This is a genomic window from Neobacillus niacini, from assembly GCF_031457145.1.
GTDB classification, from domain to species: domain Bacteria; phylum Bacillota; class Bacilli; order Bacillales; family Cytobacillaceae; genus Neobacillus; species Neobacillus niacini_J.
In genome coordinates this window covers 115,154-345,839 of record NZ_JAVDVZ010000004.1, presented here as the reverse complement: position 1 = coordinate 345,839, position 230,686 = coordinate 115,154, and the positions used below count along the sequence as shown (strand labels likewise).

Sequence of the window (230,686 nt, the reverse complement as noted above, 5' to 3'; positions counted from 1 at the left end):
TGAATATTACCACTATCATTACGTAGTTTCGAAATATAAATAGTTTTGTGCAGCTCCGGCTATTCCCTCAAAAAAAAGTGCTCCTAAAAGGAACACTCAACGGTTATTATTTAAAAAATCAGTTAGATCTGTCAGCCAGCCAATTGCTAATAGTCGGATACGTGATTTTTACTGCCTTACTACCAAAGGTAATTGACGTATGACCTACAGGTAGATTCATATATTGTTTATCCTTACTCGATATAGAATCCATCAATGCTTCTACCATGTGTGGCTGGGCAATCAGGTCATGTTGTCCGGAAAGATTTAGGACATTGGCTTTAATATTTTTTAATTCTACTTTATGACCACGAACTACAAGTTCACCTTTAATCAGCTTGTTTTTCTGGTAGAAATCTCTAATCCACTGACGATAGGCCTCACCAGGGAATGGAATGCCATCATTCAACCATTTTTGCAGAAGTTTAAAGCTAGTAATAAACTTTTCATTATCCGCGCGATCGACAAGACTCACATAAGGTCCATAAATGTTGGCCATAGGTTTCATTAATTTATTCCCCATGTCAATCATTTCAGGTGGTACAACACCAAGTGTATCTACTACTTTATCAATATCAAAAAATTGCTCATCAAGCATTTCACCGTAGGGGCCCGTATTCTCAAAATCAAACGGACTTGTCATAAACACAAGATTACGGATAGGTAATTCTGGGTGCAATGCTGCAAAAATAGATGTCATCGTACCGCCCATACAATATCCGAGAAGAGACACTTCGTCAACATTAGATTTTTTCATTACTTTTTTAACAGCCCGAGGAATATAGTCCATAATGAAATCATCAAGTTTCATATTGCGGTCTTCTAATCCGGGTGTACCCCAATCTAGCAGGTAGACATCATAACCCTGGTTTACTAGGTATTCTATTAAACTGCCACCTTTAGTTAAATCCAAGACATATGGTTTATTAATAAGGGCATAGACCATGAGTAATGGAATCTTATGTTTTTTCGGTTGGTCAGAAATATAGCGGTAAAGCTTCGTCTTATTTCTAGTCCAAATTACTTCTTTTGGTGTTGGAGCCACCTCTGGTTCTGGATCAGTGGTTAGCACCTGAGAAGCCCTATTTACCCGATTAAGTGTTTTTTGATATTCCTCAGGAAAGAATTGGGCATACTTTTCCCATTCATTTTTCGTAAGAACGTTAATAACGGTTCACTCCTTACATCATTTATTAATTTAAGTATTCAGGACAAACTTACATGTAAAGTCCGCCATTAATATTTAATTGCTGTCCAGTAATATAGTCTCCATCTTTACATAGGAACACGACACCGCGCGCGATTTCTTCAGGTTTTCCTAAACGTTTTTGTGGGACCTTTGCCACGATACTTTCTAGAACCTTTTCCGGAATTGCATTAACCATTTCGGTTCCGATAAATCCAGGGCAAATTGAGTTTACCGTAACATTGCTTCTCGCAAGCTCAAGTGCAAGTGATTTGGTGTAACCAATAATGCCTGCTTTTGCAGCCGCATAGTTTGTTTGACCGAATCCACCAGCCTGACCAATTATGGATGAAATGTTAATAATGCGACCTGCATCAGATTCCTGAAGGTAAGGTAAAGCCGCAGATGTTGTATTGTAAACACTGTTTAAATTAACATCAATTACTTTTCTCCAGTCTACCTCAGTAAGCTTTTTAAATGTACTGTCTCTTGTAATTCCAGCATTATTCACTAGGATATCTAATCTTCCAAAATGCTCTACTGTCGCATGAATGAGATAGTTAGCTTGCTCACTGATTGAAACATCCGCTTGAACAATCAAGGCTTCTCCGCCAAATTCATTTATTTCAGCGACCATTTTTTCGGCCAATTCTTTTCGGGTAACATAATTAACAACAATTTTCACACCATTTTTAGCTAACTCCAATGCAATCGATGCGCCGATGCCTCTACTTCCGCCTGTTACGATTGCTACTTTATCTCTAAGTTCTGTCATCTTAATGCCTCCAATTATATTAAATAAATTCAATTATGTTACTAATGATTAAACCAGATAAATGGCTTGACTTCTCGCAAATGGCAAGGTCTATTTTGAAACTTCAGAAACTTTTAATTGAGTAAGAATTTGATTCAGTTTACTATCAAAATTTTTCATATCCTTTTTGAGTGCAGCTAATTCCTGTTTGAAACTTGCAGGGTCTACTTGATTTGAGTTGCTATCTTCCAACAATTCTTCCAAGTTATCGACTTTAGCGTCAACATTAACAACTAAAGAAGATAGATTCGCAAGATCATTACGAGATGGTAGATTGACTAATTCTAAATACTTCTCTGTACTTTCATCAATTAACTTTTTGTACATCAGATTCATTTCCATTACTTGAGCAATTCCATTGGATGGAAAATTCTCCTTAATTGATTCATCAAAAAAGCTGCTGGATTTTTCATAGTAATCTTTCCAAATATCAAAAAGGTTTGTTTCTAAATTCATTGTTATTCCTCCCTAAATGTTTTAATAGACATTTCTATCATACTAATTACTAGTAAAGAATATAAGGGGAAATATTCAAAATTATCGCAAAATAATACTACATTTTTTGACAATCTTCAACACGAACTGCGCGGCGATTTGACATATTTTTTACTAGCTGTAAATTACACATATAGGTACTATTTTTATATTAAAATAATAGAATTGTTCTTTTTTAGATTAAATATGAATAATATAAATTGTCGTGTTGAAAACATCTTACCATCTGCTTTAAGATCAATTAAATTTTAAAAAGGGGTGGGGTAAAATGAAATTTTCGGGTAAAGTGGTTCTGATTACTGGGGGCGCTCAGGGCATAGGGAAAGAAACGGCAAAACAATTTCTTCAAGAGGGCGCAAGGGTAGTGATTTGTGATTATGATGAATCAGCCGGCAGCAATGCGCTTGAGGAACTAAAATCTGAGCATGTGACCTTTTTGCAGGTGGATGTCACAGACAGCTCCCAAATTGAAGAAATGGTCCAAACAACCATTGGAATGCACGGCAGAATTGATGTTTTAATCAATAATGCCGGGATTACTTTGGATGGGTTTCTCACAAAAATGAAGGAAACCGACTGGGAAAAGGTTATTGCTGTTAACTTATCCGGAGTATTTAAATGTACCAAAGCGGTTGCTCCCATCATGTTAAACCAGGGGTCCGGAGTGATACTTAACGCATCTTCTGTAGTGGGATTATACGGAAATATTGGCCAAACAAATTATGCAGCCACAAAGGCAGGAGTCATAGGCTTAACAAAAAGCTGGGCAAAAGAATTCGGGCCAAAAGGTATAAGGGTAAATGCCGTTGCACCGGGTTTCATTGAAACTGGGATGACCGCAGCGGTACCGGAGAAAATTCTCAATGTCATGAAGGAAAAAACACCTCTTAAGAAGCTTGGAAAACCAGCAGATATTGCGGCAGCGTACCTGTTTCTAGCATCTGATCAAGCCAATTACATTAATGGAACTATTTTAAGTGTAGATGGTGGTTTGGTAATTTAACGATAATCTCAAGTCAATACCTTCAGGTTGTAAGTTATTTTTGGAGTAATAACTATTTCAAAAAAGTTCTTTCAATATTTATATATTATTAATAATAAGTGATATGGATTTTATTAAATGGGACATTTGTCGAAAAAAGTCTAAAAAATTATTAGCAAGAATTGGCCGACTGGAAATTTATTTCCTATCGGCCAAATTCTTTTTCCGGAGGTCGACTGCTAGTTTACTTATAATTAAAGGCTGTTTTCGTAACAATTGTTGTTAAAATCTTAAAGCCGATTTTAACGTGAAAATAGTTATTTTTCGCCTTTGAATTTAGTTTGCAAGCTCTTTTCTTATTAAATTTATGCTGTTTTCTGCGAAAATACAGCAGAATCATTTAATTTTCGTTATAAAAAGCAACAAAGTTTAAGAAAAGAGCCTAATTAAAAAACGCTGAAATTTCAGCGTTTTCAATAATATTATTCATTCGACCTATCAGCAAGCCAATCGCCAATCGTAGGGTAGGTTATTTTTACTGCCTTGCCGCCAAATGTGATGGAGGTATGACCAACTGGCAAACACTTGTATATTTTATCCTTACTCGAGATACCATTCATTAAAGCCTCGACTTGATGAGGTTGAGCAATGATGTCATTTTTACCCGCTAAATTTAACACATTTGCAGTAATATTTTTCAAATCGACCTTTTGTCCGCGAATAACAAGTTCTCCTTTTATCAGCTTATTCTTTTGATAAAAGTCACGGATCCATTGGCGGTATGATTCACCTGGAAATGGAATACCATCATTTAACCATTTTTGCAGAAGGCTGAAGCCCTTAATAAAATTTTCATTCTCAGCTCGTTCATATAGACTAACAAATGGTCCATAAAAGTTTGCTATTGGTTGAATCATTTTGTTACCAAAGTCAATCATTTCTGGTGGTATATTACCCATGGTATCTACTACATTATCAACATTAAAATATCGCTCATCCAACATGGAACCATATGAACCTGTATTCGTAAAATCGAAGGGACTAGTCATAAAAATCAGGTTGCGAATTGGTAATTCCGGGTGTAATGCGGCAAATATAGAAGTCATCGTTCCACCCATACAATAACCTAGAATGGAGACTTCTGCTGCGTTTGATGTCCTCATCACCTTCTTAACAGCCCGTGGTATATAGTCTAAAATAAAATCATCAAGTTTCATATTTTTATCTTCTAAACCAGGTGTTCCCCAATCTAGGAGATAGACATCGAAACCACGGTTAACCAAATACTCTATGAGACTCCCACCTTTAGTTAAATCCAAGACATACGGTTTATTAATTAATGCATAAATCATAAGAAGGGGAGTTTTATATTTTTTTGGATGGTCGGAGGTATAGCGATAAAGCTTGGTTTTATTCTTTGTCCAAACAAGTTCTTTTGGTGTTGGCGCTACTTCCGGCTCGGAATCGGTTGTTACTACCTGCATGGCCCTTACACTGCGTTTTATATGCTGTTGGGTCTCCTTAGGAAAAAATCCAGCAAAGTCATTCCAAGATTTTTCAACAAGGGTACTAATAATGATCACTCCTTTTTGAATTTTTCTTCATGCCTAGTATATAGTGAAAATTACACCTATATGACTTTTTACTACGAATATAAAAACGCTGTTGATGTAATCAACAGCGTTTGTTTAACTTTAATTAATTAGGTGCAACTACATATCCCATACCATTGCGAGTATAGTGCCAAACACAGTAACGAGTGCAATGATTAAGCCGTAAAAGACATTTGTGTAGATGGCGCCTTTATCCTTGGTTTCCCCAGCATGCATAAACACAACTAACTGGAGACCCGCTTGGATGAATGCTGTTACCAGAAGAATCGTCATGCCTGCAGCAAATGACATATCTAAAAAGTAAACAGCCAAGGCAATGGTTGTCAGGAGTATGGAGAATACAAAACCAATCACTTGTTTCATTGGAAATAACTGGCTCATATTACATCATTCCTTTCAAGTAGATGAAGCTGAAAATGAAAATCCAAACTACATCTAGGAAATGCCAATAAAGGGAAAAGATGAATGCTTTATTGGTTGTCTGCGGAGTTAATCCACGCTTTTTCACCTGGAGGATAATGAATAACCCCCAGAAAAATCCAAGTGTAACGTGTGCCCCGTGTGTTCCAAGTGTTGTTAAAAGGATTGATGTAAACGCACTAGTCTGAATTCCTGCCCCTTCGTGTACATAGGTATAGAACTCAAAAATCTCTACTCCTAAAAATGCAAGACCGAGAAGAAGTGTTAATGAGAAGAAGGCAATCATCGCTTTTTGTCTGCCAATCCTCATGGCATGAATGCCCAGACCAACTGTAAAACTACTTGTTAAAAGTAAGATGGTCTCAAAGAGTACTGGAGTGATTTGGAAAATCTCTGCTCCAGTAGGACCGCTTCCTGTTCTGTTTACTAATGTAAAGTAGGTAGCGAATAGGGTAGCGAAAAGCATTATTTCCGCACCTAGGAAAATCCAAAATCCTAAGATTTTTAAGCTATTTTCTTCTGTACCATATTCGAGTGGCAGCGAGTTATCTATTTTCATTTTTTAAGCACCTCGCAAATTTGTTTCTGTTTCTTCAATTTCTTTTACAGAGATATAACGACCATGATCCTGTTCAAAGGATCGTAAAGCCATACATCCAAAGATTCCTAGAGTAGTAACAATAACTGGAATCCACAAGCTGAAAATGAATGAGAATCCCCAAACAAAGAATATACAGCTCATGATGAATGGGATACCGCTATTATTTGGCATGTGAATTTTCTCGTATTCACCTTTAAATAAAACATGACCGTTCTTCTTTGCGTCCCATAATGCTTCATTGGAACGTACTTCTGGTAAAATTGCAAAATTATATTCTGGTACTGGTGTATGCGTAGACCACTCGAGCGTACGAGCATCCCAAGGATCATTACTAATGTCTCTTGATTCATATCGAGTACTATAGTAGATATTGTAGACGATTAACACAAAACCAATGGCCATAATCGCGGCTCCAACAAACGAAATCATATTCAATAAGCCAAATCCAGCCGCTTCAGAGTATGTGTACATCCGGCGTGCCTGGCCATCTAAACCTGAAGCATACATAGGCATGAAGGCTAAAACAAAGCCGATTGACAATAGCCAAGCTGTCCATTTTCCAATTTTTTCATTTAACATGAAACCAAACATTTTTGGCCAGTAATAATGCAGCCCTGCAAGCATTGCATAGACAACACCAGGAATAATAACATTGTGGAAATGAGCCACTAAGAACATCGTATTATGATATTGATAGTCTGCTGCAGACATCGCAAGCATTACTCCGGTTACTCCGCCAAGGGTAAATAGCGGGATGAAAAGCATACTGTAAAGCATTGGTGTGGTAAAAACAATTTTTCCTTTCCTAAGGGTAAGAAGCCAGTTGAAAATCTTCACTCCAGTAGGAACGGCAATCGCCATGGTTGTAATCGAGAAGATACTGTTAGTTAGTGCTCCTTGCCCCATGGTAAAGAAATGGTGCGCCCATACCAAGAAGGATAGAAGGGAAATAATAACCATCGAACCAACCATAGATTTATAGCCATATAGGTTACGACGTGCAAAGGTTGAGATAATCTCACTATAAATACCAAAGGCAGGAAGAATTAAGATATACACCTCAGGATGGCCCCAAACCCAGAAAAGGTTAGCCCAAAGCATATCCATACCGCCATTATCCATGGTAAAGAATTGTGTTCCAAATTGTCGATCTAACGTCCCCATTGCAAGTAACACAGCTAATACTGGGAACGCGAAAACGATGATAACATTCGCAATTAATGCTGACCAAGTAAACATTGGCATTTTCATTAGTGTCATGCCAGGTGCTCTCATTTTTAAAATCGTAGTGATAAAGTTAATCCCAGTCATTAACGTACCAATTCCTGCAATCTGAATCGCAATCATATAATAATTGGTTCCAACAGATGTGCTGAACTCGTTACCTGCAAGCGGGAAATAAGAGGTCCAGCCTGCGTCAGGAGAGCCGCCAACAACGAATGATATGTTGAATAACATGGCACCCATAAAGAATAGCCAGAAGCTTAATGCGTTCAACCGTGGGAAGGCCACATCACGTGCTCCGATTTGCAAGGGAACAACAAAGTTCATAAAGAACATAATGAAAGGCATTGCCATAAAGAGGATCATAACAATCCCATGTGTCGTGAAAATCTCATTATAATGCTGTGCGTCAAGAAGGGTATTTTCTGGTACAGCGAGCTGTGCACGCATCATGATAGCGTCAACCCCACCTCGGAATAGCATGAGAAGGGCAGAGAGCAGATACATGATACCAATTCGTTTGTGGTCAACAGTGGTTAACCATTCACGCCATAGGTAGCCCCATTTTTTAAAATAAGTTATACCGGCGATTACTGCAATAACGGTAAGACCAATGGCAGCCATTGAGGCATAGATTGCAACACTAGGATGGGGAACGGCAAATCGATCAAAGAAATCCATTTATTATATCTCCTTTCAAGGGAAGATTACTTTTTAATATTAATGACTCATACCTTCGTGTCCGGTATGGGAATCTGGTTGATTTTCTGTTTCATGTGATTCTGATGATTCTTCGGAATGATTATGACCTGTTGGAGGCGGCGAAAATTCTAGGTGAGTCCCAGTGTATGTTTGCTGCCCCAGATGACCTGGTTCTAATAATTCCTCGAATTTTTTCTCTGTAATCGGCTTAGCTGTTTCCTTTACTTCTTTTACCCAGTCGTCAAAATCCTCTTGAGACATCGCTGTAACATTAAATGTATTCTCAGCAAATCCTTTACCCGAGAAGTTTGCATTCCGGCCCATGAATTCGCCAGGGTCATCTGCAGCTAAATGTAAGGTGGTAACCATGTCAGACATTGCGTACTTTTGCCCGCCTAACTGCGGAATCCAGAAACTTGTAATAGGTCCGTAAGTATACAGTCTAAATTCAAGTGCTCGGTCTGTTGGGATATATAAGTAGTTAACTGTTTCAATGCCTTCTTCTGGGTAACTAAAATGCCATTTCCAGTCAGAGGATGAAGCATAAACCACTAATGGCTTTGTATCTTCGTATCCCTTCGGTTTTGCCTCGACAATATAGTTACTTTGAACGGATACATAAGATAGAAAAGCAACAATTATTACTGGAATACCTACCATAATGACTTCAACCCAAATGTTTCCTTCAATATGAGGTGGTTCATAATCTGCACTTTGTTTAGAAGCGCGATATTTTACAAGCATGTAGATCAGAAGTGAAAAAACCACGATTACAATAAAAGACATTAGACCAATTGACATTAAAATGTCACTAGCTTGCCTTTCTGCTTGTGGACCCTTAGGATCCAGGACAAGTAATGGTTCACATCCAGTTAAAAACGTGAAAATGGTAATAACAACTGAATATAAAACCCATTTGGTTTTCTTTTTTTGCATATTGCTAACTCCTCTCATTAAATAAGCTTAGGTTGTTCGTGAATTTGTTCACAAAATTAAATAGAAAATTTTCTAAATTAATTATTAACTAATAATAATTACATAATTAGTGTCATTATCCCGTACCACAATATTAACAACAAAGGTGTGATGTTTATATACGTTTTTTGAAGTATTTGTGACAAATTTGTTAAGGTTTTAAATTCCAATATAAAAACCGTTGGAAAACAGAAAAATAAAATAACTGTCTGTTTTTGAATAATAATGGGATAATAAATAGGTATACCAATGGAATAGGAGAGACAAATGAGATGAAAGTCAAAATCAACCGCCATGCAGCAAAAGCATTGAAAGAAATGTTGGGAGGTCCAGAAGCCGAGGGGAAATTGTTCCGTGTGTATGTAACAAATATGCATGGAGACCATGCCCATTATGATTTAATGCTCGATACACCCACTGAACATGATGAAGTCGTAAAAACCGATAAGGATATAGATTTGATTCTTGATACTCGGGATGAATATTTGGATGGAGTATGGATTCAAATGTTCCATGTACCAAAAGAAGAATGGCTGATCACAAATCCAACAAAGGGTGGCCATCACCACCATCATTAAAGAATAAACGGTTTAATACCAGCAATAGTAATGAAAGATCCCTACGAGTTATCGTGGGGATCTTTGCAATTTGAGTGATATTTTGAGATAACACAAATTGGTGTTACTCTTAAGAGGTATGGTTCTTAAAGGAGTTGATTACATATGGAAAATTTCAAAAGTGATAATGAGATTAAACTCATTGCCCTGGATATGGATGGGACGCTTTTAAATGATCAACATGAAATTTCTGAGGCAAACCGACTGGCGATAAAAGAAGCTCAGGAAAAAGGAGTACATGTTGTCCTAAGCACAGGACGTTCCTTAAGAAAGTGTGAGTATCATGCGGATTCACTTGCGTTAACCTCTTATTTAGTGACAGTAAACGGAAGTGAGATTTGGGATGATAATAGGGGATTAGTGGAAAGGAATCTTGTGAAATCCGAATCCATTCAATGGATGGCAGAGCTTACCCAAAAGCATAAGGTAAGATTTTGGGCGATCAGCACGAATCGAAACTGGTTTGATGAAATGCCAGAGAATATCCATGCCGAGGAATGGTTGAAATTTGGTTTTAACATCAAGGATGAACTCACTAGAGATATCGTTCAAAAAGAGCTCGAGGAAAGAGGAGAGTTTGAATTAAGCAATTCGACCCCTACAAATATAGAAGTAAACCCAGCTGGGATAAATAAGGCAAGAGGGCTTACATTAGTCTGTGAGCGGCTTGGTATTGAAATGAAAAATGTGATGGCAATGGGCGACAGTCTTAATGATTTGGCGATGATTGCAGAAGCAGGTCTAGGAATTGCTATGGGAAATGCACAGGAAGTCGTAAAAAAAGCGGCAGCTTGGGTTACCTCAACAAATAATGAAGATGGTGTAGCCTTAGCAATCCATAAATGGGTAATTAAGTAATATCCTATACAGACACTTCGACATTATACTCTTATTAAATTTTTTATCTAAAATAAAAAAGAACCAATTGTGAAATACTAATTATTAGAAGAGGAACTTGTTTAAAAACAATTCCTCTTGGTTATAATAATCGGGCAAGACTATATTGCAATTTCATGTATTTGTTACATGCTAGGAGGAGCTACAAAAATGGAACATGGTAAAGTAAAATGGTTTAACGGTGAAAAAGGCTTTGGATTTATCGAGCGGGACGGTGGAGACGATGTATTCGTTCACTTCTCAGCTATTCAAGGCGAAGGCTACAAAACGTTAGATGAAGGTCAAGAAGTAACGTTCGAAATCGAAAATGGACAACGTGGTCCACAAGCGGTAAACGTACGTAAAGCATAATAAACCTTCAAAAGCCAAAACAGACTCCATTTGTGAGTCTGTTTTTTTATTTTCTAGAGTAAACACCAGAAAAAAACCTCCACTAAAAAGTGAAGGTTCAATATGTGATAAGTAAAATGGTTATTTATAGTATGGGTAAATTATAGATTATTCATACCTGCCCATTATGTGGATTTCGGATTAAATATTTCCTGCACTCGGCCAACTTGACCATCCAATAGCCTTACTTTTATACCATGAGGATGGAAGCTGGAGTTTGTTAAAATATCTTTCACGACACCTCTCGTAAGCTTCCCTGTTCTTTGATCAGCCTTTAGAACAATGGCAACCTCAAGACCGGCAGCGATGTCTTTTCTATTTTGCCCGTTCATTAAACACCCATTTTTCTACGAGTATTACTTACTTTTTTGGTCATTTGGCTTTTCATTTTTTTTGAATTTTGAAGGCTATTAGCATTGTTAGTACCAGCTGCAGCTTTGTTTTTCTTATTCTCTAGCTGCTGCTTCATTGCTTCCTGTAAACTCATTTTCTTTTTTGGTTCTTCATTTTGGTTTGTTTGATTGTTTTCTGACATTAGAAAGTCCTCCTGATAATATGTACTATATTGACTTATAGTATAATCTATTTCCTCCAAAATTAAAAATGTGTGATTAAACTATAAAGACACAGAATGTTCACTTTTTTATTAGTGGGGAATCAATTTGATAATAGTTTAAAATCAATACTATTTTATAGTTATTATAATTTAGTGTTATGACAGTATTTTTGTCGTGTTGGAAAAGTTATTAGAATATTTAAATTTCGACAACGTTTGCACCTCCCTTATATTAAACTAATTTTTATCAATAGGGGGGAAATGGCATGAAAAATACGATTCTTTTTATAATTAGCTTTATAATAGTAATTTCTCAGAGTATGTATGTTCATGCTAAAGAACCTGATAATAATCTTATAGAGTTACAGACAAAGTTGGAAGAATACATAAAGCCTTGGCAGGGGAAAATTACCCTTCGTTATCAAAATCTGATGTCTGATACTGCTTATGCCATAAATAGTGACAACAAAATACCAGCTGCTAGTACGATTAAACTCCCTTTGGCACTATATGTTATGAAGCTAGCAGATCAGGGTGAACTCGAGTTAACTGAGAAATTAACTTATCGATCTCACCATTATTATGGGGGAAGCGGCGTCATTCAAAAGAATAAAATAGGAAGCGGTTATACAATCGAGGATCTTGTAGAAAAAGCGATGGTCTATAGTGATAATATTGCTTTTATAATGCTAAAGGAACGAGTTGGACAAAATCAGTTCATAGAATATATGAAAAGTTTGGGAGCTGTTAATGCCTACCCTGGGGGACAAAATATTACATCAGCAGGTGATTTAATCCTCTATGCAGTTGAAACATACCGATTTTCTAAGGAAAGTGAAAATGGAGCAAAACTATTAAACTATCTCGAAAATACTATATATAATACTACTATCCCTAAAGGTATACCCAATAAGAAAATTGCCCACAAGGTGGGAATGATTCCAAAAGACTTAATTTACAACGATATTGCCATTGTGTCTGATACTGAACCTTTTGCATTAGCGGTCATGACTAAGGGCATTAGCTATGAAAAATCGCAGGAGGTCATTGCCAACATTGCTTCAATCGTTTATACCCATCATGAATTAATTGATAAGGAAAAGAACAAATTTATAGCGATGGAAGTGCCAGTGAGCAAACTCGAAAGTATCTATAATTATGAACAGGCTACTAATACAAGCATTAATAGTAGCCTATTTGTGAAAGGGTTTTTTGAAAAGGTTATCAGCCCCTGGAAGACCCCTGATAAAAAAGACAAAGTCTCATTTTATCAGAGATTTATATCTATAAAACAATTTCTGCACGTGGATCCAAATAAGGTCAAAGAATCATGGGAAGCAGCAGCAAAAAAGGCAGAAGCCGAACTGTTACGTAAACCAATCAGGGTTACATTTGCTGGCGATGCGATGATGGATTGGTCTGTAAAAGAAACAGTGAAACAAAAAGGTCCAGATTATCCATTCTTACATATTAAAGAGGAACTAACTGCAAGTGATTTAAGTGTCGTCAATCTAGAAACAGCGATAACTACGGGTGGCATAAAGGTTTCTAAGGAATATAATTTTCGTTCTGACCCGATTTCTTTAACTGGTTTAAAAAATGCAGGCTTTCAGCTCGTTAGCCTAGCGAACAACCATTCCTTTGATTATGGACAGAGCGGTTTTAAAGATACGATTGCCAATATAAAAGAATACCAACTCGATTATGTGGGTGGCGGTTTAAACAAGGAAGAGGCGTATGGTGCTAAAACCTATACCATTAAAGGCAGGACTATTAAAGTACTAGCTTTCTCAAGGGTTCTCCCTGATTTCAGCTGGGTGGCAACTGAGTCGAAGCCTGGATTGGCAAATGGATATGATCTATCACTCATTGAAAATACCATCCAAAAAGAAAAGGTAGACGCAGATTTCCTTTTTGTGTATATTCACTGGGGTGTTGAAACGAAGCGCTCACCTGAAGCCTTTCAACGTGATTGGGCAAAAACAATGATTGACTCTGGTGCAGATGGGGTTGTTGGTAGTCACCCTCATGTGCTCCAAGGGTTCGAGTATTATAAAGGAAAGCCGATTGCTTATTCGCTCGGAAACTTTTTATTTCCTAATTATATTAAAGGAGATAAGGCACAAACTGGAATCCTGCATCTCGATATCGAAAAAAACAATATAGAAATGTCTTTTGTTCCGTTTAGAATTGTTCAGGATCAAATCATATTACAGTCTGACCAAGAAAAACAAATAGTGTGGAATGAACTCCAAGGCTTGTCTTATGGAGAGGCCCATATTAGCAATGGAATGATTTCTGACAAAACGAAGGTTGCTGAAGCTGAAGGGAGATAGGAAATGAATAACAAAATAGCTGTTGTAACCGGTACATCAAGTGGTTTTGGGTTATTGACCACTATAGAGTTAGCAAGAAAAGGTTTTACTGTTTTAGCCACTATGAGAAATAGCAGCAAAAACGCTGACTTGTTACGGGTGGCGAAGAAGTATGGGGTGGAATCAAAAATAACCGTTCATGAACTGGATGTAACGGATGAAAAATCAATCCAAACGTTTCAATCACTAGTAATTGAGGATTTCGGAAGAGTAGATGTATTAATTAATAATGCTGGCTACGCTGGCGCAGGATTTGTAGAAGAAATATCTATGGAGGAATATCGAAAACAGTTTGAAACAAATGTTTTTGGTGTTTTCGCTGTCACCAAAGCATTTCTTCCAATGATGAGGAAACAAGGGCATGGATGTATTATTACGATTAGCAGTATCAGCGGTAAGGTAGCTTTTCCAGGATTATCACCTTATATTGCCTCCAAGCATGCAATCGAAGGCTGGAGTGAAAGTCTTCGATTAGAAATGCAGCCATTTGGAGTGAAGGTGGTACTTATTGAGCCTGGTTCGTACAAAACAAATATCTGGACCACGGGTAAACAGGTAGCTGTAGAATCCATACAATCACACTCTCCTTATCAGGAATATATGCAGAGTATAGAAAGATATATTGTAGAAGGGGAAAATAACTTTGGTGATCCTCTAGAAGTGTCAAAAAAAATAGTAGAGATTTCAGTAATGAAAAATCCAAAGATGAGATACGCAATAGGTCGGGGAGTTAAAGCTTCTATTATAATGAAGAATCTTTTACCATGGAGACTTTGGGAAAAAATAATTATTAGTAAATTGTTTGTAAAATAGTTAAAGAATTCATGATGTTGTCGTTTTTTTGGAGGAATTTCAGTGATTAAGTGAGAATAATAGAGGTATCGATTAGAGGAGGGATATGTTTGGAAATCGAAGTGCTCGAAAAAGAAGAGATAAAGGTAGTTGGAATCTCGTGGAATGGCACGTATTCGCAGTTAAATACCATTCCAGAATTAATTGATGTAATGAAAAATCGTATGAGTGAGGTACCTAATCAGACAAATGAATCAATTTTCATTGCTCCATTTCATAGTAGAGAAACAGAATTGACTTGTTATGTGACGACACCAGTGGAAACGTTAGAAAATGTTCCTGAGGGAATGGTAGGGTTTACGATACCTCGCAAAAACTATGTGTGTACTTCGCATAAAGGTAGTTTGGAGGAAATAGAAAATACATATCAACAAATGTTAGAATGGATGCAGGAATATGGATATGATTTGGATGACAATGCCCTAAGTTTAGAAATTTTTCAACTAAGTCATAATGATATCGATAGCAGTAATTTGTGTGAATTGTATCTGCCTGTAAAGACATATGGAAATGACTATTATTAATCATTAGAGAGAGGGAAATATTTCCTAATCATCATTTTAGCAATTATTACTAGTATAAGGTATAATCAATGATATAGTTGAATAATTCCTTCGGGGTCAGGTGAAATTCCTAACCGGCGGTGATGAAGCTTAGCTTCTTAGTCCGTGACCCGGTTAAACGAAAGTTTAAGCGGTGGATCTGGTGAAATTCCAGAGCCGACAGTTAAAGTCTGGATGGGAGAAGGAAAAAATCCGGTTTAGCCAAGGGAGAAGTCTACCTTTTTTTAAACCCTATTTTCTTATTGCCTTTTTCCAGGACCCTGAAGAGCTCCATTTCTTCAGGGTCTTTTTTTTGAGCTATATGAATATGAAAAATTTTTGCATTCATTGCAAAGAATAAGAAGGGAGGCAAAAGCTATGTTTACCGGTATTATTGAAGAATTAGGAGTAGTAGCAAATATCCAGCGAACGGGAGATTCCTTTGTTCTTACCATTGAAGCAAAAAAAATCTTAGAGGATGTCCATCTCGGAGACAGTATTGCTGTTAATGGTGTGTGTTTAACTGTCACTAGTTTCTCTAACAAGCAGTTTACTGTGGATGTCATGCCTGAAACCGTTAAAGCATCCAGCTTAAACGCGCTAAAGCGAGGCTCCAAAGTTAATCTCGAACGGGCAATGGCTGCTGGGGGGAGGTTTGGTGGTCACTTCGTTTCCGGTCATATAGACGGAACAGGTGTGATCAAAAGTAAAAAGCAGCTTGAAAATGCCATTTATTACGAAATAGAAGCACCTTCAAACATACTAAGGTATGTCATCGTTAGGGGATCAATTACTGTAGATGGAACAAGCCTAACAGTATTTGGAGTAACGAATGAAACTTTTACTTTATCACTCATCCCCCATACATTGTCTGAAAGTATTATTGGACTAAAAGATTCTGGTGATATTGTCAATTTAGAATGCGATATGATTGGAAAGTATGTGGGGCATTTTTTAACAGCTGGATCAAGTAATGGCACCAAAACAAGTTCATCAGGTATTAGTGCACAATTTTTAGCAGAGAATGGTTTTGCTTAGATACATAATGAGCAGCTCTTAATTTTCATAGTAGAAAGGGGAGAAATGACATGTTTGATCCTATAGAAGAAGCATTGGCAGATTTAAAAATCGGCAAGGTAATCATTGTTTGTGATGACGAGGACAGAGAAAATGAAGGAGATTTTATCTCCTTAGCTGATAAAGCTACCCCAGAGGTCATCAATTTAATGGCCACACACGGCAGAGGCTTAATCTGTGTTCCCGTTGATGAGGAGTTAGCACAGAAACTAGAACTATTTCCGATGGTGGCAAATAATACAGATGCACATGGTACGGCCTTTACCGTCAGTATTGACCATAAATCATCCACTACGGGAATATCGGCCTTTGAGCGTTCAACAACAATCATACGTATGCTTGACGCAGACGCAAAGCCATCTGATTTCATGAGACCTGGTCATGTGTTCCCATTAGTTGCCAAAAAAGGCGGAGTCTTAAGGAGAACAGGGCACACCGAAGCAGCAGTGGATTTGGCAAGACTATGCGGTTCTAAGCCTGCAGGAGTCATTTGCGAAATCATGAACGAAGATGGGACAATGGCTCGTGTCCCACAATTACGGAAAATAGCAGAAGAGCTAAATGTAAAAATGATTACCATAAAAGACTTGATTGAATATCGCAATAAAAAAGACAAGCTGGTTAATCGTGAAGTGGAAATAAATTTACCAACAGAATTTGGCGATTTTAAAGCTGCCGGGTATTCAAGCATTGGGGATGGAAAAGAACATTTGGCGTTAATAAAGGGTGAAATAGATCCTGAAACACCTATTCTTGTCCGTGTTCAATCGGAGTGCTTAACAGGCGATGTTTTCGGTTCTTTTCGCTGTGATTGCCGGCCACAGTTGCATGCGGCCATAAGTCAAATTGAACAAGAAGGTAATGGAGTCCTCCTTTATATGCGTCAAATGGGTAACGGAATAATAAATAAATTGAAGGCTTATAAGCTCCAGGAAGATGGTTATGAAAGAGCAGATGCAAATGAAGCAGAATTACGTGAATTTGGCATTGGTGCTCAGATTTTAAAGGACTTAGGGGTTAGAAAAATGAAATTGTTAACCAATAACCCACGAAAAATAAAGGGACTAAAGGGATATGATCTTGAAGTAGTTGAAACCGTTCCTTTGCAAATGGAAATACAAGAGGAAAATGTAAACCTAAAATAAACTACAAGAATAATCGGAGGTATTAACAATGGGAAATATTTATGAAGGTAATTTAGTCGGGTCTGGTTTAAAGGTAGGAATAGTGGTGGGTCGTTTTAATGAGTTTATTACAAGTAAATTACTAAGCGGTGCTCAGGACGCACTCATTAGACATGGTGTAAGTGAAACAGATGTGGACCTCGCTTGGGTGCCAGGTGCATTTGAAATTCCTTTAGTTGCTCAAAAAATGGCCAATAGTAAAAAATATGATGCGGTCATTACGCTAGGGACAGTTATTCGCGGCTCCACTCCGCATTTTGATTTTGTATGTAATGAAGTGGCCAAGGGTGTTTCAAAAATAACTCTAAGTACTGGTATTCCGGTAATTTTTGGTGTTTTAACAACTGATTCCATTGAGCAGGCAATCGAGCGTGCCGGTACAAAGGCAGGAAATAAAGGCTGGGATTCCGCTTCTGTAGCGATTGAAATGGCCAACTTATGCAGAAGTTTCGAATAAAAAATTTTTTTGAAGGAATTTGCAAGAAAATGATACAATCTATTATCTTTCCTATATAATAGGTCTATCATAATAAAATATTGTAGAATAGGTGCTGAAAATCTTTTAAGGTTTTTAGCTTAAAAGGGAAGTTTGGTTAAAAACCAACGCGGTCCCGCCACTGTAAATGGGAGCAACCTACAAAATGTCACTGTCATATGATGGGAAGACGTAGGAAGCAATGACTATGAGCCAGGAAACCTGCCTTATTCTTGTGCACTAAAGGAACCTACGAGGATAGGGTGTGGACGACTAGAATCATTTTACTTTACTTTTTGTATGGGAATCTAATCAAACCAACATCTCTACCTTGCCGTAGGGATGTTTTTTTATTTTTTGGTGCACATTTTATATGATGCTATTACTACATAGGGGGAAACAAAATGAAAAAATTATCTACTCTTTTATTTCTACTAATGCTAACAATAGGAGTATTGGCAGCATGTGGGGAACAAAAAGAACAGGTCAAAGACAAAAGTAATGGGAATAGTAGTAAAACAGAAGAAACTGCTTTTCCAGTTACAATCAAAGATGCATTAGACAATGATATAACGATTAAGGAAAAGCCGGAAAAAATTGTATCTTTGATTCCAAGTAATACAGAGATTGCTTTTGCCTTAGGACTTGGCGATGAAATTGTTGGAGTCTCCAATTTTGATAATTATCCAAAAGAAGTTTCTACAAAAGAGAAAATTGGCGACCTTAATGTGAACATCGAGAAAGTTATTTCCTTACAGCCCAATTTAGTATTAGCACACGCGTCAACGGACTTAGGGGAAGGACTGCAACAGCTAAAAGATTCTGGATTAACCGTCTTAGTTGTTAATGACGCACAAACTTTCGACCAAGTCTTCGATTCCATTGCCATGATAGGGAAGGCTACTGGTGCAACAAAAGAAGCTGACGATCTTATCAAAGATATGCAAACAAAATTAGCTGAAATAAAAGACAAAGCGGCGAAAATATCTGAAAAGAAAAAGGTGCTTGTTGAGGTTTCAGGTGCACCGGATATATTTACAACAGGGAAAAATACGTTCATGGATGACATGATTAGTATAATAAATGCCGAAAATATTGCTAACGATCAAGAAGGTTGGATTAAAATAGATGAAGAAGCAATGATTACCCGAAATCCAGATGTAATCATTACTACTTACGGATTTTATGATGATAAAGCTGTGGAAAATGTCTTAAGCAGAGTAGGCTGGGAAAATGTCAATGCGATTAAAAACAAGCAAGTCATCGATGTAGATTCTGATCGTGTAACTCGTTCAGGTCCAAGGATTGTAGAAGGAGTAGAGGAACTTGCAAAAGCGGTATATCCGGAAGTTTTTAAATAATAAGTTCATTGCCTATTTGGCAGCAGGAAGCTTCCTCTTTCTTTCAATTTTATTAGGAATATCGATAGGAACCGTTTCGGTTCCTATCTTTACTATCCTGCAAATTATTTCGGTGAAATTAGTTGGATTTATTTCATTTGATCAAATCGATCCGATGTTCTCAAGTATCGTCTGGAATATCCGTTTACCACGGGTCATTCTAGCTGGACTGGTAGGAGCATCTCTAGCAATTGCGGGAGCAGCCTTTCAAGGTCTACTAAGGAACCCATTAGCAGATCCCTATACGTTAGGAGTATCTTCAGGAGCGTCGGTCGGGGCTGTGTTGACATTGTTTTTTCAAATTTCGATTCCATTTGTGGGTTCATTTACACTGCCATTATTAAGTATTCTATTTTCGTTTCTGACCATTTTCTTAGTACTAACTTTTGCTCGAAAGATTGAACGTTCCATGAAGGTTGAAACCATTATTTTAACGGGAATTATTTTTAGTTCTTTTCTAGGTGCGATCATATCACTGATGATCGCATTAACAGGTGATGAACTAAGACAAATTATTGGCTGGCTTTTGGGAAGTGTCTCAATGAGAGGCTGGGAATACATAAAGATTATTTTGCCATTTTTTATAATTGGCTCAGCAATACTTATTTTTAATGTAAAGGAATTAAATGCCATGTCCTTTGGAGAAGAACGTGCACAGCATTTGGGTGTTAATGTTCAAAAAAGAAAACTGTTAATCTTGACCGCAGGATCGATTTTAACAGGAGCTGCAGTTGCGGTTTCAGGAACCATAGGTTTTGTGGGGCTGGTGATACCGCATCTTTCAAGGTTATTATGGGGCCCCGACCATAGACATTTACTCCCTTTATCGATTATTACAGGTAGTGGATTTTTAATACTAGCAGATTTAATTTCAAGAACGATCATATCTCCTACAGAGTTACCAATTGGAGTTATTACAGCATTAATTGGTGCCCCAGTATTTGCATTAATCCTTTTACGAAAGAAGAAGGAAGGAAAGAAGTGAATAAAGAATGCTTAACGTTCAACATGTTTCAGGTGGATATTCAAATGAATCTGTATTGAAGGATATCTCCTTTGAAGTTCAAACAGGGGAGTTGTTCGGAATAGTAGGTCCGAATGGAAGTGGGAAGACAACTCTGTTAAAAATGATCAGCGGAATCTTACCAACTACTAAGGGTGACATTTATATTAGAGAAAAAAAGCTTCAGGAATATACTACAAAACAGCTGGCACAAATCGTTGCGGTTCTATCTCAGGATTCTTCACAATCTTTCTCTTATACAGTAAAAGAAACGGTTTCTCTTGGTCGATATGCACACCAAAAGGGTTGGTTCCAAACATGGGAAGATACAGATGAGGAAATCGTTCAACGAGTGATGAAGCAAACAGGAATATCAGCTTTTCAAAATAAAAATATTCAACAGTTATCTGGCGGAGAAAAACAACGGGTTTTTCTTGCTCAGGCACTTGCGCAAGAACCTAAAATTTTATTGCTGGATGAACCAACAAATCATTTGGATTTATCCTATCAAAAGGAATTACTTGATTTATTAAAATATTGGACCACAGAATCTGGTTTGACGGTCCTATCTATCTTTCATGATTTAAATCTTGCAGGCTTATATTGTGATCGAATCCTATTGCTTGAAAACGGCAACATCCATATCAATCATATCCCGAATGAGGTTCTAAGGGAAGAAAGAATACGTGATGTTTATCATACAGAAATTCAGAAACAGCCACATCCTAAAGTTGCTGCACCACAATTAGTGTTATTGCCTACCTACAAAATAAAAACGAAAGCCATTCAAATAAATGAAGAGATGCTGCAAAGAACCAATGAGTATATCCAGCTAAATGCCCCCGCTCCATTACGGACAATGTCTTCGGGAGTGATTGGTTCGGGAATTGGCTGGAACCATACCTTTGTTAATCGACATGTTGGCAAGGACTATAACTGTAGTGATCATCGGCTGGAAATGGCCACTTTTCTAAAATCAAATGGTTTTGAACCGTCTGAAACCGTTGGGATGATGACGGCAGTAATCCTAGAGGACGTATCTTACAAATTTTTTGACCATGACAGTTTTTCGATTTTCGTAGTCATCACAGCAGGAGTAGGAAACGCCATCGATGTCTCTAAAAGTGAACATCATTCCTACCTAACGGTGCCAGGCACCATTAATACATGGATCTTCATTAACGGCGAATTAACGGAAGAAGCCTTTATTCAGAGTATTATGACTGCAACAGAAGCAAAGACAAAGGCACTTCACGATTTAAAGGTCATGGACCGTGTGACAGGCACCACTGCTACAGGTACGTCAACCGATAGTATCTTAATAGCAGCCACTCAGGCTGGAGAAAAGTTGGAATATGCTGGAACGATTACGCCATTAGGAAAACTGATTGGAAAAGCCGTATATGAGTGCACTTCAGAGGCCATTCGAAAATCTCAGAAAAGGAAACTAGTATGATCATCTATCATCTAATAGCCATAACCTTTGCCTATTTCATTGACATGTTTGTAGGAGACCCACCCAATTGGCCACATCCTGTAAGATGGATAGGGTCGATGATTGCATTTTTTGAAAAACGGTTAAACCATGGAAAGAATAAAAGGTTAAAAGGGGTTGTCATGCTCCTTTTTGTTTTATTGATTGTTGTATCTACCGTATTGATCCTAGTTGTTATCAGTTATCTGATTCATCCATTTGTGGGGATTGCAGTGGAAAGTATCGTAATTGCAACCACGATTGCTCAAAAAAGTTTGAAAGAAGCGGCGCTAGAGGTGTATGAACCTCTAGGTAAAGGGGACTTGCCCCTAGCAAGAACAAAACTATCCTATATAGTTGGCCGAGACACTGAAGCTCTAGATGAAAGTGAAATTGCACGAGGAGCAATCGAGACGGTTGCTGAAAATACAAGTGATGGGGTGACGGCCCCATTATTTTGGGCATTTATAGGTGGTGCACCGCTGGCAATGGTTTACAGGGCCACGAATACCTGTGATTCGATGGTTGGTTATACAAATGAAAAATATAAAGAATTTGGTTGGGCTTCTGCTAAATGGGATGATGTGATGAATTGGATTCCAAGCCGTGTAACAGGAATCCTTATGCTGCTTGGAACAAAGCCTTTGGTATTGGAGTATCGAAGAGCCTGGAAGATTCTTTTCCGCGACGCAAAAAAACATCCCAGCCCTAACAGTGGTTGGGGTGAAGCAGCGGTTGCGGCAATATTGGGGATTCAGCTTGGCGGTTTCAACTATTACAAAGGAATCGTTTCGAACGGTGCCAAGATGGGGGAAGCGATTAATTCCATCCAAGCTAAACATATTATTTTGGCAAATCACATTATGGGTAAGACAGTTTTATTATTTATTCTATTTTTATGGATAGGTGGGATGACACTTGAATTTGCCTTCACATGGCTCCAATCCTCAGCACCTTTATAAGGCATTGGGACGTTCACTCCCCAATCAATTTATTGATTTTAGTGCAAATATTAATCCAATCGGTCCACCTTCATCATTAAAAGAGAAGTGGAACGATTTTTACAATGAAATTATGGTTTATCCTGACCCGTTAGCAGTTAAGATTAAGGATAGGATAGCTGAAAAGGAAAAAATATCTGTCGATTCCATTTTAATTGGAAATGGCGGAGCTGAGCTGATTACGCTTGTGGCACGATATCTTTCAGGTAAAAAAATCGTCGTGATCGAGCCAACATTTTCTGAATATGAAGCAGCATGCCGGGCCAATCAGTGTGAGATTCAGTACCATCAATTAAAGGAGCCGGATTTTCCGCTAAATATAGAGGATTTACGTACTAGCTTATCGAAGGCGGATGCCTTATTTTTGTGTAATCCAAATAATCCAACTGGCATTCAATATCCAAAATCAACAATCATTTCTATTTTAGAGGAATGTGAAAATCAAAATTGCTATGTGATCTTGGATGAAGCCTTCTATGATTTTTTAGTAGACTATGACTCTTTTATCCCTTACATAAACAGGTTTTCCAAATTAATCATTATCCGTTCATTGACAAAGATGTTTGCGATTCCAGGTCTAAGGCTAGGTTATATGGTTGCAGCATCAACAATTATTACCGAACTTAGTGCATTACAGCCCCATTGGAGTATTAATACCATTGCCCTATTGGCTGGTGAAATTTGTATTCAAGAAAACGAATTTATTAAAGAGTCTCAAATCTATATTAGGGAAGAACGAGAGCGATTACTGTCATTTTGTAAGCAATATGATTTTGTGGTTACATCTTCTAAGGTTAATTTTTATTTATTACGTGATCCTTTTCTTGAGGAGCAGGTGGAATTTTTTAATTTTCTTTTACAAAAAGGAATCATTCCCCGACATACGTTTAATTTCCCTGGGCTAGATGGAAACTGGCTGCGCTTCGCGATAAAAAGTAAGGAAGAAAATCGTATGCTTATGGAGGTGTTAAAGGAATGGCGGCACCTTTATTAATCTTTATTACAGGCGGGGTTAGAAGCGGGAAAAGCAGTTTTGCTGAAAAAATGGCGTTTAACCTAGCGATAAATATGGGTGGACAGCTAAATTACCTCGCAAGCGGTGTTGCTTCTGATCAAGAAATGAGGGAACGAATCGCCAAACATCAGCAGGATCGAGTGGCAGGTGAGTCCAGTTGGAGAACAATCGAGCAGTCGTTACATATTGGGGAAATTGCCAATATGTTTGGCAGCCAGGATATTATTTTATTGGATTGTGTGACAACTCTTTTAAATAATGAATTGTTTTCTATTAATCAAATTTGGGATGAATCCTTTTTAAGTACAGTGAAGGAAAAAATCGTGACTGGGATAAAACAAATACGGAATCGGGGGAAGGTCTTAATCGTTGTTAGCAATGAAGTATTTCATGAATCTTTTGCCGAAAATGAATTGGTTTTTACATATGGTAAATTGCTCGGGCAGATTCATCAGCAGTTGGTGATGGCCGCGGATCAAGCCTATTTGGTTGAAATGGGAGTACCAATCCTAATGAAGGGGGTAAGGTCATGAAAGGCGTGATGATTCAAGGAACCGCTTCCGATGTTGGCAAAAGCCTGATTGTAACAGCGCTTTGCCGGATGTTCGCCAATGAGGGTGTAAAGGTGGTACCCTTTAAATCTCAAAATATGTCCAACAACTCTTATGTTACAAAGGATGGAAAAGAAATTGGTAGAGCACAAGGGATTCAAGCGGAAGCGGCCAAGATTGAGGCAGATGTTTGGATGAATCCGATTTTATTAAAACCCCGATCAAATCAAGAGGCTGAGATTGTGTTTTTAGGGAGAGCATTAAAAACTCTTTCAGGAAGAAGGTACCGGGAAACGTTTTATGATAAGGGACTTGATATAATTAGAGAGTCTTTGGAACATTTAGAAAAGCAAAATGAGCTAGTGGTTATCGAAGGGGCTGGAAGTCCTGTTGAAATCAATTTAAAGGATCGAGAGCTTGTTAACATGAAGGTTGCCGAACTTGCAGATGTACCTGTTGTTCTTGTCGCTGATATTGATAGAGGGGGCGTCTTTGCTAGTATTGTTGGAACGCTCGAGTTATTAGATCCTCCGGAAAGACAAAGAGTTGCAGGAGTTATTATTAATAAATTCCGTGGTGATATCAGCTTATTTGAAGATGGTATTCAATGGCTTGAAAAGAAAACAGGTATTCCAGTTTTAGGTGTGTTCCCATACGTAGAGAATCACATGATAGATGCAGAGGATTCATTGTCATTAAACAGTCAATTTTCCAACAAGAGAAAAGGAAATTTGGATATTGTGGTCATTCACCTTCCTTTTATTTCAAACTATACGGATTTTGAACCGTTTTTGTATGAAGAAGATGTATCGATACGTTTGGTTAAGCATGCAACTGAATTCGGAAATCCAGACGCTGTCATTATTCCCGGAACAAAAAGCACCCTCCATGATTTGAATACCCTAAAAGATAGTGGGCTCGATCTCTTAATTAGCAGTCATATTGAGAAGGGCGGGTATGTGGTCGGCATTTGTGGTGGCTATCAAATATTGTGTGAAGAAATTATAGATGAAGCAGGCTCAGATACAGGGATTCAAAATAGGAAAGATAAAGGGTTGGGATACATTCCAGGGAATACGGTCTTTCATCATGAAAAAGATACGATAAGAGTGACTGGAGAGTATCATGAAGATACCGGCTTGCTATTGAATCATAAGATAGAGGGCTATGAAATTCATTTAGGAAAGACAGTATTACATCAGCTGGGGTGTTCATTTTTAAGGCTTGAGAGTGGGAAAGAGGAAGGGTATTTTGGCCATAACGGTCAAGTTATTGGAACCTATCTTCATCATCTTTTCCATAATGATGAATGGAGAAATCAATGGTTAAACATGATTCGGAAAAGTAAAGGATTCCCGAATAAAGAAGTCTTTTATATAAGTGATTTTAAAGATAAAAGGTATGATGCCATTGCCGCTAATATGAAAGCACATCTAGACTTTGATCTGTTAAAAGACATTATCCATAAGTGGGGTTCAGTATGAAAAAACTACTTAAGGGTTTGTTAATCGATATACAATTCTTTACCGCCATACCGGTTCCAATTGAAATACCGATGGATAAACCGCATTTAAAAAAAGCAATTCAAGCCTTCCCATTACTCGGTTTGTTTCAAGGGGTTATCTATGCTTCGCTTGTTTATGTGCTCCTGGAATTTACGCCTTTTTCCAATCTAGCTGTAGCTTTTCTGCTCTGGTTGACCACGATTCTATTAACCGGCGGAATTCACTTAGACGGCTGGATGGATGCGAGTGACGGTTATTTTTCATATAAGGATCAAGAGAAAAGGGTCGAAATTATGAAAGACCCTCGGACAGGAGCTTTTGGTGTAATTTCTGTGATTGTTTTGTTAAGCTGTCGATTTCTTTTTATCTATGAGATTACAGAGTATGTTCATTTTTTATCCTACATTCTGATTGCTTCTATTCCCTTTTTGAGTAAAAGTGTGATGGGTGTGCTACTGTTAACCGTGAGGTCTGCGAAAAAGGATGGGCTTGGTGCATTATTTCAAAATGCAGCCACTACAAAGGTATTATGGACCTATCCCGTGTACATACTTGGACTCCTAGCCATCTCTAATTACTTTAATGGCCTACTTCCTATCACTATATTAATAGTAGCAGCCGTTGCTATTTACATTTTTTGTAGGCTAAAAGCTGTAAAATGGTTCGGTGGAATAACAGGAGATGTATTAGGTGCTTCTGTAGAAGGGACTGAATTGGTTTTATGGATGACTCTGTGGTTATTGCATTATTTCGTCATGGGTTAACAGAGGAGAATAAACGTAAAGCGTATTTAGGCTGGAATGATTCTCCCTTATGCCCTGAGTCGAAGAGGATAGGGACAAGGAAAAGGTATGATCATTATTTTTCGAGTGATTTACAAAGATGTAAAACGACAGTAAAGCTCCTTTTTCCCAATAATGATTTAACAGTATTACAGGAATTACGAGAAATGAATTTCGGCGAATGGGAAGGAAAAACCTATGATGACTTAAAAGAAGACAAGCTATATCAGAAATGGCTGTCTGATCCCCTTTTTAGTTCTCCGCCGGGGGGAGAGTCCTTTCAAACCTTTACAAAAAGAGTAGACACAGGGTGGAAGTTCATTTCTCAACACATAATTTCCGGTAACCATAATAGCGGTGCGATTGTCACACATGGCGGAGTTATAAGGTATTTATTAAGTAAATTTGCACCAGAACAAAGAGATTTCTGGAGTTGGCAAACGTCACATAATCAAGGTTATGAGCTTAGATTTGATTGCGAGGGATTAAGGAGGGGAGAGAGGTGCATTTCATTACTGGAGGTGCCTTTAATGGCAAACGAGAATGGGTAAAAAAAGCGTATGGAGCAACCGCCTTATGGATTTCGGCCTATCAGGATAGCCCATTACCAACAGATTTATTCCAATTAGACAATGATTTGCTCGTTTTAGAGGGGCTTGAAATTTGGGTAAAGGAATTAACGAAAACCAATGACTCTTACAGATGTCGTGAGATTTGGAATCAGACCATTAACCATTGGAAAATGTGGGAACAAGAAAAAACACAAAGCAAACTAGTGGTGATAGGTTCAGATATTACTAAAGGAATTGTCCCAGTGGAAAAAGAAAATAGGTTATGGCGGGATGTAACAGGATGGGCCTATCAAGATCTCGCGGCTCAGGCTGATAAAATAGATATTATTTGGTATGGATGTAATCAAACAATTAAACAAACGGAGGAATGAATGAATGAGACTTTATACACGTACAGGTGACAAAGGAAAAACAAGTATTATTGGAGGAAGAGTCGACAAGGACAATATTCGAGTGGAAGCATACGGAACCGTGGATGAAGTAAATTGCTTTGTCGGGCAAGTTATTACTGAGCTTGATGTGGAAATATTCTCAGATGTTTTAGCAGATTTAGAGAAAATTCAGCATGAACTATTCGATTGTGGCGGGGATCTCGCCAATGTTTCTGAAAAGTACGAGCTAAAGCTGCAAAAAGAAGCGATTGAGTACTTAGAAAAGAAAATTGATGAGTACATTATAGAAGCCCCGGTGCTAGAAAGGTTTATTCTACCAGGTGGAACAAAGCCTTCAGCATCGATTCATATTGCAAGAACAGTGACAAGAAGAGCTGAGCGATTAGTTGTTACATTACTGAAGGGAGAAGAAAAAGCTCCTGAATTAGCTTTGCAATATTTAAATCGCCTTTCAGACTATTTCTTTGCACTGGCCAGGGTGGTAAATTATCGATTGAATGTTAAAGATGTAGAATATGTAAGAAGTGCAAAGGTATTTAGAGATGGTAAACAAAAAGATGACAAGTAGGATGCTAAGTTTACTCGCATTGTTCTCAGCATTATCTGCTGTGGGCGCCGCCATTAAAATTCCTGCCATTGTTGGCAGTGTAGCTTTTGATGTATTCCCAGCCTTAATTGCTGCTGCTCTGTTAGGCGGTGGTGCAGGTGCAATTGTCGGTGTTCTAGGTCACCTGTTATCTGCCCTAATTGCGGGGTTCCCTTTAGGTCCAATGCATGCTTTAATTGCAATCGAAATGGCAATCCTTGTATGGATGTTTGCTCTTGTTTTTAAAAAGGGAAAAAAAACAACTGCAAGTATCATGTTTATCCTTGCCAATGCTTTTATCGCACCATTACCATTTATTTTTTTAATGAATCCAGCCTTTTATCTCGCCATAGTTCCTTCACTGATTATAGGGTCAATCATTAATACTGGTATAGCACTAGTTGCGATTCCTCGTCTCCGTTTTCTGGTCAGTCAAGAACGTATTAAAAGAGACGTAAAGCTATGAGAGATGTTATTACCATTCCAATAAATGGTGATGAATCGCTGATTATCGCGAGTGATAATAGTGGTGCAATTGGAATGAAAGAACATGATCAAGTACATGTTTCCTACCAAACAGTTGCCTATTTTTCTTTTCGGGTAGCTGTTATGGAATGTATCGCAGCAGGCGGGAAGCCGTTTTCTGTGGTCCTTCATAATTTTTGTGGGAACGACTCTTGGGGGGAACTTGTAAAGGGGATTGAAAAAGGCTTAGAAGAATTAAACCGGCAGGATGTGTCGATAACAGGCAGTACAGAGAGTAATTTTCATTTACAACAATCTGCAATCGGATTAGTGGTTCTTGGAAAAAAGCATGTAGATAAACAGAATGAACTTCATATCTCATCCCACCATAAATTCGCCGTCATAGGCAGTCCATTAGTTGGGAACGAGGTTGTGGACTTTGCAAATCAGGTAGTCCCTTTATTGACTTTTTTGGAAGTATCTAAACTCAAGGATGTCATCACTTGGCCAGTAGGATCTAAAGGGATCTTAACGGAATTGAATCAGATTTTTCCAACCAAGGTATTTACAAAGGATAGGCTCGAAATAAATCTTGATGTTATAAAATCATCTGGGCCATCAACGTGCTTTATTATTGTTTATGATCAAGACCAAGAAGATGAAATAAAAAGATTGGCAGCAGGATATTTTCATTCCTTAACAGTTTATAAGTAAAAAAATATAGCACGCCATTGTGGCGTGCTATTCTTTTAAGCTTTGAAGCTTCTGGATGATGGAATCAATGCCTTTTCCGATTGAAAACATGGCATCCTCGAAGCCCTTTTTCAAAGTTGGAGCTTGTTCCTTAAGCTTTTCACCTAGTTTTTGGGCATTTTGGTTTAATTCCTTGCTTATTTTCTCTGCCTGCTTCTTAATCTCTTCTCTTGTCTGTACTTTGCCAGCTAATTGATCATTTATCGAGAGGACATCAAACGTTTCCTTTGGTAAATGGGGTAGTGACTCTTTCATGATTTCTTTGAAAATCGGCACCACATTTCCTGAACCGTTGCTTGGCAAGTAATGCTCGCGGTCGGTTTGGTCATATCCAATCCAAATTGCAGCAACCAGGTTTGGGGTATATCCAACCATCCATTGATCCTTTGTACCGCTAATATCAGTAAAAGGGAGCTGGGTAGACCCTGTTTTCCCGGCAATTTGCACATCCGGAATATGAGTATTTTTACCAGTTCCAGATTCTACCACATTAAGAAGCATAGATGTCATATCATCAGCAATTTCCTTAGTAGTCACCTTTGTCGTTTTCGATTCACGTTCTGCAAGAATATTTCCAGTTGGACCGACAATTTTTGTGATAAGATGGCTGTCGTGTCGTTCGCCGCCATTTGGAAAAACAGTGAATGCATTCGCTAATTGCTGCGGAGATACACCTTTGCTCATACCACCTAAAGCAATGGCCAGGTTTTGATCTTCTTTTTCGACTGGCAAACCAAAGGATTTGAGTGATTCTATCCCTTTATCGAGTCCAATCTCATTTAAGAGCCAAACAGCTGGAATATTTAACGATTCCTCCAACGCTTTATACAACTGAACCTTGCCCTGATAGGTTTTCGAGAAATTTTCTGGCTTGTATTCACCGAATGAAGTGGGCTCATCGACAAGCTCCGAGTTAAAGCTAAAACCTTCCTTAAGTGCTGGAGTATATACAGCAAGCGGTTTAATGGCGGAACCTGGCTGTGCTCTTAATTGGGTAGCGCGGTTAAATCCTCTAAACACATGTTCGCCACGTCCACCTACAAGTGCAAGTACTCCACCTGTTGCCGGATCCATAAGAACCGACCCGCTTTGGACAATTTGATTACCTTTTCCTTTCGGGAAAAGGGATTTATTACTGTTTACTTTTTCAAGTCCAGTTTGGAGATTTTGGTCTAATTCGGTATAAATACGATAACCCCGTGTTAATATCTCTTCCTGTGTTAATCCGTATTTAGAAATTGCTTCATTCAATACAGCATCAACATAATAAGGGAATTTCCGCTCAACCAAACTTCCGCTGCCGCTATTAATCTTTATCTGTTCATTTATAGCCACGTTGAATTGTTCTTCGTTAATGAAACCAAGTTCTTTCAACTTACCTAGGACAACATTTCTCCGTTTCATTGCCACGTCATAGTTTATAGTTGGATCAAGGTAATTGGGTGATTTTAGCAAACCGGCAAGCAAGGCTGCCTCACTGACCGTAATTTCATTAATTGGTTTATTAAAATACCTTTTGGAGGCATTGCCGATTCCCCATGCACCTGAGCCAAAGTAAACTTGATTTAAGTACATTTGCAGAATTTCATCTTTTTTATAAACCTTCTCAATCTTTACTGCTAAAAATAATTCTTCCGCTTTTCGTTTATAGGTTTGTTCAGGAGAGAGTAAGGCGTTTTTTGCTAACTGCTGGGTAAGTGTACTGCCGCCGCCGGTTATTTCTCCCGCAAATAAATTGTTGAAAAGAGCCCTCGTGATGCCCTTAATATCAAAACCATGATGCTCATAAAAGCGTTCATCCTCAATGGCAACAACCGCATCAGGAACATATTTTGGGAGTTCCTCAATCTTGATACCCACTGTTCTATTAGTGGCAACATTTGTAGCCACTTGGCCATTTTTATCATAAATGACGGTCGGTTGGCTAAGCCCTTCCTTTAATGACTGGACATTTGCCCTCATGGCAAGCCAGCCGAAATAGACAATTGTTACAAGGACAACAATTAAAATGACTAATAAAAAAAACTGTGTTAGATGCTTCTTTTTCCAAAAACGGACAATCATTTCCCAATAAGGGCGTAATTTCTCCATTTGTTCTCCTTTCCTACAAAAGGATTTTGTTTTTTCATTATAAATTTTTTGCCGAAAAAACACCAATAATAGCCTTTGCTCGTAATTATCTCATAAAAAACTTTAATACTGTGTTATTAGCGGACAACCTTTTTAAGTCCAAGCATATGTTAAAAGCAAGAACGACTAAAACATATGAAGGGGATGAGAAAATGATTAACTGGAAGGTCCGCTTTAAAAACAAGAGCTGGGTTATGGCATTCGTTGCGCAGCTCCTGATTGTTGCACAAATGCTTTTAGGAGGATTAAATGCATTGGGCATTACCGACTTTCAACTATCTGATGCGATTCAGCAATCCATTTTAACTTTTGTTAATGCCATTTTCATTTTGCTTTCGATGATGGGGCTTGTACAAGACCCTACAACGAAAGGTATGAGCGACAGCGAACGAGCAAAAACGTATCAAAAACCTAACTAATATAGTATAGAAAACGCTTGGATTTAACAATGTGGGTGGATTCGAGCGTTTTTTCGTTATTATTGTAGAAAATTGTAAATAAAAGAAGAGTGAAATTTCAGAATGATATAGTCGTAAAACGGTATAATTAAGATAAAGGTTAACATTTCTACTATGAGTATTCCAGTTAGAAAGGGGTTCTTGATATGTGGTATTGGATTGGTATGGGAATGCTTATATCCATTCTTTTTATTATTCTCGAGGAGTCAATCTATTTACTTTGGAATCGCTATGTATATGGATCAAAAGATAGAAAACCGAGGCTATGGATTAATAGAATCACATTGGGAATCTTCTTTTTAATACGATTACATTTAAGAGATATTCGGCAAAAGTACATAAATAAAGTAGGCTCAAATTAGTTGAACAACGCATAGAAAATTCCTTTACCAATTGGTAAAGGAATTTTTTATACGTGTACTTTTGAATGAACTTTTGCAATCGAGGTGTCTTGTACGATTGGTAATGTAATGTTGACCGTGGTTCCGCAGCCGAATTCACTATCAAAAACAATGTTCCCTTTGTGAGATTGAACAATTTTATAACTAACGGTTAAGCCTAAGCCGGTCCCTTTTTCCTTTGAAGAATAAAAGGGTTCGCCCATTTTTTGCAAACGTTCCGTTGATATACCGCAGCCATTATCTTTTACAGTAATGGATATTTTATCATTTTCAATTCGTTCTAGATTAATCCATATTCTACTATCACTTTTCGACGCCTCTATGGAATTTTTGATTATATTAATAAATAATTGCTTTAACTGGTTTGGCTCACATTCTAGGATAATTTCTTCTTTTGGAAAATTAAACTCAATTTGGACATTGTATAGGCTTGCTTCTACCGCTAATAACGAAATAACATCGTTTAATATTTTTTGAATCGCCACTTTTGTATATTTTATATGCTGTGGTTTCGCTAATAGCAAAAGTTCACCAACAATGTGGTTAATTCGATTTAATTCATCTAACATAATTTGGTAATAATCTTGATGTTTATCATCTTCCATTTGTAACAATTGGACAAACCCTTTTAATGAGGTAAGTGGATTTCTAATCTCATGGGCAACACTGGCAGATAACTCGCCGACAACGGATAGTTTTTCGGTTCTGCTAAGACGCTCTTCTGTTTGTCTTAATGTAGTAATATCTCGTCCGATAATGACTAAACCTTCTCTGCTTCCATCCTCGTGGAACAGTGGGACTTTAATGGTATCGAATATTTTCGATGTTCCATCAGGTAGTGGGACAACCTCTTCACAGCGTGTGATGGTTTGATTGTCCCACGTTTCTTCATCCGATATTTCACAATTTTTTAGTGCTTCCGCATAGAAATCAGTAAATTTTGCTAATTCTGAGTCTTTTTTCCCGCGATAATCGACATTCTCAAGCTGAAATAATTTCAGCCCAAAATCATTGGATTGAATCCATCGTCCTTCACCGTCTTTAAAGTTTACAAAATCAACCATTGAGTTTATTAAAGTAGATAGACGCTTTTCTTCTTCTTTCGTGGTATCAAGCTCTTCTTTTTTGAGAATGAAAAAATAAAATATTCCACCCGTGACAAGAATATAGAAGATCTCTTTCCCTCGTTCAACATAATTATCAAGGGATGAAGGAATAAAATGTATCAGAATAAAATTACTTACGGAAAGCCAAATCAAACTGCCAATTAAGTACAGTAATACCAATTTCGTTTTCGTCATTTACCTCTCCTGTTTTCTCTGGACGGAAGTTCCGGATTTTACACTAATATAGTTGTATATTATATAGTACTCGAAATTTGAGAATTATGGAATATCAGAATGCTGGAAATCTACATATTTACATTAAAAAGGTTTATTGCAATTTTTAATAAAAAAACTTGTTTTATCTGAAAGTTCAGAATAAAATAGAGTCAACATACTAACCGGTAGGTATGAATCCGGTTTTGTCTGCATATATTTCCAAACGGCTGTGGGAGTGAAGGTGTTACCTGCTTTATTGTTAATACTAATATTTGTAAGCGGTATCTAATATTTTACTAGTTATCGATAATAGAATTTTAGGAGGAATATAAATGGCAGGAAGGTTTACTGGAAGAGTGGCCTTTGTTACAGGAGGCAGCCGCGGAATTGGCAAGGGTATAGTGGAAAGTTTCACAGAAGAGGGTGCAAAGGTTGCTTTTATTGATTTAAATGAAGAGGCATTAGTAGAAACAACAAATGAATTGAAAGAAAAAGGCTATGAGGTTTTTTCAAAGGTTGCGAACGTGGTAGATGCACAGCAGGTAGAAGGTGCGATGAAGGAGGTTTATGAAGCATTTGGCTCCATTGATATTCTAGTGAATAATGCAGGAGTCATTCGCGATAATCTATTATTTAAAATGACAGATTCTGATTGGCAATCTGTTATGGATGTTCATTTAAAAGGATCCTTTAATGCTGCACGTGCGGCACAAAAATATATGGTTGAAAACAAATACGGTCGTATTATTAACATATCATCGACTTCTGCTCTTGGTAATCGAGGTCAAGCCAATTATGCTGCGGCAAAAGCGGGATTGCAAGGGTTCACAAAGACACTTGCCATTGAGCTAGGCAGATATGGGATTACAGCAAACTCTGTAGCACCAGGTTTCATTGAAACTGAAATGACTATGGAAACCGCTGCAAGGATTGGTGTTCCATTTGAGCAATTAATCCAAGCGAGTGTAGCCCATATCCCTGTTGGAAGAAGTGGAAGGCCTGAGGATATCGCTAATGCAGTTGCCTTCTTTGCAGATGAAAAATCTTCTTTTGTAAATGGTCAGGTAATTTATGTAGCGGGTGGACCGAAAAATTAACCGAAAAAGTGAGGCGAATGGATAGTGTTCAGCGATCAAGTTGGAAAACGTTCAAATAAAGTGAAGAACGCAGTCGAACGAGGGGCCGTAAAGAAATTTGCGGAAGCTATCGGAGACCTACATCCCATTTATTTCGATGAAGAAACAGGTAGAAATTCACGCTATAAAAACAATATTGCCCCGCCTACATTTCCGAGGACGTTTGATTATGGTGTTATTGAGGGCTTAAACCTGCCAAACAAAGGTTTAATTCATGGAGAACAAACTTTTCATTACGAGCGTCCTTTACTGGTGGGTGAAGAGATTTTATGTTACTCCGAAGTAAAGAAATACTTTGAGAAAAAAGGTAACTTTGGTGAAATGGGATTTCTCATTTTAGAAAGCTTTGGTGTGGATTTAGCAGGTAATACAATTTTCAGTTCAACATCAACAGTTGTTATTTCTGAAGCAGTGAGGAAGGTGCTAGCAAAATGAGTACTCTTGTGCAGTTACAAGTTGGAGAATTATTAGAAGAAATTCAGTTAGAGCCAGTCTCAAGAATTGATTTAATTAAATATGCAGGTGCCTCTGGAGACTTTAATCCGATTCATACCATTGATGAAGAAGCTAAAAATGCTGGATTACCAGGGATAATTGCACATGGAATGTGGACAATGGGAAATCTAGCAAAGCTATTTACTCCTTATTTTGAAGAAGGCTTCGTAAAGGATTATTCCATCCGCTTTAAAGGTATGGTTTTTTTAAATGATGTAATAACGCTGAAAGCTATCTTGAAGGAAGTAAATGAGCCTAATCTTCGCTTTAAAGTTCAAGCTATAAACCAAAATGGGAATGAAGTCTTAAAAGGGGAAGTTTTATTTAATCAGTATTAAATAATCATGAACCAGCCATTACTTCCTTGGGCTGGGTTAATTTCTAGGAGTTGTAGTCTAAGGAATGATAGGTCAAAGTGAACAAAGATGGAAAAAAATTATGGGATCACTATAAGAGGTTCATAGTTTCCGTTAGATGGAAAATAAAATGATTTGGGTAACTATAATTTATTGCCCCAAATGGAAAAATACAAGGCGGTCCGGCCGTTATAAAAGAGTGGAGTGACCGAAAGACATTGTAAAAGTCTCCGACGAGTAAAAGAGATTTTGGAACAGAGACTGACAATAAAAACGTAACATATTCTTATTTTTGTAAGTCATAATTGCTTTTTTTACTTTTTTTTTGAAACATTATACAGAATCATATATAATTTTCGTTAGGGTCAATCTCAGTAATGGGGCTTGTCTACATATTTTAATACGATTAGGAGTCAAAACAATGGAAAAAGTACTTATTTTCGGTCATAAAAATCCTGACACAGATACGATTTGTTCTGCGATTGCCTATGCAGATTTAAAAAAGCAGCTTGGAATGGATGTTGAACCTGTTCGCCTAGGCAGCGTTAATGGTGAAACGGAATATGCTCTTACATATTTTAAGGCTGAAGCTCCACGCTTGGTCGAAAGTGTTGCAGCTGAAGTGAATTCAGTTATCTTAGTCGACCACAATGAGCGCCAGCAAAGCGCCAATGATATTGCAGATGTTCGTGTTTTAGAAGTAATCGATCACCACCGTATCGCTAACTTCGAAACAAGTGATCCTTTGTACTATCGTTGTGAGCCAGTAGGCTGTACAGCAACCATCTTAAATAAAATGTACAAAGAAAATGGCAAGGAAATCAAAAAGGAAATTGCTGGACTTATGTTGTCTGCCATTATTTCTGATTCATTATTATTTAAATCCCCTACTTGCACCCCTGAAGATGTAGCTGCTGCAAAAGAATTAGCTGTAATTGCTGGTGTAGATGCTGAAAGCTACGGTCTTGAAATGCTAAAAGCGGGTGCCGATTTAAGTGACAAGAGTATTGAACAATTAATTACACTTGATGCAAAAGAATTCGAAATGGGTACTAGTAAGGTAGAAATCGCTCAAGTAAATGCAGTTGATACTGCTGAAGTTCTTGCCCGTCAAACTGAACTAGAAGTGGCAATTACAAAGAATATTGAAGAAAAGAACCTAGATTTATTTCTATTTGTAGTTACGGATATCTTAACGAATGATTCTGTTGGTTTAGCACTAGGAAGTAAAACAAGTGTTGTTGAAAAAGCATACAATGTTACGTTGGAGAATAACACAGCTGTTTTAAAGGGTGTTGTTTCACGTAAGAAACAAATCGTACCAGTGTTGACTGATATTTTCAATCAAGGATAATTTTGAAGTGAAACCGTTCTTTTTACAGGAACGGTTTTTTTTACTGAGATGATCAGTCAGAACTGTTACGTTGACTGTACACTTTAGGATATGGTATATTTATAGAATCAGAGAAAGGGTGAGTAAGTTGGGAAGTTGTATCGTATTGGTGAAATAGCGAAGTTAATGAATCTCTCTAAAAGAACAATCGATTATTATACCCAAATAGGCTTACTAAACCCTGTTCGGACGGATTCTAATTATCGATTGTACGGAGAAGATTGCATTCAAATTATGCATTTAATTGAACACTATAAAAACCTTAATATGCCACTTGAAGAGATTAAGTCTTCGATTGAGTTAATTAAGACTGAGAACTGCATTGACAAACAAAAAGTTGAAAAGCATTTTGAACAAATTGGGATATTAATGCGTCATCTTAAAGAGGAAATTGAAACGATTGAACCTATTCTTCAAAAATTAAACCAAAATCAAAAAGAAATGGTTGTAAATAAGCTTTCCTCGCAAGGTGTTCCATTAGCCCAAACCTTATTATTATTACTAAGTTAACTTTACAAAAACCAGGAGGTGTATTCCTTACTTTTTACTTTAAAGTAAGGAGACCATTGACATTAATTAACTTGATTGTAATTGCAATTTTAATTGCTTTTACGGCATTCTTCGTATCTTTCGAATTTGCCATTGTAAAAATCCGAAGTACAAGAATTGATCAGCTAGTATCAGAAGGCAATAAAAAGGCAATTGCGGCTAAGACAATAGTATCAAATCTAGATGAATATTTATCAGCGTGTCAATTAGGTATTACAGTTACAGCCTTAGGATTAGGCTGGCTGGGTGAACCTACTGTAGAACGTTTACTTCACCCATTGTTTACACAATTAAATACACCAGATTCAGCAGCAGGAATATTGTCCTTTATTATTGCTTTTGTGTCAGTAACCTTTATTCACGTTGTAGTTGGAGAACTTGCTCCGAAAACGATTGCGATTCATAAAGCAGAAGCAGTTACGTTACTATTTGCAAAACCAATGATTATTTTTTATAAAATCATGTACCCATTTATTAAAACTTTAAATGGTTCAGCACGTTTAATAGTTGGAATGTTTGGTTTGAAACCAGCTTCAGAACACGAAGAAGCTCACTCAGAGGAAGAACTTCAATTAATTATCTCTGAGAGTTACAAGAGCGGTGAAATCAATCAATCTGAATACAAATATGTGAATAATATTTTTGAATTTGATGATCGTATTGCAAAAGAGATTATGGTTCCGCGTACTGAAATCGTCGTTTTTGATCGATCACAAACTTTAGCAGAATGTCTAGAGATTGTGAAGGTGGAAAATTATACAAGGTACCCAGTAATTGATGGTGAAAAAGATAATATCGTCGGTATGTTGAATATGAAGGAAGTAATGACAGATTATATCAGCGGTAAGAACCTTGATACTCCAATTGATGAATATACTCGACCTGTTATCCAGGTAATTGAGTCGATTGCCATTCATGATTTATTAGTTAAAATGCAAAAAGAACGTGTTCACATGGCCATACTAATGGATGAATATGGCGGTACTGCAGGTTTAGTGACGGTTGAAGATATTCTAGAAGAGATTGTTGGTGAAATTCGCGATGAATTTGACCAAGACGAAGTTCCAGAAATCAACAAAATCAGTGAACATAAAACCGTGGTGGATGGAAAAGTTTTAATCGATGAAGTAAATGATTTATTCGGATTAGACATCCAGGAAGATGAGATGGATACGATTGGCGGCTGGATTCTATCTGAGAAAATGGATGTTGTTGAAGGTGATAAGGTTAAATATGGTGATTATGAATTTAAAGTCCTTGAAATCGATGGTTATCATATTAAATTACTAGAAATTGTGAAATTGATGAAACATGAATCAATTGCGTAGACAAAACCCTCTTGTATAAATTGCAAGAGGGTTTTTTTATTAATCTAGATACATTGATTAAATAATTAAGGAAAATCTGTGCTGATGCAATATATCAAAAAAACATTATTTGAAAAGTGAAGATTAAAAACATTCTGATTCGTCTTTAAGTAATGCAGTGAAAAAAAGTTATGTTTGAAATTTTTTGTGAGTTGCTGCATATAGAGAAACAGCAGCGTTGTATGTGGAATTCGTTAGCGTTACCATAAAATTATAAAAATACAAAAATTATTATAGATTACTAGGAGGATTACAGACATTCAAGTAGAAACTAGAGTAAGAGCGATTAATTGTTTACATTTTAACAACGGTCAATTTGTTGAATCACAAAACAAGAAATCATTCGAAAAACATCAACCCTGCATCAGAAGAAATTACGCGACCTTCGGACTCCATTTGGCGGGATGAAACATAGCGGAATCGGCAGAACAGGGGGCATGCATAGTATTAATTTTTACTCAGAATTATCGAATATCACAATTAAGCTCTAGGAAAGGGAGTAAGACAAGTGACAAATAAAGTAAAACAATTTGCTGCACAATTAGCGGAAGCAGAGGCCACAAAAGTAGGAACGGCACCGCTTACTTCAATAGATTCGGAATTGACAGAGAAGGAAGCCTATTCTATTCAACTTGAAAATATTAACAAAAAACTGGAGCAAGGACAGAAAATCGTCGGCAAAAAAATTGGCTTAACTTCAAAAGCCATGCAAAATCTGCTTGGAGTTGGAGAGCCAGATTATGGGCATTTACTTGATAGCATGGTAGTAGAAAATGGTGGGAGAATTTCAATTGAGGATGTACTCCAACCTAAAGTGGAAGCGGAAATTGCGTTTATATTAAAAAAGGAATTAAGAGGACCAAATGTAACCACTCTCGACGTCTTGCAAGCTACTGAATATGTTGTTCCTGCACTTGAAATCGTTGATAGTCGTGTGAAGGATTGGAAAATCAAACTTGCAGATACAGTTGCTGACAATGCTTCATCCGGATATTACGTACTAGGTGGGAAGCCTACTAGAATTGAGGATATCAATCTTGAATTGATTGGCATGGTTTTAACGAAAAACGGAGACCTTGTCAATACCGGTGTTGGGGCAGCAGCGTTAGGAAATCCAGCAAGCTGTGTGGCATGGTTAGCCAATAAATTATCGGAATTTGATATTACCCTTCATGCTGGTGAAGTAATTTTATCTGGAGCACTTTCTGCAGCAGAAGTTGCAACAAAAGGCGATACGTTTACGGCAAGATTTGCTCATATCGGGCAAGTAAGTGTCCGCTTTTAACAAAGATCAAATGAACTATTTCAAGAAAGCAAAGTGTATTTGTTGAGGAGGAACAGTAATGAGTCAATATAAAGAGTTAGCTGAATATTTGGTATCTGCTGAAGTGGAAAAACGAGAAGTTGTAAAAATAACAGCAAACTTGAAGCCTGATTTAACGGTTGAGGAAGCCTATCATGTTCAACAAGAACTTGTCAACATCAAGTTAAATGAAGGGAAAAGAATGGTTGGACCCAAAATGGGGTTAACCAGTCATGCGAAAATGAAGCAAATGAATGTTAACGAACCCATTTATGGATATGTGTTTGACTATATGCTTATTGAAAATGGCGGTCAGGTACCACTTCATGAGCAAATACATCCGAAAGTGGAAGCAGAAATCGCTTTTGTGATTGGAGAAGACATAGAAGGCCCAGGTGTCACAGGTGCCCAAGTTCTAGCAAAAACACAATATGTTCTTCCGGCATTAGAGATTATAGATAGCCGTTATGAAAATTTTAATTTTACCTTACCGGATGTTATTGCAGATAATGCCTCTACCTCAAGGGTTGTATTTGGTACATCACTTAAGAAACCTGAGCAATTTGAGTTGGATTTAGTAGGTGTTACTTTATCCATTAACGGAGAAATAAAGGATTTAGGCGCAGGTGCTGCAGTCGTTGGCCATCCAGCTCATTCCGTCGCAATGTTAGCAAATATGCTGGCTAGAAAAGGAGAAAAAGTTCGTAAAGGAGACGTTATCCTAACAGGCGGAATTACTGGTGCCGTCATGTTGAAATATGGCGATGTCGTAAGTGGAAAATTTGAAGGCTTAGGTGAAGTGACCTTTACGGTTACGGATTAAGAGCGAAAAGTTTTTATTAAAGGAGTGGCTAGAATGCCAATCATAAATGTACAAATGATAGAAGGAAGACCTAAAGAAAAGGTTGCGGAAGTTATACAAAATATCACTAATACTGTTTCGGAGACATTAGGTGCACCGAAAGAGACGATAAGAGTGATTGTTACCGAGATTCCGAAAACACATTGGGGGAAAGCCGGTAAACCAATGTCAGAGAAATAAAATATCTGTAAAAAGGATAAGTGAGAAAGTGGTGTCCCAAAAGTATATCTTTAGGGGCACCACTTTTTTGTGGTCTAAAAGCCACATGAAATAAAAACGGACCCAAAAATTCGTCATTCAACGACCTTTGAGTCAGCCTCATTTTTTTGTCGAATACTGTAGGTGAAGGTCTGAGAATATTACAATTTATGATTAATTCAGTATTACTGGTTGGTATTTGTCGAACAATTAATAGAGGTGTTTTGGAGGTTATCAATTAATATATAGTGTAATAGATTTACAACTAAAGTACTATTTTGGGGAGACAATTGTGCTATTAATTATTTATGTGAATAGGTATTAAGTAAAAACTTAAGGAGGATCATCTTGAAAAATATCAGTTTGCTCATGATTTGTATGTTTTTTTTGTTACCTTCTATTATTTCTGCTCATACCCACTTAGCCAACTCAAACCCTGCAGAGGGACAGGTAGTAGATGATGAGTTAAAAGAAATCATTCTAACCTTCGATGGGAACATTGAAAAATTAAGCTCAATGAAGGTATTTAGAGATGGTACGGAGGTATCTACACTGCAGATACAAATTGAAGCCGAGAGAATGGTAGGAATGCTAGCGGAGCCGTTAGCAAATGGAGCCTATATCATTCAATGGAATATTGCCGGTGTTGATGGACATCCAATCTCAGGAGAAATCAATTTCACTGTTCAGAGAGACGAGCAAGCTACTACTTCAACAAATCAAGGTCCAAACACAACAGAAAGTAGCGAGGAAAATAGTGTTGAGGTTCAGATTACTCCTAGTGGTAATGATGATAGTCAAGCCATCGAAAACCAAGTGTCAAATGATACTACTGATGAAAAAAGCAGATCCAATACAACCACAATCATGATGATCCTTGGATTCGTAATGATCTTAGGAATTGGATTACTGCTGATTCGAAAGAAGAATTAACGATGAACGTATTAGTGCCTATAGCGGATTTTGGCAATTATCTATTATTTTCTCTGTTAGTTGGTCATGTTGTCCTACAATTTGTTCCGGAATCGAAAAAACCAACCATTCATCTACCAAAGTCATTGTTGCTAATTTGTACATTAGGAATCATAGTTCTTACTTTTGTACCAGTCTTAACCGTAATTTTGTTTTTTGATCATTCAGCCGGATTTCTATCTAAAGCAACCTCTGTTTTAACCAGTTTTCAAATTGGGCAGGCGTGGTTGTTTATCACCTTATTTGGGATATTTTTATGGTTAACGATTTATCTTGAGCGCTCAAAATATTTACAGGCATTTTGGATTGTTTTGATGTTGATTGCCATTGGATATGGGAGTCATGTTTCTTCCCAATCATTTGTTGTCGGTATATTTTCTCATACTACCCATTTCCTAATGGTTACGATATGGGTTGGTGTTCTGCTCCATGTATCATTTTTTTCTAGAAATAAAGAAAATTGGTCAGAGTTCTTACAATGGTTTACACCTTTGGCAATTGTCTGTCTGTTAAATATTTTTGCAACTGGTTTTGTCATTATGTTCACCATTGAAGAGCCAACAGAGTATTTAAATGGATGGGCAACACAGTACGGAAGAATGCTTCTTTTTAAGCACATAAGTATTATTCCTGTCATCATGTTTGCCATTATTAATAGCATTCTATCAAAAAGGGTTTCTGCATCATCTGAATATGAACCAAGAACATGGTTAAAAGCAGAAAGTGTCATCCTTTTACTTGTATTCTATTTTACAGCAGTGTTAGGCACGTTATCACCGCCTTATGAAATGGTATACCAAGCCCAAACCGCTGCACCTCCAACATGGATGGAATGGTTGTTAGCTAAGAACATCCTGGTACCGATAGAAATTGAATTTGCACCAACCTTATTATCCGTATTATTAATAACTTCCGCGTTTCTATTTTTGTTACTAATCATTATTAGTTATAAACGAATGAGTCCTGTTTTTGCTACTGTGTTTGGGGGCTGTTTTATACTTACTTTGTATTTAGGTTTGATGTTTTCTTGTGTGCTTTATCCAATAATTTATTGAGTTTTTATTGAATATGTAATGTAAAAAATGACTGAACATGAAAAAAGTAATATTAAATTAGACCTAGTCATATAACATTTTATAGCTGCTGTGGAAAATCTACCTACATATCATAGGCATTGAAAGGGGTACAAAGGTTGAAGCAAAAAAATTCTTATTTCCTATTAATCTGTTTCATTATCTTATTTTCTATTGTATCTCTTTCAGTCGTTTTTATTGTGCATTCATCGGAATTAAAACATGCTTTGGCTTTGGATAAAGTTATGCCTGCCTCAGTTACAAAGACGAACGTAAAACAATATTCTAGTAATCAACAAATACTAAAAACAGCAAATAAATCTCAAACAAAAGTGGCTACCTCCAACGAGGCAATTATTCAAACAAAAGCTGCACAACCAAAAACTGCGCCGGTCTCATTGGCTAGTCTAGAAATGCCGAATGAAAAATGTCTGAAAGGAGCTCCAGTTCGTAGTTTTAATATTGCCGCTATACAAGTAGATATGGTCTACAACAAATTTGGTGACCATGATCCTAACGCTAAAATTTACGCCTTAAGAGAAGACATTGAAAAGATTCGAGCAGCGATTGCCGAAAATCCTGGAAAACCTGTAAAGGAGATTCAGCCGCTAGCACTCCGAGCGAATAAAGGTGACTGTATTCAGGTGACATTTAGCAATCAGTTAAGTGAGAAGACCTCGATTCATATTGAAGGTGTTGGATATGATGTTAGGGGATCAGACGGCACCTCTGCAGGATATAATCCTGATTCCACTGCTGCTCCAAATACAGAAATTAAATATACCTGGAATGCTTCAGATGAAGGAACATTCTTTTTTTATAATGGTGCGGACTTAACGTACTTTACCGATCCAACCGGCGGCAGGGGGACAATGGGTGATGGTCTATTCGGGGCATTAATTGTTGAACCAATAGGAGCAACATGGACAGATCCTGTAACGGGTGAAGCATTAAAAAGCGGATTATACGCTGATATTCATTTACCTGACAAACCAGATTTCCGCGAATTCACATTGTTTTTCCATGATGGAATCAGTGCTCAATTTGGTACCCCTCAGCCCCCAGGAACACCTGAGGAGGAAGAACCAGGGGAGGAACCTCATGGACCCCATGTAGATGACCCAAATGAAAAAGAACTTTATGCTGTAAACTACCGTGCAGAACCAATGGATGAGCGATTGAAAAATGCAATGGGCGAGGATGGTAAAGACCCTACCATGTTTTATTCATCATGGGTATTTGGTGACCCGGCAACACCCATCACAAGAGCTTATGTTGGTGACCCTATTAGATATCGAGTAATTGGAGCAAACAGTGATGAAAATCATGTTTTTCACCTTCATGGGCATCGATGGAAAAGTGATACCAAGAAAACAAACACGGTTGACTCTGATACGTTGAATATAGGTGATACCCAAACCGCTGAATTAGCATTTGGTGCTGGATATGACAAAGATAACACTGGAGCACCAGGGGATTATTTATGGCATTGTCATTTGTTTCCACACTATCTTGAAGGAATGTGGGGATTAATGAGGGTTTACGATAAAGCACAGACTGACTTGCTTCCGTTAACGGATAGAGAATCACCGGACAATCCGTCGGATCAAAATCCAGGATTCCCTCACTATATACCTGGAGAAATCGGAAAACGTGCACCTAAGCCTCCAGACCCTGAATTACGTCCAGCAACAGACTCAGAAAAAACAGCTTTAGGTGCGCTCGTACCAGGAGCACCTAATTTCGACCGATGTCCAAAAGATGCACCAATACGTAAATACGACATTGTCGGGATTCAAACTGAGATTGTTTACAATTCGGAAGGCGACCGTGATAAAGAAGGTCGAATGTATGTTCTAGCAGAAGATGAACAAAAGATCCTGCGTGGAGAGTTAAGACCACGTCCACTTGCGATACGTGCCAATCAGGGAGATTGTGTGGAAGTAACATTAGAAAACCACTTATTTAATGCCAAAGAACCGAATGCACTTTCGATTCACATCCATTTTGTTGCTTACGATCCGTTAGGTTCTGATGGAACGTCAGTCGGTTGGAATTATAATCAGGGTACAGAACCTGGAGAAAAAATCCGTTACCGCTGGTATGCAGATGAGGAAGGTTCTATCCTTTTCCATGATCATATGTCTGCCGGTGAGAAAGGCTTCCATGGAACGTTTGGAACCTTAATTGTCGAACCAAAAGGCTCACAATGGCTGGATCCGAAGACAGGCAGGGAGATAAGGTCCGGTACGGAGGCGATGATTGTTCACCCTGAAAAAGAAGATTTCCGTGAACAAGTTCTCATTTACCATGATTTCGCAAGACTTTGGGACAAAAATGGAAACCTGCTTCAATTAGAGACAGACCCACCAAATTTCAAACACGCGCACGGATATGCTGCCGTCAATTATTCGAATGCACCATTTTTTCGAAGAAATAATGCGGATCCTGCTTATGTCTTTAGTTCATGGGTACATGGGGATCCACAGACACCGATTATTCAAAGTTATCCTGGAGATCCCATTAAAATTCGGTTAATCCAAGGAGCACATGAAACTCAGCATAATTTCAATGTACATGGATTAAGTTGGAAGCGTGAATCTGGTGTTGAGGATTCGGAATTAACGTCCACCCAAACCATTGGTATGTCTGAACAATTCACTATGGATATCCAACCAAACCCTGTTGGTGTGGAGCAGCGGGATTATTTATGGTCTTCTCAGCCAATTGAAGATTTGTGGAGTGGTTTATGGGGCTTTGTTCGGGTTTGGGGAGAAAAAACACCGATTCTGCAAAAACTTCCAGATCGACCACAACTAAAAGATGCGGTTGTACCGTGGAAGGTCAATCAGATGAAGAAAAATGGTAAACAACCGCCAAAAGCACGAACACCTGGCAATCCTTGTCCTCCTGGTGTTTTGGTAAAAAAGTTTGATATTACCGCGTTTATGAAGGATCTTGTTTATAACAATTATGGTGATCATGATCCATTTGGTATGATGTTTTCTCTTACAAAAGATTATTTAGATATTAAAAATGGCAAGAAAGCTGCTGAACCACTGGTTATTCGAGCTAATGAAGGGGAATGTATCCAGGTTACGCTTTCCAATCAACTCCCGTTAGATCCACCTGAAAACCAGGCAGATCCTGCATTATTAATGGCAAACCAAGTGAACTGGAAGAATTCTAACCGAGTTTCCTTGCACCCACAAATGGTTCAATATGATATGCAGGGATCTGACGGTGCGACAATTGGCTATAATTATGACCAAACCATTGGACCAGGTGAAAAAATTACTTACCAATGGTATGCAGATAAAGAATATGGTGGAACCATTCTTTATGATTATGGGGACATCCGCAGCCATCGACTACATGGTGCATATGGATCACTAATTATTGAACCGAAAGGCTCGAAATATCGTGATCCGAAAACTGGTGAGGAAATTATGGCAGGTGCACGAGCGGATATTATCGTTCCGGATAAACCTGATTTTAGAGAACAGGTGTTAATGTTCTCAGATGGTCTCTATACGATAGGCAAGGATGGAAGTATTCCAACACCGGGTGCTGCTGATCTTGACATGGAGGACCGTGGTGAGAAAGGAATCAATTACAGTTCCGAACCATTTAAACATCGATTAGCTGCTAATCCTGATAAATCACTACTTTTTAGCTCAATTATCCATGGAGATCCGTCAACCCCAATACCGGAAGCCTATGTAGGCGACCCAATCCGTTTAAGGGTGATGCAAACAGCTGATAGGTCAAGAGGAAGTGTCTTTACGCTTCACAGTCATCGCTGGCGCTATCAATGGACAAATCCAAACTCTAAGCTTGTTTCTAGTCAGGGCTCCCTTACTCCAGGAGAGACCTTGGATATTATTCCTGTACAAAATGACGGGTTTGTTAACCAAGTAGGAGATTATGTTTATCGAGAAATGAAGCTAAGGAGATATTTGGAAGGTGGGTTATGGGGGATGCTTCGGATTCATAATCAACCGAAAAATCAGCTGCTGACGCTGCCTGACCGTCGTCCTGAGGAGCCATTTAATATTAGTGGAGTTCTTTCGTTAAATAAGAAGGATATTAACTTCCAATGGAGATCCAATGCTAACAAAGATATTGTAGGCTTTAACCTTTACAGGACAACATCCACAGCAAGGGGTTACCAAAAGGTGAATTCTAGTATTATCCAATCATTATCCTATATGTTGCCAATAAGTCCTGCTACCCCTAGATATTATTACAGCGTTACCTCGGTCGATAAATTTGGGAATGAATCGTTATTAGCAAAATCTATATTAATAGATACTGATTTAAAGAGATCATCCCTTGCACCCTAATATTTAATAGTTTTCTTTAGAAGAAGGTGGGGCGAATCTTCCACTGCCCCTTCCCTTTTTGATGAAGTGTAAATAGTATTTTAACACTATGTAACAGTGAATAAATAGGTCTATCTATTTATTATATGGAATAAAATTGAAAAAATGGGAGGGTTATCAGGGTTGAAGTTATAAAGATTACTAGTTTTTTGTGGTTGAAAAATTGAAAAAGGGTGGGTTGTGAATGTTACCAAGAGGTAAGAGAAGAAAGAGGAAGAAGCCGTCAACTTTAAAAAGCCTTCTTCTTTTGGTTATTACAGTAGTTTTAGTTATTAGTAGTGGAATTTGGGGAGATAATGCGGCAAAAGCGATTGTACCAATAGAGGACATCCCAAAACTCCAAAAAGTTGGTCCAATTGGGGAATATGGTTATCCTGTATGGTATAAGGATTCGAATGGTAAAAGGCTAGAGCTTTGTCTAGATGGAGCTAATCCATTATGTGGTTTTCCAGCAGGGGAATTTCCGACAGACCCGAACCTCAATGTTAAAGCTGGTAATTTCCCGGGAGAGGCATTTTATCAGCTGGCAAGTGCGTCAATCACATTGCCGTCTGGAGGAGATGCGGATGCCACTTTTGCTCTTGAAGCTGCGTGGGCAAATGAAATTGTTCAAGATGGGGATCAAATTGTATTTGGAAGAGTACGTTTTCGAGTTGACGATTTACTTACCGGCAGTAAATATACCATTACACATCCATACGGAGTAGATGAGATAGTTGCAACGGCAGAGAGTAAAAAAAATCCACAACCTGGAGGACCAGGTGAAATCCGATTTGTTGAAGATATTGGGATTAACGGCGGCTTCGAAGGAGCTAAGACAAGCAGAATTGGGACTTTCCTAGAATGGGATACAGAAAATGATAGGCCACCAGGATTTGTAGGCGACCCGGACCAACCTCATAAAATAAAAAATGGATATAATAACCAAAATATTTTCAAAATTGAAGGACCAGGAATTGAAAGCGATGGTACTTGTGGTGATGAGTGTGTTTCTACAGATTTATTTAGTTTAATGGGAAAAGAAGCAACAACAGCTGGTGTTGATGTCATGAGAGCTACATACAGCCAGGATACAACGGGAAGTGGTACCATCGATGTATTTGCTTCTACAGAAGAAGATAGAAAATATGATTTTGTTGTTGATTTTCCAGGGGTCGACCAAAATAATAAAACCATAGAAGGACTAAATGGACAATATTTTGGGCGTGTAACTTATAATGGTACAACACCTGAAAATGTGACCGTGATAAATACAACGGATATCCCAAATACTAAAAAAGTGATTCAAGTTGTGGATTACATTACGGCCACTGCTAAATATGATACAAATTCTAAAACTCTTTTTGTAACTGCTTCATCTAGTGATAAGGTAACTAATCCTACATTAACAGTTCAAGGTTTGGATAAAATAGTTCCTAATTCAGATAATTTGGACAAAAAAATTCCTGCTATAGGAACGTTGGCAATTAGTAACCCGTTATTTGTACCGCCAACGATTACTATAAAATCTGCTAAAGATGGCAGCACAACAGTGCCGGTAGAAGTTACGACTGTCCATAGTTCGGCAAATGCAGGTCCCGCTCAAACAGGTAAAACACAGGGCTCAGTAATTACCTTGGATGGAAGAGCCTCTATTAATGCAGCGAGCTATAAATGGGAACAAGTTAGCGGTCCAGCAGTTACTCTAGATTTGGCAGACACTGCTAACCCAACGTTTACGTTCCCTAAACAATTCGTACCAGTGAGCTTTGAATTAACTGTTACCGGCTTTAATGGAGAAACATCAACAAATGTAGTCACAATCACACCAGCTCCAGATAAACTTGCTGCGCAGACTGTCACATTTGTTCAAAGCACAGGAATATTAAACGTAAATGGAACAAGTGATGTATTTGGACCAGGAGTTACAGTCACCTTATGGAAAGTAAATCAAACCACTCCACTCGGAACAGCAGTTGTAGGTTCAGATGGAAAATGGATATTCTCAAAAAGGGGACTTTCATTTGTAAAGGGTGAAACCCTCACTATTGTATCCAGTTCTGGTGGGAAACTGAATAATGTACCTGTAATTATTGGTATCAAGTAACTAGTTAGCTGGAAAGAAACTATTTGTTAGTTTCTTTCCAGTTTTTTTAATGGGCTTTCTTCTAATCTCATATTCGTAACGAAGAGGGTCATTCCATCGACTAATAAGAAAAGGAGTTTGAAAGGGTTGAAGCCATGTTTTTCTTGGTGTTGTTTTTTATTGGATTGGTCTTTCCATTTTTATTGATAAAAGTAAATCCTAGATGGATTATTTGGATTCCATCGATGATCTTATTTTTAGCCGCCATCGCTATGTATGGGAAAGCAGAGTTTTTTCCTGGAGAAGGAATGGCTGATTTGGCGGAACGACTTTATTTCATGATTTTTGGAGTAGCTGCGATTGGCTCCATTGTAGGGGGAATCATCATCCGATTTTTGAAAAGTAAATAAAGATTGTGGCCAGGTCCTTATGCACAGGATACTGGCTATTTTCTTGCATGTAAATAGGTGTGAGGTCATATGGTGTAGGGAGGGGGAATCAAATGATTAGTTTAAATGGCCGTATTGTTAAGCCTGAGGATCTGAGTAAAGAAATAACGAATAGTGAGCAAAAGGCGATAATCGAACAAATGGCAAGTTATCCCGTAATCTATTACTATGAATCATTGCAGCAACTAAAATTTGAATTATTATTTCGAGTGAATACGATAAAAGCAGCAAAGGCATTAGAAAAAAGCGGTTTAAAGTTTACTACTTTTGCTTATTCCTTTGCCAACAAAAAATATTGGAATCGATTAGCAAACGGAGGGTTTCTTTTACGTGAGGGAGTGAATCCTTCAGAAGGAATAGAAGATATACTGAAAAATGGGAAGCTATATGCCACTGAATGTGCTACGGGGATTGCCATTGTGTTGTACATTGCGGCCCTATATACCATTGGTCCGAGAGCATTTAATACCTACTTCAGGCGCCTTTTTTTAATGGATTGGCAATTTGATGAGGATTTACCCGTTTATCATACAGATGGTGAAGATTTCATTATTGGTGATGTTTTGCATTTTAAAAATCCTGATTTTAATCCAAATGAGCCATGGTGGCGAGCTGAAAATGTTGTTTTTCTTGGTGATGACAAGTTCTATGGTCATGGAGTAGGAATACGAGATTCTAAGACCATTATAAACTTTTTAAATGGAAAAAGGAAAGATAACCCCGATGAATCCGCCTATCTTATGCGGATGATAACTAGACCAAATTATAAAACGATTTTTTTATTACGTTAAAAGTAGAGGGAGCATCCAAAATGGATGCTCCCCCTATATTTATATATTTCAAAAGTGAATTCTTCCGTCAATGTCTGCGCTAAGCCGTTTACTAATTAAGTAGTCCAGCTCGCGCCGTTTTTCAACTTCCATTCTCACATTTAGTTTACGTTTATAGTCTTCATAACAAACTCCATGAGCACTCAACATCGCCTTTTCCATTTCATTGGTATACCTCAGTTTCAAATAATGGATAATGAATCCCTCCGGTTTATCGCCTGAATTGGCTTTTTATAATACAGTACTTATGATAACACTGTAAATTTGTCCAAACAATGTTGATAAAACGGCATATAAGTCTGTGAGCTGTGCTGACATGGTCGCTCGGTAAGTTACCTCAATCATCCTTAAAAAATAAGCTAAATCCTTCCAATAAGAGCTTGTTATCATTATATGTCAAACAAAGAAAGCCCATTGCTTCCGAAGCAATGGGCTTTCTTTTTATGGATAAAACTGTTTAATTCATAGATTTATCTAACATGAAATCAGCTTTTGGCAGTGTAATAATTTTACCGCCAATTTGTACATGTACGGTATCTTTGAAAATGGCTTTTACAATTCCCTTTAGTGAAACACTTGAGTTGATTGAGATATCTTTTTTATCAGATTGGTTTGCCATATTAATCAACACCTTCCAAAGTTAATTATAAGATATTATATATGAATAAAGGCAAAAAAAGCGAGTAAAAAGTCCTAAATAAACGAAAAATAAATAATTTGTTCATGTTATTTACAACCAATGCCAAGGGGTGTGAACATTTAGATTAAAATAACATGAACTATAGTTCAAGTATTACATGTAAAAGAGAGTCTGTCAATGGAAACATGAACTATGGTTCAACATTTTTATTTTGTGGTATAATATTAATGAGGTGAGATAAATGTCAGACCGAGAAGACCATCTGGTTGGCGAGTTCCCCATACTGCCTAAGCAGGAACGAGCTCAACAAAAAAGAGAATCGTTACTTAAAAGTGGACATGCATTGTTTATTATGAAGGGATATGAGCATACAACGGCAAAAGAGATCGCCGCCAATGCAGGGGTAGCAACCGGTACCTTTTACCGGTACTTTTCGGATAAACGACAGCTATTAATGGCTTTGTTAGAAGATCAGATTGAGCTGTTAATGCCGCCTGAACCAAAATGGGGTGTTAGAGACCCAGAAAGCACATTGGCAGGACTTTTAGAGGCATATGATAGGCGCCTAAAAGTGCTGGGACTACAGCGGTTGCTCCCTGAATTACTGGCAAAGGATTCAGAGTTTGCAGAGGTTTTGGCAGCTGGCAAGCGGAAAATATATGATAGAATTCTTTTCGGTATTAGAAAGGCTTATGATCATGGGCTTATCTGGAAGGATATTGATTTGAACACCGTAACATGGGCAATGATGATTTTAGCTGAAAATGCACCAGAGAAAATGAAACAATGCGGGAAACAGGCCGATTACCGTGAAGTCGCCAAGGTAATTTGCCGAATGATTTTTCCTCCAGATGTGATAAAAAAATTACAAACCGAGGCAGATGAAAAAGAAGATAACATCAAGTAACGTTGTTTGAAAGGAAGTAATAGCTAATAATGGAAAACAGCTTTAATTTGAAGAATCTTAAAGCAATAAAAATTGAACTAACTCGCTTTATGATGGCATACAAATTTGCGTTAGATGAAATGACAACGAAGATTAATATTCTTAAAGATGAATTTAATTATATTCATGACTATAACCCAATAGAACACGTAAATTCACGGCTAAAGTCACCTGAAAGTATTTTTAAAAAAGTGCAACGAAAAGGTATTGATTTCTCTTTAGAAAGTATTAAGGAAAACATCAAAGACATTGCAGGAATGAGAATAACTTGTTCCTTTATTTCTGATATCTATGAGTTAAGCCGAATGATTGCAAAACAAAAAGACGTTCGAATTATTGAGTATAAGGATTATATAAAAAATCCAAAGCCAAATGGATATCAAAGTCTGCATATGATTGTAGAAATTCCAATATTCATGTCCGACCGTGAGGAATTAACCTTAGTGGAGGTACAAATCCGTACCATTGCCATGGACTTTTGGGCAAGCTTAGAACATAAAATTTATTATAAATACAATAAAGAAATCCCACAAAAAATGCTGGATGAATTGAAAGCAACAGCAGATATGGCTGGGAGTTTGGACCGGAAAATGGAAAGTCTTCATAGAGAAATGGCTAAAATGAAACAGGCGGATGAGGCTGATGAGATGCTTTTGACTCTCGGAATCGGAAGTAACAAGCTCAATTTATTAGAGACATTCATTGAAGAAAAACTAGGGATTAAATAAAAATGAAAAAGCCTTTTACAATTTTCAGTAGTGGAAACGGATATCAGTTTTTTCTTATTCGAGCATAATGGCTTTACCTTACGGGGGTATGATATAATGACAGAAAATGAGGTGATTGAATGTCTTTTGATCATGTGAATGAGGAAGAGATGAATGATGAATCCTGCTGCAGTACTGAGGGCAGCCACCGAAAAAGCCACCATTCTGATAAAGTGAAAAGTAATCTCGTTACCAGACTGAATCGAATTGAAGGGCAGATTCGTGGAATTAAAGGTTTGATTGAGAAGGATACCTATTGTGATGATGTGATTACACAGATTTCAGCAACGCAATCAGCACTTAATAGCGTTGCAAAAATCTTGCTAGAAGGTCATTTGAAAACATGTGTGATTGAAAGAATTCAAGAGGGTGACCATGAAGTTTTAGATGAGGTCTTGGTTACTATACACAAATTAATGAAGAAATAAATATCAATCTCTAGGTCGTACTTTATGTACGATTTTTTTATTTCTAGTATTGATTTATAAAGAAGGAATATGAAAAAAACGCATAGAATAATATAGTTATAATATTCTGATAAATCAGAGGTGAGGGCGATAAAGGCGACTAAAATAATCCTATTAATATTTGCTGGGCTCATTCTGATATTTAGTTTTTATGCTTATTCAGTTTTTTATGGTACACCTTGGGAAAAACAGAAACATGAGAAAAATATGTATAACTATATTACCGAAAAATATCAGACTGATTTTGTCCTAAGAAAAATTAGTTACAATTTTTTAAGCGAAACTTACCAAGGGTATGCCTACCCTAAAGAGAACTCGAACCTCTTATTTATCGTTGAACAAGACATGGATTCCCCTGAAGGTTATTTAGATAATTATCCGAAAGTTATGTGGGATACAGAGTTAGCTAGAAACCTTAAAGGACAAATTAAAGAATTATTCCCTGATTTGGATGAAGGAATGTTTAAAGCCCAACAAATAAAAGACAAAGGGGAAATCTTTGGTCCTAACATTCCTACCTATGAAGAATTGAACATATCGACCCTCACTTCCTCCATTCCTATAGATATTAAAACAAACTGGGCACTACTGAATCAACAAAATGAAGTGCAAAAAATGAAGAAACTTAGTCTATTTTTAAAGGAAGCACGTTTCCCTGTATTAATAGAAGTTAGATATTATGAAAACGAAATGAATGAAAATGCAAAGGTCTTTTTTATCACAGAAGAAGGCGAGATTATTGAAAAATAGTGCTCCCACGTTTGAAGGAGCACTATTTTTACTATTGTATTAATGGGTGAGCAGGGTTTAGTAGGATGTATTTTAATGTTTTCCTTCTGATTAATAGTAAGCCAAGATTGTTGTTTGTTTCAATGATAGATTTATTATCTAATAATTGATAATTTACTTGATCCTTCCATAAATAAGAAATCGACTTATCCTCTTTTTCAACTTCTTTAATGTAATAAAAGGGAGTACATATCCGATTAATGTCATTGTGTTTTCTTTTTAAAGCATTCAGTGCCATAATTTGTCTCATCAGAATTCCCCATACGCCGCCAAAGCTCATGTTTTTCAATGGACTGCTAGTAAATTGATTAACGGTTAGTTTGCGACCATCTTGAAAAGAAATTGCTGCTTTAACGGCCAAGGCATGGTCTAGGTTCAACAACAATGGATCCGCGACATCATCTGCATAGATTTGATCTCCCATAAGAAATAGAGTGCTTGGTCGAACTTTTAAATTAGTATATTCTTTTTCTATTTAAAAGGTCAGCTGTTGTGAGTGTATCTTCATCATCCCCATGGGGCTTTCGACAAGAACCATATAGGATATTGCAGTGTTGTGCAGAGCTGTTGAGATAGAGGGTAGGATAGTCTAGATTACCATAAACAATAGAATCAGGATTGTCTTTTGATAGTAAGCCTAGGGTCTGTAAATCCAGAAATTGGTGTGGTCATAAGGAATGGTGAGTTGGCGATGTAATTGTAGAAATATTGCCAATATTTTTCCGGGATATTTATTATGCCTGTATTATACTTAGAATAAAGACAACAAAAGAACGATTGTGAGTTGGATTTAGAAAATGTTCAAAATTTCTCCATGGAGGGTAGGATGATTTATGAAGACATTGATTGTTTATTGCTCATCACATGGTACAACAGAAAGAGCTGTCCAATTATTAAGTGAGTGGATGGAGGGAGACGTCTTAGCCGTTGATTTAAAACGAGATAAAATTACTTTTGATGTTCGAGATTATGACTTTGTAATCATAGGAGGCTCAATCCATGCAGGCAGTATTCAAGGGAAAATAAAACATTTTATCGGCAAACATTTTGATGAACTTTTAACGAAAAAACTAGGTCTTTTTCTCTGTTGCTGGCATGATGGACAAACTGCACTTGAACAATTTGATACGGCATTCCCAGAGGAATTGAGAAAAGTATCAGTAGCAAACGGTATTTTTGGTGGAGAATTCCTGGTAAGTAAAATGAACTTCATAGAAAGACAAATTGTTAAAAAAGTGAATGGCATTACGGTGGATACATCGAATTTAGATACAACAGCCATCATGACCTTTGTGATGAAAATTAATTCAACATTTGCCATTGCATAAAAATGCCCGACCCTTCATGGGTCAGGCATTTTTCAGTGGAATTAACAAATTCTTTGAATCAGCTCTATGGAATTATTCTTGGGTGAATTAACCAGAGGGCTTACTTCATAGGCTTCCATTAAATCTTGTTCCAACGGTATTAGTAAATGAATAAGCTTAGAAGTGTCCGTTATAGAAGGATCAAGCCAATATTTTTCATCTTCCGGCTTTAAGATTACTGGCATCCGGTCGTGAATGTTTTGAACAAGCTCATTAGGATGGGTGGTGATCACTGAGCAAGAATAGATCGATTTACCTTCAGGTGATTTCCAATTCTCCCAAAGACCTGCCATGGCAAACAATGTATTCGACTTTAATTTAATCCTCATTGGAATCTTATTTTTACTATCGATACGTTTCCATTCATAAAAACTATCCGCAACAATTAAACAACGTTTTTTCTTATAGGCATTACGGAAGCTTGGTTTCTCAGACAATGTCTCGGCACGGGCATTTATCATTTTATACCCAATCGACATATCCTTCGCCCAGGGAGGAATTAATCCCCAACGTAAAAATCCCATCTTATTCTGTGACCCATTATTAATGACAGCTAGTACCGATTGAGAAGGTGCCACATTATAATTGGGGAAATACTCATCCTCCTGAAGAAAAAATTCAACATCAAACCGATCAATCAGCTGATCAACCGTCGCAGTTAACGTAAACCGTCCGCACATATCTAACACCCCTTTTCGTTATTATATCATTTTGGTGACAGGCACCCAATATACATTTTGTCCCCATTTATACATCAAATTATGAATAAAATGTATAAAAATGAATTTATAGGCGAATAATGTTTAAGGTTTTTAGTTTGAGAATTTCAACGAGAAGGAGGTTGCGTATGAGGATTTGGTTTAATAGGTGGTTTACAACGGTTACCCATTTTATTGAGTTGATTCGTAAGAATGATGAAGGAAGGCGTTTTGTGTTTTTTGGAACTCATTCGAATAGGGATGCTCTCTATTTGCAATATTGTGATTATGCTTTCACGGAACCATCCGTTTCTGGTGACGAGTACATTGAATTCTGTCTTGAATTTTGCCTCAAGCATAAAATAGATATTTTCATCCCTAGAAAAGAAAATGTACTGATTTCTAAAAGGCTCGCCGATTTTGAAGCAATCGGTGTGAAAGTGCTAGTATGTCCAGATTCTGAATTAATGGAGACACTGGACAATAAAGCTGCTGCGTATCATTCCATTATGCAAAAGGGAGAGGAATCTGCAGAACTTGTTTCTATTCCCGATTTCTACGTGGTCAATAATATAAAAGATTTCAAAATAGCGTATCAAACATTAAGGGATAAAGGACATACTGTTTGTTTTAAACCAGTAATCGGTGAAGGGGCAACTGGTTTCCGTGTCATTGAGGATAAGATTGAAAGTATTGACCTACTTTTTAGAAGGGCTAGTAGCCGTCGTCTTCCATACCATTACGCATGTGAGATTTTAAGCCAGCAAGAGGTTTTCCCGGATTTAATGGTTTTAGAATATCTAGAGGGACCGGAATATAGCATTGATTGTATTGCTTCTTATGATCAGTTATATGCTGCGATTCCAAGGATGAAAGGGGAAGGCAGAATAAGAGAGATTGTGGATCATCATGAGCTTATTCAACTTGCCCACCGATTTCATCATCATTACCAACTACCGTTTATCTTTAATATTCAGGTTAAATATAATCAGGGCGTACCTAAGCTGCTCGAAATTAACCCGCGAATGAGCGGGGGCATGCATTTCAGCTGCTTGAGTGGCCTTAATCTTCCATACCTGGCAATCAAATTACTGCTTGGTGATGAAATCGGGCAGTTGAAACCTCGATTTGGTATTCGAGCAAGTCATCTCGAAAAAGAAATGATACTTGATAAAGATCTCTTTGCTTAATAAATGCCTTGGGTGCTAATCCCAAGGCATTTCTCTTTTAAAGATCTTTAATTGTGTACCTGGATTTTTTCATTGGTTTCAGGTACCCGCAATAAAACCGCTCCGCCAATAATAAATAAAATGACTAAGCTAAAAACACCTGCGTTTGTATTACCAGTAATTTGTGCAGTAAAACCAACTAAAGCAGGTCCTAGAATCGAGGCGAATTTATAAAAAATATTATAGAATCCAAAGAACTCGTTTGCATTTTCCTTAGGTACAAGCTTCGCGAAGTAAGAGCGGCTTAGAGCCTGAATTCCGCCTTGGGAGGAGCCGACAAGCATAGCTAAAATCCAGAAATCTAAGGTTGTTTTCATGAAATAAGCATAGATACAAATAATAATATAGATAAAAATACCAACTAATAACATTCTTTTTCCTGTAAATTTATCTGCGAGCTTTCCATACAACAACGCAAATGGGGCGGCAATTACTTGGGTAGCAAATAAAATGATTAATAGGTTAGTGGATGAAATACCAAGGTCAGTACCATAGGCAGTAGACATGGTAATAATGGTATGAACCCCATCAATGTAAAAGAAATAAGCAATAAGAAAAAGAAACAAAGGTTTATAGGCTTTAATTCGTTTAAGGGTTTGAAATACTTTTTTAAAGCTAGTTGAAATAGGTTTTGCCGCCCGCTCGACATAATAGACTTGCTCAACATTTTTTAACATTGGAATCGTGAAGGTACCCCACCAAATGGCTGTAATCGCAAAGGCTATTTGCGTGGAGACCGTAACAGACAAGGGAAGAATCTCCTGTTGAGATAAAATTATAAGTGCAATGCCAATGATAAAAGGTATGGTACTTCCGATATACCCCATCGCAAATCCGCGTGCAGAGATCTTATTCATTCGTTCTTCACTTGTAACATCTACCAGGAACGCGTCATAGAAAATATTGGCTCCCCCAAAACCAATAATGGTAACAATATAACAGACTAAGAGGATAAGCCATTGGTTACTGGGGACAACCGCCAGCATAGCTGTAAAGGCAATTCCAAGAATGACGAAAAAAGTGAATAATCTCTTTTTTAATCCCCTAAAATCACCTAGGGTTCCTAAAATGGGAGCGCAAATGGAGACAAGCAGTGTTCCAAAGGAATTCGCGTAACCCAAATACGCAGTAGAGGTAGATCCTGCAAGTCCTGCTCCATCCGCAGCTGCTTTAAAGTACAAGGGAAAAATAGCTGTTGTGATTAAAATCGAGTAAGCCGAATTTGCCCAATCGTAAAAAACCCAGCTTTTTTCTTGTTTCGTCATTCGATTCAAAGAGTTTTCCTCCTATTTAGTTTAAATTACACATTTGTCCTTTATAACTAGTTCCTAAATCATTTCTGTCTTTAACAAAATATATGCTGTGCCAACGCAAATTTTACAGTAACTGTTCAATTATTTTTCTCCCCTTTGGCTATTAAATGTTTCGTAAACGACTCATACTTAACCCCATGGAAAACTCTACCTGTACTTTAATTGTACAATAATTAAAGGGGATAATTGTTAATTTTTCAATAATTTTAACTCTATTGTAAAAGAATGTACTGTTTATTTTTGGGAAGTTGTAACGAGGTAGTAACTACCATAGTCTATTAGATTAGAGGTGGAGCAAAAAATGAAAAGAAAATCATTACTTATCTTGATTTTTGGAGTTTGTATATTATTTATGATGACTTCCTTTGTAATCCAGAGAAGAAAGAAGTCAGTAAAATAGTGGTGACAGGCACCACAGAAAGACACTGTCCACCCCAGGTGGACAGTGCGGATAGTAAAAAGCCGGTTTCGTAAAAACCGGCTTTTTGGTGTTATACTATGCTTTTTGTACTTCGACTAGCATGGTTTGGTGGGCGTTACCTTTTGCCAGGGGGGTTATCCTTTGGCTGGTGAGAACGTTTGCGCATCCTCCTGTATCTACACCGTTTTTATCGGGTTTATACCAGGCACCAGCCTGCATGGCCACCACACCTGGCATAATGCGAGTGGTGACTTCAGCTGGAATCATAATCGTTCCACGATAATTATAAATTTTAATTTTATCGCCTTTTTGAATGCCACGCTTCTCTCCTCTCGCCTATTTTTGTTAATAGGTTTTTATCGAGCATTGGATAGTGCCTCCTTCAAGGCAGGTATTAATTCATATTCTAATTCCAAGTACTCCGCTAAAAGCAGGGCGGCACCCTGGTATAATTCAAATGATGCTGAATTGCTCAATGTTTCACAAAAAATAGGGCACCATTTTAGAAGATGATTGGTTAAAAAGGAATATTGATCAGCTAATAGTTTATTCTGAGTATCAAGATTGTCGCTTTCGAGTGTTTTTTTGATAAGAACGTGGAGAAACTCTAATTCTATTACAATGTGATCGTCAGGCTCGTTTCCTTCACGGATGAAAGATAAACCATAATGATGGTAACACTCTCTAACCGTCAGGGTTACTTCTTCAAATAGGAGGTGTTCTTTATCTAAATAAACTGACTCCCAAAGAGGAGCGGGCAGCACATTTGGACCTACAAACAGCCGGTTATATTCTTCTTGCAATCGTTTCATGTATTCACCATTTTGTGTCAGAAGAGGCTGAATACCTTTTTGGATGGTCCTGCATGCATTGCTGATTTCACATAGAGATTGGAACTGCGGTTGATTCGATACTTCTAAAAAAGCATCCCTATCTGGCGGAAAATCAAAAACAAATCGAATCAATTGATTTAGATATAACCTGCTCTGTAAGAGGTGAGATTCATTAGTGATTTTGTTCTCATTTATAGACATAAAATCCCCTTTTCTACGTTCATATACCTAATAGTATCTGAAGAAAAAATCTGCGAAATGATATTTATAAAATGTTATACAAGGTTCACTACTTTTCTAACAAAATGTGGATTTTGATAATGATTATCCAGCAGTGCTAGACAGGTTTGTGTATACATTTTTCATTATATAGTCAGATGCCTTTCCCCTTTCTCACCCAATTGAATTTATTATAGTATGCAGTAAAAACTAAGGTCTTAAAAATAGACAAGCACTTGAACTGCCATATTCATAATTTTATCAAACTGCCAACTTTGTAAAGGAAGGAGGGAAAATATGTATAGTCAGAAGAATTTAGAACAATGGATGAAAAACATTAAAGTAACCAACTTGGTTAATGCTGATGTCGATGTAGTGAATAACACTCCCTTAGAGATGATGGGAAAAGGCCGACAAGGAGCGGTTTTTCAATTAACCAATGACATCTGTGTCAAGGTATTTGGTAATACCGAGGATTGTGACCGTGAATATTATGCTTTATCACTTGGACAGCAGACTTCTCTATTTCCAAAGCTCTATGGGAAAGGACCGCTCTATATCGTGATGGAGATTATCAGAGGGGTGGATTTACGCGAGTATTTACAATCGCAGCCATTAACAAATGCACTTTCGGAAAAATTAATTGAAATGTTAATTACGTTTAAGAAAATTGGATATGAGCGAATTGATCATCATAAGCGGCAGATTTACCTGCAGCCGGATGGAAGTTTGAAGGTCATTGATGTGGCGAGAACCATTTGGCGTGATCGTGTTTATCCATATCCGCGGAAATTATTGACATCCTTAGGGGAAGAAAATAAAGCCATTTTTATGGCTCATGTTCAAGAAATGGCACCGGAATTATATATGGAGTGGCTCCACTACATCCGTATGGAGGAAATTTCACGGCAAATTACTGCTTTACTTCTTCCACAGGAACCGGATAAAAAAACCATAAAAAATCTTAGTAATAGCCTGTTGACAACAGCGGATGAAAGTAATTATGTGAACCTACTGCAGGGTCTCGTTCATAAGGTTTTCAAGGAAGAATGGATCAAAACCATGCTTGCACGAGGGGTAAACACAGAAAAAGTCATGGCCAAAATAGATGAGCATTGGGACAAACTCGAACATGGCTTTGAGGAAAGGTACCCAGAAAGCGAAAGAGACTATGATGGTAAAAGGGGTTTCAAAGGGGAACGACATTCACGAGGTGATCGTGACCACAATAGGGGTAAAAGCTATGAGGGAGAAAAAGATAGACGCAGAAAAGGCGCAAAAGGTGGTAGAGGTAAACGCCGTCACTAAAATAAATTGTACCAATAGGGGCGCTTAAGAACCCAACAATTATCTGAGGAAGGAGCCCAATGAAACGAGGAGAAACGAAAATGAAAGTATTAGTAATTTGGCGTCTGCTCACAGTGGGCGGGGTGAATGCTGGCTGGCGCAACCGCTCGATTTATTTTAAAAAACATGGAATTGATACGGAGTTTTTGTACACGACAGATCACGGCGGGCTTCACATTATGGAGGATGTTGCTCCCGTTTATTTAACCAAGGATGAAAAGAAAATTATTAAAATTATTCAAGACAATCACTATGATGCCATTATTGTGGTTGACACAGGTGCTGCATTTAAATGGATTCGTAAAGCAAAATATAAAGGTCCAGTATTGGTGGAGGCACGTACACCAGAGCTGATAAAGTTAATTCCTCAATTAAAATCGTTTAGAGGGATACATCCAGAAACCATCATCGTTCCTTCTCACTATCAAAAGCGATTAGTATCGATAATAACCGATGAGATTCCGATTCATGTGATCTACAATGGGATTGATACTTCTTTTTACCGTGCTTTATCCTCTGAGGAAATAAATTTTGACCGTGACCCTATCCTGCCAAATGGTAAAAAGATTATCGGCTGGATTGGCAGATTAGACAAACGTAAAAACTGGCAAATGCTGATTGAAGTGGCTAAGCTCATGAAAGGTCAGAGGGATGATATAGAATTTTGGGTCATTGGCGGTGCTCAAAGTGTACAGCGCGAGGAGTTCGCCGCGAAATTGCAGGAGGAGAAGCTGACGGACATTGTCAAATGGTTTCCGGTTATACCTTATCACCATATGCCGCATGTTTATGCGAAAATTCGACAATCCGGCGGCTGTACACTGGCAACGACAAAGACGGAATCATTTGGGAATACCTTCATTGAATCAATGGTGTGTGGTGTCCCAGTGGTTGCTTCAAAAATGATGCCCGTTACAGAATTGGTTGTCCATGGTGAGCACGGATTGCTATTCCGTGGTCAAAATGTCGAAGATGCGGTCCAACAGCTTAATGAAATCGTTGATAACCCAGTCATCCATCAACAAATGTCAGAGGCAGCTATCGCACGTGTCCATGAAAAGTTTGCGATAGAAGTGGTTGCGGAACAATATGTCCATTTGTTGAAAAATATTGCCGGAAAAGACTCTGCTCACGATAGAGAGGGGAAATCCAATGATTCAGCCAGTGGCTTTTAAGGAAACACTTGCAGGAAAATCGAATGCACATTTGATAACTTTTGATGACGGGCGTGATTATGTCGTGAAGTACTTCCAGCCTGGATTTGAAAAAACGCTGGCAAATGAGTGGGTCGCCTATTGTCTAGCACGTTACCTCGGTCTGCCGATACCTTTTGCACGATTGGTAGAAATACCACAAGAGTTTTCCTCCAACTATCCCGAACTCTCTCAAATGACTCAAACACAGTTTCAGTTTGCTAGTCTTCACCTACCAGATTGTTTTGATGGGCATCAGGTTACCGAGGTTCCTGCTATTTCCAACGTGGAAAATCTCGCTGGCATTATTTTATTCGACTACTGGATGTGCAATCGAGATCGAACGAGGAAAAACATTGTGTTATGTGATGACACACCAAATTCATATCGGTTGTGGATTATCGACCATGCTGAAGTGTTTGCATCCTATAATTGGACTCTTGACGATATGGAATCGCTGCCTATCACGATACTAAAAAGCGGTACACATCAAATCATGGCATGTTTTATTGAGTATGAGCAGGATTTTTATGAGCAGCTAGAAATCATTCAAACCCTGCCTATTCATTTAATAGAAGAAATTGTGGCACTCATTCCGGAGGATTGGCAGGTTACGAGTGAAGAAAAAAAAGCGATTGTCAGTGCGCTGGTAACTCGTCGAAAAAGAATACTCAAAAAGTTGATGGAAAGGTTTCTTAAAAGGGTTTATCGGCCAATACATGCAAAAGAAAAATGACTCCCTTAGCTTCTTTTAAAAAGGGAGTTTTATTTTTAAGAAATGTACTTTCATGAATATAGATTACTAGGTTACTAACGTGACCGATGGTTGTCCATATGCATATAAAGGATTAAGGAGCTAAGGAAAGGAGGAAGCATATGAAAATCCGTAAAGCCATTATTCCAGCAGCAGGCCTCGGAACTCGATTTTTGCCAGCCACGAAAGCACAGCCAAAAGAAATGCTGCCGATTGTTGATAAACCGACCATTCAATATATTGTCGAAGAGGCCGTGGCTTCTGGTATTGAAGAAATTATCATCATTATCGGCAGAGGAAAAAGGTCCATTGAGGATCATTTTGACAAATCGTATGAGCTTGAAGACACTCTCTATAAAAAAAACAAACTTGAAATGTTAGCAGAAGTTCAAACGATTTCAAACTTAGTAAATATCGTTTATGTCCGTCAAAAAGAACCGCTTGGTTTGGGACATGCTATTCTTTGTGCGAAAAGCGTCATTGGCGATGAACCATTTGCGGTTTTACTGGGTGATGATATCGTGATGTCGGAAACGCCCTGCTTAAAGCAGGTCATCGATGTGTTCGAATATTATAATAGTTCAGTTGTAGCCGTTCAAACGGTATCGGATAACGATGTCAGCAAATATGGAATTATTAAGCCAAAGGGAGAGATGATTGAGTCGGACCTTTTCCATATTGATTCGCTGATTGAGAAACCCAGTATAGAGGAAGCCCCTTCAAGATTTGCGATTATGGGACGCTATGTCTTGAGTCCGAAGATTTTTGATATTTTAGAGAGAATTCCAATGGGACGAGGGGGAGAATTACAGCTGACAGACGCCATCAATGAACTGAATAAAGAACAAGCTGTTTTCGCCTATAATTTTAAGGGGAACCGCTATGATATTGGCGATAAAATTGGTTTTATTAAGGCCACAATCGATTTCGCTTTAAGCCGGGAAGATATCAGGGAAGCTGTATTAGACTATTTACAGGAAGTCAATATAAAAGAAAACCTCCAAACTAGTAAAAGAGAGACTGATTGAAATGAAGATTGCTATTTTAGGTACAGGCTATGTAGGGCTGTCAACCGGTGTTTGTTTATCCCAAATTGGCCACCAGGTCACATGCCTGGATATAAATGAACAAAAGATTGTTCAATTACGTAAGGGTATATCACCAATCTATGAACCAGGTCTAGATGACTTACTAACTATGAATATGGCAGCAGGAAAATTAAAATTTACAACCTCCCAACCTGAAGCGTTAGCTAACGCAGAAATTATTATTGTTGCGGTCGGAACGCCACAGGGTGATGATGGTGCAGCGGACCTTTCCTATCTGGTACAAGCTTCCAAAGATATTTCTTCGTATATAAACCACGATACAATCATTGTCATTAAGAGTACGGTACCTGTTGGAACAAATGATTTTATTAAAAAATTGATAGAAGACTATTGTGGGTTTCCAGTGAAAATGGTTTCAAATCCTGAATTTCTTAGACAGGGATCAGCGATAGATGATACGCTGAAGGCTGATAGGATCATAATTGGTTCTGAAAATGAAGAAGCTGCTAGTAAAATTCAAAAGATGTATCGTCCGTTAAATGTGGAAGTCATTATAACAAGTACAAAAAGTGCGGAAATGATAAAATATGCTTCGAATGCATTTCTAGCAACGAAGATTAGTTATATCAATGAAATTGCCAATTTATGCGAAGCCGTCGGGGCAGACGTGCAAGATGTAGCGCGCGGAATGGGTAAGGATAAGAGGATAGGAGAGGAGTTTCTGTATGCCGGAATCGGCTATGGTGGCTCATGTTTTCCAAAGGATGTCAAAGCCTTGCTGCATACCGCAGGTGTCAACGGGGTGAAATTTCCTTTATTAAAAGAGACCATAGCGATTAATGATTTCCAGCGCGAAGTATTAGTTGCGAAGGTATTAAAGAGGTTTGGAGGATTAAAAGGCAAAAAAATCGCCATGCTTGGACTAGCCTTTAAACCAGAAACAGATGATATGAGAGAAGCACCATCCATCCCTATTGCCGCTGCACTAACAAAATACGGGGCAGAAGTCGTCGCTTATGACCCTGTCGCAACGGATAATGCGAGAAAAATTATTGGAGATAGTATTAAATATGCTGGTTCCATTGACGAAGCGGTTCATGAAGCAGACGCTGTATTGATTGTGACTGAGTGGAAAGAAGTGAAAAGTATAGATGTAGCAGAGATGCTGGCGAAAATGAAAGAACCGATTATCTTTGATGGCAGAAATTGTTTTCCTGAAGAAACAATCCGGGCTTGTGGTTCGGTAGAGTACTATCCAATAGGAAAACCAGCCATCATCATTTAAATAAGAGGCATGATCTATGCGGTTAAGTCCAAAGGCAAAAATCATGCCTAAAGCTTTTTTCATTACAAGAAATCTTTGCTACAATAAAAAAGTGAGCAAATCAAAATACATAAGAAATACGGTGATTGTTATGGTTATTGAGCATGAGCAATTGGAGCGGAGTGGTTTGACTCGTTATGTACCTCCTAAAGGGGATTTTGAGGGTTTTCGTGATGAGGAGCATTATCGTGGAAAGTTGAAGGAGTGGGGGCTTTCGTCTGCAAAGGAGGCGAAGCGGGAGTTTTTGTTTAAGGAACGGAATTACCAGCGCGTGGTGACGATTAAGGGATACGAAACCTACGGAAAGTCAGATGAATTTAACACGCTTGTCATCGAGTTTCAGGATGGGAACTTGAGCTGTATTCATCCTGCTTTTCTGAAAGAAATGCAATCATCGAGTTTCGGCAGGGAGAGTATGCTGCAGGTTGAGGAGAAGGATTTTAGTACAACAGAACACGCGGCTGTTACTGAAATGAAGGAAGAAAAACAGGAAACAAAACCTGAACCTAAAAAAGCAAAGACAGCCAAACCTAAAAAGGAGAAAGAACCAAAAATCGAGCTTCCGGCAGATAAGGTACATTTTACTGCTAGTGTCAAACAGTTTGCGCTAACGTATAACCCATTTAATGAAGAAAATGATGAAGTGGTCGTCCTAGAAAATGTCCAAATTTTACAAGAGCCACCGATTGAGCTTGGTCTTGCTTGGTGCAGCCATAGTAAAACACTAAAGAAATTCGAATTGGCACCGGGAGATCTGCTTGAATTTGATGGGAAAGTGGCGAAAAAGAAACTGGCAAAAGGTAAGGATGTAGAAGAAGAATTTATAGTCGATACTGCCGTTTTGTATAAAGTCAACAATCCATCGAAAATTGTAAAAAGTTAGTGATTATAATACTCCTCAACAAGTGGCTTGCTTGTGTTTGCTGAGGAGTATTTCATTAATAAAGAGAATAATATCTACACAATTTTCATTACCTTTCCAAAAGGTGCCTTTGGAACAAATTCAGTCGGTACGAGCCAATACACCTCATAGGGGACTTGCATTTCTTCTGGTAAGAATCCTGTTAAATCTGTAATATAAAAAACGGTTTCGATTTTCTCTTCTTCAGCCCATTCCAACGCTAATGTATAAGAGGCTTTACCGTGTGTGTGATACTTTATTTCTGTTTCCTCCGTTATTGGATTCACCGTTCTAATTTTAAAATCCGCTTGAATTAAAATAGTTTCAGGAGTTAATTCTTTAAAAAATTTTACGACATTTGCGATTAATTCTACTTTTGTTTCATTTGTCGAGGTATCCACCATCACAGCAAGTCTCTTTTCTTGGCGGTCCTGAATAATCTTCAAAAGATTTTTGTGCCATTTCACCCAATCCATTCTCCTCTCGTTTGTAAGTCACAAAAATTATTATGCTCATAATGAACAGGGGCATTCGAATGAAATTATTGCATTTCATGAATAAGAAAATGAGATTAAAAAAACTTGTGGAATTTTTGATTGAAGGTATACTTTTATTATATTACTAGCAGTTTTTTTAGATTGGAGGAGAGTAAGTTGGAGGGAAAATGGCTAATTGCAGATCGTGACTTAAATGAACGTGAAGGATTAAAATGGCTGTTAAAATCTTCTTCCATCCCTGTGACAAGTATTCTATTAGCCTCCAATTATCAGGAATTTGTTGTTATTTTTGAAAAAGAGTCACCAGATATCGTCCTTTTAGAATTAGATATGGTTAGCAGGGAAAATTGGTCAAGCTTCAGAGAATTGATGCAGATTTATCAACCTATCCTGCTGTTAACGAGTGCAGAGGCTACCTTTGAAAAAGCACGCTTGGCAATCGACCTCCAGGCCCTAGATTTGATGATTAAACCATTTTCTGCAACAAAGGCAAAATCAGCTTATCAAAAAGCAGCCAGGGTTCTTGACAAAAAACATGATAATAATGGTTTTCCTCATGCTAATTTATTTAAAGACTTATCCTATGAAGCACTGTTTATTTCGCAGCCAGCTGTTTCAGATGATTATAAAATGGCAGCGTTTAAAATTGAAACGATAGCGAGTGTCGGAATCTTATATTCCTTTTTATCAGAATACCCTTTTAAGGATATACATGGTATTTTTCCTTTGAGCGATATTGTTGTCCTTTTGTTTAAGGAAAACTGTCAAAATAGCAAAGAACAGTGTCAGAAGGCGATGAGAAGGTGGGAGGAGGAATTCTCAGAACCCCTAGCGATTGTGGTCAGTGATGGAAAACTTGCCCATTTGAGCCTCCGTGAAAAATATATTGAAACGCGTAAAATGCTGGAGATTACCTATTACCGCGGCTATCGACAGATTGTTGACTTCGAGTACACCCCGGACTGGATACATATCGATCCTTTTTTAGCTCCTCCTGAACAAAGGGCTTGGATTGACATGCTGACAAATCATGATTTAGAAAGTATAAAAAAATGGTTATACAATGAATTTCTTCAATCGGAGGATCCTTTTCCTGATCCGGGTTTGGTAAGAATTAGGCTAACTAGCATTCTCGCACAAATAAGACGATTTATGAAAACTTACGATTTAGATGAACAGCAAACTTACGAACATGAATACCGTGATATCTTTCATTCGATTTTGTATGATAGTGTTCTCTATCGGTCCGTACAAAATTTAATCTTGTTTATTCAAAAAATATTTTTGGGTGCAGGTAAGAATCAGCAGTTGTATAAACAGGATCCCATTGAGCGCGGAATTTCCTATATTGAGTCAAATTTCACTAATGGTGAACTTAAACTTGAGGATGTGGCCAAGTATGTCAATCGCAATCCCTCCTATTTCAGTCATTTGCTGATGACAAAAACAGGAAGAAGCTTCACCGAGATACTGTCGGGAATAAGAATGAAAGAAGCTAAGCGTTTACTCTTAGAAACAAGTAAACCAGTAAAGGAAATAGCAATATTAGTTGGTTTTCAAAATCCAAATTACTTTAGCAGGATCTTTAAAGAATTAGTTGGATTGTCACCGAGAGAATTTCGAATGAATAGGGAATAAGTGATAAGACTCAGACTTAGAGTCTTATTTTTTTTCTAAAAAAATCACCCTTTTCTAAAAATAATATTGTTTTAGGCTAAAAAAAAGCTAATCATATAGATAAATAGTTTAGATTTTCTAATGATTGATTTGTATTTTTCAGAAGATTTTATTTTTATAATGAAGGGGTAGAAAAAGTATTTAAGGGAGTGAGAATATTGGAAACAAATACAGCAAAATCACGAGTAATCAAAAATTATAAAGGAACAGAATTACATGCAAAGGGCTGGATTCAAGAAGCTGCACTTCGTATGCTTATGAACAACCTTGATCAAGAGGTGGCAGAACGTCCAGAGGATTTAGTCGTTTATGGCGGAATTGGTAAGGCAGCTCGTAATTGGGAGTCGTATGATGCCATTGTAAAATCGTTGCTTGAATTAGAAAGTGATGAAACTCTGTTAATTCAGTCCGGGAAACCAGTTGCTGTATTTAAATCTCATAAGGACGCACCTCGTGTATTGCTTGCAAACTCCAATTTAGTTCCAGCCTGGGCAAACTGGGAGCATTTCCATGAGCTTGATAAAAAAGGTTTAATGATGTATGGACAAATGACTGCTGGAAGCTGGATTTATATTGGAACACAAGGAATTGTCCAAGGAACCTATGAAACGTTTGCAGAGCTTGCACGACAAGAATTCAACGGTTCCTTAAAACATACGATTACATTAACTGCCGGTCTAGGCGGCATGGGTGGGGCTCAGCCGTTAGCAGTAACGATGAATGATGGTGTGTGCATGGCGATTGATGTCGATGAAACAAGAATTGACCGCCGAATTGAAACCGCTTACCTAGATGTGAAAACCAGCGATTTAGAAGAGGCTATTAATCTTGCAATGGAGGCAAAGAGAGCTGGAAAAGCACTTTCGATTGGGCTTATTGGTAACGCAGCGGTGATTTTACCGATTATGATTGAAAAAGGTTTTAACCCAGATGTGTTGACAGACCAAACGTCTGCTCATGATCCTTTAAATGGTTATGTTCCAGTTGGATACAGCTTAGCAGAAGCCGCTGAACTTAGAAAAGAAGACCCTTCTAAATATGTAAAACTATCAAAGCAAAGCATGGCAATTCATGTAAAGGCTATGTTGAATATGCAGGAAAAATGCGCTATTACATTTGACTATGGTAATAACATTCGTCAGGTGGCAAAGGACGAGGGGGTAGAAAATGCGTTTGATTTTCCAGGCTTTGTACCAGCCTATATCCGCCCATTATTCTGTGAAGGAAAAGGGCCATTCCGCTGGGCAGCATTGTCTGGAGATCCTGAGGATATTCGAAAAATTGATGAAGTGCTCCTTCGTGAATTTAAGGATGATGAGCACCTTTGTAAATGGGTAAGAATGGCACAGGAAAAAATCAGCTTCCAAGGGCTTCCCGCTCGTATTTGCTGGCTTGGATATGGGGATCGTGCCCGCTTAGGAAAAATCATTAATGACCTGGTTGCGTCAGGTGAAGTATCTGCGCCGATTGTTATTGGCCGTGACCACTTAGATGCAGGCTCTGTTGCATCTCCTAACCGTGAAACAGAAGGAATGAAGGATGGCAGTGACGCCGTTTCTGACTGGCCAATTCTCAATGCCATGATCAATGCAGTTGGCGGTGCGAGCTGGGTTTCCCTTCACCATGGCGGCGGAGTAGGAATGGGTTATTCTCAGCATTCCGGTATGGTAATTGTAGCAGATGGTACAAAGGATGCAGAAGTCCGTTTACAACGTGTACTAACAACAGATCCTGGTATGGGCGTTGTCCGTCATGCCGATGCAGGTTATGAACTTGCGATTAAAACAGCAAAGGAAAAAGGCATCAAAATGCCAATGCTGAATAAAGACTAAGAGGTGATATGGTTGGGTAAGCCAATTTTTATAAGAAATGCTTCTCAGCTCGTGACATTACAGGGGAGTTCACAGGCTCCCCTCGTAAAGGAAGCGATGTCTGAGCTTGGTGTTATTGAAAATGGCAGTGTTTGGATTGAGAACGGTGTCATATGTGCAGTAGGAAAAGATGAGGTACTTTTTGAAAAATATGAAACCCGTCTTGATGAAGCGGAGATAGTGGATGCGAGTGGAAAGCTTGTAACACCAGGACTAGTAGACCCCCATACCCATCTTGTTTTTGCTGGAAGCAGGGAAAATGAATTTAATATGAGGCTGCAAGGAGCCACTTACATGGAAATCATGAATAGCGGCGGTGGGATTCACGCAACAACTAAAAGAACTAAATCAGCCTCCCATGAAGAGCTTTTTGAAGAAAGCTTTGAACGCTTAAATCAATTCCTGCGTCATGGCGTGACAACGGTTGAAGCGAAAAGTGGTTATGGGATGGAGTGGGAAACGGAACTTAAACAGCTTGAAGTGGCGAAAATGCTAAATGAAAAGCATGTCATCGATGTGGTTCCTACCTTTATGGGCGCCCACGCCGTACCAAAAGAGTATAAAGAGAATCCTGAGCAATTTGTGGAGCATCTCATTAATGAAATGATACCAAAGGTAGCGGAGCTGGGTTTAGCAGAATTCAATGATGTTTTTTGTGAGCATGGCGTTTTTACCCCTGAGCAATCAAAGCGAATTCTTGATGCAGGTAAGACTCACGGACTGATTCCGAAAATCCATGCTGACGAAATTGAACCATATGAAGGGGCAGAACTAGCCGCAGAGGTTGGGGCGATTTCTGCAGACCATTTATTGAAGGCATCTGAGAAAGGCATTAAAGCGATGGCCGAAAAAGGTGTAGTCGGTGTGTTACTACCGGGGACAGCTTACTTTTTAATGGCTGAGTCAGCGAATGGCAGAAAAATGATTGATTTAGGTGTACCCGTTGCATTGTCGACCGACTGTAACCCCGGTTCGTCACCAACCGTGTCGCTGCCATTCATAATGAATCTTGGCTGCTTGAAAATGGGAATGACGCCAGCTGAGGTTATTACCGCTGCAACAATCAATGCTGCACATGCAATCAATCGAGGTCGAGAAATTGGCAGTTTAGAGGTTGGGAAAAAGGCAGACATTACAATTTTAAATGTGGATAATTTTATGAAGCTTCAATACTCTTACGGAGTGAATCACACACATACTGTGGTGAAAAATGGAAAGGTAGTTGTCAGGGGAGGTCAATTAATTGAAGAGCTTTCTCTATCCAACCATTAATCCACCAAGCTTTACGTGGGTGAGGCCTGAGAGCGGGAAAGGTTCTAAGGTTCATGAATGGATTCAGCCGATTACTGCTTCAACTGATCCTGAAGAGAGCAAGAACGCCGAGGTGGTGGTTCTCGGTGTTCCATTGTCCCGTTCATCGATTAGTGCTTCAGGAGCATCTGAATTTCCTGAGGCCTTTAGACGCTCGTGGCGGAGCTTTACTACTTATAATCTAGAAGATGATGTCGATTTGTCAGAAATGACTGTACTTGACGCCGGAGATGTTCCGATGCATGTGACGGATATTGGTAAATGTCATGATAACATCATTCAGGCATCTGCATTGGTGCATAGCCATTTTCAAAGTTCGAAGGTGTGTGGTATTGGTGGTGACCATTCGATCACAGCAATGATGGTGAAGGGATTGCACGAGGCAAAGCCTACTGAAAAGATTGGGATCTTACAATTTGATACCCATTTTGATTTAAGAGATATGTCAGATAATGGTCCTTCCAATGGAACTCCCATGCGCAATTTAATAGAGAGCGGTGTGGTGGAAGGCAGCAATATGTACAACATTGGTCTGCATGGATTTTTTAATACGAAGGATTTAAAACAGTATGCTGATGAAAAAGGAGTCAACTATTTCACTCTTCGTGAAACAAGAAAGAAGGGCATCGAGGCAACTGTGTTACAGTGCTTAGAGGAATTATCTTCAAAGGTTGACACCATCTACTTAACCGTAGATATGGATGTTCTGGATATTGCCTATGCTCCAGGGGTACCGGCCTCAACGCCGGGGGGCATGACAACAGAAGAATTGTTAGAAGGAGTACTAGTAGCAGGAAAGCACCCAAAAGTAAAAGCAATGGACATCGTCTGCCTAGATCCATTTAAAGACACACTCGTCCAGCAAACAGTCAAACTAGGAACACACGTATTCCTAACTTTCCTAACGGGAGTCATGCTTCGACAAGGTGCTAGCATATAGATAGCGGTTGATATCGAATAGATAGCTACGGTGACAGGCACCACAAAAAGACATTTCATCCAATTTGTCCACCTCAGGTGGACAAATTGGATGAAATTAGGAAGGTAAATTATACTAGGGGGATGGGTATGGGTGCACCGAATATTAAGATAAAGGTTGAACCAAATGCTAAACAAATTTATTCTACTAGAAATATTCTGAAATTTGTGATTTATAGTTTAATAGGAAGTTTTATGTTTTTTATTCCTATTTCCTTAAATAATGTTTCGTCAATTCCTATTGATCATATGGTAACGTGGATTAAACAAAGTTTCCCTTCTTTCGTCTCTGTTTATGCTTTTATTGTTATTTTATTAGGGGCTGTTTATCCTTTTATTTCAAAAACATGGAATAAGGACAAGGTCACGATGGTCTTTTCTATCTTAAAAGTCCTAGGATTTCTTGTTTCCATTCTAATATTTTTTAAGGTAGGACCTGCATGGTTGATGGCTCCAAATATGGGCCCATTCCTTTTTGAAAAGTTAGTTGTATCTGTAGGTCTAGTTGTTCCAATAGGTTCTTTATTTTTAGGGCTCCTTATCGGATACGGCTTACTAGAATTTATCGGGGTACTAATGCAGCCGATCATGAGACCGATATGGAAAACACCTGGACGTTCAGCTGTAGATTTGGTAGCTGATTTAGTAGGTGGTTACTCTCTTGGATTATTAATGACCAACCGCCTTTATAAAGAAGGAAAATACACGGCAAAGGAAGCGGCGATTATCGCAACGGGGTTTTCAACCGTTTCAGCAACATTTATGATTGTGGTAGCGAAAACTCTCGGTATTATGCATCTATGGGGTTTGTATTTTTGGGTCTCATTAGTGATCACGTATGTAGTTACCGCACTTACCGCAAGACTTTGGCCACTAAATAAAATGAGCGAAGTGTATATTTCGGATAAAGCAGACCCAGAAGTAGTGATTAAGGAAAAGTTTTTGCAGCATGCATGGAAACATGCAATGGAAGGGGCGAACAATTCCTTAAGTCTTGGGAAGAATTTATGGGAAAACCTACGAGATGGGTTTATTATGACCATGGGTATTCTACCGTCCATTTTATCTGTCGGACTTATTGGTTTAGTTTTGGCTGAATATACACCTGTATTTGATATACTAGGCTATATTTTTTATCCATTTACTTGGGCTTTACAAATTCCAGAACCCTTCCTTGCAGCAAAAGCTTCTGCAGTTGGAATTGCTGAGATGTTCCTGCCTGCGCTACTCGTAGTCGATGCACCTTTAATAACAAAGTTTATCATCGCAACGGTTGCCATTTCATCCATTCTATTCTTTTCGGCATCTATTCCTAGTATCCTTTCAACTGAAATACCGATAAGTATTCCAAAGTTAATCGTAATTTGGTTTGAACGGACAGTTTTAACATTAATTTTAGTAACGCCAATTGCTTTCTTGTTCCTTTAATTGAAAGATTAACAGAGCCAAAAGAAAAAACTGTTCCTTTTATAAGAGAACAGTTTTTTTCTTTTGGAAGTTGATGGCTGATGAACTTCCTTTTAATTGGCTATGAATTCTGACTGACAAATGAAGGTATAATAACAAAAGCAGGTCTAATATAATCCATAAAGTGATTCTGCAAACCTCCTTTATCCTGAAATGTACTTAATAAAATGATTATTGAGGTGAATAGATAATGCCAATGCTGGATGTGAACGGTGCTAGCCTGTATTATAATGTAAAAGGAAATGGAACCTCTATCGTTTGTATCCATCCACCTTTACTTACAAGTGAGAATTTTAGATACCAAATGGATGAACTATCTCATGATTTTAAAGTGATTTCCTTTGATATAAGAGGGCATGGAAGAAGCCAGTATTCAACTAAACCAATTACGTATCCATTAATTGTGGAAGATATTAAACATTTATTAGATCATTTAGGGATAGAAAAAGCTTACTTATGCGGATATTCGACAGGAGCTTCTATTGCCTTAGAATTTATGCTGACTTATTCCGACAGAGCCTTTGGAAGCATTTTAGTAAGTGGAATGTCGGAAGTGAGTGATTTTTATATGAAGAAAAGGATTTCTTTAGCTGTTAAACTTGCAAATCCTAGGACATTTTCTTTTCTGGCACATACTATAACATGGGGAAATTCCGATACTAAAGAGACCTTTAGAAAATTGTACAATGAAGCAGTTAAAGGTAATGCACAAAATATTAAACAATATTACCAATATAGTTTGAAATTTAATTGTACGAATCAGCTAGAAAATATTGAACTTCCAATATTATTGGTCTATGGTAAGAAAGATAAATCATTTCATCGCTATGCCAATTTATTAAGAGAAAAATTGCCATGTAATGAATTAAAGTTCCTTTCTAAAGAAAAACATCAGATACCTACAAAAGCAGCGCGAGAATTAAACCAATTGATTTTCGATTTTGTCCAACTACCTAACGAGAAAAAAGCTAAGAAACTAAATTTATCTTAAGGAAATGAAACGATTGTAGGTATGGATAACTCTTGTAATAAAGGGGTCCCAAATGCCTGAAGTAAACTTAACACTTATAGCAACTATACTGCCTATCAATGCGCTGCCTATAATATCAGAGGGATAATGCTGTCCCATCCAAATACGAGATATACCTGATAAGAACGCTAATACGGACAGGATGTAACCTAATATGCGCTTGTAAAGAAGGACTGAAATGGCAACCGAAAAAGCTATAGTCGTGTGTTTACTAGGAAAGGTAGAATCTTTGTTTGAAGGCACTGGTGCTAATAGATTTACCCTGTTCCTTGAAAATGGACGAGGTTTGAAGTAAATCAATTTAATCAAACTTGTGATCAGTAATGTAATGATGGCAGAAATTCCAGCAAGTGATGTGATTCTTTTATGAAATTTATCTTGAAGCCACATAATTACCAACAAAAACGCAAATACATATCGGAGTTTCTTAGAAACCATGATCATAAAAATATCAACAGAACGGTACTTACCAGTGAATTGATTTAATGCTCTAAATATTTTGTCGTCCATGATAATGCCTCCTTAAATTGTGCTGACAATATTTTTTCCATAATACAATTAAATATGTAAGCGGTTTCTTTTTTTGAAAATTCGGGAAATTATTGTGTATTTCTTGGGAAAGCGCAAGAACAGACATTTCTTGAACTATGGTGCCGATTATTGTTGTCGTAATAAAGGTGGAAAAAATCGATTTTCATGGATACCGCCAAGAAGAATAGAGTGTTTTTCGAAAATAGAGAGGAATAAGTATGAAAATTGTCGTAATTTCGGATACGCATCTTCCAAAAAGAAAAAAAGGATTGCCAACTAGGTTATTAGCAGAATTAAAGGATGTCGAACTCATCATACATGCGGGAGACTGGCAGACAATTGATGTCTATCATGAGCTTCAGTCGTATGCAAGAGTTGAAGGTGTCTATGGAAATGTGGATGATCTAGAATTACTTGGATTATTGCCTTCAAAAAAAATTATAAAAGCGGGCGGTTTTACCATTGGTATTACCCATGGACATGGTAAGGGAAAAACAACTGAAAAACGTGCCATCGCAGCATTTGAAGAGGAGAAAGTTGATTGTATTATCTATGGGCATTCTCATATCCCTGTAAAGAGGTTTGAAGGGGACATATTAATTTTCAACCCAGGTTCGCCAACAGACAAAAGAAGACAAAAGTTCTTTTCTTTTGGAGTTATCCACTTAAGTGATAAAATAATAGCAGAACATATATTTTTTTAATGAAGATTAGCAAAGGGTGGAAGGAGAGAAAACATTGGCAAAAGGAGTCATCGTCTATACCACAAATGACTGTATTGAGTGCACAATGGTAAAAAAAGTCCTTACTGAGGAAGGTATACCTTTTGAGGTGAGGGATATTTCAACAAACGCAGACTATCAAACAGAAGTCGAGAAGTATGGCTTTTTAGGTGTCCCGGTAACCGTTTTAGGAAATAAAGCAGTAAAAGGCTTTACCAATGAATTAAAAGAAATTATGGAAATAGCAAAAAAGAGCTAAATTTGATTAGCTCTTTTCTCATTTTTAAAAACCTGCCAGTTCTTTAGCATAAAGCATGTTAGTTTTTAGAATTTCATAGTATAGCTCTGGATAGCCAGCCACTAAGGCGATCTCGTGTGATGGATGGCAGTGGTCGATATCAGAAATCCAGATATCACCTAATTCTCCAATGGTCATATCTACGGCTGCATTGGCAAAATGTACCCCCATGCTCTCAATTTCTTTAAGGGTGTCAGTGGCAATGTGGATTAACTCCTGATAGGTTAAGGAGGCAAGTAAATCACTTTGCTGCAAGAAATCTTTTACCATCTCTTTTTCAAATTTGACCAAAGGTCGCAATTTACCAGCATTATTTTCAGATTCCTCACCTCTTGTAAATGACCCCATAGCCTTCCATTCTCCTAAATGGTCTTTAATCGTTATAATCCTGATGGTTAAGGTTCTATAACCAGGTACATCAATCGATTCCTGGATCAGGTATTCCCCCTCTTTAAAATATTTACTAAAGATAGAATAGGCTTGATTCCGGTTATTAAATTTAAAATTCTTGGTTTCCCTTTTTCTTAAATTTGTTATAACGAGGGTGGTCGAGTCCTTTAAAATTACATTTATTGCGGAACGGTTTGCACTATTTAGCGGTTTGACTATTACATTTGGAAATTTTTTTAAAAAGTAGTATAGGTCTTGTGGCGAACCATAAAGGTTGGTATCAGGCAAATAACATTTTACCCCAATGGAACTAGCTAATTTCTTATGAATACTCCATCTATTGAGGGTGAAATTATTAAAAACAACATCTCCTAATATCTTTTTGAAATGTTGAATCCATGCAGAGCTCACAGAAGATGTCATCACAAAAATAGAGGCTGGATAAGGGTAGGTTCCTTCTTCCCATTGCTTTGACTGAGGATTATACAGATACCCTTTGAGGGTATGGTTTGTTTTATCAACATGGTCAAGAGAAAAGACAATAATTGCCCCTTTAATTTCACGATAATGAAAGACATAAACTAGTAAATCATCTAGATATTTCTTGATCGAACTTTGGTAATAACCTACAAGCAAACCAATAAAGGGTCCAATTTGTATTTCGTTGCCATTCTGCTTGATTTCAAGCTGGCAATGCTGAGGTATGTTCAGCATGTCCAAAATATCATCAGATAGGCTTGCCCCATTAAGAGGCAGCTGATTAGAAATATCTACTGTCGTTTGATAGGATTTTGCACCAAATCTGATATTTCTAATCGTGGTACGAGTAATTCCAATTGCTTCTGCTAATTTGGGATGAAGAGTCAATCTCCCTTTGTTATTGGTGTTACTCGATAGCAGAATAACATTTTCCATTTGTATTCCCCCAACCATTATTACTTAATACGTTATTATATGTACCAATAATCAATGTTGTTTTAAAAATGGGGGGTATTCTCACAATTTGGACAAGTGTACCATTGTTATTCTGAGATACGATTAGAATTACTTCACTTTTTCTTCATTGGTTTTATCTTCATGTTGTTCTTCGGCCGGACCGTATATTTGATTGATTTCATTAGCTAATTCATCTAAAAATTCATCTGATAATAGGGGCTTTTTCTTTTTAGGCATATATTTCTCCAATCTTGAATTAATAAAAAAATTTACATTTACAATTGACAAACACAGGAGTATGATAATCACAGTTTCATATTTCTAAATCGCTGAGACCAATTGGTGCGGGGGAACCATTCATATGGATAGTATATCCAAGGGGTGAATCCTTTATAAAGGTAGGGCTACTCAATGGCCCGAATCCGACAGCTAACCTCGTAAGCGTTAATGAGAAGGAAGGTGGAGCTTGTGAGACAAGATTATAATGTCTACAGGTCTATTTAACTTTGACTTGAAGGCATTTTTTTTGTGTTTTTATCGCAAGTTAATAGGTATGAATCACATTTTATTTACTCGGGAGTGGAAACAGTGGTTTCTTCAGTCAAACGGTTTTTACTAGGCAGACCCTTAAAATCAACGGAATTAGGGGAACAAAAGCTAAATAAGACAAAAGCGTTGGCGATACTTTCTTCTGACGCATTATCCTCTGTGGCATATGGTCCGGAGCAAATATTAATTGTATTAGTGACTCTCGGTGTAGCAGCATTTTGGTATTCCATTCCGATTGCAATCGGGGTATTAGTTTTATTAATCGCTTTAATTTTATCTTATCGACAAATTATTTTTGCATACCCTCATGGGGGGGGAGCCTATGTAGTATCGAAGGAAAATTTGGGTGTGAACTATGGGCTCATATCGGGTGGTTCCTTACTTGTTGACTATATCTTAACGGTCGCGGTAAGTGTTTCAGCCGGAACAGATGCTCTTACATCAGCTTTTCCAGCCCTTCATGATCATAATGTAGGTATTGCCATTGTTTTTGTTTTCCTTATTACCATCTTAAACTTGAGAGGTGTAACAGAGTCTGCTTCTATTTTAGCATATCCTGTATATTTATTCGTCCTAGCTTTATTCATCCTGATTGGAGTAGGAATTTTCAACATCCTAACTGGGCATGTTCCCAATAATTTGCATACTCCTGTAGGTACACCAATCGCAGGGATATCACTTTTTCTTTTATTACGGGCATTTGCCTCAGGAAGTTCAGCACTAACAGGAGTGGAAGCAATCTCGAATGCAATTCCGAACTTTAAAAATCCAGCCCCTAATAATGCAGCTAAAACGTTATTAGCAATGGGCGGTTTATTGGCATTATTATTTTCAGGAATTGTCTTTTTAGCTTATTATTATGGGATTACACCGAATGAAAAGGTAACCGTGGTTTCGCAAATAGCGGAGCAAACATTCGGGCGAAATATTATGTATTTCTTTATTCAAGGTACCACGGCTTTAATTCTAATTCTTGCAGCTAACACAGGATATACAGCTTTTCCTTTACTGGCAGTAAATCTGGCAAACGATAAGTTTATCCCGAGAATGTTCAAAATTAGGGGAGACCGGCTAGGCTATTCAAATGGAATTATAACGTTAGGCTTAGCGTCTATTCTTTTAATCATATTTTTCAATGGGCAAACAGAGCATTTAATCCCTCTCTATGCAGTGGGTGTATTCATCCCCTTTACCTTGTCACAGACAGGGATGATGTTAAAATGGTTGCGCGAAAAGCCAAAGGGTTGGATGCCAAAGCTTTTCATAAATACGATGGGGGCAGTGATTTGCTTTGTTGTCACCATCATGTTCTTTTTAACAAAGTTCGCTCAAGTATGGCCTGTATTGATATTTTTACCAATTATTGTCTTCGTATTTTACAGAATTAGAAAGCATTACGAGGCGGTGGGTGAGCAGCTTAGAATTAATCCTAATGAACCAGTAGTTCCAATCGAAGGGAACGTCATTATTGTTCCAGTAGCTGGAATGACCCATGTAGTAGAAAATACCTTAAACTACGCCAAATCTCTTGGTGCGAATCAAATACTAGCCGTCTATGTTTCGTTTGAACGGGATGATGAAAAGAAATTTGAGGAAAAATGGAATAAATGGCAGCCGGATATTAGGCTTGTAACCCTTCATTCCCATTACAGGAGTATCATCCAGCCACTGACTAAATTCGTTGATACGGTACAGCATAAAGCGAGTGAATCAAACTATAGGGTTACCGTAATCATCCCGCAATTTATAGTAAAAAAAGGCTGGCATAATATTCTTCACAATCAATCAAGCTTGTTAATAAAAGCGTACTTACTATATAAAAGAAATGTAATCATCACTACCGTTCCATATCATCTAAAGAAATAACAGAAAGCTCATTTTGCTATACTGCAAAATGAGCTTTATCATTGTCTTTTATTGATGATTGCTAAATATACATCCTGGTACTTCAAAGGTCCTCCCATTTGCAGTTAATGAAATGGAGCAAATCGCATTACCGATAATGGTTCCATGCAGAAAATGGATGTTTGATAGAGTTGCAATGTCATTAAAGTTGACACCAGAAACTTCTCCTTGAGCAGACATAATCATACCAATCCCGCCCCCTGAAACAGTTTCATAGGCTGGTTTACCAGGAACAACTGATCTAAAAACAAAACTATTGGCTGGATCCGTATTGTCTCCATATAATATGGAGATAGAACAGCTTTTGACTGAACAGTTACTATCACAAATACGCGCAGATACAGTAATCATGCCGCTTGATGGGAAACGGTCGATTAAGGTTTCAACGGGTACTGTAGCAGCGGATACTACAGCACTACAATCACAACTTTCCATAAAACACCTCTCATTAATGGTAATAATTATTTATATGTAAAATTTTGTTTACTGGATTGGACATGCGGGAAATTAAATATTCTAGTATTAAAAAAATTATAATCGTTGGAATCAAAGTTCCCTAAAATGGGAATATAGTGGTTAGAGCTAATGAAGAAATGAGGGGGAATTTAAAGGTGAAATTTGATTTACATACCCACCATGATCGGTGTGGGCACGCAAGGGGATGTATCCGGGATTATATTGAAGCAGCTATAGAAAAGGGGTTGAATATCATCGGAATATCGGATCATACTCCCTATTTTTCAAGTAAAGAAGATCATCCCTATCCCCATATTGCAATGGCGACAAGTCAATTTCCGGAATACATAGAGGAAGTCCTGAAGTTGAAACAAGAGTATTCCGGAAAATTAGATGTTCTTTTAGGAATTGAGGCAGATTTCTTCCCTGAGCATGTAGAAAACTATCGAGCATATTTTGATCGTTATCCATTCGATTACATTATTGGGTCTGTTCATCAAGTGGATGGAGTTAGTATTTTTAATAAGAACCGCTGGGAAGGGCTAAGTTCTAAGGAAAAAATCCGAACGAAGGAAACGTATTATTCTTTAATTGAACAATCTGCTCGCAGCGGCATGTTTCAAATATTAGGGCATATTGACGCAATGAAGGGTTTTTATCCAGAATTTTCAACTATTGAAACTGCAACAGTTGAGCAGACATTAAAGGTTATTGCAGCTTGCGATATTGCCATCGAAATCAACACTTCCGGAAAAACAAAATATGTAGGAGGCTGGTATCCAGCGGATGACATACTAGAAAGAGCACTCCATCATGGAGTAAAAGTCACCTTCGGATCTGATGCCCATGACCCACACCGAGTAGGGGACGAATTCGAAACCGTCCAAGCCCGCCTTAAAGAAATAGGCTTCAGAGAATGGGTTTACTTTAAAGCGAAAAAGAGATATGCAGTGAGTGTATAAATGGTGACAGGCACCACAAACAAAAAAGGTAATGGCGCATATCCATTACCTTTTTTCTTGTTTCTAGTTTTTTAATAAAACGGCTTTTGTATATTTCTTTGTTCGAGAATACATGAGTAAGAATACAAATGCACTGCCTAATCGCATAATTGAATTTAATTCCATTGATTTTTGAATGCCAAGCCCTTCTAACAATAGGATTCCAATTTGCGGGGCAATGAAAGCGACAAATGAGAGAAGTACATTGTAGGTTGTGATACAATACGTTCTCGTTTCGGCGGGCGATTGCTCCAACAAAAGGTTAAACAATAAAAGCACAACACCAGAAATGAAAAATCCGGATATTGCCTGGACACCTGTTAAATAGTATAGATTGGTAGATAGAACTGTTAGAAAAGGAACAAGCGCCATACCTAACGCCGCCCAAACAAGCATGAGCGTATTAGATTTTGCCTCGGCCCATTTTTTCCACAAAGGGAAAGTAAAAATTTGTACCAATTGAGATGCTACTGAAAAGATACTAATCCAAAGGATTGTGGCTTCTGCAATTCTAACATGATAAATATTAAATATTCCCCAAGACAACTGCCATGTGAAATTAAAGCAAAGGGCAGCAAGAAGATACCATTTGTAACCATGATCTTTAAAAATCGACCAATTCATCGATGATTTTTTCGTACTTGCGCTCGATTTGGTCTTCTCTTTATGTTTCATTAAGAAATACACTTCTCCTAATCCAAAAAGGAGGGTCGTGAAAAATAACCACTGATAGGCTGTTGCGTTAGTTGTTTGGTTTTTCATAATAATCCCGATGACAAGGGTCGAAATCATTCCAGCAATCGTCAATAACCGGTTCCGGTCACTAAAAAAAACTCCTCGCCGTTCGTCTTTAATCATTCCGCTAATAAGTGTCTGCCACCCGATGTTTGAAACGGTTGCGGGTACACTCATTAACGCGATGATAAATAAAAATGCCCAAGCTTGATATGGTGTTGGTAGGTAAACCACACCTATAAGTAGCAAAAATAGCAGGCGGGCTGCTAAAACAGACATCGCTACTGTTTTTTTCTGTGTTTCCAATCGATTTAACAAAATGGCGGCTGGAATCGTCATTAAGAGCGCAATTAAGGGAGGAAGTGAACTAATCAATCCAACTTGATAATTGGTTGCTCCAAGAATGGAGATGGCAAAAATCGGATAAAAATTTCCTGCAAGGTTAATAGCAATGATGGAAACCATGCCATGATAGATACTAATTTTTTCGTTATAAGCGCGCACAAAAATTCACCAGTTTTCTCTAATAATCAATAACTATATCATTATACTACGGCATCCGAAATTTCAATAGAATACTTTTAAAAAAATATCGACGAATACAGGCAGTTATGATGAAAAAAATTTTCATGTGAATCTAACCAAAATCATGTATAATATACCTTTGGCTTTAAATGTCAGTTTTTGATTAGGAGAAATTTATATGAATCAGACTTTTACCTTGAAGGAAAAGACAAAACAAATTTTTATCATGTTAATTCCTATTTTAATCACACAGCTTGGAATGTTTTCAATGGTGTTTTTTAACACGATAATGTCGGGTAAATATAACTCCTCCGATCTTGCCGCTGTTGCAATAGGTTCGTCAATCTGGAGTCCGATATTTATGGGTATTAGTGGAATACTGCTAGCAGTTTCTCCGATTGCAGCCCAGCGTTTTGGGGAAAAGCGGAGCAGGGAAGTAGCTACCGTTGTACGCCATGGACTTTATCTTTCCTTTATGATTGCGCTAGTGGTGATCGTACTTGGAATTTTCTTTTTAAATCCACTTTTAGATAAAATGAATCTTCCGAGTGACGTACAGGAAACAGCTTTTGACTACTTGGTTGGTCTTAGCTATGGAATTCTTCCGTTATTTATTTTTAACGTGCTTAGATCATTTATTTATGCATTAGGAAAAACAAGGGTAGTGATGTATATCTTGCTCTTGTCTTTACCCATCAATTTCTTTTTAAACTACGTGTTAATCTTTGGACGTTGGGGATTCCCAGAACTCGGCGGGGCGGGTGCTGGGTATGCCACCTCCATCACCGAATGGGTTATAACAGGAATGACGGTATTCATTGTAAAAACGCAGGAACCTTTTTCTGATTTTTTCGTTTTCAAGAATCTGAAACAATTTTCATGGAATGAGTGTAAGGAAATATTGAAAATTGGAGTACCGATGGGACTATCAACGTTTTTTGAAACGAGTATGTTTGCAGTCGTAACCATCCTTTTAAGTAAATTTAATGTAACGACGATTGCGGCCTATCAATCAGCATTAAACATTGTTTCATTCCTATATATGATTCCGATTAGCATTTCGATTTCGCTAACGGTTTTAGTTGGGTATGAAGTGGGAGCACGCAGGTACAAGGATGCAAAAGCCTATAGCTGGTTGGGAATCTATCTAGCTATTTTGACTGCACTTATTACTGGAGTGTTAGTGGTACTTTTCCGTTATCAAGTGGCAGGTTTCTACTCGAATGAAGTCGAAGTGATCAACTTAACAGCACACTTCTTAATCTTTGCGCTCTTCTTCCAGATTAGCGACGCTATACAAGTCACAGCACAGGCAGCATTAAGAGGCTACAAAGATGTGAATCTTGCCTTTATCTTGACCTTAATTGCTTACTGGTTAATTTGTCTGCCAGTGGGATATGGGCTGGCTAACTTTACTAACTTAGGAGCAACCGGCTATTGGCTTGGACTTACAGTCGGTCTGTTAGCGGCTGGAATTGCCTTATCATGGAGACTATCCTACATCCAAAAACGAAAATTCATCGACACACAAAAGTTAGAAGCAGTATAATCATAACGAGGAACACATAATAATATTATGTAAACAAATGCGAATAAAAGAATCTTACTCTGCCACTTTAGAGTAAGATTTTTTGTTTTCAGGAATAAATATGAATTTTTTGTGAAAATATGAATTTTCAGTTAACACGCAAAAAATCAATTTTAAAAGAGCTAGACATAAGCTAGAACGTGGGGAAATCATGTAAATTAATGGTGAAAATAAATGTCGAACCTGTCTAAAGAGATAATTTCGGTAGTTAATTATTATTAAACGATTATTATACGTTCAAATTCGTAATCAGTCAATAGGGCTCACAGTCATTGAATGGCAAGAATAGAGGATTGAAAAATTATTTTAAAATAATAGATTTACATTATCTCTTCTAGTAAAATATACTATTTTCGAGGAGGAATTTTGTGGAATAAATAGGAGAACATTGAATAAAAAGAATTACCCTCGGGTACTGATCATGGCGGAACGATACCCAAGGACAAGTTAAGTTGAGTATATCAACTTTATGTTAGTATACTCTAATTCTAAAAAAAATCAATATTATATAGTAGAAATGAGGATAACTGATTTATGGAAATTAGAGATACGCACCTACTTAATGAAAAGACCGTTCTAGTAACTGGAGAATACAATAATAGAGGAGAATTATGGTCAAGAGTGATCGAAGGAGAAGAAACCTTCCTTGTAAGGAAAGCACCAATAGCTATTATTGAGGAAACCTTATTGCATGTAGGCTCGGATTTTCTAGGAGCGAGACGCAGTTCAAAATATCTGCTTTCACCGATGAGGATGCACCCTATTAGTATTAATCCGCAGATGGGCATATTACTATTTCCAACACAGAGTATGAAATGCTATAGCTGCATATGGTTTTCGCTTATTCATGTGAAAACAACAAAATCTATTGGGATTAATAAAACAGAAGTATTAACAAGCTTTGGTCATACAATCTTATTAGATATGGCAGAAAGAGCCTTTAAAAACAGGCGTCATAATGCCATTCAGCTCCAAGAAACAATATCGAAAAATTTAAAATGTCCTTTATATTTTTATGTAGAACCAAAGATGGGCTTCTATATCAGTAAAAGTCCAAAAGACAATAATTTTACACTGGAGAAAAAATAATTTAAAGAGAGCAGCTTCCTTAATGGAGGCTGCTTTTACAATTTGGAAATTTTGGTTTGCGACGAAGGTGAAGATCAATTCCAGACATAGCGAATCAATATTTCCCTTTATATAATGTACCCGAGGCGGAGGAAGTAGAAGCTTTTCAGGAACACTAAGCTCGGGTCGTAAGTGTAGCTGAAAAAGAAGGGATTCAAAACCCGGCCATGATTGTAGGTGGAGAAGTCGTCACCATCCGTGATAATATAAGATTACTAGAAGCAGGAGGGAAGGCGGAAGGCTATGCAACAATGGCTTAAAGAAGTGGCAAGAGGAAAAAGAGGGTCAAAAGACTTAGATTATCAACAAACAAAAGAAGTCACTCAACGTATTATCAGTGGTGAAGCGACGGAGGCACAAATCGCTGCCTATTTGATTGCATTACGCTTGAAAACAGAGTCACCAGAAGAACTTCTGGCATTTGTGCATGCCTTTCAGGAAGAAAGTATAAAACTAAAATCGTCCAATCAGCCTATTATTGATTTAGCTAATCCTTATAATGGGAGAAACTCTTTTACAGGAAGTATCCCAACTGCTATTTTATTGGCGGAATACGGGTTACCGGTATTTTTACATGGAAGTGACGCCTTGCCCCCGAAATATGGGATAGCGATGAAGGAGATTTTATCTCATTTAAGAGTGAATGTCTCCCACCAGGCACCTGAACTGGAAAAATCATTACAAGAAGCAGGAATCGCTTTTGCTGAAACCGAGGGATACTGCCAAAGTTTAGGACGATTGCGGAAAATTCGTAAGGAGCTGGGAGTCAGAACTCTCTTTAATACAGTAGAGAAATTGTTAAATTTGGCGAATGCAGAATCACTAATGATGGGTGCCTTTCACCGTACCGCGATTAATAAAATTGCACCTATTTTTAAAGATCTTTCTTATCAAAATGTTTATGTGGTTCAAGGGATGGAAGGATCTGAAGATTTGCCAGTGCATCGCAATAGTTTCATCTTCAAAATTACAGACAATGAGACGGAATCTTTCATTGTAAACCCAGAGGAATATGGATTGTCGGCAGCTGAATTCGATAAAGAAATTAAACTATCAGCGAAAGAACAGTCAGACATTACGATGGCCATACTTGGTGGGGAGAAATCAATTTCGCATCAATATTTTTACAATCAAGTAGTATTTAATACAGGAATAAAGTATTACTTGTTTGGTGCTGTAAAGGATATTGGAGAGGGAATCGAAATTGCTAAAGAACAATTAATGAGACAAAAGGGTTTGCGCCAATTGGAAAAGTGGCAAACATGTGATCCTAAAAAATGTTAATATATGTTACTAATTGTTAAGCGTCAAGGCAGAATATCGTCCTTGGCGCTTTTTGTATTTATTGGTAAAGGATGGCTGAAAATTAATTTTTCAAAATCTTTCTATTTTTATATTTACATAAAACCTATTGGTATGGTAGGATTAATTTTATCAATTACAAATTACTTATCAAGAGTGGCGGAGGGACTGGTCCTATGCTGCCCGGCAACCTGCATAGGAAGGTGAAAATTCCAGTAAAATGGTATTTATTTTGGAGATAAGGCGTTAAACAATCGTGAGATGCCTTTCCTTTTTTGGAAGGCTTTTTTGATGAAAAAAGGAGGATTGTAACAATGACTACATCGGTAACGTATGAAAAGTGGAATCAAATATCCGAAGCTTTCCCGATTGAGGATAAGACAAAGGGAGCACTTTCGGTATTAGAATGGGCTTACAGCTCGTATCAAGAAAATCAAATTGTGTATGCTTCTAGTTTTGGTGCAGAAGCGATTGTGTTAATTGACCTCATCCAGCAGGTAAAGCCAGATGCCCATATCGTTTTCTTAGATACAGGCTTACATTTTCCTGAAACTTATGAAGTAATTAACAAAATTGAAAAACGTTTTCCTACATTAAAGATTGAGAGAAAACTGCCAAAGTTAACGCTTGACGAACAGCGCGAACAATATGGATCAGCACTATGGAAAAGGGAGCCAAACCAATGCTGTAACATCCGTAAAGTGATTCCACTAAGAGAAACGCTGACAGCTAAACAAGCTTGGATCTCAGGGCTGCGCCGCGAACAATCACCAACAAGAGCGAATACGGAATTCCTGAATAAAGATGATAAGTTTCAAAATATTAAAATCTGTCCGCTTATCCACTGGACATGGGAGGAAGTATGGGACTATATCAAGGAAAAAGATCTCCCGTATAATACCCTGCACGATCAGAATTACCCAAGCATTGGCTGTTTTCCCTGTACACAGCCCGTCGAGGCAGATGGAGACTCACGGGCAGGACGCTGGGTAGGAAGCGGCAAAACGGAGTGTGGGCTGCACACATCCTAAAGGAGGGCTATTGAATGCTCACAGTTATTGCAGTGACGATTGGATTGTTTTTTGCTATCAATATAGGTGCTAGTGGTGCTGCTGCTTCGATGGGGATATCCTATGGAGCAGGAGTCGTTAAGAAGAGGCTGGCACTGTTACTGTGTGGTATTACCGTATTCTTTGGTGCTTGGCTTGGCGGCGGGGAAGTGGTCAAAACCATTGGAAGCGGAATTGTCCCGAACAGCACCTTTACCGTACCAATTGCACTTATTGTATTAGCTTCTGCTGCGCTCTCGTTGTTCTTAGCAAATATTTTCGGGATTCCACTCTCCACCAGTGAAGTAGCAGTTGGATCGGTAGTAGGGGCTGGAATTGTTTACCAATCTGTATTTGTTAGTAATTTGGTTTGGATTATGCTTTTTTGGCTGCTTACCCCATTTGCAGCATTCTTGATTGCCATTTTTGCTGCAAAAATTTTAAAAAATAAGACACTTAAACGCTTGATGGAGGCACCGAAAGCAATTCCTTACCTTACCGTACTTGTCGTATTAATGGGGTTGTTTGAGGCTTTCTCAGCTGGGATGAACAATGTGGCCAATGCCGTTGGACCGCTTGTCGGTGCGGATATCATGTCCACTGGTGATGGTATCTTCTGGGGCGGGCTTTGCGTGGCATTAGGAGCCATCTTCCTGGGACACCGTGTCCTTGAAACAAATGGAAAAAAAATAACCACTCTTCGGTTAGAAGAGGGATGTGTTATCTCTGGAACGGGGGCAGCCATTGTTACCGCGGCTTCCGTATTTGGAATTCCTGTACCACTGACACAAATCACGACATCTTCGATTATCGGAATTGGCTTTGCTAAGCATGGCAAGTCGGTTTTAAAAAAGGGAATTGTCATTCAATTGCTTACCGTTTGGATCGTATCACCTGTATTATCGATGGTGTTGTCTTATACGCTCATCCAATTGCTCATTGAACATAATTTCTATCCAATCGTCGCCATGGCGGGGGGCTTGGTTTCCGTATTCGGAGTGATGTCTTTGATGAAAAGTTCACGGCAGCCTGTAGTGGAAGTTGCTGAAGACTAGAATGATAGTTTTGCTTAATGAAATCTAAAATGAAAATTAAATGAAGAAAGGTTTGATTCTGTTGTCATTTTTACCAACACCTCATGGAGGTAAACTAATCCAAGCATTTGATCCAAACTATGATGTTACATCTATCGATAAAGAACTAGAAATCGACGCAATTGCCCTAAGTGACCTGGAGTTAATCGGTGTTGGGTTATTTAGTCCACTAACTGGTTTCCTTGGGAAAGCGGATTATGAAAATGTAGTGGAAAATATGCGTCTTGCAGACAATACCATTTGGTCCATACCTGTTACACTTCCTGTATCCTATGAAACAGCAGCTACCCTTAAAGTGGGGGAAAAAATAAAACTTGTTTTTAATAATGAAATCTATGGGGTTATTACCGTTTCAGAATGGTATGAACCGAATTTAGACAAAGAAGCGGTTGAGGTATACCAAACACTTGAAACTGCTCACCCTGGTGTCAAGCGTTTGTATGAAAGAGGTCCCGTTTATGTTGCTGGGGAAACTACACTCGTTAAAAAACCTGAAAAAGGTGTCTTTAGTGATGTTTGGTTCGAACCAATGGAAACACGGGCTCTGTTTGAAGAAAAGGGCTGGAAGACAATTGTCGGCTTTCAAACAAGAAATCCAATTCACCGTGCACATGAATACATTCAAAAAGCTGCACTTGAAACAGTTGATGGACTGTTCGTTAACCCGCTTGTTGGGGAAACAAAGTCTGATGACATTCCGGCAGATGTTCGCTTAAAAAGCTATCGTGTTCTTCTAGAAAACTACTATCCAGCTGAACGTGTCCAACTTGGTGTTTACCCTGCGGCTATGCGTTATGCAGGTCCAAGAGAAGCGATTTTTCATGCGATTGCCCGTAAAAACTTTGGCTGCACTCATTTCATCGTTGGTCGTGACCATGCCGGTGTAGGTAATTATTATGGAACATATGATGCCCAGTTGATTTTTAGTGAATTCCCTGAAGGGGAGCTTGGTATTAAACCATTATTCTTTGAACATAGCTTCTATTGCACGAAATGTGAAGGCATGGCTTCGGATAAAACTTGCCCGCATAGCAACGAAGACCGAGTTATTCTATCTGGAACAAAAGTGAGAGAATTGCTACGTGCAGGTCAGCTGCCACCATCCACATTTAGCCGTAAAGAGGTTGTTGAAGTGCTGATTGAAGGTATGAAAGAAGAAAAGGCGACGGTCTAAGGGGGAGAAACGATGACGAAAGCAACGAATATCACTTGGCACGACAGTACCGTTACAAAATCCGACCGTCATAATCAAAATGGTCATGGAAGCGCCGTACTCTGGTTTACTGGCCTTTCAGGTTCAGGTAAATCGACGATTGCGAATGCTGTATCAAGCGCTTTGTACCGTCAGGGAATCAATGAGTATGTCCTAGATGGTGATAATATCCGTCACGGATTAAACAAAGATCTTGGTTTTTCAGACCATGACAGGACCGAAAATATTAGGAGAATTGGCGAAGTCGCCAAATTGTTTGTCGACAGCGGCGCAGTCGTAACGACTGCTTTCATCTCCCCCTTCCGTTCCGACCGAGACCAGGTCAGGGCAATTTTTGAAGAAGGAGAGTTCATCGAAGTTTATGTTGACTGTCCTATTGAAGAGTGTGAAAAGCGTGATCCAAAGCAGCTATATGCAAAAGCGCGTCGGGGGGAAATAAAGGATTTCACAGGGATTGATTCCCCATATGAGGCGCCTGAACATCCAGAAATCACAGTTCGCTCTGACTTATTAACAGTGGAAGAAGCCGTGAATCAAATTTTTAGTTACCTGCAAGAAAAGCATATTCTCTAATTTGAGTTTATAAGAAAGGATGGTTGATCAATGGTTGGCAAGGTTTATTTAGTAGGTGCGGGTCCTGGCGATCCAGATTTAATTACAGTAAAAGGGTTACGCTGCCTGCAGCAAGCTGATGTCATCCTCTATGATCGGCTAGTAAATCCGGAACTTTTGGAGAATGCAAAAGAGGGAGCACAACTTGTCTATTGCGGTAAGCTTCCCCATTATCATACAATGAAGCAGGAGACCATTAATCATTTCCTAGTTAAATATGCCAAGAAGGGGTATCAAGTAGTCCGCTTAAAAGGGGGAGACCCATTTGTTTTCGGTCGTGGTGGGGAAGAGGCAGAGGAATGTTCAAAGAATAATGTCCCTTTTGAAATTGTTCCAGGGATTACAGCTGGAATAGCCGCTTCTGCCTATGCAGGAATTCCTGTGACTCATCGAAGTTTAAGCAAAAGTTTTGCTTTTATTACCGGACATCAGGCCGGGGATGTTGAAGCGGAACATCAGTGGTACCATTTGGCAAACGGCGTTGATACCATTTGTGTTTACATGGGGGTATCCCATCTTTCTACTATTACTAAACACTTAATCCTAAATGGGAAATCACCACAGACTCCAATTGCTCTAATACATTGGGGAACATTAAGTGATCAGAGAACAGTAGTAGGAACGCTTGAAAATATTGAAGAAGTTGTGAAAAAAGAACAGATTACCAATCCAAGTATGATCGTAATAGGTGAGGTAGTCACGTTACACAAAAAATTGAACTGGTTTCAAGAAGAAATTGTACCAAATATACCAGTAGCCAACCGGTAATAGCAGAAAGGAGCACATTGGATGAAAGCAATTCTTTATATCGGCCATGGAACTCGCTCCAAAAAAGGGGCGGTCGAGATACGTGCCTTTATCGAAAGGGTCAAGGCACGAATTGATGTACCGATTCAGGAACTTAGTTTCCTTGAGTTGACAGAGCCGTTGATTGAAGAAGGCTTTGAATCATGTGTCGAGCGGGGCGCAACGGAAATAGACGTTGTTCCACTGTTTCTCTTGGCAGCAGGGCACATCAAACGGGATATTCCAGAAGCCTTATCACCCTTGATTGCCAAATATCCTACTATTCCGGTAAAAATAAAGAATCCATTTGGTGTCCAGGAAGTCATTTTGAATGGTGTTTGCGAGTTAATTAGGGATACTGCAGGAGACGTATTGCCCGAGGATCGGTTACTGATTGTCGGTGTGGGAAGCAGCGATCCAGATGTTCACGTGAATTTCGGTAGGATTTCAAGTGGGATTGGAGAGCGGCTAGGCGCTGAAAAGGTATCTGTTTGTTATTTTGCTGCAACAGAACCAAGAGTGAGTGAAGGATTGGTTACGATTTCTGAAGGAGCAGCCGGCAGAGTAATCGTCGTTCCTTACATGTTATTTTCCGGTCTCCTTCTCGCAGAATTAAACAAAACTGTTCGTTCACGACAAAAAGAAGGTCAAAGGATTCTTTGCACTGTACCTTTAAGCAATCATCGGGTAATTGAGGATATTGTGATTGAACGGGCAATGGATGAGTAGAGACTTTCTTCATCTGGAGTGCCCGAGAACTGATAGGTGATGGGTTTTAGGTAAATGCAGGTTTGCTGGGAGCCGATTGGGAAAGGGTTTTGGGTAACTATAGAAAGCCTATAGTACCCGAAAGTTGTAATATAAAAGCATTTTGGTAACTATAAAAAGCTTATAGTTACCAAAAGTCATAAAAAATAGAGAACTGGGTCTCTAATAAAACTAATATTAATAGAACAGCCTCTAAAAAATACTGTATGATAGGTTTATATTCAATAGTGAGGTGGATAATGTTGCAACTTCAGGTAATAAACAGTCCGTTTAATCAGGAGCAGGCGGAACTCCTAAATCGTCTTTTACCTACTTTTACTGAATCACAAAAAGTTTGGTTAAGTGGGTATCTTGCCGGCGCGGCTTCACCATTAGATTCCGTTCTTAGAGCACCTAACCAGGAGGGGACAGCTTCAAAAGAAGTGACTATTCTCTACGGTTCACAGACCGGGAATGCTCAAGGTTTAGCAAAAAAGGCAAGTAAATCGCTTGAAAATAAAGGGTTCCAAGTAACAGTTTCTTCCATGAACGATTTTAAACCAAATAATATAAAAAAAGTTAAAAATCTACTAATATTAGTAAGTACACACGGAGAAGGCGATCCGCCGGATAATGCTATCACATTCCACGAATTTATTCATGGAAAACGTGCTCCTAAGATTGATGAACTTAATTTTTCTGTCTTATCACTTGGAGATAGCTCTTATGAGTTTTTCTGTCAAACTGGAAAACAATTTGATGCTCGCTTAGAGGAACTCGGGGGTACACGATTATATCCACGGTTTGACTGTGACCTGGATTATGATGAACCGGCAGCGGAATGGCTCGCAGGAGTGATTAGCAGCCTAGGTGAAGCAAAAAGTGGAAGTCCTGCACTAACTCAGGCAGCAGCCACTCAAACAGTTGAGTCAACGTATTCAAGAACCAACCCATTTAGAGCGGAAGTGCTTGATAATATTAATTTAAATGGTCGAGGCTCCAATAAAGAAACCAGACATTTAGAGTTATCACTTGAAGGTTCTGGACTATCTTTTCAACCTGGTGACAGCCTTGGAATCTATCCAGAAAATGATTTAACGCTTGTTGACCAGCTTCTAGAAGAATTGAAATGGAACCCGGAAGAAAGCGTGACAATTAATAAACAAGGAGACGTTCTTTCATTGAAAGACGCCCTGACCACGTACTATGAAATTACAACACTAACAAAACCGCTTCTTGAAAAAGCAGCTAAGCTTTCAGCAAATAACGATTTGCAAGAGCTTGCTAATAACAGTGAAAGTTTAAAAGCATACCTAGAGGGACGCGATTTACTCGATGTGGTTCGTGAATTTGGACCATGGAATAGTTCTCCTCAAGAGTTTGTTTCGATTCTTAGAAAAATGCCTGCACGATTATATTCAATCGCCAGCAGCTTATCCGCAAATCCGGACGAAGTCCATTTAACGATAGGGGCAGTTCGATACCATGCGAATGGTCGTGACCGAAAAGGTGTATGCTCTATTTTTGCCGCAGATCGTTTACAATCTGGAGACAGTGTACCTATTTACATTCAGCACAATGAAAACTTTAAGCTCCCAGCTAATCCTGAAACACCCATCATTATGGTTGGTCCAGGAACAGGGGTGGCACCATTCCGTTCCTTCATACAGGAGCGTGAGGAATCTGGTGCCGAAGGTAAGTCATGGATGTTCTTTGGAGACCAGCACTTTGTGACGGACTTCTTATACCAAACGGAATGGCAAAAATGGCTTAAAGACGGTGTATTAACAAAAATGGATGTTGCTTTTTCCCGTGACACAGCTGAAAAAGTATATGTACAACACCGCATGCTAGAACAAAGTAAGGAATTGTTCGAATGGCTACAAGAAGGTGCTCACGTTTACATTTGCGGTGACGAGAAACATATGGCACATGACGTTCACCAAACACTTATTCAAATTGTCGAACAAGAAGGCAGCTTGAGCCGAGAAGATGCAGAAGCCTACTTAGCAGACATGCAGCAGCAAAAACGGTACCAGCGCGATGTATATTGATCTAGTAGTGGAAGGAGATTTTCATAAATGGTGAAGCAAAAATTAAAGGCACCTGAGGGCGCGCCAAGCGATGTTGAGCGTATAAAAAGAGAAAGTAACTATTTACGCGGAACACTAAAAGAAGTTATGCTCGACCCAATCAGTGCAGGAATTCCAGACGATGATAACCGCTTGATGAAACACCATGGCAGTTACTTGCAGGATGACCGTGATCTCCGTAATGAGCGTCAGAAGCAAAAGTTAGAGCCTGCCTACCAGTTTATGCTCCGTGTTCGTATGCCAGGTGGTGTGGCTACTCCAGAACAATGGCTTGTCATGGATGATTTAGCGGAAAAATATGGCAATGGCACATTAAAACTGACGACTCGAGAAACATTCCAAATGCACGGAATTTTGAAATGGAATATGAAAAGCACGATTCAGGAAATCCATGCAGCTCTTTTAGACACGATTGCAGCTTGCGGAGATGTAAACCGTAACGTGATGTGTGCCTCGAACCCATATCAGTCTGAGGTCCACGCGGAAGTATACGAATGGTCGAAAAAATTGAGCAACGACCTATTGCCACGCACAAGAGCGTATCATGAAATTTGGCTTGATGAAGAAAAAGTGGCTGGAACACCGGAGATTGAAGAAGTCGAACCAATGTATGGCCCGCTTTATTTACCACGTAAATTTAAGATTGGTATTGCTGTACCGCCCTCAAATGATATTGATGTATTTTCACAAGACCTTGGTCTTATTGCAATTGTGGAAGAGGGGAAACTAGTCGGCTTTAACGTAGCAATTGGCGGAGGCATGGGGATGACTCATGGAGACAAAGAGACTTATCCGCAGCTTGCCAAGGTAATCGGCTTTGTTAAGCCAGAGCAAATCTATGATGTTGCTGAAAAAGTGATTACCATCCAACGTGATTACGGAAACCGCTCTGAGCGTAAAAACGCTCGATTCAAGTATACGGTTGACCGCTTAGGACTTGAAACAGTAAAGGAAGAACTAGAAGAGCGCCTTGGCTGGAGTCTTGGTGAAGCAAAGCCTTATCAATTTGATAACAATGGAGATCGCTATGGCTGGGTGAAAGGCATTCGTGGAAAATGGCATTTAACACTGTTTGTTGAAGGTGGACGCGTGGCAGATTTTGATGATTATAAGCTGAAGACAGGCTTACGGGAAATTGCCAAAATACATACAGGTGATATCCGTCTGACATCTAATCAGAATATAATCATTGCCGATGTATCAGCTCAGAAAAAGAAGATAATTAGTGAATTGATTGAACAATATGGTTTAAAAGATGGTGAGTATGTTTCAGCACTCCGTCGCAGCTCGATCGCCTGTGTTTCTCTACCAACATGTGGTTTAGCGATGGCAGAAGCAGAACGATATTTGCCGCGACTTATAGACAAAATCGAAAAGATTGTTGACGATAACGGACTTCGAAATGAAGAAATTACCATCCGAATGACTGGTTGTCCGAATGGCTGCGCACGCCATGCACTTGGAGAAATTGGTTTTATCGGTAAAGCACCTGGTAAATACAATATGTATTTAGGAGCTGCGCATGATGGCAGTCGTTTAAGTAAAATGTACCGAGAAAATATCGGTGAAGAAGAGATATTGAGCGAACTACGTGTCATACTTTCGCATTACGCGAAAGAACGAGAGGAAGACGAGCACTTCGGTGACTTCGTGATTCGTGCAGGAATTGTTCAAGCTACAACAGATGGTACAAATTTCCATGCTTAATTCGAAAAAAGAGACAGGAACCCTGTCTCTTTTTTTTGTGTGTAGAAAATTCAGAAATTTTAAACTTCGTCTAGTTTTGTCATTTTTTAACTTGTTTTATCGAAACGATTTAATAGATTTAAATAAATGCTATAATTCATTTCATGACTACTAATAATTTAAGCAGCTAGATAATTAATATTGTTTAGAGGTGTGTTTTTGTTATGAGGATGGTAGATTTAGAAGAGGCAATTAATGAAAAAAGGGACGAAATGATTCATATTGGAATGACAAAAGGACTTTCTTGTGAAGAAACCGTATTATGCAGTCAGGAACTAGATAAACTGCTTAATGACTATAGAAGGTTAACTAAAGACCAGGGACAGTCTAAATCCAATATATTACTAGAAGATTTTGTCACTTTTATACAGCATTTGCAAAATTTAATATCAATACCTTACAAATTTTTAAATCCGTACAAGAGTAATAAATTCTCTTAACCTTAAAAGTGTATTCGAATAGAGAATGTTTAGACCCATCCATTTGCCAAAGATGGGTCTTTTTTTTCTACTAAACTATTATGTCCGCTGAATGGTAGAGGTAGAAAAGCTTTTAACCATTTTCTGCAAGTTTCTATGTGCTTCTCGTAATTTAATCGTTTCTTCGATGATTTTTTGGAATCCTTCAATGTCTCGATCAGATGCATATAACAGCGTCTTCGGTACACCTTCTGCAATTTGTTGTAGGGTAATATCCTGGCTCACGGCAATGACCACCTTTCAACTTATTAACTAGACTACGATTTCGTCTACTTTAATAGTTTTAGAAAAAGGATAGTTTCTCCTGCCAAGAACGTAAAAAACTTATCTACACAAATCACCAGTTTCTTTAACGAATAGTAACGTTTTTGCAAAAAACGACGGGAATCCATTCTGATTGATGTACATTTGTAGAAAAGTATTTAAAGAAAATTCAGTAAATTTAAATTTGAAAATAAATAGAGAAAGAAAAGAAAATTTTTCAGATTGCTAGCATAATTGTTGACTTCCGTTTTGATTATAATATAATAAAACCAATAGTTTTACTTGGAATTAAAAAAGAGGTGAAGATTAATGTACTTAACGATAGAAGCCATCGAGAAAAGTTTTATAAATGATAGAAAAGAAAACGTGAAAGTTCTCGACAACATAAATTTAAATGTTAAAAAAGGCAGCTTTGTTTCGATTGTTGGACCATCAGGCTGTGGAAAATCTACATTACTTTATCTTGTTGCGGGTCTGGACAAAGCTGATAAAGGAAATATCCGGGTCGATGGCAATCTAGTAACAAAACCAGGGCCAGAAAGAGTAGTAGTTTTTCAAGAAGCAGGTTTGTTTCCATGGCTGACCGTTTTAGAAAATGTAACCTATGGATTGATTTTAAAAAAGATGCCTAAAGAAAAGGCAAAAGCAAAGGCGCTTGATGTTTTAAAAATGGTTCACCTCAGCAGGTACGTGAATTCCTATCCACATGAGCTATCAGGGGGAATGAAACAGAGAGTTTCAATTGCTCGGGCGTTAGTGATGGAGCCTGACATTCTATTAATGGACGAGCCATTTTCTGCGCTTGATGAACAAACGAGAATGGTGCTACATAAAGAACTACTCGAAATTTGGAGGAAGACAAAAGTAACTATTTTCTTTATCACCCACAATATTAGGGAAGCGGTGCTTCTCTCCGAAGAAGTAGTCGTTTTTGCCACTCGTCCTGGACGGATTAAAGAAATCATTCCGGTGCCAACCATGAAGGATGGGGTTACACCGGATAGTGTGACAGTAAATACGGAAAAAAGAATTTTATCCATTTTACAGGAAGAAATCGAAAAAGTATTGAAGGAGGAAATGGGTGATGACTACAGCTTTAAGACGGATCATCTTCATCGCGGCGATAGCGGTGATATGGGAAGTCACATCTAGATTTTCCAGCCTTCCGGATTTTATGTTTCCTAGCCTTTCTCAAGTATTAGAAACACTGTTTAATGGCATTATTAATGGACAAATTACGCTTGCAATTGGAAAAAGTATGGGGCGTATCTTACTTGGCTTTACCATTGCCATTGTTGTCGGATTAATACTAGGCTATTTCATTTGGCGTTATAAAATCGTCGAAGATACGCTTGGTTTTGTCGTTACCGCTCTACAATCGATTCCAAGTATTGTTTGGTTCCCCTTAGCGATTATCTGGTTTGGATTAAATGATTTTTCAATTTTGTTTATTGTTACAATCGGAGCAACGTGGACTATGACTGTGAATGCAACGAGCGGCTTTAAGAACGTTCCGCAGCTCTATCAGCGTGTGGCTAAAGTATATGGTTCGGGCGGTTTCCATTTTCTACGAACCGTTATCCTGCCTGCTTCGGTGCCACAAATTATCTCAGGGCTCAGGATTGCCTGGGCATTCTCCTGGCGCGCCTTGATGGCAGGGGAATTACTTGGCGGCGGCGGCGGACTTGGTCAGCTGCTTGAAATGGGTCGTTCTCTCGGCCAAATGGATTTAGTCATATCCGTCATGATTATCATTGCGATTATTGGGACAATTGTCGATAATGTTGTTTTTTCAAGACTCGAGCGCAGTGTGGAAGTTAAGTGGGGAATACGAGGAAGATAGCAAGCTATTATTTTACTATTAGGAGAGAACATTATGTTAAAGAAATCAATGCTTTATCTGATTATGACGGTACTATTTATTGGATTATTAAGTGGGTGTGCACAAGGTTCGAACGAAGAGGGGAGCGGTGACCCAAAAACCGTTAAAATTGGATATTTTCCAAACCTAACGCATATTGCAACCATTGTAGCACTTGAACAAGGTTACTTTGAAGAAGCCTTCGGTAAAGATGTAAAGATTGAAACCAAAACGGTAGCAAATGGCGGACTGTTTATGGAAGCAATGGCTACAAAAGCAATCGATGTTGGTACGGTTGGACCTGGTCCATTACTTAACTTTTATGTAAAAAATAAGGAATATCACCTTATTTCTGGAGCTGTGAATGGTGGAGCTGTCCTAGTTGCGGCTGAACACAGCGGTGTAGATAAGCTTGAAGATTTAGACGGTAAAAAAGTAGCTATCCCGGTAATTGGAAGCACTCAAGATGTTATGTTAAGAAAAGCGTTAAAAGAAGCTGGCTTAAAAGCAAAAACGAGCGGTGGTACTGTAGATTTATTCGCTGCAGCACCTGCTGATACGGCTTCCTTATTTGTCCAAAAACAAGTAGACGCAGCGGCAACACAAGAACCATGGGGCTATGTAATTGAAAATCAAGCAAACGGAAAATTGCTTCTTGATTGGGATGAATTTGCTTGGGGCAAGGAATCCACCAATACAGTGGTTGCTGCAAGAGCAGACTTTTTGAAAAATAAAGACCTTTCTAAGAAGTACTTAGAAGCGCACAAAAAATCAGTGAAATTTATCCAGGACAATCCTGAAGAAAGCAAAGAAATTGTCATCAAGCATTTGAAGGATCTTACAGGTAAAGAGTTAAATAAAGACGAAGTGGACGCAGCTTTCTCACGTCTAGCAGTAACTACAGATGTAAATGAAAAGGTTATTCAGGAAATGGCAGACATCAGTAAAGAAGCAGGATATATTCCAAGCAGTGATATTAAGGGCATGATTGATTTGTCATTACTTAAATAATAAAAAAAGGTTTTGGACTTGATTATGAGTTCAAAACCTTTTTTTAAGGTAAAATAAATGAATACATAGTGAAGGGAATGGTAGGAATGAAATCAACAATCACATGGCAAGGGGATATGGCTTTTTCTGGGACTACACCTTCTGGACATGAATTAAGAATGGACGCTGCCCCAGAGATTGGCGGACAAAATAGTGGAGCGAGACCAACAGAGCTGCTCTTGTACTCTCTTGCTGGCTGCACAGGGATCGATATTGTAATGATTTTGAAGAAAATGCGTTTAGAGTTAACAGGTTTTTCGATGGGAATTGAGGGAACTCGTGCCGACACAGAACCCAAGAAATTTACTGATTTTCACGTTCACTATTCAGTTGAAGGGGATCTGCCGGAAGAAAAAGTCGTCCGTGCTATCCAATTATCAAAAGACAAATACTGTTCCGTGTCCCATTCATTAAGTGCTAACATCGTAGCAAGTTATTCGATTAATGGAACGAAGGGAAACCAAACGCTATAAGAAAAAAAGGATTCAGCATTTTTGCTGGATCCTTTAATTTTGTGTAATGATCATAAAACACCTTAATAAGTCGTTCATCTCCGCCCCGGTCGGGATGAAGGGCTTTTAATGGTTTCTTGTATAAAAACCATTTCATCAAATTCAAAACCAGGTACCTTCTTTATATAGGTTCAGAAATGGTCCGCTAGAATTCCTGATAATTGGGATTAAGGAAACTGCTCCAATAAAACTATTAAAATTACAAAATAACGCTTTAACAACACTGCATAATGAAGTTTCTATAAAACACAGCGAGCAGAATATATAAAAACATAGTAAAACAGCGAGGGAAAATCCCACGCTGTTTTTGATTCTAGTATAATAGAAAGTGGGTATATTGATATCGAGCTATTAGGGATAAAATAATTGTGTATCAATCTGGTGTTGTTTGCATTTGCATATGAATAAGAATTGGGGGATATTTATGATCATCCATACCTCAGGAAAACATGACAATCTTGAATTAGATATTCAGAACCGGCAAATTTTAACTCCAGCATCAGCATTTGGGATTTTTAGAAAAATGCTGGTTTCTAATATTGGAAAAGAACGATTAAAAGGTTTCCTCATTCGTTTTGGCTGGGAAATGGGAGTGAATGATGCAAAACAAGCCTTGAAGGAAGAGTTATCGATAGAAGAATTATTTAAACAAGGACCTGTCTATCATTGCATGAATGGACACATTACTGGCACAGAGTACGAGGGTCGTCTTGAACTAGATGAACATAATCAGATGGTCTCCTTAACCGGAACAGGTACTTGGAAGGATTCATATGAGGCTTTGGATCATCTGCAAAGATTCGGGATATCTGAACATCCTGTTTGTCATACCCTAATTGGCTATGCAAGTGGTTTTATGACAACGATTAGTGGACAGCACGCTTTGGCAAAAGAGGTTTCTTGTGTCGGCAAGGGAGATTCAGAGTGCCGTTGGGTCTTGAAGACTCAAAATGAATGGGATGATGAATTGAAGGATGAACTAGTCTTTTATAATGAAAGGCCAATAGTTAAAGAGCTGCAGTATACGTATGAACAATTGCTTGAACAGAAAAATACTGCGACGAAATTGATGGAGTTTCAAAAAGTCCTAACAGAAGAGATTGCGAATGGGAGCAATTTACAAACAATTATCGATATCGTGTATAACTTAATTCGTATTCCGATTCTGATTGAAGACATAGACCTTCGATGTATAGCGTATTCAGGAATATCTCAGGATGAATTTAATAATATTCAAAATGATATGAATCATTACCTGAAAGAAAATAGGGCAATCTTTCCTAATACTCGTAAAGAGAAGTATCAACTGCCATTTCAAAGAAAAACAATCCAAATGGATGATCATGCGCGTTTAATTGTAACAATTCTTATAGAAAAAAAGGTCTTTGGATATTGTTCTTTTCTTTATACCGACATAAAAAAAGCGATGAATTTGGAAGATGATTATATGCTATTAGCCCGTATTGCGAATGCCGCTTCTTTAATTTTATTAAATGAGAAAACTCGATTTGAATCTTTTTCAAGGATGAAGGGAGTTTTCCTGGAGCAGGTTTTAAATGGGACAATACCGTCTAGAAAAGAAATTATCGCAAAAGGAAGATATACAGGTCTAAACTTAGGTTTACCATACTATTTGACCATACTTGAATATAAAAATAAGTCCCTTGCCATGGAGGATGAATTTCATTTTCAAGAAAAAATATTGGAAACAATTTCTCAATACTTTAAGAGGGAAGCAAAAAATATTTTAATAGGTCTCTATGAAGGAAATATTATTCTTTTTATAAATAAAGAGGATACAGAAAAGATAAAAATTAAGTCCATTATGCAGGGACTTTACCAGGAATTAAAAAAAAATTACCCAGTATTTAAGTTTAAACTGGGAATTAGTAATGAAGGAAATGAAATAGAGAATTTGAAGCAGCAATATGAGGAGGCTTTTGTTGCATTAAGGCTTAATTCTACAAAAAAAGTGGTGTTATTTAAATCTCTCGGAATTGTCGGTATCTTGATTAACTCCAATAATATGAATGGCATTAAACTGTTAGCCAATCAGGAATTAGGACCTTTACTTAATAAAGAAGATCCTAAAATAGTAGAATTAATGAAAACTCTATACTTATTTTTGCTAAATGGGGGAAAGCTTGAGCAAACACTCAGTGATCTATCTATTTCAATGAGCGGTCTGCTGTATAGAATCAAAAAAATCGAAAATATGCTTGATAAAGATCTTCGTAATCCCACTGATGCGTATCAATTATTACTTCTAATAGAATCTTTGATTGCATTGGGAGAAATAAGTTTATAGAGTAATGACTAAATGGAGCCACGGATTCAATTCCGTGGCTCCATTTTTTTATAAAGCATTTAACTTATATAAAAACACCATAAAAAATTTACTAATAAGCTCAGTATTTTAACAAATTTTTATTATGTTCCGATTGTTTTTAATTTTCTATTATTAAGTTAGAGTTTGAGTCAATCATAATTTGTGTTCCGAAAAGTTGAAAGCGAATTCAGTAAAAGCATTAAGGTCACAGCGGGATAAGATAGTGTAAACCTATCATTGAAAAGTTATTAATAATGAAATGATCAAGATCAACACAAGAGAAAGGGGCTTTAATCAATGGGTACAGTTGAGACTAAAAAAATTAACACTGGAAAGTACAATACATTTTTCTGTGAAGGTGGGGAATCAAATTCAGAAACGATTATTTTCCTTCATGGTTCAGGTCCAGGGGCTAATTCTGAGACGAATTGGCGAAATATTCTTCCCGAATTAACGGATCGCTATCACGTGATTGCGCCTGACTATTTCGGATTCGGGAACTCTGATCACCCTGAGACGCCGCCAAAGAGTTTTTGGGAGTGGACAAACTGCCGAGTTGAGCAGGTCTTAGAATTAATGGATTATTTGCATATCGAAAAAGCAAAGCTTGTCGGAAATTCAATGGGCGGTATCATATCATTGAACTTGGTGATGACGGCACCGGAACGATTTGAAAAAGTACTTCTAATGGGCAGTGGTGGGGGAGAAGCGGCTCCAACTCCAGAGATAGCGAGAATGGTTGGGTTTTATAAAAACCCTACTTACTCTGCACTTAAGAATTTAACCACTTGGTTTGTTTATGATCAAAAGAGTTTGGGCAGAGAACTAGAAACTGTAATAAACGAGCGATTTGAAAACGTGATGCGACCTGAGATTAGAAAGTCTTTTACCCATAATGCATTCCCTACCATGCCTGGCGAAAGTGTTATTCCTCCAAATGCTTTAAAACAAATGGAACAGCCATTTCTACTACTACATGGCGTGGAAGATCGATTTGTTGTAAAAGAAAGCAGCTTATCATTGCTGCAGCATCTGCCAAATGCTCAGCTACATCTGATTAAGGGATGCGGACATTGGATTCAAATTGAAAAACGTGAAATATTCTTAAATTTATTAACTCAGTTTTTTGAAGGGAAATTAGATTGAACTAGTAAAAATTCGTATATTTCAGGTTGTCCTTAAGCCTGTCATATACTAAGAATTTATATTCTGAAAATTTGCAGTATTGCCTAATAAGGGGGATTTAACATGTCAAACGAATTGTTAAAAGCAGAGAATATAACAGTTGAGGAGTTATTAGCAGGGGCTGAAAGAATTGGTAAGCTTGCAGAACAGGAAGCGTTAGCTGCAGAGCAAAATTCGACTATTTCTGAAAACGTTGTCAAGTTGATCAAAGAAACTCAAATCTCACGAATGTTACTCCCAAAGAAATATGGTGGCCCTCAAATTGATCTAAAAACATTTGCTCAAATAATTCGGAAGGTTTCGTATCATAATGTTTCAGCAGGTTGGTTGACGTATCTCTACCCATTGCATAACTCGCTGCCATCTTATTTGGCGGAAAAAGGTATGGACGAAATAGCGATGTCGGAAGGATTAATCGTTGATGTCTTTGCGCCTGTTGGAAAAGCAGAGAAAGATGGCGATGGATATCACATATCGGGAAAATGGCATTTTGCCAGTGGTGTTTTGTACAGTGAATGGATCGGTCTTGGGCTCATCATGGAATTACCGGATAGCAGAGGTCCGGAGTTCTGTATGCCAATCATGAAAACATCGGAAGTGGAAATTTTAAATAACTGGGATACTTTTGGTTTAAGAGGTTCCGGAAGCAACTCAGTAATTGCTGATAATGTGTATGTACCAATCGAGCGGATCCTGCGTTTAGAGAGAGTAGCAACAGAAATGAAACGCCCGCCTTTTGATCACTATGATAAGGATTATCCATTCTACCATAAACCATTTTTCTCTACATTCTATATTGGGTTCCAAAACATCGCACTTGGCGGAGCGGAACGTTTGTTAAAAGAATTTAAAGAGCGTACGGAAAAAAGGATTCGTCTTGACGGAATACCTGAAAAAGAATCTCCACGAAGCCAAAGGGTGCTTTCAGAATTAACGATGAAGTATAAACAAGCTGAGTTATTGGTGGATCATTATATTGATTTATTAGAAAACTATGATAATGAAAATCCAACACCTCCTGAGGAATTCTTTGCCATCAGGGCAACAGCCATCAAACATTGTACAGAAATCGCCAATAGAATCCTTTTAACGCTAGGAGGAGCAGCACTTTCTAAAGGTGACATTGTGGAGTTGATGACGAGAGATATTTTATCTGTTGCCACTCACATTACCTCATTATATGAAGATGCCGTAGCAGATTATGGTAAAAATCTCTTTGGCTATGCAACAACACGGAACGGTTAATTAGATGAAAAGTTGAAAAATCTCGGTGTAGTGTAAGCTTTATAATTTGAAAAATAAAAAATAGAATTTAGGAGGAAATATCTATGATATTACCTGAAATTGCAAAGCTAGGACATATCGCTTTAGTAACACCTAATCTAGAAAAATCTCTTTGGTTTTTCCGAGATGTAATTGGATTAGAAGAAACAGAGGAAAAAGATGGGACACATTACTTGCGAGCTTGGGGTGATTTTGAACACCATACATTATCGTTAACTGCTGGGGATCGTGCACGTGTAGATCATATTGCCTGGCGTACAAAACGTCCTGAAGATGTTGAAGGATTTGCTAGTTTACTTGAAAAGGCAGGGACAGAGGTTGAATGGATTGAAGCAGGTCACGAAGCTGGGCAAGGTAGAGCCATTCGTTTCAAATTGCCAAGTAAGCATCCATTTGAAATCTATTATGATGTGGAAAAACCGACAGCACCTGAGGAATTAAAATCTAAATTAAAAAACCAGACATATAAATCATGGAGAAAAGGTGTTTCACCTCGTCGCATTGATCACGTTAATCTAGCAACTAACATGGATCCAGGTGGTATTCATACTTGGCTGTCTGATAATTTAGGCTTTAAATTACGTGAATATATTAAATTACCAGATGGACCAGTCGTATCAGGCTGGATGAGTGTTACTCCTTTAGTTCACGACATTGCAGTTATGGGAGATACAGCAAACGCAGGACCAAATCGTCTTCACCATTTAGCATATTGGCTTGATAATGCACAGGATTTGTTAAGAGCAGCTGACATTATAAGTGAAGAAGGCATTAAATTTACAGGACCAGGTAAGCATGGTATTTCTCAAGCGATGTATATATATGTACAAGATCCTGGAAGTGGACATCGAGTTGAGCTGTTTACAAATGGTTATCTGATTTTTGAACCAGACTGGCAGCCAATCGAGTGGACGCCAGAAGATATGGAATTAGGGCTTACTTACTGGGGAGAAAATGCTGTAATCGGTAATGAAGAAACGACTGAAGCATAAAAGTATAATATGTAACCTATTGATTGGATTATAACGAACCTTCGTTATAATCTTCTTTTTTTAATTGAAGACCACAGCTGTAAATATTAATACTTTGAAATATCCAAAGGATTCAATTAATATTTAATAAAAAGGCTTACATTTAGAATATCAAAAATAATTGTGAAGAGTACGATAACGGGATGTGATTGCATGTGCGTCAGCATTTATGAAGAGAGTTATAGTCAGGATGTCGTAAAAGGGGACCGTAAACTTGTAACATCAGCATCCGTTTTCGGGATTCTGAGACAGCAGCTTGCTAAAAATATAGGAATTAAGAGAATAAAAGGTTTTCTGTTTCATTATGGCTGGGAAATGGGCGTTAAAACTGCTAAAGAAGCGCTGCAAACAGAAACATCTTTAGAGTATCTTATTAAACATGGACCGATTCTCCATATTGAGAATGGTCATATTAGCGGGATTAAGCATGGATGTAATTTTGAACTGGATGGTCATGGCAGGATTAAATCCTTTTTTTCACATGGTACCTGGTTTGGTTCTTATGAGGCTGAAGAGCATATAAAACGCTTTGGACATTCCAATCATTCCGTTTGTCATACACTGATTGGTTACGCAAGCGGGTTTATGTCGACGATTTTTGGAGAGACGCTTTTAGCAAAAGAAGTCACTTGCGTTGGAAAAGGGGATGCAGGCTGCGGGTGGGTAATTAAGCCGAAAAAAGACTGGGAAAACGAGCTCGATGGAAATGAGGTTCTGAAGTTTTATAATGAAGCACCGATTGTAATGGAATTGGAGTATACCTATGACCAATTGCTCGAACAAAAAAATGTCGTAACCCGGTTAGCCAATTTTCAAAATAAATTAACGGAAGAGATTATCAATGGAAGTGATCTACAAACTATTGTTGATATTGTATTTAACATGGTTAACATACCAATTATCATTGAGGATTCAACCCTTCGAACCATAACATATTCAGGTTTCTCGGAAGAAAACTTTATGGAATTAAAAGCAGATATGGAAGTTTATCTGGAAGAAAACCGAATCAATCATAAACAGCTTTTACCTTTAAGTAAGAAAATAATTAAAACGGTCAATCACGATCGCCTAATCACTCCAATTTTCTTACAGAAGGAGGTAATTGGATATTGTAGCTTTGTGTATGAAGATAGGAAGCAACATGAGGAGGATTATTTGTTTTTAGACCGGTTAGCCAATGCAGCCTCTTTGATTCTATTAAATGAAAAGACGAAGTTTGAATCGTTTGAAAGAATGAAGGGTAATTTTCTAGATCAAATACTAGAGACACGATTGCCAGTCAGTGAAATTGTTAATCGGGGAAAATATACAGGATTAGACCTAGAGCAAAACTACTATATAACGGTAATGGAATATAAGAACACACAGACTACTATTGAGGATGAGTTTCTTTTACAAGAGCAAATATTTGAAACCACTTTCCGCTATTTTAATGACAGAAAATATAATTTATTGGTTGGTCACCGCGATGGCCATGTGGTTTTATTGATCACGAATCAGACGCTAATGCATACTTCCATCCAAAAAGTAATCAGGGAATATCAAGATTTTATGTTAAAAATATTCCCTAATGGCAATTTTAAGTTTGGAATTAGTCAATTAGGTGCTGATATTCATCAAGCTCCAAAATGTTATGAGGAAGCGTGTATTGCTCTCCGATTAGCAGGGAGTAAAAAAATCGTACCGTTTACTTCATTAGGGATTGTTGGGGTCTTGATCAATTCCAAAAATATAAATGGGATTAAAATGATTGCAGAACAAGAGTTGGGACCATTGTATAACTTGAAGGATCCAAGGACTATTGAATTGGTAAAAACATTATATAGTTTCTTGCTAAATGGTGGAAAATTGGAACAAACCATGAGTGATCTTTCACTTTCTATGAGCGGGCTTCGCCATAGGGTTAGCAGAATCGAAGGCCTGCTGGATAAAGATCTACGCGATCCAAACGAAGCTCATCAATTATTACTGATTATCAAATCATTAATTGCAATTGGTGAAATAACGATTGAATAAGGAAGACCATTCAGTTTAATCTGGATGGTCTTCCTTATTTTTTGGATATGAACAAACTTTGACTATAAATGAAAAAAACATGAACAGTTTTTGCTCTAGTAAGAAAATTGTGAATTCTTTAAACTTTATTTATAAGGTGTTAATAGTAATAACCTAATAAGTATTATTGTAAGCGATGTCAAAGTACTGACCAAGGGACATTTGTCCATAACATTAATTTTCTCAAAAAATATGTATTCTATCAGAAGGAGTGTAAACAATGGCAACTCTTGTAGTAAAAGAAGAAAATGTATCGGTGGATCAGTTGTTAGCTGGAGCGGAAAGAATCGGAAAATTAGCCGAGGAAGAAGCCCAGGAAGCAGAAAAAAATGCGACCATTTCACAAAATGTGGTGGATCTCATTAAAGAAACGCAAATTTCACGAATGATGCTTCCTAAGAAATATGGCGGACCTCAGGCAGATTTGAAAACGTTTGCGAAGGTGGTTCGTAAAGTAGCAAATTACAATATTTCAGCTGCATGGCTGACCTATCTATATCCACTTCACAATATGCTTCCAGCCTTTCTTCCAGAAAAGGGAGCCGACGAAATTGTCAATCAGGGAGGATTAATCTGCGATATCTTTGCTGCATTAGGTAAAGCTGAACGGGATGGGGATGGTTATCGTATTAGCGGTAAGTGGAGCTTTGTCAGTGGTGTCAACTATAGTGAGTGGGTCGGTGTAGGGGTCATGATTCAATTCCCTGACAGTCCAAAACCAGTATATTGCTTACCAATGTTAAAAGTTTCAGAAGTAGAAGTGGTAAACAATTGGGATACATTTGGGCTAAGAGGGTCAGGAAGTAACCAGATTATTGCCGAAGATGTATATGTCCCAATGGAACGGATTTTACGACTAGAACAGGCAGAACTTACAAGAAGACCGCCTGTAGAAGAGTACGACACAGATTATCCGTTTTACCATGTCCCATTCTTTCCTTCTTTCTATCTTGGTTTCGGTTACATGGCACTTGGCGGGGCAGAGCGGATTCTTAAGGAATTTAAAGTACAAACCGAAAAGCGTGTGCGTTTGATGGATGGTGTTAGAGAAAGCGAGTCGCCAAGAAGTCAGCGTGTATTAGCGGAAATGACCACTGATTTCCACATTGCAGAAGCTTTACTCGACAAATACATTGATCTCCTAGAAAACTATGAAAAAGACGGCTGTGTGACACCGCCTTCTGAATTCTTTTCGATTCGGACCAAAGCAATCAAGATTTGTACAGATATCGCTGTAAGGTCGCTATTAACACTGGGTGGCGGGGCTCTTTATAAAGGCGGTGCAATGGAATTATTCTTACGGGATATTATTGCCGTTGCTACACACAAAACTTCTTTATATGAAGATGCAGTTGCCGCATATGGAAAAGAATTGTTTGGTTTTGATGGTGGCGTCAGGGGCTAACTTTATTTCAATGAGGATGAAAGAGTTGGATAGGAAAAAATATCAATTTTCATAACAGGAGGATTAACAAATGGATGACCGCAAATTTCGAACTGCAATGGGTAAATTCGCAACTGGTGTGACGGTAATAGCAACAGAGGTAGAGGGAGACGTCCATGGAATGACTGCCAATGCGTTCATGTCAGTTTCACTTGATCCAAAACTAGTAGTAATTTCAATCGGGGAAAAAGCAAAAATTTTGAACAAAATAAAGGAAAGCAAGATTTTCACTGTAAATATTTTAGCTGCTGATCAGCAGGAGCTTTCGATGATTTTCGCGGGACAATTGAAGGAACATAAAGAAGTTGCATTTGACCGATTGGATGGAAAACCAGTTTTAGCGGGTGCAGTCGCACAAATTGCCTGTGAAGTATCAGCTGAGCATGTCGAAGGGGATCATACCTTATTTATTGGAAAAGTTACCGATATTCACCTCGAAGACGCTGAACCTCTGCTTTTTTATAACGGAAAGTATCGTTCACTAACGGAAGAAAGAACAGTAACAGTCTAAATGACTTGGGAGGAGACTGTTATGGAAACCATTCATATTAACCGTAGTAATTTGGCAGAATGGCAGAAAAGAGCGAAGCCAAATGTAATGGCACTTGGATGTTTCGACGGTCTCCATCATGGTCATTGTACCGTCATCCATACAGCCTATCAGAAAGCAAAAGAGAAACAAACAGATTTAGCGGTGATGAGTTTCTTCCCTCATCCAAAAACGGTCATCTCAAATGGCAAAGTTCACGTTCACACATTAATGCCGCTTGCTGAAAAAGAGGCAAAGCTTCGGAAAATGGGTGTCGATACGTTTTATATTGTTGAATTTGACAAAGAGTTTGCAGCCCTTTCGCCTGAACAGTTTGTTTCTCAATACTTGGATGGACTCGGTGTTGTTCATGCAGTTGCTGGATTTGACTTTTCCTATGGCAGCCGTGGGGCTGGAAATCTCGATCGTTTGAATCAGGACTCTGGTGGCCGAATTGATGTAACAATGGTTGAAAAAGTTGAGCTGTGGGGCGAGAAAATCAGTTCTACTTGTATTCGGGAACGGCTGTTGAACGGCAAGGTGGCAGAGCTGCCTGATTTGCTTGGACGCTTTTATGAAACTGAGTGCGAGTGGGATGGAGAGGTATTTATACTGTGCCCCTCCTATACTCTCCCTGGCGCCGGCAAATATGGTGTAACACTTAATAATAAGAGCGGTTCCGTTCAAACGGAAGTAACTGTCATCCAAGAGAGAGTTCAATGTACAGCAGATATTCCTCCATTTTTAAAGGGAAAACTTTTGATTGTATGGCAAAAGCAGATTCAAAATGCACCTATGAAACTACTAATCTCTTAATAATTCTTAAAGGAAGTGGTAAAAATGGCTGAAATTATCGCAGGTGTCGCGATGTCACATAGCCCGATGATCATGACGAATGAAGCTGGAGGCGGAGAGAAAGGACAACGATTCCTCCAGACAGCGGCTGAAATGAAGAAATTTATCGAAGATTCTGGAGCAGATGTGATAGTACTAGTTTCGGATGATCACTTTAATAGTTACTTCTACGATCATATGCCAGCGTTTACGATTGGCATAGGTGAGTGTGAAGGCTGGGGAGACTGGCAGCTGCCAAAATACAAAATCCCGGTCCAGCAGGATTTAGCAAAACACATCCTTAACACAAGCTTAGAAAACAATGTGGATTTTGCTTTTACATTAAAAATGAAAGTCGACCACGGACATACACAAGGAATTTACTTTTTAAATCCTGATCTTCAAATTCCGGTTGTGCCAATTGCGGTTAATACTTCGGCACCGCCGCTTCCCACGATGGATCGCTGTTTCCAAATTGGTGAAGTAGTCCGAAAGGCGATTGAGTCATGGGATAACGATCTTAAGGTGGCAATTGTGGCTTCAGGCGGTTTATCACACTGGGTGCCAATACCAAAGATTGAAAGTGAAAAGCCAGAGGATCAATCATTGATTCAAGTGTTAAGAAATGGCCGCCAGGAAATTGAGCAGCTTGATGAGTATTTGCACAACAGGGAAACACGCGTAACCCGAATTAAATCAGGACCAGTGAATGAACAAGTGGACCGGGAATTTTTACGATTGGTTTCTGAAAAAGATTATGCTGCATTAAGAAGCTGGAGTTCAGAATTTATCGAGGAAAACTTAGGAAACGGAGGGCAGGAGATCCACAACTGGCTTGTGCTGCTCGGTGCCCTGCAAGGCTTTGAACCAAGTGTAGCTTGCTACGAGCCGATTCCAGAATGGGTGACAGGTATGGCCATTGTTCAGTTTAATCAGCCGGTCAATCAAATGAATGGTAAAAATGTTTCAAAAGCGGAAGTAAGTATTTAATTTTATTAAAAGGGAGAGATTGAGATGACAATTTGGACAGACTTAGCTGATATCGAATTTAAACTTTATTATATAGACGCAAATGGAATTAAAACCAGGGTGCTGGAAGCTGGTACTGGAGAACCATTGATTTTGCTCCATGGCACTGGGGGCCATATAGAGGCATATGCGAAAAATATGAAAGGATTAAGTGAGCACTTTCGCGTAATTAATATCGATATGGTTGGTCACGGCTATACAGAAAAACCAGATCGACATTACGGAATTGATTATTATAGTGAACATTTATTAGGAGTAATTCAGGCATTAAATTTATCTAAAGTGTATCTGTCTGGTGAGTCTTTAGGCGGCTGGGTGGCAGCGTGGTTTGCTGCAGAGCATCCAGAATATGTGAAAGCTATGGTGCTGAACACACCAGGAAACGTTAATAACAAGCCTGAGGTCATGAAAAAGCTGAAGGATTCTACGTTAAAAGCCGTTCTAGAAGCGAATTATGAAAATGTAAAAACGCGGTTAGAGTGGTTAATGTATGATAAGAGCCAAGTAACCGATGAGTTAATTGAAGCCCGTTATAACATTTATACACAGCCTTCCTATCAAGAAGCGGTTCATCATATCGTCTGTCTGCAGGATATCGAAATAAGAAAGCTGTACAGCTGGGATCCATCCTGGTGCGGCAAAATTAATGTTCCCACATTGTTGGCATGGACGGACCATGATCCTACTTCAACCGTTGAGGAAGCAAAACCGATTCAAGACATGATTCCTAATAGTGAATTAGTGGTCATTAAAGATGCAGGTCACTGGCCACAATGGGAAAAACCAGAAGAATTTAATACTGTTTTAATCGATTTCTTATTGAAAAATGGGAATAAAACAGCTAAACAAGAAGACGAAGCGCTCGTAACAAAATAATAGCTCACATTTGAAAGCACTATTTAGAGATTCATAGTTTGTAAATCCTGAATCGATGAATAGTGCTTTATTTTTAATAGAAAGAGGTTTTCCATATGAGTAACCAAGTCATTCATCGCGTTCAACATCTATATAAGCTTTTGCAGCAGGCAGAAGCAACTAAGGAATCAATTTCTCCGCTTACTGAAGTGTACCCTGATTTGTCCGTTGATGATGCGTACCAGGTTCAACTAAGGGCAATTGAACAGAAAGTTCAAGAAGGTCAGCGAATTGTTGGGAAAAAGATTGGGTTAACATCCGTTGCAATGCAGAAACTGTTGGGAGTGGATCAACCAGATTACGGACATCTATTGGATTCAATGGAAGTCCGAAATAATGGAATGATTAGCTTAGATTGTCTTTTCCAGCCGAAGGTAGAAGGTGAGATTGCCTTTGTTCTTCGGAAGGAATTGTGTGGGCCATCTGTTACAGTTGAGGATGTTCTCGATGCGACAGATTACATTGCCCCAGCCTTAGAAATTGTCGACAGCCGGATTACAGACTGGAAGATTACCTTAGCAGATACAGTTGCCGATAATGCTTCGAGCGGATTATTTGTCATTGGGGAGGAACGATTCTCTTTAACTGATATCGACTTACCTTCTATTAAAATGAACTTGTTTAAGAATGGCGAACGAATTAACACGGGGTATGGTTCAGATGTATTAGATCACCCTGCTAAATGTGTTGCATGGCTGGCCAATAAATTATCAGAGTACAATGTAGTGTTAAAAGCGGGAGAAGTGATTCTCTCTGGTGCACTATCAGCTGCAGTGGCAGCCGAAAAAGGGGATCGCTTTACTGCTGAATTCTCACATATTGGAAAAGTTGAAGTTACTTTTAATTAATACACAAAGAACCTTCTTTTGATGGGGGAGGTCTTAGCTAAGTCTTAAATGTACAAAATTGTTTTTTGAAAAAAGGGAAAATTTAAGGAGGTCCTATATGGAGCAAAAGAAAAATGCAGTTTCCAAAAAAGCATGGGTGATTATTTTCTTGTTATTCCTATTAACCGTCATTAGTAATGCCGATAAAGCTATTATCGGATTTGCTTCGGTTTCCATTATCGAGGAATTAGGATTAAATGCCGAGCAATGGGGTGTTGTTGGTAGTGTTTTCTTCTTACTGTATTCCATTTCTGCTGTTTTAGGCGGCAGTCTTGCAGATAAGATTGGAGCGAAAAAGGTCATAATCGGTATGGTTGCAATTTGGTCTATTGTGCAGTTCTCCACCATCTTTGTTAGTAGTTTTGCCTATTTAATAGCAACAAGAATTATTTTAGGTGCTGGGGAAGGTCCATCCTATTCTTTAGCCATGACAGCTGCCTCTAAGTATCTCCCAAAAGAAAAACTAGGGATTGGCTTAACATTGGTTTCGATTGGCGGTCCACTTGGTGTAGCGATTTCGGCACCCATCTTGATGAATATGATTTTGAATTATGGTTGGCGTTCCGCTTTTATCGCAACGGGAGTGGTCGGCTTTGTTTGGATCATTGCGTGGATTTTCATCGCAAAAGAGAAAACGGTTACAGAAGTCGAACCTTCAGCAGCAAAAGGCGGATCGCACTTATCTGTCGGTCAAACTGAAACAAAATTCACCTCTGTCCTATTTTCGAAAAATTTCATTTTAGTTGCTCTTTGTGGGTTTGCCACGTATTGGTCGTTTACGATCGGTTTAAACTGGCTGCCAAATTATTTGGAAAATGTTCGCAATCTAAGTAAGGATACATTAAGTTTGGTGGTAGCACTGCCATGGATCATGATTACCCTTTCGCAGATTACTTTTTCAAGTATTTCTGACCGCATTTATCACAAAACCAAAAGCATGGTAAAGGGACGAATCTTTATACTAGGACCAGTTCTATTAGCGGGAGCAGCCAGCTATTTTATTGGTACTATGGTTAGTAATAATATCTTGGCAATTGCATTGTTATCACTTGGTTTAACGTTCGGGTGTATTACACTTGTTATGGGACCAGCGATTTTAGTAGATTTAGTTTCACCTAAACACCAAGGTAAAGTCCAAGGATGGTTTATGGCAATAACTTCATTAGGAGGTATTGTTGGCCCTTATGTGACGGGTTTACTTATTGAAAATTCAGCGAGTCCAGTAACAGGATTCCATTTGGCCTTCCAAGTATGCGGATTAGTTTTACTCGTGTTTGGTGGATTAGTATGGATGGTAGTACGTCCTAAAAAGTTAGAAAATTCAGCGGAATCAAATCCTTCCAATACCAAAGCTATATAGTAAATTAAATATAGACCAAGAATAAAAGGCATAGCCCTATTAATAGTGTGAAAAATCCTCAAAATAGATCAAATATAAAAAAATAACTCAAAAGTGTCGTTATTCAATGACCTTTTGAGTCTCCATTCATCTTTGAGTAATGATCATAAAACACTTTAAAAAGTCGTTCATCTCCACCTCGGTCGGGATGAAGGGCTTTTAATAATTTTTTATATTCTTTTTTTATGATTTCTGGATCCTCATCTGAATCAAGACCTACTAGTGAGGCCAAAGTAAGGGGAGGTGAGTCCGATAAAGCATACTCCGCTTTAAGCATTTTTTTAAGTGATCGATTCTTTGCTTGTTCAATCCGAATTGACGTTTTTAATTGTTCAATTTCCTCTTTAAAAGTTTGATTCTCCTGAAACGTTTTTTCCCATTGGTGAAAGTCTACGCCGAATTTCTTTGTTTTGTCCTCAATCGTCTTTTCTAAAATAAAAGAAGCTAAATCGACAGGATGGATCGAGTATTCAAGATTTAGGTGCTTGGTCCTTTTAGCCTTAATTTTTCCATCGAGGATCCAACGGATAACAACCTGTTCACTATCTGTAATTCTCGCTGCTCTTAGCTGCTCTGTTACCTCTTTAACATTTAACATATGATCATCTCATTCTTTCATTCGTCTACTAAACTACTCATTCAATGTAACATATGAAAAACCTTCAAACTTTTACAAGTATATATAATTTTCATTACAAAAAAACCCTTGGCACCTCAGCCAAGGGGGAGTGATTAGCGATTATCGACTTTTTCAGGATAGAGGTCATGGTTCATCAACCGGAAATGAGCCATTTCTTCATATTTGGTACCAGGCTTGCCATAGTTACACCACGGATCAATGGAAATACCGCCGCGCGGAGTGAATTTCCCCCAAACCTCAATATAGCGGGGATCAAGTAATTTAATTAAATCGTTCATGATAATATTGACACAATCCTCGTGGAAATCGCCGTGATTGCGGAAGCTGAATAAATAAAGCTTCAGAGATTTACTCTCTACAATCTTTTGATTCGGGATATATGAAATGTACATCGTTGCAAAATCCGGCTGATGGGTAAGCGGGCATAAACTAGTAAATTCCGGACAATTAAATTTCACGAAATAATCGCGATCTGGGTGTAGATTATCAACTGCCTCTAAAACTTCAGGTGCATATTCAAATGAGTATTTTGTATTTTGATTTCCTAATAGTGTTAAATCTTTTAAGCCTTCTTCGTGGCTGCGTCCTGACATGATTTAAACCTCCAGTAAAAGGGTTCCCAATACTTTTCCAAGGAGAGCACTGAACAGTCATTCTACGAAAAGCTAGGATAGCATACAAAAAGCCATGTCCGGTATGGACATGGCATAAAGTCATGTATCCATAGTTTTTTATAGAGGGTATCCGCTATGAACCTCTCCCGGTAATTTCGGGTATTATCTTCTCCATATATTAACGGACCCATGGCAAATCGTCAATTAAAAAATAATGGACATAAAATATTTAGAATTTTACAAGGTTAAATAAACTTTCAAATTAGTAAGGGATTTTTATAATTGTTATAAGTTTCCCTTATAACCACTATATAATTCTGATATTTCAAATTATTATGCAAATAGTATATGATGATTTTGAAAGCGCTCTTATTAACTTTTTGATAGTCCAAGGAATGGGGGAGAGAAATGCAACTGGTTATAGATGGGATTTCTAAGGTTTTTGAAAATAAAGGTCGGCAAACTGTAGCTCTAGAAGGAATTGATTTAGTAGTAAAAAAAGAAGAGTTTGTAGCGATCGTTGGACCAAGTGGTTGCGGGAAATCTACCTTGTTAAATATAATTGCTGGATTAACATCTCCGACAGCAGGTGAAGTATATTTCGAAAGAAATGATGAAGATACAAATCTACCTAAAATTTCGATAGTCTTTCAGGAAGCTGGATTAATGCCGTGGCGTACAGTTAAAGAAAACATTAATCTAGGTTTAGAAAAAATGAAGATAAGTGGAGAAGAAAAACAAAAAAGAATTGAAAAATATATAAAAATGGTTGGATTAGAAGGTTTCGAAGATGCTTATCCCCATCAATTATCAGGAGGAATGAAACAACGAGTGGGCATAGCCAGAGCCCTGACAACGAAACCAGATTTATTGTTAATGGACGAGCCGTTATCAGCATTAGATGCCCAAACAAGAATGGTGATGCAGGAAGAACTCTTAAATATATGGAATCAAGAAAAGCACCGAACGATATATGTAACTCATAATATCGAAGAAGCGGTTTATTTAGCTGATAAAATCATTGTACTTTCTCGTCGGCCAGGTCGTATTAAATCTATCATCCAAATTGATTTGCCTAAAAATAGTAGAAAAGAACATCCAGTAGAACTACTGAATTATCGGGAAACCATTTGGAATTTGATAAAAGAGGACGCAGCCCAAGCGATTAAGGAGGATATCAATGCTTGAAAAATTAGCGAATGTGGATCCTGTAAAAGAGCCAGTTAAAGTACATGCTAGAAATCAAGATTCTAAAATTATCATAAAAAATAAGGCAGCATTTTTAGATAAGAAAATCCCTAACTATGTTTCAGTGGTAGGAGTTATAGGGCTTTTAGTTCTATGGCAAATCGTTTCAAAGTCTGGTTTGGTAAATGAATTTACTTTACCAGCCCCAACAACAGTATTATCCACTGCTTGGGAGTTAATCACTAGCGGCTTACTTTGGCCAGAAGTCTCGGCAAGTTTGTATCGCATTGTTATGGGTTATGCAATTGGTTGTGTCTTAGGAATAGCAATCGGTATTGTGCTAGGTTTTTCTAAGTTAGGAGAAAAGTTAGGAATGCCAGTTATTAATATTTTGTATCCCATTCCAAAGATTGCTATTTTACCATTAATTATGTTATGGCTGGGAATCGGAGAAATTTCAAAAATCACTGTCATTTCATTAGCGGTATTTTTCCCGATGATTTACAACACTTACACTGGGGTAACACAAACGAATCGACTTTTATTAAATGTTGCCATTACCTTCGGTGCAACAAAATTTGATTTGATACGAAAAGTCATTTTCCCTAGTGCATTACCTATGATATTTGCTGCAATGAGAATATCAGCAGGTGTATCCCTATTAATATTAGTTTCAGCAGAAATGATTGCAGCGCAGCATGGAATAGGTGCATTTATCTTAAAAAATGCAGATTTACTCGTTATCTCTAAAGTGTTGGTAGGAGTATTGGTTCTCTGTATTATTGGAGCGCTATTTAATTATATTTTAGCAAAGTTAGAAAGTAAATTTGTACATTGGAAGTCATAAAAGGGAATGGGGATGGTGAATTTATGAAAAAAATGATGTTTGTCATTGTTTTAGGGGCCATTATGATCGTTTTAGGGGCTTGTGGAAAAGAAGCTGCACCAACAAATTCTTCGAATAATGATTCAAAAGCTACAAAAGAAATCGAAATGGTTAAAGTCGGTTCGTTAGGTAATTTGAGTAATGCTTCTATGTATATAGGTGATGAAATAGGAATCTTTCAAAAATATGGCGTTGACCTTCAGTTTGAAAGTTTTAAAGGCGCACAACCAATGTCTATTGCTGTGCAAACCAATGAAGTAGAAGTAGGGACAGGCGCTTTTACAGCAGGTTTATTTAACCTATTAATGGAAGGAGATTCACCAATCCGTATTGTTGCAGATGGCACTCAAGAAAGAAAGGGTTATGATTCTACTGCCCTAATTGTGACAAAAGAACTTTATGATAGCGGTGTTACCACGATTGAGGGTTTAAAAGGGAAAAAAGTCGGGATTACCCAAAATGGTGCTTCTGTTCATTATATTCTAGGTAAATCACTTGAATCTGCAGGATTATCATACAAGGATGTTGAGGTAACTCCATTAGGTTCTTTAGGTAATATTGCAGCAGCTCTTGAAAGTAAACAAATTGATGCAGCGACATTGCCAAGCACGCTGGTTGCGAAATTAGTAGCGAATGATCATGTTAAAGTAATCGCATTTGTTGGTGATATCCTTGAAATGCAAGCTGCTGGAGTTTATTTTTCAGGGGAATTTATGAAAAATAAAGATTTAGCGGTTAAATTTCTAGCAGGATATATTGAATCTACTAGATATTACTTTAATAATGTTCTCAATGCAAAGGACACTAATTCAGCAAATTATAATCGAGATATCGAAATTCTAGCGAAACATACGTCAATACCGAAAGAAGCAGTTGGTAAAAATTTAAATTATATTGATGAAAATGCAAAGCTTTGGAGTGAAGATTTGAAGACTTGGTCAGATTGGTATTTAGAAAATAAACTAATTGAAACACCGCTTGATTTAGAGAAAGTGGTAGATACATCATTATATAATGAGGCATTAAAATTAGTTGATAAGAAATAAAGTAAGCCTAGTTAGATGTGATTCGTCACTATCTAAATAGGCTTTTCTTTTTCTTAAACCCACCTTAATTAGGTTTATGCATGTTTGCAGACAGGGAAGCAAGTGCAGATTCATTGAAACCTTTAATGAGGAGCCATACTGCTAAAATCATTTCATTAGCTGCTACTGGTATCGCAAAAATAGCACCCCAAAAAGAAATTTGAGGGAATACACCAAACATGACCAACAATGCACAGATAAAAACCAGCGTTGCTCCTGTCATACCCAAGATTGATAGAAACCTAGGTACGAGTTTGGATTTATAGAATATATAGCTATACATCATGGTATTAATTCCTAGCATGAAAAGGGGACCAAGCAAAAATGTCCAATCATGTACTGCTTTTAATACAGTACCTGAAGCTTGAAAAGAGGAGGTATCTATTGATCCTAATGCTACAAATTCACGGCTTAGGGTCAATAGGGATAGTACGCTGATTACACCAACCGTAATGATAATCGCTTCAAGAAACCTGAAGCAAACATGCCAAAGAGCTATCGTTTCATTATACTTTCTTAATATTGGAAACATTGTAGTGGCAGTACCAATCACTGAAACGACAAGAATTAACTCCATAACCGCTCCTAGTATCACCTGATTGGCGTGTTCGGAACCCTTAATTAGGTAGTCGGAATCTTTAAGGATAGGATTGTATAAAATCAGACCTATTACCGCTGTAACGGCTGCAAGTAGAAACAGTACACCCACAATTTTCGCTGCTTTTTTGTTTGAATTCAAATGGTTATCCCCTTTTTAAAATAAATTCAATATCCATCATAGATCCTATAGATTTGAGTTGTTGTCCCCGTAATAGAATACCTCTTCTAACGGTAAGTTAAAGGCGTGAGCAATACGAAAGGCAAGTTCTAGAGAGGGGGAGTAGTTTCCCTTTTCGAGGGCGACAATGGTTTGTCTTGTTACGCCCACCTTGTCAGCCAATTGCTGCTGAGTCATTTCATTATGGTTGAATCGTAATTTACGGATTTGATTGCCGACAAGACTTTTGCTCATCTTACACTCCTCTCCGATAGTGATAAAGTTTTGTAACGGAACCGGTCAAATCAGAAATGAATCCTGAAATAATCAGGATAATAAACATCACCTGTGACGGTTGATAGATAATTAGCGATCCCATTGCAAGAAGAAAGCCGGCGATAAACACAAGAAATGAATTTCTGTTTGCTTTCAAGTCGATTAACTTATCCAGTTCATCCGCAAATGTCGGCTCCTTTTCTTTGGTAGTAATTCTAAAAATGATGTTAAAAATAATGCTGATAATGATATGTGCGACTATTGAAAACACTAGCAGAATAAGGACGAAGGAACCCCAATAGTGAAAGGTTTCCGTCGACTCTAGCCCCCCGGGGTACCGCGGGTACATGTACAAGCAATAAGATCCGAAAATGAGTATGGCGCTGATAAACGAGACGATGCTCTTCTTTTCTTGATAGGTCAAGGTATACACCTCCTGTATGGTCACTTTTACTTCGGGTAATGTATTATATGCACCATGTAAAGAAAAGTTGACATCAAGTCATGTAAAGATTACATGAATAGGACGGACACATGAATTCAAAAGCAAAAGAAAAGCCTATTTGATGTGACGTTCATCATCTAATAGGCTTTTCTTTCTGATTTAACCTTTTTCTTTTAAAAATCAATCTTAGCACCGGGGGAACGGCAAAAAAGATAAAGAGGAGACGGAATAACTGGAATCCGGTGACCATCGCTAAATCAGCTCGGACATCATGTGCGAGAATCGCCATCTGGTCTGCGCCGCCAGGTGATAGGCTTAATATACTAGTAGAAGGTGTAATCTCATAATAATGGACTAGCAGAGTACTTAACGCTAATGAAAATAAAACCATGACCAACCCACTGATAATTGCTAATGTCAGTATTTTTGTTTTATGCTGAAGTTTTTCTGGTTTTAGCAATAAGCCTATATATCCGCCAATCATAAATTGCGAAAGGTCTAACATAAAGTTTGGAAGATCGGGTCCATGTAGTCCGGATAGAGTCAGAATAGCTGTTCCTAAGAGGGGACCTAATAAAAAAGGTGTAGGAGATTTAAGCTTTTTTCCTATGAAAGCACAAATCACACAAATTGCAGCAAACAAAAGGATTGTTGGAAAAAGTGGAGCTTGAACTGCCTTATCAGCTAAATCGAGAGTAGATGGTACTGATGCATTTTTAAAAAACGGTCCATAAATAAGAAATGGTACCAGAAAAATAATCATAATCACTCGAGTGACCTGCAGAAAGGTTACGACCGTAATATTAATTCCTTTGACCTCTTCAGAAAAGGTAATCATTTGTGAAAGCCCGCCAGGAATGCTGCCCACTAGGATGGTTGGATAATCAATCCCTGAAAGTTTTGAAACGAAAAAGGCAATCCCGGCACAAAAAGCTATAAGCAAAACCGTCAAAAGCAGCATGAGAGGGAGTTTAACCCCAATTTGGATGACAGCCTCTTTTGTAAATGATAAGCCAATTGAATAACCCAAAATAAGCAAACCGGCATCGCGAATTTGAACCGGCCAGTAAGCCTGAATGGCCCTAAATCTTGAACCGATTAAGACAGCTGTCATTGGTCCAAGCAGCCATGGAATGGGAATATGTAAAAATGTAAACACAACACCGCCTATAAAGGCAAGGAATAGTGTAATCAAAAAACGTGTTTTTTTATCCTCTAGATTCATTACCAATAGTACGCCCTCTAACTTCTTTTCTTTTATCATATCAAATATTAGTTTTGGTCACATCACTAAAGTTTCCATTAAAATAAATACAATTATTTTTCTTATATTAAGTATAGATAATATTTGAATGAAGAGTTGGTAAAATTGCTACCGTTCGACAAATACAGAAGAAGCAACGGTTTAAAATCAGATGTGGAGTTAGGAGCAAAATAATTGGAGGTGCCAGTGTATGGAAAATATACTTCGAAACGCTGTCCAACAAAGAAGGCAATTTCTCATCGATAAACTACTTAAAATAGGAGTGTTTAAAAAAGAAGACAGACATCTGTATGAATGGACGTTAAGTGACCTAGAGAAAGAGTACAAATTTATCCAGAACAATCATTTAGCTGCAACACAAGGTGAACAGGAACATAATAATCAACACATACCATAATGAGTGTTTCTAACTAGGTACTTAATAGTGAAAAATAAAAAAGCCGGTGTGTGACGCTGGCTTTTTGCGTTAATTGGGTAGTTATTTATTTTCTTGCTCTAACTCACTACGATCAGACGCCATAGAAGGCTGTTCCAGCCATTTATGATTGATCATGATGTTGACTCCATCCTCTGAATACAATTGAACCTTTAAAGATAATGGTTATACATAACACCCAAATCCATTCCTCCAAAAGGAAATCCTATTACAATCATTTCCATTAGAAAAGATAATATGTAAAAAAATAGCAGTCTTCTCACAGTATTGCATTTCTTTACCATTTAAAAGTATGACTTATTTCTTATTGACTAAAATGATATTCGTTTTAAAATTAAGCAATATGTAAATGTTTATTTTAGAAGGTAGGGTATAGACGTGGGACGAATGGAAAGACGACAGCAAAGAAAGGCGTCTAAACAATGGGATTGGAGTCAGTTTTTATCAAAGGGCTTATTGAGGAAATTAATCATAGCAGGAATCATTGCTGTGTTAGCTTGTTTTCTCATCGTGAATATCTTTATTTGGACAAGTGATGTCAGTAAATTGAATAAGCCAGCACCACAGCCGACGATTATTTATGATCAAAATGGAGAGATTGCCAGTAAAATCTCTAATTCCAAGATTGAAGGAGTTGGGATAAAACAGATCCCTAAGGAAGTCATGAATGCTGTAGTCGCAACGGAAGACCAACGTTTCTATAAACATAATGGCATCAATTATTTTGCGATTATGAAGGCTTTTTTCAAAAATATGATCTCTGGTGATATCGTAGCAGGTGGTAGTACGGTTACACAGCAGTTGGCTAAGAATGCCTTTTTGACTCATGAAAGGACATATACACGTAAGATTAAAGAGCTAATTATTACAAAAAAAATTGAACGTACCTATTCTAAAGACGAGATTATGGAGAGGTATTTAAATCAAATTTATTTTGGTGAGGGTGCATGGGGGATTCAGCGTGCCGCAAAAACCTATTTTGGTAAAGAGGCAAGTGAATTAACCTTAAGTGAGTCTGCTATGCTCGCAGGGTTAATTAAAGCCCCTTCGATACTCTCTCCATTTAAGAATATGGACAAGGCAGTCGAGCGGCGAGATCTAGTTCTATTCTTGATGGAACAGGAAGGATACATTAGTCAAAATGATTTGGAAAAAGCGAAACAACAGCAAATTGTATTGCAAAAAGAAAAGATGGATGACGATTATAATGGTAAATATCCATATTATGTAGATTATATTATTGAAGAAGCGATGAAGAAATATAACCTTACAAAGAATGAAATTCTATCTGGTGGACTTCATATTTTTACGGAACTAAATCCTACAATCCAAAATTCGACCGAAGAAGTATTTCAAAATGAAAATCTTTTCCCAGCGAGTCAGCCAGATCAGCTTATCCAAAGTGGGGCTATTTTTATTAACCCTGAAAATGGTGGGATTCAAGGTCTTGTTGGCGGGAGAGGGGAACATACTTTCTTAGGCTTTAACCGAGCGACCCAATTAATAAGACAGCCTGGTTCAACCATGAAGCCTTTGGCCGTTTATACTCCCGCATTGGAACAAGGCTATGAAGTATTTGACCTGTTAGAGGATAACCCGCTAAATATAGGTGGTTACCAGCCAAGGAACTATGATCATCAATACCGAGGTCAAGTGACGATGTATTCTGCGGTGGTGAACTCGTACAATGTTCCACCGGTCTGGCTTTTAAATGAAATGGGAGTAGAAAAGGGCACGAATGCAGTTGAGCGTTTCGGGATTCCTCTACAAGATGAAGACCATTCACTTGGGATTGCACTAGGCGGGATGTATGAGGGAACATCGCCATTAAACATGGCACAAGCCTACACAACATTTGCGAATAATGGAGAAATGCAAGAAGCCCATGCTATCAAAAAAATCGAGGATATAGATGGAAAGGTAATAGTGACATGGAAGGGTAAATCGACTCAAGTTACGAAACCAGAAGTAGCTGAGAAAATAACCTTCATGCTAAAAGGCGTAGTCGATGAGGGAACGGGCAAGAAGGCATACCTTGATGGCTTTGCTGTCGCTGGTAAAACAGGGTCAACCCAGCTTCCATTTGCGAACGAAGCCGGAACAAAGGATCATTGGTTTGTCGGCTATACACCTAACATCGTCGGAGCTGTTTGGCTAGGCTATGATCAAACAGATGAAAACCACTATCTAACCACATCAAGCAGCGGAACTACACCTGTTATTTTTAAAGAAATACTTTCTAAGGCAAAATCAGAGCTTACGGATGAAAAATTTGCTTTGTCGAGCGTTGAGAAAAAATATATGAGCGAGCTCAAGAAAATAAAAGAAAAAGAGGAAAAAGCAAGGAAGGAAAAAGAAAAGAAAAAGGAAAAGGATAAGGAGAACAAAAATAAAGGAAAGGGGAAAAAAGAAAAAAATAAGGGTAAAAAGGATAAAGACGAAGACGAAGAAGATGAAGATGAATAATGAAAGAGCTAGTATCTGCCACGAGATACTAGCTCTTTTGAATATCCAACCTCATCAAAGGGATAAAAGGGATTTATCAAGTTGTGGCGAAAAATGTATAGCATAAGTCTATTGGGAGAGAGAGGGAATCCTTAATGTTTGTATTCAAAGCCATTGACCATATTCAACTAGCGGCACCAAAGGGAAGTGAGGATCGTGCAAGAAAGTTTTTTATTGATATTTTGGGGTTTGAAGAAATGGAAAAACCAGAGGAATTGAAGAAGCGCGGCGGGGCTTGGTTTCGTTATGGTAACACGCAAATACATGTAGGTGTGGAGGAGCCTTTTTCTCCAGCAAAAAAAGCACATCCAGCCTTTGAAGTGGAAAATATAGAATCGTTAAAAAAACATTTAATCGAAAATGGTGTCAAAGTGATTGAAGACAATAACCTTCCAGGTGCAAATCGATTCTATACAGCCGATCCTTTTGGAAACCGCATTGAAATCCTAGAGTGGATCTAAAATTTCAAAGAAACGAGGAAGGCAAATGAGTCTAAGAGAAAAAACAATTATTTCTAAGGAATGATTTTGGTTAAAATTAAATATTTTATTTTGAGGACCTTCAATAATGGAGGGGATAATTTGAAGATTGAATACCAACACATCTTTGGTTTGCCAAGGAAAATTGTCTGGAAGTGCATCAAGGATGAAAAGGTTCTTGGAAACACAATTCCAAACTGTAAGTCACTCGTCCAAGTCTCAAACGGTTTATACCAAGCCCAGGTTGATATCCAGATGGGTCCAGTTAAAGATGTCTTTGCCCTCGAGGTCAAATTAGAGAAAGAAAAGTCACCTGCCTACTATCATGTCCAATTAAAAGGAAAAGGAAATCTAGGTGAATTCTCTGGAAAAGCAGATTTATTCTTGAGCGATCATCAAGGCAGTACCAAGCTCAACATCCATTCCGATTTAGAAGTAAATGGGGCACTGGCGGGTGCTGCACAGCGCGTCATAAACGGAGGAGCAAATAAGGGAATTGAAAAATTTTTTCTTAGCTTAGAAAAAGAAATAAAGAAAAATCTTTATTTTATCAGAAAAGGGCGTAATATTAGATAGGAATCAGAAAGAGCAACGCCAATAGACGTTGCTCTTTCTAATTCCAGATCATTCATGCTCAGGATAATTAGCTAATTCTTTTATACCTAAAATCCAATCCTTGAAATTATCATATTTATTGGAGTCAAAGCCGAAGTGTTCCTTAATCAAACGAATCGATTCTTTTTCTTTATCATGAACAATTCCATCAGAATAGACAAGTCGCAGGATTTCAGTTAAGACAATATTTTTGGAGCGTTCATCTTTGAATACCATTAGAATCTCTTCAATTGCAACGCCCTTAACTGTATAATTCTCAAGGTCCATTTCCTTTTGATACTTCACAATAATTGGATTTTCAAATATCGAAACATTCCCATCAACCTTTGCCATCAAGACTGCTAATTCAAGAAAGGCTTCTTTCTCCTCTTGTTGAAGCTTTGCTAAGAACATGATTCATAGCTCCTTTACTTCTGTTTTCTATAAAAAGTGAATACGGTAATCGTATGTGCTATAAGTCATAGTAACAAGAATAAATATGATTTGTCTATTTTTAAATGGTGAAAAAAGGAAAAGTATTGTATTAGAGCGAATAGGATTTTGATTAAATTAAAATGGAGTGGTTAAAGATGAAACAATCCTTACATATTTTAAATGGACAATCCATGTATAATTATTTCAAAAAGTCACATTTTCTTGAACAAGAAAGAATGATTCCTTTTAACGAAGCGATGTGTTTTGGAGACATTTCAGGCGAGCTATTTTCACAAGAGTTTGCCGAAGTTCGTTCGAAAGTTCATCACGTAACCATAGAACAGTATAACGAAAATACTTTAGTACCACTAGAGCCCCTAGTTACTGGGGATTTTTCCAACATAGAATTATGGTTTGACGCTGATATGTTCTGCCAAATCAACATGCTCACGGTCCTTGCCTGGCTAGATAAAACCGGTCATTATGCACCCATTGACTTTCATTTAGTTGGTGATAAGTTTTTGCCAATAGAAAAATTCACACTTAACGCGGAGGGGTATTATGAACTTTACAAACAAGTTATAATCAATAAAAATATCCCTCATTCTATCCAACCTGCTCCATTAAAGAAGGGTATAGACTTATATGTTCATTATCTTAAGAACGAAAGTGACCTTATTCAATATATTCAAAAGCACAAAAATATCCCGGAAAGAGAGCTTATGATTGCCATGCTCACTAAATTCAAAGAGTATGGGTTAGGAGATGTACAATACCTCGAAATAATCAAAGCCCAACGCATAATAAGTTCATAAAGTATTACTCTTCTCATAGTAAGAGAGATAAGTAATTAAGTAAATTTACGAAAAAAGGCATATGGAATTTTTTAACTAATTTGCATATCGATCGCATTGAAAATACTCGTATTTTGTCAATCTATTATGTCGACATTTGTTGATAGAAATAGATTACTTGTATCCGCTTTCATTTGGTAGAATCTATTTATTGTTGAAATAGGGAGCGAATATTAGTTATGAATAATTTACTAAAGAACATTGAAACGGTACGTAATCAAATGATATATGTCGGAATGTCTAGTGGATTTACCTCTGAAGAAACGATTAAACTCAGCAAAAAGCTAGATAATTTGATAAATTTACAAATGAAATATAGGAATATGTCAGCCTAACAGCTAATCCATTAACCTGTTGACTACAGCAGATTAATAGTAGTATAGTAACAGGATTTACTTTCAAATGACTCAAGCAAAGACACATGAGTATATAAAACGATTACTCTTGTGGCTTTTTTTTTAAAAAGGGATAATGACGGAAAATCAGATGGGTGAAAATGTGATCAGGAGTGTTTATAGAATGTTAACGAAAGAAGAATTATTTGCTATAAAAACGCTTCAGGAGATTTGTGAAAAAGAGGATAATCTTCAGTTGAAGCTTAATTTTGATATGCTTGAAAACAGGTGCGGAAATCGGAAAGAAGATTTTTTCCATTTCGAGGATGGCAAGTTGGTTGGTTTTCTGGGAAGCTATTATTTTGGAAATAAAGTAGAGATTTGCGGCATGGTTCACCCGGATTACCGGAGAAGGGGACTATTTACTACGCTGCTTGAAATGGCGTTGGAAGAAGCGGGGAAACGTGAAGCCAGAACCATTTTGTTGAATGCGCCTACTGAATCCCAATCCGCAAAGGAGTTTTTAAAGGATATTCCATGCACATTAGCGATGGTAGAATATCAAATGAGATGGCAGAATACAGAATTGCCAGACTATCAAACAGTTACGGTAAGACCTTCTTTTTCCGAGGAAGATTTTGAAGCAGAAATTCAACTTGATGTTCAATGTTTTGGGTTAAATGAAAAAGAAGCACGGCAGTATAAGCAAGAAACTAAAGACCTTACTACCGATCAAAGGCTCATAATTGAAGCAGACGGAAAAATTGCTGGGAAAATGCTTCTTTCCGAAATGAATGGTGACTCGTGGATTTATGGTTTTGCCGTTTTTCCAGAGATCCAAGGAAAAGGGATAGGGAGAAAAGCCCTATCGAAAGTGGTAAAAATAGAGAACGAAAAAGGTTTGTCTATTTTTCTAGAGGTTGAAGCTAAAAATGCCCATGCACTGAGACTTTATGAGTCATGTGGATTTAAAAGCTTTCATTCACAAGATTACTATAAATTGAACGAATAATCGGAGGGGTTCTTACATCCCCTCAAGCGCTTTCCTATCTATGCTAGTATTTTCCAGTAAAAAATAGCAGACAAATGTAATCGCTTACATTATAATTAATAGTAAGAACTAGGAGAGGGGAACAAACCATGGAACTTTTATTTGAACAATGTGAACATAGCAAGACAGAAGAACCTTGTGAAGAGTGTGCCCCAAATAAAGATTGTGAGGAAAATATAGATCTCTTTGAATATGATTATTATAAAAGAATATGGTTTTAGGAAAAGCTAGTTTCTAAAAACATAAGTTAGAAGAAGCTGTCATCAAGACAGCTTCTTTTTGTTATAAAATCAGATAATTTTATCCATTTTTTTGTTAGAGTGAATACCTACTGCTTTTATCGTATAATCTCCAGTAACCATCGCATGTTAAAATACATATATTTGTGTGTTAAAATAAGAATATCCTGTGTATTACCTAAGATATACCTGCACAGGGACCAGCAAAGACAATCATATCATACAGGAGTGCTTTTTACATGAACCAGGAATTTCTCTATATTATCCTCATAATTGCCCTTGGTTATCTATTAAAACGTTTAAATGTTTTACAAGTCAAAGATGGAGAAGTTATCGCAAAAATTATTTTTAAAATTACCCTTCCAGCTTTAGTCCTAGTGACATTCGATTCAGTGAAATTAGAAACTTCATTAATCTTGATACCAGTAATCGTCATTCTTTATGGAATCGTTACAACAATTTTCGGCTTGCTATTTTTTAAAAATGAGGAAAGAGAACTTAAAGGCTCCTTCCTGATGCTTTCTTCCGGATTCAATGTCGGCTTATTTGCCTTTCCCCTCGTTTTTGCAATTTGGGGAATGAACGGATTAACATATTTTAGTATGTTTGATGTCGGTGCATCCTTTATTGTCTTTGGAATCGCCTATATTTTAGGTAGTTATTTCTCAGAAGAAGGGCTAAGTCTCAAGCCAATTGAAATAGTAAAAAAACTAGTCAAGTCTATTCCTTTAATGACCTATTTTATCGCAAGCATTTTGAATTTTAGCCATATCCATTTACCTGATACAGTGATAAATGTTGCAAGTATAATATCAGAAGCAAATATGCCGTTATCCTTACTATTAATGGGACTTTATTTGAATTTTAAATTTGAAAAACAAACCATTAAACCAATGTTGAAATATTTAACTTTCCGATATAGTTTAGGTTTGCTTTTTGGAATAGTTTTATACCTTTTCCTTCCATACAATCAGATGTTTCGATACACCGTATTGATTGGACTATTACTTCCTGCCGCAGCATCTGCAATTACTTTTGCAGTAGAGTTTAAATATAGCACCAAATCCATCAGTTTAATGGCCACTATAACAAATATCACGATTTTAATAAGTATCGTCATATTGTATATATTTGCTAACATTATTTTATAGAGTCAATGGACGGACGGTTAGTCTATGAAGTGATTCTTCAATAGCGAAGGGTCGCTTTTTTATTAGCACTTTTAGTTAAAGAGTAAATTATATGTAAAATAGATTATATTGTCCTGAAATATATTATAATTTCTAGCTAAAGATAGTGGATGGAAGGACTTCTCACTTGTTATCAGTATTTAAATAACTTATAATTATCAGATAAATGAAGATATAGATTCTATAATAATATATAACAATAGATTTGGTTTTTATTAAGACAGAAAAGGTGTATGAATAGGTAAAGCTTTAACTAGGTGTGAGGCTTACATCTTGTCTACAAATTTTACGTGAAAAGGTTGATATAAATGAGCAACAGGGAAACTAAATCAGACGTCATTTTAATTGGGGCCGGTATCATGAGTGCGACTTTAGGGACACTCTTGAAAGAATTAGTTCCGGAATGGAAAATTACAGTATTTGAGAAGCTTTCAAGTGCAGGAGAGGAAAGCTCTAACGAATGGAACAATGCGGGAACGGGGCATGCTGCACTGTGCGAGCTAAATTACACAGTCGAAAAACCTGATGGATCTGTTGATATTAAAAAAGCTATCAAAATTAATGAACAGTTTCAGGTATCAATGCAGTTTTGGTCTTATCTTGTAAAAAGCAAGCTGATTCAAAATCCACAGGAATTTATCAGACAACTTCCTCATATGAGTTTAGTACAAGGCGGACAAAATGTAACGTTTTTAAAGAATCGATTTGAAGCAATGTCAAACAATCCCCTATTCAAAGGGATGGAATTTTCCGATGATCCCGAAAAACTCATTGAATGGATACCGCTTATTATGGAAGGCCGTAATATGAATGAACCGGTAGCGGCTACAAAAGTTGATTCTGGAACGGATGTCAATTTTGGTGCTTTAACGCGCATGTTGTTTGACCATTTAGAGAGTAAACATGTCGATATAAAATACAACCAAATTGTTAGTGATATTAAGCGTACGAGCGATGGCTTGTGGGAATTGAAAGTGCGGAACCTTTTCAGTGGTACTGTCAAACATCATACGGCTAAATTTGTTTTTATCGGTGGAGGCGGAGGCAGCCTGCATTTACTGCAAAAATCTGGTATTCCTGAAGGGAAACATATTGGAGGATTCCCAGTCAGTGGAATATTTATGGTGTGTAATAATCCTGAAGTTGTAGAGCAGCATCATGCAAAGGTATACGGCAAAGCAAAGGTGGGTGCTCCGCCAATGTCCGTTCCGCATCTCGACACAAGATTTATTGAGAATGAAAAATCTTTGTTATTCGGACCATTTGCTGGTTTCTCACCAAAGTTTTTAAAAACTGGTTCCATGTTGGACTTAGTTACTTCTGTAAAACCGGATAATGTTTTAACGATGTTAGCTGCAGGCGCAAAAGAGTTGCCATTGACAAAGTACCTAATCCAACAAGTGTTGTTAACGAAAGAACAGCGAATGGAAGAGCTGCGTGAGTTTATTCCAAATGCAAAAAGTGAGGATTGGGATTTTGTTGTTGCGGGACAACGTGTGCAAGTAATTAAAGATACAGAGGCTGGTAAAGGAAAACTTCAATTTGGTACGGAAGTGATTACTGCCGGTGATGGATCTGTGGCAGCATTATTAGGGGCTTCTCCTGGTGCTTCAACTGCTGTTCATGTAATGCTCGAAGTAATCCAAAAATGCTTCCCTGAAGATTTTAGTGAGTGGGAAACGAAAATTAAAGAAATGATTCCTTCTTTTGGTTTGTCATTAATGGATAATCCAGAGCTTCTTGAAAAAATTCATACTTCAACAACTCAGACGCTTGGACTAAGCAAAAAAGAGCTTGTCTATAGTTAATGCATTGAAATCATAACATAGAACCTTCGTTCTATATATTATTGAAGATTCTTAAGTAATAAGTTTGTAAAAGGACCGAGGCTGGTCCTTTTTTATTTTTTAAATACATGTTGTCCAATAACAAGTGTGGTAGCCCGTGTATCTAGCCACCGGCTGGATGCAATTACAGGATTGTAGAAAAATAGTGCGCCTGGTGCCAGTTGCCTTTGATCAGTTAGCGCGGCTTTTACTGCTTGAATGGATTCCTCGTCAGCCGGCTTATTGATTTCACCATTTTGGACAGGTTGAAATTGACCAGGGGCATAAATGATTTCCTTAATGGTGTCAGGGAATTCGGAACTTTCGACTCTGTTAAGAACTACACAAGCAACGGCAATTTTTCCTTCTAAAGGTTCCATTTGTGCCTCCGCTCTCACTAATCTTGCAAGTAAATCTATTTCAGTATCTGATAGGCTTACATTCACAAACTCTTCTATTCTTGGTTCATTCGCCCTAATAGATTTAGGAGTGTTAAGGTGTTGGTCTATGTAAATGAGATTTAGATTCGATACTTGTGGATTTGCATCTCCTAACTCCTGAAGTGAAACGTTATGGTCTCTTGCAATTTTTGACATCGTGTCGCCCTGTTTATCCGTATAAGCTGAAGCAGGGGAAGCAAATAAAAGTGAAGCTGCCAAAGTTAGTAAGGTAATAAGTTTTTTCATTGATTCTAGTCCTCCAAGTTGGTTTATTGTATTTAAATCTATTACTATGAAAAGAAAAAATAGCTTAGTATTACAGTTCAGTTACATAGAGAAGACAATTTGAAGTCTCTATTAATATGGAAGGTAATTCCAAATTGGTAGATAGATATATTCTTGAATCAATGAAATGGTTTGAGTGTGTCCAATTTTCTGTTAGGCTGTATTTTGGGGTAATAATGGAGTGATTGTGCCCGTAAATTGAGTCCGATAAATTTATGGTAAGAATCAGGGGTTGATTGTGCCCGTAAATTGAGTCCGATAAATTTATGGTAAGAATCAGAGGTTTATTGTGCCTATAAATTGAGCTCGATAAATTTATCGTAAGAATCAAAGATTTATTTTGCCCAAAATTGGATATGTAAATGGGATTACTTGGGGAATTATTACATTTTAGAGGAAAAGATAGTTTAAGTAATAATGACTAGAAGCATTTAAGTTTGTTTCTTGTATTCCTACTGTTACTATGGGAATATATCTTAATCAAGAAAGGACTTTATATAAAATGGGAACCATTAATATACCTGTATCAGTCTTAAATCTAGCTCCAATTAGACAAGGGCAAAATTCGAAACAAGCCATTGAAGCAATGGTAGACCTTGCACAAGCAACGGAAGAAATGGGGTACCAGCGCTATTGGATTGCTGAACACCATAATACGCCAACTCTTGTCAGTTCTGCGACTGCCATTTTAATCAAACACGCGTTGGAACACACCAAAACAATCAAAGTAGGTTCTGGCGGGATTATGCTGCCCAATCATTCTCCATTAGTCGTGGCAGAACAATTTGGAACAATGGCGACTATATATCCAAATCGTGTAGAACTTGGTCTCGGGCGTGCGCCAGGAACAGATATGATGACAGCAAGCGCTTTAAGACGATCAAAGAATGATTCAGTTTATACTTTCCCTGAAGATGTACAAGCTTTGCTAACCTATTTCGGTCCTGAAGAGCATCAAGGATATGTTCGAGCCTATCCGGGTGTAGAAACAGAGGTACCAATTTATATCCTAGGCTCCTCAACCGATTCTGCTTATTTGGCGGCTAGCTTAGGTCTGCCATATGTATTTGCTTCTCATTTTGCACCAAAATTCATGGGACAAGCGATATCCATTTATCGTGAAAAATTTCAACCGTCTGAGTACTTAGACAAACCATATATGTTGGTATGTTTAAATGTTATTGCGGCTGAAACAGATGAAGAGGCTAGATACCTACAAACTACCGTGCACCAGTACTTCCTAAATGTCGTCCGTGGCTCACGTAATCCCCTGCTGCCTCCAGTTGAAAGTATGGATGGGATTTGGAACCCAATGGAAGAAGAAATGGTTAAATCCATGTTGAGTGTGGCTTTGCTTGGAAGTAAAGAAACCATCCGTCAACAGCTGACAAGCTTCCAAGATCAATATGCTGTAGATGAAATTATGGCAGTGTCTTATATCTATGATGCCGACAAGCAAAAACGGTCATACGAGTTGTTTAAAGAAGTATTGGATGAGAATTAATTTGGAATAAGAAATGATGAGTGCAAAAATGGCACACGTCATTTTTTATTTCGGAAGGTTTTTGAACCTTTTTAATTATTCAATTGGCTTCCAATTCGTTCACAATGAACCTTATTTGTTGCATGATTTTTACTGGAAAAAGTAATAATAAAACGAAAATCAAAAGCTAGGACCCTAGTTAATTCGTTCCGAATAGAAACGGAAAACTTCATAGAGGAGAACAAGAATGAATCCGAATAATACATCAATAGAAGCTTCTGCAGAAAAAAAAGAAACGATTATGAATAAAATTCTAGGAGCGATCAGTGGAAGTTTCGCACCTATATTAGGGGTGCTTGCGGGCTCCGGATTAATTTCAGCTTTATTATCGATTTTAACCACATTGGGATGGTTATCTCCTGAAAGCGGAACCTATGCCATTCTTTCTGCGGCTGGACATGCAATTTTTTACTTCTTCCCCGTTTTTCTCGGGATTACTTTAGCGATAAAACTAGGAGTTAATGGCTATGTGGGTGGTGCTATAGGTGCAGCTCTATTAGAACCGCATTATACGGATTTAGTCGCCTCAAAAGCACAAGATGTCACTTTCTTAGGAATTCCGGTTATATTAGCAAGCTATTCATCAACGGTTTTTCCAATATTAATTGCTGTGTCCATTTATTCCTTGTTAGATAAATTATTGAAAAAAGTGATATATAAAGAATTACAAATGTTTATTAATCCACTAATTTCTTTAGTTGTTATTGTACCTTTAACCATACTGATTTTTGGACCTTTTGGAACTTATGTCGGTGATGCCATCGGAATGGTTATCGAGTTTTTAAGTTCAAAAAGCGGACTTTTAACTGGAGCTGTGCTTGGTGCAGGTTGGACCTTCCTAACGATATTAGGTCTTCACTGGGCAGTCATTCCATTGGCTATTGCCAATCTTGCCAACGGTGGTGATCCTATTATTGCAATGGCAGCTGCAGCACCTTTTGCTCAAATAGGAATGGGAATCGGCGTCTTTTTGAAAACGAAGAATACCGATTTAAAAACGGTTACTGGATCAGGAATTATTCCTGGAGCATTAGCAGGTACGACAGAACTTATCACCTATGGTGTCCTTGTACGTTATAAACAAACGATGGTGATTGTGGCATTAGCAGGGGCAATTGGTGGAGCGATTAATGGGGCGTTTGGAATAAAAGCGACTGCATTTGCTCTTCCAAGTTTCTTATCTATTCCTGTTTTTTTCCCGATGGGACTTTATATAATCGGTGTTCTGACAGCGTTGGTAGTAGCTATGGTTCTTACACTTATATTTGGATATGAAGGAAAAAATAAGGCTATGCCTTCAAAAATGGTGAAAGAATTTGGATTAGGAGAAGTGAAAAGAGAAACCATTCTAAGTCCATTAAATGGAGAAATCATTCCATTAAGCAAAATTTCTGATCCGCTTTTTTCAACTGAAACGGTAGGAAAAGGAATTGCGATTGAACCAACAAAGGGTGAAGTGGTTTCACCAGTTGACGGAATGGTTACAATGCTATTCCCAACCGAGCATGCAATTGGGATAACATCAGAAAATGGGGCAGAGATTTTAATTTATGTCGGGGTTGATACGATTAATTTGAAAGGTCAATTTTTCACTTCTAAGGTAAAACAATGGGATACTGTTAAAAAGGGAGACTTGTTGATTCGATTTGACTTAGAAAAGATTAAAGCTGCTGGTTATGATACTAAAACTCCTATTGTGATCACCAATACCAATCAATATTTAGATATTGATATTGTTCCAGCCAAGGATGGTACGATCCAAGCAAAAGACGAATTAATGGAGCTTATTCCTGTATAATTTTAGCGGTGAGGAAAGATCTCTCACCGTTTTTTTATTGACCTTGCATCAATGTCCCCTGCACACCTTCGTCCAATACCACATAGGATACAATATTAGAAAGTGGTGATGGATTTGAGTAAATGGTTAAAAGCAGGTATCCTGTTTTATCTCTGCATCATGTTTTTCGGCAGTTTTATTGCAGTAGGTATATTGATAACAGGTGCTCTAGAAGACACTTACCCCTTTATTACGGATATTAAGGCCAACTTGTATTACTTTTTCGCTGGAGCGATTGGCGGATCACTACGGCACCTTTATATGTTTTGTTCCCACTATATGAAAGACGAATTAAGGGACTATAGGGAATGGATCATGTATATTTTCTATCCAATATTCGCCACAGGTACCGCGATAATGGCTGTCATCCTAATTCAAAGTGGAATCTTACTCATTGAATTCGTTGACTTTGGATTCAACCGCTTCCTCAATAAACTAAATGCAGTATCAAAAAATATATTCAAAACCAATCCCCAACAAACAAACAACCCCGAATCAAACAAAAAACAGACAGAGTCTTGGTGACAGGCACCATTTATACATTTCAATACTATTTATGCGGAATTTTATGTATAATTGCGCTCTGTGTGTTTTTGGCTACTGGGCGCAAGTGTGAACGGACAAGCCTGATGGTTGTTGTAAATGCTTGGTACTTTTAATGGTAATTTAGAGGCGGCTGCCAGTTGGTAGTCGTGCTTTTATTTTTATTCATAATATGGTGATGAAAATAAATTATCTGCGTATACGTAGTATGAATCATTGTTCTATATGAAAGGAGAGGTGACTTTGTGGAATCATCATAGTAATCAATATGGACCATATAATATCTATAGTTATTATGTTGGCTATAACCCGCAAACTACATTAAACCCCAACCTTCATTATCCTAAAATTCATCAACAAGCGTTCTTAAGCCCATTTACATTTGTTGCAGGAGATGTCACCATTCAAAATAATACCTATGTCGGACCATTCGTTAGTATCCGTGCAGATGAAGGAACGCCTTTTTATATCGGAAGTGATAGTAATCTTCAGGACGGAGTAGTTCTTCACGGCTTGAAAAATAAGTATGTTGAAAAGAACAATAAAAAGTATTCGATTTATATTGGGAACCGGGTATCTTGTGCACATGGTTGCTTGGTTCATGGTCCATGCCGGGTGGAAGATGATGTTTTTATTGGCTTTAAAGCAATCGTGTATAACGCAACCATAGGAGAGGGAAGCTTTATTTCTTCGGGAGCAGTCGTCACGAATGGAGTCGAGCTTAAACCAAATAGCTTTGTACCGCCTGGTGCAAACATTGATACACAGGGAAAAGCAAATGCATTAAGAACAGCCCCTAAATCAGAAGAGGAGTTTGCAAGAGAAGTCCAAAGAGTTAACAGAGAATTCCCTTCAGCCTATTCTTTATTTTTTGGGAAAAATAAATGTTCTTGCGGGCTAGCCTGTTAAAAATCTATTCATAACATATCAGAGTCTATTTTCTTTTTGAAGATAGACTCTTTTTTGTCATGAAAGAGTTTCATTGTGAGATAAACGTACCGATATGTCATAATTTGAGGATAAAAGCATGAATATTATAGTTCACAATATTGACATATATTTTCAAAATTATTGAAATATCTTTCGACATTTAATGAGAAATTTAGGGTTGATATTTTTGTTACTATATCTTTATGATTGAATTTTCAGTAAATTTTGTAAAACTACGTATTAATTGGTCGGAATTTTTGATTTTCCTTTAAATAATATGTTTGTTAAAATGAAAATACAATCACTAAAAATAAAATAAAAATCTTTATAAATGTAGAATTAAATAGAAATTAAACAGTGAAAATTGTTAGACATATCTTTGTCGGGGCTCCAACGGGAGTTACTTTAAGGAGGGCTTTATATGTATTTCAAGGTAAAGTTCTGGAGAAGATTAACCAAAAAACAGAAGATAAAACTACTAATGCATAAAGCTCACATTAATTCAGTAGGTAAAGGGTATATAGCATAAATTAAGCAAACCTAATGCATTTAGATATAAATAATAAAATACATTCTTGAAAATAAAAAAACACCATGATGGGCTGTTGACAAAGTGAGAAAGGAGCTGCGACTCTTTTCCCACTTTGTTTTTTCGTCGTTATTAATCAATTTTTCATATCCTTCCTATCAACTTTGGTGTTAGTTCATCATCATACGTTGGTTAATACGATAAAAATACTTCTTTGTTGGAGAGATGTAAATATTCTTGGTATTATAGTTTTTATGAAATGTTATAAATCAATTAATAAGCGAAGACGGAGGCAATTACATGTACAGCTTTAAAAACGACTATAGCGAAGGTGCACATCCTAAAATTTTGAATGCATTACTTGAAACGAATCTAGTGCAGGACGAAGGATACGGGGAAGATCGATATTCTCGAAAAGCAATAGAACTGATCAAAAGAAAAATCGGAAGCAATGATGTTGATATTCACTTCATATCGGGTGGAACACAAACGAATCTAATCGCGATTTCTGCATTCTTAAGACCGCATGAAGCGGCAATAGCAGTAAGTTCCGGACATATTCTCGGTCATGAGACGGGGGCAATTGAAGCAACAGGACATAAAATTTTATCGGTTGAAGGGAGAGATGGAAAACTTACTCCTACAGACATACAAGGAGTCCTCGATGGCCATCCTGATGAGCACATGGTAAAGCCAAAATTAGTATACATATCGAATTCTACTGAAATAGGATCCATTTATACAAAGCATGAACTTCAGACTCTACATGATTTCTGCCAAAATAACCAACTTATTTTGTATATGGATGGAGCTAGATTGGGTTCTGCGTTGTGTTCTGAAGAAAATGATTTACAGTTAAGTGATCTTCCTGAATTAGTTGATGCCTTTTATATTGGCGGAACCAAAAATGGAGCTCTGATAGGCGAAGCATTGGTGATTTCAACTGATTCTCTAAAAGAGGATTTCCGTTATCACATCAAGCAAAAAGGGGCTCTGCTTGCTAAGGGGAGATTGATGGGGATCCAGTTTCTTGAACTTTTCCGGGATAATTTGTTTTTTGATTTGGCCACACATGCAAATAAGATGGCTGGGTTGCTCAGGGAGGAATTAAGCAATTCTCAAATTAATTTTTTAACTCATTCTCCCTCCAACCAACTATTCCCGATTTTACCAAATTCGCTTATCGCAGAACTGCAAAATAAGTATTCCTTTCATATTTGGGAAAAGGTTGATTCAGATACATCCGCCATTCGCCTTGTAACCTCTTGGGCAACAAAAGAGGAGGAGGTAGTAGGTTTCATCGAGGAACTAAAAATGGTACTTAGAGGAATATCTGTTTGACCAAAAAGCTCCAAAGCTCACCAAATAGGCTGAGTTTTGGAGTTTTTTTAGCGTCCAGCTTTGAATATTACTTTAGACCTATAAAATAATGGGAATTTCCTACGAATATGATTTTAAAAAAATTATCATAATAAAAATATTGGAGGTGTGAATAATGGGTTTTCTAGACAAACTATTTGGGAAACGAACAAAGGAGGAAGAAATCATGACAACTGAAAAGGTAAACATTGGAATTATCTTAGGAAGCACTCGTCAAGGACGTGTTAGTCCACAAGTGGGGGATTGGGTAAAAGGTATTGCAGACAAACGCGGTGATGCCAATTATGAAATCGTTGATATAGCTGATTTCAATTTACCATTTTTAGGAACTACCGATGGATCAGAACCTGGAATTGGGGCTTGGAATGGGAAGCTAGCTGAACTAGATGGCTTTGTATTCATCGTTCAAGAATACAATCACAGTATTACGGGCGCTTTAAAAAATGCTCTTGACTTTGCTCGTGAAGCTTGGAACGACAAAGCAGCAGGTATTGTAAGTTACGGTTCCACCGGTGGGGCTCGTGCAGCAGAGCATTTACGTGGAATTTGCGGTGAATTAAAAATTGCTGATGTTCGAGTACATCCAACATTGTCTTTATTTACAGATTTCGAAAATGGAACAGACTTCAAACCTCAAGCATTACATTTAGATAATGTAAATGCAATGCTAGGTGAAGTTGTACAATGGAGCACAGCATTAAAAACGATTCGATAAAAAAGTGTCATGAAGAAAATGGATTAACATCAGAGAGGAAAGCACTTATAATAAGTGCTTTTTTCTCCGTTTCCATTGAGAAACTAAATGAAGGAGCGAATTCTGTGCATATAAATGAATTACATAAATGGGTGACCAAATTAGGACTAACACCACACTCTGAAGGTGGTTATTACAAAAATACATATGTTTCAACTGAAAATATCTCTGACAATGAATTGTCTGTAACATTTGAGGGTCAGCGTAAGCTTTATACGAGTATCTATTTTCTGTTAACCTCTGATGATGTTTCACATTTTCATCGCCTCAAATCGGACGAACTTTGGTATTTTCATGGAGGAAGTTCTTTGACTGTCCATGTGATTCATGAAAATGGTGAGTATCAAGAAATGAAATTAGGAATGAACCTTGACGAGGGAGAGGTACCTCAAGTTTTAGTAAAGAAAAACTCAATTTTTGGTTCATCTGTTAAGGAAAAAGATACATGCTCCTTTGTTGGGTGTATGGTTTCTCCAGGATTTGAATTTCGCGACTTTGAATTATTTACACAGGCAGAACTTTTGCAAAATATCCACAGCATAAGGATATTATAATGAAATTAGCGTATAAAGACCTGCCAGAGTAGTTTTTAGTTCTATACATGATGGAATGTATCCTGATGAGTGATATTAAAGGATTTGTTGTAAATGGCTGTGGAAGAAGAGTGATATAGTAGTAATTGTCTATGGTGGTCGAAAAAAATTATTACATAAAAGTACAGATTGGAATCAGGATGACGATTCTAAACACAAGCTCACGCATATAATCCACTCCTTACTTTCACCTTAATAACATTAGTATAAAAGAGCTTTATTAAGTAAAAGTTGAGCAATTGTAAATTTATTGTCAATTTAACAAATACTCTCTAAATGTTACATAAAAAGAGACCTATTCAAAATCGAATTGGTCTCCTATTTATTGCTATCGTTAATCTTCAATTTTTATTTCTTACAAAAGCGCCATGCTTTTTTGAATAGACAAAACCCAAAGACGAGAAAGGCAAGGAAGCCAATTAATGCAATAAGGATGTTTAAAATATTGCCAAGAGCTCCTAGGCCAAGGAATCCAAAAAAAGTAGTGATAATATTCAATACAGCTAGAAGCAACCATATTACACCTGTTAAAAATCCAAGGAATACTCCCCAAATGCTGCAGGAAGAATGACCATTACTCATAGAAATTCACCCCCTGTCAATGCTTGTTCAATAACATCATATGCACCTAATAAAGAATTTGTTTACAATAACGAACAATGTGGGTCTTAAATGAGGCACTAAAAAAACAAAGCCATTTCCATGAAGGAAACCGCTCCGTTTTTTACATTTTTTTAGTGATGATAAAACCAAAACCTAGTGGATAAATAGGGTTGTTCATTTATTAACTGCCCTCAGTGCCTCCCGACACAGTACCGCAAACCTGAATTTCGTTAATTCCAACAATATGCAGCAATTATAATTAATAAGATAAACAGGACTACAATTAACTCAAAACCTAAACCTACTTCATTTTCAGTACTCATACAAAAACCTCCTTTTTCTGGGAAGAATACATCTTATGATATTCGCCTATGTATTGATACTTTTTATAATGACAATTTCCTGAGTTATCTGAAGAGCTATTAGAAATAGTTGACGAAAATAACAAGGATTAATAAACTAAAGGAGGTTTCTTTTCTTCTAAAAATCAGGAAACTTTAAGGGTGAACACAAACAGCATGCAACAAAATAAACCTCTTTTATCATTTGAATTTGCTGATGCTAACGGCAAAATAAAACCGTTTACTTTTCAAAACCCTATCAGGGTGATTACCGCACATAAGGTTGAAGAAGTATTGCCTAGTTTTCAGCTTGTTCAGGAGGCAGTTGAAAAAGGTTATTACGCTGCCGGGTATTTATCATACGAAAGTGCTCCTGCCTTTGATTCTGCCTATAAGGTCAAAAGCAGCAGTTCAATGCCATTACTATGGTTTGGAATATTTTCAGAGCCTGTGCATGAATACATTGGTAGTACGAAGGAATTTTCATTATCAGAATGGAAACCCTCCACTTCAATGGATACATATAGTCAATCCATTACATATATAAAACAGTGTATTGAGAGCGGGGACACCTACCAAACTAACTATACAATCCGTCTCCATTCACATTTTAATGGAGATGACTTAACTTTTTTTAATAGGCTGAAAAAAGCCCAAGCCTCTAACTATTGTGCCTACATACATACAGGTGACCATAGTATTTTGTCTGCTTCACCGGAATTGTTTTTCCACTTAAATCATGGAAAAATCACGACAAGACCAATGAAAGGAACGGTAAAACGTGGGGCTTCACATGAAGAGGATAAAGCAAACGCGAACTGGCTATTTCATTCTGAGAAAAATCGCGCAGAAAATATTATGATCGTTGATTTGCTTCGAAATGACCTCGGAATGATTGCACAATCGGGCACCGTTAATGTTGAAAAAATCTTTGAAATTGAACAATACCCAACCGTTCATCAAATGACTTCTACCATTTCAGCTAAGGTTTCTGATACAACCAATCTGGTTGATATTTTTAAAGCCCTTTTCCCGTGTGGGTCAATTACGGGTGCACCTAAGATTAGCACCATGAACATCATTGCGGACCTAGAAAATGAACCGCGTGAGGTTTATTGTGGGACAATTGGATACATAACACCTAATAAAGAAGCGATTTTTAATGTGCCCATTAGAACGGTTTTGATTGATCATCATTCTGGTGAAGCCGTTTATGGTGTAGGTGGGGGGATTACATGGGATTCAACTTCGGAAGGGGAATATCACGAAATCCTTGCAAAAGCAAGGGTCCTGAATGAGGTGCCGTCCGATTTCCAGCTTTTAGAAAGTTTATTACTAGAGAATGGACAATATTTTTTACTTGAAGAACATTTGAACCGTTTGAAAAATTCAGCTCAATACTTTGGTTTTCATGTCAATCTAGACAGCTTTAAAAAAATCCTAAACGATTTCGCAAATAAAAACAACGAAGGCTTGTTTAAGGTTCGGCTTCTTTTAACAAAAAATGGTGAAGGGAACATTGAAGGACAGCTGATCACCCCGCAAGAAGCAGCTGTTAAGGTAATCCTTGCAGAAGAACCAGTGGATAAGAATAATCCATTTTTATATCATAAGACAACCAATCGAGAAATCTACACGAAATTTCAAAACAAAAAACCCTCAGAAGCTTTTGATGTTCTGCTGTGGAATCAGGAGGGTGAGTTAACCGAATTTACAAATGGCAATGTAGTCTTGGAAATCAATGGGGCGTTATGGACGCCTCCATTATCGAGCGGGTTATTAGCTGGTACGTATCGGGACAAATTAATACAAACTGGAGAAATTCACGAAAAAACACTTACTCACTCGGACTTAAAAATGGCCGAAAGAATCTGGTTTATCAATAGTGTTCGAAAGTGGAAAGAAGTTCATTTCATGAGATAATACAAAGGAAAGCAATTTCTTTTTTTCTTAGGAGAAGGGAATTGGACCACGAATATTTAAAAATAAAAACACTATATTCTTGATATAAATCAAGGAAATGTATTAAACGGAGTCCTAAAATAAAGGTAGTAAAACAGAGAAGAGAAATTGAAAAACTTCTGATTTGCTAATTTAATTGGACAACAAAGGGGAATATAGTGATGAAAAAACTAGGATTACTTTTCTTAGCGGGTGCATTAACAATAGGCTTAGCGGCTTGTGGAGGTGCAGACGAAGAAACAACGGCTCCAAAACAAGAGGAATCAACTGAAGCGGGAGCGGCATCCGGTGTAGAGGAATATACGATTACAGCTACAAACTGGGACTTTACTTCCGATAAAGAATTAACGATTAAAAAAGGAACAAAGGTTAAAATTAATTTAGTCAACAAAGAAGGAATGCATACAATCAGCAGCGAGGGTTTAGGAATTGAAATGGGTGCCGACAAACCAGCAGAATTTACTGCTGATAAAACAGGGGAATACGAATTAATCTGTTCTACTGTTTGCGGCGCAACGGAAGACCATGAAGCAATGAAAATCTCATTAAAAATTGTAGACTAGGCTGTACATATAAAAATCCAGAGAAATTAGGTCATCCCTATAAAATAAAGAACACCTCAAAACGAAGGAGGTGTTCTTTGCATTGATATTATCTTGTAATAGCCTCATGCTTAAATCCGCTCTGAGTGGCATATACTTCATACCATTCGTATTTCGGTGATTTGAACCATTCATACTTCGGCAAATAAACTAAATATCTAGTAGTTCCTTCGGCCTCAAGTATGGATTTGAAGATAGTAACATTTCCAAATCCAAATGTTTTGTCCAAATATCCTTCCATTCCGTCTCTAACCATATTCTTTTTATCTTCCCGCTCTTGCTTATGTAACTCCATAAGTCCATCGATAAAAATACTCAACAAAATCAACGTTATCAGGATTAAAATGAAAATAAATATTTTTAACACCAAGAACTCCTCCTTAAATTATTGCGCTGAATTTTAAATAGTACATCTACTAATTTCTCAGCTCCTTTTTTGTATAGTCAATATTATTTTACATTTCTAAAATGGGGGAAGGTGTGATCAAAATAACAGGTATTAAAAATTTTTCGAAAATAAAAAATAAATCTATTCTGATAAACATTTAACCGACACCTGTCCTTTTTTGGTTTTTATCTATATATAAAGAGTGAAAAGAAAGTGAGCCAATTGAAGGGCAATAACTGTCCGGAAAAGCTATTAGGGTTCCTTTTTATAAAAGGAGGTTTTATTTATGTTAAAAATCACTCATGACGCAGGACATGCTCTCGTCACAGCAGGGAAGGAGTCGCCAGATGGATGTAAAGAATGGCAGGTTACGAATGAAATTGTGAAGTTGGTGATGAGAGAACTAAGTAATTATGAAGGAGTCGATCAAAAACGGATTGATGATTTAACGGGAAAGACGGATATAGCATTGAACAGACGGTGCGAATTAGTAAATAGCTGGGGGGCTGATGTCCATATTGACTACCATCTCAACGCTTATGGAACTGGTTGGAATACTGCGGGTGGTACGGAGACATACATATATACGACCAAACCAAAAGAAGCTATGGCGCTTGCTGAAAGAATACAAACCAACCTAGTGAAGGAATTAGGGTTTAGGAATCGGGGAGTGAAAGCAGCCAATTTCCAAATGTTAAGAGAAACGAAAATGACTGCCATATTAATTGAATTTGCATTTATGACCAACAAAAACGAAGCGTTGAAAATGCGGACTGCGGAGTACCAGAAGAAAGCGGCGAAAGCCATGGTCGATGGGCTGGTTGCTGAGTATGGACTAAAAAGGAAACCAGAAATAACACCCTCCACCAATATGCTATATCGTGTACAAGTGGGGGCATTTTTAGATATTAATAACGCTAAGGACTTGGTCGAAGAGCTAAAGGCAAAAGGGTATCCAGCAATGCTGATATCTTAAATCGAAGAAGTTATACTAAAGCAATTTAACTAGAAGCAATATAAAAGGGTTAGAGATAAAAATTTCTCTAACCCTTTTATATTGCGCTATTTTATGTGAATAGTGACTGTGAAAACACCCGTGAAATGTCCTTTATATATATATCAGAAAATCAGGCTATAATCCCCAATCCGATTTTAGTATTTCTATCAAGAAGCTTACTTGTTTATCTCCAAGTTTATCCGCGATCTTTTTCTCAATGGTTGCCTTTAAGGCCTCGTTTTTCTCATAACATTCTTCACCTAATGTAGTTAATTGAATTCCTTTTTCTTTATTATTATTTTTTAAATTCATAATCTCAATTAAGCCTTTTAACTCAAGATTCTTAATAAATTTATGAGTGGCTTGCCGGGAAATGTCTACATTTTTTGATACATAGGAAATGGTGGTTTGCTTTTTATATATTCTCGCCATGATAAACCATTCAGAATTGGATATATGAATATCACTGTTATCATTCCACAATTCCTCAGAAATCTTGCGAAGTAGAAGATGTCGCTCACTTAATAGGTCAATTAAATCTAAGTTATGTAATTCAAGCTTCAATCCTTTCACTCCAATCATTTTCATGCCATAAATATACAAAAAACACAGCATAATGTCAACTTGATTGACGATTTTAAAAAAATAGAGTAAAATGAATTTAGTCAACCAAATTGACAATCGGTAGAATGGGAGAATCGAAAAATGTTTAATGTTGGAGATTTGATTATCTATTCATCACTTGGTATATGCCGAATTGATAACATTTGTGAACAAACATATAACGGAACTACTCGAAAATATTATGTGATTCAACCGGTTGAGGATAAAAACCTCACCATTCATAACCCCGTTGATAATGACCAAGTAGTCATGCTTGGAATGATCAATCGGGAGGACGCTTTAGAAATACTTGAATCTTTCAAGGAAAAAGGGATTCGTTGGATAGACAAAGGTCACGACCGAACGAAAGAATATACGGATATTGTAAAGACTGGAAACCGCAAAGAGATTTCAAGAATCATTAACACGCTGATGCGTAAAAAATTTGACGCCGATCGAAATGGAAAGAAGCTAGGCGATCCCGACCGCAGACTTTTATCTTCTATCCAAAACATATTGTTCAAAGAATTAGCCATTGCATTAAATACTTCTTTTGAATCCATATTTGAAAAGACAACTAGATATATACAAGTTAAAAATTAATAAATACTTAAGGTCACACGGTTTATCTGAACAAAAAAGGTGCACCAGGAATTGGAACTTACGGAAGTAAAAAAAGAAACCTATGATGAAAGCCAAATACAAGTATTCGAGGGTCTAGAAGCTGTTCGGAAAAGGCCAGGTATGTATATCGGATCAACTGAAAGAGGACTTCACCATGATGTCTGGGAAATTGTCGATAATAGTATTGACGAGCCACATGCTGGATGAAAAGTATATAATTATTATAGAAAAAATACATAAAATAAGGGCACCTGCAAGTATCAGCAGTTGCCCTTATTTATGTTTTATATCCGAAACAACCAGAAATCTCTTTACTGATTTGAATGAAATAATGACTGAGATCATGATTCTCATTTTCAGGGATAATCTCGGAAAAGCCTACAACTGTAACTGTCCCAAGGAGTTTTTTCTGATAGTTAAAGACTGGAAAGGATACAGAGGACACGGATGAGACGAGTGGTTCCCTTGCAAAAGCAATTCCTTTTTCCTGTATGATTTTGCATTCATCTTCTAATTGGCTAACCGATTCATTAGGTGATTTTTTGAATTCGTTCTTCTTCCAATCATGGATAATCTGCTCGTCCATAAAGGCCATAAACACTTTGCCTGAAGCGGAATTAATTGGTAGAATGGTTCCAATTTGAGCGCCAATATTTAAACCTCGATTAGTGTTAATATCTTTAACAATCATTGGACCATTTTGGGTCCACCTGGAAAATAAAACAGTACTCGAACTTTTCTCATTAATTTCATGCAGAAAAGGTGAAATTCGGTCGGTAACATTTTCTTGATCTACAGCAGACATTCCATATTCAATCAGCTTACTTCCCAATACATATTCTCCCGTTTCCTTACTGCGATATAGGATTCCTAATTGCGTAAAGGTATTTAAATATTTATAAAGATTACTTTTTGTAATCTGTGTCAGATCTTGAATTTCAGTAAACTTTAACGGTTTTCTCTGTTTTGCAATTGATTCTATAATACCCATTCCAATTTGTAATGATTGGATGGTTGTTCCTTTTTTAATGTCTTCCATATATAAATTAGACCCCTTTTTTACTATCGTCATATTAGCATAGCTAACCCGACCCTATATTTCAATATCACTAGTAGTTTTCAGAAAATATTTTTTATTGATAATATTGACAATTAAGGTGAATAAAATTTAATATACAAATAGAGAATGCGGTTATCTAAAAATTTATCCCTAAAATTAATTCTAAACAGTAGATTATTTAATTGTTAGAACTAGAAAGACCATCCATTGAAATTCAGCCACATACTGGATAAGGATGGTCATTTTTATGGAAATTCTACACTAGTAATTTAATATTCCTTTAATTTAGAAAAATCGAAAAAAAGTTTTGACTTTGGTATAACAATATTATAATATGTTCTTAACATCATAGATTTCCCATACTGATTTATCTGAAAAGAAAGCGATTACAGATGCAGAATTCGTATTCTGGAGGGTAAGCCAGTTAAACTTCTCACTTTTATGAACCAACCGGTCTGTATAGGTGAAATGTTTGACTTTTATGAACCAACCGGTCTGTTTAAATAATTAGATTGCGCCTATCTCAACCCAACTGATCTGTTTAAATGACTCTCTTAAAAACTAATCTTCGCTTTCGATTCGTCTTAGGTGATGTTAATAAAATGATAGGAGGTATTAAAATGCTAGATAATTTACAAGAAAAAGGTTCAAGTGTTGTTCGTACTGTTCTTGGATTAGTGCCTGCTCAAGAATTAGGTGTTGTGCTTATTCATGAATCACTTCTTTCAGTATTCCCGGGGGCAGAATATGCACCTGAGGTTAATATGGACAAGAGCGAGATCTTTGACGTCCTAAAAAGAAAGCTTACTGATTTCCGTAGACTTGGTGGAAAGACTATTGTCGATCGCAGCGGTATGTTTCATGGTCGTGATGTAAAACTCTATGAAACACTATCTAAAACAACAGGTGTACATATCGTAGCGTCAACAGGTTTAGGGCCTGAGCCAATGTTAAGCGGTTACTTTGTTACACCACAAAAAAATCCGCCTACACCATGGTCAGCAGAACAATTTGCTGATTTGTTCGCTAAAGAGGTGACAGAAGGAATCGTTGTACCTCGTATTGAACGTTCAGGTCTAGCTGGATTAGTGACATCAATCGCAAGTCAAAGTGGTATTACAGAAAAAGAAACCAATCTTTTCCGCGGTTCGGCACAAGCAGCTCTCACTACAGGAGTACCTGTTTCTGTACAATACGGCTTAGACGCTATTAATGATTTAGATATTTTATTAGCTGAAGGTATTGAACCAAACCGTATCATCATCGGTGGTCTTGACCGTCTAGATGCGGCCCGACGTAAAGAAGTATTTGGTGTTGCGCGCCGCGGTGCCATGGTGGCATTAGACCACGTTGGCACGGCTACGCACGAAGGTTATGTAAACGATGAACAACGTGTTCAATTAATTGTCGACCTTTTTAAAGAAGGTCTTGGTGATCAAGTGCTGATTTCAACAAATGCCGTTGGAGTAGCAAAAGGACATGCAACAAAAGAAATCAGCTATGACTACTTACTGAAAACATTTGTACCTATGTTAAAGAAAGCAGGCGTAACGGACGAACAGGTTCGCACTTTATTAGAAGTCAACCCACAACGTGTACTAACTGTTGCGACATCTGTAACAGCGGAAAAAGAATCCGTTAAAAATTAAAAGTGAGGAGTGAATAAATAGATGGCTAAGGTAAATACAGTTTTAGGTCCAATACCGGTTGAAGATTTAGGAATCATCGCAGTCCATGAACATATTGGATTTGGTCTTCCAGGATGTGACTTAGATACACAATGGTGGAAAAAACCTGAAGAAGCGTTTGAAGTGACTATTGAAAAGCTGCGTCGTTTCCGTGAACACGGCGGAAAAACATTCGTAGATTGTACAGGGATTGGGAACGGACGTGATGTTGAATACTTCCAAGTACTTTCACGTAGAACTGGCGTTCATATCATTGCGGTTACAGGCTTTGTAGCAGGAGACTCAGCGTTACCATATTTCCGTGACAAATCAGTTGAGTACCTAATGGATTTATTTATCCATGAAATTACGGTGGGTATTGACGGTACAGGCGCAAAAGCAGGTGCTATCAAAGTAGGTGTCAGCCGTGGCGGGAAGTTAAGTGAACTTGATAAACGCATTTATCGTGCAGCTGCACGAGCAGCATTAAAAACAGGTGCTCCAATTATTACACATTTATGTGTAGATGCCCAAACAGCAATTGCCATCTTCGATGAAGAGGGTTTACCTCTTGATCGCGTACTAATGGGTCATGCGGATGATGGCGGCTATCTCGATGAAAACCGTGATAACCTGATTGCAGACTTAGGCGGATGGGTTGGCTTCGATACCATCGGTTATGACACTGAGATGGTAGGTTCACCATATTGGTCTCGTCCACGACAAGATCGCGTGGAACATTTCCTTCGTTTCCTTGATAAAGGTTATGTTGACCGTGCCCTTATTTCGGCAGATGCCAACTGTTGTGCTCTAGGATGGCCTGGATTAAAAGGACATTCAGTAAACTACCTGTTTGAAGAATTCTTACCGGATTTGCGTAAAGCTGGTGTGAGTGAAGAAGTATTTGAACAACTTTTAGTTCACAATCCTACGAAATTCTTAACCATGCAGGAACCTCAAGAAATCAATTCTGCAAAAAGGGAAGCCGTGAAAGAATCTCGTTAGTTTGAAACAACGAAGCATCGAACGGGAGGTTAATTCTATGACTATTAAAGGAATGGCTTATATTGCAGGTGCATTTGAGCATCCAACACGTAAGGCTCCGGATAAATCTGTTGCAGCCTTACATGCTGAATGTGCGAAGGGTGCTTTAGAAGACGCAGGACTAACATTCTCAGATGTAGATGGTTATTTTTGTGCCGGTGACGCTCCGGGTGGTGTACTTTCGATGGTCGATTATTTAGGCTTAAATGTACGACATGTAGATGGTACAGACACTGGCGGCTCGTCGTACATTGCGCATGTGTCGCATGCGGCACAGGCAATCGCAGCAGGAAAATGTAATGTCGCATTAATTACAATGGCGGGTCGTCCACGATCAGAAGGCAGAAGTGGTGTTAAACAGAAACTGGTGGGTGCAAATGTTCCGGATACTCCATTTGAACTTCCTTTTGGACCAACTGCTGTGAATGAATATGCAATGGCTACCATGAGGCATATGTACGAATACGGTACGACTAGTGAACAACTAGCATGGGTCAAAGTTGCAGCTTCCCATCACGCCCAATACAATCCAAATGCGATGCTGCGTGATTTAGTGACAGTGGAAGATGTTCTTGCGTCCACTATGATTGCTGATCCGTTACATAAATTAGATTGTTGTGTCGTAAGTGACGGCGGCGGTGCTTTAGTAGTTGTAAAACCTGAGATTGCTAAAAGTCTAAAACGTCCACTTGTCAGAGTTTTGGGTGCAGGCGAAGCACCTAAAGGACTACTCGGCGGCAAAACTGACCTTACATATTCAGGAGCTGTTTGGTCAGGACCTAGAGCTTTCGAAGAGGCTGGAGTTACACCTCAAGATATTAAATATGCATCCATTTATGATAGCTTCACTATTACTGTGTTAATGCAGCTTGAAGACTTAGGTTTTTGTAAAAAGGGCGAGGGTGGCAAGTTTGTCGCTGATGGAAACCTAATTTCAGGAATTGGTAAGCTTCCGATTAATACGGATGGTGGCGGGTTGAATAACAATCACCCAGCAAGCCGAGGCGGCATTGTAAAAGTAATCGAGGCTGTTCGCCAACTCCGTGGTGAAGCAAACCCGCAAGTTCAAGTTGAAAATTGTGATATTGCTTTAGCTCACGGTACTGGTGGAGGATTAGCCAGCCGGCACGGTAGTGCAACACTTATCATGGAAAGGGTGTAAAGAATGGGAACTACATATCAAGAAAGAACGATGACGATCCCTGAGATTCATCCAGAACATAAAGAATATTGGGAAGCTGCTGCGGAAGGAAAGCTGTTGGTAAAACAGTGCGATTCCTGTGGAGAGTTTCACTATTATCCACGTGTGCTATGTCCGCACTGCATGAGTGATAAGACAAGTTGGGTAGAAGCAAAGGGTACGGGCAGTATTTACACATTTAGTGTGATGCGGCGTGGTGTCCCATATGCAATCGCTTTCGTTGAACTTGATGAAGGTCCAAGAATGATGACAAATATCGTTGAATGTGATTTGGATACGGTGCATATCAACCAAAGGGTTAAAGTGGTATTTAAGCAAAGTGGCGAGCAAGATAATCCAGGTCCTTATATACCATGCTTCACACCGATTGTGGACCTATAAGGATATTGATAAATCGATACAAACTATAAGATTATCGGATTGTTACAGCTAAGATTAATAGACAATAGCATATTGGAGCCCAAAACTTGATGAAAATCGAGAAAGTGGTCGCCAATAGAGCTCATTGGAGCCCAAAACTTGATGAAAATCGAGAAAGTGGTCACCAATAGAGCTCATTGGAGCCCAAAACCTAATGGAAATCGAGAAAGTGGTCGCCAATAGAGCATATTGGAGCCCAAAACCTAGTGAAATCGAGAAAGTGGTCACCAATAGAGTTTACTAGGCGGATTTTATGAATCTATAAAAATCTGATCATAAAGATTCATTACTACTTAGAAGGACGAAGAAGAGGAGCGGATAAAATGAGAATCATTAAGGATGTACGCATTCCAATGCGTGACGGCGTACATATCGCTGCTGATATCTACCTTCCTGATGGAGTAGACAAAGTACCAGCTTTACTTGCACTTAGCCCGTATGGGAAAGAACTGCAAGCACAAGCATTAACATTACCTCCACAAGCACGCCCAAGTCATCTTTGGAACGGTGCAATTGAGGCAGGCGATATTCGTTCTGTTGTCGAACATGGCTATGCTCATATTATTGCGGATGTACGTGGTACAGGTCACTCAGAAGGTGAAATGTGCGGTAACTACAATTCAGGTGGTCATGGCGATGGTAAAGATATCTATGACCTCGTTGAATGGATGGCTGAGCAAGATTGGTGCGATGGCAACATTGGGATGATCGGTATTTCATACTTTGCGTCTGTTCAAATTTTAGGTGCAGCGGAGCAGCCGCCACACTTAAAGGCAATATTTGCGAACGGTGGTCACTTTGATCTTTATGAACTTTGTTACCATGGCGGTATTATGTGGTTAATGCCTCGTGCTTCTCGTGAAGGGCGTGGCGGAGACAGTGGCAATGCATTCAATAACGTAGCTAGTAAAAGCTCAAAAGTATTCTCACCTGAAGAACTTCAAGAGAAAACACAAGAGCGCTTAAATGACCCAGATATCGCACATTGGTCAGATTTCGTTCACCTATTACATTATCAAGACCGTCACGAATTATGGATGGATTATTTATTAAATCCACTGGATGGCCCATTCTGGCAAATAGATAGTGCTATTGAAGTGGCACATAAAGTAAACATCCCAACTTACTTCCAAGCAAAATGGGGCCGCGGTTGGAATGTTGAAGGGACAATCGAATGTTTCCACAAGGTGTCAGGCATTAAAAAGCTTGATATCCAAGCGCTCCCGCCAATGTTAGAGCGTCCATTCCATGAAAGTCATGACGAAATGTTCCGCTGGTATGATTACTGGTTAAAAGGCATTGATAATGGCATTATGGATGAACCAACCGTGCAATTCTCTGTAGAAGGTTCTAACAAATGGCGCAAAGAAGAGCACTGGCCATTGCCATTTGAGGAAAAGAAAGAGTTTTACTTACGACCTAGGCACAAAATTAGCGAGAAACCAGAGCCGTTAACTTCTGAATATGCACATCCAGATGGCTTTTACCAAGCCCCGTTAACAGTAACAACAACATCAGAAAAGATTAAATGGACTAGTGATAAATTCCGTGAGCCTGTAGAAATGACAGGTACAGGTGCATTATATATTCATGCTGAAATCGATACGGATGATACAAACTTCATTGCCAAGCTTTATGATGTGGACCCAAGCGGCAAACGTACCTTAATGACATCAGGTTATTTAAAAGCATCACATCGAGAATTAAATGAGGATAAGTCAACATATGGTGAGCCTTGGCACCCTCATAACCGTGTGGTACAAGTAACACCTGGTGAGATTAACGAGTATGCGATACGCTTATATCCATTCTCTTTCTTAATTAAAGCAGGACATAGTATTGAATTGGATCTTGCATGTAATGAACCACTTGATGGAGAAGACGCAAAATTATTACCGCCGGATAGTTACCACTTGCCAAGCGGTCGTGCAACAACGCACAAAATCTATCGCGACGCCGGTCATCAATCTCGTTTAGTTTTACCCGTTATACCTAAACAATTCGATGTTACTAATCAGTAATTCTCCTTGGCAAAGAAGCATCCACAGCTCCTCTTAGAGGAAGCTGTGGACCCAAAATCGAGTAGTAGAGGGGTGAACAAAATTACAAGTCCAGTACGTGTGATACCCATTGAATGTAAATTTGGACCAATTTCGGCATTTGCCTATTATGTGGACGCACCAGAACCAGCCATTATCGATACCGGTATTAGTATCTCGGCACGGCAAGACATAGAGCCAACCTTAGCACAACATGGTATCCGCATGGAAGACATTCGTTGGATTTTACTAACGCACGGTCATGTGGATCATCTCGGCGGGGCATATGCAGTATGGGAAAAAACAGGACGAAATGCAAAGGTAGTCATTCCTAAAAAAGAAGCACGACTATTGCGTGATAAGAATGAACAAATCGTTGATTACAAGTCACTGCAAGGAAAATACATCACAGATCCAGCTATACAAGAAAAACATATCTCCATGCTAACAACAGACATTGGCGGCACAATCGAACCGGACTTGGAGGTAGTGGACGGAGATTCCATCCACCTTGGAGGTGATATTACGTTAAAAGTGTTTGAAACTCCAGGGCATTCAATTGGTTCTGTGACCTTTGTATTGGATGGATTGGATTGGGCTTTTGCAGCGGATGCCGTTCAAATGTATGGCGGTTTTAGTGGCTTACCAACGATTGAAGAACCAATCTCATATCGTAAAAGTGTACAGCGGTTGTTAGAAGAAGTATGTCCTACCCGATTGTTCTTAGGTCATCCATTCCGTAATATCAATGGCGTTTTGGAAAGTGCTCAAATCGAGGGTGAGCAAGTTGCAGCTGTGTTACAAGCCAGTCTTGATATGGATGCTAAATTGGTTGATTTGGTAAAGCGCCATTTAGCGAATGGACTTCCTACTAAACAGAGTGGTCTGTATGGACCGTTTGGATCAATTGCTGGAGAAATTGGTTATAAAGGGGATCCAAGGAACTTACCTTGCGCGTTCTTTGTCACCATGAATGGTTATCATGAAGAACTTATCGGTTCGCATGTTAAATGAGAGGAGGAAAATCTAAATGATTCAGAAAAGGTTTGAAAATTCAGCAAAAGCTGTTGCTGATATACATGATGGAGCAACGTTGCTTGTTGGAGGGTTTGGGGGAAGTGGACTACCTTCACATCTAATTGCAGCCCTCGTTGAGCAGGGAGCAAAGAATCTAACTGTTGTATCTAATAATATTGGTGCTGTTAGCGATGGTGTTGCAGCCTTAATCAGCAACAATCAAGTAAAGAAGATTATCTGCTCTTTCCCTGTTGGTCCACATGCTGACGATTTGATTGCGCGTCTACAGAATGGCACAATCGAGCTAGAAATCTCTCCGCAAGGTACATTAGCAGAACGCATTCGAGCAGGCGGTGCGGGTGTTCCAGCTTTTTACACACCTACCGCAGCGCATACTGAACTTGGAGAAGGTAAAGAAACGCGTGTTTTCAATGGCCGTTTGCACGTCTTAGAAAATGCCATCATAGGTGACTACGCTTTTATCAAGGGCTATCGAGCAGATCGCTGGGGAAATCTTGTTTACAATAAGACACAGCGTAATTTTAACCCGGTAATGGCAACTGCAGCGCGCATTACAATCGCAGAGGTTGATGAAATTGTAGAAGTCGGAGAGTTGGATCCAGAGAATATTGCCACACAGAGCGTCTTTGTGCATCGTTTAGTAAAATTAGAAGCTAAACGTGAAGAGGGGGTGTTAGCAAATGGTTAAAGACGAACTGAAGGTTGGATGGTCCAAGCTAGAGTTAGCTACTAGGGTAGCTCAAGACCTAGAAGATGGATGGTTCGTAAATCTTGGTATAGGAATACCGACCCTTGTGGCTGATGTAATTCCTGAAGGCAGGGAAATTATTTTGCACAGTGAGAATGGTCTACTAGGACTCGGTCCAAAACCTGAACCAGGAAAAGAGGATATGGATCTTGTTAATGCTGGTAAGGAACCAATCACATTATTACCTGGCGGCAGCTTTTTCTCACAATCAGACTCATTTGCGATGATACGCGGCGGTCACCTTGATGCAGCAGTATTAGGAGCATTTCAAGTCTCAATGTACGGTGATCTTGCTAGTTGGAAACTCCCTAACAAACCGCTTGGTCGTGTCGGAGGAGCGATGGATTTAACAGTTGGAGCAAAGCGAGTCTTCCTCTGCATGCAGCATACGAGTAAGGGAGTCCCGAAAATCGTGGAGGAATGTACGTATCCACTGACTGCACCTCGCTGTGTAGATCGAATCTATACAGACCTTGCGGTGATTGATGTTACAGATGATGGTCTTGTCGTCCAAGAACTCGCACCTGGCGTTACATTTGAATATCTGCAGGAGAATACTGCTGCTCCGCTTAAGAATCATGCGACCAATGACTTAGATGCAGAGATTTTGAAAATTAATGATTAAGCAAAACAATAAACCTGCCATTGATCGCAGCTCATCAGTGCCTCTTTATAAGCAAATCAAGGAGATCTTGATTGAAGAGCTACAGGCTGCTGACGGTGAAGCTGGTCGTCCCTTCAGCACCGAGCATGAGCTTGTGCAGCGCTTCCACGTAAGTCGGGCACCTGTTCGTCAAGCACTGAAGGAACTTACAGATGAGGGGTACGTATACAGAGAACGGGCAAAGGGCACCTTCCCCGTTCAGGAACTCCCAGTACGGCCTCCTGGATTAGAGTTAGGAGGACTAGTTGGCTACCTTCGCGATCAAGGGTTAGAGTGCTCTTCGAAAATATTAGGTGTAGAACCGGTATTACCTACAGAGAATTTGTGCGCTATTCTTGGTCTTGAGCCGAGTGATAAGGTCTTGAAGGTCTCTCGTTTAATTTTACTTAAAGAAAAACCACTTGTATGGACGCAAACCTATTTGTTCGTTTCTGAGGATTTCCAACTGAGTAAGCGAGAGGTTGAGAAGGTCGATAGTGTCTTCATGCTTCTTGAGAATGAACAAGGCATTTTCATTTCTCGTGGGGATCACCAAATCTGTGCGTCAAGTGCGAACAGCATGGAGGCAGAGCTTTTGGGAATCAAGATGGGCGATCCTATTCTCGTAATTGAGACAAAGTTGTACACACGTAATGATAGACTCATAGGGTGGAGAAGGGCTGTTCATAGAGCTGATGACTATAAGTTCACTTTCACTGCAAATCGTTGAGATTTTGTCTTTGTGTTTCAAATATGAAAGCGATTAAATTAATCATTTAGGAGGGAAATGTTTATGAAATCAAATTTAAGAATTGCTATTCTCGGTGCAGGTATTGGTGGGGCGTCAGCGGCGGTTGCGTTACGCCATGCAGGATTTAATGTCGAAGTTTATGAGCAGGCAGCAGCTATAACAGAGGTTGGTGCAGGTATCGGTTTGCGACCGCCATCCATCCATTATTTCACAAAATGGGGGCTTCAGGAAGAAATCGAAAGAGTAACTCATAAAAGCGTCCAAATAGAGATCCTTTCAGATCAGGCAGAAGTGTTACTTAAGGAACAATGGCCTGATTTAACAAATGACCCTAATGAAAGATGGGCGAGATTAATTCATCGCGCAGACTGTCTCGACACGCTAATCAATGCCATACCAACAGAATACCTACATTTGAATCACAAGGTTAAAAACATTGTCCGCCATGGAGATTATGCAGAAATCGAGTTCGAAAATGGTGTCAAAGTGGAAGCCGATTTGGTCATTGGTGCAGATGGTATTCGTTCCCTTACCCGGAATCTATTTTTCAGTCAAGCTGAGCCTGTTTTCCACAGCTATCATGCCTATCGTGCTCTTGTTAATGTGGATGAAACATATGGGTTAGCTACTGGTGACACACTCCGAATTGTCGCGACTGATAAAGTCAATTTATATCTACTGCCGTTAAAATATAGGAAACAAGTTTCCGTCGATATTACCGTACCACACCATGATCGAACTGGTAGACCAAAAGTACCAAAAGAAGACATGCTCAATCAATTAAAGAACTTCCATCCTGACTTCCAGAAGATTGCTGAAAATGTTAATAATTGGGATGTTCGCGCACTATATGATATTGATCCAGTTCAACAGTGGAGCAATGAATGCATCACTCTGCTAGGGGATGCCGCACACTCGATGCTTCATAACCAAGGTCAAGGTGCAAATATGGCGATTCAAGATGCAGGGATATTGGCTGAATGTTTACTGGAAGCTGAATCTGTTGCAGAAGCTTTACAAAAGTATGAGACTCTAAGAAAACCAGTTTGCCATTTATTCCAAAATTTATCTCGCCAGTTCCATAACGATAAGGAAGATACCTTTTTCCCGGAAAAAGAATTCTTTGAAAATAAGTAATCTGATTTAATACTACGAAGAAATATCAGAAGATTAACTAGAATAGGAATATTCCGTCGCTTGACTAATCAAATAAGCGACAGATTGAAATACGGAGGTTTTCGCAAATGCCTGTACATCCAGAGATAAAAAAAATATTGGATTTCATTCCAAAATTAGATCCTAAGCCTAAAATCATTCCAGAAGAACATAGAAAAATGTTCGATGCACCTGTTTTACCAGTTGAACAACGTGTGCAAGTTTATTCTGTGGAAGAAAGAACTATTGCGACAACTGAAGCAGATATACCAGTAAGAATTTACACACCAAATGAAGCAGATTCTTATCCAATTCTCATGTATTTCCATGGCGGTGCATTTATGTCAGGAAATTTAGAAAGTCATGATGAAGTAGTTCGCCCGATTTGTATGGAGTCAGGTTATAAAGTCATTTCAGTTGGATACCGCCTTGCACCTGAACACCCATTTCCTGCTGCATTAGTAGATTCCTATAATGTAACAAAATGGGCAACCGAACATAAAGACGAATTAAAATGGGATGGGAAGAACCTAGCTGTCGCGGGGGATAGTTCTGGCGGGAACTTAGTTGCTGCGGTTTCTCTAATGACTCGTGATAAAAAGGAATTTACCATTACGAAGCAAGTATTATTGTATCCATCCCTAGACCTCGACTTCAGTGAATTCCGTTATCCTTCATTAGTGGAGAATGGAAAGGGATATTTCGTAGAAAGCGATCAATTAGCAGAAATTAATTCCTTCTATTTATTAGGAAATGTGGATACCGATAATCCGCTTGTTTCACCGATTCGAGAAGAAAATTTAGAAAACCTTCCAGCAGCTCTTGTCATCACAGCAGAATACGATCCATTTCGTGATGAAGGGGAACTATTTGCTGAGAACCTCAAAAATTGTGGTGTAGCTGTTGAAGTAAAACGTTATGATGGTGCAACGCATGGCTTCTTAGGCAAATTTACACATCTTGATGAGTATAAAGACGTTTATAAACGGACAGCTGATTTTTTAAAGTCTTAGTAAATAATTTTTAACCCGCGATTACGTGGTACTGTACAAGGTTAATAGATTTCTAGGGAAGTGATCATCTGGCAGAAACCGTAGGCACTGCGTTTGGTCACTTCCGTTTAATATGTAGGTCATTATTACTAGTACTGATGGTTAGCCTAAAGGGGGTGGACATTGGCACTTATTAAAAAGCAATATATATGTTGAAATCATAACATTATGGTTTAAAGGAACGAGACTGCTAGAAATATTCCTAATCTTCGGAATTTTACTTCTAAGAACACCACATTATATATTCCTATTTCTTGGATATTAATAGCTGGCCAATATCTTACACTTTCTTATATAGAGGGTTAGGCCGCCTCATTAATCTTTGAAATCCAGATGATTGTAATTTTTACTAATCAACTCGGTATCACCGTATTTTACTAGCTTTAACAATACGTGATTTTAAGGAAGGGTGTTTTATTTCATGGAAAAGAAAAAGTTTTGGACTTATGAAAATAAGTTGGTAGTTATCGTCTTCTTCACAATTGGTTTCGTATTCTTTGACCGTTTAGCGATTAACTACCTATTCCCAATGATTTCTGTTGATTTAGGATTAAACTACACGCAATTAGGATTACTTGGAGCCGCTCTTGCATTAACTTGGTCAATATCAGGTCCATTAGGTGGTTTCATTTCAGATAAAGTTAAGAGTAAAAAATCAATGTTAGCCATTTTAGTATTGGCATTCTCTGTTGTTTCATTAATGCATGGTTTAGCACAATCATTTGCTATGTTATTCGTACTACGCCTATTAATGGGAATTGTAGAAGGCCCACTGATTCCGCAATCACAATCGATTCTAGCAATGGAATCGTCGGAGCGACGCAAAGGATTTAACCTAGGCTTCACCATGAACACGAGTAACGCTTTATTCGGCAGCATTTTAGCGCCTGTAGTAATCGTTGCATTAGCAACAAATTTTGACTGGCATACTGCATTCTATTTAACGATAATTCCTGGGATTATTTTAAGCGTTGTCATCTTAAAATCAGTTAAAAATCCAGATCCAGCGAAATTCCATGCTATGCACGCAATAAAATCGACTGAAAAAGTTAAAGTGAAAGATATCCTTAAGCACCGTAATATTTGGTTATCTATTATTGTTTTCAGCTTAGTTATGACAACACTTATGGCGTTCCAAATTTTTGGGCCAACCTATTTAGTACAAGTAAAAGGTTTATCAGAAACAACAATGAGTTTCGTCATGGCTTCATTCGGGGTTGGATATGCAATCTTCGGTTTCTTAATCCCAACCATTTCAGAGCGTACTGGACGTAAACCAGCATCTTTAGTTTCTGGCTTTTTGTTAATTCTCATACCACTATCTATCGTTTTAATGGATTCTATTCCATTAATGATGCTTCTTTTATTCATCGGTTCAGCTGGTTCAGGTGTAATTGGTATGTCGATGTCCGTTATTCCAGTTGAATCTGTTCCATTACAATACTCAGGACTTGCAATCGGGTTAACAATCGGTATTGGGGAGTTAATCGGAGGATTTCTAAATCCAATGGTGAATGGAGCTTTAGCTGATATTTATGGTCTTCAAACACCATTATACGTTGCTGCAGCTGCTGGAGTTCTTGCATTCCTTTTATCATTCTTATACAAAGAAACTGCACCATCTAAGGTTCAAATTACGAAAGAGCATGATATTAAAACAAATTTCCAAGGTTAATAGGTAACAACTTTATAAATAGAAGGAGAGTTGAATAGATGAAAGGTAAATTTTTATTTCTTTTTTTATTAGTGTTTATGTTTATTATTAGTGGATGTGGTACGAAAGAATCAGCTATTGCCGATAAAAAATCTCAACAAAATAATACTGCAAGTTCAGCATTTGAAACTGTCCCTGATGGTTTTCGAGTTGTGACTGTTGGTTCAGGCAACCCAAAAACGGAGGTTGGTCGTGGGGCTCCAAGTACATTAGTTCAATATAATAATAAATTTTTCTTAGTTGACAGTGGTGAAAATACAACTAGCACCCTATTAAAGATTGGATTACCTGCAGAAAAAATTACAAATATGTTGTTTACACATCAGCATGTTGACCATAATGGAGGCTTTTGGAACTTTTTCATTGATGGTTGGCAGGGACCTACAGGAAGGCGTTCCCTTAATCTAGTAGGACCTCAAGTCCAAGAACTTTATGATACGACAGTTAATTTTTTTAAGTCAGATTTAGAGTATCGTTCTAGTTTGGGTTGGCCTAAGGATGGAATTTTTACAAATGTAAATATTAAAGATTTTACAGAGAATCAATATAAGTTTGAGCTCGATGGAGTGAAAATTACGTCCATTCCTGTCCCGCATACTGTTCCAACCTATGCCTATCGTTTTGATGCAAAGGGACAAAGTGTAGTGGTATCAGGTGATTTAATCTATTCTGATAAATTTGCAAAGTTTGCAAAGAATACCGATATACTGGTGATAGATGGAATGTTAGCGAGTGATTTTTCCTTCGTACCCGAACAAGCACGGGAAAATTTAAAGAACGGTTTAAAGCAATCGCATGCTACTATAGAAGACCTTGCCAAAATGGCGGCAGAATCAAAGGCTAAAAAACTTGTTCTAACCCATATTGGTCTAGGTAAGGTAGACATACCAAGTATTTCAAAAGTATTTTCAGATGCAGGTTATAAAGGAAAAATTATAGCTGCTGAGGATGGTCTTGTGATTAATCCATAATTCTAAAATATTATGGTGAAACAACTTAGCCCGCCTCTTCGCAAAAGAGGTGGGCTAGGTTGTACTTTATTTTTAGAGGTGGTGATTATGATGTATAAAAAGAACAATATGGAGGTATATCCTGTTATGGTTCCTACTTCTAATAAATTAGCAAGTATTAACTTTTTCTTAGTTAAACAAGCGAATTCCTTAACGTTAATTGACGCCGGATTGAACAATGATGATTGCTGGAATGCCTTACAATTGACTCTAAAGGATCATGATTACACACTAACTGATATTACAGGAATTTTACTTACGCATAACCACATCGACCATATTGGCTTAGTCAACCGCATTGTTTCCACCCATTCCATTCCCGTATATGCCCATCCCTATGCCAAACTTATACTAAAAAGAGACACTCAATATATGAAAATGAGAATAGAGTTTTTTAGAAAGCTATACCAAGAGATGGGATGTGGTGAGTTTGGTGATAAACAAGTAGATGATGCACGTAATCCTATTATTCTTAGGGAGAATAAAACAATCCATTGCGAAATTCAAGAATTCACCAATAACCACCTTATTGGTTTTGATATTTTTGAAATTCCAGGGCATACTCCAGACCAGGTAGCTTTCTATAATAAAGAGTGTAAATGGCTATTTGCTGGTGATTTATTAATGCAACATATTCCAAGCAATGCCATGGTTGAACCAAATTATGACGGGACCCGAACAAAATCCTTGGTCCAACAAAAACAGTCATTAGAGAAATGTTTGTCACTGAATTCAGAACTTGTTTTTTCAGGCCACGGTAGTACAATAGAAAATCCTGTTGATTTATTGAAAGAAAGAATAAAAGAGATCGATGAAAAAGCCAACAAATACATAAACATAATTCAATCTGGAAACTCAACCGCAAGTGGAATTGCCCAATTTGTATATAAAGAAAAGTATGAACAGCAATTTTTCAATACGATGTCAAAAGTTATTGGTTATCTAGATTATCTTGAATTACAAGGGAAAATTACGAAGGAAATGGAAAAAGGAATTTGGCATTATTATTGCCGAGAATGGAGTTGATGATGATATCAGCTCCTTTTTGTTTGGAGAGATGTGTGTAAAATGAACTTCTTTTAAAACAATGTGTTAATATGGTGGACTTTAGAAACCACATTATTTATTCTAGTAATAGAATTGACCGAGTCAGCTAATTGACTTTCACGGTTTGCAACTGGATGGAGGATCTCGAAAATGGATACAAAATCGATGATGATTGATATTGCAAAAAATCTTTTTCAACAAAAGGGATATATAGGTGTCGGTTTAACCGAGATCTTAAAAGCAGGAAATTTTTCAAAAGGTTCCCTCTATCATCATTTTCCGAATGGAAAAGAAGAATTACTTATTGCCTGTCTTCAGTCAATGAGTGAAGGTATGACCAATGATATCGAGGATATATTTGAACGGTATCCGACAACAGAAGAAGCCGCGACTGCAATGATTAACAAGTTAATTGCTAATTTTGAATCGGAAGGAACGATTTCAGCATACACTTTTAGCAGTATCATTAGCGAAATGGCATTATTAAGTGAACCAGTCAGGAATGCCTGTTCAAACCTATACATAAAAATGCAACGCATCTATTTAAACAAGTTAGTAGCAGATGGCATCTCAGAAGAATCAGCTAATTCTATTGCTGTCATGATGACGGCTTCGCTTGAAGGCGCAATTTTGCTCTGTTTAACACAAAAAACAAGTGAGCCATTAAAAATTATTTTGGATGTATTACCTACTCTTTTGAACTTTAAATGGAAGCAATGAGGTGGAGAATGAAGACCAAAGTCATTATGGAGAGCAGAAGAAGTAGTAGGTACTATTAAAGAAAGTTATGTTATAGGTGGAGGGTAAGCCCTGTGAATGTTTATTTTGAAAAATTAATAAAACCGAACACAACCCATGTTGAAGTGTTTAATCGCTGGGAAAACAATCCTGATTTGATTCCATTAACTCGTCCCAACCAAAACCAGTTAGAATTGGAACGACGGGATATAGTAACACTGGAACATTTAAAACAACGCCTTCAATACAATCATACCTATTTAATCTATCTTGATGACAAGTTAATTGGCGAAATGAACTATATGGTTGACCCGAGCCACCTTTATAAAAAAGTGCCTGGAACCGCATGGATAGGTATTACGATAGGTGATCCTGAAGGCAGGGGAAAAGGGATTGGCTATAAGGCCATACAATACCTTGAGGAAGAAATTAAGAAGCACGGCTTTTATCGTGTGGAATTGGGTGTGTTTGAATATAACATAGATGCTCAAAAACTCTATCATAGACTTGGCTACGAGGAAATCGGTCGGATTGAGAATTTTACCTATTGGCAGGATAAAATGTGGAAGGATATTCGCATGGAGAAATACTTAGGAGTAAACTAAGTCGGAAGCCTTATAACTGATGAAAAAATAATTCAGGAAATAGACCATTTCTTCAAGAAGAGCAAGTGCTCTTTATTATCAATATAATAGACATCTTAAAAAAAGAAACTTTTCTAAACGTTAGATGTTCTATGTAAGATGTTGTATGATGTTAGAGAATAAGACGAATACTTACTATATGGTTATTATTGGTTTTATTAGATTTATTATAACGATTTTTGAAATAATCGGGAGGAAGAAAAGATGTTTAATGAAGAATATGAATTATTACTGAAAAAATCGACTGAGGTTGCTCCGGATTGGCTAAAAAATGACATTGAAGGCATTATGGATAAAGCTGGGAATCATTGTGGAGTGAGTTACGTCATTTCTGAACTTCACGAAGGATATACCTTTAATCTGAAACACATCATGTCGGCTATCAATTTTTCTGACGAATGGGCAAGGGTTTCAAAAGAACGCCTTAATTTTATTGATAATAATATTGATATTATTGTTGCTATTTATAATGAAATAAAAGGTCATAAATAATCCTCAACGAATTTGAATTATTTGAGAAGATAGGTAAAAACTCAAGCTTTTCCTATTTACCAAAAACTGAGGCGATTCTTGATTAATCAGGAATCGCTTTTTTCTTGTTCCAGCCTTAATCCAATCTTTCCCATTTGTGAAGGAAAAATGATAAAATACTATAATAACAGATAGATATAGTCAAAAAAGAGGATGTGAGCAGCGGGAGTATCTCCCCATCATATGAAAATCAAAGTCATAATCGCGGATGATAACTCATTTATTCGGGAAGGTTTGAAAATTATTCTTTCTACATACGCGGAGTTTGAAGTATTGGTCACAGTTAGCGATGGCAAAGAGGCGGTAGATTATTGCTTAAAGCATGAGGTTGATATTGCTTTGCTTGATGTTCGTATGCCCAATATGAATGGTGTCGAAGCAACGAAACTGATTTGCGAACAAACTAATACCAAGCCAATCATCTTAACGACATTTGATGATGACGATTACATTCTGGATGCTATCAAAAATGGGGCAAGAGGATATCTATTAAAAAATAATGACCCAGAGCAAATACGCGATGCGATGAAGAGTGTCATGAATGGAAATAGTATTATTCAAGATGTAATTTTAGAAAAAATCAAGAGTAATCTATCGGAAACGAAAGCAACAGAAACGAAAATCGATCTGAACTTATTTACCGAAAGAGAACGAGAGATTATGTCCCTTATTGCCAGAGGTTTTTCGAATAAGGGAATATCAAAGGAATTATTCATTTCAGAAGGTACAATTGCCAACTATATCACCTCCATTCTAGGCAAGACCGGGTTGGAGCACAGAACACAAATTGCGATTTACTATATCACTGGGAAAGTGGAATAAAATGGATTTTTTGATTCTTTCTACGAAGTTATTATTGCTTATTTTTATTGCTTTCAATTTTGTTCAGGCAAACATCAGTGATATCTCCTGGATCGTTCTCGCACTTCTTCTATATTTTAGTGTCAATATCACCAAACATATTTTTAAAGTGAATACGGCCACAGTGATTCTCCTCTTACTATCGATGGCTATTTCAACGGTATCCTATTTCTTCCTACATCCATTGTTCAGTTTGCTTATACCGCTATCGATAACGGAATTGGCCGCAAATTTTATTTATAATAAACTATCCATATTGATTCTATCGCTTATCCCGATTTTATATCTAAATGGGCCTATACAGCCCACTTATGGATTAGTCGCCATTTTTTGTTTTATGATTTTTTTCATCACTTCCATTTCTAGTGAGAAGCTAGGAAAGAATGAAATGCAAATAGACACCATGCGTAAATCACTCCAAAAATTAACGAAAAACGTAAATGAAAATACAGAATACATAAGGCAATCGGAATACACCGTTAAATTAGAAGAACGAAATCGAATATCACAGGAAATCCATGATAAAATTGGTCATTCATTGACAGGAGCCTTATTTCAAATGGAGGCAGCCAAAAGGTTAATGGAGTCTGATTCCCAAAAAGCAACGGAACTTTTGCAAAATGCCATCAATATTTCAAAAGAAGGAATAGAAAATATCCGGATGACGCTAAAAAATATGAAGCCCCCCACAGAACAAGTTGGAATCCATCGGATGAAGCTGTTTATGGAAGAATTTAATTCTAAAGAACAAATAAAAGCAATACTCACTTATGAAGGGAATTTAGAAATCATTACCCCCATTCAATGGAAAATCATCCATGAAAATGTCACTGAGGCACTAACAAACGCCATGAAATATTCGCATGCCACTCAAATATCCGTTGAATTGAAGATATTAAACAAGATGGTTAAGGTCGAGGTTAAAGATAATGGTTTAGGAACAGATCTGATTAAAAAAGGGCTAGGAATTATTGGAATGGAAGAGCGAACAGCGTCTGTAAATGGAAAAATTATCGTTGACAGTACACAAGGTTTTTCCGTTACTATGCTCCTGCCAATTCAATCATGAGTTTCTCATGCTCACAATATGAATATCTTCATGTGGAAAGAATGAACGATTGCACTACTTGCGTTCATTCTTTTTCTTTATACTTTAACTATACAATCGATTTAGGGGTGAAGAGATGAATGTTTTAGAAATTAAGAACCTAACAAAAAAATTCGCGGATTTTATTGCGGTTGATAATATGTCCTTATCCGTTGCTGAGGGGGAGATTTTTGGTTTTCTAGGTGCCAATGGAGCAGGGAAAAGCACGACCATAAATATGATTGCAGGGCTATTGCACAGTAATGAAGGAAGTATTAGTATCCTTGGGAAGAATAGTGCAAAACACAGTCGTTTTGCCAAAATGAATCTTGGGATGGTTCCACAGGAGTTGGCCATTTATGAAGATATGACTGCCTACGAAAATGTGAAATTCTTTGCTGGGCTCTACGGTTTGCGCGGTTCTGAACTAAATGAAAGAGTGGTAGAATCGCTAACCTTTGTCGGCTTACAAGATAAACATAAAAGTTACCCAAAGAGTTTTTCCGGCGGGATGAAGAGACGGTTGAATATCGCTTGTGCCATCGCCCATCGTCCTAAACTAATCATTATGGATGAACCAACTGTCGGGATTGATCCACAATCTCGTAACTATATCCTTACTTCCGTAAGGAGGCTGAACGAGATGGGATGTACCATCATTTACACGAGCCACTACATGGAAGAAGTAGAGGAAATCTGTTCACGGATTGCCATCATTGACCATGGGAAAATCATTGCTGAAGGAACGAAGGAACAGCTTAAATCGATTATTACCAATACAAAGGATGTATGGATTGAGGTCAAATCAACGCAAAATCTGAACATAGATTCTATAAAAGAGATTATTGGCGTTGAAGCCGTTTCAGTAGAGGAAAACTTCGTGAAAATTAACTCGGATACGGGAGTCAATAACTTAAACAAAATCATCGAGCATTTCATGAGCAGTCATATCGAAATCCGCTCATTACAGGAAAAAGCCCCGAACTTGGAAACCGTATTTTTAACATTAACAGGAAGAAAGCTCCGAGATCAATAAGAGACAGAAAGGAGGTTTTTATGTTGAATATAGTCAATATTGCCTGGAAGGGAATTAAGACGGACTTCCGCGATATACGAACCTTGTTTTTTATGCTGGCTTTCCCGATTTTATTAATGCTCGTATTAGGAACAGCCTTGTCGAACACGTTTACGACTGGTCTACCGATGGAAGATATCCATGTGTTATATAAAGATACTTCGAACAGTGAAAACTTTCAGTTCTTTATAACTGAGACCGAAAAATCAGGTATTCATTATAAGGAAGCTATAGAAAATCAAGATGGTGAAAAAGCAGTAAAGCAAATGAAGTACGATGGATATGTGGAAGTGAAAGAAGACGGAATTCAGCTGTTTTTAAACAATGCTAGCAGTATTGAAGGAAATATCCTTCAAGGAATGCTTTCCTCCTATGTAGGTCAATCCAATATTGCTGCAGAAATCATCAAGACAGCTCCTGATAAGGTAGAAAGTGCCTTCACACGTGAGCAGCCAAATGATTTTATCAAAGAAACTTCACTACTTCCTGATAAACAGCCAGGTTCGATGGATTACTATGCGATTGTGACAACAACGATGATTATTCTTTATGGGGCGATGGGGTCAAGCTCATTAATAGTGAGTGAACGAGTGAGAAAGACCGGGAATCGTCTCATTGTTTCGCCGGTAAGAAAAAGTGAAATCTTTATCGGAAAAGTGCTGGGCAGCCTCGTTGTTAATAGTGTCTGTATTATCCTTGTCATTTCGTTTAGCAAGCTCTTTTTTAATGCCAATTGGGGTGACAATCTTGGATTGGTTTCTCTTGTTTTGTTGACAGAAATTGTGTTTGCGGTGAGCATGGGAATTGGCGTAAGCTTCCTAACGAAAACAAGTGCTGCTCCGACCATTTTTATTATGTTATTTGCACAGTTATCGTCATTCTTTGGAGGTGCTTATTATAAAATTGAGAACCCAGAAGGAATTTTTAAGTTTATTACCGAACTCTCGCCGCTAACCTGGATGAATACAGCAATCACCAAAATCATTTATGCGAATGACTTTACTGCAGCCATTCCTGCAATCACCATCAATCTTACTGGGTCACTGTTGTTTTTACTCGTGGCTATTATCTCTTTGCAAAGAAGGGAGGGGCTATAATGAAGGATATCCTCTGGCTGATTCAAAATACACTTCAGGTAACATTTCGAAAAAAGAAAAACATTATTATGTATCTTTGTTTGCCGTTAATTGGAATTTTTATTTCCCTCCTTGTATATGCTGGTAATCATCAAGTAGTCCTTCATGTTGGAATTGTAAATCAAGACAAGAACGAAATCACTTCGGATACGATCGAATTTTTAAAGAGTTTAGAGAATGTGGAGATTTCCAAGATTGAAGTGGAAGATGTTCAAGAAAACATTTCATCCGGTAAACTGGACAGTGTTATTACCTTTGAAAAAGGGTATTCAGAAAGTGTTTTAAAGGGGGAGCCTGGCCATATAGAAATCACCTCTATCAAGGGTGCCGCCATTACCGGGTACGTGAAATCCTATTTACATCAATACATCAATAATATCGCAACCATTAGTTTTGCAGCAGAGGGGAACCAACAAACCTTTGAGCAGATGTATAAGGATTATCAACAATCAAATTTCAAGTTGTCCACTCAATTTTTAGAAGATACAACAAAAAACAAGAACATGACTAATCAAACAATCGGTTTTTTGATTATGATTATGCTGTTGTCCGCATGTAGTATGTCGGAAATCATTCTTTTGGAAAAAGAAAACCGAACCTATTTCCGCTTACTATCGACTCCAATTAATGCGAGAAAATACCTAATCTCAAATGTCATCGTGAACATGATTATCATGACCATTCAGGTTTTGATCACTTTAACGATTATGAAAAACATCTTTCATATCGGCATTAACATTTCATTTTGGGAAGCAGCATTTGTCATGTTCTTATTCTCCTTGGTTGCTGTGGGGTTATCGTTAGTGATTATCTCTTTTTCAAACAGTCGCAGTGCAGCAAGTGCATTACAAAATCTTATCATCACACCAACCGTTATGCTCTCTGGCTGCTTTTGGCCAGTTGAAGTGATGCCAGCATCTTTGCAAAAAATAGCAGATTTCCTCCCGCAGCACTGGACCTTAGATACGTTAACAAAACTCCAGGAAGGAAACGCATTTAGTGGTTTATTAATAAATTTCATGATATTATTCGCCTTTGCACTCGCTTTTTTCTTAATTGCAGTTTACCGATTTAGCAGGAAAAATACGACACAGAATTTTGTGTGAAAAGTTACGCTCATAAAGCGAACAGTGTCTGTTACTGTTCGCTATTTTTCTGATATTTTTATTGAAAATTAAACACGTTCCCTCTATACTTAAGTTAAGTTAAATATTTAGTTTTATAAAATATTAAACGAATTTTAAGATAAAAGGGGAAAGGGGTTTTCAGTGATGACAGATTCATTGGGACGGGAAGCTCATCATAATAACGAAGAAGCGGATTTTACCTATCACAAAAAGTCAGGTTATATAGGATTTATTTGGGCGATGGTGTTTGTTATGGTGGTGGAATCAGTGGGAGTTTCATTTCTTCTTTATAAATGGAGTCCAATCTTACACTGGCTGCATTTAATCCTATCCATATCCGTAATACTATTCCTTCTAGTTGATTTACGTGCGGTCACCAAGAATCCCATCCTGTTAAAAAATAATGAGCTTTACTTAAAAATTGGTGTTCGTCCAAGTGTAATGCTGAATATTAATGATATTAAAGAGATAAGGAACGGAAACCTTCACTATAACGATGACAGAAAGAAAAAGGAAATTCTCGACTTATCGTTAATTGGATTAGATGAACCAACATTTGAACTAGTTTTATATACTCCTATTGAAAATAAACTGTTGATTGGTAAGAGTAGTTCGATTAATAGAATATTTTTCAGTGTAGATGAAAAAGAGGAATTTACAAATTTGATAAAAAAAGGAATGAAAGAGCGGTGACAATAGAGGGAAGGGGTTTGAAAAAACAAACCCCTTAGGTATTTAGACAAATATAAGTCTTAATGCTCCAATAAGTGCAAAGGATAGAATAAGAGTTTGAAAGGCCTTTTGCGGTATGAGAGGAACCACTTTAATTCCAATAAGTGCTCCTATTAATATAGTAGGAATCAACCACATATTAAACGTAATGGAATCATAGGTAATTAATCCTAATGAAATATAAAATGGTACTTTAATCAAATTAACACACATAAAGAACCAGGCTCCTGTACCAACAAACTCCTTTTTCGGCAAGCCTTTCATTAATAAATAGACCGCCATTACGCCACCTGCAGCATTTCCTATCATGGTAGTAAAGCCTGCCAAAATCCCCATTGATACTGTGAACCATACTGATTTAGGTAACGCGTTGTTAAACTTTTCTCCAAATCTCTCGCGGCTTATATGCAAGATAACCAGTGCTAATACGATTACGCCAATCAAGGGTTTTAACTGATCACTGTTTATTTGGTCAAGGACAAAATAACCGATAATTATGCCCATTAATACCCATGGAATCAGAGAAATGAGATATTTCCACACAACACTTCGACGATAAAAAATAACGGCAAATAAATCCCCGACAACGAGCATTGGCAAAAGGATCCCTATGGATTGCTTTGCGGGAAAAACATACATTAATATCGTAGCAACCAGTATGCCCATGCTAGATACACCTGTTTTTGTAAAACCAATAAAGACAGTACTTAAAATAACGATAATCCATTCTAGATAGGAAAGTTCAAAAATGATGTCCACCTCAATTTGATGTTTGATAATGTACTTATTTTAGTACAAATAAGATTTAAATTCTATATATTTTGACAAGTAATCTTTGCCTTAAAGCCCTGGCGTGAAGAAACGTAGTATTCACAGGAATAATGTCCATAAATACCGATTCGATATATTCTTCGTAGTAATACCAACGTTTTTTCATCTTGACTTTCATTTTTACAAGCTTAAACCTGTTTTTTAAAAGTATTTTATGGTTTGAACAAAATTGTGAATATCCTTAATGCGATGAGAAATGGAATACTCCCTGAAGTCAGACCGTTGACAACACTAGAATCATGTTATATATTTATAACATAAAGAGAGAAATACATAACACGCTGTAGAAGGAAGGTAGTTACATGTGTTAGAAACCAAAATTAGAGAATTTAGAGCAAAACATAATATGAAACAGGAAACATTAGCTAGTTTGGTGGGTGTAAGAAGAGAAACCATAGGTCACCTTGAACGTGGAAATTATAATCCTTCGCTTAAATTAGCGTGGGACATAGCCAAAATTTTTAACGTTCCCATTGAAGAACTTTTTAAATATATAGAGGAGGAATAGAAATGGATGAAAGAAGTCAGAAGTTTATTGCTAAGGGGATGGCAATAACACTAGGTCTAGTGTATCTGTATCTTATCGTTTCGTGTATTTGGAAGTATACCAGTACGAAGGATATTACGAATAGTACAATGGAAATTATCTTGATCGTCATGATTCCTGTATCGATTGGATGGTTTGCACGTAAGGATGAAAGCTTACTAATACCCAAAATGGTAACAGGCGAACATATACCGACAGGATCGGATCACCAATCCAAGAATAGAAGGAAGAGATATTATTTTTGGGATTCACTCGGTTTAGCAATTGTGTTTTTAATCCTCAACATTATCGGGACTTTGTTTATAGAAAAAGATTGGCAGCATCTACTTTTGTTCCCACAATGGAGTGGAAAAATGAACATTCTTGTTACACTCTCCATGGAATTCATTATCAGTATTATTGTGTTTTATACCATCAGTTACATATGGGATGAATGGAATGTTAAAAGATACAATCGAAAACTAGATGAATTGGAGAATTACGATGAATAAATATGAACAAGAATTAAGTAAAGTTACTCCAAAAGGTGCAAAAGTTTATGAACTTATCCAAGAAGATATCAATAGCCGCAGTGGTCAAATCTTTGATTTCCTATTAGAGGGAATATTGGCGATTCGTAAAGCATTAATTGGGTTGAAGACAAGGGATGCATATTATTTGGTTATCAATGAGGGAAAATCTGAACTCGTACAAATCCAACGTAATTTAAATATAGTACAGCAAGATGTGACAAATGCTGTACAAGAAGCATCAAATAAAAAATCTTTTAAATATGAAGGAAAGAGATACAAATTGTATCGAAAGATTAGATAAATACAGAATTCCAAGATGCAAAATTTTACAATTTAGTGTTTTTCAGCAAAACAATATGGTTTGATAATTGAGAGGAAGAACATTTATGGTAAAACGATTTCCTATAATTGAAACAGGAAGATTAATTTTAAGAGAAGTAACGTCAACGGATTCGACGAATATGCTTACCTATTTATCGGATGAAATGGTTATGAAACATATGGGGTTAGTCCCTTTTCAAACTGAAGACGACGTTTTGGATGAAATTAGCTGGTATCAATCTATATTCGAAGAAGGTACAGGTATTAGATGGGGAATTACCTTAAAGGAATCCAGTGAGGTGATCGGAAGTTGTGGTTTTCTTAATAGGCTTTCCAAACATCATCGAGCAGATGTTGGGTATGAACTAAGCAAAGAATATTGGGGGAGAGGCATAGCGAGCGAAGCATTGGAAGCTGTTGTTATGTATGGCTTTCAACACTTTCAGTTAGAAAGAATTCAGGCTTTAATCGAACCAAATAATCTCCCATCACAAAAATTAGTAGAAAAAATAGGATTTGAAAGAGAAGGATTACTGCGACATTATGAATTTACATGTGGAAAATTCGATGATTTAATTATGTACTCCATCTTAAAAGAAAATCTTGATCTTATTTAAATAAACATATATACATATTCTACATTGCACCACACCAAAAAGAGCTAAGTAAATATACTTAACTCTTTTTTAGTCTTTTAATTTTGTTTCATTTCTTTTTAAATTTACTGCCAGTACTCTTTGAACGAAGCTTTGCCATCATATCATCCACTTTCTGTTGTTCAGAAAGGGTAGTTTGCTCATTCAATTTCATAGATATAATACGATCATTTTCAATGATAAGGTCAAAATAAGATTCTTCATGGCTTCCTGCCGGTAATTCTGCTTTTGGGATAATGAATTCTTTTTTGAGTTCGTCAACTAAAATAACCGCAAATTGATTATCTTCGATTCTGTCTAAAAAACCTTTAATGATCCTAACCCCCTATGCATGCAAGTCCTTGCGATTTAATATCTGCAATTCTAGCTGGACCAATTCCGCTAATTCGTCCTAAATCATCAATTGACGTAAAAGGTCGTAAGTCGACTAAATCATTCGCACGAGCTACACCAATATGAATGATTTCCTGCAGTTGTTCAACAGTTGCAGTATTGATGTCAATACAACTGCCAATAATCGTCGTCGGCGGCTGTTCCTCTTTAGTAGTTTCTTTGGGTGTGTTTCCGCTGCTAGATGGAGTAATGGTTCCATCTTTTTTTGTTAAAACCTTATAGTCTTTTCCATCCGTAGTCACGAGGATTGTCCCGTGAACATCGGTGCCGTAAAGCTGTATGTTTGAATTCTTAACGAGATTGACCACTTCTTCATGAGGATGACCATATAAATTGTCTTTACCAGCGCTGTAAATAGCAACAGCCGGATTCACTTCACGTAGAAAAGTAGGGTGCGTTGAAGTAGAGGATCCGTGATGGCCTAGTTTTAAAATATCTGCTTTTACATCAATGCCGCTTTGAAGCATGTTTAATTCATCGTCCGTGGTGGCATCACCGGTAAAAATAAAGACAACTTCTCCATAGGTTACTTTTAATGAAATTGATTCTTCATTATCATGTTCACTAATCGTTTTTGGATAAAGGACATCCATCTTTAGTGGTCCGATTTCAAATTCTTCACCCATTCTAGGTTCATGGTAATCGACCTGCTTTGAATCAATGGCACCTAAAAGTCTTTGGAAGGTTTGTGATGGATTCGTGTTCCCTGATAACCAAATCTCACCCACATTAAAGGTGTTAATCACTTTATCCAGCTGTCCAATGTGATCAGCATCGGGATGGGTACCAATCGCAATATCAATCTGTGATACATGTTGCGATTTTAGGTAATTTACCACTTCATCTCCTTTCCAATTACCTGCGTCGATAAGAATTGTAAAGTCCTCGCCATCCTCTGAAAATTGAAGTAAAGTCGAATCACCTTGGCCAACATCTATGTAATGGACCTTTAGCTCCGATAAATCTGTAGGAACCACTTTACTTTCTTCATTACTTTGAGTTTCTTCTTTCTCCGCTGGCAGTGACTTTTCTATAATCTGTTCTTGTCGCTCCACTAAATCGGTTTTTTTAGGTTTAACCGAATCCTGTCCACAACCAGTTATAAGTAAAATGGTGATGAACCAAAATAAAGCAAAAAGGTAACGTTTCTGCATTCAAATCCTCCTTTTCACTAATTAGCTTAACATAAATCAACCTTTTTCAGACAATTCAGGTTTGAGTTCAATTATTTCAGATTTAAACCGAAAGAGCAGTCATGTATACATAATTTTAGAAAAACTCTTCATTTCTATCTAGTAAAGTATTTTTTTCCATATAAATCCTAAAATATATATTATATTATAGTAATAATAGACTTAAACTAGGATGATGACCATTGGATTCAACAATGAAAAAAATAATAGAAGCAAGCTATTTAACAGCGGATTCAGCGGCACACTATCGAACCATTCTCCGCTATTTTTACCATCAACACGAGAGAATGAGAGATTTTATTGCACCGGAAGAATTATTGGAATATATGTGTTCCATTCCAAGCTTTGCAGATTATCAAGAGGAACAGCTTCATCAACAATTAGCACAGCTAGTAAAATGGAATAATTTAATCGCAAGGCAAGATATGACCAACGCTAAAACGATTGAAGAATACAAAAAGAAACGTTTTCGCTATCAATGTACACCTTACACAGTAGAAATTGAGAGAATGCTTGTACAGCTTGAAAAGTTAGGCGATACCTTTCAAGGGTCATTGGAACGTTCCCAGTTTGATCGATTATCCCAGGCTTTAAACACTCTGCAAAAAGAACTTGAAAATGATTTGAATAAATCGGCGGAAGAATACATGCGGATTTGGGAAGATGTGTTTCGCTTTTTTCAAACAATCCGGACAAGTACAGCCGATTATATTGCTTATATTAATAGTGAACAAACAGATCAACGAATGCAGACAGAGGCATTTCTTGTCTATAAAAATCAGTTTACTACCTATTTACGAGACTTTATCGTTTCCTTGCAAAAAACATCGCTGCAAATCCAGCATTTGTTGACGGAATTACCCTCAGCACGCTTGCAGAAATATTTTCAAAAATTAATCGAGCACCGCGGAGCGATTCCCCGCCTCGAGGACGTTTCCTCGTCTATCACTGACTGGTTAACCGAATATGAGGAATATTGGTTTTCACTAAGGCAGTGGTTTCTTGGGTCAACTAGTCAACAAAGTGAACTTGATATCCTCCAGTGGCAGACCAATGAAATGATTCGAAGGATGACACGATACGTACAGCGAATAGGAGAGAGGCAGCAGCATTTTCGCAGCCGAAAAAAGGACTACCTCCAACTATCCCAATGGTTTACAGAATGCCGGGATATTGAAGAAGCTCATAAACTATCAGCTGTTGTGTTTGGCTCGATGACCATTCAGCATTTACAGTTGGCAGAAGCAACGACCGAGAATCTTCATGTTGATACCTGGGATGAGGCACCGGCAGAATTAACCATTAAACCAAGGACGGTTCGCTATCGGGAAAAAACGAAACCGGGTTCCTTTAATTCGAATGAATCGAAGAAAAAAGAACAGCGAGAGCACTATCTAAAGGAACGTGAACAAGAGAAAAGGTTAATAGAAAAATATATAAACCAAGGAAAAATCACTCTTTCTTCGCTTTCCACCGTCGAACCATTCATCAGAAAAGTGTTATTAAGCTGGATTGGAAAATCAATGGCCAATAAACATCGTGTAGTTAAGACTGATTATGGATTACATGTAAAGGTAATTCTGGATCATGAGAGACAAATCGAGTTAAAAGCAGAAGACGGAAAAATAGTAATGCCAGACGCTACATTCGTGTTTGAGGAGACTAGGTGATTATATGGAGCAAACACAATTATTTGATGAAAAAGCGATTCAGGGAATGGACATATTGTTTCATCATTACTGGATTTTACGTGCGGAACAACCGGATTGGTACCAACTGATTCGTGAAAGAGAGAAGGTACTCAGACGCTACATGAATGAAAAGTTTGGTTTGCGTCTAATCGTCCACCAACATTTTATTAAATTGGAAAAAATCCCGGTTGAGCCCGAGGCATGGATGGGAATACAAGATTTTCAAGAGCCGATGGATTATGCGATTTTTTGCTGTGCCCTTTCTTTTTTGGAAGGGAAAGCAGTGGATGAACAGTTCCTTCTTTCAGAACTATGCCAGGAGATTCAGGCAGATTATCCGGGAGATTTTCCGCTTGACTGGACCCTATACACCCATCGAAAATCCTTGATTAGAGCCGTAAAAATCCTAATGGAATTTCAGCTGATCATGACAATCGACGGTGATATCAGTCGCTTTGACCAAAATGAAGAACAGGAAGTTTTGTATGAAGCTACAACATACAGCCGTTATTTTATGAGAACCTATTCAGATGACTTTTCAAAGTATCAACATTGGAGGGAATTAGTAAAAGAAGACTGGAAATTGAATCAGGAAGATGAACGGCGGAAACGGGTTTATCGTAAGCTTTTCTTTTCATCTGGTTTGCATCGGAGAGATCAGCAAGACCCTGATTTCCTCTATATCCGAAACTATCGCAACCGTTTAGCGGAAGATATCGAAAAACATAGTGATTATAAACTACATGTCTATAAAAATACTGCTTTTTTGTCGATAGCAGAGCCAAAGCAGTATCAACAGATTTTCCCAAATACAAAGGCATCTACAGACATCATCCTTCAGTTATCAAAGTATATTCATGGACAGCCAGAACGTTTTAAGGCGAATGAGAATGGTGAAATCCTTATGACAGAGGGTGAGTTTGAACAAGTGATGGATGATTTGCGCGAGCAATATGGTAATGGCTGGGCGAAGTATTTTCGAGATATGAGTACAAGTGGAACCCGAACCGAGCTGCTTCGGGCTATGAAGGATTGGATGATGGTGGAAGTGGATTCCGAAACTTCTCTGATTCGGATAAAGTCATTAGTAGGTGTCATGGCAGGAGACTATCCAAGTGATTTTCAAACAGGAGGAACAGAAAAATGACAGAAGCAAAATGGGTGATGAACCGAGCGGGATTATTAAATTTTTGGTATTACGATGATGAAATTTTCCATTTTTCTAATGGAAAACTTCTCCTTCGAGGAACAAACGGCTCGGGGAAATCGGTGACCATGCAGAGCTTTCTGCCAGTTTTATTAGATGGGAAAAAATCACCTGACCGCCTCGATCCGTTTGGTTCAAAAGCTCGCAGAATGGAAGATTATCTGCTTGGAGAAAAAGAGGTAGTCGATCGTGACGAGCGCACTGGCTATTTATTTATGGAATATAAAAAAGCAGGAGTCGAACGCTACATTACTACAGGTATAGGGATGCAGGCAAAAAGAAATAAGGGAATCAAATCTTGGTACTTTATCATAACGGATAACCGGAGAATCGGTCATGATTTCGAACTAGCCCATTCTCAGCTCGGAGATCGTGTGCCATTTTCTGCGAAAGAATTGGAAAACCGTATCGGTGATGGTGGATATGTTGTTCATTCACAGCGGGAATATATGGAGCTCGTTAATAAATATATATTTGGCTTCCAATCAAATGAAGCCTATGAAGACTTGATTAAGCTATTAATTCAATTGCGAAGTCCTAAATTATCAAAGGATTTTAAACCAACAGTCATTTATGAGATTTTAGAATCAGCCTTACCCCCTTTAACAGACGATGAATTACGACATTTATCGGATACGATTGAGAGTATGGATCAAACTCAGCAGCAGCTTGAACAGTTAGAGCGGGAGTTTTCCTCTAGCAGCAGATTGGTGAATCAATATCATTTGTACAATCAATTTATTTTGACGGAACGGACAGTGAAGTGGCAGGAAGCTTTAAAAAGGTCCACTGAGGCTGCTCGGATAGTAAATGAATTAACAACTTGGAGCGAAAAGCTTGGACTGGAAATAAACCAACAAATCGAACAGAAACAGCAATTTATCCAGCAAAAAGAGGTTGCTGTAGAAGAAAAAAAACGGCTGGAAAAACATGAAGTCTGGAATCTTGAGGAGGAAAGACGTAAGAAAATAGAAACTACAAAAACATTGGTAGATGAAATTGCCTCCTTACAACGGAAATGGGATCATAAAAATGGACAATACAACACTTATTGGCAGGAACGAGAGAAAAGTCATAACGAGATTAGACAACATGAAAGTGGTATGGAGGATTTACTTGAGGAACTGCAATATGATGCAGAAGAGTCAGCCTTTTCGCAGCATGAAGTAAATGTCCAAGATTTTGAACGTCATGGGCATGAGGATTTTGATTTTTCAATCTGGATTCAGGAGATTGGGCGTCATGAACAACGACTTACCCAATTAAAAGAATTAGCGGATGACGAGAATCGTCTAGTGGAAGAGCATAACCGATTCCAGCGCCAATCCTCTGATAAAAAGAAACAAGTGGATGAATTGCGAAAGAGTCTAGATCATTTGGTTGATTGGTTTACGGAAGAAAAGCAAAAGCTGGAGAGCCAAGTATTTACATGGATGGAGTCGCATAAGGAGCTTGATTTTTCCAATGAGAGCCGTCAAGAAATTGCCCGGTTGATAGAAGGATTATATGAAGAAAATCGCTACGAACGTGTAAGGGAAAAACTCTTTGCGGGAATTAACGATTATATTACAGATACCCGTACGAAGAAAGAACTAACGTTAGCAGTGAAAGACGATAAAAAGTCAGAATTGGAGAAAGCCCATACAGAACTCCATTACTGGAAAACGTTGAAAATGCCAAATCCTGAGTGTGCCAAGGATACAGAAGTATTCCGAGAGCAGTTGAAGGTCGAAGGACAAAATTTCATTCCGTTTTATGCAGCAGTAGAATTCCTAGATCATGTCACAGAAGAACAGAAAGAACGAATAGAGGCAGCATTAAAACAAACGGGAATATTGGACAGCTTAATCACTGATAAGTCATTGAATCCTACACATGATCGGGTATTTAGACCGGAGCCGCAACTTCTAGGATATACCTTAGCCGATTATTTGCGACCTGATTTAGAGAATGATAGTCAGATTTCAAATAAACTGGTGGATGAAGTATTACGAAGTATCCCACTGGAACAGGAAGGCACTGGTTTTCATGTGGATGTGGATGGGTCATACTCACTTGGTTGTATAGTTGGACATGCTCCAAATGAAGGTCCATCAAAATATATTGGCCGCTCCTCCCGCAAGCGTTACCAGCAGGAAAAAATTATGGAGTGTGAAGAACTGCTTGAGCAGATCCAATTAGCTGTAGATGAACTAAACGTTCAATTGTTTCAATATGAGGATAATCTTCGACAGGCAGAAGAATGGAAACAGACCATGCCGACAGATTCCGTATTAAGTGATGTTTTCGGCCAAATTGAAAGTACTGGACACAAATTAGAGGCGGAGAAAAATATTCTTAACCAACTGGATGAACAATGGAAAATGGTATATGAACAGCTTAAGGCTGTTAAACTGCGACTCCACCAAGAAGGGAGTCAGCTAAATCTAACGCTAACAAAAGATGTCTTAGGGCAAGCTTTAGTCTCAGCTAAAAATTATCTTAAACATGTCTATAGCTTTAAGGAATTGTTTCAAAAGTGCATTTTCGCTCAACAAAGAACAAAGGAATTAAGCTATCGAATAGAAGAAATGGAAGTGGAACTGGACGAGCTTAAAGGCGAGCAAAACATCAAGGATTCACAGCGCAGAAAAGAACAAGCGGAAATAGAGTCTATTGAGCAGCAGTTAAAGTTAAAAGGCATTGATGAAGTTAGACTTCGCATTCAACAGGTACAACAGCAGCTTGAAGATGTAGAAGTGGGTATCAATCATCTGCTAGAAACCATTCCTAAAAATGAAGCGAAACAAGAAACGTGTCAAAAGGAATTAGGTGCAGCCGAAACGAGCGCTGAATTCTGGTCCAATATGGTGGATGAATGGGAACAGATGGTAAAAGCTGAGATTACCCGTGGTTTTGTTGAAATCGGCGAGATGGATTCAGCAAAAATTATCAAACAGCTCGAGCATGTACTAGGAAAGTACGATCGTTCCAAACTGAATGAGCAGCTGACAAGGGTGTTCATCAATGAACAGGTATATTTAACTGAATACCGGATGTTTGAATACCCAGAAGATACCAATCGTCCAGAGTGGTTTTCAAAGGACTGGGGCGATTATTATGAGCCATTTATAAACGAGTGGAACCAGCTTCAGAGCCGCCGCTTGATTCTAATGGAATATAAAGGTCAGCGGGTGAGCCCTTATTTTGTCTACACATCTTTAGAAAAAGAGCAGGAAGATCAAAAAGGCTGGCTAGATGAACAAGACCGTCGACTCTATGAAGATATTATTGTCAATACCGTTGGTGTTATTTTAAGAAATCGAATAAAGCGTGCTGAAAAATGGGTGAACGAGATGGACAAAATCATGGAAAGCCGTGATAACTCATCTGGCCTCACATTCTCGATTGCCTGGAAACCATTAACAGCAGAATCTGAGCAAGAATTAGACACGAAAGATTTAGTCAAGCTGCTCCAGCGGAATAGTAAATTTTTAAATGAAGATGATTTAAATGCCATTACCAAACATTTCCAATCAAGAATTGAAAAAGCGAAGGAATTGATTCAATTACGGAATGAAGGATCGACCCTTCATCAAGTGTTAAAGGAAGTGTTAGATTATCGAAAATGGTTTACCTTTGTCCTTTCCTACAAACGTGTAAACGAACCAAAACGAGAATTAACGAACAACGCTTTCTTTAAATTTAGCGGCGGGGAAAAGGCAATGGCGATGTATATTCCACTATTTACTGCTGCCTATTCACGCTATAAGGAAGCTGGAGAAATGGCACCGTATGTCATTTCACTCGATGAAGCCTTTGCAGGTGTCGATGAAAATAATATCCGGGATATGTTTGAAGTAGTAGAACAACTGGGCTTTAATTATATTATGAACTCGCAAGCATTGTGGGGAGATTATGACACCATCTCCAGTCTCTCGATTTGTGAGTTAGTTCGACCAAAGAATGCAGATTTCGTAACGGTGATTCGCTACCAATGGGATGGGAAACAAAGGATATTTATTATCGATGAGCAGCCTGTTGAGGAGCTGGTACCAAATGAGTAACAAAGTACAGGTGTTTCGAGACGAACCTGGTTTTATTAAGTTATTTACTTTATTTAAGGAAAAATATCGTTCACTGGGAAGAGTTGGCGGTACTGTAAGTATACAATTCTTCTCAATAAAGGAAGTAGAATCGATTGCCGGTTTTTTTGGACAGTCTGCAGAAGACATCTTTGAAAAAGGAAAGGTATCATTACTTTCCTTTGAAAAACAATTATCAAGGACCGGGTTTCCAGACTGGACACTTATTGAACTGTTGGAAGAAATACTAGAAGAACCCATCCTTACGAAAAGTATTGAAAAAGGCTTGGAAAACGAGAAAGAAAGGAACTTTTTCCAAGAGTTATTGGCAGCGTGTCCTCAAGGAAGCTGGTGGTGGGACTGGATTGAGTCGAGGCCACCAGATTCACGATGGATCTGGTCTCTGTACAAGCAGGATTCAATCGAATTACTGGAAAAACTAAAGACTGTTTTTAGTGCGTTTCAAGATCTTTCTTTTCATAATAAAAAGTATGAAAGACTGCCGCTATTTGCACAAAGAACAACAGGAAACCCTCATTTTTTTGATTCTAATCTAGTGACAGGAAAATTGCTCATCAATTGTATGCAGGTAGATCAACAACTTAAAGGTCTTCGTGAGCCCGGGATGCCGAAAACAACTGAAGAACTAAACGATTTGCTTAGCAGCTATGGTTTGATGAGGGATGATTTATGGAGTTTTGTTTCCTGTCGCGGGTTCCTTGCAAAAGGTGAAATGGGGATTCACCCAGTTTGGAAGGCAGCCGCTGAGATAGGTACCGTGTTAAACGTACCATTTAAAGAATTGCTGAAGCTAAAAAGCATTTGGCCTGAAAGTGGGAGAAAAGTTTGGGTGGTTGAAAATTCAAGTGTATGCTCTACCATTGTGGATGAGGTCCCTCGAGCACCTGTGATCTGTACCCATGGACAGCTGCGAACTGCGAGTTGGATGATGTTGGATTTACTAGTTGAATCGGGGTACCAGCTATTTTATTCAGGAGACTTCGATCCTGAGGGAATTTTAATAGCCCAACGATTAAAAGATCGTTACCAAGATCTTGTTACTGTTTGGAGAATGGACGCGGATTCTTATGAAAAGGTTATTTCAGAGGAAGACATTTCTAGCAGACTTTCAAAAGTGGATTCAGTAACCTCACCAGAACTTGTTGAAGTCGTAAATGCAATACGATTAAGAAAAAAAGCTGGTTATCAAGAAGGTTTAATAACGGACCTTGTTCGTGATATAGAAAGTGAGTTTAAAACTTATATGGTACCGGGTACTTTAGAAAAAAATAAGTAAAATTAGAGAAGGATGGTAGATATGAATCGAAATAATGTTCGTTGGGGCATCATTGGTTGTGGTGATGTGACAGAAGTAAAGAGCGGTCCAGCATTCCAAAAAATTACTAACTCTGAGTTAGTAGCTGTTATGCGGAGAACGGGGGAACTTGCGAAAGATTATGCGGAACGGCATCATGTTCCAAAATGGTACGATAATGGGGATGAACTGATTAATGATCCTGAAGTAGATGCTGTTTATATTGCGACACCTCCAGGGTCCCATAAAGAATATACCATCAAGGCAGCTCAGGCAGGAAAACCTGTTTATGTAGAAAAGCCAATGGCTCTTAATTTCTCTGAATGCCAAGAGATGATTGCTGCCTGTGAACAGGCAGGGGTTCCATTATTTGTTGCTTACTACCGTAGGGCGCAGCAGAGATTTTTAAAAATAAAAGAGCTATTGGAAGAGGGGGCAGTTGGAGATATACGTTTCGTTTCTACCACACAGTATCAAAAAGCTACTGATGATGTCCTTGATTCTCAAAAGCTTCCATGGAGAGTTCAACCCGAATTAGCCGGTGGAGGACTGTTTTTTGACTTAGCCAGCCATGCGCTCGATTTATTAGATTTTTTACTGGGACCTATACAGTCTGTCCAAGGTTTTGCTTCGAATCAAGCAGGTTATTATCGTGCGGAAGATATCGTAACAGGTACATATGTATTTGAATCAGGTATCCATGGTTTGGGAAATTGGTGTTTTAGTGCTTTTGAAGATGTGGATGTAAATGAAATTGTCGGCAGTAAAGGGAAAATTACCTTTTCAACCTTTGGAGACGAACCAGTTGTGTTAAAGAATGAAGCTGGAACAGAGGAATTTAATTTCGAGCGGCCACAACATGTCCATCAACCTCTTGTGGAAACGGTAGTTGCTGAATTAACAACTGGTAACTTTAAGTGTCCAAGTACTGGTATATCAGGGGCAAGAACAAATTGGGTGATGGGTGAAATGGTGAAGAAATATTACGGATTGTAATCGATTTTGAACAAAATGGGTTACATCTGATGGGCTGTAGTGACCGAAATTTGTTTTTCAGAAGGGTTTGGGTCATTCCAGCAGGTCTGCAGTGACCCAAAGATGTTTTTCAAAAGGGTTTGGGTCAATCCAGCAGGTCTGCAATGACCCAAAGATGTTTTTCAAAAGGGTTTGGGTCATTCCAGTGGGTCTGCAGTGACCGAAAGTTATTTTCCAAAAGGGTTTGGGTCATTCCAACAGGTCTGCAGTGACCGAAAGTTGTTTTCGGAAAGGGTTTGGGTCAATCCAGCAGGTCTTCAGTGACCGAAGGTTGTTTTCAGAACGGGCTTCGGTCTTTCCAGCTGAAGTTGCTAATAATTTACAGAATCCCTCCTCATCCGATAAGATAGATAAGAAGCTGATACTGTTTGAGAGGAGTACCGAAAGACAATGTTATATCTATTTGCTTTTTTTGGTTTAGTTGCAATTGCCATCATTCTATTTGTGAGCTTGCACCCAACATTTGGTGTTAGCCCAAATAAATATGATCGAGAGACCTATAGTAATTTCACGAATTTTGCCAATGGGAAATTTGTGAATCAAAGCCCTACAGATATGAAAATGAGTTTCTCAACAATTGTGTCATTATTGAAGGACTCTATTAGTGGAAAGAAAGACCGTAAACCAAGTAGTCCGATTCCCGTTTCATTTGATTGGAACACCATACGAGGTGAAAAAGACAGTTTGACTTGGTTTGGACATTCAACCTTCTTCCTTCATTTAGATAAGAAAAAAATACTGATTGACCCGATGTTTGGTTCGTCTCCATCGCCGGTTTCGATAATAGGCAGCAAGAGGTATAGTGAAGATTTGTTATATGTAATTGAAAAGCTGCCGCTAATCGATGCGGTTTTTATTACACACGACCACTATGATCATTTAGACTATCCTTCTATTCTAAGATTAAAAGACAGAGTAAGCCATTTCTTTGTTCCAATCGGTGTAAGTGCCCATTTACAGAGGTGGGGAGTAGCTACTGAGAAAATCACCGAATTAAATTGGTGGGACGAAATCGAGTGGAAGGGTTTAAAGATTGCAGCGGTTCCATCACAACATTTTTCAGGGAGAGGAATGTTCAACCGAGACTCTACCCTATGGATGGGCTGGGTGATTTTAGGAAAAAAGCAAAGATTATACACCAGTGGCGATGGCGGGTATGGACCACACTTCAAAGAGATTGGGGAAAAATACGGTCCTTTTGATCTTACATTAATTGAAGGTGGGCAATACGATAAGCGATGGGAATCCATTCATATGAAACCGGAAGATTCCATCCAGGCACACCTCGATGTCAGAGGTAAAAACATGATGCTGATTCATTGGGGTGCGTTTACACTGGCTTACCATTCATGGACCGACCCTGTGGAAAGAGCAGTAAGGACGGCTAAGGAAAAAGATGTAAGCTTAATTGCTCCCAAAATCGGTGAAACGGTCCTTTTAAACGGAACGATACCAACTCATGTACCTTGGTGGAAATAAGGGATAAATACACGAAATTTCAATTGGGATATTTCGTGTTTTTTTGTTGCCAAAGAAAGGGCTACTATTACACGTTAGTTCTATTTATTCATATTATCCGTATGATAGTAGTGATTAGAACTGGAGGAGGATACATAAATGAAAGCGATTGTGTACACAAAGTATGGTCCCCCCGACGTACTGCAATTGAAAGAGGTAGAAAAACCTACTCCAAAGGAAAATGAAATACTGGTAAAAATTATAGCAACAACAGTAACCGTCGCAGATATTCGAGCACGGAGTTTTACAGTTCCTCCTGTTTTTTGGCTGCCCGCCCGAATAACACTTGGTCTCAGACAACCAAAAAAAGAGATTTTAGGGATGGAGTTAGCTGGAGAAGTGGAGTCAGTAGGAAAAGATGTCAAAAGGTTTAAGGAGGGGGATCAAGTTTTTGCAGCATCGCTAATGGGTTTTGGTGCATATGCCGAATATAAGTGTCTGCCTGAAGATGGACCCGTAACCCTTAAACCCTCCAATGTCACCTTTGAGGAAGCCGCTGCCATTCCAATTGGTGCACGAACAGCTTTGTATTTTCTTAGGAAAGCAAACATTCAGAGCGGGCAAAAGCTTCTTGTCTATGGGGCTTCAGGAAGTGTAGGTAGTTATGCCGTACAGATTGCCAAGTATTTTGGAGCAACCGTCACAGGGGTATGCAGTACCTCAAATATAGAATTGGTAAAGTCTCTTGGCGCCGACAAGGTAATTGATTATACCAGAGATAATTTCTCTGATTCAGGCGAGTCCTATGATGTGATTTTTGAAGCGGTAAATAAGAGTTCGTTCTCAGCTTGTATGAAATTGTTAAAGAAGGACGGTACCTATATCAATTGCACGGAACCGCTACCAGATGCTAAAATGCTTTGGACACAATTGACAAGCAGTAAAAAACTAGTTTTGAGTAGAAATTCACCTGAAACTTCAGAGGCACTGAACTTCCTTAAAGAACTAGTTGAGACGGGGAAGTTAAAGGTGGTCATTGACCGATCCTATGCGTTTGATGAGATCGTGGAAGCTCATAGATATGTCGAGAAAGGACACAAGAAGGGAAATGTCGTTATAAATGTGGAACAAAACAATAAATCTTAATATGGAAAGGTAAACCCTGTAACGTATGGCTAGATTAGTCGGGAGTTACAGGGTTCTTTTTTATATCAAGAACAAGTATTATTGAATAGTTGAATGCTAAAATGACTTTTGTGAGAAACTTTAGTGGTGTGAACAGTTAAGGATCTCATTTCGTAAAAAAAGAGGTGTCCATATGAATTTGGAAGTTACTAAAGAGGCTGCGGCTTGGTTTAAATCTGAGTTAGATCTAAAATCAGGTGATTTTGTTCAGTTTGTTGTGAAAATTTATGGAGGTATACCGACTCCCCATCCATCCTATTTTTTAGGGTTATCCGTTGGAAAAGAAGGTATGATCGCAATTAAAGATGTAGTGGAAGAGGTCACCTTTTACTTTGATGACCGGGACGCATGGTTTTTAGATAATTATGATTTAGCAGTTATTCAGAAAAATGACGATGTAGAATATATCTTCACACAGGTCTGAAATTTAAATAACATAAAAAAGTAGAAACAGAGCAAAATAGGAATATGCTCTTCATTTATGTCTTACTTTTCCTCGTTGCGGCAATTAAATGGGGTGGCTGGCGAAGATGGCGGGATTTTTATCCCACCATCTTATTCTTTATTGTTGGTGACCTTTTGAAAAATTTTTTACTTTATAATCATTGGTTGTGGACTTATAAAGAAACAATCGTTTTTGAAAACATATTTAGAAATCACACGATCATTAACATTATGATCATGTTTATTGGTTACCCCTCAACGATATTCCTTTACTTAGGACGCTTTCCAAAAACAAGATTAAAACAAGGATTGTGGGTGTCTTTTTGGGTATTTCTATATTCCATATTGGAATACATCAATCTCCACTTCTTACATTTAATAAGACATCATAATGGATGGAGTATGATGTGGTCAGTGTTATTTAATATTGTTATGTTTTTAATGCTTAGAATCCATTATAAAAACCCACTTATGGCGTGGGGCTTATCTCTTATATGGATTTTGTTTTTATTGATGATGTTCCCAATACCACTTGATAATATGAAATAGATGATATATATGTTTTTTATTTTGGAAAAAACGGTGAGTATGTATTAGTAAGCATAATGGGTCATAATAAAACTGGTGGTGCCTATATCATGAAAATGAAAAATACTCGTTGGCATCCTTGTGGAATAACTAATTTAACTTAAACGGGTGGTGAAAAAATGTCTAAAAATAAGAATAAGCAATTAAAATATAATAAAGCTATGCCTAAAACAGATGTGGAATTTGCGCATGATGGACTTGAAAAAGTAGCTCTAAAAGCCCAAGAAAAACAGGCTAACAAATAGACAGAAGGGGGCAGGTAACGTAACCTGTCCCCTTCCTAAAGACATAATAATCTATAAGATGTACTCTAAGTCCCAAGGTATAATTTAATCGTATTGAACTCGATCTTCTCCTTCAATGATTAACTCAAGTTCTGTAAAAAAGTTGAGTTCAAGCGGTGCAGGTAAGCGTTCAATAATTTCTCTAATTTCGTCTATGTTTTCTGCTTCTTCAATACTAGTTGGCGGTTGTTCTAAATGCTCATACCAAATCTTTAATTCGCTAATAAACTCATAAAAATGCCTCTCAAACCGTTCAGCACATTCTTCGCTATCATTTTCTGAAGCCTTCTTCATCATTTCCCAATCTTCAAGGCTAGTTTCCAATTTCTCTTTAACACGATTGACCACATAATCACTCCTTGTTTTAAGTATCATTGGGCGTATCAACTGTTAAATAGAGAATTCTAAAACATTCATACTTTGAAAAAAATAACTGCTGTGATATTGAGTATACTTAATCAACCCATTTAAGACAAAGGTTACGCTTATTGAAGGATTGACTCTGAATTAAAAGAGAAAATGATTGTTTGGTTAAGAAGCTGGAAGAAATGACAGGCAAATCTCGATAAGACCGAAATGCTGGTAAAATAGCTGTATTAATTTCTAACGATGAAGTACGTATGAGGTGCGTTTCTTCAAAGGAGGAAAGGTAAAAATCTTTGCATTTAAGCTCGGGTAATTAATTTTCTGAAATTGGTTGGGTAAAAGAAGGGGATAAAAACAATTTTTCTGTGGAAAATACTCCTGTTAAATACTAATTGGGAGTGTGTGTATGGAACAATCACTATATGAAAAAGTTGGTGGAGAAGAAGCGATTTCAAAAGTTGTGGACTATTTTTACTCTGAGTTGGTTCTTAAGGATGATACAGTTAATCATTTTTTTGAAGAAACGGATATGGTGAAACAACGCCGTCATCAGGCAAAATTTATTAGTTTCGCCTTAGGTGGTCCTAATCAATATTCAGGTCAATCTATGGCAAAAGCTCACGAAGGAATGAATCTCCAACCAGAGCATTTTAATGCGATTGTAAAGCATCTACACGAAGCACTTGCTCACTTTGGAGTGAACGAATCAGACATTGATACAGCCCTAACTAAAGTAGCATCACTAAGAGACGATATATTGTATCAATAACGGTTTTCAGTTTGAGGAACCTAGAAGAGCTGCCGTTAACTAGCAGCTTTTTCTTTTTGAATATAGTAATTTTAATAATATGAATTTACAATTTTAAATAATATCGGATTTAAATAACTGAGGGGAAACAAGAGCCTGAGTTTACGAATTAAATAAGTGGATGGTCATTTTTTAGATAAATTGGATGGTTCATAATGGTTCCAGTTGCGTTATTATATAATTGTGAAGAGTTTCTATTAGAATTTTAAAACTTTAAAGGCAATTATACGAGGTGCAGCATGGAAATCTTGATTGGTTTGGTTATTTTGATATTAATTTTTTCGGTGGTTTCAACATTGTTCATAACTGGGAAACCTGACAAAAACTATACCGGTTCGACCAAAAGAAATACTACTAACTTGACTCTAATATACGTAGTAATTATTTTCTTAGCTTTAGTTTCATTGGGGATTTACATTTGGATGACTTAGTGTATTAACTGAAAAAAGACTGTCTAATAACAAATCAGACGGTCTTTTTGCTCTATGTAAATTTCTATTAGCTAGAAACAAAGGTAAGCGCCTCAGCAAACCTTTTTATTCCTTCATTGATTATTTCTTCATTCTCCCTTGCAAAGGTAAAACGGACATAGCCCTTTTCGGTCCCCAATGTTGTTCCAGGAACATAAATGACTCCTCTTTTAATGGATTCCTCTAGTAATTGGATTTCATTAAACTCCCTTTTTATCCGGCACCACAAATGAATTCCACCCTGTGGTATATAAAATTCTACTTGATTCTCTAAAAATGCGTTCAAACTTGCCACCATTTGATTTCTACGAATTTCTAATTCCTTTACTAATTTCTTCATATGAACTTCGAAATCAGTTGATTCTAAAAAATCGTTTGCAATCCATTGGGAGTAACTTGCATGTCCAAAGTCGACTTGTTGTTTGGCATCTGATAATCTTTCGATTACCGCTCTTGGTCCGATAATCCATCCAATCCTCAAGCCAGATGCAACGATTTTTGTCAAGGAACTTATATATAAAACATTCCCGTAATTATCTAATGATTTAAGAGTTTGAATTTTTTCACCTGTAAAAGAGGTTAGGCTGTACGGATCATCTTCCACCACAGGAATCCCGTATTCAGAAGATAGTTCCAGGATCTTTTTTCTACGTTCTATAGATATTATCGTTCCAGTGGGGTTTTGAAAAATAGGATTCAAAAAAATCATCCGAATTCTATGTTTTTTATATAAATCCGTAATATCGTTTGGATTCATTCCGTCCTTATCTGGCTTCAAATAATAGGTTTTAATTCCTGTTGATTTAAATATTGGCAGGTTAAAATGATAGGAAGGATTTTCAATTGCAACAGCGTCTCCAGGCTTTAGCAAACACTGCACGACAAGATGCAATGCCTGCTGTGCTCCCGATGTTATTAATATATTTGATGGGTTCGTTTCTATCCCTCGAAATTGTCTAACATGGTTCGTAAGATTTCCGCGGAAGATAGCATTACCTTGTGGATGGTCATATCCTAAGGTTCCTATAAAGGATCTGTTGGAAGTAATTTCTCTTAGTGAGATCATCGGAAAAAGATCCTGTGACAACTCCCCACTCGCTAAATTTATTAAATTATGCTCTGCCATTTCTTTATGGATTCTTTGGGTAACAGGTAAATTTGGAAGGAACGAGCCGGCCTCAATGTACCTATTCCAACTAGGAATACGTTTCTTGGCAATACCCCAAATATCCTTGCTGACGGTTGTTCCGCTCCCTCTATTTCTATCAATTAGTCCATTAGATTCCAATTCGTTGTAGGCGGCAATGACTGTGCTTCTGTTTACTCCAAGCTCCTTAGCCATACCCCTTTCAGAAGGTAAAGGCTTATCATGTGGAATACTTCCGTCAGCAATCCCATTTTCAATAAATATTGCTAGTTGTTTATAAATCGGTATTTTAGATTCTCTATCAGGTTTCCAATCCATTTGCTACATCCTTTGAATGAATTTAAGTCTCTACATAATTAATTTAAAGTAACATTCTAAGGAGCGATCTTCAATAAAGTATCGCTTCTATTTATCTCTAAATGTTAACCCATTTGTCTCCAAAGCAGTCCTTAGTTTTGGTAAAGAAGCCGGTCCCATACCGTGAAACTGCAAAATTTCCTTTTCACTAAAGTTCGATAACTGCTGTAAAGTGGTGATCCCATTGTTTTCCAATGCACGTCTAGCTGGGGCAGAGAGTGTTGAAAGAAATCCGCATTCAGGTTTTCGTTCTTGCTCACAAGTCGGGCAGGTTGGACAGTCGCTGCTTTTATAGAATTTGTGTCCTTTTTCACAAGTCCTTAAACTTTTATTTGAAGTTGTCATAGTAATGTCTCCTTTTCCACAATATTATTGCTATTAATAGCACTATTATAACGGATAATCTCAAAAATAGAATGGTGATATATCTTCGGTGATTCTGTTAAAATTAATAAGGAAGTGAATACATTAGAAAAGGGTGAATGTATTGGTTAATACATCAACAACAAGACTAATAATGGTTCGTACTTTTGATGTCACGGCGGATAAAGTATTCGACGCTTGGCTGAACCCAGAAATATTCCAAAAATGGTTATTTACCATGGAACAAACAAATAAAGTCGCAAAGAATGATCCTCACGTCAGTGGTACTTGGGAAATTGTTGATCATCGAGAGAGTAAAGATTACCGGGCCATTGGTGAATACATAGAAATTGACCCGCCAAATAAAATCGTTCTCACGTTTGAAATGCCTCAATTTAGTGATACAGTGGACACAATAACGGTAGAAATTAAACCTCTTGACGAGGGATGTGAGATGACCTTCATACAAGAGATTGTCGTTCCACATGAAAAAGACTGGACTGAAGCAAATATTGAAAAAGCAGAAGTTGAGTATCGTGATGGTTCAGAGCAGGGTTGGAACTTAATGTTTGGCGGGTTAAAGCAGTTAGTGGAGACTGGTAAGATTGTTTTTCCATTTTAATGGGGTTAATAAAACTAATCGGACATTTTTCGATTAGTTTTTTTGTGGCTTAAAATACGAAAAAAGACGATAAAAGGGGCGATACTTTGCTATAGTATCGCCTTTTTGTTTTCTAATTACAAAGATGCAAAAGTAAGGTCCAGCTGCTAAACTTGGAAGCTAGAAAATGGAAAAAATATTTTTATATTAAATTTTTTAGTTAATATTCAGTTTACATGAACATGATATCTTTTATTTATTAAGAAATCAGAGGTGAATATAATGCATAAAAATATGGCTAAGAATCATTTGCGTTATTTAAAGGGATTTAGATGGGTGGTTGTAATTTTAAGTGTGGTCTTGGTTCTTGGAGGGACACTTTCATTAGTGGGATTGTTACCAGCCAGTATATGGAGGGGCTTAGATCTTTTTCTGACTAAAATGACGGAAATTTTTGGATTTGCTGCCGTGTTCCTAATTCTTTTTAGAATGATATGGATGTTGATGAAGAAGAGTAAAGTTCCAAATGTTGGCTGGTTATTTTCCATATGGCAGTTTCTAAAAAAAAGGCATGTTTTATTTGGGTGGATTGTTGCGGCTGCAGGAACTGCACATAGCCTATACTTTCTAATTTTTATCCCAAATGACATGGATGGGGTTTACAGCGGGTTGATAGCTTTCGCCGTTATGATTGCTATGGTGATTTTCGGCTATAAATTGAATCTAAAAGAACGGACACACAGGAGTGTCAGAGTTTTACATACCTTTTTAGGAATTGCCTTTATTATTGGACTACTCTATCACATGGCAGATCTACACTAGTGCTAAATAGACGTTACATAGATTCTTAATCTATGGTATCAAAATGGTGTTTCCGGAGGGGGGACCTAATTGAACAGACCGAAAAAAACGATCATTATTTTTCTGGCATTGTTGATTTTTTTAATTGTTGCTTTAAATACTGAGTTATTTCATAGCGTAATCACTGGAAATATAAAGTCTATTACGAATCTATTGGGTGATAATATACCTTACACTCTATTGATCACCTTAGTGATTATGTTTGTTCATAATGCATTTCCTGTTATTCCACTTTTTATTGTTATTATGATAAATAATACTCTTTTTGGTTTTCAATTTGGTGTGGTGTGGAGCATTCTAACAAGTATTTTTTGTGCCGTAACCGTATTTCTAGGTGTTAGATATATCCTCCAAGATTTGGTGATGAAAAAAATCAATTCTCCCATTTTTAGTAAAGTAGGACACAAAGGATTATGGTTTGTGTTGGGAGCAAGAGTTTTTCCTTTTACTCCTACAAGTATCGTTAATGGGGTTTCAGGTGTTAGTAATATTAGACTTTCCTATTTTACTATCGCAACTGCACTAGGGAACTTCATCTTATTTATTATTTACACACTTATTCAGGACGGATTGATATCACAAGGAATTAATCAATATATAATTGGAATCTTCATTCTTACAGGATCTATTTTGTTTTACTATTTAAAAAAACGTTCCTTACGAAAAAAAGGACTTTAAAATACTCGATTATTCATGATAAATGAAAGGTAGGTAGATTATGAAATTACTAGAAATAAAACAATTAAATAAATCATATACACTTGGTGGAAAAGAAGAGGTACCGGTACTTCGTGATGTAAATATAAGCTTTGAAAGCGGTGAATTTGTTTCCATTCTAGGTGAGTCAGGTTCGGGGAAATCGACATTAATGAACATTATCGGCGGAATGGACTCTGATTTTGAGGGAGATGTCTTCATACTTGGAAAATCGCTGAAATCGATGAAGGAAAATGAAATTGATACCTACAGAAAAGAGAAGATTGGCTTTATTTTTCAAAGTTTTAACTTAATCCCTCATTTATCCGTACTTGAAAATGTAAAGATTTCGATGCAAATGATGAATCAGAGTGAAAACCAAAGAACAGAGCGGGCAATGGGAATATTGGAAGAAGTCGGTTTGAAGGATCATGTGAAAAAGCGTCCAAATCAACTTTCGGGAGGCCAAAAACAACGTGTAGCCATCGCACGTGCGTTAGCCAATGACCCAGATATTATTTTAGCTGATGAGCCAACCGGGGCATTAGATCAAGAAACAAGCGAACAAATCCTGCAATTACTGGACTCGATTGCAAAAAAAGGCGTGCTGATTATAACAGTTACACATTCGCAAAGAGTTGCTGCCTACGGAAGTCGAATTGTAACCGTAGAGGATGGTCGTATTAAAAAAGATCAGTCAATGAAAGACCGTTATACTGCCATTAAGGAGGCGACACAAAAAAAAGGAAAAAGTTTAAGTTTATTGTCTTCTTTTAAGCTGGCCCTTAGAAATATACAACTAAAAGCGAAACGAAATATCCTCGTTGCTTTAGGGGGATCTATTGGAATATTGAGTGTTATTCTTATGTTATCTTTAGGAAATGGTGTAACGGGTTATATAAATAATGAAATCAACTCTAGCCTAAATCCTTTACTCGTTGATGTGGTAAAATCATCTGATGTTTCAGAAGGGCAACAGACGATTGGACCTGGACAGGGTGGACCTGGTGATCCCGGACAGCAAATGGGAGGCGAGCCATTTACAGACGAAGATATCATCAAAATCAGCGGATTGGAAAATGTTGAAAGAGTAGAAAGAGTAACAACAATTAGCGGAAAAAGCAATATTGTGTACAATGAAAACAATTATGAGCTTTCATCCTTGGGAACGATAAATGATACGATTAAGGCGGATGATGTTGAAAAAGGAGTACTTCCATCTATAAATGAGGTGCTGCTAACAAAGTCTTTTGCGCAAAGCATAACAAGTGAAGAAACATATGAGTCCATTGTTGGAGCATCGATTAAACTGTTTGTGAATGAAATGAGTGAGGATAACCAGCCGGTTACGATTGAAAAGGAACTAGTCGTATCGGGAATTTATGAACAGGGAGATAGGGGACCATTAGGTGGAGCAATGGCTTATGTTTCTTATACAACTCTTGAAGAAACGTACACCCAGTATAATATTCAATTGCAGCCTGTCCAGCTAAATGCATACGCGGCAGCACAGGAATATGTAGAGGAAATTAAAGCGAAAGTGGAAGACGCTGGCTTTGTGAGCTCTCCAATCGCTACGATTATGGAGCAAGTAACAACATACTTAAATATGGCTACCTATCTGTTAGCGGGAATTGCTGGTATCTCCCTGCTTGTATCCGGGATAATGATTTTAGTGGTCCTATATATTAGTGTTGTGGAACGAACCAGAGAGATTGGGATTTTACGTGCAATTGGCGCGAGAAAGAAAGATATCAGACGTATATTCTTTTCGGAGTCAGCTTTATTGGGCTTATTCAGCGGTATGATTGCAGTTGCAGCAGCTATTGTAATTAGTAGTGTTTTAAACAATTTTCTATCCAACAGCTTCGGTGCTGAACTGATTCAGCTTACTCCTGAATACATGCTGTTTGGCATTGGAGTCAGCACATTGATTAGTGTGATTGCTGGGCTGCTTCCTTCATCTAAAGCTGCCAAACTAGATCCAATGGAATCGTTGCGATACGAATAATGATCGGCATTAATTTCTTAATTGCGATTGATAAAAAATGAACATGAAAGATGACCGGAGGATGTGTAATGAATAAGATTTTAGTTGTGGATGATGACCCGCATATTCGGAAATTGATAAGGCTGTATCTTGAAAAAAATCAATTCTCCGTGATGGAAGCCGAGGATGGACAAGAAGCATTAGATTATGTATCACATTCAAAGGTAGATTTAATGATTGTCGATGTGATGATGCCACGTGTAGACGGTATAGAATTAACAGAAGATATTCGAGGGTATTTGGATATACCGATTTTAATGGTAACCGCTAAAGGAGAATCGATGGATAAAGTAAAAGGGTTTCAGGCAGGTACGGATGATTATTTGGTGAAGCCCTTTGACCCGGTAGAGCTTGTACTAAGGGTAAAATCCCTATTAAAACGCTATAATATTTCAGCGGCAAAAGCAATTGAAATTGGTAACGTAAAAATTGATATGGAGACATTGACGGTCTCTTCAAATAAAGAAACGGTATGGCTAAAAAAGAAAGAGTGTGAACTGCTTTTTATGCTAGCTAGTTCACCAGGAAAGGTTCTTACTCGAACACAATTGATTGAAAACATATGGGGAATGGATTATGAAGGGGAAGAACGGACTGTGGATGTTCACATAAATCGACTGCGTCAACGAATAGAGCCTTTCCCGACTATGACAATTAACACTGTTCGGGGACTTGGATATCGGTTGGAGGAAACATAGGGTGTTTAAAAAAAGCCTGCGTATTCAAATTGTTGCTACATTCATTATGATCGTACTTATTAGCCTATTCGTATCATTTGGTATTACCCGCTTGATTGCAGAGAAGGAAGTTACGATTGATGACCCGTTTTTGATGATTGCGAGTGACACAGTTTCTCTTCTTGCATTAACTGAGCCGCAAAGACGTGAACAAATATTGAGCATTTTATCTCACTATAGTATACATGGCGAAATTATACAGGAAGGAAATGTGCTGCCTTTTTCCTTAACAGAAGAGGAGGCAGCTCCGCTATTACAATCTGAATCATCAGAGCCGATCTTTTTAAATCGGAAGCATGGTCCTGTTCGATTCATTGGAGTACCAAACATCGATAACAATGGAAGTTCCTTGATTGTAAAGGTTGATTTTACCTACTTCTCTGAAGTTATTCAACACATCTTGTTCATTGGTCTTTTTATGGTATTAGTTATAGGAAGTCTGTTTATCCTGTTATCCTCTAACTATATTGTTAAACCAGTGATAAAGCTTACAAACGCAGCCAAGGAAATGGCAAAAGGAAATTTATCTATTCGCCTTAAACATAAAAGGAAAGATGAACTTGGAGAATTGATGAACAATTTTAATTATATGGCAAGCGAACTTCAGAAAACCGATAAAATGCGAGACGATTTTGTTAGCAATGTTTCTCATGAAATTCAGTCTCCGATCACCTCAATTCGAGGATTCACGAAGGCAATTAGAGACGGTTTGATTCCACAGGATCATCAAAAAGAGTATCTCGATATTATTTATAATGAAACAATAAGACTTTCAAAGTTGAGTGATAATTTACTTCGGCTAGCTTCACTAGATTCAGAAAACCATCCTTTTCATCCGGTGGAGTATCGGTTAGATGAACAACTGCGGAGAGTAATACTTGTATTTGAACCACAATGGACTGAAAAAAAACTTGCTGTTGAACTTGATCTCCTTGCTTGCAGAGTAAAAGCTGACAAAGACTTATTAGAACAGGTATGGCAAAATTTGATAACGAATGCAATTAAATACTCAAATTATAATGATAAGATTGAAGTCAAAATGGAAATGCTTAATCATGAAGTCCACGTTCATATAAAAGATACGGGGAGAGGAATTCCAGAAGAAGATCTTCCATACATATTTGACCGATTTTATATGGTGGACAAAGCAAGGAGCCGTTCAGGAGGAGGCAGCGGCCTTGGATTGTCTATAGTGAAAAAAATCATCAACCTTCATGGCTTTAAAGTAAAAGTAAAAAGTGAGCAAGGAAAAGGAACCTGTATTTCTATTGCCATACCACTTTTAGTTAATACAAAGAATACAAATGTTTAAACTGTTCCCAACAGCTCCCTTATTTGCTGCTACACTCACACTGGAGATGCAGACATAATAATTCACAGATAAAGCAAACTACAAGAAAAGGAGGGACGGTGAGAAAAATGGATCACAAAGTGGTAAATGTAGATGTTTGTATTGTAGGTGCAGGGCCAAGTGGAGCATTATTAAGTTATTTATTGGCGAAAAATGGTGTGACTACAATGATTATCGAGCGAAGCTCCGGAAATACTCCCCCATTTAGGGGCGAGCATATTAGTGCCGAAACAGAAGATATTTTAGAAGAACATCAATTGTTCCATAAAATAGAAGAAAAAGGACTACTTCGTATGGATAAAGTTGAATTTTTTGATCATGGCCAAGTGATAAAAACGATTACTCCCCAAAAGGATGAGAATCACGTAGGCATTCATGTCCCCCAAGCACACTTAATCAGTACAATCTTAGAAGAAGCAGCAAAATATGATCAATTTAACCATATGGTTAAAACAAAAGGTACCGGACTTATTCAAAGTGAAAATGGAAGTTACTGTGGAGTAAAGGCAATAAAAGGGGAAGAAGAATGGACGATAAACTGTTCGATTGTTGTTGGTGCAGATGGCCGTTACTCAACAGTACGAAACCTTGCAAATATCCCGGTTGAAATCATCAAACATGGCTATGATGTTTTATGGGCGAAGATACCTGCACCGGCGGGATGGGAACCAACAGTAAGATTGCTGCTTTCGAACGGTCAACAGCTTGCACTTTTTACTCAAACAGGAAGATTTGTTCAAATTGGGTGGAACATCCCAGAAGGTGCATTCCCAGAACTTAAAAAGCTTCCACTTAGCAGGATTCTAAATCCACTTCATGAAAACTTCCCTGAATTAAAGGAAAACATAGAACGTCATCTTAAATCGTGGAAGGATATCGTTTTTTTAGATGTTTTTAGTTCAAAAAGTCCAACTTGGGTGAAGGACGGACTTGTGATGATTGGAGATGCAGCCCATACAATGACACCGACTGCGGCAATTGGAATTAATACGGGGATGAAAGATGCCTATGTTTTAGCTCCAATCATTACGGAAGCTATCAGAACCAAACAGTTTAGTGAAGGCACATTAAGAGAATTTGAAGTTCTTCGTAGAGAAAAAGTAGAATATCTTCAAGAAGAACAAATTAATGAAGAAAAATCATATTATACCAACTTTGAGCGGTATTCACTATTGGAGACCGAATAGGGACATCAACCTTCCAAAAGGTTCTATACAATTGAATTAAACCCAAAAAAACCGACCTTTTTGAAGATAGAAAGGTCGGTTTTAGATTGTAACTTTTTAAATGTCGTAGAAGTGTTGATTATCATTAGCTGTGATGTTTTTCAGCCGCCATTGCCGCTGCTTTCGTTTTATGAACAGTCCCAAATGGGTGCTTAGGCGGTGCATAGATAGAATAAAGTTTTAATGGTCTATTCCCAGTATTGATTACATTGTGCCATTTTCCTGCAGGGACCATAATGGCAGAATCATCAGAAATTCTTTCTTCAAAATCTAAATGGTTTTTCCTATCTCCCATTCGAACGATTCCATGCCCATCTTCAACGCGTAAGAATTGATCCACGGAAGGATGAATTTCTACACCGATATCTTCACCAACATTGATACTCATCAACGTAACCTGCAAATGATTTCCTGTCCATAAGGCTGTACGAAAAGTGTTGTTTTGCTTCGTTGCCTCTTTAATATTCACTACAAATGGGTTCTTTCCATAATCTTTTATTACAATCCGGCTATCAATGGTTGGGTAGGGATAACCAAATGGGCCAGAGTAAACCATCTCATTGGGTGTTGTCCAGTAAGGCTGACTTCTGTAGGGATTCATTGGTACATTAGCATAATAATGATTTGGATAACCATACATGTAAGGATCATAGTACATATTTCTCATTCCCTTCACAATTTCATAAAATTATCCTATGCTCAACATTCGGCTAATGTCATTATATTATGATATTTCTACAATGCTTTAAATTTTGTTTTACTAGGAAGATTCTAATATAATTAAAAAATCGGAAAGCTGCCAAGTGTTAAAATTTCGAGTACATAAAGGGATTAGAAAAATAAGACGTAAAAAATAGCATGAAATGAGGAAATGATTTGATTACAATGACCAAGCACAAACCCAATAAACTAAAAATGGTGTTACGAGCATTATTGGTTATTATTGGGGGCTTTATTACAGCATATGGACTGGAATCAGTATTAATCCCTAACAACGTATCAGACGGTGGTGTGACAGGTCTGAGTATCGTTGGTTCGAAATTAATTGGAATACCTTTAGGACTGCTAATTGCAGTACTGAATATCCCATTCGTATTTTTAGGATATAAACAGATTGGTACAAGTTTTGCAATATATTCGGTTATTGGTATTGCTTCACTAGCAATCGGAACAATCCTTATGCACCAAGTACCAACAATTATCCAAGGAGATACCTTGTTAATAACCGTTGTGGGTGGTATCATCATTGGTTTTGGAATGGGGTTAGCATTACGAAATGGCGGCGCATTAGATGGAATTGATATGTTAGCCGTACTACTATCTCGTAAATTACCTTTTGGAACAAGTGATCTTATTTTATTCTTAAACATGTTCGTCTTTATTGTTGTGTCAACAGTCTTCGGTTTTCAAGGAGCCATTCTTTCAGCAATCGCTTACTATATTGCCTCTAAGGTCATTCATATTGTTGAGGAAGGCTTAAGTGGTTCTAAAACGTTTAAAATTATTACAAATGAACCAGAATTAATGGTGGAGACCATTCGTGACCAACTAGGACGTGGGGCGACATACAACGTAGTTGAAGGCGGCTATTCAAACGAAAAGTTTAAAGAAATCAATTGTGTGATTAACCGTTTAGAAGATAGCAAAATGAAAGAGATCATTAAAGAAATTGACGAAAATGCCTTTGTTATCGTGTATGACGTAGCAGAAGTTAAGGGTGGTAACTTCAAGAAGCATGATGTTCATTGAGGTAAAGCAGAATCAATTAAAGTTGATTCAACAGTTTAAGGGGTAATGTAAACTGCAAAAGAAATGTCCTTCATATGATGTATGAAGGACATTATTGATATACAGTACCTTTTAGCTCGGATCAATTTCATCCAATGACAAAACCGTTACATTGGTTGATTCCCCATTCGCAATTTCCTCTTCAGTAGCGTCTTGATTTAACACATCCTCAGTATTAATTCCCTCTGCAAGCGTTGGTTCCCCTTTTGAATATGTATCTTTTTTCATCCTAGACACCTCTTTTCATTAATAGTGTGAACATGAAATTTATTGTTTCCAAAACCAACTATTTTATCAAATTTCACTTATATATAAGACTTTTGTTGTATTCAAATTTTTTATTTTAAGGTCTTCACTTGAATGATTATTATCAACATTAAAATATATCAGAGCCATAAAATTAAATCTATCTTTAATAATTCATTTATACTTAACATCAAATTAACTGTAACTTAAAAAACTGGTTATATAATGAAATTGAGTTAAAAGCGAGAAAATATAATGCTGACATTCGAGAAAAAGCTGCCTCTAATTTTGTTCTTTGGTTTATCTATTGGAATAAGAGGGAAAGTGTTAAGCTGTTTTTTGAGGCAGCATTTAAATTTAGGAGGAAATTCAATTATGTCTAATTTGCGTTTTAGTGCCTTATCTCTCGTAATATCAGGAATATTATTTGTACTTTATCCTATAATTCGTCCATTTTCCGATGAAGCTTCCTTAGAAGGAGCTGCAGCTTTCGCCTCCACTGAATGGCTGGTGGCTCATATACTCGCCATTGTAGCTTTTACACTATTACCTCTAGGTTTTCTAGGGCTTTATCATTCATTACAAGATACTACATTAAAACCACTAATCTATTCTGCGGTAGTATTATGTTTAGTAGGAACAGGTTTAACTTTACCGTTTTATGGAGGGGAAACGTACGGTCTACATGCTATCGGAATGGAGGCGATAACACAACAGACAGTAGCTTTGGTTAGCATTTCAAATGTCGTACGTACTGGTACAGGACTAATTTTATTCCTGATAGGTCTCATGGTCCTTGCTATTGCCTCAATAATCGTTGCGGTTACGATATGGAGGTCAGGAAAGTACCAAAAATGGAGCGGCATTCCCTTCGCGTTAGGAATGGTTTTATATATCCCACAATTCTTGGGCGGTCAGCAGCTTCGTGTAATTCACGGCTTGCTTGTAACCATGGGTTGCTTATGGATAGCTGTTGGCTTATGGAGGCAAAGTAAACCAAGTATCAACCAAAAAGCAAAGAGAAGCATTTCAATGTTAAAGTAAATATTTACAAGAATCTGCGCCTTCTTCTTTCTATTTCAAACCGCCTTCTTCTTTCTATTTCAATTTCTATACCAAAGGGGAAAAATCGTCTTCTTCTAAAGTTGTCACGAAAAAACAAATCTCTTCGAAAAAATCCAAAAAATGGCATTAATTCCATCCTCCTTTCATGGCTGAAGTTTATTTAACAAAGGGACAGAATAACTTATACTGTCCTTTGTTCCGTATATTTTAGTAGATTCTCATAAAAGAAGTACCTACAATGATCAGGAGAATGAACAATACCACAATTAACGCAAAAGAGTTTCTTGAACCATCCATGCATAACACCTCCAACAATTTTATTGAAAATGACTTTACTTAAAAGAACGAAAACCAAAATTTTGTTTTATTAGAATGTTGAAAGTACAATAATCAAGAGAATGAACAAAACAACGATTAATACAAAGCTGTTTCCACCAAAATTACCGCCGTATCCATAGCCATCTCCGAAGCCACAGGAACCCCACATATTTTTCACCACCTATTGGATTATTCATAGGAAAATCAATTTTACATTGTATATATATTTTCTTAATACAAGGTATGATTGGACAAATATCATGGTATAGGGACAAAATCAGCGATTTGCTTAAACAATTTCAAAGCGCCTGCGATACACGCAAACGCTTCGTGAGGTACAATATGGTGTTCTGGTGGCATTAATAATATATGCACACAGAATATAAATGAATGGACAAGTGCTGAATGGGTTGAAGAAAAAATAAAAACCTAGATCCATTTGATCTAAGCGAATGTGGGATAAATATAGATTTGGTTGATAAAAAAGGTGTATCACAGATGGGTTAATGAATATTTCTAATACCAGATAAAGGGATGGTTAATGACTTTTGTTTTTCATCTTTTAGAGATAGTATTTGTTCAATAAGATTAAGTTTAAAAACACGGCCTCTAATCGTTTGTAAGACTCCATTCGTATAATAATCGATGGTAATAAGTTTATCTTCAGATAGTTTTTTCAAATACATATTGAACCTCCTAGAATAAGTAATGGTCTAACACAATTCCATTATATAAATAGTTTTTTAAGATTATATTAATAAGATGTTAAAGATATGTGAATTTAGTGAGGTATAGCAAAATTGAGGGTGATTGATACTTCAAACAATGGGATCCTATGATTGATTTTTTTCCTAACGACAGCTCCTTGCTGTTGTTTTTTTATGAAAAAGTATTGTATGGAATTGATTCTGGCATAAAAACCGGGATTCATGCATTTACCTAAATAAGGGGGTGTAATATGCGCAATTTAAAGCGAATGACATCAGGTATTTGGGGGTATAAAAGTTCAGGTGAATTAGCTGTCACTGTGGACTTTTATTCCAAGACAACACGTCTTATCATGGGTGCTATGTTAGGCTCAGTTGCCGTTATTCTTCAATCAGCTGGCATTTTTACTGGTATAGGATATATTTTTAGTATGTTGACAACGGGTCCTATTGTCTTAGCCTGTCTTTTGTCAACTAGAATCGGACTGATGACCTATATCGTTACGATTTTCCTCTTAGCTGTGGTCCAGCCAAGCGAACTATTGGTGTTTCCTTTTACAACAGGGTTGTTAGGCTTGAGTATTGGATTTGGTCTAAAGTATATAAAGAGGCCGATTTCCATCGTGTTCTTTGCAGCATTATGTTTATCAACCGGTATTTGCATTTTACTCTACGGAATAGGGTTTCCGGTCCTAGGTCCGTCTGTATCATCTGAATTTAATATATTGGTCTTCCTTGGAACATTTACCTTTTCTCTTATTTACAGCTGGATTTGGCTAAGAGTAAGTCTTTTGGTATTTTACATGTTTCATAAGGCGATCATTCGTAGACCCCCCACTAAGAAGTAGGGGGTCTTGTTGGATTCTTCATGGAGCTGTAAAATAACGATGAATCACAAAAATTGAGGTATCTAAATGAAAAGATATAAATTAATTAAAAATTTCAGAGGTCAATATAAAAAGGGAACTACTTACTTTGTTATAGGTGAATCTGAGTTTATAGGCGTTAAAGAGTTCGTTTTACAAACAAAGAACTTAGACGGCAAAATCATCCTTTCCGAAAAAGAACTGAAGGATCACTTTAAGCAAATATATTAATTATGGGCTATGGCATGTACTCCATTCCTTTTTTGTTAGGAAGGATATATCAATATGGAAATAGAATAAATGAAAAAATGCTATAACAAAAAAGGATGAATGGTATATGACTGAACTTAACACACTAGACACTCCAACATTGCTAGTAGATTATCAAAAACTGTTAATGAACATAAATCAAACGGCTACTTTTGTAAAAGAACAGGGGATTGCATTACGGCCACATATCAAAACACATAAATCAGTAAAAATAGCACAAATGCAACTAAAAGCTGGAGCTGTTGGTGTCACAACGGCTAAAATCAGTGAAGCGGAAGTCATGGCTGCTGGAGGAATTGATGATATATTAATTGCCTATCCAATCTCAAGCCCAGCCAAAATTAATAGATTAGTAAAGCTATTACAGCAAGGAGTTCAACTTAAGGTATCCGTAGATAATACGGAATCGTTATCCTATTTACAAAGAGGCATTGAACGTACACCTTATACGTTGGAAGTATGGATCAAAGTAAATTCAGGGTTAAATCGCTGCGGGGTCGAGCCGGGTTTAGAAGTGGTCCGGTTAGCAAAGGAGATTATGTCTCATTCAAAGTTAAAACTTGGTGGGATATTTACACATGCCGGACATTCATATGCTGCAGGCTCCAAGGCAGAAATCGAAGCAATTGGGCTACAGGAAGGGCAGGCAGTGGTGGAAAGTGCAAATCTATGTGAACAGGCTGGCATTAACATTCCTGTCCGGAGTGTAGGTTCTACTCCAACTTATCAAATAGCTGGTAAAGTGCCTGGCATTACAGAAATTAGACCTGGGAATGCAGTATTTTTCGATGCGATACAAGTTGGTTTAGGAGTGGCAAACATCGAAAGCTGTGCACTGAGTTTACTCGCCACGGTAGTGGGTGTCTATCAAAATCGCATTATCGTAGATACAGGGAGTAAAGCTCTTTGTTTAGATAAAGGTGCCCATGGCAATCAAACGGTAAATGGGTTTGGTCATATTATTGGCCATCCTGAAGTGTTAATTGAACGCTTATCAGAGGAGCATGGAGTAGGAGTATTGATAGGGGAAACTCAATTGAAATTAAATGATGTCGTGCAAATTATTCCCAACCATGCCTGTACCGTGGTCAATCAGTTTGAAGAATATGTAGTACATCAAAATGGCCTTGTAAAAGATGTGTGGAAAGTCGCTGCAAGAGGAATGATTAAGTAACGAGTTTAAAAGCCTATTTAGATAATGAAAGTAACATCTAAATAGGCTTTATTTTATATTTATTTTTCGCCATCAATAAGATGATGAATCTTAAATTCTAGTTTCTTTGTGGTTTCAAGCTTGATGATTTCTCTACCATCCAATTGTATCCTTTTAGAAAATAATGGTCCATCAAAGACAAAGGTATGATATTCACCTGATTCTCCCATTGGACAGGTGGCAGTCTGTTCAACTTCTCGGATAAAGGATTCATCTATCAGTCTACCAAGCCATGTTTCATCTAAAACATCTTCTCTAACTCGAATGACAATGGCCTGGTAGCCAGAATCCACAAAATTCTTCAGTAACATCAACGCATTTTCCTTATTCGTCCAAAGCGGATATAATGCCTCAACATCTGCTGCTAATGCTACGTTTTCGCCCCAATCGCGATGTTCCTTCAAATATAAATCCCCGTAGGCAATACCTGTGATCCCATATTGGTTTTTTAAAGTTTGAACGGCATTAACAAATTCATTGGTATAGGTTTCGTATGTACATTCTATGAAATGAACAGGGATGGATAGAGCCTCTCCTTGTAATTTTATCATTTCAGTCCGCTCACCATGTCCAAAGGTTCGACCATGTTCTTTAGGCACCGTTGTAACTAAACTAACAACTTCATATCCCTGTTTGATAAGAGTATCCAAAGCCATACAACAATCTTTTCCGCCACTCCAAGATAATGCTATTCGTTTTTTCAAGGTTATCACCCTCATAAACTATTATTTTGCTAATATTTTATCATACCTTTAAGTTGAATTGTCATAGCATGTACATAATCCTAACCTAACCGAAAATGAGAAAAAAAGATTTCATTTTTTTTTGATGACCAACATCATGTGGTTCGTCTATACTTATTGAATAAGGAAAAATATTCATTTCAGAAGTGGAGGTATAGGATGAGTGATCATCTCAAATGGGAAGCAGCAGAACCGGGTGTGAAAAGAAAGATTTTTCCTCCAGGAGATTCTATCATGATGATGGAGGTTCATTTTGAAGAAGGGGCAGAAGGCTATGAACACAGCCATCCCCACGAGCAACTTACCTATTGCTTAAGAGGAAAATTTGCATTTACCATCGAAGGTGAAACCACCATTATTGGGCCTGGGGAAACTATCTTTATTCCGGGTGGGGCAAAGCACGGGGCCAAGGCAATAGAAGCTGGTGCCATTATTGACACGTTCACCCCGTTAAGAAATGATCTGCTAAATCGATAATTAATTAAGATGAAATGAGTGAGAAATCCTCAATGATTTCTCACTTTATTTAATTTAGAAATATGATACATTTGAGGAAATTAAATACATGGAATCAAGGAACAATTTCAAAAACAGTCCCTTGGTTATAATTAGTCACATTCATAGAGCCATAAACCCCTAAATATAGTCTAGTTTGATTCAGATTCGTTCCCAAACTAACATAAAAAGCTGATTGAGACCCAAAATTATAATCCGTTTCAATAACGCTAAAATCATTTAGTTTGCAATCTGTTCTTACCCTGGTATAAGCTAAAGCCCCTCTAACCGGTGGTTGAGATCCTTCATCCCGGGCAAAATCAGTAAACACAACGCTTCCCATTAAATCGGGAATTCCATTTCCCGAGTATGCCTGGACTCCTGTAAGTGCAGTTCCTCCGAACTTATCGGGTCGGGGATCGCTGTGATAATAACTAGTTAAAGGCTGAAGCCGCCTCACGGATGTTTTTACTGCTTCATTGTAATAAGCCATTGTTATCTCATCCAAATTCGGATTTTCAGTGCAGCCCCTTATTATCGAAGTAGGAAAAGCACCTTCCCATCCTCTCCAGCCAAAGTTAATAAATCCTTCTTGGTCAGGCTCAGAATTCATTAAAGAAGCCTGAATAAGCTTACGAACAGGTATTGGTTTATACTGCATGAATGAAAAAATCGACTCTACCAAATCCTGTCCGACATTTCCCACATATTTGATATACTGATTTTGAAACCTTTGGAAAGAAATGCCTGTTATATTTCGAACACCTTTGGCCATTACCGTAAGTGTTTCCTGAATAGGAGCGGGAAGTTCATTAAAACGTGTGACTACGGGTGGATTATTGATAAATGTATTCTTAGCTACATCAATTTCAATTATTTTACCAGCGATTTCCATATCATCTTGGCTTGAATTAAATGGATCATAGCCTGATCCACCATCTCCGGTTGTTAAAACAAGTTTTCCTGTTTCAGGTGAAAAGTTTAAGCTATTGACACCATTATGATTAAAAAATGGTCTTCTTAAATTAAGTAATGTCCGCCGTTTTTGAGGTTGACCATTTGATTGTAAAATCCATTCTTCAACAGTATCAATATGATCATATTGAGTTTCTCTATTAATCCACTTAAGGTTTAAGGTTCTGGGGTCACACGGGTTAGGCTTAAAAAATTCAGGAAGACCTTGTCTTGAAACTTCTGAACTAGGAAGAGCACCTGGACCTTGTGTTCCAGCTACAGAATAATGAAGATAAAACAGACCGTTATAATAAAATTCGGGATGAAATGCTAGACCTAGCAAGCCCCGTTCGTCATATGCACCATTAGAAAAGCCCAGTTTTATAATTCGCGGGCGAATATCTAAAAAAGTCTTTATACCTCCATTTCCTATGTAAAAGATCTCTCCTACCTGAGTAGCAATAAATAATCTTTCCATTGAGTCACCAGGAAGTATAGCTGTTTTCAAAACCGTGGGTAAATTTAACTTACTTACAATAGGCCGTAGACGAACCTTAACGTTTCTCACCTAACTTTCCACTCCTTCTAATTATTTTCTCCTAAAAGAATATGATTAGAACGGTTCTATTAGTACCTGAGGGAAATAAGCCAGTTATATATACATATAGATTACCGAGGAAAAGGTATTTGCAAAACAATACTCGCCAAAGTCCATACTATTACCGCTGCTTATTCTTATTAAGCGGCCGGAGCAAGTTAAATGGAAATAATAATAAAATTATCTTTTTTTTGTCAGAAATTTCTATATAATATATTTAGGCAGGAGCACTACAGTGTAGTTAAGGTGCTCCAATTTTATTAGATAAAAAGATGGAGGGGAAACATTCAATGTCTAATGATAATGAGGTTTTATTAGATAAGGGGAAAAATGTTTCAAAAAAGAAAGTAGAAAGGAAAGAGGGTGAACCGACACCAGCTTTCATTGGGGCTTCTTGGGCAGCATTATTGGTAGGTGTTACGGCTTATCTTATAGGATTGTTTAACGCATCAATGCAGTTGAACGAAAAAGGTTATTATTTTGCAGTTTTAGTATTTGGACTCTATGCAGCAGTATCTTTACAAAAAGCAGTTAGAGATAAAGATGAGGGAATTCCAGTAACAAATATTTATTATGGTATTAGTTGGTTGGCACTTATAATATCTATTTCATTAATGGGCATCGGTTTATACAATGCAGGAAGTATTGTTTTAAGTGAAAAGGGATTTTATGGAATGTCATTTGTTCTTAGTTTATTTGCAGCGATAACGGTTCAAAAGAATATCAGAGATACTCAGAAGGCGAGAGAAAGAGATTAAGTTGATGACATAAAAACAAATCTCTGCTTTTCGCAAAATATTTGTAATTATACTGCCGAAGGTAGAGAGAAAATACACGACAATTTAAAAGCAATAAATAAGAGTGTTAAGGTATGTCATGAAAAACTTCATTCCAAATCGAACGATTGAATATAACGACAATCGCAAAAGTAAGTTTATAGCCCAATATGGAAAGTGTGCAGTAACTGGAACAGAACTTGGAAAAAGTGATTGGCACTGTCATCATAAGATTCCTTTTCATATATCAAAAGAATTAAAAACTATTATTCGGAAAATAACTTTTTTTGAAAGTGACATAAATTCACATAATGGATGGTAATATTGCAAACACTTTCGAAAAATGGTATTCTAAGGAAGAATTATTTTTGTTCGGTGTAAAGGATAGTATTATTAGAATCTTTCGTCTTAATGATCACTGGGAGCAAGGATAGTAACATATTGTGTGCAAAAGCACACAGCAGGAGGAAACACACATGGAACAAGGTAAAGTAAAATGGTTTAACGCAGAAAAAGGTTTTGGATTTATTGAACGCGAAGCTGGAGACGATGTATTCGTTCACTTCTCAGCAATCCAAAGTGAAGGTTTCAAATCTTTAGACGAAGGTCAAGCAGTTACTTTTGAAGTAGAGCAAGGTCAACGTGGACCCCAAGCTACTAACGTTCGTAAAGCTTAATAACAATGTTGGATATAGACAGGCTCTATTTTAGAGTCTGTTTTTTTATTTATTTTAACAGAAAAACAAGGAACCCCACTCATGAATGAGTGGGGAACATGTGAACAGTAAATCAAATGGTAAATAAATTGTATCACATAAACGCAAAATCTCCTAATTATCATAGGTTTATAAGGATTTCTGAACTAATTTCGTTAATAGTGGCTGAAATGGCACTCTTAATTGTTGGATTTGTTAAAAGGTATCTTTTACACTAGTTGCACTAACGAAGCAGGTTAATTCCAACAATTATTGGTTAAAATATGGTTTAAAACAAGGAGCTGAATATTTAGGCTCTTATTTTATTGCCAAAATTAGAGATTAGAGATTGACTATTTATTTGCTTAGACCCAAAATGTTTCCTGCGGGAAACATTTTAAACCTAATCTAATTGGGGTGTAAGAAAGGAGTCTTTTTTATGATTAATTTTTTTCAAAATTTTACTCCTATTGGACAAGCATTTATAGCTACCTTATTTACGTGGGGAATGACTGCGTTAGGGGCTACGCTCGTTTTTGCAACAAAAACAATAAACCAGCGATTATTAGATAGTATGTTAGGATTTGCTGGAGGTGTAATGATTGCAGCCAGTTATTGGTCTTTATTGGGACCAGCAATCGAAATGTCAGCGGACAATGCCATAGGAGCTTGGTTTCCAGCAGCATTTGGATTTTTATTAGGAGGGATTTTTTTATGGGGAATTGATAAGATTCTACCTCATCTTCATCCAAATACTCCTCTTAGCAAAGCGGAGGGACTTTATCCTAAAGAAAGAAAAAGAAGTACACTGTTGGTCCTTGCCATTACCCTTCATAATATCCCAGAGGGGTTAGCTGTGGGGATTGCTTTCGGTGCACTTGCAAATGGGGGAACTGAAGCTTCTTTAGCTGGTGCATTGACCCTTGCCCTTGGAATCGGTATACAAAACTTTCCTGAAGGTGTGGCGGTTTCAATGCCTTTAAGAGGTGAGGGAATGTCTCGTAGAAAAAGCTTCTTCTATGGACAATTTTCAGGTATGGTCGAACCTATCGCCGCAGTTATTGGTGCATTTGCTGTCGCATTTATTGAGCCATTACTGCCTTACGCATTAAGTTTTGCGGCAGGAGCAATGATATTTGTTGTAGCTGAAGAAGTCATTCCAAGCTCACAAGAAAAAGGCAATAAGGATCTGGCTTCTATGAGTTTAATGGTTGGTTTTGTATTGATGATGATTCTCGATGTTGCATTAGGATAAATTGGTTGCTGCCATGAATAATATTATGAAAACTCTAACGTGACTTACATTGTTTTAAACTCTCCCTACTCTAGTAATTAGTTTTTTGGGATGAATGTGACTTTACCTATTACTGCGAAAGGTAAAAGCCCCTTGAATGAGAGATCTTAACACATGTTGCAATCACGGTCACTACCATCGTGGACAGATTAATCAATTACTTAGAGGTGCTGAGATAGAATCGACTAAAGTTAATAATATTACATTTAGAATATAAATAAAGGGCGTTAAATCCTCATGATTTCACACCCTTTTTGTGATTAACTTTTAATCCCAATCACACGAATTCTCTTATAATCTGCAATCCATTTTCCATCTTTAGATAATACTTCCTTTAATTGTTCCTCAATCTGATTAATTATGTAGTCTTTCTTATCCTCAAGTACCCCTTTGATTCACCCTTTTTGGGAGCCAACAATTCAATTAAATCACTTCCATACTTTGAAACAAATGAATGGTTTCCATCATACAAATTAGCATTCCAAATGTCTTTGTTTTTTTTGGTTGTCATTTTTATCCGCTCCCTATAAATTTATTGATATTCCATTAGTTAGTGTAATTTTTTTGTCATTAAAAAATGAGGGATTCCATCCTCTAGAAACTCACTGGATGAAGTTTGATAGCCAAGTTTTTTATAAAAACCCTCAGCTTGTGTTTGTCCATGTAACTTAACTTGAGTTGAACCATTTTCCTCAGCAATTTGCTCTAATGTTTTAATTATGACCTTTCCAAGACCGTATTTACGAAAAGGCTTTAAGATACAGATTCTTTCTAACTTTCCGTAGCCCTCGACCCATCGTACTCGCCCGGTACCTACAGCCTGTTCGTTGTAATAGACTAATATGTGTTCACATTGTCCATTCAGTAGGTCAAACTCGTCAAATTCATCTACTAAAGGAACTCCTTGTTCCTCTACAAAGACTTTCTTTCTAATTTCAAAAGCTGCATGTAAATCTTCTTCCCTAGTGATTCTCGTTGCCTTCATCAAATTCATCCCTTTCTACTTTATAGACAAATTAATATCTTCTAACATTATATGTAAAAAGCCGGAAGTTCAAGGTTTTTAATAACACTACAATCATATACAAGGTAAACTAGTACGAATATTTCTGGACACTTTAAAATATTTATATAAAAAACAAAAGTAGTGCGGTAAATGAAGTATCCCTGTAGAGCTTCTAGGAGGGAGTAAATTCTTTGAATCGGAATCGAAATCGGAATGTCCAGTTAACTATTTTAATCCTTATTTGCATACTTATCGTCCTAATTATTAATTTACTTCTCAATATTAGAATTTACTTCGTGTTAAGTACTAGTGTAGGTCCTATTCTCTTAATAGGACTAATCATTTTCCTGATTGCTTTACTCTATTTCCAAGGGTAAACAAATAAATTGTATTAATACTTGTCAAATGGTAAAATATAGCTCCATTGAGATTGAATGCATCTACAAAAAATTGTAGATGTTTCTTTTTGTTTCTGAATTCTTACTAGAAACTCATATTGAGAGGTGACGGATTAAGAGGATGAGCACAAAAAAACAAAATTCAGTTCGTGAACATAAGGATTATCAAACAGAAATTGAGCGTTTAGAGTTTACCAAGGAATACATAAAAAATGTTTTGGAAATGTCGAAGGGGAATAAACAACAGTTTGTGGAGAATCTGAAGGAAGCCTTTGCTGATCTTGATACATCCGATAGTAGTTTAAGCTACATGACCTTACTTACGAATGCTCAATATTTAGAATTAGCGGAGAGTGAATTGGAAAGGTTAGCAAGCGTCATCGGCAAACCGTACTTTTCGAGAATTAATTTTACAAACTCAGGTGATACCGACGAAGAAATTTTATATATTGGAAAAGCCTCCTTGTTTGACCGTGTCAATCAGATTCCCATAATTGTCGATTGGCGGTCTCCGATTGCAAGTGTTTACTATGATGGTCGGCTAGGGGATGTAACCTATGATGCCTATGGGGAAATGCAAAGTGGTTATTTATCGTTAAAAAGACAGTATGAAATAGAAAATGGCTTTTTAAAAGAGATTCGCGATATCGATTTAACTACACATGATGAATTATTACAGAAGTCCTTATCCGGAAAAGCGGACAACCGCTTAACCGAAATCGTCGCCACCATCCAAAATGAGCAAAATGAAGTGATTCGTGCATCTCTTAAGCACCCGATTATTGTGCAAGGGGCTGCGGGAAGTGGAAAAACAACCATTGCCCTCCATAGAATTTCCTACTTTCTCTACTCTTCTGGATATCGATTTCCTCCAGAAAAATTAATGATCCTAGCACCAAACCGATTGTTTATCGATTATATATCCGCTGTTCTCCCTGACTTAGGAGTAAACAAGATTAAACAAACCACCTATGTTGATTTCATGAGAGCCAGTCTAGGCAGGAAAATGAAATTACTCTCTCCGAATTCAAAATTAATGGCCCTTTTAAAAGGAGAAGAAAAAACCAAATGGATACATTGGGTTTCCAGTTATAAAGGATCTTTGGATTTTAAGGAGTTAATCGATCGCTATATTAGGGACATTGAAGAAAATTTAGCACCTTCAAACGATTTTATCATTGAAAAGTCGCTTTTAATGAAGGGGAAAAAAATCAAAAGATTATTTTTAAAAGAATTTCACTACTTACCGATTTATAAGAGATTGGATAAAATAAAAAATTTATTAGCCAATGATTTACGGATAAAAAAATCAGTCATCTTGAACAAAATTAATGTTAAATATGACGAAGCTTTAGAAAAGGCTCTTTATAATACGAGGATGGATCCTGATAAAAGAAGGGAAAAAGTAGTCTTTATCATGGATACCAAAGAAAAGAGAATTCGTACGGTGGAGCAAGAGTCGAAGGCAGCTGTCAAAAATTATCTGGATCCTTTTGTGAAAAAAGATATTTTTACGCTATATAAGGGTTTGATGACTTCGCCCGAACTACTGCAAAAGTTTTCCCCAGCCCTTTCAGAGATAGAATGTAAGAAGTTAAGTCGATACTGTCAAAAGGTTTTTGAAAAGAAAGCGCTGGAACTGGAGGATTTAGCCCCATTATTTTATATGAAGGCGAAACTAGAAGGAATCGACGAAAAATATAAAATGAAAAGTATTTTCATTGATGAGGCTCAGGATTATAGCTATTTCCAATTTGCTGCACTTAAGGAAGGCTTTGAAACGGACTTGTTTACGATTGTGGGAGATTTAGCCCAAGGAATTCATTCCTATCGAGGATTAAATAGTTGGGAACCATTAGTAAAGGATATTTTCCCAAATGCAAATTATCATGCGTTGCAAAAGAGTTATCGAACCACTGTGGAGATTATGGAGTTAGCTAATGACATTCTTGCGATTATGGGGAAGGACTTGCCCATCGTTCAACCAGTCATTCGCCATGGGGACAAACCACGCTTTACGAAAATTGACCCTGGCAATTTGCAGGAGGTAAGAGAAACACTTGAAAATGATATCCATTTACTGAAAAAGGAAGAACTTAACTCGATTGCAATTATTGGACGAACCGACAGTGACTGTGTACGAATCCATAAACTGCTAGAAAATAGCAATCTTCCAATTCAGCTGTTAGAAGAAAAAGAAGATATGAAAAAGGGCAGCGTTGTGATCTTGCCTTCCTATCTTTCAAAAGGACTAGAATTCGACGCCGTATTGATTGTTACCTTAGAAGAAAAATACAGTGATGAAGAAATCGATATCAAATTGTTGTATGTCGCCATGACCAGACCCATGCATAGATTGTATCTGTACGGCAAATCGCAATCAGATTTATTATTAGATAGAGTTTGGTGACAGGCACCATTTATGCAAAAACCGCTGTCTATGCAGCGGTTTTTGCATAAAAGGAACTTTATACAATGCAATTAAATTTTGACAGTCTTTGTTTCTCATGCTAACATGGCTATTAAATTCGAATTATTGTAAAATATTGCTTAAAATTTCATACATAATGCAATAGGTGCTGTGTGAATCAATTCCTCAGCTTAAAAGGGAAGTCCGGTGAAATTCCGGCACGGTCCCGCCACTGTATGGGTGAGCAACTTATCGATAACCACTGTTTCACTAGAAATGGGAAGGGATAAGAAGCGATGAACCTAAGTCAGGAGACCTGCCTGTTGTGTGTGCTTGTACTCTACGGGTGTATAGAGGGGAGTGAGATAGGTGTTGAGAAAACCAGATGGTCTCAACTCTAGTTAATTGTTCATACAATCTCTCTTTTCTAATAGAAAAGGGAGATTTTTTAGTTGTTGACGAAAATATAGCTTTTCAAGGAGTGTAGGAAGATGAGTAAAGTGAAAAGTTCAAATTTAGGTTATCCGAGAATTGGTGAAAAACGAGAATGGAAAAAAGCACTTGAACAGTTTTGGGCGGGTAAACTGGATAAAGAATCATTTTTAAAGGAAATGGAAGAGATTCGTCTTACGACTCTTCAGAAGCAAAAGGAAAAGGGAATCGATATTATTCCTGTCGGAGATTTCAGCTTGTATGATCATGTTCTAGATACAGCTGTTATGTTTGGTCTCGTGCCGAACCGCTTTGAATATAGTGGAGGAAACGTATCGCTAGAAACATATTTTGATATCGCAAGGGGAACGAAAGGTGCGGTTGCATCGGAAATGACCAAATGGTTTAACACAAACTATCACTATATCGTTCCAGAGTTGGATACTGTCGTTCCTAGTCTCGTGGAAAACCGCCCACTACAATTCTATAGGGAGGCGAAACAAAAACTTAATATTGACGGCAAGCCAGTTATTTTAGGTCCTGTTACTTTTGTTAAGCTGTCTAAAGGCTTTAGAGAAAGTAACTTTACATCAGTTGTTAATCAATTTGTCCCACTATATTCGGAGATTTTACAAGAATTAGAGAATGAAGGAGTAGAATGGGTCCAAATGGATGAACCCATTTTAGCTACAACCATTACAAAAGAAGAGCTTAATCTAGTTGTGGATGTCTATCAAAAATTGAATGAAGCAGCACCGAAGCTAAAAGTGATTTTACAAACTTATTTTGATAGCATCGATGATTACGAGACAGTTATTTCACTTCCTGTAAAAGGAATTGGGCTGGATTTTGTCCATGATCAAGGTCAGAATCTTGCTGCCTTAAAAAAGTTTGGCTTCCCAAAAGATAAGGTACTTGCTGCTGGTGTCATTGACGGCCGTAACATATGGCGTGCGGATCTCAATGAAAAATCATCTCTATTGGCAGAAATAGAGGAAGTTGTTTCGAGAGCTCGCCTGATAGTACAAGGTTCATCAAGCTTATTGCATGTACCTGTGACGGTTAGAAGCGAAGAAACAATGAATGAGGTTCTAAAAAATGCACTATCCTTTGCTGACGAAAAATTAGCTGAAATCGTTTTATTAACAAAGGGAGTATGGGATGGGAAAGAAACGATACAGGAAGAGATTGCAGTTAGTTCTAAAGCGATACAAGCATTAAATGAATCATCATCTCGAAACAATAATCAAGTTCGGAATGCCATTCACCAGTTACATACGTATAGAGCGGAGCGCGAGACACCATTTAAAGTCCGTAAACAGGTTCAGGAAGAGGCTTATTCATTACCACTTCTTCCAACCACAACGATTGGAAGTTTCCCTCAAACCCAAGAAGTAAGAAAACAGCGTTTAAATTGGCGTAAAGGCGAGTTAACTGATAGGGAATATGAGGAATATATAAAAGCAGAAATAAAAAAGTGGATCGATATTCAAGAGGAACTTGGCCTTGATGTGTTCGTCCATGGAGAATTTGAACGTACAGACATGGTCGAATATTTTGGTGAAAAATTAGCTGGCTTTCAATTCACAAAATTCGGCTGGGTACAGTCATATGGCTCACGATGCGTAAAGCCGCCGCTTATATATGGGGATGTGTCTTTCCAAGCACCAATGACGGTTGAGGAAACGGTTTATGCACAATCGTTAACAACAAAGCCAGTAAAAGGTATGTTGACAGGTCCCATTACTATTCTTAACTGGTCTTTTGTACGTGATGATATTCCGCGCTATGATGTTGCAAATCAAATAGCGCTAGCGCTTAGAAAAGAAGTTGAAATACTTGAAGAAAACGGAATCCGAATGATTCAAGTGGATGAACCAGCCATTCGTGAAGGATTGCCGTTAAAGCGTAAAAACTGGGAAAGCTATTTGAACGCTGCGGTTTATGCGTTTAAACTGGCAACATCCTCCGTCCGAAACGATACACAAATTCATACACATATGTGTTATTCGAATTTTAAAGAAATTATCAATGCGATTGAAGCACTCGATGCGGATGTTATTTCCATTGAGACATCAAGGAGTCATGGTGAATTAATCAATGCCTTTGAAGATAAAACTTATGATAAAGGCATTGGTTTAGGAGTGTACGATATTCATAGTCCACGCGTACCAAAACTTGAGGAGATGACGAGGAATATTGATCGTGCGCTTCAAGTCCTTGATCCAAAGTTGTTCTGGATTAATCCCGACTGTGGGTTGAAAACTCGCGGGATGGAGGAGTCGGTTGCAGCACTAGAGGTAATGGTTAAAGCGGCTGAACTAGCAAGAGAAAAACTGTTGCTGAAAAAAGGATAATTGAAATAAAAGGTTGTCAAAGCAGATCATGTATATTATATTTAAAATACACAATATATAGTGTTGTTATTACATTAAAAATACTAAATATAGATATTGAACAATTAAAATGGTGTCTGAAAAGACTTAATAGGGAATCTGGTGAGAATCCAGAACTGTACCCGCAACTGTAAATGCTGACGAAATAAGTATATCCACTGTCTTTGGACGGGAAGGGCTTATAGTAGGAATAAGCATGAGTCAGGAGACCTGCCATTTTTAAAGCGTATTATCTTCTTCGGGAGTTGGGAAGGTAAACGAGGTTTCTCTTACTTATACAGTAATTCATACTGTTTACGAGAATAATCCCGTTTACTGACCCATCTTCTTAGATGGGTTTTTGTTGTTTCTCGAAGATTAGTAACATGATTATGTTAAGAAATGAGGGACACAAGAGAGGCGGTTGAAAATAAATGAATTTTCAGAGGAGAAATGGAAATGAGCATTAAACTTCAATCAGAAATGGATTCCGTATTGGAAACAATTAAAAAAGCTTCTGAAAAATACAACCTAGACACTTCGCAAATCTATAACAAAGTATCTGAACTTGAAGAATTTTCTCGATATGAGTCATCACTTCTTTATGCATTAAATCAAATTTCAATGGAAGATCCAAATTGGACCTTTCTCGCGGCAAATTTATACATAGATGAACTTTACCATAGGGCAGCAACAAGTAGAGGATATAAACATGAAGAAAAGTATGGAGATTTTAGTTCCCTTATTACCGAATTAACGGGGATTGGAATCTATTCAAATGATCTATTACAAGCATATACAAAAGAAGAGATTGAAAGTTTAGGTTCTGAAATAGTTCCTGAGCGGGATCATTTGTTTACTTACATAGGATTATTTTTACTGGCGGATCGTTATCTTGCTAAAGACTACGAAGGAAATAATTACGAGTTACCTCAAGAACGTTTTATGATTATCGCCATGACATTAATGCAGAATGAACCAAAGGCAGAGCGGTTAGGTTATGTAAAAAAAGCATACTGGGCGCTAAGTAACCTGTATATGACAGTTGCTACACCGACATTATCCAATGCAGGAAAAAGCATTGGTCAGCTATCTTCTTGTTTTATTGACACCGTAGAGGATTCTTTAGATGGTATTTATTTAAATAATTGGGATATTGCTAGATTAAGTAAAGATGGCGGCGGGTTAGGTATTTATCTTGGAAAAGTGCGTGCATTAGGCTCAGATATAAAAAAGTTTAAGGGGAATTCTTCTGGTGTTGTACCTTGGATTAGACTTATTAACGATACGGCTGTGAGTGTAGACCAACTGGGTCAAAGACAGGGAGCGATAGCGGTTTATTTAGATGTATTCCATAAGGACATTATGAATGGATTTCTAGATCTAAAAACAAACAACGGAGACGAAAGGCGTAAGGCACATGATATTTTTACGGGTGTGTCGATTCCTGATTTATTTATGAAGAAACTTGAAGAAGTCGATGAAAATTGTCGTAGTGTAGGCGAATGGCATACCTTTTGTCCGCATCAAGTAAAACAAATAATGGGATGGAAGGATGAAAACGGTACGACTCTTGGTCTAGAAGACTTCTATGATGAGGTTGATGAAAAACTCTTTACGGTAAAGTACGAAGAAGCAGTGAAACATCCTCTTCTCCCTCGTAAAACCTATCGAGCAATGGATATCATGGCCAGAATCATGATTTCTCAATTAGAAACAGGTACACCCTTTATGTTTTATCGAGACGAAGTAAATCGACAAAATCCTAACAAACATATAAATGGAACAGGGCGGACGTCTATTTTTTGCAGCAATTTGTGTACAGAGATTACTCAGAACATGTCTGCTACTACGATTGTCAAAGAATATCAGGATGAAGATGATAATATCGTTATTGTTCGGAAACCAGGAGAATTTGTTGTATGTAATTTATCTTCTATTAATCTTCCTAAAGCAGTGAAGGATAATGTTTTAGAAAAGCTGATTCCCATTCAGATGAGAATGTTAGACAATGTCATTGATATTAATTCCATTTCCGTTAAACAAGCTGAAGTCACAAATAAAAAATATCGAGCAGTGGGCTTAGGTACATTTGGCTGGCATCATCTTCTGGCATTAGAAGGAATCCACTGGCAATCAGATGAGGCAGTTTCTTTGGCTGATCGACTTTATGAAGATATTGCTTATTTAACCATTCGTTCATCGATGGAATTAGCTATTGAAAAAGGGGCTTATAGTAAATTTGAAGGGTCCGAATGGCAAACAGGTAAGTATTTTGAACGGAAAAATTATAGCACAAACCGCTGGACACAATTGAAGCAGGATGTATCAAAATGTGGAATCCGCAATGGCTGGTTGATGGCGGTTGCTCCCAACTCCTCTACTGCAAAAATTGGTGGTTCTACCGATGGAATAGATCCTTTATATGCTGTCGAATTTGCCGAGGAGAAGAAAAACTTTAAATTTAAAGTAACGGCACCGGATTTGGATCATACTACGTACAATTTCTATCGCCGTACGAGGCATGTATTGGATCAAACGTGGAGTATTAAGCAAAACGCAGCCCGCCAGCGACACATTGATCAATCGATTAGCTTTAATATATATGTTCGTCATGATATCAAAGCGAAGGATTTATTAAATCTTCATATGGAAGCATGGAGGCTAGGTTTAAAAACCACCTATTATATTAGAAGTACTTCTCAAACTGAGATTGAAGAATGTGAAGCATGTCATAGTTAGTAGACAAGAAAATGAGGAGGTTTGAATAAGATGATACCTATACCTTTGACAAAAATTAAGCTGTTAAATCCTGAATATCCAAATAAATCAACTAAAATCATAAATGGACAGTCTTCAGGTCTTCTTAATTGGAACGATATCGCCTATCCACAAATGTATGATTTGTATCAAACACTGCTATCAAACTTTTGGAAAGCACAAGAAATTAATATGCAGGATGATATTAAGCAATGGGAACTCCTAAGTGAGAAAGAAAAAGATGTTTTTCTGCGAATCAACACCCAGCTTGCTTCACTAGATAGTCTGCAAACACCAACCATGACTCAAGTGATGGATTATGTGACAGACTCTAGCTTTAAAGCGATTTTTGCTGTTATTTCACAGCAAGAAGCTGTACATAATGAATCCTATTCTTATATCCTAAGCTCGCTCATTCCTCTAGATGAACAAAATGAACGGTTTAATCAAGCCAAAAGTGATCCAATCGTAAAAAAGCGAAATCAACTTATTTTAGATGCTTATGAGAACTTTAGAGAAAACCCTACGATGGGAACATTATTTAAATTAAGTGTAAATTCTATTATTCTTGAGGGCATTTATTTTTATGCAGGTTTTGCTTTTTTCTATAATCTAGCACGCCAGCAAAAAATGCTGAAAACAAGCACGATGATTAGTTATATTCAAAGAGATGAAATGCAGCATGCCTACTTTATGGCCCAGTTTATTCGGATACTTTTAACCGAAAATCCTGAGCTACATACGGATGAAAACATCGAATATGTTTATCAAACGATTAACGAGGCTGTTAAACTAGAAAAAGAATGGGCTCATTTCATTTTAGCAGATAGTAAAGGAATTGATTTAAATGAATTTGAAGGCTATGTGGAATACCTTGCAAATAAGCGATTACGACAGCTTGGATTGAATAACCTTTATGAAGAGAGAACGAACCCAATGCCTTGGATTCAACTATTTGGTGATGAAATGATGAATGAGACAAAATCCGATTTCTTTGAGCAAAAATCAAGAACCTATTCTAAAGTCTCACAGTCAAATGGATTTGACGAATTGTAATATGAAAGTGGTTATCATATACACTACTATAACTGGAAACACCAAGGAATTGGCAGAGGAAATCTTTCGTATTTTCTGTCGCCAATCGGTCGACATTTCTATTTATAGGATTGATGAGTTTTCAGTATCTCATTTACATGATTATGATGTGGTTATCTTTGGAACTTACACATGGGGAACGGGGAATATCCCTAAGGAAATGAGGACAATTTATCGTGAGTTTGAAGTATTAGAAAGAAAAGGTATGATTACAGCTGTATTTGGAACAGGCGATAGCTGTTATCCAAACTATTGTGGAGCAGTTGACCTGTTTCGAGACATGCTATACGTTCATACAATCCTTGCAGCAACGTTGAAAGTTGAGTTAACTCCGCAAAGACAAGATCTACATCGCTGTCAAAAGTTTGTTGAATCTATAGTAAAGCGCATGAAGTGACAGGCACCATTTATGCAAAAAACGCAGTTCATACAGCGTTTTTTGCATAATTCCTTAGTCTGTTTTATTTTGACTATTCCCGAATTGATTCCATTTGCTTTAATCGATCATGAATTCTCCGTTTGCGATATAACATTTTTCCTGCCTCGGCGACATCACTCATGGAGGAGCGGTTGATCAAGGCGCCAAAGATGATTCCTGCAATTGGGACCATTTGAAAGAGCTTTTTCCATCCAAAGGAATCCCGGTATGTTGTCACAACTTCACGCCATCCTTGCAGCTGTGAAACAATTTGATTGTTCTGACTCCCTTGATGGAAGGAAGCAAGGTCCTCTAAAATAGCCTTTTTGCCAACAATGTCAGAGGAAGTAAACTGCAGACATTTTACTATGAAAATTCTTTCTGATTTTTCTTTAGGATCATAGCCATAACATAAAGAAATCTCTTGTAATACTTTAAGAGATAGCCCTAATAGAACAGGAATATCTACTGCCAGCGTAAAAATCCCACCAATCCCCGTTGTTGCCCCTTGAATGGTTGCCATTTTTGTTCTCGAATTTCCTAGTTCTTCAGCAACCTCATCCATTTTGCTAATGGGTACATGATTATGAAGCTCAACGCGAATTTCATCCGCAGTCAATACCGATCCTTCAGGAACGAACTTTTTTAGTATTGTTTCTTCGTTTACTAAATATTGCCCGCCTGTTTGAATGTAGCTCCCTAATTCATCAATCGCCAATCCAATTTTATCTTGAATGAATTTGGGCGTTAACTTATCAAGGAGCATGAAAGGCAGGCGCCCAATTTTTTCCAAAAACCACAAATCCTTCTGTTCTTTTTCCCACGCTTCAATCTTTTTCAATTCAACCTTTAAATAATCTACAGATTCCACTTTTTTCACTCCGTCATAATCATTTGAATAATATCCTTGATTGTATATACGTAAAAAAGTTAAACAAGTTTCACCCATACTATATCCAATTCTTAACACATCAAACGGAGTTGAGTGCATTTACTAAAAAAGAACTTACAAGAACTTTATGGATGAATCTGGTCACTTAAACCTAAAAGTTTGTTACAGTTAAAGGAAAAAGTTGCTATTTTTATTCCTTTTCCAGATACTTAGTATAGTGAAATGTAATGCATGAAAAAGGGGTACTTCAATTGAAAAATATAATTATTGGGACAGCTAGTGTGATGATTATTGGTATAATCGTTGCCACTTGGTATTACGAAAAGTCCTCAGTAATGACTAAACCAGGACTGAACCAGCCTAGGGAAGAGCTCGAAACTCAACCTCCACAACCAGCCCCATTACAGCCAATCTATGAAGACGATTCAATTGGTTACTCGCTGCAAAACGATCAATTACAGATTTCCTTCAATAAAGGGAAGGATTGGATTACAGTCCCCGTTGAGAAAGGGAAATTATTTGAAGGCGAATATAACGGTGACGAGCAGGAGCTCATTGATAAGAGCTATATTCTCTCGGAAAATCGTGCTGCCTTTTTACATTCAGATGGTGGAAGTATGAGACTGATTTACTCTCTAGACAGAGGGGAGACATGGGAAAATACCGTTGTAAAGGAGCAGTATCCACCCATCCGCTTCCGAAAGGTTGGGTTTTTAACAGAATCCTTTGGCTATGTCATCATTTCAGGTGATCGAACCATGTCATCAGAATGGACGACGGTCTACCTCACGAATGATGGCGGTAAACAGTGGAAAGAGACGACACATTCCAATGTAACAAGATTAATTTATGATGGCGGTTTTGTTGACGAACATACAGGTTTTCTATCATTTGGAATCCTTAACCCAGTTGAATCCGACCTTTACCACACACAAGATGGCGGAAAATCTTGGAGTAAAGCAACGATTACGATTCCGGAGAAGTATCATGAAATCTTTGTAATGGCTGAAGTCCCTTTTAAAGAAGAAGATCACCTAGCAGTTTATATTAATCAAGGCCCTAATGGGGACTACGAAGGCGGGAAGGGGAAGGGGAAATTCGTTTCAAACGACAACGGAAGGACATGGGGGTTTTCAATGGAGGTACCACCAAATGAAACAGATGAATAAAAATAGAAAAATAGCTGGATGGTTGTGTTTCCTTTTTGCTCTAGGGCTTTCTAGTACAAATGGGATACTTCCTATTACAATCAAAGTACTATGTGGAGTACGCAGACAATCGAATTTTTTATATACTAAACATCATGATTGTGATGGGCATTGTTCTTTCAATATTTCTCCTACTCTCAATAAATAAAAAATGGAAAATAATAGTTTCGAGTATCATGGCGGTCCTGATTCTCCTACAAGTGGGTTTGATGATCAACCATAGCTCTAAAACAAAACATATTGTTAGCATTTCACCAGACCTAAAACATCTGTTTGTCATAAAAGAAAATAGAGCATTAGGTCTATCAACATACTATCGAACCTATTATGGAATATTCGCCCGACAAAAGGAAAGCCTTCCCTATAAAACAAACGGTGAGTTCAAGGTTAAATGGATAGAGAAAGACATTGCTGCAGTTACATACCAAACACCTAACTGGAAAATACACCAATACATTGGGACATATGGTGATCGAAATGGGGGTCACTCATATTCATATGTCGGCCCATCTATACATGGACAATGGCAATGGGAGAATGTGCGGGTGACCAGTGCTACCGAAGGAATTTCGATAGATTACAACGGTGAAATGGAAAGGTATGCCTGGGAAAATATCGTTCAATTTGGTACAATAGCGATTGTTTTGACCAAAAATGACCAAGCCGAATGGACAATCGCCTTAAGTGCAAATTTTAAAAGTAACTCAAATGAACCAATTCCACCCTCAGGGGAAATTATTTTAAATAAAGCAACCATAGGTAAAAATGAACCAATTAGGTTGGAATATGTAGCTACTGAATAATAATAGATAGAGCCCTTTCACTTGAGAGGGCTCTTGTCATGAATAAGTGAACTCAATTAGTTTGATAAAAAATTAATGAACAAACTTTTGTTAAATATTTGTACCATTAATTTTTTTCACCTTTTCCGTTATATCTTCACCATCAACAATGATCTTTTCAATTTCACATTCAAAAGGGTGATTCCTTTTAATCCATTTCCAAAACTCTAAAGCAACCATTTCACTCTTTCGTCCTTTTAGTGGAAAATTTCCACGCCTAAGTACATTATTATCATTTGTCTTGTAGTAAACATGAATCGTCACGTTCATTCTTTTCATCCTCATAAAGTTTCTTCAACTTTTCAATATCATCATATAAATTATACACAAAGAAATATGAAACAAATCTTTAGATACTCCTGAAATATATTTCTTTCTGCATATTTAACCTATCAACCTTTTTCATGTATAGTAGAATAGAACATGAAAATGCAGAATGATAAGTAGCGGCTTTTTATATAGAAGGTGGAGATATAGTTGAGAAAAATTATTTTAACAACTGAGAGTGGTGCGGATTTACCAGCAGAGTTAGCTGACAAACATAATGTTCAAGTGGTCCCGATGCACGTGGTTATGGAGGGGCAGGATTATTTAGATGGGTCGTTACCTGTAACGGATATTTATGATTTTTATGAGAGGACAAAGAAAATACCCTCGACAACGTCGACAAATTCTCATGAATATCTTGAATTTTTCACGAAGATAAAAAATGATTATCCTGATTGTATTATCATACATATTGGTTATACTTCAAAGGCGTCTTCTTCTTTTCAAAATGCAATCATCGCAACGGAAGAATTGAATGATATTTTTCTAATTGACGCACTGAACGTTACAGGAGGATTAACTGCCATTGTGATGTATGCGGTTAACTTGTTAGATAATGAACCTACGATTGACCCTGTTCACTTAGTAGAGAAGATTGAATCAATCGTTCCAAAATCAAGACTAGCTTTCGTTCCTGGAAGCCTAGATTTTTTAAGAGCGGGTGGACGCGTTAGTAATCTAGCTTATCTGGGTGGTGCGTTGTTAAAAATTAAGCCGCGTATTGAATTAATAGATGGAAATCTTGTTTCAACAAAAAAATATCGTGGCAATATGGAAGCTGTTTCAGAAAAACTCATGCGGGATTACTTAAATCAATACAACATTGATAGAGAACAACTTTATCTTCTATACTCGATCGGTCTTGATGAAAGTATCAAGCGGAGGATGGATGAAATTGCAAAAGAAGCTGGTTTCAAAAATGTAGAATGGATTCAAGCTGGCGCCATGATATCTACTCATGCTGGACCTGGCGGTGTCGGAATTGCAGGCTTAGAAGTTTAGGAAGTTTCAAACCTATTAATAAATGAAAGGCTGATTATATGAAGGTAGCGATTTTTGATTTTGATGGAACTTTATTTCCTAAAGAGACGTTCCCTCTTTTAATGAGTCATTTGAAGAATCATCCTATACATTTTCAGAAGTATCGGAATTTTTTCCTTAGGATATTACCGGTTTACCTTGCCTATAAATGTAAACTTTACCCCGAACAAAAAATGAAAGAATATTCAATGAGGAGCTATATTTCTGCTTTTGGTTCTTCTCCAAAAATAGAAATAGAGCAGTTTTTTTCACAAATTGGCGGGATTATGAGCGAAAACCTTCGTGAACCGATGTTACATAGACTTGAACAACATCAAAAAGATGGCTTTTACACTATGCTAGTCTCAGGTGCATATGAACCACTTCTATACTCCGTCACGAAAAATGTTAATTTTGATTGTATTATTGGCAGCAGTATACCGTATCATGATGAAAAACTGAGCAAAACCTCATCAGTAAACTATATTTACGGTGAACGGAAAACGGAATATATTAATGCCCATTTGTCTAATGCTGATGTTGATTGGCAAAATAGCTTTGCCTATGGGGATAGTTATTCGGATTTAAATGTTCTTGAATTAGTAGGAAATCCTGTTGCAGTAAACCCAGAACCTCGTCTTTTGGAATTAGCTCAGGATAAGAAATGGGAAATCATAAAGGAACCAACGGTTAGTCTTGTCTGAGAGTAGGTACAGATAATTCTCCACCAAAAAAGTTGCTATAGTTATAAAAAAGAGTCTCAAAGGACATTTTCCTTTGAGACACTTTTTTGAAGTGTTTATGCGAGTTTAGTGATATCCTGCATGTTGAATTGTATTATTTATTGAATACGATCAATTACTTTAACCCCTTTATAGAAAACCTTCTTGATCTTGTCAATCTCCGTTATTTCTAGACCAGGAACACCTTCAGCTACTAAAAAGTTTGCCTCTAAACCAACTTCTAGTCGTCCAAATTGGCTTTCCTTTCCTAATAGTTTTGCAGGATTGTAGGTTAGCAGCGCTAGAATATTGTTTTCGTCGTAATGATGTTTCTTTAAAAGCTGCATAGCGGGCTGTGCTATTAACATTAAGACATCAGGACCCTTTAATGTTTGGTCATGAAATGGCAGCCATGAAGTTCCTTGATAAGGCGGAAGATAGGAGTCCGTTGAGATCGATACAGGAATATCATTTTCGATGAATTTGAGAATTTCCTCTGGTGAGTTCGGCTGTAAATGTGTACCACCCATTGGTGTCGCAACAATTTCAACTCCTTGTTTCGCTGCCATTTCAATTTGTGCAT

234 protein-coding genes, 3 pseudogenes and 7 riboswitches (1 of these 244 only partly in view) are annotated in these 230,686 nt (G+C 37.7%); of the genes and pseudogenes, 180 read left to right on the top strand and 57 right to left on the bottom strand.

Annotated elements, in window-relative coordinates; all coding sequences use genetic code 11:
- Window positions 1-118: 118 nt before the first annotated feature.
- The 3 genes from phaC (J2Y03_RS13010) to J2Y03_RS13000 all read right to left on the bottom strand — a co-directional run bounded on the left by phaC (J2Y03_RS13010) (window position 119) and on the right by J2Y03_RS13000 (window position 2,495).
- Window positions 119-1,207 (bottom strand): class III poly(R)-hydroxyalkanoic acid synthase subunit PhaC, encoded by a 1,089-nt coding sequence (gene phaC, locus J2Y03_RS13010; protein WP_310194950.1) that lies wholly within the window; start codon window positions 1,205-1,207, stop codon window positions 119-121.
- 49 nt (window positions 1,208-1,256) lie between these two features.
- Window positions 1,257-2,000 (bottom strand): 3-oxoacyl-ACP reductase, encoded by a 744-nt coding sequence (locus J2Y03_RS13005; RefSeq protein WP_310194747.1) that lies wholly within the window; start codon window positions 1,998-2,000, stop codon window positions 1,257-1,259.
- A gap of 90 nt (window positions 2,001-2,090) precedes the next feature.
- Complete coding sequence (locus tag J2Y03_RS13000; protein WP_132090792.1) at window positions 2,091-2,495, bottom strand: hypothetical protein; 405 nt, start codon at window positions 2,493-2,495, stop codon at window positions 2,091-2,093.
- Between the two features lie 307 nt (window positions 2,496-2,802).
- Here J2Y03_RS13000 and fabG (J2Y03_RS12995) point away from each other — a divergent pair, with 307 nt between their 5' ends.
- Entirely contained in the window at window positions 2,803-3,537 is a 735-nt protein-coding gene (fabG, locus tag J2Y03_RS12995) for a 3-oxoacyl-ACP reductase FabG (protein WP_310194743.1), read from the top strand.
- Window positions 3,538-3,998: 461 nt separating this feature from the next.
- Here the strand turns inward: fabG (J2Y03_RS12995) and phaC (J2Y03_RS12990) are convergent, their stop codons facing one another.
- The 5 genes from phaC (J2Y03_RS12990) to qoxA all read right to left on the bottom strand — a co-directional run bounded on the left by phaC (J2Y03_RS12990) (window position 3,999) and on the right by qoxA (window position 9,012).
- Complete coding sequence (gene phaC / locus J2Y03_RS12990; protein WP_396954202.1) at window positions 3,999-5,099, bottom strand: class III poly(R)-hydroxyalkanoic acid synthase subunit PhaC; 1,101 nt, start codon at window positions 5,097-5,099, stop codon at window positions 3,999-4,001.
- Between the two features lie 129 nt (window positions 5,100-5,228).
- Window positions 5,229-5,510 (bottom strand): cytochrome aa3 quinol oxidase subunit IV, encoded by a 282-nt coding sequence (gene qoxD / locus J2Y03_RS12985; protein ID WP_310194741.1) that lies wholly within the window; start codon window positions 5,508-5,510, stop codon window positions 5,229-5,231.
- A gap of 1 nt (window position 5,511) precedes the next feature.
- A complete protein-coding gene (gene qoxC, locus J2Y03_RS12980; protein WP_310194739.1) occupies window positions 5,512-6,108 on the bottom strand; it encodes a cytochrome aa3 quinol oxidase subunit III in 597 nt (198 codons plus the stop codon).
- A 3-nt stretch (window positions 6,109-6,111) separates the two neighbouring features.
- Window positions 6,112-8,055, bottom strand: coding sequence for a cytochrome aa3 quinol oxidase subunit I (gene qoxB, locus J2Y03_RS12975; RefSeq protein ID WP_310194737.1), 1,944 nt, complete (start codon window positions 8,053-8,055; stop codon window positions 6,112-6,114).
- Window positions 8,056-8,094: 39 nt separating this feature from the next.
- A complete protein-coding gene (gene qoxA / locus J2Y03_RS12970; protein WP_310194734.1) occupies window positions 8,095-9,012 on the bottom strand; it encodes a cytochrome aa3 quinol oxidase subunit II in 918 nt (305 codons plus the stop codon).
- A gap of 311 nt (window positions 9,013-9,323) precedes the next feature.
- Here qoxA and J2Y03_RS12965 point away from each other — a divergent pair, with 311 nt between their 5' ends.
- From J2Y03_RS12965 to J2Y03_RS12955, 3 genes are all read left to right on the top strand, one after another.
- Window positions 9,324-9,629 (top strand): iron-sulfur cluster assembly accessory protein, encoded by a 306-nt coding sequence (locus tag J2Y03_RS12965; RefSeq protein ID WP_310194733.1) that lies wholly within the window; start codon window positions 9,324-9,326, stop codon window positions 9,627-9,629.
- 144 nt (window positions 9,630-9,773) lie between these two features.
- Window positions 9,774-10,526: a Cof-type HAD-IIB family hydrolase gene (locus J2Y03_RS12960; RefSeq protein WP_310194730.1), complete on the top strand. Its 753-nt coding sequence runs from the start codon at window positions 9,774-9,776 to the stop codon at window positions 10,524-10,526.
- Between the two features lie 189 nt (window positions 10,527-10,715).
- Window positions 10,716-10,916 (top strand): cold-shock protein, encoded by a 201-nt coding sequence (locus tag J2Y03_RS12955; protein ID WP_045515670.1) that lies wholly within the window; start codon window positions 10,716-10,718, stop codon window positions 10,914-10,916.
- A gap of 164 nt (window positions 10,917-11,080) precedes the next feature.
- Here the strand turns inward: J2Y03_RS12955 and J2Y03_RS12950 are convergent, their stop codons facing one another.
- Both J2Y03_RS12950 and J2Y03_RS12945 read right to left on the bottom strand, forming a co-directional pair.
- Window positions 11,081-11,287 (bottom strand): YwbE family protein, encoded by a 207-nt coding sequence (locus J2Y03_RS12950; protein ID WP_132097371.1) that lies wholly within the window; start codon window positions 11,285-11,287, stop codon window positions 11,081-11,083.
- Window positions 11,287-11,490 (bottom strand): hypothetical protein, encoded by a 204-nt coding sequence (locus tag J2Y03_RS12945; protein WP_132097370.1) that lies wholly within the window; start codon window positions 11,488-11,490, stop codon window positions 11,287-11,289. The genes J2Y03_RS12950 and J2Y03_RS12945 overlap by 1 nt, the downstream gene beginning before the upstream one ends.
- 287 nt (window positions 11,491-11,777) lie before the next feature.
- On the opposite strand from J2Y03_RS12945, the gene J2Y03_RS12940 reads away from it, so the two are divergent.
- The 19 genes from J2Y03_RS12940 (at window position 11,778) to J2Y03_RS12850 (ending at window position 29,476) form a co-directional block, all read left to right on the top strand.
- Window positions 11,778-13,847 carry a CapA family protein gene (locus J2Y03_RS12940; protein ID WP_310194726.1) on the top strand — a complete coding sequence of 690 codons (2,070 nt, stop codon included), beginning with the start codon at window positions 11,778-11,780 and terminating at the stop codon, window positions 13,845-13,847.
- 3 nt (window positions 13,848-13,850) lie between these two features.
- Window positions 13,851-14,699 (top strand): oxidoreductase, encoded by an 849-nt coding sequence (locus J2Y03_RS12935; RefSeq protein WP_310194725.1) that lies wholly within the window; start codon window positions 13,851-13,853, stop codon window positions 14,697-14,699.
- Between the two features lie 89 nt (window positions 14,700-14,788).
- The gene (locus J2Y03_RS12930) at window positions 14,789-15,262 is read left to right on the top strand and encodes a GyrI-like domain-containing protein (protein WP_310194724.1); all 474 of its coding nucleotides are present in this window, start codon (window positions 14,789-14,791) and stop codon (window positions 15,260-15,262) included.
- Between the two features lie 82 nt (window positions 15,263-15,344).
- Window positions 15,345-15,491, top strand: a riboswitch (FMN riboswitch).
- A gap of 167 nt (window positions 15,492-15,658) precedes the next feature.
- Window positions 15,659-16,318: a riboflavin synthase gene (gene ribE / locus J2Y03_RS12925; protein ID WP_310194721.1), complete on the top strand. Its 660-nt coding sequence runs from the start codon at window positions 15,659-15,661 to the stop codon at window positions 16,316-16,318.
- A gap of 50 nt (window positions 16,319-16,368) precedes the next feature.
- Window positions 16,369-17,502 (top strand): bifunctional 3,4-dihydroxy-2-butanone-4-phosphate synthase/GTP cyclohydrolase II, encoded by a 1,134-nt coding sequence (locus J2Y03_RS12920; protein ID WP_310194718.1) that lies wholly within the window; start codon window positions 16,369-16,371, stop codon window positions 17,500-17,502.
- Between the two features lie 28 nt (window positions 17,503-17,530).
- Complete coding sequence (ribH, locus tag J2Y03_RS12915) at window positions 17,531-17,998, top strand: 6,7-dimethyl-8-ribityllumazine synthase (protein ID WP_132097363.1); 468 nt, start codon at window positions 17,531-17,533, stop codon at window positions 17,996-17,998.
- Between the two features lie 72 nt (window positions 17,999-18,070).
- Window positions 18,071-18,260: riboswitch (cobalamin riboswitch) on the top strand.
- 160 nt (window positions 18,261-18,420) lie between these two features.
- A complete protein-coding gene (locus tag J2Y03_RS12910; RefSeq protein WP_310194715.1) occupies window positions 18,421-19,377 on the top strand; it encodes an ABC transporter substrate-binding protein in 957 nt (318 codons plus the stop codon).
- A complete protein-coding gene (locus tag J2Y03_RS12905; protein ID WP_132097361.1) occupies window positions 19,343-20,401 on the top strand; it encodes a FecCD family ABC transporter permease in 1,059 nt (352 codons plus the stop codon). The genes J2Y03_RS12910 and J2Y03_RS12905 overlap by 35 nt, the downstream gene beginning before the upstream one ends.
- Window positions 20,402-20,408: 7 nt before the next feature.
- Window positions 20,409-21,875, top strand: a complete 1,467-nt coding sequence (locus tag J2Y03_RS12900; RefSeq protein ID WP_310194711.1) for a heme ABC transporter ATP-binding protein — start codon at window positions 20,409-20,411, stop codon at window positions 21,873-21,875.
- Window positions 21,872-22,855, top strand: a complete 984-nt coding sequence (gene cbiB / locus J2Y03_RS12895) for an adenosylcobinamide-phosphate synthase CbiB (protein WP_310194709.1) — start codon at window positions 21,872-21,874, stop codon at window positions 22,853-22,855. The genes J2Y03_RS12900 and cbiB overlap by 4 nt, the downstream gene beginning before the upstream one ends.
- On the top strand, window positions 22,812-23,888 hold the full coding sequence (cobD, locus tag J2Y03_RS12890; RefSeq protein WP_310194706.1) for a threonine-phosphate decarboxylase CobD: 1,077 nt from the start codon (window positions 22,812-22,814) through the stop codon (window positions 23,886-23,888). Before cbiB ends, cobD begins: the two co-directional genes overlap by 44 nt.
- A complete protein-coding gene (locus J2Y03_RS12885; RefSeq protein ID WP_310194703.1) occupies window positions 23,870-24,442 on the top strand; it encodes a bifunctional adenosylcobinamide kinase/adenosylcobinamide-phosphate guanylyltransferase in 573 nt (190 codons plus the stop codon). The genes cobD and J2Y03_RS12885 overlap by 19 nt, the downstream gene beginning before the upstream one ends.
- Window positions 24,439-25,944: a cobyric acid synthase gene (locus tag J2Y03_RS12880; RefSeq protein ID WP_310194701.1), complete on the top strand. Its 1,506-nt coding sequence runs from the start codon at window positions 24,439-24,441 to the stop codon at window positions 25,942-25,944. Before J2Y03_RS12885 ends, J2Y03_RS12880 begins: the two co-directional genes overlap by 4 nt.
- Window positions 25,941-26,729, top strand: coding sequence for an adenosylcobinamide-GDP ribazoletransferase (cobS, locus tag J2Y03_RS12875; protein WP_310194698.1), 789 nt, complete (start codon window positions 25,941-25,943; stop codon window positions 26,727-26,729). The genes J2Y03_RS12880 and cobS overlap by 4 nt, the downstream gene beginning before the upstream one ends.
- A complete protein-coding gene (locus tag J2Y03_RS12870; protein WP_310194695.1) occupies window positions 26,687-27,298 on the top strand; it encodes a histidine phosphatase family protein in 612 nt (203 codons plus the stop codon). The genes cobS and J2Y03_RS12870 overlap by 43 nt, the downstream gene beginning before the upstream one ends.
- Window positions 27,250-27,690, top strand: a complete 441-nt coding sequence (locus J2Y03_RS12865) for a bifunctional adenosylcobinamide kinase/adenosylcobinamide-phosphate guanylyltransferase (protein WP_310194692.1) — start codon at window positions 27,250-27,252, stop codon at window positions 27,688-27,690. Before J2Y03_RS12870 ends, J2Y03_RS12865 begins: the two co-directional genes overlap by 49 nt.
- A 4-nt stretch (window positions 27,691-27,694) precedes the next feature.
- A complete protein-coding gene (locus J2Y03_RS12860; RefSeq protein WP_310194690.1) occupies window positions 27,695-28,279 on the top strand; it encodes a cob(I)yrinic acid a,c-diamide adenosyltransferase in 585 nt (194 codons plus the stop codon).
- Window position 28,280: 1 nt separating this feature from the next.
- Window positions 28,281-28,763, top strand: coding sequence for an ECF transporter S component (locus J2Y03_RS12855; protein WP_310194686.1), 483 nt, complete (start codon window positions 28,281-28,283; stop codon window positions 28,761-28,763).
- Window positions 28,760-29,476: an ATP-binding protein gene (locus J2Y03_RS12850; RefSeq protein WP_310194685.1), complete on the top strand. Its 717-nt coding sequence runs from the start codon at window positions 28,760-28,762 to the stop codon at window positions 29,474-29,476. The genes J2Y03_RS12855 and J2Y03_RS12850 overlap by 4 nt, the downstream gene beginning before the upstream one ends.
- 27 nt (window positions 29,477-29,503) lie before the next feature.
- Here the strand turns inward: J2Y03_RS12850 and J2Y03_RS12845 are convergent, their stop codons facing one another.
- On the bottom strand, window positions 29,504-31,606 hold the full coding sequence (locus J2Y03_RS12845; RefSeq protein WP_310194683.1) for a PBP1A family penicillin-binding protein: 2,103 nt from the start codon (window positions 31,604-31,606) through the stop codon (window positions 29,504-29,506).
- Between the two features lie 146 nt (window positions 31,607-31,752).
- Between J2Y03_RS12845 and J2Y03_RS12840 the strand changes: the two genes are divergently transcribed.
- Entirely contained in the window at window positions 31,753-32,064 is a 312-nt protein-coding gene (locus J2Y03_RS12840; RefSeq protein ID WP_310194680.1) for a phage holin, read from the top strand.
- A 185-nt stretch (window positions 32,065-32,249) separates the two neighbouring features.
- The gene (locus tag J2Y03_RS12835; RefSeq protein WP_310194679.1) at window positions 32,250-32,465 is read left to right on the top strand and encodes a hypothetical protein; all 216 of its coding nucleotides are present in this window, start codon (window positions 32,250-32,252) and stop codon (window positions 32,463-32,465) included.
- Between the two features lie 47 nt (window positions 32,466-32,512).
- On the opposite strand, the gene J2Y03_RS12830 is transcribed toward J2Y03_RS12835, so the two are convergent.
- A complete protein-coding gene (locus J2Y03_RS12830) occupies window positions 32,513-33,805 on the bottom strand; it encodes an ATP-binding protein (RefSeq protein WP_310194676.1) in 1,293 nt (430 codons plus the stop codon).
- A gap of 353 nt (window positions 33,806-34,158) precedes the next feature.
- Here J2Y03_RS12830 and fabG (J2Y03_RS12825) point away from each other — a divergent pair, with 353 nt between their 5' ends.
- The 16 genes and pseudogenes from fabG (J2Y03_RS12825) to J2Y03_RS12750 all read left to right on the top strand — a co-directional run bounded on the left by fabG (J2Y03_RS12825) (window position 34,159) and on the right by J2Y03_RS12750 (window position 51,220).
- A complete protein-coding gene (gene fabG / locus J2Y03_RS12825; protein ID WP_310194674.1) occupies window positions 34,159-34,923 on the top strand; it encodes a 3-oxoacyl-ACP reductase FabG in 765 nt (254 codons plus the stop codon).
- Window positions 34,924-34,947: 24 nt separating this feature from the next.
- Window positions 34,948-35,397, top strand: a complete 450-nt coding sequence (locus tag J2Y03_RS12820; RefSeq protein ID WP_310194672.1) for a MaoC family dehydratase N-terminal domain-containing protein — start codon at window positions 34,948-34,950, stop codon at window positions 35,395-35,397.
- Window positions 35,394-35,795 carry a MaoC/PaaZ C-terminal domain-containing protein gene (locus J2Y03_RS12815; RefSeq protein ID WP_310194669.1) on the top strand — a complete coding sequence of 134 codons (402 nt, stop codon included), beginning with the start codon at window positions 35,394-35,396 and terminating at the stop codon, window positions 35,793-35,795. The genes J2Y03_RS12820 and J2Y03_RS12815 overlap by 4 nt, the downstream gene beginning before the upstream one ends.
- Before the next feature lie 439 nt (window positions 35,796-36,234).
- Window positions 36,235-37,167: a manganese-dependent inorganic pyrophosphatase gene (locus tag J2Y03_RS12810; protein WP_132095600.1), complete on the top strand. Its 933-nt coding sequence runs from the start codon at window positions 36,235-36,237 to the stop codon at window positions 37,165-37,167.
- Between the two features lie 135 nt (window positions 37,168-37,302).
- Window positions 37,303-37,716: a MerR family transcriptional regulator gene (locus J2Y03_RS12805; RefSeq protein ID WP_132095602.1), complete on the top strand. Its 414-nt coding sequence runs from the start codon at window positions 37,303-37,305 to the stop codon at window positions 37,714-37,716.
- 56 nt (window positions 37,717-37,772) lie between these two features.
- Entirely contained in the window at window positions 37,773-39,083 is a 1,311-nt protein-coding gene (locus J2Y03_RS12800) for a hemolysin family protein (RefSeq protein WP_310194666.1), read from the top strand.
- Window positions 39,084-39,496: 413 nt separating this feature from the next.
- Window positions 39,497-39,613, top strand: a pseudogene (locus J2Y03_RS12795) (aldehyde dehydrogenase family protein); the annotation flags it as partial.
- 17 nt (window positions 39,614-39,630) lie between these two features.
- A complete protein-coding gene (locus J2Y03_RS12790) occupies window positions 39,631-40,407 on the top strand; it encodes a 2-keto-4-pentenoate hydratase (protein WP_310194664.1) in 777 nt (258 codons plus the stop codon).
- A 58-nt stretch (window positions 40,408-40,465) separates the two neighbouring features.
- Window positions 40,466-41,248, top strand: coding sequence for a 2-keto-4-pentenoate hydratase (locus J2Y03_RS12785; protein ID WP_310194660.1), 783 nt, complete (start codon window positions 40,466-40,468; stop codon window positions 41,246-41,248).
- 33 nt (window positions 41,249-41,281) lie between these two features.
- Entirely contained in the window at window positions 41,282-41,467 is a 186-nt protein-coding gene (locus J2Y03_RS12780) for a 4-oxalocrotonate tautomerase (protein WP_310194658.1), read from the top strand.
- A 366-nt stretch (window positions 41,468-41,833) separates the two neighbouring features.
- Window positions 41,834-42,418 carry a copper resistance protein CopC gene (locus J2Y03_RS12775; RefSeq protein ID WP_310194656.1) on the top strand — a complete coding sequence of 195 codons (585 nt, stop codon included), beginning with the start codon at window positions 41,834-41,836 and terminating at the stop codon, window positions 42,416-42,418.
- Between the two features lie 2 nt (window positions 42,419-42,420).
- Window positions 42,421-43,512 carry a copper resistance D family protein gene (locus J2Y03_RS12770; RefSeq protein WP_310194654.1) on the top strand — a complete coding sequence of 364 codons (1,092 nt, stop codon included), beginning with the start codon at window positions 42,421-42,423 and terminating at the stop codon, window positions 43,510-43,512.
- Window positions 43,513-43,649: 137 nt separating this feature from the next.
- Entirely contained in the window at window positions 43,650-47,876 is a 4,227-nt protein-coding gene (locus tag J2Y03_RS12765) for a multicopper oxidase domain-containing protein (RefSeq protein WP_310194652.1), read from the top strand.
- 223 nt (window positions 47,877-48,099) lie between these two features.
- Window positions 48,100-50,001 carry a PKD domain-containing protein gene (locus J2Y03_RS12760; protein WP_310194650.1) on the top strand — a complete coding sequence of 634 codons (1,902 nt, stop codon included), beginning with the start codon at window positions 48,100-48,102 and terminating at the stop codon, window positions 49,999-50,001.
- 182 nt (window positions 50,002-50,183) lie between these two features.
- Complete coding sequence (locus tag J2Y03_RS12755) at window positions 50,184-50,390, top strand: hypothetical protein (protein ID WP_310194647.1); 207 nt, start codon at window positions 50,184-50,186, stop codon at window positions 50,388-50,390.
- Between the two features lie 92 nt (window positions 50,391-50,482).
- Complete coding sequence (locus J2Y03_RS12750) at window positions 50,483-51,220, top strand: protein-glutamine gamma-glutamyltransferase (protein ID WP_310194645.1); 738 nt, start codon at window positions 50,483-50,485, stop codon at window positions 51,218-51,220.
- Between the two features lie 48 nt (window positions 51,221-51,268).
- On the opposite strand, the gene J2Y03_RS12745 is transcribed toward J2Y03_RS12750, so the two are convergent.
- Both J2Y03_RS12745 and J2Y03_RS12740 read right to left on the bottom strand, forming a co-directional pair.
- Window positions 51,269-51,445 (bottom strand): hypothetical protein, encoded by a 177-nt coding sequence (locus tag J2Y03_RS12745; protein WP_310194644.1) that lies wholly within the window; start codon window positions 51,443-51,445, stop codon window positions 51,269-51,271.
- 271 nt (window positions 51,446-51,716) lie between these two features.
- On the bottom strand, window positions 51,717-51,878 hold the full coding sequence (locus tag J2Y03_RS12740; protein ID WP_165903220.1) for a hypothetical protein: 162 nt from the start codon (window positions 51,876-51,878) through the stop codon (window positions 51,717-51,719).
- A 262-nt stretch (window positions 51,879-52,140) separates the two neighbouring features.
- Between J2Y03_RS12740 and J2Y03_RS12735 the strand changes: the two genes are divergently transcribed.
- The 4 genes from J2Y03_RS12735 to J2Y03_RS12720 all read left to right on the top strand — a co-directional run bounded on the left by J2Y03_RS12735 (window position 52,141) and on the right by J2Y03_RS12720 (window position 54,829).
- The gene (locus tag J2Y03_RS12735; RefSeq protein ID WP_132095653.1) at window positions 52,141-52,806 is read left to right on the top strand and encodes a TetR/AcrR family transcriptional regulator; all 666 of its coding nucleotides are present in this window, start codon (window positions 52,141-52,143) and stop codon (window positions 52,804-52,806) included.
- A 29-nt stretch (window positions 52,807-52,835) separates the two neighbouring features.
- Window positions 52,836-53,573, top strand: a complete 738-nt coding sequence (locus J2Y03_RS12730) for a GTP pyrophosphokinase (protein ID WP_132095655.1) — start codon at window positions 52,836-52,838, stop codon at window positions 53,571-53,573.
- Window positions 53,574-53,692: 119 nt separating this feature from the next.
- The gene (locus J2Y03_RS12725) at window positions 53,693-54,040 is read left to right on the top strand and encodes a metal-sensitive transcriptional regulator (RefSeq protein ID WP_310194641.1); all 348 of its coding nucleotides are present in this window, start codon (window positions 53,693-53,695) and stop codon (window positions 54,038-54,040) included.
- Window positions 54,041-54,160: 120 nt separating this feature from the next.
- On the top strand, window positions 54,161-54,829 hold the full coding sequence (locus tag J2Y03_RS12720; protein WP_463675878.1) for a YfjL-like protein: 669 nt from the start codon (window positions 54,161-54,163) through the stop codon (window positions 54,827-54,829).
- A 31-nt stretch (window positions 54,830-54,860) separates the two neighbouring features.
- On the opposite strand, the gene J2Y03_RS12715 is transcribed toward J2Y03_RS12720, so the two are convergent.
- Window positions 54,861-55,292, bottom strand: coding sequence for a hypothetical protein (locus tag J2Y03_RS12715; RefSeq protein ID WP_310194636.1), 432 nt, complete (start codon window positions 55,290-55,292; stop codon window positions 54,861-54,863).
- Between the two features lie 409 nt (window positions 55,293-55,701).
- Between J2Y03_RS12715 and J2Y03_RS12710 the strand changes: the two genes are divergently transcribed.
- Complete coding sequence (locus J2Y03_RS12710) at window positions 55,702-56,196, top strand: flavodoxin domain-containing protein (RefSeq protein ID WP_310194635.1); 495 nt, start codon at window positions 55,702-55,704, stop codon at window positions 56,194-56,196.
- A 41-nt stretch (window positions 56,197-56,237) separates the two neighbouring features.
- Here the strand turns inward: J2Y03_RS12710 and J2Y03_RS12705 are convergent, their stop codons facing one another.
- Window positions 56,238-56,915, bottom strand: coding sequence for an SOS response-associated peptidase (locus tag J2Y03_RS12705; protein WP_310194632.1), 678 nt, complete (start codon window positions 56,913-56,915; stop codon window positions 56,238-56,240).
- 167 nt (window positions 56,916-57,082) lie between these two features.
- Here J2Y03_RS12705 and J2Y03_RS12700 point away from each other — a divergent pair, with 167 nt between their 5' ends.
- Window positions 57,083-58,123, top strand: coding sequence for an ATP-grasp domain-containing protein (locus tag J2Y03_RS12700; protein ID WP_310194630.1), 1,041 nt, complete (start codon window positions 57,083-57,085; stop codon window positions 58,121-58,123).
- A 47-nt stretch (window positions 58,124-58,170) separates the two neighbouring features.
- On the opposite strand, the gene J2Y03_RS12695 is transcribed toward J2Y03_RS12700, so the two are convergent.
- The 3 genes from J2Y03_RS12695 to J2Y03_RS12685 form a co-directional block, all read right to left on the bottom strand.
- A complete protein-coding gene (locus J2Y03_RS12695) occupies window positions 58,171-59,427 on the bottom strand; it encodes an MFS transporter (protein ID WP_396954209.1) in 1,257 nt (418 codons plus the stop codon).
- 544 nt (window positions 59,428-59,971) lie between these two features.
- A complete protein-coding gene (locus J2Y03_RS28935; RefSeq protein WP_396954201.1) occupies window positions 59,972-60,163 on the bottom strand; it encodes a molybdopterin dinucleotide binding domain-containing protein in 192 nt (63 codons plus the stop codon).
- 89 nt (window positions 60,164-60,252) lie between these two features.
- On the bottom strand, window positions 60,253-60,861 hold the full coding sequence (locus tag J2Y03_RS12685) for a TorD/DmsD family molecular chaperone (RefSeq protein WP_310194621.1): 609 nt from the start codon (window positions 60,859-60,861) through the stop codon (window positions 60,253-60,255).
- Between the two features lie 384 nt (window positions 60,862-61,245).
- On the opposite strand from J2Y03_RS12685, the gene J2Y03_RS12680 reads away from it, so the two are divergent.
- From J2Y03_RS12680 to J2Y03_RS12655, 6 genes are all read left to right on the top strand, one after another.
- Window positions 61,246-62,256 (top strand): protein kinase family protein, encoded by a 1,011-nt coding sequence (locus J2Y03_RS12680; protein ID WP_310194618.1) that lies wholly within the window; start codon window positions 61,246-61,248, stop codon window positions 62,254-62,256.
- An 80-nt stretch (window positions 62,257-62,336) separates the two neighbouring features.
- Entirely contained in the window at window positions 62,337-63,470 is a 1,134-nt protein-coding gene (locus tag J2Y03_RS12675) for a glycosyltransferase family 4 protein (protein ID WP_310194616.1), read from the top strand.
- Window positions 63,448-64,224, top strand: coding sequence for a HipA family kinase (locus J2Y03_RS12670; protein ID WP_310194615.1), 777 nt, complete (start codon window positions 63,448-63,450; stop codon window positions 64,222-64,224). The genes J2Y03_RS12675 and J2Y03_RS12670 overlap by 23 nt, the downstream gene beginning before the upstream one ends.
- Before the next feature lie 140 nt (window positions 64,225-64,364).
- Entirely contained in the window at window positions 64,365-65,270 is a 906-nt protein-coding gene (gene galU, locus J2Y03_RS12665) for a UTP--glucose-1-phosphate uridylyltransferase GalU (protein WP_310194612.1), read from the top strand.
- A gap of 1 nt (window position 65,271) precedes the next feature.
- On the top strand, window positions 65,272-66,576 hold the full coding sequence (locus J2Y03_RS12660) for a UDP-glucose dehydrogenase family protein (protein WP_310194609.1): 1,305 nt from the start codon (window positions 65,272-65,274) through the stop codon (window positions 66,574-66,576).
- 130 nt (window positions 66,577-66,706) lie between these two features.
- Window positions 66,707-67,498 carry a hypothetical protein gene (locus J2Y03_RS12655; protein WP_396954208.1) on the top strand — a complete coding sequence of 264 codons (792 nt, stop codon included), beginning with the start codon at window positions 66,707-66,709 and terminating at the stop codon, window positions 67,496-67,498.
- Window positions 67,499-67,572: 74 nt separating this feature from the next.
- Here J2Y03_RS12655 and J2Y03_RS12650 read toward each other — a convergent pair whose 3' ends face one another.
- Window positions 67,573-67,983, bottom strand: coding sequence for a VWA-like domain-containing protein (locus tag J2Y03_RS12650; RefSeq protein WP_132095682.1), 411 nt, complete (start codon window positions 67,981-67,983; stop codon window positions 67,573-67,575).
- Between the two features lie 186 nt (window positions 67,984-68,169).
- Here J2Y03_RS12650 and J2Y03_RS12645 point away from each other — a divergent pair, with 186 nt between their 5' ends.
- The 6 genes from J2Y03_RS12645 (at window position 68,170) to J2Y03_RS12620 (ending at window position 76,308) form a co-directional block, all read left to right on the top strand.
- On the top strand, window positions 68,170-69,651 hold the full coding sequence (locus J2Y03_RS12645; protein ID WP_310194604.1) for a helix-turn-helix domain-containing protein: 1,482 nt from the start codon (window positions 68,170-68,172) through the stop codon (window positions 69,649-69,651).
- A gap of 197 nt (window positions 69,652-69,848) precedes the next feature.
- A complete protein-coding gene (gene hutU / locus J2Y03_RS12640; protein WP_310194602.1) occupies window positions 69,849-71,522 on the top strand; it encodes a urocanate hydratase in 1,674 nt (557 codons plus the stop codon).
- A 12-nt stretch (window positions 71,523-71,534) separates the two neighbouring features.
- A complete protein-coding gene (gene hutI / locus J2Y03_RS12635; RefSeq protein WP_310194601.1) occupies window positions 71,535-72,833 on the top strand; it encodes an imidazolonepropionase in 1,299 nt (432 codons plus the stop codon).
- Window positions 72,805-73,812, top strand: coding sequence for an agmatinase family protein (locus tag J2Y03_RS12630; RefSeq protein WP_310194600.1), 1,008 nt, complete (start codon window positions 72,805-72,807; stop codon window positions 73,810-73,812). The genes hutI and J2Y03_RS12630 overlap by 29 nt, the downstream gene beginning before the upstream one ends.
- 128 nt (window positions 73,813-73,940) lie before the next feature.
- The gene (locus tag J2Y03_RS12625) at window positions 73,941-75,278 is read left to right on the top strand and encodes a YjiH family protein (RefSeq protein WP_310194599.1); all 1,338 of its coding nucleotides are present in this window, start codon (window positions 73,941-73,943) and stop codon (window positions 75,276-75,278) included.
- A 229-nt stretch (window positions 75,279-75,507) separates the two neighbouring features.
- Complete coding sequence (locus tag J2Y03_RS12620) at window positions 75,508-76,308, top strand: alpha/beta fold hydrolase (RefSeq protein ID WP_310194596.1); 801 nt, start codon at window positions 75,508-75,510, stop codon at window positions 76,306-76,308.
- Here the strand turns inward: J2Y03_RS12620 and J2Y03_RS12615 are convergent.
- Window positions 76,300-76,857, bottom strand: coding sequence for an undecaprenyl-diphosphatase (locus J2Y03_RS12615; protein ID WP_310194594.1), 558 nt, complete (start codon window positions 76,855-76,857; stop codon window positions 76,300-76,302). The two genes, J2Y03_RS12620 and J2Y03_RS12615, sit on opposite strands and share 9 nt — an antisense overlap.
- A gap of 239 nt (window positions 76,858-77,096) precedes the next feature.
- Here J2Y03_RS12615 and J2Y03_RS12610 point away from each other — a divergent pair, with 239 nt between their 5' ends.
- Window positions 77,097-77,582 carry a metallophosphoesterase family protein gene (locus tag J2Y03_RS12610; RefSeq protein ID WP_310194591.1) on the top strand — a complete coding sequence of 162 codons (486 nt, stop codon included), beginning with the start codon at window positions 77,097-77,099 and terminating at the stop codon, window positions 77,580-77,582.
- A 34-nt stretch (window positions 77,583-77,616) separates the two neighbouring features.
- The gene (locus J2Y03_RS12605) at window positions 77,617-77,859 is read left to right on the top strand and encodes a glutaredoxin family protein (protein ID WP_132095700.1); all 243 of its coding nucleotides are present in this window, start codon (window positions 77,617-77,619) and stop codon (window positions 77,857-77,859) included.
- 24 nt (window positions 77,860-77,883) lie between these two features.
- On the opposite strand, the gene J2Y03_RS12600 is transcribed toward J2Y03_RS12605, so the two are convergent.
- Together J2Y03_RS12600 and J2Y03_RS12595 are read right to left on the bottom strand one after the other, a co-directional pair.
- Window positions 77,884-79,203, bottom strand: a complete 1,320-nt coding sequence (locus tag J2Y03_RS12600; protein WP_310194588.1) for a YheC/YheD family protein — start codon at window positions 79,201-79,203, stop codon at window positions 77,884-77,886.
- A 129-nt stretch (window positions 79,204-79,332) separates the two neighbouring features.
- Entirely contained in the window at window positions 79,333-79,461 is a 129-nt protein-coding gene (locus tag J2Y03_RS12595) for a bacitracin ABC transporter ATP-binding protein (RefSeq protein WP_310194585.1), read from the bottom strand.
- A gap of 80 nt (window positions 79,462-79,541) precedes the next feature.
- Window positions 79,542-79,683, top strand: a riboswitch (cyclic di-AMP (ydaO/yuaA leader).
- Between the two features lie 129 nt (window positions 79,684-79,812).
- Here J2Y03_RS12595 and J2Y03_RS12590 point away from each other — a divergent pair.
- Entirely contained in the window at window positions 79,813-81,639 is a 1,827-nt protein-coding gene (locus J2Y03_RS12590) for an APC family permease (protein WP_310194583.1), read from the top strand.
- A gap of 48 nt (window positions 81,640-81,687) precedes the next feature.
- Here J2Y03_RS12590 and J2Y03_RS12585 read toward each other — a convergent pair whose 3' ends face one another.
- Window positions 81,688-82,113, bottom strand: a complete 426-nt coding sequence (locus tag J2Y03_RS12585; RefSeq protein ID WP_310194580.1) for a hypothetical protein — start codon at window positions 82,111-82,113, stop codon at window positions 81,688-81,690.
- 176 nt (window positions 82,114-82,289) lie between these two features.
- On the opposite strand from J2Y03_RS12585, the gene J2Y03_RS12580 reads away from it, so the two are divergent.
- Window positions 82,290-83,096, top strand: a complete 807-nt coding sequence (locus J2Y03_RS12580) for a histidinol-phosphatase (protein WP_310194577.1) — start codon at window positions 82,290-82,292, stop codon at window positions 83,094-83,096.
- A gap of 63 nt (window positions 83,097-83,159) precedes the next feature.
- On the opposite strand, the gene J2Y03_RS12575 is transcribed toward J2Y03_RS12580, so the two are convergent.
- Window positions 83,160-84,374, bottom strand: a complete 1,215-nt coding sequence (locus tag J2Y03_RS12575; RefSeq protein ID WP_310194576.1) for an MFS transporter — start codon at window positions 84,372-84,374, stop codon at window positions 83,160-83,162.
- A gap of 199 nt (window positions 84,375-84,573) precedes the next feature.
- Between J2Y03_RS12575 and J2Y03_RS12570 the strand changes: the two genes are divergently transcribed.
- From J2Y03_RS12570 to J2Y03_RS12515, 12 genes are all read left to right on the top strand, one after another.
- A complete protein-coding gene (locus tag J2Y03_RS12570; RefSeq protein WP_310194575.1) occupies window positions 84,574-85,944 on the top strand; it encodes an MATE family efflux transporter in 1,371 nt (456 codons plus the stop codon).
- A 573-nt stretch (window positions 85,945-86,517) separates the two neighbouring features.
- Window positions 86,518-87,072 (top strand): competence protein ComK, encoded by a 555-nt coding sequence (locus tag J2Y03_RS12565; protein ID WP_310194572.1) that lies wholly within the window; start codon window positions 86,518-86,520, stop codon window positions 87,070-87,072.
- Window positions 87,073-87,354: 282 nt separating this feature from the next.
- Window positions 87,355-88,395, top strand: coding sequence for an anthranilate phosphoribosyltransferase (locus tag J2Y03_RS12560; RefSeq protein ID WP_310194571.1), 1,041 nt, complete (start codon window positions 87,355-87,357; stop codon window positions 88,393-88,395).
- A gap of 162 nt (window positions 88,396-88,557) precedes the next feature.
- Window positions 88,558-88,658, top strand: a riboswitch (SAM riboswitch).
- Window positions 88,659-88,727: 69 nt separating this feature from the next.
- A complete protein-coding gene (locus J2Y03_RS12555; RefSeq protein ID WP_310194569.1) occupies window positions 88,728-89,444 on the top strand; it encodes a phosphoadenylyl-sulfate reductase in 717 nt (238 codons plus the stop codon).
- Between the two features lie 14 nt (window positions 89,445-89,458).
- A complete protein-coding gene (locus J2Y03_RS12550) occupies window positions 89,459-90,517 on the top strand; it encodes an inorganic phosphate transporter (protein WP_310194567.1) in 1,059 nt (352 codons plus the stop codon).
- Window positions 90,518-90,557: 40 nt separating this feature from the next.
- On the top strand, window positions 90,558-91,730 hold the full coding sequence (gene sat / locus J2Y03_RS12545) for a sulfate adenylyltransferase (RefSeq protein ID WP_310194565.1): 1,173 nt from the start codon (window positions 90,558-90,560) through the stop codon (window positions 91,728-91,730).
- Window positions 91,731-91,742: 12 nt separating this feature from the next.
- On the top strand, window positions 91,743-92,342 hold the full coding sequence (gene cysC / locus J2Y03_RS12540; protein WP_132095726.1) for an adenylyl-sulfate kinase: 600 nt from the start codon (window positions 91,743-91,745) through the stop codon (window positions 92,340-92,342).
- 30 nt (window positions 92,343-92,372) lie between these two features.
- Window positions 92,373-93,149, top strand: a complete 777-nt coding sequence (gene cobA / locus J2Y03_RS12535) for a uroporphyrinogen-III C-methyltransferase (protein WP_132095728.1) — start codon at window positions 92,373-92,375, stop codon at window positions 93,147-93,149.
- A gap of 21 nt (window positions 93,150-93,170) precedes the next feature.
- Entirely contained in the window at window positions 93,171-93,896 is a 726-nt protein-coding gene (locus tag J2Y03_RS12530) for a sirohydrochlorin chelatase (protein WP_132095730.1), read from the top strand.
- A gap of 281 nt (window positions 93,897-94,177) precedes the next feature.
- A complete protein-coding gene (locus J2Y03_RS12525) occupies window positions 94,178-95,968 on the top strand; it encodes an assimilatory sulfite reductase (NADPH) flavoprotein subunit (protein ID WP_310194944.1) in 1,791 nt (596 codons plus the stop codon).
- 27 nt (window positions 95,969-95,995) lie between these two features.
- Complete coding sequence (gene cysI, locus J2Y03_RS12520; protein ID WP_310194562.1) at window positions 95,996-97,714, top strand: assimilatory sulfite reductase (NADPH) hemoprotein subunit; 1,719 nt, start codon at window positions 95,996-95,998, stop codon at window positions 97,712-97,714.
- 203 nt (window positions 97,715-97,917) lie between these two features.
- Window positions 97,918-98,193: an aspartyl-phosphate phosphatase Spo0E family protein gene (locus tag J2Y03_RS12515; RefSeq protein WP_132095736.1), complete on the top strand. Its 276-nt coding sequence runs from the start codon at window positions 97,918-97,920 to the stop codon at window positions 98,191-98,193.
- Window positions 98,194-98,271: 78 nt separating this feature from the next.
- On the opposite strand, the gene J2Y03_RS12510 is transcribed toward J2Y03_RS12515, so the two are convergent.
- Complete coding sequence (locus J2Y03_RS12510; protein WP_090759593.1) at window positions 98,272-98,457, bottom strand: hypothetical protein; 186 nt, start codon at window positions 98,455-98,457, stop codon at window positions 98,272-98,274.
- A gap of 348 nt (window positions 98,458-98,805) precedes the next feature.
- Between J2Y03_RS12510 and J2Y03_RS12505 the strand changes: the two genes are divergently transcribed.
- The 16 genes from J2Y03_RS12505 (at window position 98,806) to J2Y03_RS12430 (ending at window position 116,801) form a co-directional block, all read left to right on the top strand.
- The gene (locus tag J2Y03_RS12505) at window positions 98,806-99,648 is read left to right on the top strand and encodes an ABC transporter ATP-binding protein (RefSeq protein WP_310194558.1); all 843 of its coding nucleotides are present in this window, start codon (window positions 98,806-98,808) and stop codon (window positions 99,646-99,648) included.
- Window positions 99,581-100,339, top strand: a complete 759-nt coding sequence (locus J2Y03_RS12500) for an ABC transporter permease (RefSeq protein WP_132095741.1) — start codon at window positions 99,581-99,583, stop codon at window positions 100,337-100,339. The genes J2Y03_RS12505 and J2Y03_RS12500 overlap by 68 nt, the downstream gene beginning before the upstream one ends.
- 33 nt (window positions 100,340-100,372) lie before the next feature.
- Window positions 100,373-101,368: an aliphatic sulfonate ABC transporter substrate-binding protein gene (locus J2Y03_RS12495; protein WP_310194555.1), complete on the top strand. Its 996-nt coding sequence runs from the start codon at window positions 100,373-100,375 to the stop codon at window positions 101,366-101,368.
- Between the two features lie 86 nt (window positions 101,369-101,454).
- The gene (locus J2Y03_RS12490; protein WP_310194553.1) at window positions 101,455-101,880 is read left to right on the top strand and encodes an OsmC family protein; all 426 of its coding nucleotides are present in this window, start codon (window positions 101,455-101,457) and stop codon (window positions 101,878-101,880) included.
- 463 nt (window positions 101,881-102,343) lie between these two features.
- Entirely contained in the window at window positions 102,344-104,227 is a 1,884-nt protein-coding gene (locus J2Y03_RS12485; RefSeq protein WP_310194550.1) for a XylR N-terminal domain-containing protein, read from the top strand.
- Window positions 104,228-104,545: 318 nt separating this feature from the next.
- The gene (locus J2Y03_RS12480) at window positions 104,546-105,394 is read left to right on the top strand and encodes an alpha/beta fold hydrolase (protein ID WP_310194548.1); all 849 of its coding nucleotides are present in this window, start codon (window positions 104,546-104,548) and stop codon (window positions 105,392-105,394) included.
- A gap of 102 nt (window positions 105,395-105,496) precedes the next feature.
- The gene (locus J2Y03_RS12475) at window positions 105,497-106,678 is read left to right on the top strand and encodes an acyl-CoA dehydrogenase family protein (protein ID WP_310194546.1); all 1,182 of its coding nucleotides are present in this window, start codon (window positions 105,497-105,499) and stop codon (window positions 106,676-106,678) included.
- A gap of 83 nt (window positions 106,679-106,761) precedes the next feature.
- A complete protein-coding gene (locus tag J2Y03_RS12470) occupies window positions 106,762-107,709 on the top strand; it encodes a VOC family protein (protein ID WP_310194544.1) in 948 nt (315 codons plus the stop codon).
- A 192-nt stretch (window positions 107,710-107,901) separates the two neighbouring features.
- Window positions 107,902-109,764, top strand: coding sequence for a XylR N-terminal domain-containing protein (locus J2Y03_RS12465; RefSeq protein ID WP_310194542.1), 1,863 nt, complete (start codon window positions 107,902-107,904; stop codon window positions 109,762-109,764).
- Window positions 109,765-110,023: 259 nt separating this feature from the next.
- Window positions 110,024-111,208, top strand: a complete 1,185-nt coding sequence (locus J2Y03_RS12460) for an acyl-CoA dehydrogenase family protein (protein WP_310194539.1) — start codon at window positions 110,024-110,026, stop codon at window positions 111,206-111,208.
- A gap of 70 nt (window positions 111,209-111,278) precedes the next feature.
- Complete coding sequence (locus J2Y03_RS12455; RefSeq protein WP_310194537.1) at window positions 111,279-111,758, top strand: flavin reductase family protein; 480 nt, start codon at window positions 111,279-111,281, stop codon at window positions 111,756-111,758.
- 21 nt (window positions 111,759-111,779) lie between these two features.
- Window positions 111,780-112,592, top strand: a complete 813-nt coding sequence (locus J2Y03_RS12450; protein ID WP_310194535.1) for an FAD synthetase family protein — start codon at window positions 111,780-111,782, stop codon at window positions 112,590-112,592.
- A 24-nt stretch (window positions 112,593-112,616) separates the two neighbouring features.
- Window positions 112,617-113,600 carry a DODA-type extradiol aromatic ring-opening family dioxygenase gene (locus J2Y03_RS12445; RefSeq protein WP_310194533.1) on the top strand — a complete coding sequence of 328 codons (984 nt, stop codon included), beginning with the start codon at window positions 112,617-112,619 and terminating at the stop codon, window positions 113,598-113,600.
- Between the two features lie 24 nt (window positions 113,601-113,624).
- A complete protein-coding gene (locus J2Y03_RS12440) occupies window positions 113,625-114,515 on the top strand; it encodes an alpha/beta fold hydrolase (protein ID WP_310194531.1) in 891 nt (296 codons plus the stop codon).
- A gap of 95 nt (window positions 114,516-114,610) precedes the next feature.
- A complete protein-coding gene (locus J2Y03_RS12435; protein ID WP_310194528.1) occupies window positions 114,611-115,402 on the top strand; it encodes a 2-keto-4-pentenoate hydratase in 792 nt (263 codons plus the stop codon).
- A 97-nt stretch (window positions 115,403-115,499) separates the two neighbouring features.
- On the top strand, window positions 115,500-116,801 hold the full coding sequence (locus tag J2Y03_RS12430) for an MFS transporter (protein ID WP_310194525.1): 1,302 nt from the start codon (window positions 115,500-115,502) through the stop codon (window positions 116,799-116,801).
- Window positions 116,802-116,904: 103 nt separating this feature from the next.
- Here J2Y03_RS12430 and J2Y03_RS12425 read toward each other — a convergent pair whose 3' ends face one another.
- Together J2Y03_RS12425 and queF are read right to left on the bottom strand one after the other, a co-directional pair.
- The gene (locus tag J2Y03_RS12425; RefSeq protein ID WP_310194522.1) at window positions 116,905-117,438 is read right to left on the bottom strand and encodes a J domain-containing protein; all 534 of its coding nucleotides are present in this window, start codon (window positions 117,436-117,438) and stop codon (window positions 116,905-116,907) included.
- Between the two features lie 134 nt (window positions 117,439-117,572).
- Window positions 117,573-118,073 (bottom strand): preQ(1) synthase, encoded by a 501-nt coding sequence (queF, locus tag J2Y03_RS12420; protein WP_310194520.1) that lies wholly within the window; start codon window positions 118,071-118,073, stop codon window positions 117,573-117,575.
- Between the two features lie 124 nt (window positions 118,074-118,197).
- A riboswitch (PreQ1 riboswitch) is annotated at window positions 118,198-118,244 on the bottom strand.
- Between the two features lie 258 nt (window positions 118,245-118,502).
- On the opposite strand from queF, the gene J2Y03_RS12415 reads away from it, so the two are divergent.
- The 3 genes from J2Y03_RS12415 to J2Y03_RS12405 are packed head-to-tail and all read left to right on the top strand — an operon-like array spanning window position 118,503 to window position 121,214.
- Window positions 118,503-119,282, top strand: a complete 780-nt coding sequence (locus J2Y03_RS12415; RefSeq protein WP_310194519.1) for an ABC transporter ATP-binding protein — start codon at window positions 118,503-118,505, stop codon at window positions 119,280-119,282.
- Window positions 119,275-120,129, top strand: coding sequence for an ABC transporter permease (locus tag J2Y03_RS12410; RefSeq protein WP_132095751.1), 855 nt, complete (start codon window positions 119,275-119,277; stop codon window positions 120,127-120,129). The genes J2Y03_RS12415 and J2Y03_RS12410 overlap by 8 nt, the downstream gene beginning before the upstream one ends.
- Window positions 120,130-120,152: 23 nt before the next feature.
- Window positions 120,153-121,214, top strand: a complete 1,062-nt coding sequence (locus J2Y03_RS12405; protein WP_310194514.1) for an ABC transporter substrate-binding protein — start codon at window positions 120,153-120,155, stop codon at window positions 121,212-121,214.
- A 64-nt stretch (window positions 121,215-121,278) separates the two neighbouring features.
- On the opposite strand, the gene J2Y03_RS12400 is transcribed toward J2Y03_RS12405, so the two are convergent.
- The 4 genes from J2Y03_RS12400 to J2Y03_RS12385 all read right to left on the bottom strand — a co-directional run bounded on the left by J2Y03_RS12400 (window position 121,279) and on the right by J2Y03_RS12385 (window position 123,995).
- The gene (locus tag J2Y03_RS12400; RefSeq protein ID WP_310194512.1) at window positions 121,279-121,992 is read right to left on the bottom strand and encodes a DUF4386 domain-containing protein; all 714 of its coding nucleotides are present in this window, start codon (window positions 121,990-121,992) and stop codon (window positions 121,279-121,281) included.
- 45 nt (window positions 121,993-122,037) lie between these two features.
- On the bottom strand, window positions 122,038-122,265 hold the full coding sequence (locus J2Y03_RS12395; protein ID WP_310194511.1) for a helix-turn-helix transcriptional regulator: 228 nt from the start codon (window positions 122,263-122,265) through the stop codon (window positions 122,038-122,040).
- A 1-nt stretch (window position 122,266) separates the two neighbouring features.
- A complete protein-coding gene (locus J2Y03_RS12390; RefSeq protein WP_310194509.1) occupies window positions 122,267-122,710 on the bottom strand; it encodes a hypothetical protein in 444 nt (147 codons plus the stop codon).
- Window positions 122,711-122,864: 154 nt separating this feature from the next.
- A complete protein-coding gene (locus tag J2Y03_RS12385; RefSeq protein WP_310194507.1) occupies window positions 122,865-123,995 on the bottom strand; it encodes an AbrB family transcriptional regulator in 1,131 nt (376 codons plus the stop codon).
- 190 nt (window positions 123,996-124,185) lie between these two features.
- Between J2Y03_RS12385 and J2Y03_RS12380 the strand changes: the two genes are divergently transcribed.
- The 4 genes from J2Y03_RS12380 to J2Y03_RS12365 all read left to right on the top strand — a co-directional run bounded on the left by J2Y03_RS12380 (window position 124,186) and on the right by J2Y03_RS12365 (window position 127,991).
- A complete protein-coding gene (locus J2Y03_RS12380) occupies window positions 124,186-124,392 on the top strand; it encodes a Fur-regulated basic protein FbpA (protein ID WP_132095761.1) in 207 nt (68 codons plus the stop codon).
- A gap of 426 nt (window positions 124,393-124,818) precedes the next feature.
- The gene (locus J2Y03_RS12375) at window positions 124,819-126,897 is read left to right on the top strand and encodes a transglycosylase domain-containing protein (RefSeq protein ID WP_310194504.1); all 2,079 of its coding nucleotides are present in this window, start codon (window positions 124,819-124,821) and stop codon (window positions 126,895-126,897) included.
- A gap of 134 nt (window positions 126,898-127,031) precedes the next feature.
- On the top strand, window positions 127,032-127,397 hold the full coding sequence (locus tag J2Y03_RS12370) for a VOC family protein (RefSeq protein WP_310194501.1): 366 nt from the start codon (window positions 127,032-127,034) through the stop codon (window positions 127,395-127,397).
- 120 nt (window positions 127,398-127,517) lie between these two features.
- Complete coding sequence (locus J2Y03_RS12365; protein WP_310194498.1) at window positions 127,518-127,991, top strand: CoxG family protein; 474 nt, start codon at window positions 127,518-127,520, stop codon at window positions 127,989-127,991.
- 48 nt (window positions 127,992-128,039) lie between these two features.
- Here the strand turns inward: J2Y03_RS12365 and J2Y03_RS12360 are convergent, their stop codons facing one another.
- Complete coding sequence (locus tag J2Y03_RS12360) at window positions 128,040-128,423, bottom strand: tellurite resistance TerB family protein (RefSeq protein ID WP_310194495.1); 384 nt, start codon at window positions 128,421-128,423, stop codon at window positions 128,040-128,042.
- Between the two features lie 176 nt (window positions 128,424-128,599).
- Between J2Y03_RS12360 and J2Y03_RS12355 the strand changes: the two genes are divergently transcribed.
- The 5 genes from J2Y03_RS12355 (at window position 128,600) to J2Y03_RS12335 (ending at window position 133,921) form a co-directional block, all read left to right on the top strand.
- Window positions 128,600-129,259 (top strand): hypothetical protein, encoded by a 660-nt coding sequence (locus J2Y03_RS12355; protein ID WP_310194493.1) that lies wholly within the window; start codon window positions 128,600-128,602, stop codon window positions 129,257-129,259.
- A 218-nt stretch (window positions 129,260-129,477) separates the two neighbouring features.
- Entirely contained in the window at window positions 129,478-129,633 is a 156-nt protein-coding gene (locus J2Y03_RS12350; RefSeq protein WP_310194492.1) for an aspartyl-phosphate phosphatase Spo0E family protein, read from the top strand.
- A gap of 184 nt (window positions 129,634-129,817) precedes the next feature.
- Complete coding sequence (locus tag J2Y03_RS12345) at window positions 129,818-130,645, top strand: GNAT family N-acetyltransferase (RefSeq protein ID WP_310194490.1); 828 nt, start codon at window positions 129,818-129,820, stop codon at window positions 130,643-130,645.
- 517 nt (window positions 130,646-131,162) lie between these two features.
- Entirely contained in the window at window positions 131,163-132,074 is a 912-nt protein-coding gene (locus tag J2Y03_RS12340; RefSeq protein ID WP_310194488.1) for an AEC family transporter, read from the top strand.
- A 347-nt stretch (window positions 132,075-132,421) separates the two neighbouring features.
- On the top strand, window positions 132,422-133,921 hold the full coding sequence (locus J2Y03_RS12335; protein ID WP_310194486.1) for a malate:quinone oxidoreductase: 1,500 nt from the start codon (window positions 132,422-132,424) through the stop codon (window positions 133,919-133,921).
- A gap of 92 nt (window positions 133,922-134,013) precedes the next feature.
- On the opposite strand, the gene J2Y03_RS12330 is transcribed toward J2Y03_RS12335, so the two are convergent.
- Window positions 134,014-134,625 carry a cell wall hydrolase gene (locus J2Y03_RS12330; protein ID WP_310194485.1) on the bottom strand — a complete coding sequence of 204 codons (612 nt, stop codon included), beginning with the start codon at window positions 134,623-134,625 and terminating at the stop codon, window positions 134,014-134,016.
- A gap of 541 nt (window positions 134,626-135,166) precedes the next feature.
- Between J2Y03_RS12330 and J2Y03_RS12325 the strand changes: the two genes are divergently transcribed.
- The 7 genes and pseudogenes from J2Y03_RS12325 to J2Y03_RS12295 all read left to right on the top strand — a co-directional run bounded on the left by J2Y03_RS12325 (window position 135,167) and on the right by J2Y03_RS12295 (window position 142,766).
- Window positions 135,167-136,168 carry an LLM class flavin-dependent oxidoreductase gene (locus tag J2Y03_RS12325; RefSeq protein WP_310194483.1) on the top strand — a complete coding sequence of 334 codons (1,002 nt, stop codon included), beginning with the start codon at window positions 135,167-135,169 and terminating at the stop codon, window positions 136,166-136,168.
- A gap of 226 nt (window positions 136,169-136,394) precedes the next feature.
- Entirely contained in the window at window positions 136,395-138,005 is a 1,611-nt protein-coding gene (locus J2Y03_RS12320; RefSeq protein WP_310194481.1) for a glucose PTS transporter subunit IIA, read from the top strand.
- Window positions 138,006-138,119: 114 nt separating this feature from the next.
- Entirely contained in the window at window positions 138,120-138,569 is a 450-nt protein-coding gene (locus J2Y03_RS12315; RefSeq protein WP_310194479.1) for a hypothetical protein, read from the top strand.
- Window positions 138,570-138,830: 261 nt separating this feature from the next.
- Entirely contained in the window at window positions 138,831-139,496 is a 666-nt protein-coding gene (locus J2Y03_RS12310; RefSeq protein WP_310194477.1) for an LbetaH domain-containing protein, read from the top strand.
- 850 nt (window positions 139,497-140,346) lie between these two features.
- A complete protein-coding gene (locus tag J2Y03_RS12305; RefSeq protein ID WP_310194475.1) occupies window positions 140,347-141,387 on the top strand; it encodes a threonine aldolase family protein in 1,041 nt (346 codons plus the stop codon).
- A 154-nt stretch (window positions 141,388-141,541) separates the two neighbouring features.
- On the top strand, window positions 141,542-142,141 hold the full coding sequence (locus tag J2Y03_RS12300) for an NADPH-dependent FMN reductase (protein WP_310194472.1): 600 nt from the start codon (window positions 141,542-141,544) through the stop codon (window positions 142,139-142,141).
- 104 nt (window positions 142,142-142,245) lie between these two features.
- Window positions 142,246-142,766: pseudogene (locus J2Y03_RS12295) on the top strand (cupin domain-containing protein).
- Between the two features lie 355 nt (window positions 142,767-143,121).
- Here the strand turns inward: J2Y03_RS12295 and J2Y03_RS12290 are convergent.
- Together J2Y03_RS12290 and J2Y03_RS12285 are read right to left on the bottom strand one after the other, a co-directional pair.
- Window positions 143,122-143,355, bottom strand: a complete 234-nt coding sequence (locus J2Y03_RS12290) for an ABC transporter (RefSeq protein WP_132097283.1) — start codon at window positions 143,353-143,355, stop codon at window positions 143,122-143,124.
- A 251-nt stretch (window positions 143,356-143,606) separates the two neighbouring features.
- The gene (locus J2Y03_RS12285; protein ID WP_132097284.1) at window positions 143,607-143,699 is read right to left on the bottom strand and encodes a YjcZ family sporulation protein; all 93 of its coding nucleotides are present in this window, start codon (window positions 143,697-143,699) and stop codon (window positions 143,607-143,609) included.
- Between the two features lie 195 nt (window positions 143,700-143,894).
- Here J2Y03_RS12285 and pabB point away from each other — a divergent pair, with 195 nt between their 5' ends.
- Together pabB and J2Y03_RS12275 are read left to right on the top strand one after the other, a co-directional pair.
- Window positions 143,895-145,640, top strand: coding sequence for an aminodeoxychorismate synthase component I (gene pabB / locus J2Y03_RS12280; protein ID WP_310194469.1), 1,746 nt, complete (start codon window positions 143,895-143,897; stop codon window positions 145,638-145,640).
- A gap of 200 nt (window positions 145,641-145,840) precedes the next feature.
- Window positions 145,841-146,242 carry a cupredoxin domain-containing protein gene (locus J2Y03_RS12275; RefSeq protein WP_310194466.1) on the top strand — a complete coding sequence of 134 codons (402 nt, stop codon included), beginning with the start codon at window positions 145,841-145,843 and terminating at the stop codon, window positions 146,240-146,242.
- Between the two features lie 88 nt (window positions 146,243-146,330).
- Here the strand turns inward: J2Y03_RS12275 and J2Y03_RS12270 are convergent, their stop codons facing one another.
- Window positions 146,331-146,648, bottom strand: coding sequence for a hypothetical protein (locus J2Y03_RS12270; protein ID WP_310194463.1), 318 nt, complete (start codon window positions 146,646-146,648; stop codon window positions 146,331-146,333).
- Window positions 146,649-146,955: 307 nt separating this feature from the next.
- Here J2Y03_RS12270 and J2Y03_RS12265 point away from each other — a divergent pair, with 307 nt between their 5' ends.
- A complete protein-coding gene (locus J2Y03_RS12265; RefSeq protein WP_310194461.1) occupies window positions 146,956-147,645 on the top strand; it encodes an N-acetylmuramoyl-L-alanine amidase in 690 nt (229 codons plus the stop codon).
- A gap of 156 nt (window positions 147,646-147,801) precedes the next feature.
- Here J2Y03_RS12265 and J2Y03_RS12260 read toward each other — a convergent pair whose 3' ends face one another.
- A complete protein-coding gene (locus J2Y03_RS12260; protein ID WP_396954207.1) occupies window positions 147,802-148,248 on the bottom strand; it encodes a MarR family winged helix-turn-helix transcriptional regulator in 447 nt (148 codons plus the stop codon).
- A gap of 123 nt (window positions 148,249-148,371) precedes the next feature.
- Here J2Y03_RS12260 and J2Y03_RS12255 point away from each other — a divergent pair, with 123 nt between their 5' ends.
- Both J2Y03_RS12255 and J2Y03_RS12250 read left to right on the top strand, forming a co-directional pair.
- Window positions 148,372-148,872: a CarD family transcriptional regulator gene (locus J2Y03_RS12255; protein WP_310194456.1), complete on the top strand. Its 501-nt coding sequence runs from the start codon at window positions 148,372-148,374 to the stop codon at window positions 148,870-148,872.
- Between the two features lie 51 nt (window positions 148,873-148,923).
- Window positions 148,924-149,100, top strand: coding sequence for a hypothetical protein (locus tag J2Y03_RS12250; protein ID WP_310194959.1), 177 nt, complete (start codon window positions 148,924-148,926; stop codon window positions 149,098-149,100).
- A gap of 70 nt (window positions 149,101-149,170) precedes the next feature.
- Here J2Y03_RS12250 and J2Y03_RS12245 read toward each other — a convergent pair whose 3' ends face one another.
- A complete protein-coding gene (locus J2Y03_RS12245; protein ID WP_310194455.1) occupies window positions 149,171-149,932 on the bottom strand; it encodes an IclR family transcriptional regulator in 762 nt (253 codons plus the stop codon).
- 641 nt (window positions 149,933-150,573) lie between these two features.
- On the opposite strand from J2Y03_RS12245, the gene J2Y03_RS12240 reads away from it, so the two are divergent.
- The 23 genes from J2Y03_RS12240 (at window position 150,574) to J2Y03_RS12130 (ending at window position 173,374) form a co-directional block, all read left to right on the top strand.
- On the top strand, window positions 150,574-151,602 hold the full coding sequence (locus J2Y03_RS12240) for a phosphotriesterase family protein (RefSeq protein WP_310194452.1): 1,029 nt from the start codon (window positions 150,574-150,576) through the stop codon (window positions 151,600-151,602).
- Between the two features lie 21 nt (window positions 151,603-151,623).
- Window positions 151,624-152,625 (top strand): phosphotriesterase family protein, encoded by a 1,002-nt coding sequence (locus tag J2Y03_RS12235; protein ID WP_132096696.1) that lies wholly within the window; start codon window positions 151,624-151,626, stop codon window positions 152,623-152,625.
- Between the two features lie 37 nt (window positions 152,626-152,662).
- Window positions 152,663-153,826 (top strand): thiolase domain-containing protein, encoded by a 1,164-nt coding sequence (locus tag J2Y03_RS12230; protein ID WP_310194448.1) that lies wholly within the window; start codon window positions 152,663-152,665, stop codon window positions 153,824-153,826.
- 3 nt (window positions 153,827-153,829) lie between these two features.
- Complete coding sequence (locus tag J2Y03_RS12225; protein WP_132097295.1) at window positions 153,830-154,246, top strand: Zn-ribbon domain-containing OB-fold protein; 417 nt, start codon at window positions 153,830-153,832, stop codon at window positions 154,244-154,246.
- 362 nt (window positions 154,247-154,608) lie between these two features.
- On the top strand, window positions 154,609-156,306 hold the full coding sequence (locus J2Y03_RS12220) for a CocE/NonD family hydrolase (RefSeq protein ID WP_310194445.1): 1,698 nt from the start codon (window positions 154,609-154,611) through the stop codon (window positions 156,304-156,306).
- Between the two features lie 72 nt (window positions 156,307-156,378).
- A complete protein-coding gene (locus J2Y03_RS12215; protein ID WP_310194443.1) occupies window positions 156,379-157,338 on the top strand; it encodes an MBL fold metallo-hydrolase in 960 nt (319 codons plus the stop codon).
- Between the two features lie 16 nt (window positions 157,339-157,354).
- Complete coding sequence (locus J2Y03_RS12210; protein WP_132097265.1) at window positions 157,355-158,050, top strand: 3-oxoacid CoA-transferase subunit A; 696 nt, start codon at window positions 157,355-157,357, stop codon at window positions 158,048-158,050.
- Window positions 158,043-158,735 carry a 3-oxoacid CoA-transferase subunit B gene (locus J2Y03_RS12205; protein WP_310194441.1) on the top strand — a complete coding sequence of 231 codons (693 nt, stop codon included), beginning with the start codon at window positions 158,043-158,045 and terminating at the stop codon, window positions 158,733-158,735. The genes J2Y03_RS12210 and J2Y03_RS12205 overlap by 8 nt, the downstream gene beginning before the upstream one ends.
- The gene (locus J2Y03_RS12200; RefSeq protein WP_310194438.1) at window positions 158,728-159,483 is read left to right on the top strand and encodes a GntR family transcriptional regulator; all 756 of its coding nucleotides are present in this window, start codon (window positions 158,728-158,730) and stop codon (window positions 159,481-159,483) included. The genes J2Y03_RS12205 and J2Y03_RS12200 overlap by 8 nt, the downstream gene beginning before the upstream one ends.
- Window positions 159,484-159,546: 63 nt before the next feature.
- Window positions 159,547-160,641 carry an FAD-dependent oxidoreductase gene (locus J2Y03_RS12195; protein ID WP_310194437.1) on the top strand — a complete coding sequence of 365 codons (1,095 nt, stop codon included), beginning with the start codon at window positions 159,547-159,549 and terminating at the stop codon, window positions 160,639-160,641.
- A 107-nt stretch (window positions 160,642-160,748) separates the two neighbouring features.
- Entirely contained in the window at window positions 160,749-161,672 is a 924-nt protein-coding gene (locus J2Y03_RS12190) for an alpha/beta hydrolase (RefSeq protein WP_310194434.1), read from the top strand.
- A 460-nt stretch (window positions 161,673-162,132) separates the two neighbouring features.
- On the top strand, window positions 162,133-163,386 hold the full coding sequence (locus J2Y03_RS12185; protein WP_310194432.1) for an MFS transporter: 1,254 nt from the start codon (window positions 162,133-162,135) through the stop codon (window positions 163,384-163,386).
- 38 nt (window positions 163,387-163,424) lie between these two features.
- Window positions 163,425-164,396, top strand: coding sequence for an MBL fold metallo-hydrolase (locus tag J2Y03_RS12180; RefSeq protein WP_310194430.1), 972 nt, complete (start codon window positions 163,425-163,427; stop codon window positions 164,394-164,396).
- 90 nt (window positions 164,397-164,486) lie between these two features.
- Complete coding sequence (locus J2Y03_RS12175; RefSeq protein WP_310194429.1) at window positions 164,487-165,461, top strand: MBL fold metallo-hydrolase; 975 nt, start codon at window positions 164,487-164,489, stop codon at window positions 165,459-165,461.
- Window positions 165,462-165,632: 171 nt separating this feature from the next.
- A complete protein-coding gene (locus tag J2Y03_RS12170; RefSeq protein WP_310194427.1) occupies window positions 165,633-166,202 on the top strand; it encodes a TetR/AcrR family transcriptional regulator in 570 nt (189 codons plus the stop codon).
- Window positions 166,203-166,294: 92 nt separating this feature from the next.
- Entirely contained in the window at window positions 166,295-166,825 is a 531-nt protein-coding gene (locus J2Y03_RS12165; RefSeq protein WP_310194425.1) for a GNAT family N-acetyltransferase, read from the top strand.
- Between the two features lie 243 nt (window positions 166,826-167,068).
- Window positions 167,069-167,356, top strand: coding sequence for a hypothetical protein (locus tag J2Y03_RS12160; RefSeq protein ID WP_310194421.1), 288 nt, complete (start codon window positions 167,069-167,071; stop codon window positions 167,354-167,356).
- 222 nt (window positions 167,357-167,578) lie between these two features.
- Window positions 167,579-168,217 carry a response regulator transcription factor gene (locus J2Y03_RS12155; RefSeq protein ID WP_310194419.1) on the top strand — a complete coding sequence of 213 codons (639 nt, stop codon included), beginning with the start codon at window positions 167,579-167,581 and terminating at the stop codon, window positions 168,215-168,217.
- A 1-nt stretch (window position 168,218) separates the two neighbouring features.
- Window positions 168,219-169,325 (top strand): sensor histidine kinase, encoded by a 1,107-nt coding sequence (locus tag J2Y03_RS12150; protein WP_310194416.1) that lies wholly within the window; start codon window positions 168,219-168,221, stop codon window positions 169,323-169,325.
- A gap of 115 nt (window positions 169,326-169,440) precedes the next feature.
- Complete coding sequence (locus J2Y03_RS12145; protein WP_310194415.1) at window positions 169,441-170,379, top strand: ABC transporter ATP-binding protein; 939 nt, start codon at window positions 169,441-169,443, stop codon at window positions 170,377-170,379.
- A gap of 23 nt (window positions 170,380-170,402) precedes the next feature.
- A complete protein-coding gene (locus J2Y03_RS12140) occupies window positions 170,403-171,515 on the top strand; it encodes an ABC transporter permease (protein WP_310194414.1) in 1,113 nt (370 codons plus the stop codon).
- Complete coding sequence (locus J2Y03_RS12135) at window positions 171,515-172,660, top strand: ABC transporter permease (RefSeq protein WP_132097250.1); 1,146 nt, start codon at window positions 171,515-171,517, stop codon at window positions 172,658-172,660. Before J2Y03_RS12140 ends, J2Y03_RS12135 begins: the two co-directional genes overlap by 1 nt.
- 165 nt (window positions 172,661-172,825) lie before the next feature.
- Entirely contained in the window at window positions 172,826-173,374 is a 549-nt protein-coding gene (locus J2Y03_RS12130; RefSeq protein ID WP_310194412.1) for a hypothetical protein, read from the top strand.
- A gap of 42 nt (window positions 173,375-173,416) precedes the next feature.
- Here the strand turns inward: J2Y03_RS12130 and J2Y03_RS12125 are convergent, their stop codons facing one another.
- Window positions 173,417-174,172 (bottom strand): sulfite exporter TauE/SafE family protein, encoded by a 756-nt coding sequence (locus tag J2Y03_RS12125; RefSeq protein WP_310194411.1) that lies wholly within the window; start codon window positions 174,170-174,172, stop codon window positions 173,417-173,419.
- A 376-nt stretch (window positions 174,173-174,548) separates the two neighbouring features.
- Between J2Y03_RS12125 and J2Y03_RS12120 the strand changes: the two genes are divergently transcribed.
- From J2Y03_RS12120 to J2Y03_RS12105, 4 genes are all read left to right on the top strand, one after another.
- A complete protein-coding gene (locus tag J2Y03_RS12120) occupies window positions 174,549-174,752 on the top strand; it encodes a helix-turn-helix transcriptional regulator (RefSeq protein ID WP_132097248.1) in 204 nt (67 codons plus the stop codon).
- A gap of 2 nt (window positions 174,753-174,754) precedes the next feature.
- On the top strand, window positions 174,755-175,282 hold the full coding sequence (locus tag J2Y03_RS12115; RefSeq protein ID WP_310194409.1) for a hypothetical protein: 528 nt from the start codon (window positions 174,755-174,757) through the stop codon (window positions 175,280-175,282).
- Entirely contained in the window at window positions 175,275-175,604 is a 330-nt protein-coding gene (locus J2Y03_RS12110) for a hypothetical protein (protein ID WP_310194406.1), read from the top strand. The genes J2Y03_RS12115 and J2Y03_RS12110 overlap by 8 nt, the downstream gene beginning before the upstream one ends.
- 85 nt (window positions 175,605-175,689) lie before the next feature.
- Window positions 175,690-176,241, top strand: coding sequence for a GNAT family N-acetyltransferase (locus tag J2Y03_RS12105; RefSeq protein WP_310194404.1), 552 nt, complete (start codon window positions 175,690-175,692; stop codon window positions 176,239-176,241).
- 88 nt (window positions 176,242-176,329) lie between these two features.
- Here the strand turns inward: J2Y03_RS12105 and J2Y03_RS12100 are convergent, their stop codons facing one another.
- The gene (locus J2Y03_RS12100) at window positions 176,330-176,572 is read right to left on the bottom strand and encodes a DUF3006 family protein (RefSeq protein WP_310194942.1); all 243 of its coding nucleotides are present in this window, start codon (window positions 176,570-176,572) and stop codon (window positions 176,330-176,332) included.
- A 25-nt stretch (window positions 176,573-176,597) separates the two neighbouring features.
- Entirely contained in the window at window positions 176,598-177,827 is a 1,230-nt protein-coding gene (locus J2Y03_RS12095) for an MBL fold metallo-hydrolase (protein ID WP_310194401.1), read from the bottom strand.
- A gap of 221 nt (window positions 177,828-178,048) precedes the next feature.
- Here J2Y03_RS12095 and J2Y03_RS12090 point away from each other — a divergent pair, with 221 nt between their 5' ends.
- The 10 genes from J2Y03_RS12090 to J2Y03_RS12045 all read left to right on the top strand — a co-directional run bounded on the left by J2Y03_RS12090 (window position 178,049) and on the right by J2Y03_RS12045 (window position 191,098).
- Entirely contained in the window at window positions 178,049-179,536 is a 1,488-nt protein-coding gene (locus J2Y03_RS12090; protein WP_310194398.1) for a TIGR02677 family protein, read from the top strand.
- Window positions 179,537-179,540: 4 nt separating this feature from the next.
- Window positions 179,541-180,704: a TIGR02678 family protein gene (locus tag J2Y03_RS12085; protein WP_310194395.1), complete on the top strand. Its 1,164-nt coding sequence runs from the start codon at window positions 179,541-179,543 to the stop codon at window positions 180,702-180,704.
- Window positions 180,701-184,810, top strand: coding sequence for a TIGR02680 family protein (locus J2Y03_RS12080; protein WP_310194394.1), 4,110 nt, complete (start codon window positions 180,701-180,703; stop codon window positions 184,808-184,810). The genes J2Y03_RS12085 and J2Y03_RS12080 overlap by 4 nt, the downstream gene beginning before the upstream one ends.
- A complete protein-coding gene (locus tag J2Y03_RS12075; protein WP_310194392.1) occupies window positions 184,803-186,125 on the top strand; it encodes a TIGR02679 family protein in 1,323 nt (440 codons plus the stop codon). The genes J2Y03_RS12080 and J2Y03_RS12075 overlap by 8 nt, the downstream gene beginning before the upstream one ends.
- A gap of 21 nt (window positions 186,126-186,146) precedes the next feature.
- Window positions 186,147-187,139: a Gfo/Idh/MocA family protein gene (locus J2Y03_RS12070; protein WP_310194389.1), complete on the top strand. Its 993-nt coding sequence runs from the start codon at window positions 186,147-186,149 to the stop codon at window positions 187,137-187,139.
- A gap of 429 nt (window positions 187,140-187,568) precedes the next feature.
- Window positions 187,569-188,657: an MBL fold metallo-hydrolase gene (locus J2Y03_RS12065; protein ID WP_310194387.1), complete on the top strand. Its 1,089-nt coding sequence runs from the start codon at window positions 187,569-187,571 to the stop codon at window positions 188,655-188,657.
- A gap of 138 nt (window positions 188,658-188,795) precedes the next feature.
- The gene (locus J2Y03_RS12060; RefSeq protein ID WP_310194385.1) at window positions 188,796-189,782 is read left to right on the top strand and encodes an NAD(P)-dependent alcohol dehydrogenase; all 987 of its coding nucleotides are present in this window, start codon (window positions 188,796-188,798) and stop codon (window positions 189,780-189,782) included.
- 172 nt (window positions 189,783-189,954) lie between these two features.
- Window positions 189,955-190,245, top strand: coding sequence for a HesB/YadR/YfhF family protein (locus J2Y03_RS12055; protein ID WP_310194383.1), 291 nt, complete (start codon window positions 189,955-189,957; stop codon window positions 190,243-190,245).
- Between the two features lie 44 nt (window positions 190,246-190,289).
- On the top strand, window positions 190,290-190,814 hold the full coding sequence (locus J2Y03_RS12050; RefSeq protein ID WP_310194381.1) for a CBO0543 family protein: 525 nt from the start codon (window positions 190,290-190,292) through the stop codon (window positions 190,812-190,814).
- Window positions 190,815-190,972: 158 nt separating this feature from the next.
- A complete protein-coding gene (locus J2Y03_RS12045; RefSeq protein WP_310194379.1) occupies window positions 190,973-191,098 on the top strand; it encodes a hypothetical protein in 126 nt (41 codons plus the stop codon).
- An 84-nt stretch (window positions 191,099-191,182) separates the two neighbouring features.
- On the opposite strand, the gene J2Y03_RS12040 is transcribed toward J2Y03_RS12045, so the two are convergent.
- Window positions 191,183-191,485 (bottom strand): hypothetical protein, encoded by a 303-nt coding sequence (locus tag J2Y03_RS12040; protein WP_132097240.1) that lies wholly within the window; start codon window positions 191,483-191,485, stop codon window positions 191,183-191,185.
- A gap of 424 nt (window positions 191,486-191,909) precedes the next feature.
- Between J2Y03_RS12040 and J2Y03_RS12035 the strand changes: the two genes are divergently transcribed.
- The gene (locus J2Y03_RS12035; RefSeq protein ID WP_310194376.1) at window positions 191,910-192,272 is read left to right on the top strand and encodes a group I truncated hemoglobin; all 363 of its coding nucleotides are present in this window, start codon (window positions 191,910-191,912) and stop codon (window positions 192,270-192,272) included.
- Between the two features lie 537 nt (window positions 192,273-192,809).
- Here the strand turns inward: J2Y03_RS12035 and J2Y03_RS12030 are convergent.
- Both J2Y03_RS12030 and J2Y03_RS12025 read right to left on the bottom strand, forming a co-directional pair.
- Window positions 192,810-194,246 carry an aminotransferase-like domain-containing protein gene (locus J2Y03_RS12030; protein WP_310194374.1) on the bottom strand — a complete coding sequence of 479 codons (1,437 nt, stop codon included), beginning with the start codon at window positions 194,244-194,246 and terminating at the stop codon, window positions 192,810-192,812.
- 87 nt (window positions 194,247-194,333) lie between these two features.
- Window positions 194,334-194,630 carry an RNA polymerase alpha subunit C-terminal domain-containing protein gene (locus tag J2Y03_RS12025; protein WP_310194371.1) on the bottom strand — a complete coding sequence of 99 codons (297 nt, stop codon included), beginning with the start codon at window positions 194,628-194,630 and terminating at the stop codon, window positions 194,334-194,336.
- Window positions 194,631-194,802: 172 nt separating this feature from the next.
- On the opposite strand from J2Y03_RS12025, the gene J2Y03_RS12020 reads away from it, so the two are divergent.
- From J2Y03_RS12020 to J2Y03_RS11990, 7 genes are all read left to right on the top strand, one after another.
- A complete protein-coding gene (locus J2Y03_RS12020; protein WP_396954206.1) occupies window positions 194,803-195,270 on the top strand; it encodes an SRPBCC domain-containing protein in 468 nt (155 codons plus the stop codon).
- Window positions 195,271-195,543: 273 nt separating this feature from the next.
- Window positions 195,544-196,071, top strand: coding sequence for a hypothetical protein (locus J2Y03_RS12015; protein WP_310194367.1), 528 nt, complete (start codon window positions 195,544-195,546; stop codon window positions 196,069-196,071).
- A 69-nt stretch (window positions 196,072-196,140) separates the two neighbouring features.
- Window positions 196,141-196,788 (top strand): TVP38/TMEM64 family protein, encoded by a 648-nt coding sequence (locus J2Y03_RS12010; RefSeq protein ID WP_310194365.1) that lies wholly within the window; start codon window positions 196,141-196,143, stop codon window positions 196,786-196,788.
- 40 nt (window positions 196,789-196,828) lie between these two features.
- The gene (locus J2Y03_RS12005; protein ID WP_310194363.1) at window positions 196,829-198,817 is read left to right on the top strand and encodes an ABC transporter ATP-binding protein/permease; all 1,989 of its coding nucleotides are present in this window, start codon (window positions 196,829-196,831) and stop codon (window positions 198,815-198,817) included.
- 68 nt (window positions 198,818-198,885) lie between these two features.
- On the top strand, window positions 198,886-199,554 hold the full coding sequence (locus J2Y03_RS12000) for a response regulator transcription factor (RefSeq protein WP_132095352.1): 669 nt from the start codon (window positions 198,886-198,888) through the stop codon (window positions 199,552-199,554).
- A 1-nt stretch (window position 199,555) separates the two neighbouring features.
- Window positions 199,556-200,905: a HAMP domain-containing sensor histidine kinase gene (locus J2Y03_RS11995; protein ID WP_310194359.1), complete on the top strand. Its 1,350-nt coding sequence runs from the start codon at window positions 199,556-199,558 to the stop codon at window positions 200,903-200,905.
- Window positions 200,906-201,012: 107 nt separating this feature from the next.
- Window positions 201,013-202,131, top strand: a complete 1,119-nt coding sequence (locus tag J2Y03_RS11990; RefSeq protein WP_310194357.1) for an FAD-dependent monooxygenase — start codon at window positions 201,013-201,015, stop codon at window positions 202,129-202,131.
- Window positions 202,132-202,255: 124 nt separating this feature from the next.
- On the opposite strand, the gene J2Y03_RS11985 is transcribed toward J2Y03_RS11990, so the two are convergent.
- Window positions 202,256-202,828: a cupin domain-containing protein gene (locus J2Y03_RS11985; RefSeq protein WP_310194938.1), complete on the bottom strand. Its 573-nt coding sequence runs from the start codon at window positions 202,826-202,828 to the stop codon at window positions 202,256-202,258.
- Window positions 202,829-203,055: 227 nt separating this feature from the next.
- Here J2Y03_RS11985 and J2Y03_RS11980 point away from each other — a divergent pair, with 227 nt between their 5' ends.
- Window positions 203,056-203,919, top strand: a complete 864-nt coding sequence (locus tag J2Y03_RS11980) for a YitT family protein (protein ID WP_132095376.1) — start codon at window positions 203,056-203,058, stop codon at window positions 203,917-203,919.
- A gap of 111 nt (window positions 203,920-204,030) precedes the next feature.
- Here the strand turns inward: J2Y03_RS11980 and J2Y03_RS11975 are convergent, their stop codons facing one another.
- A complete protein-coding gene (locus J2Y03_RS11975) occupies window positions 204,031-204,186 on the bottom strand; it encodes a hypothetical protein (RefSeq protein ID WP_310194354.1) in 156 nt (51 codons plus the stop codon).
- 393 nt (window positions 204,187-204,579) lie between these two features.
- Between J2Y03_RS11975 and J2Y03_RS11970 the strand changes: the two genes are divergently transcribed.
- On the top strand, window positions 204,580-205,248 hold the full coding sequence (locus J2Y03_RS11970) for a hypothetical protein (RefSeq protein ID WP_310194351.1): 669 nt from the start codon (window positions 204,580-204,582) through the stop codon (window positions 205,246-205,248).
- Window positions 205,249-205,476: 228 nt separating this feature from the next.
- Here the strand turns inward: J2Y03_RS11970 and J2Y03_RS11965 are convergent, their stop codons facing one another.
- The 3 genes from J2Y03_RS11965 to J2Y03_RS11955 form a co-directional block, all read right to left on the bottom strand.
- Window positions 205,477-205,566, bottom strand: coding sequence for a YjcZ family sporulation protein (locus tag J2Y03_RS11965; RefSeq protein WP_132095344.1), 90 nt, complete (start codon window positions 205,564-205,566; stop codon window positions 205,477-205,479).
- A gap of 70 nt (window positions 205,567-205,636) precedes the next feature.
- Window positions 205,637-205,756, bottom strand: coding sequence for a YjcZ family sporulation protein (locus J2Y03_RS11960; protein WP_132095342.1), 120 nt, complete (start codon window positions 205,754-205,756; stop codon window positions 205,637-205,639).
- Between the two features lie 334 nt (window positions 205,757-206,090).
- Window positions 206,091-206,273 carry a YolD-like family protein gene (locus J2Y03_RS11955; RefSeq protein ID WP_132095340.1) on the bottom strand — a complete coding sequence of 61 codons (183 nt, stop codon included), beginning with the start codon at window positions 206,271-206,273 and terminating at the stop codon, window positions 206,091-206,093.
- Between the two features lie 272 nt (window positions 206,274-206,545).
- Here J2Y03_RS11955 and J2Y03_RS11950 point away from each other — a divergent pair, with 272 nt between their 5' ends.
- The 3 genes from J2Y03_RS11950 to J2Y03_RS11940 all read left to right on the top strand — a co-directional run bounded on the left by J2Y03_RS11950 (window position 206,546) and on the right by J2Y03_RS11940 (window position 208,604).
- Complete coding sequence (locus J2Y03_RS11950; protein ID WP_310194339.1) at window positions 206,546-207,142, top strand: YybS family protein; 597 nt, start codon at window positions 206,546-206,548, stop codon at window positions 207,140-207,142.
- Between the two features lie 66 nt (window positions 207,143-207,208).
- Window positions 207,209-207,391: a hypothetical protein gene (locus tag J2Y03_RS11945; protein WP_132095336.1), complete on the top strand. Its 183-nt coding sequence runs from the start codon at window positions 207,209-207,211 to the stop codon at window positions 207,389-207,391.
- A gap of 106 nt (window positions 207,392-207,497) precedes the next feature.
- A complete protein-coding gene (locus J2Y03_RS11940) occupies window positions 207,498-208,604 on the top strand; it encodes a D-TA family PLP-dependent enzyme (protein WP_310194336.1) in 1,107 nt (368 codons plus the stop codon).
- A 59-nt stretch (window positions 208,605-208,663) separates the two neighbouring features.
- On the opposite strand, the gene J2Y03_RS11935 is transcribed toward J2Y03_RS11940, so the two are convergent.
- Window positions 208,664-209,356, bottom strand: coding sequence for a Dph6-related ATP pyrophosphatase (locus J2Y03_RS11935; RefSeq protein WP_310194934.1), 693 nt, complete (start codon window positions 209,354-209,356; stop codon window positions 208,664-208,666).
- A gap of 189 nt (window positions 209,357-209,545) precedes the next feature.
- Here J2Y03_RS11935 and J2Y03_RS11930 point away from each other — a divergent pair, with 189 nt between their 5' ends.
- The gene (locus tag J2Y03_RS11930) at window positions 209,546-209,863 is read left to right on the top strand and encodes a cupin domain-containing protein (RefSeq protein ID WP_310194331.1); all 318 of its coding nucleotides are present in this window, start codon (window positions 209,546-209,548) and stop codon (window positions 209,861-209,863) included.
- A 94-nt stretch (window positions 209,864-209,957) separates the two neighbouring features.
- Here J2Y03_RS11930 and J2Y03_RS11925 read toward each other — a convergent pair whose 3' ends face one another.
- Window positions 209,958-211,403: a PQQ-dependent sugar dehydrogenase gene (locus J2Y03_RS11925; protein ID WP_310194327.1), complete on the bottom strand. Its 1,446-nt coding sequence runs from the start codon at window positions 211,401-211,403 to the stop codon at window positions 209,958-209,960.
- Window positions 211,404-211,723: 320 nt separating this feature from the next.
- Between J2Y03_RS11925 and yiaA the strand changes: the two genes are divergently transcribed.
- From yiaA to J2Y03_RS11905, 4 genes and pseudogenes are all read left to right on the top strand, one after another.
- Window positions 211,724-212,191, top strand: coding sequence for an inner membrane protein YiaA (gene yiaA, locus J2Y03_RS11920; RefSeq protein ID WP_310194324.1), 468 nt, complete (start codon window positions 211,724-211,726; stop codon window positions 212,189-212,191).
- Window positions 212,192-212,203: 12 nt separating this feature from the next.
- Window positions 212,204-212,465, top strand: a pseudogene (locus J2Y03_RS11915) (RING finger protein); the annotation flags it as partial.
- A 220-nt stretch (window positions 212,466-212,685) separates the two neighbouring features.
- Entirely contained in the window at window positions 212,686-212,886 is a 201-nt protein-coding gene (locus J2Y03_RS11910; protein ID WP_007083691.1) for a cold-shock protein, read from the top strand.
- 457 nt (window positions 212,887-213,343) lie between these two features.
- Window positions 213,344-214,159 carry a ZIP family metal transporter gene (locus J2Y03_RS11905; protein WP_310194321.1) on the top strand — a complete coding sequence of 272 codons (816 nt, stop codon included), beginning with the start codon at window positions 213,344-213,346 and terminating at the stop codon, window positions 214,157-214,159.
- 397 nt (window positions 214,160-214,556) lie between these two features.
- On the opposite strand, the gene J2Y03_RS11900 is transcribed toward J2Y03_RS11905, so the two are convergent.
- On the bottom strand, window positions 214,557-214,709 hold the full coding sequence (locus J2Y03_RS11900; RefSeq protein WP_310194317.1) for a hypothetical protein: 153 nt from the start codon (window positions 214,707-214,709) through the stop codon (window positions 214,557-214,559).
- A 39-nt stretch (window positions 214,710-214,748) separates the two neighbouring features.
- Complete coding sequence (locus J2Y03_RS11895; RefSeq protein WP_310194931.1) at window positions 214,749-215,183, bottom strand: GNAT family N-acetyltransferase; 435 nt, start codon at window positions 215,181-215,183, stop codon at window positions 214,749-214,751.
- Between the two features lie 540 nt (window positions 215,184-215,723).
- On the opposite strand from J2Y03_RS11895, the gene helD reads away from it, so the two are divergent.
- From helD to J2Y03_RS11870, 5 genes are all read left to right on the top strand, one after another.
- The gene (helD, locus tag J2Y03_RS11890) at window positions 215,724-218,012 is read left to right on the top strand and encodes an RNA polymerase recycling motor HelD (RefSeq protein ID WP_310194315.1); all 2,289 of its coding nucleotides are present in this window, start codon (window positions 215,724-215,726) and stop codon (window positions 218,010-218,012) included.
- A gap of 147 nt (window positions 218,013-218,159) precedes the next feature.
- Window positions 218,160-218,350, top strand: a riboswitch (cobalamin riboswitch).
- 153 nt (window positions 218,351-218,503) lie between these two features.
- Window positions 218,504-220,801, top strand: a complete 2,298-nt coding sequence (metE, locus tag J2Y03_RS11885) for a 5-methyltetrahydropteroyltriglutamate--homocysteine S-methyltransferase (protein WP_310194312.1) — start codon at window positions 218,504-218,506, stop codon at window positions 220,799-220,801.
- A 93-nt stretch (window positions 220,802-220,894) separates the two neighbouring features.
- A riboswitch (cobalamin riboswitch) is annotated at window positions 220,895-221,072 on the top strand.
- Window positions 221,073-221,278: 206 nt separating this feature from the next.
- Window positions 221,279-223,561: a ribonucleoside-diphosphate reductase subunit alpha gene (locus J2Y03_RS11880; RefSeq protein ID WP_310194310.1), complete on the top strand. Its 2,283-nt coding sequence runs from the start codon at window positions 221,279-221,281 to the stop codon at window positions 223,559-223,561.
- A gap of 30 nt (window positions 223,562-223,591) precedes the next feature.
- The gene (locus J2Y03_RS11875) at window positions 223,592-224,635 is read left to right on the top strand and encodes a ribonucleotide-diphosphate reductase subunit beta (protein ID WP_310194308.1); all 1,044 of its coding nucleotides are present in this window, start codon (window positions 223,592-223,594) and stop codon (window positions 224,633-224,635) included.
- Complete coding sequence (locus tag J2Y03_RS11870; protein ID WP_310194307.1) at window positions 224,616-225,071, top strand: flavodoxin domain-containing protein; 456 nt, start codon at window positions 224,616-224,618, stop codon at window positions 225,069-225,071. Before J2Y03_RS11875 ends, J2Y03_RS11870 begins: the two co-directional genes overlap by 20 nt.
- 73 nt (window positions 225,072-225,144) lie before the next feature.
- Here J2Y03_RS11870 and J2Y03_RS11865 read toward each other — a convergent pair whose 3' ends face one another.
- Window positions 225,145-225,972, bottom strand: coding sequence for an EcsC family protein (locus tag J2Y03_RS11865; protein ID WP_310194928.1), 828 nt, complete (start codon window positions 225,970-225,972; stop codon window positions 225,145-225,147).
- 263 nt (window positions 225,973-226,235) lie between these two features.
- Between J2Y03_RS11865 and J2Y03_RS11860 the strand changes: the two genes are divergently transcribed.
- From J2Y03_RS11860 to J2Y03_RS11850, 3 genes are all read left to right on the top strand, one after another.
- The gene (locus J2Y03_RS11860) at window positions 226,236-227,153 is read left to right on the top strand and encodes a WD40/YVTN/BNR-like repeat-containing protein (protein WP_310194305.1); all 918 of its coding nucleotides are present in this window, start codon (window positions 226,236-226,238) and stop codon (window positions 227,151-227,153) included.
- A complete protein-coding gene (locus J2Y03_RS11855) occupies window positions 227,137-227,340 on the top strand; it encodes a hypothetical protein (RefSeq protein ID WP_310194303.1) in 204 nt (67 codons plus the stop codon). The genes J2Y03_RS11860 and J2Y03_RS11855 overlap by 17 nt, the downstream gene beginning before the upstream one ends.
- A 61-nt stretch (window positions 227,341-227,401) precedes the next feature.
- The gene (locus J2Y03_RS11850; protein WP_310194301.1) at window positions 227,402-227,995 is read left to right on the top strand and encodes a hypothetical protein; all 594 of its coding nucleotides are present in this window, start codon (window positions 227,402-227,404) and stop codon (window positions 227,993-227,995) included.
- Window positions 227,996-228,085: 90 nt separating this feature from the next.
- Here the strand turns inward: J2Y03_RS11850 and J2Y03_RS11845 are convergent, their stop codons facing one another.
- The gene (locus J2Y03_RS11845) at window positions 228,086-228,304 is read right to left on the bottom strand and encodes a hypothetical protein (RefSeq protein WP_310194299.1); all 219 of its coding nucleotides are present in this window, start codon (window positions 228,302-228,304) and stop codon (window positions 228,086-228,088) included.
- A 207-nt stretch (window positions 228,305-228,511) separates the two neighbouring features.
- Between J2Y03_RS11845 and J2Y03_RS11840 the strand changes: the two genes are divergently transcribed.
- Both J2Y03_RS11840 and J2Y03_RS11835 read left to right on the top strand, forming a co-directional pair.
- Window positions 228,512-229,363 (top strand): DegV family protein, encoded by an 852-nt coding sequence (locus J2Y03_RS11840; protein ID WP_310194297.1) that lies wholly within the window; start codon window positions 228,512-228,514, stop codon window positions 229,361-229,363.
- 38 nt (window positions 229,364-229,401) lie between these two features.
- A complete protein-coding gene (locus tag J2Y03_RS11835; protein WP_310194293.1) occupies window positions 229,402-230,085 on the top strand; it encodes an HAD family hydrolase in 684 nt (227 codons plus the stop codon).
- A 137-nt stretch (window positions 230,086-230,222) separates the two neighbouring features.
- On the opposite strand, the gene J2Y03_RS11830 is transcribed toward J2Y03_RS11835, so the two are convergent.
- Window positions 230,223-230,686, bottom strand: the final stretch of a protein-coding gene (locus tag J2Y03_RS11830; protein ID WP_310194290.1) for an amidohydrolase family protein. It continues 754 nt past the right edge of the window; 464 of the gene's 1,218 nt are visible here — the last part of the coding sequence; the start codon falls outside the window, past its right edge — the gene reads right to left on this strand; it ends in the stop codon at window positions 230,223-230,225.

Coding starts and splice junctions, on each gene's coding strand:
- J2Y03_RS12355 (WP_310194493.1), top strand. CDS start 128,600: ATGAAACAATCCTTACATATTTTAAATGGACAATCCATGTATAATTAT.
- J2Y03_RS12375 (WP_310194504.1), top strand. CDS start 124,819: ATGGAAAGACGACAGCAAAGAAAGGCGTCTAAACAATGGGATTGGAGT.
- J2Y03_RS12300 (WP_310194472.1), top strand. CDS start 141,542: ATGGGTTTTCTAGACAAACTATTTGGGAAACGAACAAAGGAGGAAGAA.
- queF (WP_310194520.1), bottom strand. CDS start 118,073: ATGTCAGGACGCAGCCACGAAGAAGGCTTAAAAGATTTAACACTATTA.
- J2Y03_RS12885 (WP_310194703.1), top strand. CDS start 23,870: ATGGCGGCACCTTTATTAATCTTTATTACAGGCGGGGTTAGAAGCGGG.
- J2Y03_RS12760 (WP_310194650.1), top strand. CDS start 48,100: ATGTTACCAAGAGGTAAGAGAAGAAAGAGGAAGAAGCCGTCAACTTTA.
- J2Y03_RS12965 (WP_310194733.1), top strand. CDS start 9,324: ATGAAAGTCAAAATCAACCGCCATGCAGCAAAAGCATTGAAAGAAATG.
- cobA (WP_132095728.1), top strand. CDS start 92,373: ATGGTTGGCAAGGTTTATTTAGTAGGTGCGGGTCCTGGCGATCCAGAT.
- J2Y03_RS12565 (WP_310194572.1), top strand. CDS start 86,518: ATGGAAATTAGAGATACGCACCTACTTAATGAAAAGACCGTTCTAGTA.
- J2Y03_RS11945 (WP_132095336.1), top strand. CDS start 207,209: ATGAAAAGATATAAATTAATTAAAAATTTCAGAGGTCAATATAAAAAG.
- J2Y03_RS11900 (WP_310194317.1), bottom strand. CDS start 214,709: ATGACAACCAAAAAAAACAAAGACATTTGGAATGCTAATTTGTATGAT.
- J2Y03_RS12860 (WP_310194690.1), top strand. CDS start 27,695: ATGAGACTTTATACACGTACAGGTGACAAAGGAAAAACAAGTATTATT.
- J2Y03_RS12705 (WP_310194632.1), bottom strand. CDS start 56,915: ATGTGCGGACGGTTTACGTTAACTGCGACGGTTGATCAGCTGATTGAT.
- J2Y03_RS12065 (WP_310194387.1), top strand. CDS start 187,569: ATGTTATATCTATTTGCTTTTTTTGGTTTAGTTGCAATTGCCATCATT.
- J2Y03_RS12245 (WP_310194455.1), bottom strand. CDS start 149,932: ATGGAAGACATTAAAAAAGGAACAACCATCCAATCATTACAAATTGGA.
- J2Y03_RS12035 (WP_310194376.1), top strand. CDS start 191,910: ATGGAACAATCACTATATGAAAAAGTTGGTGGAGAAGAAGCGATTTCA.
- J2Y03_RS12680 (WP_310194618.1), top strand. CDS start 61,246: ATGTATAGTCAGAAGAATTTAGAACAATGGATGAAAAACATTAAAGTA.
- J2Y03_RS12325 (WP_310194483.1), top strand. CDS start 135,167: ATGGGAACCATTAATATACCTGTATCAGTCTTAAATCTAGCTCCAATT.
- J2Y03_RS12440 (WP_310194531.1), top strand. CDS start 113,625: ATGACAATTTGGACAGACTTAGCTGATATCGAATTTAAACTTTATTAT.
- sat (WP_310194565.1), top strand. CDS start 90,558: ATGAAGAAAGGTTTGATTCTGTTGTCATTTTTACCAACACCTCATGGA.
- J2Y03_RS12175 (WP_310194429.1), top strand. CDS start 164,487: ATGTATAAAAAGAACAATATGGAGGTATATCCTGTTATGGTTCCTACT.
- J2Y03_RS12595 (WP_310194585.1), bottom strand. CDS start 79,461: ATGCCTAAAAAGAAAAAGCCCCTATTATCAGATGAATTTTTAGATGAA.
- J2Y03_RS12810 (WP_132095600.1), top strand. CDS start 36,235: ATGGAAAAAGTACTTATTTTCGGTCATAAAAATCCTGACACAGATACG.
- J2Y03_RS12430 (WP_310194525.1), top strand. CDS start 115,500: ATGGAGCAAAAGAAAAATGCAGTTTCCAAAAAAGCATGGGTGATTATT.
- J2Y03_RS12095 (WP_310194401.1), bottom strand. CDS start 177,827: ATGCAGAAACGTTACCTTTTTGCTTTATTTTGGTTCATCACCATTTTA.
- J2Y03_RS12235 (WP_132096696.1), top strand. CDS start 151,624: ATGGCTAAGGTAAATACAGTTTTAGGTCCAATACCGGTTGAAGATTTA.
- J2Y03_RS12055 (WP_310194383.1), top strand. CDS start 189,955: ATGAATTTGGAAGTTACTAAAGAGGCTGCGGCTTGGTTTAAATCTGAG.
- J2Y03_RS11905 (WP_310194321.1), top strand. CDS start 213,344: ATGATTAATTTTTTTCAAAATTTTACTCCTATTGGACAAGCATTTATA.
- J2Y03_RS12785 (WP_310194660.1), top strand. CDS start 40,466: ATGAGTCAATATAAAGAGTTAGCTGAATATTTGGTATCTGCTGAAGTG.
- J2Y03_RS12450 (WP_310194535.1), top strand. CDS start 111,780: ATGGAAACCATTCATATTAACCGTAGTAATTTGGCAGAATGGCAGAAA.
- J2Y03_RS12110 (WP_310194406.1), top strand. CDS start 175,275: ATGAATAAATATGAACAAGAATTAAGTAAAGTTACTCCAAAAGGTGCA.
- J2Y03_RS12335 (WP_310194486.1), top strand. CDS start 132,422: ATGAGCAACAGGGAAACTAAATCAGACGTCATTTTAATTGGGGCCGGT.
- J2Y03_RS12435 (WP_310194528.1), top strand. CDS start 114,611: ATGAGTAACCAAGTCATTCATCGCGTTCAACATCTATATAAGCTTTTG.
- J2Y03_RS12050 (WP_310194381.1), top strand. CDS start 190,290: ATGCTCTTCATTTATGTCTTACTTTTCCTCGTTGCGGCAATTAAATGG.
- J2Y03_RS12570 (WP_310194575.1), top strand. CDS start 84,574: ATGAATCAGACTTTTACCTTGAAGGAAAAGACAAAACAAATTTTTATC.
- J2Y03_RS12220 (WP_310194445.1), top strand. CDS start 154,609: ATGAGAATCATTAAGGATGTACGCATTCCAATGCGTGACGGCGTACAT.
- J2Y03_RS12345 (WP_310194490.1), top strand. CDS start 129,818: ATGTTAACGAAAGAAGAATTATTTGCTATAAAAACGCTTCAGGAGATT.
- J2Y03_RS12475 (WP_310194546.1), top strand. CDS start 105,497: ATGTCAAACGAATTGTTAAAAGCAGAGAATATAACAGTTGAGGAGTTA.
- J2Y03_RS12530 (WP_132095730.1), top strand. CDS start 93,171: ATGAAAGCAATTCTTTATATCGGCCATGGAACTCGCTCCAAAAAAGGG.
- J2Y03_RS12075 (WP_310194392.1), top strand. CDS start 184,803: ATGAGTAACAAAGTACAGGTGTTTCGAGACGAACCTGGTTTTATTAAG.
- qoxA (WP_310194734.1), bottom strand. CDS start 9,012: ATGCAAAAAAAGAAAACCAAATGGGTTTTATATTCAGTTGTTATTACC.
- J2Y03_RS12330 (WP_310194485.1), bottom strand. CDS start 134,625: ATGAAAAAACTTATTACCTTACTAACTTTGGCAGCTTCACTTTTATTT.
- qoxB (WP_310194737.1), bottom strand. CDS start 8,055: ATGGATTTCTTTGATCGATTTGCCGTTCCCCATCCTAGTGTTGCAATC.
- J2Y03_RS12675 (WP_310194616.1), top strand. CDS start 62,337: ATGAAAGTATTAGTAATTTGGCGTCTGCTCACAGTGGGCGGGGTGAAT.
- J2Y03_RS12070 (WP_310194389.1), top strand. CDS start 186,147: ATGAATCGAAATAATGTTCGTTGGGGCATCATTGGTTGTGGTGATGTG.
- J2Y03_RS12005 (WP_310194363.1), top strand. CDS start 196,829: ATGAAATTACTAGAAATAAAACAATTAAATAAATCATATACACTTGGT.
- J2Y03_RS12080 (WP_310194394.1), top strand. CDS start 180,701: ATGACAGAAGCAAAATGGGTGATGAACCGAGCGGGATTATTAAATTTT.
- J2Y03_RS12955 (WP_045515670.1), top strand. CDS start 10,716: ATGGAACATGGTAAAGTAAAATGGTTTAACGGTGAAAAAGGCTTTGGA.
- J2Y03_RS12585 (WP_310194580.1), bottom strand. CDS start 82,113: ATGGAAAGTTGTGATTGTAGTGCTGTAGTATCCGCTGCTACAGTACCC.
- J2Y03_RS12145 (WP_310194415.1), top strand. CDS start 169,441: ATGAATGTTTTAGAAATTAAGAACCTAACAAAAAAATTCGCGGATTTT.
- qoxC (WP_310194739.1), bottom strand. CDS start 6,108: ATGAAAATAGATAACTCGCTGCCACTCGAATATGGTACAGAAGAAAAT.
- J2Y03_RS11950 (WP_310194339.1), top strand. CDS start 206,546: ATGCGCAATTTAAAGCGAATGACATCAGGTATTTGGGGGTATAAAAGT.
- J2Y03_RS11870 (WP_310194307.1), top strand. CDS start 224,616: ATGGATTTGACGAATTGTAATATGAAAGTGGTTATCATATACACTACT.
- J2Y03_RS12445 (WP_310194533.1), top strand. CDS start 112,617: ATGGCTGAAATTATCGCAGGTGTCGCGATGTCACATAGCCCGATGATC.
- J2Y03_RS12105 (WP_310194404.1), top strand. CDS start 175,690: ATGGTAAAACGATTTCCTATAATTGAAACAGGAAGATTAATTTTAAGA.
- J2Y03_RS12285 (WP_132097284.1), bottom strand. CDS start 143,699: ATGAGTACTGAAAATGAAGTAGGTTTAGGTTTTGAGTTAATTGTAGTC.
- J2Y03_RS12000 (WP_132095352.1), top strand. CDS start 198,886: ATGAATAAGATTTTAGTTGTGGATGATGACCCGCATATTCGGAAATTG.
- J2Y03_RS12380 (WP_132095761.1), top strand. CDS start 124,186: ATGGAAAATATACTTCGAAACGCTGTCCAACAAAGAAGGCAATTTCTC.
- J2Y03_RS12260 (WP_396954207.1), bottom strand. CDS start 148,248: ATGATTGGAGTGAAAGGATTGAAGCTTGAATTACATAACTTAGATTTA.
- J2Y03_RS12340 (WP_310194488.1), top strand. CDS start 131,163: ATGAACCAGGAATTTCTCTATATTATCCTCATAATTGCCCTTGGTTAT.
- J2Y03_RS28935 (WP_396954201.1), bottom strand. CDS start 60,163: ATGATTCCAGCTGAAGTCACCACTCGCATTATGCCAGGTGTGGTGGCC.
- J2Y03_RS11960 (WP_132095342.1), bottom strand. CDS start 205,756: ATGTGGGGTTCCTGTGGCTTCGGAGATGGCTATGGATACGGCGGTAAT.
- J2Y03_RS12950 (WP_132097371.1), bottom strand. CDS start 11,287: ATGAACGGGCAAAATAGAAAAGACATCGCTGCCGGTCTTGAGGTTGCC.
- pabB (WP_310194469.1), top strand. CDS start 143,895: ATGCAACAAAATAAACCTCTTTTATCATTTGAATTTGCTGATGCTAAC.
- J2Y03_RS12190 (WP_310194434.1), top strand. CDS start 160,749: ATGCCTGTACATCCAGAGATAAAAAAAATATTGGATTTCATTCCAAAA.
- J2Y03_RS12490 (WP_310194553.1), top strand. CDS start 101,455: ATGAAATCAACAATCACATGGCAAGGGGATATGGCTTTTTCTGGGACT.
- J2Y03_RS12025 (WP_310194371.1), bottom strand. CDS start 194,630: ATGACAACTTCAAATAAAAGTTTAAGGACTTGTGAAAAAGGACACAAA.
- galU (WP_310194612.1), top strand. CDS start 64,365: ATGAAAATCCGTAAAGCCATTATTCCAGCAGCAGGCCTCGGAACTCGA.
- J2Y03_RS13000 (WP_132090792.1), bottom strand. CDS start 2,495: ATGAATTTAGAAACAAACCTTTTTGATATTTGGAAAGATTACTATGAA.
- J2Y03_RS12030 (WP_310194374.1), bottom strand. CDS start 194,246: ATGGATTGGAAACCTGATAGAGAATCTAAAATACCGATTTATAAACAA.
- J2Y03_RS12255 (WP_310194456.1), top strand. CDS start 148,372: ATGTTTAATGTTGGAGATTTGATTATCTATTCATCACTTGGTATATGC.
- J2Y03_RS11990 (WP_310194357.1), top strand. CDS start 201,013: ATGGATCACAAAGTGGTAAATGTAGATGTTTGTATTGTAGGTGCAGGG.
- cbiB (WP_310194709.1), top strand. CDS start 21,872: ATGATCATCTATCATCTAATAGCCATAACCTTTGCCTATTTCATTGAC.
- metE (WP_310194312.1), top strand. CDS start 218,504: ATGAGTAAAGTGAAAAGTTCAAATTTAGGTTATCCGAGAATTGGTGAA.
- J2Y03_RS12900 (WP_310194711.1), top strand. CDS start 20,409: ATGCTTAACGTTCAACATGTTTCAGGTGGATATTCAAATGAATCTGTA.
- J2Y03_RS12370 (WP_310194501.1), top strand. CDS start 127,032: ATGTTTGTATTCAAAGCCATTGACCATATTCAACTAGCGGCACCAAAG.
- J2Y03_RS12045 (WP_310194379.1), top strand. CDS start 190,973: ATGTCTAAAAATAAGAATAAGCAATTAAAATATAATAAAGCTATGCCT.
- J2Y03_RS12465 (WP_310194542.1), top strand. CDS start 107,902: ATGTGCGTCAGCATTTATGAAGAGAGTTATAGTCAGGATGTCGTAAAA.
- J2Y03_RS12385 (WP_310194507.1), bottom strand. CDS start 123,995: ATGATAAAAGAAAAGAAGTTAGAGGGCGTACTATTGGTAATGAATCTA.
- J2Y03_RS12735 (WP_132095653.1), top strand. CDS start 52,141: ATGTCAGACCGAGAAGACCATCTGGTTGGCGAGTTCCCCATACTGCCT.
- J2Y03_RS12750 (WP_310194645.1), top strand. CDS start 50,483: ATGATTAGTTTAAATGGCCGTATTGTTAAGCCTGAGGATCTGAGTAAA.
- J2Y03_RS11955 (WP_132095340.1), bottom strand. CDS start 206,273: ATGTATTTGAAAAAACTATCTGAAGATAAACTTATTACCATCGATTAT.
- J2Y03_RS12240 (WP_310194452.1), top strand. CDS start 150,574: ATGCTAGATAATTTACAAGAAAAAGGTTCAAGTGTTGTTCGTACTGTT.
- J2Y03_RS12495 (WP_310194555.1), top strand. CDS start 100,373: ATGTTAAAGAAATCAATGCTTTATCTGATTATGACGGTACTATTTATT.
- J2Y03_RS12360 (WP_310194495.1), bottom strand. CDS start 128,423: ATGTTCTTAGCAAAGCTTCAACAAGAGGAGAAAGAAGCCTTTCTTGAA.
- J2Y03_RS12480 (WP_310194548.1), top strand. CDS start 104,546: ATGGGTACAGTTGAGACTAAAAAAATTAACACTGGAAAGTACAATACA.
- helD (WP_310194315.1), top strand. CDS start 215,724: ATGAGCACAAAAAAACAAAATTCAGTTCGTGAACATAAGGATTATCAA.
- J2Y03_RS12135 (WP_132097250.1), top strand. CDS start 171,515: ATGAAGGATATCCTCTGGCTGATTCAAAATACACTTCAGGTAACATTT.
- J2Y03_RS12655 (WP_396954208.1), top strand. CDS start 66,707: ATGGTTATTGAGCATGAGCAATTGGAGCGGAGTGGTTTGACTCGTTAT.
- J2Y03_RS11845 (WP_310194299.1), bottom strand. CDS start 228,304: ATGAACGTGACGATTCATGTTTACTACAAGACAAATGATAATAATGTA.
- J2Y03_RS12845 (WP_310194683.1), bottom strand. CDS start 31,606: ATGGAGAAATTACGCCCTTATTGGGAAATGATTGTCCGTTTTTGGAAA.
- J2Y03_RS12695 (WP_396954209.1), bottom strand. CDS start 59,427: ATGACGAAACAAGAAAAAAGCTGGGTTTTTTACGATTGGGCAAATTCG.
- J2Y03_RS12910 (WP_310194715.1), top strand. CDS start 18,421: ATGAAAAAATTATCTACTCTTTTATTTCTACTAATGCTAACAATAGGA.
- J2Y03_RS12290 (WP_132097283.1), bottom strand. CDS start 143,355: ATGAGTAATGGTCATTCTTCCTGCAGCATTTGGGGAGTATTCCTTGGA.
- J2Y03_RS12150 (WP_310194416.1), top strand. CDS start 168,219: ATGGATTTTTTGATTCTTTCTACGAAGTTATTATTGCTTATTTTTATT.
- J2Y03_RS12115 (WP_310194409.1), top strand. CDS start 174,755: ATGGATGAAAGAAGTCAGAAGTTTATTGCTAAGGGGATGGCAATAACA.
- J2Y03_RS12085 (WP_310194395.1), top strand. CDS start 179,541: ATGGAGCAAACACAATTATTTGATGAAAAAGCGATTCAGGGAATGGAC.
- J2Y03_RS11880 (WP_310194310.1), top strand. CDS start 221,279: ATGAGCATTAAACTTCAATCAGAAATGGATTCCGTATTGGAAACAATT.
- J2Y03_RS12275 (WP_310194466.1), top strand. CDS start 145,841: ATGAAAAAACTAGGATTACTTTTCTTAGCGGGTGCATTAACAATAGGC.
- J2Y03_RS12940 (WP_310194726.1), top strand. CDS start 11,778: ATGAAAAATACGATTCTTTTTATAATTAGCTTTATAATAGTAATTTCT.
- J2Y03_RS12200 (WP_310194438.1), top strand. CDS start 158,728: ATGATTAAGCAAAACAATAAACCTGCCATTGATCGCAGCTCATCAGTG.
- J2Y03_RS12870 (WP_310194695.1), top strand. CDS start 26,687: ATGGATGACTCTGTGGTTATTGCATTATTTCGTCATGGGTTAACAGAG.
- J2Y03_RS12710 (WP_310194635.1), top strand. CDS start 55,702: ATGAAGACATTGATTGTTTATTGCTCATCACATGGTACAACAGAAAGA.
- J2Y03_RS12130 (WP_310194412.1), top strand. CDS start 172,826: ATGACAGATTCATTGGGACGGGAAGCTCATCATAATAACGAAGAAGCG.
- J2Y03_RS12320 (WP_310194481.1), top strand. CDS start 136,395: ATGAATCCGAATAATACATCAATAGAAGCTTCTGCAGAAAAAAAAGAA.
- J2Y03_RS12060 (WP_310194385.1), top strand. CDS start 188,796: ATGAAAGCGATTGTGTACACAAAGTATGGTCCCCCCGACGTACTGCAA.
- J2Y03_RS11850 (WP_310194301.1), top strand. CDS start 227,402: ATGATCAACCATAGCTCTAAAACAAAACATATTGTTAGCATTTCACCA.
- J2Y03_RS12625 (WP_310194599.1), top strand. CDS start 73,941: ATGGGTGCACCGAATATTAAGATAAAGGTTGAACCAAATGCTAAACAA.
- J2Y03_RS12660 (WP_310194609.1), top strand. CDS start 65,272: ATGAAGATTGCTATTTTAGGTACAGGCTATGTAGGGCTGTCAACCGGT.
- J2Y03_RS12500 (WP_132095741.1), top strand. CDS start 99,581: ATGACTACAGCTTTAAGACGGATCATCTTCATCGCGGCGATAGCGGTG.
- J2Y03_RS12815 (WP_310194669.1), top strand. CDS start 35,394: ATGAGTACTCTTGTGCAGTTACAAGTTGGAGAATTATTAGAAGAAATT.
- J2Y03_RS12180 (WP_310194430.1), top strand. CDS start 163,425: ATGAAAGGTAAATTTTTATTTCTTTTTTTATTAGTGTTTATGTTTATT.
- J2Y03_RS12425 (WP_310194522.1), bottom strand. CDS start 117,438: ATGTTAAATGTTAAAGAGGTAACAGAGCAGCTAAGAGCAGCGAGAATT.
- J2Y03_RS12835 (WP_310194679.1), top strand. CDS start 32,250: ATGTGGTATTGGATTGGTATGGGAATGCTTATATCCATTCTTTTTATT.
- J2Y03_RS11970 (WP_310194351.1), top strand. CDS start 204,580: ATGTCTAATTTGCGTTTTAGTGCCTTATCTCTCGTAATATCAGGAATA.
- J2Y03_RS11940 (WP_310194336.1), top strand. CDS start 207,498: ATGACTGAACTTAACACACTAGACACTCCAACATTGCTAGTAGATTAT.
- J2Y03_RS11965 (WP_132095344.1), bottom strand. CDS start 205,566: ATGGATGGTTCAAGAAACTCTTTTGCGTTAATTGTGGTATTGTTCATT.
- J2Y03_RS11855 (WP_310194303.1), top strand. CDS start 227,137: ATGAAACAGATGAATAAAAATAGAAAAATAGCTGGATGGTTGTGTTTC.
- J2Y03_RS12405 (WP_310194514.1), top strand. CDS start 120,153: ATGAAAAAAATGATGTTTGTCATTGTTTTAGGGGCCATTATGATCGTT.
- J2Y03_RS12560 (WP_310194571.1), top strand. CDS start 87,355: ATGCAACAATGGCTTAAAGAAGTGGCAAGAGGAAAAAGAGGGTCAAAA.
- J2Y03_RS12155 (WP_310194419.1), top strand. CDS start 167,579: ATGAAAATCAAAGTCATAATCGCGGATGATAACTCATTTATTCGGGAA.
- J2Y03_RS12880 (WP_310194701.1), top strand. CDS start 24,439: ATGAAAGGCGTGATGATTCAAGGAACCGCTTCCGATGTTGGCAAAAGC.
- J2Y03_RS12555 (WP_310194569.1), top strand. CDS start 88,728: ATGACTACATCGGTAACGTATGAAAAGTGGAATCAAATATCCGAAGCT.
- fabG (WP_310194743.1), top strand. CDS start 2,803: ATGAAATTTTCGGGTAAAGTGGTTCTGATTACTGGGGGCGCTCAGGGC.
- J2Y03_RS12455 (WP_310194537.1), top strand. CDS start 111,279: ATGGATGACCGCAAATTTCGAACTGCAATGGGTAAATTCGCAACTGGT.
- J2Y03_RS12600 (WP_310194588.1), bottom strand. CDS start 79,203: ATGGAAAATGTTATTCTGCTATCGAGTAACACCAATAACAAAGGGAGA.
- J2Y03_RS12210 (WP_132097265.1), top strand. CDS start 157,355: ATGATTCAGAAAAGGTTTGAAAATTCAGCAAAAGCTGTTGCTGATATA.
- J2Y03_RS12485 (WP_310194550.1), top strand. CDS start 102,344: ATGATCATCCATACCTCAGGAAAACATGACAATCTTGAATTAGATATT.
- J2Y03_RS12470 (WP_310194544.1), top strand. CDS start 106,762: ATGATATTACCTGAAATTGCAAAGCTAGGACATATCGCTTTAGTAACA.
- J2Y03_RS12840 (WP_310194680.1), top strand. CDS start 31,753: ATGTTAAAAGCAAGAACGACTAAAACATATGAAGGGGATGAGAAAATG.
- J2Y03_RS11910 (WP_007083691.1), top strand. CDS start 212,686: ATGGAACAAGGTAAAGTAAAATGGTTTAACGCAGAAAAAGGTTTTGGA.
- J2Y03_RS11930 (WP_310194331.1), top strand. CDS start 209,546: ATGAGTGATCATCTCAAATGGGAAGCAGCAGAACCGGGTGTGAAAAGA.
- J2Y03_RS12615 (WP_310194594.1), bottom strand. CDS start 76,857: ATGGACGACAAAATATTTAGAGCATTAAATCAATTCACTGGTAAGTAC.
- J2Y03_RS12855 (WP_310194686.1), top strand. CDS start 28,281: ATGCTAAGTTTACTCGCATTGTTCTCAGCATTATCTGCTGTGGGCGCC.
- J2Y03_RS12170 (WP_310194427.1), top strand. CDS start 165,633: ATGGATACAAAATCGATGATGATTGATATTGCAAAAAATCTTTTTCAA.
- J2Y03_RS12730 (WP_132095655.1), top strand. CDS start 52,836: ATGGAAAACAGCTTTAATTTGAAGAATCTTAAAGCAATAAAAATTGAA.
- J2Y03_RS12225 (WP_132097295.1), top strand. CDS start 153,830: ATGGGAACTACATATCAAGAAAGAACGATGACGATCCCTGAGATTCAT.
- J2Y03_RS12935 (WP_310194725.1), top strand. CDS start 13,851: ATGAATAACAAAATAGCTGTTGTAACCGGTACATCAAGTGGTTTTGGG.
- J2Y03_RS12945 (WP_132097370.1), bottom strand. CDS start 11,490: ATGTCAGAAAACAATCAAACAAACCAAAATGAAGAACCAAAAAAGAAA.
- cysI (WP_310194562.1), top strand. CDS start 95,996: ATGGTGAAGCAAAAATTAAAGGCACCTGAGGGCGCGCCAAGCGATGTT.
- J2Y03_RS11985 (WP_310194938.1), bottom strand. CDS start 202,828: ATGTACTATGATCCTTACATGTATGGTTATCCAAATCATTATTATGCT.
- J2Y03_RS12830 (WP_310194676.1), bottom strand. CDS start 33,805: ATGACGAAAACGAAATTGGTATTACTGTACTTAATTGGCAGTTTGATT.
- J2Y03_RS12515 (WP_132095736.1), top strand. CDS start 97,918: ATGAGGATGGTAGATTTAGAAGAGGCAATTAATGAAAAAAGGGACGAA.
- J2Y03_RS12265 (WP_310194461.1), top strand. CDS start 146,956: ATGTTAAAAATCACTCATGACGCAGGACATGCTCTCGTCACAGCAGGG.
- J2Y03_RS12850 (WP_310194685.1), top strand. CDS start 28,760: ATGAGAGATGTTATTACCATTCCAATAAATGGTGATGAATCGCTGATT.
- J2Y03_RS12725 (WP_310194641.1), top strand. CDS start 53,693: ATGTCTTTTGATCATGTGAATGAGGAAGAGATGAATGATGAATCCTGC.
- J2Y03_RS12205 (WP_310194441.1), top strand. CDS start 158,043: ATGGTTAAAGACGAACTGAAGGTTGGATGGTCCAAGCTAGAGTTAGCT.
- cysC (WP_132095726.1), top strand. CDS start 91,743: ATGACGAAAGCAACGAATATCACTTGGCACGACAGTACCGTTACAAAA.
- ribH (WP_132097363.1), top strand. CDS start 17,531: ATGGGAAATATTTATGAAGGTAATTTAGTCGGGTCTGGTTTAAAGGTA.
- qoxD (WP_310194741.1), bottom strand. CDS start 5,510: ATGAGCCAGTTATTTCCAATGAAACAAGTGATTGGTTTTGTATTCTCC.
- fabG (WP_310194674.1), top strand. CDS start 34,159: ATGGCAGGAAGGTTTACTGGAAGAGTGGCCTTTGTTACAGGAGGCAGC.
- J2Y03_RS11975 (WP_310194354.1), bottom strand. CDS start 204,186: ATGAAAAAAGATACATATTCAAAAGGGGAACCAACGCTTGCAGAGGGA.
- J2Y03_RS12185 (WP_310194432.1), top strand. CDS start 162,133: ATGGAAAAGAAAAAGTTTTGGACTTATGAAAATAAGTTGGTAGTTATC.
- J2Y03_RS12415 (WP_310194519.1), top strand. CDS start 118,503: ATGCAACTGGTTATAGATGGGATTTCTAAGGTTTTTGAAAATAAAGGT.
- J2Y03_RS12700 (WP_310194630.1), top strand. CDS start 57,083: ATGAGGATTTGGTTTAATAGGTGGTTTACAACGGTTACCCATTTTATT.
- J2Y03_RS12770 (WP_310194654.1), top strand. CDS start 42,421: ATGAACGTATTAGTGCCTATAGCGGATTTTGGCAATTATCTATTATTT.
- J2Y03_RS12780 (WP_310194658.1), top strand. CDS start 41,282: ATGCCAATCATAAATGTACAAATGATAGAAGGAAGACCTAAAGAAAAG.
- J2Y03_RS12740 (WP_165903220.1), bottom strand. CDS start 51,878: ATGGCAAACCAATCTGATAAAAAAGATATCTCAATCAACTCAAGTGTT.
- J2Y03_RS12195 (WP_310194437.1), top strand. CDS start 159,547: ATGAAATCAAATTTAAGAATTGCTATTCTCGGTGCAGGTATTGGTGGG.
- J2Y03_RS12505 (WP_310194558.1), top strand. CDS start 98,806: ATGTACTTAACGATAGAAGCCATCGAGAAAAGTTTTATAAATGATAGA.
- J2Y03_RS12620 (WP_310194596.1), top strand. CDS start 75,508: ATGCCAATGCTGGATGTGAACGGTGCTAGCCTGTATTATAATGTAAAA.
- J2Y03_RS11895 (WP_310194931.1), bottom strand. CDS start 215,183: ATGAAGGCAACGAGAATCACTAGGGAAGAAGATTTACATGCAGCTTTT.
- J2Y03_RS12920 (WP_310194718.1), top strand. CDS start 16,369: ATGTTTGATCCTATAGAAGAAGCATTGGCAGATTTAAAAATCGGCAAG.
- J2Y03_RS12460 (WP_310194539.1), top strand. CDS start 110,024: ATGGCAACTCTTGTAGTAAAAGAAGAAAATGTATCGGTGGATCAGTTG.
- J2Y03_RS12960 (WP_310194730.1), top strand. CDS start 9,774: ATGGAAAATTTCAAAAGTGATAATGAGATTAAACTCATTGCCCTGGAT.
- J2Y03_RS12020 (WP_396954206.1), top strand. CDS start 194,803: ATGGTTCGTACTTTTGATGTCACGGCGGATAAAGTATTCGACGCTTGG.
- J2Y03_RS12610 (WP_310194591.1), top strand. CDS start 77,097: ATGAAAATTGTCGTAATTTCGGATACGCATCTTCCAAAAAGAAAAAAA.
- J2Y03_RS12550 (WP_310194567.1), top strand. CDS start 89,459: ATGCTCACAGTTATTGCAGTGACGATTGGATTGTTTTTTGCTATCAAT.
- J2Y03_RS11835 (WP_310194293.1), top strand. CDS start 229,402: ATGAAGGTAGCGATTTTTGATTTTGATGGAACTTTATTTCCTAAAGAG.
- J2Y03_RS12350 (WP_310194492.1), top strand. CDS start 129,478: ATGAATAATTTACTAAAGAACATTGAAACGGTACGTAATCAAATGATA.
- J2Y03_RS12395 (WP_310194511.1), bottom strand. CDS start 122,265: ATGAGCAAAAGTCTTGTCGGCAATCAAATCCGTAAATTACGATTCAAC.
- J2Y03_RS12230 (WP_310194448.1), top strand. CDS start 152,663: ATGACTATTAAAGGAATGGCTTATATTGCAGGTGCATTTGAGCATCCA.
- J2Y03_RS12410 (WP_132095751.1), top strand. CDS start 119,275: ATGCTTGAAAAATTAGCGAATGTGGATCCTGTAAAAGAGCCAGTTAAA.
- J2Y03_RS12715 (WP_310194636.1), bottom strand. CDS start 55,292: ATGGGAGATCAAATCTATGCAGATGATGTCGCGGATCCATTGTTGTTG.
- yiaA (WP_310194324.1), top strand. CDS start 211,724: ATGTCTAATGATAATGAGGTTTTATTAGATAAGGGGAAAAATGTTTCA.
- ribE (WP_310194721.1), top strand. CDS start 15,659: ATGTTTACCGGTATTATTGAAGAATTAGGAGTAGTAGCAAATATCCAG.
- J2Y03_RS11875 (WP_310194308.1), top strand. CDS start 223,592: ATGATACCTATACCTTTGACAAAAATTAAGCTGTTAAATCCTGAATAT.
- J2Y03_RS13005 (WP_310194747.1), bottom strand. CDS start 2,000: ATGACAGAACTTAGAGATAAAGTAGCAATCGTAACAGGCGGAAGTAGA.
- cobS (WP_310194698.1), top strand. CDS start 25,941: ATGAAAAAACTACTTAAGGGTTTGTTAATCGATATACAATTCTTTACC.
- J2Y03_RS12305 (WP_310194475.1), top strand. CDS start 140,347: ATGTACAGCTTTAAAAACGACTATAGCGAAGGTGCACATCCTAAAATT.
- J2Y03_RS12160 (WP_310194421.1), top strand. CDS start 167,069: ATGTTTAATGAAGAATATGAATTATTACTGAAAAAATCGACTGAGGTT.
- J2Y03_RS12015 (WP_310194367.1), top strand. CDS start 195,544: ATGGCTAAGAATCATTTGCGTTATTTAAAGGGATTTAGATGGGTGGTT.
- J2Y03_RS11980 (WP_132095376.1), top strand. CDS start 203,056: ATGACCAAGCACAAACCCAATAAACTAAAAATGGTGTTACGAGCATTA.
- J2Y03_RS12670 (WP_310194615.1), top strand. CDS start 63,448: ATGATTCAGCCAGTGGCTTTTAAGGAAACACTTGCAGGAAAATCGAAT.